General features: G+C 69.9%; 205 protein-coding genes, 7 tRNA genes, 1 pseudogene and 1 riboswitch (2 of these 214 only partly in view). Of the genes and pseudogenes, 112 read left to right on the forward strand and 101 right to left on the reverse strand.

Annotated elements, in window-relative coordinates; all coding sequences use genetic code 11:
• Window positions 1-2,732, reverse strand: partial view of a hypothetical protein gene (locus tag ABD235_RS07745; protein ID WP_344171443.1) — the 5' end (the start) only. Its footprint begins 4,489 nt before the window's first position; 2,732 of the gene's 7,221 nt are visible here — the first part of the coding sequence; it begins with the start codon at window positions 2,730-2,732; its stop codon lies off the left edge, out of view.
• Window positions 2,733-2,909: 177 nt separating this feature from the next.
• Here ABD235_RS07745 and ABD235_RS07750 point away from each other — a divergent pair, with 177 nt between their 5' ends.
• The 13 genes from ABD235_RS07750 (at window position 2,910) to ABD235_RS07810 (ending at window position 14,973) form a co-directional block, all read left to right on the forward strand.
• Complete coding sequence (locus tag ABD235_RS07750) at window positions 2,910-3,383, forward strand: hypothetical protein (protein WP_344171445.1); 474 nt, start codon at window positions 2,910-2,912, stop codon at window positions 3,381-3,383.
• A 63-nt stretch (window positions 3,384-3,446) separates the two neighbouring features.
• Window positions 3,447-4,169, forward strand: a complete 723-nt coding sequence (locus ABD235_RS07755) for a CpaB family protein (RefSeq protein ID WP_344171447.1) — start codon at window positions 3,447-3,449, stop codon at window positions 4,167-4,169.
• Window positions 4,169-4,972 (forward strand): CpaE/TadZ family protein, encoded by an 804-nt coding sequence (locus tag ABD235_RS07760; RefSeq protein ID WP_344171449.1) that lies wholly within the window; start codon window positions 4,169-4,171, stop codon window positions 4,970-4,972. Before ABD235_RS07755 ends, ABD235_RS07760 begins: the two co-directional genes overlap by 1 nt.
• Window positions 4,969-6,279, forward strand: a complete 1,311-nt coding sequence (locus ABD235_RS07765) for a TadA family conjugal transfer-associated ATPase (protein ID WP_344171451.1) — start codon at window positions 4,969-4,971, stop codon at window positions 6,277-6,279. The genes ABD235_RS07760 and ABD235_RS07765 overlap by 4 nt, the downstream gene beginning before the upstream one ends.
• Before the next feature lie 9 nt (window positions 6,280-6,288).
• Window positions 6,289-7,194, forward strand: a complete 906-nt coding sequence (locus tag ABD235_RS07770) for a type II secretion system F family protein (protein WP_344171453.1) — start codon at window positions 6,289-6,291, stop codon at window positions 7,192-7,194.
• On the forward strand, window positions 7,191-8,111 hold the full coding sequence (locus tag ABD235_RS07775) for a type II secretion system F family protein (protein ID WP_344171455.1): 921 nt from the start codon (window positions 7,191-7,193) through the stop codon (window positions 8,109-8,111). The genes ABD235_RS07770 and ABD235_RS07775 overlap by 4 nt, the downstream gene beginning before the upstream one ends.
• Before the next feature lie 100 nt (window positions 8,112-8,211).
• Window positions 8,212-8,430: a hypothetical protein gene (locus tag ABD235_RS07780; RefSeq protein ID WP_344171457.1), complete on the forward strand. Its 219-nt coding sequence runs from the start codon at window positions 8,212-8,214 to the stop codon at window positions 8,428-8,430.
• A 4-nt stretch (window positions 8,431-8,434) separates the two neighbouring features.
• On the forward strand, window positions 8,435-8,944 hold the full coding sequence (locus ABD235_RS07785) for a TadE/TadG family type IV pilus assembly protein (RefSeq protein WP_344171459.1): 510 nt from the start codon (window positions 8,435-8,437) through the stop codon (window positions 8,942-8,944).
• Between the two features lie 65 nt (window positions 8,945-9,009).
• Entirely contained in the window at window positions 9,010-9,411 is a 402-nt protein-coding gene (locus ABD235_RS07790) for a TadE/TadG family type IV pilus assembly protein (RefSeq protein ID WP_344171461.1), read from the forward strand.
• Window positions 9,395-10,267, forward strand: a complete 873-nt coding sequence (locus ABD235_RS07795; RefSeq protein WP_344171463.1) for a TadE/TadG family type IV pilus assembly protein — start codon at window positions 9,395-9,397, stop codon at window positions 10,265-10,267. The genes ABD235_RS07790 and ABD235_RS07795 overlap by 17 nt, the downstream gene beginning before the upstream one ends.
• A 38-nt stretch (window positions 10,268-10,305) precedes the next feature.
• Window positions 10,306-10,956: a hypothetical protein gene (locus ABD235_RS07800; protein ID WP_344171465.1), complete on the forward strand. Its 651-nt coding sequence runs from the start codon at window positions 10,306-10,308 to the stop codon at window positions 10,954-10,956.
• A 105-nt stretch (window positions 10,957-11,061) separates the two neighbouring features.
• A complete protein-coding gene (locus ABD235_RS07805) occupies window positions 11,062-11,979 on the forward strand; it encodes a hypothetical protein (RefSeq protein WP_344171467.1) in 918 nt (305 codons plus the stop codon).
• Between the two features lie 24 nt (window positions 11,980-12,003).
• Window positions 12,004-14,973 (forward strand): AfsR/SARP family transcriptional regulator, encoded by a 2,970-nt coding sequence (locus tag ABD235_RS07810; RefSeq protein ID WP_344171469.1) that lies wholly within the window; start codon window positions 12,004-12,006, stop codon window positions 14,971-14,973.
• A 58-nt stretch (window positions 14,974-15,031) separates the two neighbouring features.
• On the opposite strand, the gene ypfJ is transcribed toward ABD235_RS07810, so the two are convergent.
• On the reverse strand, window positions 15,032-15,943 hold the full coding sequence (gene ypfJ / locus ABD235_RS07815) for a KPN_02809 family neutral zinc metallopeptidase (RefSeq protein WP_344171471.1): 912 nt from the start codon (window positions 15,941-15,943) through the stop codon (window positions 15,032-15,034).
• 105 nt (window positions 15,944-16,048) lie between these two features.
• Between ypfJ and ABD235_RS07820 the strand changes: the two genes are divergently transcribed.
• The 4 genes from ABD235_RS07820 (at window position 16,049) to ABD235_RS07835 (ending at window position 20,767) form a co-directional block, all read left to right on the forward strand.
• On the forward strand, window positions 16,049-17,647 hold the full coding sequence (locus ABD235_RS07820) for an ABC-F family ATP-binding cassette domain-containing protein (protein ID WP_344171473.1): 1,599 nt from the start codon (window positions 16,049-16,051) through the stop codon (window positions 17,645-17,647).
• A gap of 111 nt (window positions 17,648-17,758) precedes the next feature.
• Complete coding sequence (locus ABD235_RS07825; protein ID WP_344171475.1) at window positions 17,759-18,529, forward strand: enoyl-CoA hydratase/isomerase family protein; 771 nt, start codon at window positions 17,759-17,761, stop codon at window positions 18,527-18,529.
• Window positions 18,530-18,599: 70 nt separating this feature from the next.
• Entirely contained in the window at window positions 18,600-20,492 is a 1,893-nt protein-coding gene (locus tag ABD235_RS07830; protein WP_344171477.1) for an ABC transporter ATP-binding protein, read from the forward strand.
• A gap of 98 nt (window positions 20,493-20,590) precedes the next feature.
• The gene (locus ABD235_RS07835; RefSeq protein WP_344171479.1) at window positions 20,591-20,767 is read left to right on the forward strand and encodes a hypothetical protein; all 177 of its coding nucleotides are present in this window, start codon (window positions 20,591-20,593) and stop codon (window positions 20,765-20,767) included.
• A gap of 93 nt (window positions 20,768-20,860) precedes the next feature.
• On the opposite strand, the gene ABD235_RS07840 is transcribed toward ABD235_RS07835, so the two are convergent.
• On the reverse strand, window positions 20,861-21,361 hold the full coding sequence (locus tag ABD235_RS07840; protein ID WP_344171481.1) for a hypothetical protein: 501 nt from the start codon (window positions 21,359-21,361) through the stop codon (window positions 20,861-20,863).
• 68 nt (window positions 21,362-21,429) lie between these two features.
• Between ABD235_RS07840 and ABD235_RS07845 the strand changes: the two genes are divergently transcribed.
• Window positions 21,430-22,494 carry an ATP-dependent DNA ligase gene (locus tag ABD235_RS07845; RefSeq protein ID WP_344171483.1) on the forward strand — a complete coding sequence of 355 codons (1,065 nt, stop codon included), beginning with the start codon at window positions 21,430-21,432 and terminating at the stop codon, window positions 22,492-22,494.
• 27 nt (window positions 22,495-22,521) lie between these two features.
• Here the strand turns inward: ABD235_RS07845 and ABD235_RS07850 are convergent, their stop codons facing one another.
• Entirely contained in the window at window positions 22,522-24,846 is a 2,325-nt protein-coding gene (locus tag ABD235_RS07850) for a glycoside hydrolase family 3 C-terminal domain-containing protein (protein WP_344171485.1), read from the reverse strand.
• A 75-nt stretch (window positions 24,847-24,921) separates the two neighbouring features.
• Between ABD235_RS07850 and ABD235_RS07855 the strand changes: the two genes are divergently transcribed.
• Window positions 24,922-25,464: an FHA domain-containing protein gene (locus ABD235_RS07855; RefSeq protein ID WP_344171488.1), complete on the forward strand. Its 543-nt coding sequence runs from the start codon at window positions 24,922-24,924 to the stop codon at window positions 25,462-25,464.
• Between the two features lie 122 nt (window positions 25,465-25,586).
• Here the strand turns inward: ABD235_RS07855 and ABD235_RS07860 are convergent, their stop codons facing one another.
• From ABD235_RS07860 to ABD235_RS07870, 3 genes are all read right to left on the reverse strand, one after another.
• On the reverse strand, window positions 25,587-26,000 hold the full coding sequence (locus tag ABD235_RS07860; RefSeq protein ID WP_344171490.1) for a hypothetical protein: 414 nt from the start codon (window positions 25,998-26,000) through the stop codon (window positions 25,587-25,589).
• A gap of 38 nt (window positions 26,001-26,038) precedes the next feature.
• Window positions 26,039-26,446, reverse strand: a complete 408-nt coding sequence (locus ABD235_RS07865) for a hypothetical protein (protein WP_344171492.1) — start codon at window positions 26,444-26,446, stop codon at window positions 26,039-26,041.
• A 62-nt stretch (window positions 26,447-26,508) separates the two neighbouring features.
• Window positions 26,509-27,492, reverse strand: coding sequence for a LysR family transcriptional regulator (locus tag ABD235_RS07870; RefSeq protein WP_344171494.1), 984 nt, complete (start codon window positions 27,490-27,492; stop codon window positions 26,509-26,511).
• Between the two features lie 212 nt (window positions 27,493-27,704).
• On the opposite strand from ABD235_RS07870, the gene ABD235_RS07875 reads away from it, so the two are divergent.
• The gene (locus ABD235_RS07875) at window positions 27,705-31,016 is read left to right on the forward strand and encodes a M28 family peptidase (protein WP_344171496.1); all 3,312 of its coding nucleotides are present in this window, start codon (window positions 27,705-27,707) and stop codon (window positions 31,014-31,016) included.
• 113 nt (window positions 31,017-31,129) lie between these two features.
• On the opposite strand, the gene ABD235_RS07880 is transcribed toward ABD235_RS07875, so the two are convergent.
• Window positions 31,130-32,119 carry a zinc-binding dehydrogenase gene (locus tag ABD235_RS07880; protein WP_344171498.1) on the reverse strand — a complete coding sequence of 330 codons (990 nt, stop codon included), beginning with the start codon at window positions 32,117-32,119 and terminating at the stop codon, window positions 31,130-31,132.
• 133 nt (window positions 32,120-32,252) lie between these two features.
• Here ABD235_RS07880 and ABD235_RS07885 point away from each other — a divergent pair, with 133 nt between their 5' ends.
• A complete protein-coding gene (locus ABD235_RS07885; RefSeq protein ID WP_344171500.1) occupies window positions 32,253-33,476 on the forward strand; it encodes an ROK family transcriptional regulator in 1,224 nt (407 codons plus the stop codon).
• On the opposite strand, the gene ABD235_RS07890 is transcribed toward ABD235_RS07885, so the two are convergent.
• The 6 genes from ABD235_RS07890 to ABD235_RS07915 all read right to left on the reverse strand — a co-directional run bounded on the left by ABD235_RS07890 (window position 33,465) and on the right by ABD235_RS07915 (window position 39,806).
• Complete coding sequence (locus tag ABD235_RS07890) at window positions 33,465-34,838, reverse strand: GH1 family beta-glucosidase (RefSeq protein ID WP_344171502.1); 1,374 nt, start codon at window positions 34,836-34,838, stop codon at window positions 33,465-33,467. The genes ABD235_RS07885 and ABD235_RS07890 overlap by 12 nt on opposite strands.
• Window positions 34,835-35,788 (reverse strand): aldo/keto reductase, encoded by a 954-nt coding sequence (locus tag ABD235_RS07895; protein ID WP_344171504.1) that lies wholly within the window; start codon window positions 35,786-35,788, stop codon window positions 34,835-34,837. The genes ABD235_RS07890 and ABD235_RS07895 overlap by 4 nt, the downstream gene beginning before the upstream one ends.
• A 61-nt stretch (window positions 35,789-35,849) precedes the next feature.
• Window positions 35,850-36,620, reverse strand: a complete 771-nt coding sequence (locus ABD235_RS07900; RefSeq protein WP_344171506.1) for a VOC family protein — start codon at window positions 36,618-36,620, stop codon at window positions 35,850-35,852.
• A gap of 22 nt (window positions 36,621-36,642) precedes the next feature.
• Window positions 36,643-37,518 (reverse strand): carbohydrate ABC transporter permease, encoded by an 876-nt coding sequence (locus ABD235_RS07905; protein ID WP_344171508.1) that lies wholly within the window; start codon window positions 37,516-37,518, stop codon window positions 36,643-36,645.
• On the reverse strand, window positions 37,515-38,480 hold the full coding sequence (locus ABD235_RS07910; protein ID WP_344171510.1) for a carbohydrate ABC transporter permease: 966 nt from the start codon (window positions 38,478-38,480) through the stop codon (window positions 37,515-37,517). Before ABD235_RS07910 ends, ABD235_RS07905 begins: the two co-directional genes overlap by 4 nt.
• 3 nt (window positions 38,481-38,483) lie before the next feature.
• On the reverse strand, window positions 38,484-39,806 hold the full coding sequence (locus ABD235_RS07915; RefSeq protein ID WP_344171512.1) for an ABC transporter substrate-binding protein: 1,323 nt from the start codon (window positions 39,804-39,806) through the stop codon (window positions 38,484-38,486).
• 294 nt (window positions 39,807-40,100) lie between these two features.
• On the opposite strand from ABD235_RS07915, the gene zapE reads away from it, so the two are divergent.
• The 7 genes from zapE (at window position 40,101) to ABD235_RS07950 (ending at window position 46,105) form a co-directional block, all read left to right on the forward strand.
• Window positions 40,101-41,111, forward strand: a complete 1,011-nt coding sequence (gene zapE / locus ABD235_RS07920) for a cell division protein ZapE (protein WP_344171514.1) — start codon at window positions 40,101-40,103, stop codon at window positions 41,109-41,111.
• Window positions 41,112-41,231: 120 nt separating this feature from the next.
• Window positions 41,232-41,963 (forward strand): hypothetical protein, encoded by a 732-nt coding sequence (locus tag ABD235_RS07925; RefSeq protein WP_344171516.1) that lies wholly within the window; start codon window positions 41,232-41,234, stop codon window positions 41,961-41,963.
• Window positions 41,964-42,112: 149 nt separating this feature from the next.
• Complete coding sequence (locus ABD235_RS07930) at window positions 42,113-42,847, forward strand: hypothetical protein (RefSeq protein ID WP_344171518.1); 735 nt, start codon at window positions 42,113-42,115, stop codon at window positions 42,845-42,847.
• A gap of 62 nt (window positions 42,848-42,909) precedes the next feature.
• Window positions 42,910-43,779: a PPK2 family polyphosphate kinase gene (locus tag ABD235_RS07935; RefSeq protein WP_344171520.1), complete on the forward strand. Its 870-nt coding sequence runs from the start codon at window positions 42,910-42,912 to the stop codon at window positions 43,777-43,779.
• A complete protein-coding gene (locus ABD235_RS07940) occupies window positions 43,779-44,528 on the forward strand; it encodes an aminoglycoside 3'-phosphotransferase (protein ID WP_344171522.1) in 750 nt (249 codons plus the stop codon). Before ABD235_RS07935 ends, ABD235_RS07940 begins: the two co-directional genes overlap by 1 nt.
• Before the next feature lie 118 nt (window positions 44,529-44,646).
• Window positions 44,647-45,720: an N-methyl-L-tryptophan oxidase gene (solA, locus tag ABD235_RS07945; protein ID WP_344171524.1), complete on the forward strand. Its 1,074-nt coding sequence runs from the start codon at window positions 44,647-44,649 to the stop codon at window positions 45,718-45,720.
• Between the two features lie 4 nt (window positions 45,721-45,724).
• Window positions 45,725-46,105 carry a VOC family protein gene (locus ABD235_RS07950; protein WP_344171526.1) on the forward strand — a complete coding sequence of 127 codons (381 nt, stop codon included), beginning with the start codon at window positions 45,725-45,727 and terminating at the stop codon, window positions 46,103-46,105.
• Window positions 46,106-46,155: 50 nt separating this feature from the next.
• On the opposite strand, the gene ABD235_RS07955 is transcribed toward ABD235_RS07950, so the two are convergent.
• Genes ABD235_RS07955 through ABD235_RS07980 form a run of 6 tightly spaced genes read right to left on the reverse strand, consistent with a single transcriptional unit; the run spans window position 46,156 to window position 51,718 of the window.
• Window positions 46,156-46,938: a sirohydrochlorin chelatase gene (locus tag ABD235_RS07955; protein ID WP_344171528.1), complete on the reverse strand. Its 783-nt coding sequence runs from the start codon at window positions 46,936-46,938 to the stop codon at window positions 46,156-46,158.
• On the reverse strand, window positions 46,935-48,272 hold the full coding sequence (locus tag ABD235_RS07960) for a sulfate adenylyltransferase subunit 1 (protein ID WP_344171530.1): 1,338 nt from the start codon (window positions 48,270-48,272) through the stop codon (window positions 46,935-46,937). The genes ABD235_RS07955 and ABD235_RS07960 overlap by 4 nt, the downstream gene beginning before the upstream one ends.
• Window positions 48,272-49,204 carry a sulfate adenylyltransferase subunit CysD gene (cysD, locus tag ABD235_RS07965; RefSeq protein ID WP_425553095.1) on the reverse strand — a complete coding sequence of 311 codons (933 nt, stop codon included), beginning with the start codon at window positions 49,202-49,204 and terminating at the stop codon, window positions 48,272-48,274. The genes ABD235_RS07960 and cysD overlap by 1 nt, the downstream gene beginning before the upstream one ends.
• Window positions 49,186-49,872, reverse strand: a complete 687-nt coding sequence (locus ABD235_RS07970) for a phosphoadenylyl-sulfate reductase (RefSeq protein ID WP_344171534.1) — start codon at window positions 49,870-49,872, stop codon at window positions 49,186-49,188. Before ABD235_RS07970 ends, cysD begins: the two co-directional genes overlap by 19 nt.
• The gene (locus ABD235_RS07975) at window positions 49,869-50,018 is read right to left on the reverse strand and encodes a hypothetical protein (RefSeq protein WP_166665480.1); all 150 of its coding nucleotides are present in this window, start codon (window positions 50,016-50,018) and stop codon (window positions 49,869-49,871) included. The genes ABD235_RS07970 and ABD235_RS07975 overlap by 4 nt, the downstream gene beginning before the upstream one ends.
• On the reverse strand, window positions 50,015-51,718 hold the full coding sequence (locus ABD235_RS07980) for a nitrite/sulfite reductase (RefSeq protein ID WP_344171536.1): 1,704 nt from the start codon (window positions 51,716-51,718) through the stop codon (window positions 50,015-50,017). The genes ABD235_RS07975 and ABD235_RS07980 overlap by 4 nt, the downstream gene beginning before the upstream one ends.
• A gap of 410 nt (window positions 51,719-52,128) precedes the next feature.
• On the opposite strand from ABD235_RS07980, the gene ABD235_RS07985 reads away from it, so the two are divergent.
• From ABD235_RS07985 to ABD235_RS07995, 3 genes are read left to right on the forward strand one after another with little or no spacing between them, the layout of a single operon-like run.
• Complete coding sequence (locus ABD235_RS07985) at window positions 52,129-52,695, forward strand: ArsR/SmtB family transcription factor (protein ID WP_344171538.1); 567 nt, start codon at window positions 52,129-52,131, stop codon at window positions 52,693-52,695.
• Window positions 52,692-53,894, forward strand: a complete 1,203-nt coding sequence (locus ABD235_RS07990; RefSeq protein ID WP_344171540.1) for an MFS transporter — start codon at window positions 52,692-52,694, stop codon at window positions 53,892-53,894. The genes ABD235_RS07985 and ABD235_RS07990 overlap by 4 nt, the downstream gene beginning before the upstream one ends.
• 28 nt (window positions 53,895-53,922) lie before the next feature.
• Complete coding sequence (locus tag ABD235_RS07995; protein ID WP_344171542.1) at window positions 53,923-54,333, forward strand: VOC family protein; 411 nt, start codon at window positions 53,923-53,925, stop codon at window positions 54,331-54,333.
• Between the two features lie 34 nt (window positions 54,334-54,367).
• Here ABD235_RS07995 and ABD235_RS08000 read toward each other — a convergent pair whose 3' ends face one another.
• The gene (locus ABD235_RS08000; RefSeq protein ID WP_344171544.1) at window positions 54,368-55,072 is read right to left on the reverse strand and encodes an SDR family NAD(P)-dependent oxidoreductase; all 705 of its coding nucleotides are present in this window, start codon (window positions 55,070-55,072) and stop codon (window positions 54,368-54,370) included.
• Window positions 55,073-55,226: 154 nt separating this feature from the next.
• Between ABD235_RS08000 and ABD235_RS08005 the strand changes: the two genes are divergently transcribed.
• Window positions 55,227-56,240: a sigma-70 family RNA polymerase sigma factor gene (locus ABD235_RS08005; protein ID WP_344171546.1), complete on the forward strand. Its 1,014-nt coding sequence runs from the start codon at window positions 55,227-55,229 to the stop codon at window positions 56,238-56,240.
• A 70-nt stretch (window positions 56,241-56,310) separates the two neighbouring features.
• Here ABD235_RS08005 and ABD235_RS08010 read toward each other — a convergent pair whose 3' ends face one another.
• Both ABD235_RS08010 and ABD235_RS08015 read right to left on the reverse strand, forming a co-directional pair.
• Complete coding sequence (locus ABD235_RS08010; RefSeq protein WP_344171548.1) at window positions 56,311-57,759, reverse strand: glycine hydroxymethyltransferase; 1,449 nt, start codon at window positions 57,757-57,759, stop codon at window positions 56,311-56,313.
• Window positions 57,760-57,786: 27 nt separating this feature from the next.
• Window positions 57,787-57,868: riboswitch (ZMP/ZTP riboswitch) on the reverse strand.
• A 43-nt stretch (window positions 57,869-57,911) separates the two neighbouring features.
• The gene (locus ABD235_RS08015) at window positions 57,912-59,537 is read right to left on the reverse strand and encodes an acyl-CoA dehydrogenase family protein (protein ID WP_344171550.1); all 1,626 of its coding nucleotides are present in this window, start codon (window positions 59,535-59,537) and stop codon (window positions 57,912-57,914) included.
• Window positions 59,538-59,609: 72 nt separating this feature from the next.
• Here ABD235_RS08015 and ABD235_RS08020 point away from each other — a divergent pair, with 72 nt between their 5' ends.
• The 3 genes from ABD235_RS08020 (at window position 59,610) to ABD235_RS08030 (ending at window position 62,960) form a co-directional block, all read left to right on the forward strand.
• On the forward strand, window positions 59,610-60,884 hold the full coding sequence (locus tag ABD235_RS08020) for a YihY/virulence factor BrkB family protein (protein ID WP_344171552.1): 1,275 nt from the start codon (window positions 59,610-59,612) through the stop codon (window positions 60,882-60,884).
• 212 nt (window positions 60,885-61,096) lie between these two features.
• A complete protein-coding gene (gene rsgA, locus ABD235_RS08025) occupies window positions 61,097-62,170 on the forward strand; it encodes a ribosome small subunit-dependent GTPase A (protein ID WP_344171554.1) in 1,074 nt (357 codons plus the stop codon).
• Between the two features lie 46 nt (window positions 62,171-62,216).
• Window positions 62,217-62,960 carry an SDR family NAD(P)-dependent oxidoreductase gene (locus tag ABD235_RS08030; protein WP_344171556.1) on the forward strand — a complete coding sequence of 248 codons (744 nt, stop codon included), beginning with the start codon at window positions 62,217-62,219 and terminating at the stop codon, window positions 62,958-62,960.
• Here the strand turns inward: ABD235_RS08030 and ABD235_RS08035 are convergent.
• The 4 genes from ABD235_RS08035 to ABD235_RS08050 all read right to left on the reverse strand — a co-directional run bounded on the left by ABD235_RS08035 (window position 62,945) and on the right by ABD235_RS08050 (window position 63,860).
• A complete protein-coding gene (locus tag ABD235_RS08035; RefSeq protein ID WP_344171558.1) occupies window positions 62,945-63,502 on the reverse strand; it encodes a GNAT family N-acetyltransferase in 558 nt (185 codons plus the stop codon). The two genes, ABD235_RS08030 and ABD235_RS08035, sit on opposite strands and share 16 nt — an antisense overlap.
• Window positions 63,503-63,593: 91 nt before the next feature.
• Window positions 63,594-63,665, reverse strand: a tRNA-Val gene (locus tag ABD235_RS08040).
• A gap of 22 nt (window positions 63,666-63,687) precedes the next feature.
• A tRNA-Cys gene (locus ABD235_RS08045) sits at window positions 63,688-63,758 on the reverse strand.
• A gap of 29 nt (window positions 63,759-63,787) precedes the next feature.
• A tRNA-Gly gene (locus ABD235_RS08050) sits at window positions 63,788-63,860 on the reverse strand.
• Window positions 63,861-63,990: 130 nt separating this feature from the next.
• On the opposite strand from ABD235_RS08050, the gene ABD235_RS08055 reads away from it, so the two are divergent.
• A complete protein-coding gene (locus ABD235_RS08055; RefSeq protein WP_344171560.1) occupies window positions 63,991-64,434 on the forward strand; it encodes a pyridoxamine 5'-phosphate oxidase family protein in 444 nt (147 codons plus the stop codon).
• Window positions 64,435-64,500: 66 nt separating this feature from the next.
• Here the strand turns inward: ABD235_RS08055 and ABD235_RS08060 are convergent, their stop codons facing one another.
• The gene (locus ABD235_RS08060; protein ID WP_344171562.1) at window positions 64,501-65,604 is read right to left on the reverse strand and encodes an ankyrin repeat domain-containing protein; all 1,104 of its coding nucleotides are present in this window, start codon (window positions 65,602-65,604) and stop codon (window positions 64,501-64,503) included.
• Between the two features lie 170 nt (window positions 65,605-65,774).
• Window positions 65,775-66,728: an SMP-30/gluconolactonase/LRE family protein gene (locus ABD235_RS08065; protein WP_344171564.1), complete on the reverse strand. Its 954-nt coding sequence runs from the start codon at window positions 66,726-66,728 to the stop codon at window positions 65,775-65,777.
• Between the two features lie 138 nt (window positions 66,729-66,866).
• Between ABD235_RS08065 and ABD235_RS08070 the strand changes: the two genes are divergently transcribed.
• Window positions 66,867-68,054: a sensor histidine kinase gene (locus ABD235_RS08070; RefSeq protein ID WP_344171566.1), complete on the forward strand. Its 1,188-nt coding sequence runs from the start codon at window positions 66,867-66,869 to the stop codon at window positions 68,052-68,054.
• A complete protein-coding gene (locus ABD235_RS08075) occupies window positions 68,051-68,671 on the forward strand; it encodes a response regulator (RefSeq protein WP_344171568.1) in 621 nt (206 codons plus the stop codon). Before ABD235_RS08070 ends, ABD235_RS08075 begins: the two co-directional genes overlap by 4 nt.
• A 344-nt stretch (window positions 68,672-69,015) precedes the next feature.
• Here ABD235_RS08075 and ABD235_RS08080 read toward each other — a convergent pair.
• Window positions 69,016-69,087 (reverse strand) — tRNA-Val (locus ABD235_RS08080).
• Between the two features lie 113 nt (window positions 69,088-69,200).
• Here ABD235_RS08080 and ABD235_RS08085 point away from each other — a divergent pair.
• Window positions 69,201-69,767 carry a CGNR zinc finger domain-containing protein gene (locus tag ABD235_RS08085; protein WP_344171570.1) on the forward strand — a complete coding sequence of 189 codons (567 nt, stop codon included), beginning with the start codon at window positions 69,201-69,203 and terminating at the stop codon, window positions 69,765-69,767.
• Window positions 69,768-70,298: 531 nt separating this feature from the next.
• On the opposite strand, the gene ABD235_RS08090 is transcribed toward ABD235_RS08085, so the two are convergent.
• Window positions 70,299-71,123 carry an aminotransferase class IV gene (locus ABD235_RS08090; protein WP_344171572.1) on the reverse strand — a complete coding sequence of 275 codons (825 nt, stop codon included), beginning with the start codon at window positions 71,121-71,123 and terminating at the stop codon, window positions 70,299-70,301.
• A 191-nt stretch (window positions 71,124-71,314) separates the two neighbouring features.
• Here ABD235_RS08090 and ABD235_RS08095 point away from each other — a divergent pair.
• The 4 genes from ABD235_RS08095 (at window position 71,315) to ABD235_RS08110 (ending at window position 75,422) form a co-directional block, all read left to right on the forward strand.
• Window positions 71,315-71,387 (forward strand) — tRNA-Gly (locus ABD235_RS08095).
• 34 nt (window positions 71,388-71,421) lie between these two features.
• A tRNA-Cys gene (locus ABD235_RS08100) sits at window positions 71,422-71,492 on the forward strand.
• Window positions 71,493-71,525: 33 nt separating this feature from the next.
• A tRNA-Val gene (locus tag ABD235_RS08105) sits at window positions 71,526-71,597 on the forward strand.
• Window positions 71,598-72,674: 1,077 nt separating this feature from the next.
• Window positions 72,675-75,422: a type 1 periplasmic-binding domain-containing protein gene (locus ABD235_RS08110; protein ID WP_344171574.1), complete on the forward strand. Its 2,748-nt coding sequence runs from the start codon at window positions 72,675-72,677 to the stop codon at window positions 75,420-75,422.
• On the opposite strand, the gene ABD235_RS08115 is transcribed toward ABD235_RS08110, so the two are convergent.
• Together ABD235_RS08115 and ABD235_RS08120 are read right to left on the reverse strand one after the other, a co-directional pair.
• Window positions 75,416-76,900 (reverse strand): ArnT family glycosyltransferase, encoded by a 1,485-nt coding sequence (locus ABD235_RS08115; RefSeq protein ID WP_344171576.1) that lies wholly within the window; start codon window positions 76,898-76,900, stop codon window positions 75,416-75,418. The genes ABD235_RS08110 and ABD235_RS08115 overlap by 7 nt on opposite strands.
• A 32-nt stretch (window positions 76,901-76,932) precedes the next feature.
• Window positions 76,933-77,712, reverse strand: a complete 780-nt coding sequence (locus ABD235_RS08120; RefSeq protein ID WP_344171578.1) for an SDR family NAD(P)-dependent oxidoreductase — start codon at window positions 77,710-77,712, stop codon at window positions 76,933-76,935.
• Between the two features lie 127 nt (window positions 77,713-77,839).
• On the opposite strand from ABD235_RS08120, the gene ABD235_RS08125 reads away from it, so the two are divergent.
• The 4 genes from ABD235_RS08125 (at window position 77,840) to ABD235_RS08140 (ending at window position 83,058) form a co-directional block, all read left to right on the forward strand.
• Entirely contained in the window at window positions 77,840-79,045 is a 1,206-nt protein-coding gene (locus ABD235_RS08125) for a GntR family transcriptional regulator (RefSeq protein WP_344171580.1), read from the forward strand.
• 46 nt (window positions 79,046-79,091) lie between these two features.
• On the forward strand, window positions 79,092-80,732 hold the full coding sequence (locus tag ABD235_RS08130; protein WP_344171582.1) for a sensor histidine kinase: 1,641 nt from the start codon (window positions 79,092-79,094) through the stop codon (window positions 80,730-80,732).
• A complete protein-coding gene (locus ABD235_RS08135) occupies window positions 80,729-81,391 on the forward strand; it encodes a response regulator (protein ID WP_344171584.1) in 663 nt (220 codons plus the stop codon). Before ABD235_RS08130 ends, ABD235_RS08135 begins: the two co-directional genes overlap by 4 nt.
• Before the next feature lie 194 nt (window positions 81,392-81,585).
• Complete coding sequence (locus ABD235_RS08140; protein WP_344171586.1) at window positions 81,586-83,058, forward strand: MinD/ParA family ATP-binding protein; 1,473 nt, start codon at window positions 81,586-81,588, stop codon at window positions 83,056-83,058.
• A 50-nt stretch (window positions 83,059-83,108) separates the two neighbouring features.
• Here ABD235_RS08140 and ABD235_RS08145 read toward each other — a convergent pair whose 3' ends face one another.
• Genes ABD235_RS08145 through ABD235_RS08155 form a run of 3 tightly spaced genes read right to left on the reverse strand, consistent with a single transcriptional unit; the run spans window position 83,109 to window position 85,476 of the window.
• Complete coding sequence (locus tag ABD235_RS08145) at window positions 83,109-83,912, reverse strand: ABC transporter permease (protein WP_344171588.1); 804 nt, start codon at window positions 83,910-83,912, stop codon at window positions 83,109-83,111.
• Window positions 83,909-84,556 (reverse strand): DedA family protein, encoded by a 648-nt coding sequence (locus ABD235_RS08150; protein ID WP_344171590.1) that lies wholly within the window; start codon window positions 84,554-84,556, stop codon window positions 83,909-83,911. Before ABD235_RS08150 ends, ABD235_RS08145 begins: the two co-directional genes overlap by 4 nt.
• Window positions 84,556-85,476 (reverse strand): ABC transporter ATP-binding protein, encoded by a 921-nt coding sequence (locus tag ABD235_RS08155; RefSeq protein ID WP_344171592.1) that lies wholly within the window; start codon window positions 85,474-85,476, stop codon window positions 84,556-84,558. The genes ABD235_RS08150 and ABD235_RS08155 overlap by 1 nt, the downstream gene beginning before the upstream one ends.
• 225 nt (window positions 85,477-85,701) lie before the next feature.
• Between ABD235_RS08155 and thrS (ABD235_RS08160) the strand changes: the two genes are divergently transcribed.
• A complete protein-coding gene (gene thrS, locus ABD235_RS08160; protein WP_344171594.1) occupies window positions 85,702-87,723 on the forward strand; it encodes a threonine--tRNA ligase in 2,022 nt (673 codons plus the stop codon).
• Window positions 87,720-88,298: an HIT family protein gene (locus ABD235_RS08165; RefSeq protein WP_344171596.1), complete on the forward strand. Its 579-nt coding sequence runs from the start codon at window positions 87,720-87,722 to the stop codon at window positions 88,296-88,298. The genes thrS (ABD235_RS08160) and ABD235_RS08165 overlap by 4 nt, the downstream gene beginning before the upstream one ends.
• Window positions 88,299-88,426: 128 nt before the next feature.
• Here the strand turns inward: ABD235_RS08165 and ABD235_RS08170 are convergent, their stop codons facing one another.
• Window positions 88,427-89,029 (reverse strand): TetR/AcrR family transcriptional regulator, encoded by a 603-nt coding sequence (locus tag ABD235_RS08170; protein WP_344171598.1) that lies wholly within the window; start codon window positions 89,027-89,029, stop codon window positions 88,427-88,429.
• Between the two features lie 127 nt (window positions 89,030-89,156).
• Here ABD235_RS08170 and ABD235_RS08175 point away from each other — a divergent pair, with 127 nt between their 5' ends.
• Window positions 89,157-89,915: a class I SAM-dependent methyltransferase gene (locus tag ABD235_RS08175; RefSeq protein ID WP_344173689.1), complete on the forward strand. Its 759-nt coding sequence runs from the start codon at window positions 89,157-89,159 to the stop codon at window positions 89,913-89,915.
• 4 nt (window positions 89,916-89,919) lie between these two features.
• Here ABD235_RS08175 and ABD235_RS08180 read toward each other — a convergent pair whose 3' ends face one another.
• Window positions 89,920-90,951 carry a hypothetical protein gene (locus tag ABD235_RS08180; protein WP_344171600.1) on the reverse strand — a complete coding sequence of 344 codons (1,032 nt, stop codon included), beginning with the start codon at window positions 90,949-90,951 and terminating at the stop codon, window positions 89,920-89,922.
• Between the two features lie 150 nt (window positions 90,952-91,101).
• On the opposite strand from ABD235_RS08180, the gene pgsA reads away from it, so the two are divergent.
• Genes pgsA through ABD235_RS08195 form a run of 3 tightly spaced genes read left to right on the forward strand, consistent with a single transcriptional unit; the run spans window position 91,102 to window position 93,895 of the window.
• Window positions 91,102-91,878, forward strand: a complete 777-nt coding sequence (gene pgsA / locus ABD235_RS08185) for a phosphatidylinositol phosphate synthase (protein ID WP_344171602.1) — start codon at window positions 91,102-91,104, stop codon at window positions 91,876-91,878.
• A 3-nt stretch (window positions 91,879-91,881) separates the two neighbouring features.
• Window positions 91,882-92,748, forward strand: coding sequence for a phosphatidylinositol mannoside acyltransferase (locus tag ABD235_RS08190; RefSeq protein ID WP_344171604.1), 867 nt, complete (start codon window positions 91,882-91,884; stop codon window positions 92,746-92,748).
• A 52-nt stretch (window positions 92,749-92,800) separates the two neighbouring features.
• Window positions 92,801-93,895, forward strand: a complete 1,095-nt coding sequence (locus ABD235_RS08195; protein ID WP_344171606.1) for a glycosyltransferase family 4 protein — start codon at window positions 92,801-92,803, stop codon at window positions 93,893-93,895.
• A gap of 4 nt (window positions 93,896-93,899) precedes the next feature.
• Here ABD235_RS08195 and ABD235_RS08200 read toward each other — a convergent pair whose 3' ends face one another.
• The 5 genes from ABD235_RS08200 to ABD235_RS08220 form a co-directional block, all read right to left on the reverse strand.
• The gene (locus ABD235_RS08200; RefSeq protein ID WP_344171608.1) at window positions 93,900-94,340 is read right to left on the reverse strand and encodes a VOC family protein; all 441 of its coding nucleotides are present in this window, start codon (window positions 94,338-94,340) and stop codon (window positions 93,900-93,902) included.
• 39 nt (window positions 94,341-94,379) lie between these two features.
• Window positions 94,380-94,637 (reverse strand): anti-sigma factor family protein, encoded by a 258-nt coding sequence (locus tag ABD235_RS08205; RefSeq protein ID WP_344171610.1) that lies wholly within the window; start codon window positions 94,635-94,637, stop codon window positions 94,380-94,382.
• Window positions 94,634-95,266: an RNA polymerase sigma factor gene (locus ABD235_RS08210; RefSeq protein ID WP_344171612.1), complete on the reverse strand. Its 633-nt coding sequence runs from the start codon at window positions 95,264-95,266 to the stop codon at window positions 94,634-94,636. The genes ABD235_RS08205 and ABD235_RS08210 overlap by 4 nt, the downstream gene beginning before the upstream one ends.
• Window positions 95,267-95,270: 4 nt before the next feature.
• Window positions 95,271-96,482 (reverse strand): MFS transporter, encoded by a 1,212-nt coding sequence (locus ABD235_RS08215; protein ID WP_344171614.1) that lies wholly within the window; start codon window positions 96,480-96,482, stop codon window positions 95,271-95,273.
• A 75-nt stretch (window positions 96,483-96,557) separates the two neighbouring features.
• Entirely contained in the window at window positions 96,558-96,962 is a 405-nt protein-coding gene (locus ABD235_RS08220; protein WP_344171616.1) for an HIT family protein, read from the reverse strand.
• A gap of 98 nt (window positions 96,963-97,060) precedes the next feature.
• Here ABD235_RS08220 and ABD235_RS08225 point away from each other — a divergent pair, with 98 nt between their 5' ends.
• The 3 genes from ABD235_RS08225 to ABD235_RS08235 are packed head-to-tail and all read left to right on the forward strand — an operon-like array spanning window position 97,061 to window position 99,622.
• Window positions 97,061-97,507, forward strand: coding sequence for a hypothetical protein (locus ABD235_RS08225; RefSeq protein ID WP_344171618.1), 447 nt, complete (start codon window positions 97,061-97,063; stop codon window positions 97,505-97,507).
• Entirely contained in the window at window positions 97,504-98,373 is an 870-nt protein-coding gene (locus ABD235_RS08230; RefSeq protein WP_344171620.1) for a tetratricopeptide repeat protein, read from the forward strand. Before ABD235_RS08225 ends, ABD235_RS08230 begins: the two co-directional genes overlap by 4 nt.
• Before the next feature lies 1 nt (window position 98,374).
• The gene (locus ABD235_RS08235; RefSeq protein WP_344171622.1) at window positions 98,375-99,622 is read left to right on the forward strand and encodes a tetratricopeptide repeat protein; all 1,248 of its coding nucleotides are present in this window, start codon (window positions 98,375-98,377) and stop codon (window positions 99,620-99,622) included.
• Here the strand turns inward: ABD235_RS08235 and ABD235_RS08240 are convergent.
• A complete protein-coding gene (locus ABD235_RS08240) occupies window positions 99,619-101,739 on the reverse strand; it encodes an elongation factor G-like protein EF-G2 (protein ID WP_344171624.1) in 2,121 nt (706 codons plus the stop codon). The genes ABD235_RS08235 and ABD235_RS08240 overlap by 4 nt on opposite strands.
• Window positions 101,740-101,803: 64 nt before the next feature.
• Window positions 101,804-102,757 carry a DMT family transporter gene (locus ABD235_RS08245; protein WP_344171626.1) on the reverse strand — a complete coding sequence of 318 codons (954 nt, stop codon included), beginning with the start codon at window positions 102,755-102,757 and terminating at the stop codon, window positions 101,804-101,806.
• On the opposite strand from ABD235_RS08245, the gene ABD235_RS08250 reads away from it, so the two are divergent.
• Entirely contained in the window at window positions 102,756-104,204 is a 1,449-nt protein-coding gene (locus ABD235_RS08250) for an aminotransferase-like domain-containing protein (protein ID WP_344171628.1), read from the forward strand. The two genes, ABD235_RS08245 and ABD235_RS08250, sit on opposite strands and share 2 nt — an antisense overlap.
• Window positions 104,205-104,209: 5 nt before the next feature.
• On the opposite strand, the gene ABD235_RS08255 is transcribed toward ABD235_RS08250, so the two are convergent.
• Entirely contained in the window at window positions 104,210-105,250 is a 1,041-nt protein-coding gene (locus ABD235_RS08255) for an aldo/keto reductase (RefSeq protein WP_344171630.1), read from the reverse strand.
• Window positions 105,251-105,348: 98 nt separating this feature from the next.
• On the opposite strand from ABD235_RS08255, the gene ABD235_RS08260 reads away from it, so the two are divergent.
• Window positions 105,349-105,966 (forward strand): TetR/AcrR family transcriptional regulator, encoded by a 618-nt coding sequence (locus tag ABD235_RS08260; RefSeq protein WP_344171632.1) that lies wholly within the window; start codon window positions 105,349-105,351, stop codon window positions 105,964-105,966.
• Window positions 105,967-105,981: 15 nt separating this feature from the next.
• Here ABD235_RS08260 and ABD235_RS08265 read toward each other — a convergent pair whose 3' ends face one another.
• On the reverse strand, window positions 105,982-106,929 hold the full coding sequence (locus ABD235_RS08265) for a coiled-coil domain-containing protein (protein ID WP_344171634.1): 948 nt from the start codon (window positions 106,927-106,929) through the stop codon (window positions 105,982-105,984).
• A 614-nt stretch (window positions 106,930-107,543) separates the two neighbouring features.
• Here ABD235_RS08265 and ABD235_RS08270 point away from each other — a divergent pair.
• Entirely contained in the window at window positions 107,544-108,464 is a 921-nt protein-coding gene (locus tag ABD235_RS08270) for a tyrosine-type recombinase/integrase (protein ID WP_344171636.1), read from the forward strand.
• Window positions 108,465-108,484: 20 nt separating this feature from the next.
• The gene (locus ABD235_RS08275; RefSeq protein ID WP_344171638.1) at window positions 108,485-110,374 is read left to right on the forward strand and encodes a DUF2207 domain-containing protein; all 1,890 of its coding nucleotides are present in this window, start codon (window positions 108,485-108,487) and stop codon (window positions 110,372-110,374) included.
• A gap of 101 nt (window positions 110,375-110,475) precedes the next feature.
• Here the strand turns inward: ABD235_RS08275 and ABD235_RS08280 are convergent, their stop codons facing one another.
• From ABD235_RS08280 to ABD235_RS08295, 4 genes are all read right to left on the reverse strand, one after another.
• Window positions 110,476-111,003, reverse strand: coding sequence for a ferritin (locus ABD235_RS08280; RefSeq protein WP_344171640.1), 528 nt, complete (start codon window positions 111,001-111,003; stop codon window positions 110,476-110,478).
• A gap of 63 nt (window positions 111,004-111,066) precedes the next feature.
• Window positions 111,067-111,480 (reverse strand): hypothetical protein, encoded by a 414-nt coding sequence (locus ABD235_RS08285; RefSeq protein WP_344171642.1) that lies wholly within the window; start codon window positions 111,478-111,480, stop codon window positions 111,067-111,069.
• 17 nt (window positions 111,481-111,497) lie between these two features.
• Window positions 111,498-113,396 (reverse strand): DUF2264 domain-containing protein, encoded by a 1,899-nt coding sequence (locus ABD235_RS08290; RefSeq protein ID WP_344171644.1) that lies wholly within the window; start codon window positions 113,394-113,396, stop codon window positions 111,498-111,500.
• A gap of 2 nt (window positions 113,397-113,398) precedes the next feature.
• A complete protein-coding gene (locus tag ABD235_RS08295) occupies window positions 113,399-114,475 on the reverse strand; it encodes a hydroxyacid dehydrogenase (protein ID WP_344171646.1) in 1,077 nt (358 codons plus the stop codon).
• 171 nt (window positions 114,476-114,646) lie between these two features.
• Between ABD235_RS08295 and ABD235_RS08300 the strand changes: the two genes are divergently transcribed.
• Window positions 114,647-115,561, forward strand: a complete 915-nt coding sequence (locus tag ABD235_RS08300) for a proteasome assembly chaperone family protein (RefSeq protein WP_344171648.1) — start codon at window positions 114,647-114,649, stop codon at window positions 115,559-115,561.
• Between the two features lie 53 nt (window positions 115,562-115,614).
• Here the strand turns inward: ABD235_RS08300 and ABD235_RS08305 are convergent, their stop codons facing one another.
• A complete protein-coding gene (locus ABD235_RS08305) occupies window positions 115,615-116,067 on the reverse strand; it encodes a DoxX family protein (RefSeq protein ID WP_344171649.1) in 453 nt (150 codons plus the stop codon).
• Window positions 116,068-116,212: 145 nt separating this feature from the next.
• Between ABD235_RS08305 and ABD235_RS08310 the strand changes: the two genes are divergently transcribed.
• The 6 genes and pseudogenes from ABD235_RS08310 (at window position 116,213) to ABD235_RS08335 (ending at window position 126,578) form a co-directional block, all read left to right on the forward strand.
• Complete coding sequence (locus ABD235_RS08310) at window positions 116,213-117,055, forward strand: acyl-CoA thioesterase (protein WP_344171651.1); 843 nt, start codon at window positions 116,213-116,215, stop codon at window positions 117,053-117,055.
• A 100-nt stretch (window positions 117,056-117,155) separates the two neighbouring features.
• Window positions 117,156-120,824 carry a S8 family serine peptidase gene (locus tag ABD235_RS08315; RefSeq protein ID WP_344171653.1) on the forward strand — a complete coding sequence of 1,223 codons (3,669 nt, stop codon included), beginning with the start codon at window positions 117,156-117,158 and terminating at the stop codon, window positions 120,822-120,824.
• Window positions 120,825-120,972: 148 nt separating this feature from the next.
• Window positions 120,973-122,217 (forward strand): annotated as a pseudogene (gene thrS, locus ABD235_RS08320) (threonine--tRNA ligase); the annotation flags it as partial.
• A 56-nt stretch (window positions 122,218-122,273) separates the two neighbouring features.
• Entirely contained in the window at window positions 122,274-123,059 is a 786-nt protein-coding gene (locus tag ABD235_RS08325) for an SGNH/GDSL hydrolase family protein (protein WP_344171655.1), read from the forward strand.
• Window positions 123,060-123,440: 381 nt separating this feature from the next.
• Window positions 123,441-125,744, forward strand: a complete 2,304-nt coding sequence (locus ABD235_RS08330; RefSeq protein ID WP_344171657.1) for a M4 family metallopeptidase — start codon at window positions 123,441-123,443, stop codon at window positions 125,742-125,744.
• Window positions 125,745-125,828: 84 nt separating this feature from the next.
• Window positions 125,829-126,578, forward strand: a complete 750-nt coding sequence (locus tag ABD235_RS08335; RefSeq protein WP_344171659.1) for an SRPBCC family protein — start codon at window positions 125,829-125,831, stop codon at window positions 126,576-126,578.
• On the opposite strand, the gene ABD235_RS08340 is transcribed toward ABD235_RS08335, so the two are convergent.
• Window positions 126,521-128,806, reverse strand: a complete 2,286-nt coding sequence (locus ABD235_RS08340; RefSeq protein ID WP_344171662.1) for an ATP-binding cassette domain-containing protein — start codon at window positions 128,804-128,806, stop codon at window positions 126,521-126,523. The two genes, ABD235_RS08335 and ABD235_RS08340, sit on opposite strands and share 58 nt — an antisense overlap.
• 99 nt (window positions 128,807-128,905) lie before the next feature.
• Window positions 128,906-129,439 carry a MarR family winged helix-turn-helix transcriptional regulator gene (locus ABD235_RS08345; RefSeq protein WP_344171664.1) on the reverse strand — a complete coding sequence of 178 codons (534 nt, stop codon included), beginning with the start codon at window positions 129,437-129,439 and terminating at the stop codon, window positions 128,906-128,908.
• 55 nt (window positions 129,440-129,494) lie between these two features.
• Between ABD235_RS08345 and ABD235_RS08350 the strand changes: the two genes are divergently transcribed.
• The 6 genes from ABD235_RS08350 (at window position 129,495) to ABD235_RS08375 (ending at window position 134,955) form a co-directional block, all read left to right on the forward strand.
• The gene (locus ABD235_RS08350; protein WP_344171666.1) at window positions 129,495-130,193 is read left to right on the forward strand and encodes an SDR family NAD(P)-dependent oxidoreductase; all 699 of its coding nucleotides are present in this window, start codon (window positions 129,495-129,497) and stop codon (window positions 130,191-130,193) included.
• Window positions 130,194-130,218: 25 nt separating this feature from the next.
• Window positions 130,219-131,256, forward strand: coding sequence for a LacI family DNA-binding transcriptional regulator (locus tag ABD235_RS08355; protein ID WP_344171668.1), 1,038 nt, complete (start codon window positions 130,219-130,221; stop codon window positions 131,254-131,256).
• A gap of 94 nt (window positions 131,257-131,350) precedes the next feature.
• Window positions 131,351-132,652 (forward strand): extracellular solute-binding protein, encoded by a 1,302-nt coding sequence (locus ABD235_RS08360; RefSeq protein ID WP_344171670.1) that lies wholly within the window; start codon window positions 131,351-131,353, stop codon window positions 132,650-132,652.
• Between the two features lie 19 nt (window positions 132,653-132,671).
• Window positions 132,672-133,613 carry a carbohydrate ABC transporter permease gene (locus ABD235_RS08365; protein WP_344171672.1) on the forward strand — a complete coding sequence of 314 codons (942 nt, stop codon included), beginning with the start codon at window positions 132,672-132,674 and terminating at the stop codon, window positions 133,611-133,613.
• Window positions 133,610-134,512, forward strand: a complete 903-nt coding sequence (locus ABD235_RS08370) for a carbohydrate ABC transporter permease (protein ID WP_344171674.1) — start codon at window positions 133,610-133,612, stop codon at window positions 134,510-134,512. Before ABD235_RS08365 ends, ABD235_RS08370 begins: the two co-directional genes overlap by 4 nt.
• A 278-nt stretch (window positions 134,513-134,790) precedes the next feature.
• On the forward strand, window positions 134,791-134,955 hold the full coding sequence (locus ABD235_RS08375) for a hypothetical protein (protein ID WP_344171676.1): 165 nt from the start codon (window positions 134,791-134,793) through the stop codon (window positions 134,953-134,955).
• 73 nt (window positions 134,956-135,028) lie between these two features.
• Here ABD235_RS08375 and ABD235_RS08380 read toward each other — a convergent pair whose 3' ends face one another.
• From ABD235_RS08380 to ABD235_RS08410, 7 genes are all read right to left on the reverse strand, one after another.
• Window positions 135,029-135,370, reverse strand: a complete 342-nt coding sequence (locus ABD235_RS08380; protein ID WP_344173691.1) for a YciI family protein — start codon at window positions 135,368-135,370, stop codon at window positions 135,029-135,031.
• Between the two features lie 82 nt (window positions 135,371-135,452).
• Entirely contained in the window at window positions 135,453-136,235 is a 783-nt protein-coding gene (locus ABD235_RS08385) for a sugar phosphate isomerase/epimerase family protein (protein WP_344171678.1), read from the reverse strand.
• A gap of 4 nt (window positions 136,236-136,239) precedes the next feature.
• On the reverse strand, window positions 136,240-137,094 hold the full coding sequence (locus ABD235_RS08390) for a carbohydrate ABC transporter permease (RefSeq protein WP_344171680.1): 855 nt from the start codon (window positions 137,092-137,094) through the stop codon (window positions 136,240-136,242).
• Entirely contained in the window at window positions 137,084-138,022 is a 939-nt protein-coding gene (locus tag ABD235_RS08395; protein ID WP_344171682.1) for a carbohydrate ABC transporter permease, read from the reverse strand. The genes ABD235_RS08390 and ABD235_RS08395 overlap by 11 nt, the downstream gene beginning before the upstream one ends.
• A 5-nt stretch (window positions 138,023-138,027) precedes the next feature.
• On the reverse strand, window positions 138,028-139,332 hold the full coding sequence (locus ABD235_RS08400) for an ABC transporter substrate-binding protein (RefSeq protein ID WP_344171684.1): 1,305 nt from the start codon (window positions 139,330-139,332) through the stop codon (window positions 138,028-138,030).
• Window positions 139,333-139,342: 10 nt separating this feature from the next.
• Window positions 139,343-140,485, reverse strand: coding sequence for a mandelate racemase/muconate lactonizing enzyme family protein (locus tag ABD235_RS08405; protein WP_344171686.1), 1,143 nt, complete (start codon window positions 140,483-140,485; stop codon window positions 139,343-139,345).
• 16 nt (window positions 140,486-140,501) lie between these two features.
• Window positions 140,502-141,485, reverse strand: coding sequence for a hydroxyacid dehydrogenase (locus tag ABD235_RS08410; RefSeq protein ID WP_344171688.1), 984 nt, complete (start codon window positions 141,483-141,485; stop codon window positions 140,502-140,504).
• A 95-nt stretch (window positions 141,486-141,580) separates the two neighbouring features.
• Between ABD235_RS08410 and ABD235_RS08415 the strand changes: the two genes are divergently transcribed.
• Window positions 141,581-142,471, forward strand: a complete 891-nt coding sequence (locus tag ABD235_RS08415; protein ID WP_344171690.1) for a LysR family transcriptional regulator — start codon at window positions 141,581-141,583, stop codon at window positions 142,469-142,471.
• A 9-nt stretch (window positions 142,472-142,480) separates the two neighbouring features.
• The gene (locus tag ABD235_RS08420) at window positions 142,481-143,242 is read left to right on the forward strand and encodes a putative protein N(5)-glutamine methyltransferase (RefSeq protein ID WP_344171692.1); all 762 of its coding nucleotides are present in this window, start codon (window positions 142,481-142,483) and stop codon (window positions 143,240-143,242) included.
• 138 nt (window positions 143,243-143,380) lie between these two features.
• Here ABD235_RS08420 and ABD235_RS08425 read toward each other — a convergent pair whose 3' ends face one another.
• Window positions 143,381-144,007 (reverse strand): carboxymuconolactone decarboxylase family protein, encoded by a 627-nt coding sequence (locus tag ABD235_RS08425; protein ID WP_344171694.1) that lies wholly within the window; start codon window positions 144,005-144,007, stop codon window positions 143,381-143,383.
• Window positions 144,008-144,086: 79 nt separating this feature from the next.
• Between ABD235_RS08425 and ABD235_RS08430 the strand changes: the two genes are divergently transcribed.
• Both ABD235_RS08430 and ABD235_RS08435 read left to right on the forward strand, forming a co-directional pair.
• Window positions 144,087-144,554: a GNAT family N-acetyltransferase gene (locus tag ABD235_RS08430; protein ID WP_344171696.1), complete on the forward strand. Its 468-nt coding sequence runs from the start codon at window positions 144,087-144,089 to the stop codon at window positions 144,552-144,554.
• A gap of 91 nt (window positions 144,555-144,645) precedes the next feature.
• Window positions 144,646-145,050 (forward strand): VOC family protein, encoded by a 405-nt coding sequence (locus ABD235_RS08435; RefSeq protein ID WP_344171698.1) that lies wholly within the window; start codon window positions 144,646-144,648, stop codon window positions 145,048-145,050.
• Here ABD235_RS08435 and ABD235_RS08440 read toward each other — a convergent pair.
• Window positions 145,047-147,125 (reverse strand): GTP-binding protein, encoded by a 2,079-nt coding sequence (locus ABD235_RS08440; RefSeq protein WP_344171700.1) that lies wholly within the window; start codon window positions 147,123-147,125, stop codon window positions 145,047-145,049. The genes ABD235_RS08435 and ABD235_RS08440 overlap by 4 nt on opposite strands.
• Before the next feature lie 169 nt (window positions 147,126-147,294).
• Here ABD235_RS08440 and ABD235_RS08445 point away from each other — a divergent pair, with 169 nt between their 5' ends.
• Window positions 147,295-147,945, forward strand: a complete 651-nt coding sequence (locus tag ABD235_RS08445; RefSeq protein ID WP_344171702.1) for a class I SAM-dependent methyltransferase — start codon at window positions 147,295-147,297, stop codon at window positions 147,943-147,945.
• Window positions 147,942-148,751 (forward strand): phosphotransferase family protein, encoded by an 810-nt coding sequence (locus ABD235_RS08450; RefSeq protein ID WP_344171704.1) that lies wholly within the window; start codon window positions 147,942-147,944, stop codon window positions 148,749-148,751. Before ABD235_RS08445 ends, ABD235_RS08450 begins: the two co-directional genes overlap by 4 nt.
• On the opposite strand, the gene pyrH is transcribed toward ABD235_RS08450, so the two are convergent.
• Window positions 148,744-149,451 carry a UMP kinase gene (gene pyrH, locus ABD235_RS08455; RefSeq protein ID WP_344171706.1) on the reverse strand — a complete coding sequence of 236 codons (708 nt, stop codon included), beginning with the start codon at window positions 149,449-149,451 and terminating at the stop codon, window positions 148,744-148,746. The two genes, ABD235_RS08450 and pyrH, sit on opposite strands and share 8 nt — an antisense overlap.
• 329 nt (window positions 149,452-149,780) lie before the next feature.
• On the opposite strand from pyrH, the gene ABD235_RS08460 reads away from it, so the two are divergent.
• From ABD235_RS08460 to ABD235_RS08495, 8 genes are all read left to right on the forward strand, one after another.
• Complete coding sequence (locus ABD235_RS08460; protein WP_344171708.1) at window positions 149,781-153,245, forward strand: alginate lyase family protein; 3,465 nt, start codon at window positions 149,781-149,783, stop codon at window positions 153,243-153,245.
• 126 nt (window positions 153,246-153,371) lie between these two features.
• Window positions 153,372-154,385, forward strand: a complete 1,014-nt coding sequence (locus ABD235_RS08465) for a LacI family DNA-binding transcriptional regulator (protein ID WP_344171710.1) — start codon at window positions 153,372-153,374, stop codon at window positions 154,383-154,385.
• 141 nt (window positions 154,386-154,526) lie between these two features.
• A complete protein-coding gene (locus ABD235_RS08470) occupies window positions 154,527-155,771 on the forward strand; it encodes a polysaccharide pyruvyl transferase family protein (RefSeq protein ID WP_344171713.1) in 1,245 nt (414 codons plus the stop codon).
• Window positions 155,771-156,760, forward strand: a complete 990-nt coding sequence (locus tag ABD235_RS08475; protein ID WP_344171715.1) for an ABC transporter permease — start codon at window positions 155,771-155,773, stop codon at window positions 156,758-156,760. Before ABD235_RS08470 ends, ABD235_RS08475 begins: the two co-directional genes overlap by 1 nt.
• Window positions 156,757-157,707 (forward strand): carbohydrate ABC transporter permease, encoded by a 951-nt coding sequence (locus ABD235_RS08480; protein ID WP_344171717.1) that lies wholly within the window; start codon window positions 156,757-156,759, stop codon window positions 157,705-157,707. The genes ABD235_RS08475 and ABD235_RS08480 overlap by 4 nt, the downstream gene beginning before the upstream one ends.
• Before the next feature lie 37 nt (window positions 157,708-157,744).
• Window positions 157,745-159,373 carry an extracellular solute-binding protein gene (locus ABD235_RS08485; RefSeq protein WP_344173693.1) on the forward strand — a complete coding sequence of 543 codons (1,629 nt, stop codon included), beginning with the start codon at window positions 157,745-157,747 and terminating at the stop codon, window positions 159,371-159,373.
• Entirely contained in the window at window positions 159,370-160,443 is a 1,074-nt protein-coding gene (locus ABD235_RS08490) for an alginate lyase family protein (RefSeq protein ID WP_344171719.1), read from the forward strand. Before ABD235_RS08485 ends, ABD235_RS08490 begins: the two co-directional genes overlap by 4 nt.
• A gap of 5 nt (window positions 160,444-160,448) precedes the next feature.
• Window positions 160,449-161,429, forward strand: a complete 981-nt coding sequence (locus ABD235_RS08495; RefSeq protein ID WP_344171721.1) for a heparin lyase I family protein — start codon at window positions 160,449-160,451, stop codon at window positions 161,427-161,429.
• Between the two features lie 66 nt (window positions 161,430-161,495).
• Here the strand turns inward: ABD235_RS08495 and ABD235_RS08500 are convergent, their stop codons facing one another.
• Window positions 161,496-162,452 carry a tyrosine-type recombinase/integrase gene (locus tag ABD235_RS08500; protein WP_344171724.1) on the reverse strand — a complete coding sequence of 319 codons (957 nt, stop codon included), beginning with the start codon at window positions 162,450-162,452 and terminating at the stop codon, window positions 161,496-161,498.
• 75 nt (window positions 162,453-162,527) lie between these two features.
• Window positions 162,528-163,307 (reverse strand): maleylpyruvate isomerase family mycothiol-dependent enzyme, encoded by a 780-nt coding sequence (locus ABD235_RS08505; protein ID WP_344171726.1) that lies wholly within the window; start codon window positions 163,305-163,307, stop codon window positions 162,528-162,530.
• A gap of 470 nt (window positions 163,308-163,777) precedes the next feature.
• Here ABD235_RS08505 and ABD235_RS08510 point away from each other — a divergent pair, with 470 nt between their 5' ends.
• Entirely contained in the window at window positions 163,778-164,752 is a 975-nt protein-coding gene (locus tag ABD235_RS08510; RefSeq protein ID WP_344171728.1) for a TRM11 family SAM-dependent methyltransferase, read from the forward strand.
• Between the two features lie 34 nt (window positions 164,753-164,786).
• Here the strand turns inward: ABD235_RS08510 and ABD235_RS08515 are convergent, their stop codons facing one another.
• Window positions 164,787-165,755 carry a phosphotransferase family protein gene (locus tag ABD235_RS08515; RefSeq protein ID WP_344171730.1) on the reverse strand — a complete coding sequence of 323 codons (969 nt, stop codon included), beginning with the start codon at window positions 165,753-165,755 and terminating at the stop codon, window positions 164,787-164,789.
• Between the two features lie 61 nt (window positions 165,756-165,816).
• On the opposite strand from ABD235_RS08515, the gene ABD235_RS08520 reads away from it, so the two are divergent.
• Window positions 165,817-166,746, forward strand: coding sequence for a phosphotransferase (locus tag ABD235_RS08520; protein ID WP_344171732.1), 930 nt, complete (start codon window positions 165,817-165,819; stop codon window positions 166,744-166,746).
• Here ABD235_RS08520 and ABD235_RS08525 read toward each other — a convergent pair.
• A complete protein-coding gene (locus tag ABD235_RS08525) occupies window positions 166,733-167,446 on the reverse strand; it encodes a class I SAM-dependent methyltransferase (protein WP_344171734.1) in 714 nt (237 codons plus the stop codon). The two genes, ABD235_RS08520 and ABD235_RS08525, sit on opposite strands and share 14 nt — an antisense overlap.
• Before the next feature lie 100 nt (window positions 167,447-167,546).
• Between ABD235_RS08525 and ABD235_RS08530 the strand changes: the two genes are divergently transcribed.
• From ABD235_RS08530 to ABD235_RS08550, 5 genes are all read left to right on the forward strand, one after another.
• On the forward strand, window positions 167,547-168,095 hold the full coding sequence (locus tag ABD235_RS08530; RefSeq protein WP_344171736.1) for a GNAT family N-acetyltransferase: 549 nt from the start codon (window positions 167,547-167,549) through the stop codon (window positions 168,093-168,095).
• A 45-nt stretch (window positions 168,096-168,140) separates the two neighbouring features.
• Window positions 168,141-168,824, forward strand: coding sequence for a Type 1 glutamine amidotransferase-like domain-containing protein (locus ABD235_RS08535; protein ID WP_344171738.1), 684 nt, complete (start codon window positions 168,141-168,143; stop codon window positions 168,822-168,824).
• A gap of 1 nt (window position 168,825) precedes the next feature.
• Complete coding sequence (locus ABD235_RS08540; protein WP_344171740.1) at window positions 168,826-169,965, forward strand: glycosyltransferase; 1,140 nt, start codon at window positions 168,826-168,828, stop codon at window positions 169,963-169,965.
• A 97-nt stretch (window positions 169,966-170,062) separates the two neighbouring features.
• A complete protein-coding gene (locus ABD235_RS08545) occupies window positions 170,063-170,773 on the forward strand; it encodes a VOC family protein (RefSeq protein ID WP_344171742.1) in 711 nt (236 codons plus the stop codon).
• A gap of 7 nt (window positions 170,774-170,780) precedes the next feature.
• Window positions 170,781-172,847, forward strand: a complete 2,067-nt coding sequence (locus ABD235_RS08550; protein WP_344171744.1) for a GMC family oxidoreductase — start codon at window positions 170,781-170,783, stop codon at window positions 172,845-172,847.
• 28 nt (window positions 172,848-172,875) lie between these two features.
• On the opposite strand, the gene ABD235_RS08555 is transcribed toward ABD235_RS08550, so the two are convergent.
• From ABD235_RS08555 to ABD235_RS08570, 4 genes are read right to left on the reverse strand one after another with little or no spacing between them, the layout of a single operon-like run.
• Window positions 172,876-173,706: a phosphotransferase gene (locus tag ABD235_RS08555; RefSeq protein WP_344171746.1), complete on the reverse strand. Its 831-nt coding sequence runs from the start codon at window positions 173,704-173,706 to the stop codon at window positions 172,876-172,878.
• Window positions 173,703-174,242 carry a maleylpyruvate isomerase N-terminal domain-containing protein gene (locus ABD235_RS08560; protein WP_344171748.1) on the reverse strand — a complete coding sequence of 180 codons (540 nt, stop codon included), beginning with the start codon at window positions 174,240-174,242 and terminating at the stop codon, window positions 173,703-173,705. Before ABD235_RS08560 ends, ABD235_RS08555 begins: the two co-directional genes overlap by 4 nt.
• The gene (locus ABD235_RS08565) at window positions 174,233-175,006 is read right to left on the reverse strand and encodes a MerR family transcriptional regulator (RefSeq protein ID WP_344171750.1); all 774 of its coding nucleotides are present in this window, start codon (window positions 175,004-175,006) and stop codon (window positions 174,233-174,235) included. Before ABD235_RS08565 ends, ABD235_RS08560 begins: the two co-directional genes overlap by 10 nt.
• A gap of 4 nt (window positions 175,007-175,010) precedes the next feature.
• Window positions 175,011-175,490: a VOC family protein gene (locus ABD235_RS08570; protein ID WP_344171752.1), complete on the reverse strand. Its 480-nt coding sequence runs from the start codon at window positions 175,488-175,490 to the stop codon at window positions 175,011-175,013.
• 120 nt (window positions 175,491-175,610) lie between these two features.
• Between ABD235_RS08570 and ABD235_RS08575 the strand changes: the two genes are divergently transcribed.
• The 3 genes from ABD235_RS08575 to ABD235_RS08585 all read left to right on the forward strand — a co-directional run bounded on the left by ABD235_RS08575 (window position 175,611) and on the right by ABD235_RS08585 (window position 178,728).
• On the forward strand, window positions 175,611-176,693 hold the full coding sequence (locus tag ABD235_RS08575) for a winged helix DNA-binding domain-containing protein (protein ID WP_344171754.1): 1,083 nt from the start codon (window positions 175,611-175,613) through the stop codon (window positions 176,691-176,693).
• 42 nt (window positions 176,694-176,735) lie between these two features.
• Window positions 176,736-177,743: a helix-turn-helix transcriptional regulator gene (locus ABD235_RS08580; RefSeq protein WP_344171756.1), complete on the forward strand. Its 1,008-nt coding sequence runs from the start codon at window positions 176,736-176,738 to the stop codon at window positions 177,741-177,743.
• Between the two features lie 91 nt (window positions 177,744-177,834).
• Window positions 177,835-178,728: an LppU/SCO3897 family protein gene (locus ABD235_RS08585; RefSeq protein ID WP_344171758.1), complete on the forward strand. Its 894-nt coding sequence runs from the start codon at window positions 177,835-177,837 to the stop codon at window positions 178,726-178,728.
• A 44-nt stretch (window positions 178,729-178,772) separates the two neighbouring features.
• Here the strand turns inward: ABD235_RS08585 and ABD235_RS08590 are convergent, their stop codons facing one another.
• On the reverse strand, window positions 178,773-179,195 hold the full coding sequence (locus ABD235_RS08590; RefSeq protein WP_344171760.1) for a nucleoside deaminase: 423 nt from the start codon (window positions 179,193-179,195) through the stop codon (window positions 178,773-178,775).
• Window positions 179,192-180,034 (reverse strand): LLM class flavin-dependent oxidoreductase, encoded by an 843-nt coding sequence (locus ABD235_RS08595; protein ID WP_344171762.1) that lies wholly within the window; start codon window positions 180,032-180,034, stop codon window positions 179,192-179,194. The genes ABD235_RS08590 and ABD235_RS08595 overlap by 4 nt, the downstream gene beginning before the upstream one ends.
• Before the next feature lie 94 nt (window positions 180,035-180,128).
• Here ABD235_RS08595 and ABD235_RS08600 point away from each other — a divergent pair, with 94 nt between their 5' ends.
• Together ABD235_RS08600 and ABD235_RS08605 are read left to right on the forward strand one after the other, a co-directional pair.
• Window positions 180,129-180,587 carry an Lrp/AsnC family transcriptional regulator gene (locus tag ABD235_RS08600; RefSeq protein WP_344171764.1) on the forward strand — a complete coding sequence of 153 codons (459 nt, stop codon included), beginning with the start codon at window positions 180,129-180,131 and terminating at the stop codon, window positions 180,585-180,587.
• A complete protein-coding gene (locus tag ABD235_RS08605) occupies window positions 180,584-181,435 on the forward strand; it encodes a hypothetical protein (RefSeq protein WP_344171766.1) in 852 nt (283 codons plus the stop codon). Before ABD235_RS08600 ends, ABD235_RS08605 begins: the two co-directional genes overlap by 4 nt.
• 6 nt (window positions 181,436-181,441) lie before the next feature.
• Here ABD235_RS08605 and ABD235_RS08610 read toward each other — a convergent pair whose 3' ends face one another.
• Together ABD235_RS08610 and ABD235_RS08615 are read right to left on the reverse strand one after the other, a co-directional pair.
• The gene (locus ABD235_RS08610) at window positions 181,442-181,918 is read right to left on the reverse strand and encodes an OsmC family protein (RefSeq protein ID WP_344171768.1); all 477 of its coding nucleotides are present in this window, start codon (window positions 181,916-181,918) and stop codon (window positions 181,442-181,444) included.
• Window positions 181,919-181,993: 75 nt separating this feature from the next.
• A complete protein-coding gene (locus ABD235_RS08615) occupies window positions 181,994-182,644 on the reverse strand; it encodes an SDR family oxidoreductase (RefSeq protein ID WP_344171770.1) in 651 nt (216 codons plus the stop codon).
• A gap of 43 nt (window positions 182,645-182,687) precedes the next feature.
• On the opposite strand from ABD235_RS08615, the gene ABD235_RS08620 reads away from it, so the two are divergent.
• Window positions 182,688-183,482, forward strand: a complete 795-nt coding sequence (locus ABD235_RS08620; protein ID WP_344171772.1) for an alpha/beta fold hydrolase — start codon at window positions 182,688-182,690, stop codon at window positions 183,480-183,482.
• Here ABD235_RS08620 and ABD235_RS08625 read toward each other — a convergent pair.
• Window positions 183,479-184,594: a MerR family transcriptional regulator gene (locus ABD235_RS08625; protein WP_344171774.1), complete on the reverse strand. Its 1,116-nt coding sequence runs from the start codon at window positions 184,592-184,594 to the stop codon at window positions 183,479-183,481. The genes ABD235_RS08620 and ABD235_RS08625 overlap by 4 nt on opposite strands.
• 34 nt (window positions 184,595-184,628) lie before the next feature.
• Window positions 184,629-184,985, reverse strand: a complete 357-nt coding sequence (locus tag ABD235_RS08630; RefSeq protein ID WP_344171776.1) for a MerR family transcriptional regulator — start codon at window positions 184,983-184,985, stop codon at window positions 184,629-184,631.
• A 52-nt stretch (window positions 184,986-185,037) separates the two neighbouring features.
• Here ABD235_RS08630 and ABD235_RS08635 point away from each other — a divergent pair, with 52 nt between their 5' ends.
• Window positions 185,038-185,820 (forward strand): aminotransferase class IV family protein, encoded by a 783-nt coding sequence (locus ABD235_RS08635; RefSeq protein WP_344171778.1) that lies wholly within the window; start codon window positions 185,038-185,040, stop codon window positions 185,818-185,820.
• Here ABD235_RS08635 and ABD235_RS08640 read toward each other — a convergent pair.
• Window positions 185,807-187,687: a propionyl-CoA synthetase gene (locus tag ABD235_RS08640; protein ID WP_344171780.1), complete on the reverse strand. Its 1,881-nt coding sequence runs from the start codon at window positions 187,685-187,687 to the stop codon at window positions 185,807-185,809. The two genes, ABD235_RS08635 and ABD235_RS08640, sit on opposite strands and share 14 nt — an antisense overlap.
• A gap of 85 nt (window positions 187,688-187,772) precedes the next feature.
• Here ABD235_RS08640 and ABD235_RS08645 point away from each other — a divergent pair, with 85 nt between their 5' ends.
• Window positions 187,773-188,693, forward strand: a complete 921-nt coding sequence (locus ABD235_RS08645) for a threonine/serine dehydratase (protein ID WP_344171782.1) — start codon at window positions 187,773-187,775, stop codon at window positions 188,691-188,693.
• On the opposite strand, the gene ABD235_RS08650 is transcribed toward ABD235_RS08645, so the two are convergent.
• On the reverse strand, window positions 188,686-189,291 hold the full coding sequence (locus tag ABD235_RS08650; protein ID WP_344171784.1) for a rhomboid family intramembrane serine protease: 606 nt from the start codon (window positions 189,289-189,291) through the stop codon (window positions 188,686-188,688). The genes ABD235_RS08645 and ABD235_RS08650 overlap by 8 nt on opposite strands.
• Window positions 189,292-189,586: 295 nt before the next feature.
• On the opposite strand from ABD235_RS08650, the gene ABD235_RS08655 reads away from it, so the two are divergent.
• Window positions 189,587-190,780 (forward strand): Cmx/CmrA family chloramphenicol efflux MFS transporter, encoded by a 1,194-nt coding sequence (locus tag ABD235_RS08655; RefSeq protein WP_344171786.1) that lies wholly within the window; start codon window positions 189,587-189,589, stop codon window positions 190,778-190,780.
• Window positions 190,781-190,912: 132 nt separating this feature from the next.
• Here ABD235_RS08655 and ABD235_RS08660 read toward each other — a convergent pair whose 3' ends face one another.
• On the reverse strand, window positions 190,913-192,331 hold the full coding sequence (locus tag ABD235_RS08660; protein ID WP_344171788.1) for an APC family permease: 1,419 nt from the start codon (window positions 192,329-192,331) through the stop codon (window positions 190,913-190,915).
• A gap of 416 nt (window positions 192,332-192,747) precedes the next feature.
• Here ABD235_RS08660 and ABD235_RS08665 point away from each other — a divergent pair, with 416 nt between their 5' ends.
• A complete protein-coding gene (locus tag ABD235_RS08665) occupies window positions 192,748-193,695 on the forward strand; it encodes a MarR family transcriptional regulator (protein ID WP_344171790.1) in 948 nt (315 codons plus the stop codon).
• A 91-nt stretch (window positions 193,696-193,786) separates the two neighbouring features.
• Here ABD235_RS08665 and ABD235_RS08670 read toward each other — a convergent pair whose 3' ends face one another.
• The 3 genes from ABD235_RS08670 to ABD235_RS08680 all read right to left on the reverse strand — a co-directional run bounded on the left by ABD235_RS08670 (window position 193,787) and on the right by ABD235_RS08680 (window position 196,222).
• Window positions 193,787-194,407, reverse strand: a complete 621-nt coding sequence (locus ABD235_RS08670; RefSeq protein WP_344171792.1) for an HNH endonuclease family protein — start codon at window positions 194,405-194,407, stop codon at window positions 193,787-193,789.
• Window positions 194,408-194,513: 106 nt separating this feature from the next.
• Window positions 194,514-195,281: a YaaA family protein gene (locus ABD235_RS08675; protein WP_344171794.1), complete on the reverse strand. Its 768-nt coding sequence runs from the start codon at window positions 195,279-195,281 to the stop codon at window positions 194,514-194,516.
• Window positions 195,278-196,222, reverse strand: a complete 945-nt coding sequence (locus tag ABD235_RS08680; protein ID WP_344171796.1) for an aldo/keto reductase — start codon at window positions 196,220-196,222, stop codon at window positions 195,278-195,280. The genes ABD235_RS08675 and ABD235_RS08680 overlap by 4 nt, the downstream gene beginning before the upstream one ends.
• 66 nt (window positions 196,223-196,288) lie before the next feature.
• On the opposite strand from ABD235_RS08680, the gene pepN reads away from it, so the two are divergent.
• The 3 genes from pepN to ABD235_RS08695 all read left to right on the forward strand — a co-directional run bounded on the left by pepN (window position 196,289) and on the right by ABD235_RS08695 (window position 201,446).
• Window positions 196,289-198,754, forward strand: coding sequence for an aminopeptidase N (gene pepN, locus ABD235_RS08685; RefSeq protein ID WP_344171798.1), 2,466 nt, complete (start codon window positions 196,289-196,291; stop codon window positions 198,752-198,754).
• 174 nt (window positions 198,755-198,928) lie between these two features.
• Entirely contained in the window at window positions 198,929-200,779 is a 1,851-nt protein-coding gene (sepH, locus tag ABD235_RS08690) for a septation protein SepH (protein ID WP_344171800.1), read from the forward strand.
• A 253-nt stretch (window positions 200,780-201,032) separates the two neighbouring features.
• A complete protein-coding gene (locus tag ABD235_RS08695) occupies window positions 201,033-201,446 on the forward strand; it encodes a hypothetical protein (RefSeq protein ID WP_344171802.1) in 414 nt (137 codons plus the stop codon).
• Window positions 201,447-201,480: 34 nt separating this feature from the next.
• Here ABD235_RS08695 and ABD235_RS08700 read toward each other — a convergent pair whose 3' ends face one another.
• The 3 genes from ABD235_RS08700 to ABD235_RS08710 form a co-directional block, all read right to left on the reverse strand.
• On the reverse strand, window positions 201,481-202,695 hold the full coding sequence (locus ABD235_RS08700; RefSeq protein WP_344171804.1) for an RNA polymerase sigma factor: 1,215 nt from the start codon (window positions 202,693-202,695) through the stop codon (window positions 201,481-201,483).
• Window positions 202,695-203,099 (reverse strand): YciI family protein, encoded by a 405-nt coding sequence (locus ABD235_RS08705; RefSeq protein WP_344171806.1) that lies wholly within the window; start codon window positions 203,097-203,099, stop codon window positions 202,695-202,697. The genes ABD235_RS08700 and ABD235_RS08705 overlap by 1 nt, the downstream gene beginning before the upstream one ends.
• Before the next feature lie 101 nt (window positions 203,100-203,200).
• On the reverse strand, window positions 203,201-204,430 hold the full coding sequence (locus ABD235_RS08710; RefSeq protein ID WP_344171808.1) for an erythromycin esterase family protein: 1,230 nt from the start codon (window positions 204,428-204,430) through the stop codon (window positions 203,201-203,203).
• A gap of 118 nt (window positions 204,431-204,548) precedes the next feature.
• Between ABD235_RS08710 and ABD235_RS08715 the strand changes: the two genes are divergently transcribed.
• Entirely contained in the window at window positions 204,549-208,403 is a 3,855-nt protein-coding gene (locus tag ABD235_RS08715; RefSeq protein ID WP_344171810.1) for a discoidin domain-containing protein, read from the forward strand.
• A gap of 14 nt (window positions 208,404-208,417) precedes the next feature.
• On the forward strand, window positions 208,418-209,542 hold the full coding sequence (locus tag ABD235_RS08720; RefSeq protein ID WP_344171812.1) for a Gfo/Idh/MocA family protein: 1,125 nt from the start codon (window positions 208,418-208,420) through the stop codon (window positions 209,540-209,542).
• Window positions 209,543-209,663: 121 nt separating this feature from the next.
• Here ABD235_RS08720 and ABD235_RS08725 read toward each other — a convergent pair whose 3' ends face one another.
• The 10 genes from ABD235_RS08725 to ABD235_RS08770 all read right to left on the reverse strand — a co-directional run bounded on the left by ABD235_RS08725 (window position 209,664) and on the right by ABD235_RS08770 (window position 219,565).
• Window positions 209,664-210,230, reverse strand: coding sequence for a GNAT family N-acetyltransferase (locus tag ABD235_RS08725; RefSeq protein WP_344171814.1), 567 nt, complete (start codon window positions 210,228-210,230; stop codon window positions 209,664-209,666).
• Between the two features lie 17 nt (window positions 210,231-210,247).
• The gene (locus ABD235_RS08730; RefSeq protein ID WP_344171816.1) at window positions 210,248-211,522 is read right to left on the reverse strand and encodes an ROK family transcriptional regulator; all 1,275 of its coding nucleotides are present in this window, start codon (window positions 211,520-211,522) and stop codon (window positions 210,248-210,250) included.
• 65 nt (window positions 211,523-211,587) lie between these two features.
• Window positions 211,588-212,442: a sugar phosphate isomerase/epimerase family protein gene (locus ABD235_RS08735; RefSeq protein WP_344171818.1), complete on the reverse strand. Its 855-nt coding sequence runs from the start codon at window positions 212,440-212,442 to the stop codon at window positions 211,588-211,590.
• Window positions 212,439-213,704 (reverse strand): enolase C-terminal domain-like protein, encoded by a 1,266-nt coding sequence (locus tag ABD235_RS08740; protein WP_344171820.1) that lies wholly within the window; start codon window positions 213,702-213,704, stop codon window positions 212,439-212,441. Before ABD235_RS08740 ends, ABD235_RS08735 begins: the two co-directional genes overlap by 4 nt.
• Complete coding sequence (locus ABD235_RS08745) at window positions 213,705-214,583, reverse strand: NAD-dependent epimerase/dehydratase family protein (RefSeq protein WP_344171822.1); 879 nt, start codon at window positions 214,581-214,583, stop codon at window positions 213,705-213,707.
• Window positions 214,580-215,545: a carbohydrate ABC transporter permease gene (locus ABD235_RS08750; RefSeq protein WP_344171824.1), complete on the reverse strand. Its 966-nt coding sequence runs from the start codon at window positions 215,543-215,545 to the stop codon at window positions 214,580-214,582. The genes ABD235_RS08745 and ABD235_RS08750 overlap by 4 nt, the downstream gene beginning before the upstream one ends.
• Complete coding sequence (locus tag ABD235_RS08755; protein ID WP_344171826.1) at window positions 215,542-216,462, reverse strand: carbohydrate ABC transporter permease; 921 nt, start codon at window positions 216,460-216,462, stop codon at window positions 215,542-215,544. The genes ABD235_RS08750 and ABD235_RS08755 overlap by 4 nt, the downstream gene beginning before the upstream one ends.
• A gap of 6 nt (window positions 216,463-216,468) precedes the next feature.
• On the reverse strand, window positions 216,469-217,848 hold the full coding sequence (locus ABD235_RS08760) for an ABC transporter substrate-binding protein (protein ID WP_344171828.1): 1,380 nt from the start codon (window positions 217,846-217,848) through the stop codon (window positions 216,469-216,471).
• A 115-nt stretch (window positions 217,849-217,963) separates the two neighbouring features.
• Window positions 217,964-218,746 (reverse strand): alpha/beta fold hydrolase, encoded by a 783-nt coding sequence (locus tag ABD235_RS08765; protein ID WP_344171830.1) that lies wholly within the window; start codon window positions 218,744-218,746, stop codon window positions 217,964-217,966.
• A 12-nt stretch (window positions 218,747-218,758) separates the two neighbouring features.
• Entirely contained in the window at window positions 218,759-219,565 is an 807-nt protein-coding gene (locus tag ABD235_RS08770) for a dihydrodipicolinate synthase family protein (RefSeq protein WP_344171832.1), read from the reverse strand.
• Between the two features lie 72 nt (window positions 219,566-219,637).
• Here ABD235_RS08770 and ABD235_RS08775 point away from each other — a divergent pair, with 72 nt between their 5' ends.
• Together ABD235_RS08775 and ABD235_RS08780 are read left to right on the forward strand one after the other, a co-directional pair.
• Window positions 219,638-220,555 carry a LysR family transcriptional regulator gene (locus ABD235_RS08775; RefSeq protein WP_344171834.1) on the forward strand — a complete coding sequence of 306 codons (918 nt, stop codon included), beginning with the start codon at window positions 219,638-219,640 and terminating at the stop codon, window positions 220,553-220,555.
• A gap of 38 nt (window positions 220,556-220,593) precedes the next feature.
• Entirely contained in the window at window positions 220,594-221,424 is an 831-nt protein-coding gene (locus ABD235_RS08780) for a phytanoyl-CoA dioxygenase family protein (RefSeq protein WP_344171836.1), read from the forward strand.
• On the opposite strand, the gene ABD235_RS08785 is transcribed toward ABD235_RS08780, so the two are convergent.
• The 3 genes from ABD235_RS08785 to ABD235_RS08795 all read right to left on the reverse strand — a co-directional run bounded on the left by ABD235_RS08785 (window position 221,421) and on the right by ABD235_RS08795 (window position 224,206).
• A complete protein-coding gene (locus tag ABD235_RS08785; RefSeq protein WP_344171838.1) occupies window positions 221,421-222,500 on the reverse strand; it encodes a glycoside hydrolase family 183 protein in 1,080 nt (359 codons plus the stop codon). The genes ABD235_RS08780 and ABD235_RS08785 overlap by 4 nt on opposite strands.
• 204 nt (window positions 222,501-222,704) lie before the next feature.
• On the reverse strand, window positions 222,705-223,556 hold the full coding sequence (locus ABD235_RS08790) for a sulfurtransferase (protein WP_344171840.1): 852 nt from the start codon (window positions 223,554-223,556) through the stop codon (window positions 222,705-222,707).
• On the reverse strand, window positions 223,553-224,206 hold the full coding sequence (locus ABD235_RS08795) for a thymidine kinase (protein ID WP_344171842.1): 654 nt from the start codon (window positions 224,204-224,206) through the stop codon (window positions 223,553-223,555). The genes ABD235_RS08790 and ABD235_RS08795 overlap by 4 nt, the downstream gene beginning before the upstream one ends.
• A 90-nt stretch (window positions 224,207-224,296) precedes the next feature.
• On the opposite strand from ABD235_RS08795, the gene ABD235_RS08800 reads away from it, so the two are divergent.
• On the forward strand, window positions 224,297-225,946 hold the full coding sequence (locus ABD235_RS08800) for a S8 family peptidase (RefSeq protein WP_344171844.1): 1,650 nt from the start codon (window positions 224,297-224,299) through the stop codon (window positions 225,944-225,946).
• Here ABD235_RS08800 and ABD235_RS08805 read toward each other — a convergent pair.
• On the reverse strand, window positions 225,943-226,800 hold the 3' portion of the coding sequence (locus ABD235_RS08805; protein ID WP_344171846.1) for an alkaline phosphatase family protein. It continues 264 nt past the right edge of the window; 858 of the gene's 1,122 nt are visible here — the last part of the coding sequence; the start codon falls outside the window, past its right edge — the gene reads right to left on this strand; it ends in the stop codon at window positions 225,943-225,945. The two genes, ABD235_RS08800 and ABD235_RS08805, sit on opposite strands and share 4 nt — an antisense overlap.

Raw genomic sequence — 226,800 nt, forward strand, 5'->3', positions numbered from 1 at the left:
TACGCCACCGCACGGCCGCCGTTGTAGATGATCCGGCCGAACCCGCCCGGGCGGGTCGCCTCGGTCAGCGCCGCCGGAGCGTCCTCGACGCACATCGTGCGGATCTGGTCGGCCGCGGTCCGGTCGAGCTTGCCGAGCCTGGTCTGCAGCCCGCGGATCCCCTTGTCGGCCAGGTCGTCCATCCCGTCGACCCGGGAGGCGACGTGCTCGGGCAGTTCCTCGGCCCGTTCCAGGTCGACGGCGGGGTCGACGTCCGGGCCGAACTCGAGGTCGTCCAGCCGGACCGTGTCCTCCGGCGGCGCGACCGTGTAGCTGTGGCTGATCCCCAGCACCAGCTGGCCGGCGTCCTGCGGATCGCCCGAGTCGATGACGTTGGTCTGCGACCACGGCTCGCTGACGCCACCGCGAACCTGCCAGCGCCACTCCGGTGCGTCGGCGGCGTAGCGCAGGATCTCGCCGTTCAGGACCTCGACCGCGCCGGACAGGCCGTTCTCCTGGGCGCTGCCGGTGACGGAGTGACTCTGGCCGACCGCGTGCTCGAAGCCGGGGGTGATGACGTGCGAGATGCCCTTCAGCGCACTGGAGTCGGGGAAGGCGGCGGTGAGCGTCTTGAGGCTGGCACCGCCGTTGTAGCCGAGTGACTCGACCGTGGTCGTGGCGACGCTGAAGCCGCCCTGCCGCAGCTGGGCCAGCGCACCTTCGTCGAAGGTGAGTGGCGAAGACAGGACCTCGCGCAGCTCGCCGGGGCTCAGCTTCACCTTGAACTGGATCACGCTGCCGGCGTCCGCGCGCGGATTGTTGCCGACAGTCAGCAGTACGCCGTCCGGCGAGAGCACCCGCCGGGTGGCCGACCGGAGCCGTCGGTGCAGCACCTCCGGCGTGTAGCGGAACGTGCTCTGCCGCCGGGCGAGCTCCTGGTTGAGCTCACGGGTCAGCTTGGTCAGGTGCGGGAAGCGGCCGGACGTGATCGCGGTGTGCTGGACCTCCTGCGACGGCATGGTCGCTGCCGCAGCGGTCCGGTACGCCGACACCTTCTCGGTCGCAACCTGGGCCAGCTGCCGGATCTCCGGGCCTGGCTTGCCCCCTGACGCCTCCAACTCGTCCAGCTTGGTGAGCAGGTCGCCGTACGCCTGACCGGCCTCTCGTGCCTTGGTGGCCGCGACGTCACAGGTCCCCGCGATGGTCTCGTGCCGGATGGCCTTGCGGGTCGAGGACTGTGCGGCGTTCCGGAGCTTGCGGCCTCGCACACTGCCTGCCGAGTCGTTACGGCCCTCCTCGACGACCGCCTTGGCCTTCGACTCGGTGGCCGCCTTCGTGGCGTCCTCAGCCGTCGTGCGGTGCGACTTCGCACGGTCGTCGAGCCCGTCCGCGGCCTTCTCGAGACCGGCCATCTCCTGGACCACCTGCTCGCGCAGATGGTCCGGCGTGTTCGGCTGGGCGGGAGTCGGCGCGGGCTGGGTCTGGGGGACCACGATCAGGGCGCGGGCCGAGTCAGGGAGTGCAGGAGCCGGCTGGCCGGTCCGCTCGATCGCCCTGGCCAGCTGCTCGAGCTCACCGCGCAGTTGGGTCAGCTTGGCCTGGTCAGGCGTGGCCTGGAGCTGCTCCTCACGCCAGTTGCGACTCACCAGCCGGAACTGGTCGTACTGCGCCGCCGCCTGCCGTTCGCGGCCCTGGAACCTCGGGAAATGGGCCCGGAGCTTGCCGATCAGACTGGTGGGCGCCTTGGAGCCGACCTCCCGCAGCGCCCCGCCGATCTGGCTGGTCCAGACCCGAGGGAGCTGCTGGGCCGGCACCCGTCCGGCGATCCGGACCAGGTGCGGATCGGTCAGGCTGCCCGCGCGGACTGTGGTGTGAGCGACCAGCCCGTGCGGCGGCTCCTCGTCGAGCACCCGGAAGTACTGCCGCCCGTGCTCGGCTGTGGTGACGAGCCCAAGGCCCCGGCTGGTGACGTCGTTCGGAGTGGTGATCGCACCAGGCAGGTCGCTGGGCTCGACAAGCTTCAGCGCTTCGAGTGCCTCGGCCGGCGTCAGCTTCGGTTCGGACTCCGGGCGTCCGGTCGCGGTGAGACCACCTGCCGCCGGCGTACTGGCTGTGCGGGGTGCAGTGGCTTTGTGGTGTCGCGCACCGACCTGACGGCGGTGCTGTCCGGTCCTGGTCGCCGGCCGGACGACTGCTGGGGGAGTGCTGGGCCGGCCGAGCAGCTCGGCCTCGCGCTGGATCGCGTACGCCGCCCGGCCGGTGTCAGCCAACAGGGGAGCACGCTCAGCAGCCCGCTCCGCGGCCAGACGCCGTACGGCGGAGTCGGTGCTGAGCTGGTTGCTCTCGAGCACGTTGCGGAGCACGGTCCGGGCCTCGTCTCGGACGTCCTCGGCCGCGTCGGGCAGATCGAGCAACTGGTCCAGTGCGATCGTCGCTCCGTCGACCGGAGACGAACCGCCGCGGCTGTGGTCGACCTCCGCCCCCAGCGCGGCCACCGCCTCCACCAGCAGCCGCTGGTCGGTGACGTCGTCCCGCGCGGCCATCGCGGCCAGCCGGGTGTCCAGCCGGTCCATCGCCGCCAGCTCCAGCAGCTCACCGCGGCCGCCGAGCCGGACCCGGCCGTCGTCGAGCGCGACCGCCTCCGGCGACACCACACCGAGCGCTACTCCCAGCGCCGCCCGCGCCCGCTCGGCCGGTGTGAACCGCAGCCGGGTGCGACCGCCCGTCGAAGTGACTCCAGGTGCTTCGGTCATCGCCGCTCAGTCCCCCTCCGTATCACCTCATCGTGACGCGAGTGTGACCGCAAAGTAACCGGTGCGGTTCCCTCAGGCAACCGACTTCCGATCTCGATCGGAGAACGGTGGGTGATTGACATCCGCTGTCCACTTTCGTTGCCTGATGCATCAACCTGGGTGTGCCAGGCTGGCTCGGTGAGCACTGTTCTGTCGCCCTCGTCGTGGACCGTCGCCGAAGCCCGCAGCCTGACCGCCCGGCTGCGGCACACCAATCTCACCGGCCCCGAGTACGACGGCCTGGAGCTGTTCGGCGCCCTGACCGGCTACCTGGACGAGCTGTACGGCGGCGCCGGCTTCGACCGGCTGCTGCCCGAGCCGGAGCGCGCGGCCCTGGCCGGGCGGATCCGGAAGGCCCGCGGGCCCGGCGTACCGGTGGATCTTTCAACTACAGAAGCGGACGCGCGGCTCGACCAGCCGGTCAACGCGGCCGTGACGCTGGCCGAGGGGCGGGAGCTCGCCGCCGAACTGGCCGCGGCGCCGGAGTGGCAGGGCGAGCTCGGCCGCTGCCTGCAGGCGCTGTACAGCTATCTAGACCACTTGTACGGCGGGCCCGGCGCGTTCACCGAGCTGCTGACGCCCGAAGAGGTCGTGGAAGTGTCCGCGGGGTAACAGCCTCGCCACGCTGTGGACCTAGGGGCGGAGTTGGTCCCTACTGGCCATTACGGTAGGCGCGTGAGTTTCTCCTCCTCCAACCGTCCCCAGGCCGCCGGCGCCCGCGCGGCCAAGCCCAGCGGCAGCGGCAGGCGTCTGCCCGGCAGCCGCGAGCGCCGCCCTGCGCTGGCCGCCCTGGCGGTGATCCTGATCCTGCTCGGCGCCGCCGGCTCTACGCTGATCGCCCTGCGCAGCGGCGACCGCCAGTACTTCGTGGTGGTCAAGAAGAACGTGGCCCCAGGCCAGCAGATCACCGACGACGACCTCAGCCGCGGCGACCTCGCCGGCGCGACCAAGCAGCTCCTGCTGTGGTCCGACCGGGACTCGATCAAGGGCAAGTACGCCACCGGGTGGATCTACGCGGGCCAGTTCGTCTCGGAGAAGAACTTCATCGCCGACCCAGTCCCCGAGGACGGCGCACTGATCGGCATCAGTGTGGACAGCGGCCGGGCGCCGGCCGAGTCGGTCGGTGTCGGCGACATCGTCCGCCTGGTCCGGGTCCCGGCCGCCAACCAGGAAGGCGGTGGCGCGCAGGTCATCGTGCAGGCGGCGCGGGTGACCAACACCAGCGGCTCGCTCACCGACGGCAAGACCGGCGCGAGCACGACGGCCAACGTCACCGTGCTGATCAAAGACGACAAGGTCACCAACGTGGCGGCCGCCGCGGCGGCGAAGACGCTGGTCCTGGTCAAGCTGGCCGACTCGGTCAAGCCGGACATCTCGAACGACCCCGGAGCCCGCTGATGGCACTGGTCGCTTTGGCGAGCGCCAAGGGCTCGCCGGGCGTGACGACGGCCAGCCTGGTCCTGGGCGCGCTCTGGCCGCGCCAGGTCCTGCTGGCCGAGTGCGATCCGGCCGGTAGCGACGTCGCGATCCGGATGACCGCACCGGGCGGACAGCCGCTGAACTCGGACCGCGGACTGCTCAGCCTGGCCGCGGCGGGCCGTAAGGGCCTCGGCGACGAGGTCATCATGGCGCACAGCCAGCAGCTCGACGGCGGGCTGGACGTGATGCTCGGAGTCCGTTCGCCCGAGCAGATCGGCGGCATCGCCGGGCTGTGGGCGCCGCTGGGCCTTACCTTCAACCAGATGCACAGCGCCGACGTCCTGGCCGACTGCGGGCGTATCGGGCCGGCGTCGCCGCAGTTGCCCGTCGTACAGGCTGCTCGGCTCGTCGTACTGGTCTGTACGGCGACCGGCTCGTCCGTGGCGCACCTGCGGGAGCGCCTGTCGTCGCTGGTGCACCACGTCGACGCACGGCTCGCGGTGATGGTCGTGGCCGACCCGAAGCGTCGTGACGGGGTCAAGCAGGTCTGGTCGGTGCTGGACGCGATGTCGATCCAGATCCACCACCGCTGGCACCTCGCGTACGACCCGGTCGGTGCGTCGTTCTTCGACGGCCGCGGACACGGCCGGCTGGAGAAGACCGCGCTGATCCGGACCGGCAGCGAGATCGCCGCCGACATGGCGTCGATCGTCGGGATGCCTTCGCAGTACGAGTACGACATGGCGCAGGCCGCCTTCCCCGAAGGGGAGGTGCGCAGGTGATCACCGACCAGGAGCTGGTCCGCAAGCTGCGGGTCCAGGTCGCCGAGCGGCTGAACGAGCAACGCCGCCGCGACCAGGTCAACGGCGTACCGCCGATGAGTGCCGAGGACGAGCGTGAGTACGCCCGCTCGCTGATCGTGCAGGTGCTCGAGGACCACGCCCGCTACGAGCTGGCCGAGGGCCGGACGCCGCCGACGCCCGAGGACGACGCGCAGATCGCCGGCGCGATCCACTCCGCGCTGTTCGGCGTCGGCCGGCTGCAGCCGCTGATCGACGACCCCGAGGTCGAGAACATCGACATCAACGGCTGCGACCAGGTCTTCGTCCAGTACGGCGACGGCCGCGAGGAGCGCCCCGGGCCGGTCGCGGAGTCCGACGAGGAACTGGTCGAGCTGATCCAGGTCCTGGCCGCGCACGCCGGTCTGACCAGCCGCCCGTTCGACTCGGCCAACCCGCAGCTCGACCTGCGGCTGCCCGACGGCTCGCGTCTGTCGGCCGTGATGGGCGTGACGTCGCGCCCCGCGGTCTCGATCCGGCGGTCCCGACTCGGTCGAGTCTTCCTGAAGGACCTGGTCGCCAACGGGACGTTCTCCGACGAGATCGGCTCGTTCCTGAAGGCGGCCGTCGCGGCCCGCAAGAACATCATGATCGCGGGCGCCACCAACTCCGGGAAGACCACGCTGCTGCGCGCGCTGGCCAACGAGATCCAGCCGCACGAGCGGCTGATCACGGTCGAGCGCTCGCTGGAGCTCGGGCTCGGCGAGTTCAAGGACCTGCACCCGAACGTCGTCGCGTTCGAGGAGCGGCTGCCGAACTCCGAGGGCGTCGGCGAGGTCAGCATGGCCGACCTGGTCCGCCGCTCGCTGCGCATGAACCCCAGCCGCGTCATCGTCGGTGAGGTGCTCGGCGACGAGATCGTCACCATGCTGAACGCGATGAGCCAGGGCAACGACGGGTCGCTGTCGACGATCCACTCGAACAGCTCGATGGAGGTGTTCAACCGGATCAGCACCTACGCCATCCAGGCGACCGAGCGGCTCCCGATGGAAGCCACCCAGATGCTGATCTCCGGCGCGCTCGACTTCGTCGTGTTCGTCCGCAAGCACAACGACTACCAGCACGGCGGCACGCTCACCCGGTACGTCGAGAGCATCCGCGAGGTCACCGGCTGGGACGGCCGCGTGCTGTCCGGCGAGGTGTTCGCGCCCGGACCCGACGGCCGCGCGGCGGCGCACGCGCCGATCTCCTGCATGGACGAGCTCGAGCACTTCGGCTACCAGCCGATGGTGCACGGCCGGTGGGCGTGAGGTGCGCCGATGAATGACAGGACCCTGATCGCGCTGCTGTGCGGTGCTGTGGTCGGCGGCGGGATCCTGCTGCTGATCATCGCCCTGCGCGGCACCGAACCGCGCGACGAGACGCCGTCGCTGTTCAAGCGCAGCCGCAGCGCGGACAGCCGACGGCAGTTGACCCGGCTCGGCGCCGGTGTCGTCGTCGGCCTGCTCGTGCTGGTGGTGACGCGCTGGCTCGTGCTCGCCGTCGCGCTCGGCTTGCTGGCCGCGATGGCCGACCGGTTCTTCGGCGGTACGGGCGAGGAACGCCGTGCGATCGAGCGGCTGGAAGCCCTGGCCACCTGGACCGAGGCGCTGCGCGACACGATCGCGGGCGCGGTCGGCCTGGAGCAGGCGATCCCGGCGACCGCCGTCAACGCGGCCCCCGCGATCAAGCCCGGCCTGAACTTGCTGGTCGACCGGCTGCGGATCCGCGAACCGTTGCCCTCGGCCCTGATGCGGTTCGCCGACGACCTGGACGACCCGTCGGCCGACCTGATCGTCGCGGCCCTGGTGCTCAACGCGCGGCTGCGCGGCCCCGGTCTGCGCGAGGTGCTGACGGCCCTGGCCGACTCGGCCCGCGAAGAGCTCGACGTACGCCGTAAGGTCGCCGCCGAACGGCGCTCAACCCGGCGCTCGGTCCAGGTCGTCGTCGCGATCACCCTGCTGGTCGCGGCCGCGCTGGTGCTGTTCAACCCGCAGTACGTCGAGCCGTACACGAGCTTCGTCGGCCAGTTCGTGCTGTTCCTGGTGATCGCCCTGTACGCCGTGGGGCTGGTCTGGCTGCGCAAGCTGGCCAAGATCGAGGTGCCCGAGCGGTTCCTGATCCGGGCCGACGACAAGCGGTCCGCCCGGGCCGGCGACGAACGGATGGAGGTGGTGGGCGGATGACCTGGGCCTTCATCTGTGGCGGCCTGGTCGGCGTCGGTGTGTTCCTGCTGGTCCGGATGCTCGTCCGGCCGGCGCCGAACGTGCTGTCGACGATCGCCCGGATCGACGCCGGGCGGTCCGGCTACACCAGCGGCTCGACCGCGAGCGCGGCGGGGGAGAAGGTGCTCGGCGGGGTCGACAAGGCCCGCGAGACCCTCGGCCGGCGGCTCGAGGCCGAGGCGAACGCGCGCGGCTGGGCCTTCGGCCGGCTGCGCCGCGACCTCGCGGTGATGAACCAGCCGTTCGCGACGATGCTCGCCACCAAGGTGTTCTTCGCGCTCGGCGCGCTGATCTTCATCCCGGTGGTGCTGTTCGCCGCGTCGTACCTGGGCTTCCCGGCCCCGGGCGCGGCCCCGGCCGTGGTCACGCTGGCCGCGATGACCTTCGCGTTCTTCCTGCCCGACCTGGCGCTGCGCCAGGAGGCCGAGGAACGCCGCCGCGACTTCCGGCACGTGGTCGGCAGCTTCCTCGACCTGGTCGCGATGAACCTGGCCGGCGGCCGCGGTCTGCCCGAGGCGCTGATGACCGCCTCGACGATCGGCGACCACTGGGCGATGGCCAGGATCCGCCAGGCGCTGGCCAACGCCCGCCTGATCGGCATCACCCCGTGGGACGCGATGGCCCGCCTCGGCGAGGACCTCGGCGTCGAGGAGCTCCGCGACCTCGCCTCCGCCCTGGCCCTGGCCGGCGACGAAGGCGCCAAGATCCGCGCCTCCCTGTTGTCCCGCGCGGCCTCCCTGCGCCGCAAGGAACTCGCCGACGTCGAAGGCAAGGCCGGCGAGCGCTCCCAGTCCATGCTGGTGGCCCAGCTCGTCATGTGCGCCGCCTTCATGCTCTTCCTCGGCTACCCGGCAGGAGCCGCGATCCTGGGAAGTTAGTGGTGCGGCGGATCGGGCAAGGGATCCGTCGAGGCAGTTCGGTCGTCGTACCGGGCATACTGAGGCCCGGTTCGGGCTCACGAGTGGGAAAGGCAATCGGATGAACCTGGAAGTGCAGTTCGTGCGCGCGATGGTCGGGTACGCGCTGGCGCGGGCCCACAACCAACGGGCCAAGGCCCGGCGGGGTGAGAGCGAGCTCGGGGCCTCGGCGCTGGAGTGGGCGATCATCTCGGCCATCCTGGTCGCCGCCGCGATCGCCATCGGCGCCGTGGTCAAGGGCGTCATCGACAAGCGCACCGGCGAGATCCAGAAGGGCTGACGCCTTGCCGCAGGGACGCCGGCGCACCACCGCCACCACCGGGCACCGCCTCGCCCGGACCGGCGGAGCCGGCCGGTCCAGGCGGCGCTTCGGCGTACCCTCCCGCCGCCGCTCGGAACGAGGCGCCAGCTCCCTGGAGCTGGCCATCCTCGCACCGACGATCCTGGCGCTGATCTTCGTCTCGATCCAGAGCGCGCTGTGGCTGTACGGGCGCTCGGTGGCCCTGAACGCCGCCCAGGAAGGCGTCTCGCGGCTGCGGATGGTCCAGCCGACGCAGTACTCACCGGCGATCGGCGAGAAGGTCCGCGTCGACATCGAGGCGTACGCCCAACAGCTCGCGGGCAACTCTCTCGGCGACGCGAAGGTCGAGTCCCCGGCGTACAACGACCCTGAAGGCCAGGTGTCCTTCACCGTCACCGGCGAGACCATCTCGCTGGTCCCCGGCCTGACGCTGAAGGTCTCCCGCACCGCCACCGGCCCGATCGAACAGTTCGAAGCGGACGACGGCGAATGAGCGCGCGCAAGCCGATTTCTGCCCGCGCCGGGCGGCGGCGCAGTCGTCGTACAGAACGCGGAACCATGGCCCTGGAGATGGTCATCCTCGCCCCCATCCTCTTGATCCTGTTCTTCTTCCTGCTCGCCTGCGGCCGCTACTTCCAGACGTCTTCACTGCTGGAGAACGCCGCCCGCGACGGCGCCCGCTCGGCCAGCCAGGCCCGGCAACTGTCCGACGCCCAGGCCCGCGTCGACCAAGCGGTCGCCCGCACGATGGACCAGGCCGTCGAGTCCTGCAAGACCACCGCCTCCGGCAGCATCACCACCGGCTTCGTCGCTGGCACCCCGCTGTCGGTCGAGGTCACCTGCACCATCGACTACCGAGACCTCGGCTTGCTCGGCATCGGCGGCGACACCACGATCACCAAGAAGTTCTCCAGCTCCCTCGACCCCTACCGCGGAGTCCGAGATGGCGAGAACCCGTAAGCCGGCGGGCTCAACGCCCGCCGCCCGCCGTACGCCGGCTGGCTCTCCCCGTACGACGCGCCGCCGCAACCCCGCGGCCCGCCTCACCGGATGGTTCCGCATCGATGCCCGCAGCAACGACCGCGGCGCCCTCAGCCCCGCGGTGGTGATCCTCGCCCTGATGATCTTCACCCTCGCCGGCCTCGTCATCGACGGCGGCCGTCAGTTGGGCGCCCGCTCGAGAGCGGTCGGCTACGCCCAGGAAGCCGCGCGCGTCGGCGCCGCGACGATCGACCTGAAGGTCGCCGAAGCCAGGATCGACGCCACCAAAGCCGACACGGCGGTCAGTGCGTTCTGTGCCCAGGTCACCGCGAACGACCCGGCCGTCACCGCCTGCGGTACGTCGAAGCTCACCGACAAGGACCTCGCCGTCGACGTGACGATCAGCAACAAGACGACGTTCCTCGGCATGGTCGGCATCGCCAACCTCGACGCCCACGGCACCGGCGAGGCCCACGCGGAGCAGGGGGTCACCAAACCGGACGAGACCCAGCAGATCCCACCGATCTCTGTGATCACCAGTCCCGAAGGACCGGGCGCTCCGACGGAACCGGCCGAACCACCCACGATCAGCGTCAGCTGCCCGACCTGGACGGTCGGCAGCCCGAAGCCGACGTTGACCATTCCGATCCCGCTCCCGGACAGCTGCACCCCCAACGTGACGCCGGACCCGACCGACAGCCCCTCGGACAGTCCTCCGACCGACAAGCCGCCGGGAACCCCGCCCACGAAGACTCCGCCCTCCGATCCACCCGGTGGGGGCGGCCCCGAGCCCACCGCGTTCCCGCGCAACTCCGTGCCCCCGACAGCCGGCTGATGACTGTGCTGCCAACCCGCCCCGAAGGAGTCTCCGTCGTGCGACGACCGACGCTTCCTGCTGCCGTACTGGTGGTTGCCCTCCTGCTGACCGGCTGCGGTGGTGGCGACACCAACAAGGGCTCCCTCCCCGAGGGCGTCGACGACCCCGGTTCGACGAGCACGGGCGGCACCCCGGGCACGGGGGATCCGTCGACACCGGGCACGACCACCGAACCGAGTGAACCGGTGAAAACCCCGCCCGCCGCCAAGGCCCAGGTGATCGTCGTCCCCGGGAACTTCGCGAACAACCCCGCCGTCCAAGGCCTCGTGGCGAAGTACCCGATCTACTACAAGGCCCGGGTCGACCGGAACGACAGCGTGATCCGTGAGACGTTCCCGGCGTATTTCTACCTGGACGTCACCGACAACATCAAGACCGCCAAGACCCGTGGGTACGTGATGCGCCCGCCGGGCAGCGTGGTCGTGATGAGCGCCGTGAACATCCCGCACGGGCTGGTCCAGCTCAACCTCTGTCTGTCGCAGCGGACGCAGTACTGGAATCCCGGTGCGAAGAAGTGGGTGAAACCGGCGCCGCAAGGACTTCCGCAGGTGATCCAGATGGTGAAGACCGGACTGGGCTGGTCGATGTACCGCGAGATGCGGCCGGCCAAGCCGTTCAGCTGCGCAAAGGTGCCTTTTCCGGCCTAGACCGCACAATGATCGGGCCGTCGTGGTGGTGTCACGCTCGCTCGGGCGGGCATGATGCTCCCGGGCGGCGATAACCTGCCAGCAGGACAAGACTCAGGAGACAGGATGCGCAACCGGGTGGCCCGAGGCTTCATTGCCCTGAGCACCGTGCTGGCCTTGCTGCTGGTGGTCCCGGCAGGTATGGCCAGTGCCGACACCAAACACATCGGCGCTGGAACCTGCAATCTGTACGTGAACTCGAGCGGCTTCGGTGCGTTCTGCGGCTCCGGCTGGCTGGGCACGGCCGCGAGCAACTGGCACCAGCTTCTCGGCGGACTGCCTTTCGTCCCGTGCCGTGACTTCGACGTCCCGCCAGGCGTGACTCTGCCTGCCGCGCCGGATGGCAAGGAGTGGAAGCTCCGGCTGACGATCGTCGACTACGACCTGCAGTCGGTGTCACCCCCGGGCGGTGCCAAGGCGCACATCGAGCGCGCGATCATTCCCGTCGGACCGGGTGAGCGGAACCAGTGCCCGGTCCTTCAGTACATGGAGCGGTTCTGGTCGACCTTCGACGAGGGCTACCCACCGCCGGTGCTGCAGGTCAACCCGACCTTCACGCCGCGGGTCAACATCCCGGCCTACTTCGACCTGACGCCGGACAGCGCGTACATCAAGAAGGAATCGTCCCTGGCTGTGTACGGCATCGACCAGGACTCCTTGACGATGCGCGGCGTGGTGGGCGAGATCATCGTCGACCCGGGGGACGGGTCGAAGCCGATCGACTGCATCGGTGGTGTTGCGCCGCTGGGCAAGGACAGCTACGACAAGACCAAGGATCCGGACCAGCAGATGAGCAACTGCAAGCACGTGTACAAACGGTCGAGCGCGACCCAGCCGGACGGCATGTACACGGTCAAGCTGCGGATCCGCTGGGACGTCTCGTACTGGCACACCAATGACGGGACCTGGGAGTTCGTCGACTCCGCCTGGGTCGACGCGGTGCAGCGGTTGCCTGTGCAGGAAGTTCAGGCTATCGGTGGGTGACGGTGGCGCGATGGAGGGACGACGATGGTGAAGACGACTGATCCGGTGCGGGCGGCGCGGTTGCCGCAGCGGGGGTCGGGGAGTGCGGCGGCGGACCGGGTGAAGGGGTTCGTGTCGTTGCTGGCGGTGCTGGCGATCGTCGGTGGTGTGCCGTACGTGCTGCTGACGTTCTTCGGCAAGCCCTGGCCCGACGAGATGCCCTCGCGGGACGTGCTGTTCAGTGAGCTGAGCATCGAGACGGTGCTGGGCATCATCGGGTTCTTCATCTGGCTGGCCTGGGCGCACTTCGTGGTGTGTCTGGCCGCGGAGGTCGTGGCCGAGGTGCGGGGGCACGGGTTGTCGCCGCGGATTCCGCTGGGTGGCGGGTCGCAGACCCTGGCTCGGCGGCTGGTGGCCGGCGTGGTGCTGATCGCCGGTACGGCGAGCGTGACGCTGCCGGTCGCCAACGCGGTCACCACGAGCGGCGTCGCGCCGACCTCGATCAGCGTGACGCAGGGCGGTGACGACTCCGTCTCGACGTACCGGCAGACCGAGAAGCGCAGCACGGTGCTGAGCGGCGGGCACACCGGCGTACGGACCAACAACGACCAGTCCGGTCAGGTGGTCAAGTACACCGAGGTCCGGCCGCCCGAGGGGCGCAACTACGACTGCCTGTGGGACATTGCCGAGCGGTACCTGGGCGAGGGGCGTCGCTACAAGGAGATCTACGACCTCAACAAGAACAAGCTGCAGCCCGACGGCCGCCGGCTGACCAACCCGGACCTGATCATGCCGGGTTGGCAGGTCCGCCTGCCCGCCGACGCGAAGGGTCCGGGCGTGCACACGGTCCGGGTCGCGATCGACACCCCGACGCCGGTCCAGCAGGACGACAAGCTGTCGCCGAACACCAAGGACACCAAGGAGAAGGTCTCCAAGCCGACGGTGAAGACGACGACCGAGGCCAAGCCCGGGACCGGCAGCCGCTGGTTCGAGGAGCAGGGCACCGAGAAGCCGTCGTCGATCGCGATCGGCAGCGACGCGGCCGTCAAGGACACCAAGCCGGCCGAGCCGAGCATCGACGTCACCCAGCCCCACGGACCCGGTACGACGGAAGCTCAGCCCGGCGACCCGGCCGCGGGCGGCACGAAGGTGCCGGACGTGGTGGTCGAGTCGGACAACGGGATCAGCGCGACCGAGGCCGGGATCTACGGCTTCGGGGCGACGCTGCTCGCGGCCGGTCTTGCGGTGGCCCTGAAGCGCCGGCGCGGCTGGGCCCTCGGGCCGGGCCCGAAGTCGGCGTCGAACCGGCAGACCGAGGTCAACCTGCGGCTGGCGGCCGACGTACCGACCGCGCAGTTCGTCGACAACTCGCTGCGCCAGCTGGGCGCGAGCATGACCGAGGCGAACCGGATGATGCCGGTCGTCGTGGCCGCACTCGTCACCGACCGCGCGCTGACGCTGGTGCTGGAGCCGGGGGAGAACCAGGCCCCGCCGCCGGCGCCGTGGCAGGTCATCGCCGACGGGCGCCGCTGGGTGCTGCGCCGGGCGTACGCGCCGACGAGCGAGGTGACCGCGCCTTCGCCGTACCCGACGCTGGTGACGATCGGCCGGAACGCCGACGGCGCCACCGTGCTGGTCGACCTGGACGCCGCGCGTGGGGTGGTCAGCTTCGGCGGGGTCACCAACGCGTCCCGCGACGTCGTCGGCTCGCTGGCGGCCGAGCTGGCCACCAACCTGTGGTCCGAGGGTGCGCACGTGAGCATGGTCGGCTTCGGTGACGACCTGTCGTCGCTGGCCCCGGCCCGGCTGAGCTACTGGACCAGGCTGGAGGACGCGCTGCAGGAGGTCACCCGGCGTACCGACAACCAGGTCCAGGCCTGTGCCCGTCGCGACGCGGACTCCGTGGCCTCGGCCCGGATGGCCTACCCCGACCCGATGCTGTGGGGCGCGGAGATCATCTTCGTGTCCGCGCCGCCCTCGCTGGAGGAGCAGCAGCGGCTGGGCCGGCTGGCGGCCGACCCGAAGCGCTGCGTCGCCGTGGTCGTCGTCGGTGACGTGCTGGACGCTCCGTGGCGGTTCGTCGTGGACGAGAAGAACCAGGCGGTCTGCCGGTTGCTCGGCCTCGAGGTCGATGCCCACAGCATCAACCCGGCCCAGTTCGCGGACCTGGTCGCGCTGTTCGAGACGGCCGAGTCCGAGGCCAGGGACAAGCGTCGTACGGAGCAGGACATGCCGGCGTACGAGTACTCCTCGATGGACCTGAGCCAGGCGGCGCCGGTCGAGGTCGACCTGCTCGGCCCGGTCGAGGTCGACGCGCGCGGGCCGATCGACCCGGGTCGCGTGGCGCTGGCGACCGAGATCGTCGCGTTCCTGGCCAGCCAGGACTACGGCGTCCACCCGAACGTGCTGGCCGGGTCGATCTGGCCGCGCGGGATCAGCGACGAGCTGCGCAACGCGGCGCTCGAGCACACCCGCCAGTGGGTCGGCGTCGACGCCATGTACGCCGACGAGTCGGGCCGCTGGATGCTGAACCGCAGCGTCGTACGGGTCGACTGGGACGTGTTCCGCACGCTGACCAAGCAGGCCGAGCTGATGGACGACCCGCGTCAGCCGCTGTCGACCGCGCTCAGCCTGGTGCACGGCCAGGCCTGGTCGGGGCTGCCTGCCGGCCGGTACTCGTGGCTCGCCGCGGCCGGCATCGAGCGGCGGATGGCCGAGTCGGTCGTCGACGCGGCGCTCAAGCTGGCCGAGGCCAGCCTGCGCCACAACGACGGCAACCTGGCCCGCACCGCGCTGCAGACCGGCCTGAGCTTCGCCCCGGCCTCCGAGGAGCTGTGGCGCGCGACTCTGCGCCTGGCGTCCCACTTCGGTACGACGGACGACGTCACGGTGATCGCCGGCCAGATGTACACGGCCCTGTCCAAGCACGGCGGCCCCCGCGGCGCCGAGGCCGAGACCGACGCCCTGGTCGACGAGCTCCTCCCGGGCTACCGCCGCCAGGCGGCCGTCGCCTAGCTGACGACGCGAAGGGCCTGCTTCCCTCGGGGAGCGGGCCCTTCGTCGTACAGGCGGGTCAGAGGCTCTGCGCGCCCCAGGTGTCGCACGCGCTCATGTCGCCGGAGTCCATGCCGACGCGGAACCAGCGCTGGCGCTGCTCGGCGGTGCCGTGGCTGAAGTTCTCCGGGGTGACCCGGCCCTGGGTCTGCTGCTGGATGCGGTCGTCGCCGACGGCCGCCGCGGCGTCGAGGCCACGGTCGATGTCGTCGTCGGTCAGGCCCTCGATGAACGTGTCGCCCTGCGCGTCCTTGGCGGTGGTCGCGTGGTTGGTCCAGATGCCGGCCAGGCAGTCGGCCTGGAGCTCGGAGCGGACCGAGTCCGAGGTCGGGCCGGTCCGGGACTTGATCCGGTCCAGGTAGCCGTACAGGTTCTGGATGTGGTGGCCGTACTCGTGCGCGACCACGTACGCCTCGGCGAAGTTGCCGCCCTTGGCGCCGAGCTCGGTCTGCAGCGTCTGGAAGAAGCCGAGGTCAAGGTAGACCCGCTTGTCCGGCGGGCAGTAGAACGGGCCGACAGCGCTTGAGGCGGCGCCGCAGCCGGTGTTCACCTGGCCGCCGAAGACGCGCATCGGCGCCTTGACGTACTTCTTGCCGCGGCGCGGCAGCTCGGCGGCCCAGAAACCCTCGATCGAGTTCTGGTAGAAGACGAAGCGGCAGTCCTCGTTCTTCTCGAGGTCGGTGCCCTTCTTGCAGGTGTCGAGGTTCCCCGCGGCGGTGTTGCGCACGGTGGGCTCCTCGGAGCCGCCACCGCCCACGCCGGGGATGCCACCGTTCAGCAGGAGGACCACCACGAGCAGGATCAGGCCGCCGATACCGCCGCCGACCGGGATCCCCATCCCGCCGGGCAGCAGACCGCCGCCACCGCCCCCGCTGCCGCGGGTGTCCTCCACACCGCTGGTGTCCAAGTCGGCGTCCGGATTGAATTTCACAGCAACTACACTAGACCCGGACCGGGAGTAGAGGCCGCCTCGAAACGTGGCGTCGCCGACCCGTGTCCCCCCTTGCCACCCGACTTTGAGGACCCCTGCGCCGCCATGATCACCGCCACAGACGTCGAGGTCCGCGTCGGGGCCCGGCAGTTGCTCGCGCCGGCGTCCTTCCGGGTCGGTCCCGGCGACAAGGTCGGTCTGGTCGGGCGCAACGGCGCCGGCAAGACGACGCTGACCAAGATCCTGGCCGGAGAGGGTTTGCCGGCCAGCGGTTCGGTCAGTTCCTCGGGCGAGATCGGCTACCTCCCGCAGGACCCGCGCACCGGTGACCTGGCCGTCCTGGCCCGCGACCGGATCCTGTCCGCGCGCGGCCTCGACGAGGTCGTACGGCGGATGCGCAACGCCGAGAAGCAGATGGCCAGCTCCGACGACAAGACCCGCGAGAAGGGCATGCGCCGGTACGAGCGCGCCGAGGCCGACCTGCACGCGGCCGGCGGGTACGCCGCGGAGTCCGAGGCCGCCCGGATCGCGGCGAACCTCGGGCTGCCGGACCGTGTCCTCGGCCAGCCGCTGAGCACGCTGTCAGGTGGTCAGCGCCGCCGGGTCGAGCTGGCCCGGATCCTGTTCGCGCAGGCCGAGACGCTGCTGCTCGACGAGCCGACCAACCACCTGGACGCCGACTCGATCGTCTGGCTGCGCGACTTCCTCAAGCAGTACCCCGGTGGCGTGATCATGATCAGCCACGACGTGAACCTGCTCGAGGAGACCGTCACCCGGGTCTTCCACCTGGACGCGAACCGGGCCGAGATCGACGTCTACAACGTCGGCTGGAAGGCGTACCTGACCCAGCGCGAGACCGACGAGCGCCGCCGCAAGCGCGAGCGGGCGAACGCGGAGAAGAAGGCCTCGCAGCTGGTCGACCAGGCCAACAAGATGCGCGCGAAGGCGACCAAGGCGACCGCGGCCCAGGGCATGCTGAAGCGGGCCGAGAAGCTGATGGCCGGGCTCGAGGACGTGCGCGCGTCGGACCGCGTCGCGAAGATCGCGTTCCCGACCCCGGCGCCGTGCGGCAAGACCCCGTTGATGGCCAAGGAGCTGTCCAAGTCGTACGGGTCGCTGGAGATCTTCACCGACGTCGACCTCGCGATCGACCGCGGTTCGCGCGTCGTCGTCCTGGGGCTGAACGGCGCCGGCAAGACGACCCTGCTGCGGGTGCTGTCCGGGATCGAGAAGTCGGACACCGGCGAGGTGATCGACGGGCACGGGCTCAAGCTCGGGTACTACGCGCAGGAGCACGAGACGCTCGACGTCAACCGGACGGTCCTGGAGAACATGAAGTCCGCGGCGCCGGACCTCAACGAGACCCAGGCGCGCTCGGTGCTCGGTTCCTTCCTGTTCAGCGGGGACGACGCCGACAAGCCGGCGCGCGTGCTGTCGGGTGGTGAGAAGACCCGGCTCGCGCTGGCGACGCTGGTCGTCTCGGCCGCGAACGTGCTGCTGCTGGACGAACCGACCAACAACCTGGACCCCGCGTCGCGCGCCGAGGTGCTGAACGCGATCCGTTCCTACACAGGCGCGATCGTGCTGGTGACCCACGACGAGGGCGCGGTCGAGGCGCTCGAGCCCGAGCGCGTCCTGCTGCTCCCGGACGGTGTCGAGGACCTCTGGACCAACGAGTACGCCGACCTGGTGTCGCTGGCCTGAGCGACCTGCAGTCGTTGGTCCGGGACGACGTGGTCTCGCGGGTCTGAGACGTTTTCCACAGCCGGTCAGGACGCCCCGAAAACGGGGGTCCGGTCCCGTATGTTCTTGGGCATGGAGAACAGTGGACTGCGGTTGACGGTGGACGGACCGGTCGCGCGGGTGGTGCTCGACCGGCCGGAGGTGCGGAACGCGCAGACGCCCCGGATGTGGCGGGCGCTGGCGGAGTTCGGCGCGGCTGTGCCCGCGGACGTGCGGGTCGTCGTGGTGTCGGGGGAGGGGCCGTCGTTCTCGGCGGGCCTCGACCGGGCGCTGATGACGGCCGAGCCGGTCGAGGGCGACGAGCCGTTGCTCGCGCTCGGCACCAAGCCGGTCGACGAGGTGCACCGGACGATCGCCGAGATTCAGGCTGGGTTCTCCTGGCTGCGCAGGCCGGAGTTCATCAGCATCGCGGCGGTCCAGGGGCATGCCGTCGGCGCCGGGTTCCAGCTGGCGCTGGCCTGCGACCTGCGGGTGCTGGCGCCTGACGCGAAGTTCAGCATGCGGGAGCCGGCGCTTGGGCTGGTCCCGGACCTCGGTGGGACGCAGCCGCTGGTCCAACTCGTGGGGTACTCGCGAGCGCTGGAGATCTGCGCGACCAGTCGGTGGGTCGAGGCGGCCGAGGCCAAGGAGATGGGGCTGGCCAACATCGTCGTACCGGCTGAGGAGCTGGAAGGCACGGTGAAGGACCTGACCGATGCGCTGCTGACCCCGCTCGTCGACGCGATCCGGGAGACCAAGGCGCTGCTGCTAGGGGCTGCCGACCGCACCTACCAGGAGCAGTTGAAGGCCGAGCGCGAGGCTCAGCAGCGGCGACTGGCAGCGCTGGCGTGGTACCTCGGCTGAGAGGCCCGGGAAGAAACGGCTGACCTGGAGTGTTGTTGAGGTTGACGGGTTAACTACGGGGAGGAGCCGGATGTCGACAGGGATGATGATGCAAGGGGGCCGCGGCGGCGCGGGGAGTTGGCGTCGGCAGGACGCCTCGGTCGTGAACCAGAAGCTCGCGAAGGGCACGGTCAAGCGGATCGTGCGGTTCGCGCGGCCGTTCCGGTGGCAGATCACGGTGTTCCTGCTGCTCGTTGTGGTGTCGGCGTTCCTGGTGATCGCCTCGCCGCTGCTGTTCAAGAAGATCGTCGACGACGGCATCAGCAAGGGCAACGCCGGCCTGGTGACCGGCCTGGCGCTGCTGGTCGCGCTGCTCGCGATCGTGGAGGCCGGTCTCGGTCTGGTCCAGCGCTGGTACTCGGCGCAGATCGGTGAGGGGCTGATCTTCGACCTGCGGACCAAGGTGTTCGCGCACGTGCAGAAGATGCCGGTGGCGTTCTTCACCCGCACGCAGACCGGCGCGCTGGTGTCCCGGCTCAACACCGACGTGATCGGTGCCCAGCAGGCTTTCACCTCGACGCTGTCCGGCGTCGTCTCGAACATCATCAGCCTGATCCTCGTGGTCGGCGCGATGCTCCTGCTGAGCTGGCAGCTGACGCTGGTCGCGATCCTGCTGCTGCCGGTCTTCCTGGTCCCGGCCCGGGTGCTCGGGCGACGCCTGGCCGCGATGACGCGTGAGCAGATGCAGCTCAACGCGGACATGTCGACGGCGATGACCGAGCGCTTCAGCGTCGGCGGCGCCCTGCTGGTGACGCTGTTCGGCCGGCAGTCCTCGGAGAACGCGGAGTTCGGCGAGCGCGCCGGACGGGTCCGCGACCTGGGGATCCGGACCGCGATGCTCGGGCGGGTCTTCTTCACCGCACTCACGCTGGTCGCCTCGCTGGCGACAGCCCTGGTGTACGGCGTCGGTGGCAACCTCGCCGTCCGGGACACGCTGACCGTCGGCACGCTGCTGGCGCTGGTCGCGCTGCTCGGCCGGCTGTACGGACCGCTGACCGCGCTGTCCAACGTGCGGGTCGACGTGATGACCGCGCTGGTCTCGTTCGAGCGGGTCTTCGAGGTGCTCGATCTCGAGCCGATGATCCAGGACCGGCCGGACGCGAAGCCGCTGCCGGACGACGTGGCCGCCTCGGTGACGTTCGACGAGGTCGCCTTCGCGTACCCGACCGCCGACCAGGTCTCGCTGGCGAGCCTGGAGTCGGTCGCGGTGCTCGACAAGCGCGCGTCCTCCCAGGTGCTGCACGACGTCAGCTTCACGGTCGAGCCGGGACGCATGGTCGCGCTGGTCGGCCCGTCCGGCGCCGGCAAGACGACCATCACCAACCTGGTCGCCCGCCTGTACGACGTGACCGGGGGAGCGGTTCGGATCGGCGGGCACGATGTCCGCGAGGTGACGCTCGAATCGCTGCACGACGCGATCGGGTACGTCACGCAAGACGCGCACATGTTCCACGACACGATCCGGGCGAACCTGGTCTACGCCAAGCCGGACGCGACCGAGGACGAGATGATCGAGGCGCTGACCTCGGCGCAGGTGTGGGACCTGGTGTCCTCGCTGCCCGACGGTCTCGACACGGTCGTCGGCGACCGCGGCCACCGGTTGTCCGGTGGTGAGCGGCAGCGGCTGGCGATCGCCCGGCTGCTGCTGAAGGCGCCGCACATCGTCGTACTGGACGAAGCGACGGCTCACCTGGACTCCGAGTCCGAGGTCGCTGTGCAGCGGGCCCTCGACACCGCGCTGGAAGGCCGGACGTCGCTGGTCATCGCACACCGGCTCTCCACGGTCCGCAACGCCGACGAGATCCTGGTCGTCGACCAGGGCACGATCGTCGAGCGCGGGACCCACGAGCAGCTGCTGGCGCTGAACGGTGAGTACGCCGACCTCCACCGCACGCAGTTCGCGGAGTCGCCGGCAGCCGTGTAGCCGTCCACCCTCCGGGTACCTGCCGAGGCACAGACCTATCAGCGGCCATACTGTTGATAGGGAACGGCATTGTCCTGACGTGAGGGAAGGACTTCGGGATGATCAAGTGCGCACTGGTCCTGGGCGCGGGCTACACCGGTTTCAGGCTGGCCTACAACTCCGAGGACGGCGTCCACTACGGCAAGGTCGGCGACCAGGCGTTGCGCCGAGGAATGTCCCTCTTCTTCGCCGCCCTCGCCGCCGGCCTCACCTACGCCGCCGTGATGCTGCACTGAGCTGAGGCGGTCCAGCCCGGCTGCAGGCCTGACCTCCGGGCTCGCCTGCAGCATCCGCCTCTCGCACGCCGCCGTGATGCTGCAGGCGGACTTCTACTTCTTCGCTTTCTCGGGGTCGTGCTCCAGCAGATGCAGGACCGGTACGCCGAGGTGCCGGCGGGCGGTGTTGGTCCAGTCGAGGTGGAAGAACTCGGCGACGATGTGCGGGCGGGTCAGGATGATGACCTCCTGACCGTTCACCTTGTCGACCGTCGCCGTGAGGGCGTCGATCGGGCGGTCGTGCGAGATCCCGCCGACGGCGTCGTGTCCGAGGTCCCGAAGCCGCTGGACGCTACGGCCGGTGCAGTCGCGGGCCTCACTGTCGATCGCCTTCTGGGCCTCGGCCAGTTCCTCGCGCTGATCGATCAGACCGGTCCCGTACAGGTCGGCGGTTCCGAGCGCACTGATCGACGCCTCCACGCCCGCCTCGGCGTTGTGGCACGGTACGAGCACGTGGTACGTGACCGGCTCGGGCATGTCCTGGTGCAGTTCGACGACCCGGCGGGCGTCCTCCTGCGACAACTCCTGCTCGACAAGCAGTACGACGTCGTACATCGCGGTACCTCCGGTCCCTACCGTGCGGTATCCCTCCATCATGCCCCGTTCGTGGGCAGAATGGCCGCATGCAGCTACCCGTGGTTCCTCCGGTCAAGCCGATGCTCGCCAAGGCGGTCAAGCAGATGCCGGACGGCGAGGTGAGCTTCGAGCCGAAGTGGGACGGGTTCCGTTCCATCATCTTCCGCGACGGCGACGAGGTCGAGATCGGCAGCCGCAACGAGAAGCCGATGACCCGGTACTTCCCGGAGCTGGTCGAGGCGATCAAGGCCAACCTGCCCGAGCGCTGCGTGATCGACGGCGAGATCGTGGTCGTCGGCGGTTCGGGGGACCGGCTCGACTTCGAGGTGCTGCAGCAGCGGATCCACCCCGCGGCGTCCCGGGTGAAGATGCTGTCGGAGACCACGCCGGCGCGGTTCGTCGCGTTCGACCTGCTCGCGCTCGGTGACGAGGACTACACGCAGCGACCGTTCGCCGAGCGCCGTACGGCGTTGGAGAAGGCGCTCGCCCCGGCGAAGACGCCGATCCACCTGACCCGGACGACGACCGACAAGGCGCTGGCGACCGAGTGGTTCCACCAGTTCGAGGGCGCCGGGCTGGACGGCGTGATCGCAAAGCCGCTGGACGGGCTGTACGAACCGGACAAGCGGACGATGTTCAAGATCAAGCACGAGCGGACCGCCGACTGCGTCGTCGCGGGTTACCGCGTGCACAAGAGCGGACCGAACCGCATCGGCTCGTTGTTGCTCGGCCTGTTCAACGACGAGGGCGTGCTCGCCAGCGTCGGCGTGATCGGCGCGTTCCCAATGGCCCGGCGCGAGGAACTGTTCGAGGAACTGCAGCCGCTCGTCACCGACTTCGACGACCACCCGTGGGCGTGGGCCAAGCAGGAGGAGGGCAACCGAACTCCCCGCAACGCCGAGGGCAGCCGCTGGCAGGCCGGCAAGGACCTCAGTTTCGTCCCGCTCCGCCCCGAGCGCGTCGTCGAGGTCCGCTACGACCACATGGAAGGCGTCCGCTTCCGCCACACCGCCCAGTTCGTCCGCTGGCGCGACGACCGTACGCCGGAGTCGTGCACGTACGAACAGCTGGAAGAGCCGGTGAAGTTCGCCCTGGACGACGTGCTGGGGTAGTCCCGCAGGCCGGACCCTCCCGGGCCGTCAGTCTGCGACCTCCGCGATCAGGCGGTTGACGCTCTCGGGGGTCAGGCCGAGGCCGGGGAACGTTGCGATGCTGCTGATCGGGAAGTTGCCGATCAGCTTCAGCAGGTCCGGGCTGGCGAGAATGCCTCGTGGGTTGCCGTTGGCATCTACTCCGATGAGCTCCCGCAGCGCCGCGGCGCCGGTTGGGTGGTCGAGCCATTCCTCGAGCGTCGCCCATTCGTCGAGCCGGGGGAGCAGCGGCGGTGCGTCGATGTCGACCGTGGTCGTGAGGCGCAGGTCGCGCGAAGACGCGCCGACGGCGAACTCGAACTCACCGCCCTCGACGACCCAGCGGCCCTGCTGCGTCGACCAGTAGGAGAGGTCGCGAGCCGTAAGGGTGAAGTTGACGTCGATACTTTCGCTGGGCTCGAGAGCGACCTTCGCGAAGCCCTTCAGCTCGCGAACCGGACGCCGGACCTGCGCGACCGGATCGCCGACATACAGCTGCACGACCTCCTGGCCGGCACGGTCGCCGGTGTTGGTCACCCTGCAGTTGAGGTTGACCCCAAGGTCGTCCTCAACCGTCACGGTCAGATCGGCGTACGCGAAGGTCGTGTACGAGAGTCCGTGGCCGAACGGGTAGCTGACCGCGCACCCGACCGCGTCGTACCCGCGGTACCCGACGAACACGCCCTCGCCGTACCGCACCTGCCCGTGCTCGCCGGGGAAGTTGAGGTACGCCGGGGTGTCCTCGATCCGCAGCGGCAGGGACTCGGCGAGCCGGCCGGACGGATTGACCTTGCCCAGCAGTACGTCGGCCACCGCGCCGCCAGAGGCCTGGCCCGCCAGCCAGCACTCGACGACTGCCGCCGCGTGCTGCTCCCAGGGCGCCAGCCGGACGGCCGAGCCGTTGCTCAGTACGACGATCAGGCGCGGGTTCACCGCCGCCAGGCGTTCGACCAGGGCGAGCTGATTGGCGGGCAGGTCGATGTGGGTGCGGTCGAAGCCCTCGGACTCCTCTGCCGCCGGCAGACCGAGGAAGACGAGCACGTGAGCCGACCGCGCGGCAAGCGCGACGGCCTCGTCTGCCAGCCCGGCATCGGCGCGATCCGGATCCAGCCGATCGCCCCGGCCATCGCCGGTTACCTCCTGACGATCGCCGGGATCGGTGACCTCGTCCCCGTCGCTACTGGCGCTCTCGATGGTGAACCCCGCGGCGAACTCCAGCTGGACCTCCGGCGGCAGCGCCGTACGGAGCTCGTCGAACGCGTTCTCCACTCGCGTCGGATTCACTTGCGAGCTGCCCGCGCCCTGGTAGCGCGCAGTCCGCGCGAACTCACCGATCACCGCGACCAGTTCACCCGCTCCCGGCTTCAAGGGCAGAACACCGTCGTTCTTCAGCAACACGATGCTGTCGGCCGCGGCCTCCCGAGCCAGCGCGTGGTGCTCGTCGACCTCGAAGGATTCCGTCGGGGTCGTCGCACGTGCCGCCAGGCGGAGTACTCGCTCGACTGCTCGGTCCAGAACGGCTTCATCCAGCTCGCCCGATGCCACGGCGGCGACGATGGCCGCGTCGCTGATTCCCAGCTTGGGCGGCATCTCGAGGTCGAGCCCGGCCGCCAGTGACGCCACGCGGTCGTGGACCGCGCCCCAGTCCGACATCACGAGTCCGTCGAAACCCCACTCGTCACGCAGTACGTCGGTCAAGAGCCAGTGGTTCTGCGACGCGTGGACGCCGTTGAGGCGGTTGTACGAACACATCACCGTCCACGGCCGAGCAGTGCGCACCACCCGCTCGAAGCCGGCCAGGTAGATCTCCCGCAGCGTCCGCTCGTCGACCTCGGCGCTGACTCGCAACCGATCGGTTTCCTGGTTGTTCGCCGCGAAGTGCTTGACCGAGGCACCGACGCCCTGGCTCTGCAGCCCGTCGACCAGCGCAGCGCCGAGTACGCCGGAGACCAGCGGATCCTCGGACAGGTACTCGAAGTTCCGCCCGCACAGCGGCGACCGCTTGATGTTGATGCCGGGGCCGAGCACCACCGCGACCCCCTGAGCGCGCGCCTCGACACCGATCGCCGCGCCGACTCGCCGTACGAGGTCGACGTCCCACGACGAGCCGAGCGCGCTCGCAGTCGGGAAGCAGGTCGCCGGCAGGCTGCCGCCGATCCCGACGTGGTCACCTTCGTCGGGCTGCCGGCGCAAGCCGTGCGGTCCGTCCGCGAGCATCACCGCCGGTACGCCGAGCCGCTCGACCGGCGCGGTATGCCAGAAGTCCGACCCCAGGCAAAGCGCCGCCTTCTCCTCGACCGTCAGCTGTCCCAAGATCGTCGCCTCGTCAACCATCGGCCCAGCTAACCACCTCTGGCCGTGAGGTGGGTGTGCTGGACAGTGAACCGCTGGTCAGCGGACAATTCGGGCATGACCTCCGGCCTGGAACTCACGCGTCCCTCGGACCGTGAGCGGGACCGCGCGCTGGAGATCCTGCGCGAGGGCGCCGGGACCGGGAGGCTGTCGCAGGACACCTTCGTCCGGCGGATGAACTTCGTGCTCGGCGCTCAGAGCCGGAGCGAACTGCGGGACGCCACGCACGATCTGCCGGGGCGTGAGCCGCGTGCGGTGGAGTGGTTGCGCGAGCTGATCTCGAAGATCCCGCATGTCACGCTCACTCCGCGGGCGAAGCGGGCGTCGCTCCCGGGGCTGGCGCTGCCGCCGCCCGGGTCGCCGACGATCCGGATCGGGCGGGGGCCGGGTGCGACGCTGCGGATCGCGGACGCCTCGGTGTCGCGCCGGCACGCCGAGCTCCGGCACGTCGGCAACGGCTGGATGGTGCGCGACCTCAACTCGATGAACGGCACCCACCTCAACGGCTCCCGCATCACCTCACCGACCGCCGTCCGCGCCGGCGACATCCTCCAGTTCGGCTCGGTCCTCTACACCCTCACCTGGTCCGACTTCCGCTGAGCCGGCAAGCAGTACGCCGTACCAGTCCCTCGTACGCCGGTCCTACCGCTCACGCTCCGGCGGCTTACGGATCTGGCACTTCGACAGCCGAAAGGCGCGGCGGAGGCGGCTATAGGCCGGTCCTAGCGACCAGTTCCGTCGTAGTCCGACTCGGCGAGCATCTCGTCCAGGATCGCGCGCTGTCGCGCCTTCAGCTGCTGCCGGAACGCCAGGGCGTGCTCCAGCCGCACCCAGTCGACCGACTCGTCGGACCGGAACGGCAGCGCGCCGGACGCGGCGTACGAGCGCAACTCGTCCTCGGCCATCCCGATCGCGGCTGCCGCCTCACGGATCGGCAGCTCGTGCCGCAGCGCGGTCACCTGGACGGCGAGGCCTTCGCGCAAGGCGGTCTCGACGAACAGGAGGGCCTCGAGCGCCTTCGGCGGTACGTCGTACCGGTTGCCCTCGGCATCGATGATGGCCGGCCCGGCGGGCACCAGCGTGCGCTCGGCGTCGGACAGCAGGAACACCTCGGACTGACTCGGCAGGACCTCCATGCCCGGAAGCTTACGTGACCGGAAGCTTCCGGAAAGGCCTACCACTTGTCGGCTTCGAGCTCTTCCTCGTATGCCTCGATCTCGGCCTCGCGGCGGGAGGCCCGGACCCGGCGTTGCAGCTGCAGGACCTGGTCCAGCTGGACCCATTCATCGGAGTCGTCCGGCCCGATCGGCACCCCGGCACTCGGCAGGCTGGCGCGCAGTTCTTCTTCCGGCAGGTCGACGGCAAGCGCAGCCTCCCGGAGCGGCAGTTCGTGGCGCAGCAGCGAGACCTGTACGGCGTACCCCTCGCGCAGCGCGGTCTCGACGTAGTGCAGTGCTTCGAGCGCCTTCGGTGGTACGTCGCGGCGGTGGCCCGTGGAGTCGACGATCGCCGGGCCGTCGGGCACCAGCCGGCGCTCCTCGCCGGAGATCATGAAGATCTCGGACTGGCTGGGCACGTTCATGGCGGGGAGCCTAGGGGAACGGGCGGCTCGACCGCCCGGCTCCGGAAGTCACAAGTCGGTGTCTATTCGCCGGGGTCGAGCACGGTCGGGTGGGAGCCGGGGTGCGTGGTCCACCACGGGCGTCGGGTCGCGTTCTCGGCGATCGTCGCCCGGTAGGTGTCGACGAAGGCCTGGTGCACGAGGTCGACGTCTTCCTGCGTGGTGTGGTCGGTCCGCCAGCGCAAAGTACGGCGCCACACGAGTGGGTGGTCGCGCAGCGGCCGGACCACCGTGTTGGGGATCTCGCGGACGGTCGGCGCGCACAGGCTGATCCCGCGGCCGGCGCCGATCAGCTGCTCGATGTCGGGGGTGTCGAGGTTGGCGTACCGGAACTGCGGCGTGAAGCCGCCGACGGACTCGCAAGTCGTCCGCAGGTAGGCCAGATCGCCGTCCTCCTTGCCGGCCGGCGGACAGATCCAGATGTCGCCGGCCAGGTCGCCCAGCGCGATCTCCGCGCGATCCGCGAGCCGGTGCGACGCCGGGAGCGCGACCGCGAACGGCTCCGGATAGACCATCGTCTGCTCGCGGACGCCGTTCGGGCACGGCGGCGCGTGCACGTCGTCACAGCGGCCCAGCATGACGACGTCGACGATGTCCGCCGCGAGCAGATCGGTCAGTACGGCGCACGACGAGTCCACCTGCGTGACGATCTCGCGCCCGGGCAGCACCTCCTCGAGCCGGGACAGCCAGGCGCCGTACATCACGGTCCGCATGGCGCCGAGGCGGAGAGGTCCGGTCCCGATCGTGTACCGGCGGCTGCTGCCGACCAGGTCGTCCATGTCGGCCAGCATCGAGCGGGCGCGGCCCAGCACGTGCTTGCCGAGCGGGGTCGCCTCCACGCCGTACGGGCCGCGTTTGAACAGCGGTCCGCCGATCGCCTCCTCGATGCGCTGCAGCTGCGCGGTCAGCGACGGCTGGGAGATGCCCAGTGCGGCGGCGGCCTTGGAGACGCTGCCGCTCTCGGACAGGCGGCAGACGACCCGCAGATGCCTCAGCTCGAGCTCCATAGCGGCGAGGTTATGCCCTGCTGGGATATCACAGCCACAACTCGCGGGTGCCAATCTCTTTGCACAGAGGACCCCGGGCGTTCACCTGCCCAGTCCGGACCCCCGGTTCCTCTTCCCCCGCCGCCGGCCGGACGGCCCTGCAGCCCCCCGGCCGGCGCTGGGGTCCCGCCCCTTTCAGTGAGGCCGTACACATGAAGAAACGAAGTGTCCCCGTGAAACGCACAGCCCTGCGCACTGTCGCAGCCGGCTGCGTGCTGAGTCTCGCGGCCGCCGCCACAGCGGTGGTCGCGACCAGGCTCCCCGCAGCCGACGCCCAGGCCGACCCACCGGTCAATCCGCGCGCCGCCGCCCTGGCGACCGCCGACCGGCTGGTCGAGGGTCGCGCCGCCGAGCTCAAGGCGAGCCCCGGCGACCAGTTCGTCCGCCAGCAGGACATCAGTACGCCGTGGGGTCTGCAGTACGTCGCCTACCAGCGCACGTACTACGACCTCCCGGTGATCGGCGGCGACTTCGTCGTCACGACGGATGCCCAGGGCAACACCCGGGGCATCTCCGTCGCCCAGCAGCGCCCGATCGACGTGAACCGTCACCCGGTCGTCAGCAAGGCGGCGGCCGAGAAGGCCGCGCTGAAGGCGCTCGACCAGGCCAAGGCCGTCCCTGGTGACCCGACACTGGTCGTGTACGCCGGCGGCGCGAAGCCGGTGCTGGCCTGGGAGTCGATCGTCCAGGGCCGTGACCACGGCGAGGACAGCCGGCAGAAGGTGTACGTCGACGCGCGCACGGGCAAGGTCGTGCACGCGATCGAGCAGACCGCCTCCGGCACCGGGACCGGCGTCTGGAACGGCGGCAACCTGTCGTTCGGTACGACGCAGAGCGGTTCGTCGTACACGATGGCCGACCCGGGCCGGCCGAATCTGCGCTGCGCCGACTACAGCACCGGCACGGTCTACTCCGGCTCCGACGACGTCTGGGGGAGCACCTCCAAGACCGACAAGGAGGCCGGCTGCGTCGACGTCATGTACGTCGCCACCGGTGAGTGGAACATGCTGAAGGACTGGTACGGCCGCAACGGCCTCGACGGCCAGGGCAAGTGGGCCGACGCGCTGGTCGGGCTGGGCGACGTCAACGCGTACTGGGGTCACCAGAGCAACCCCGACGGTGTGGTCTTCGGCTACAACAACAACCGGCAGTGGATCACCGGCACCGACGTCGTCGCCCACGAGTACGGGCACGGCCTGGACGCCAAGACGCCGGGCGGCATCTCCGGCCACCCGTCGCAGGAAGCGGTCGCGGACATCTGGGGCACGCTGACCGAGCACTTCCTGAACAACCCGAACGACCCGCCGGACTACGAGGTCGGCGAGGAGATCAACCTGCAGGGCGCCGGGCCGATCCGGTACATGTACGAGCCGGCCAAGATCTCGGGCCACCCGAACTGCTACTCGACCAGCCTGCCGTCGTCGGTGCACGCCGCGGCCGGCCCGATGAACCACTGGTTCTACCTCCTGGCCGAAGGCAGCAACCCTGGCAACGGCAAGCCGACCAGCCCGACCTGCAACAACAGCACGCTGACCGGCATCGGGCACAAGGAGGCGGGCAAGGTCTTCTACAACACGATGCTCGCCAAGACCTCCGGGATGAGCTACCCCAAGTGGCGGGTGGCGACGCTGGCGGCGGCCAAGAACCTGGACGCCAGCTGCGCGCTGCACGCCAAGGTGAAGGCCGCCTGGGATGCCGTTGCCCTGGGCACCCAGTCGGGCGAGGCGACCTGTACACCGAGCGGCAACGACTTCACGCTGTCGGTCTCCCCGGCCAGCGGGTCGGTCAAGCCCGGCGAGTCCGCGACCGCGACGATCAACACCGTGATCGGCAGCGGCTCGGCGCAGACCGTGCAGCTGAGCGCGTCCGGCCTGCCGAGCGGCGCCACCGCGTCGTTCTCGCCGGCGTCGGTCCAGTCGGGCAACTCGTCGACGCTCACCATCAGCACGTCGTCCAGTACGCCGGAGGGCAGCTACACCGTGACCGTCACCGGTGACGGAACGGCTGTCGACCGGACGGCGACGTACCGGTTGACCGTCGGCGGGACCGCCCCGCCCGCCGGCGTGCCGGACGTCGACGTGGAGAAGGTGAAGGCGCACCTGGTCGCGCTGCAGCAGGCAGCCGACAACAACGGCGGCAACCGGCGCGCCGGTTCGGCCGGCTACACGGCCTCGGTGAACTACATCGAGCAGAAGCTGCGGGCCGCCGGGTTCACCGTCGCCAAGCAGCGGTGCACGAACTGCACGTACCCGTCGGACAACCTGATCGCCGACTTCCCCGGTGGGGACGCGAACCAGGTCGTCATGCTCGGCGCGCACCTGGACAGCGTGAGTGCCGGGGCCGGCAGCAACGACAACGGGTCCGGCTCGGCCGTCGTGCTGGAGACCGCGCTGACACTGGCGGCGAAGAACCCGACGCTGGCCAAGCACGTCCGGTTCGGCTGGTGGACCGACGAGGAGCAGGGCCTGAACGGCTCCGAGTTCTACGTCGGCCAGCTGTCCTCGACCGAGCGCTCGAAGATCAAGGCGTACCTGAACTTCGACATGGTCGCCTCGACCAACGCCGGGTACTTCGTCAACAACATCACCACGGCGACCGGCAGCGTGCTGAAGGAGTTCTACGCCGGGCTGAACCTGGCGCCGGAGGAGAACACCGAGGGCGCCGGGCGTTCCGACGACGCGTCGTTCAAGAACGCCGGGATCCCGACCAGCGGCGTGGCCGCCGGGGCGAGTGCGCGCAAGACCACGGCGCAGGCGCAGAAGTGGGGCGGTACGTCGGGCTCGGCGTACGACCCCTGCTACCACAGCGCCTGCGACAAGTACCCGTCGAACATCAACGCGACCGTGCTCGATCGCAGTGCCGACGCCGCGGCGTACGGGCTGTGGAAGCTCGCGGTAGGGGAGACCCCGCCGGCCGGCAACGACTTCTCGTTGTCGCTCGACCCGGCCTCGCGGTCGGTGGCGGCGGGTGGCTCGGCGCAGACGACGGTCCGGACGGCGACCACGAGCGGTGACGCGCAGACCGTGCAGCTCGCGGCGAGCGGACTGCCCTCCGGTACGACGGCCTCCTTCTCGCCGTCCTCGGTGACGTCCGGGAGCACCTCAGCCCTCACCCTGGCGACGTCGGCCACAACGCCGGCCGGGACGTACCAGGTGACGGTCAAGGGCACCGGCGCGGTCAGCCACGAGGTGACCTTCAGCCTCACGGTGACCGGTACGTCGACCGGCACGGTGACGGTGCAGAACCCGGGCGGCCAGTACGGGTTCGTCGGCTTCCAGAGCTTCCCGTTGCAGATCCGGGCAACGGCCAGCTCTGGCCAGCCGGTCACCTTCCGCGCGACAGGGCTGCCCCCGGGCCTGTCGATCAGCTCCAGCGGAGTGATCTCGGGGACACCGACCAGCCGCGGGTCTTACTCGGCAACGGTGACGGCGACCGACAGTGGTGGGGCGTCTGGTAGTGCCACCTTCGGTTACTCGATCTGGTAAGCCGCGGCTGACGGGCTCCGGACCGCACACCAGGCGGCCCGGAGCCCGCACCCCGTGAGGCCGCCGGCGAAGATCCGGACTCCCCGGCATTGAGGCGCAGGGGGATTCCTGGTCTAGGTGCCCAGGACCACCTTGCCGGCGGTCTCACGGTTCTCCAGCGCACGGTGGGCGTCGGCGGCCTTGGCCAGCGGGAAGCTGGTGACCAGCGGCAGCCAGCGCCCTTCGGCCGTTTCCTCCAGCGCCTTGGTCTCCAGCTCCCGCAGCCGGTGCATCAGCTTGGGGCCGATCGCCCAGGTCGCGCTGAGCCCTCGCTGCATCAGGTCGGCGGTGGTGAGCTCCACCGGCCCGCCACCGGACCAGCCGAACATCAGGATCCGCCCGCCGATCCCCAGCAGCTCGAACGCCTGCTGACCGACCTCGCCACCGACGCCGTCCAGGACCACGGTCACTCCCCGGCCCGCGCTCTCGCCCGGATCGATGCTCTCCCGCACCTGCTCCGCCCAGCCCGGCTGCCGGTAGTCGACAACGAGCTGCGCACCCAGCTCTCGCACCTGCCGGGTCTTCTCCGGCCCGCCGGCCAGACCCACGATCGTCGCGCCGGCGTTGCGCGCGCTCTGGACGAACAGACTCCCCATCCCACCGGCCGCCGCCGTCACCAGTACGACGTCGTCCGCGGTGATCGCCGCCTGCTCCAGGATCCCCATCGCCGTCCGGCCGGTACCGATCGTCGCGACCGCGTGAGCAGCACTCACGTGCCTGGGGATCTCGTGCAGGGACTCGGCCCGAGCAACCGCTCTCTCGGCGTACCCACCGGGCACCGGGCCGAGATGCACCACGACGCGCTTCCCGACCCAGCACGCGTCGACGTCCGCGCCGACGGCCTCGACCCGCCCCGCGACCTCCCGTCCGGGGATCGTCGGCAGCGTCGGGGGAGCGACCGGCCCGCCGGCCGCCGTACCTTTCCGGAGGGCGGTATCCAGCAGATGCACTCCGGCCGCCTCGACCGCGATCAGCACCTCACCGGCCGCGGGGACCGGGTCGGGCACCTCCTCGAAGATCAGGTTCTCGGCCGGACCGAACTCGTACAAGCGGATCGCCCGCATCGGCGCACTCCCTCTCTGAACTGTGCTGCCTGTCTGGACTGTGCTCCCGACGCTAGGAGCTGAACTTCGGTTGAGGTCAACTCCCACCACTTCGTTACCTTCTGTATTAAAGTGCGGGCAGGGAGGGAGCGACGTGGCGAAGATCTTGAAGGGTGCGACGGCCCAGGAGACGCACAGTGCGATCCTGGACCTGATCCGTTCCAGCGGCACCGTGACCCGGGTCGCGCTGGCCGACCGCTCCGGGCTGACCGGCGCGTCGATCTCGCGCGTGGTGAAGCAGCTGCTGGCCGAGGGGCTGATCGTCGAGACCGGTCTGGGCGACCCGACCGGCGGCAAGCGCGCGACGCTGCTGCAGTTCAACCCGCGGGCCCGGCACGCGGTCGGGATCTCGGTCGACACGCTCAGTACGACGTACGTGGTGACCGACATGAACGGCCGCGTCATCGAGCAGCTCGCGTCGAAGGGCATCGGCCGCGACACGCCCGCCACGGTCATCACCCGCCTGGTCGACGAGCTCGAGGACCTGATCAAGCGGACCGGTGTCGAGCCCACGACGCTGGTCGGCGTCGGGGTCGCGCTGGCCGGCCGGCAGGGGAGTGGATCGTCGCTGCTCCGGGCCGACCGCGAGCGCTACGCGTGGGAGCCGTTCGCGGTCCAAGGCCAGCTCAGCCAGGCGATCGAGCACCCGGTCGTCGTCGAGAACGACTCGACCTGCGCGGCGATCGGCGAGTTCTGGGCCGGCCGCATCCCGTCGGCCAACGACTTCGCGACCCTGTACCTGGCCGCCGGCTTCGGCCTCGGCCTGGTCACCAACGGGGACGTCTACCGCGGCTCGTCCTCGAACGTCGGCGAGATCGGACACATGGTCCTGGACGTCGACGGGCCGGAGTGCTGGTGCGGAGGACGCGGTTGCCTCGAGGCGCTGGCCGCGCCCGCCCGTGTCGTCGAGCTGGCCCAGCAGGACCCGACCCTCGCCAAGGACCTGCGCGGAAAGCGCTCCTCGGTCCGGACCGACTTCGCCCGCATCGCCCGCCGGGCCACCGAAGGCGATCCACGCTGCCTGGAGCTGATCCAGCAGTCGGCGCGCTACCTGGCGAAGGCCTTGCTGTCGATCACCAACCTGCTGGACCTGTCCCAGATCATCCTCGCCGGCCCCGGCTTCAGTGAGGCCGGCGACCTGTACGTGCAGGCCGCGACGGAGGAGATCAACCGCCTCTCCTTCGTTCGCGCAATCCACCCGACCCGCGTGGAGTTGTCCAAGCTGGGTCCGAGTGCGGCAGCGCTCGGTGCGGCATCGCTGGTCCTGCACAGCCAGCTGACGCCGCACCAGACGTCGAACCGCGCGCTAACGAGCTAAGAACTCCTTCAGCCACAGCCCGCTGTTCTTGACGGTGCGCTGCTGCGTCTTGTAGTCGACGTGCACCAGCCCGAACCGCCGCGTGTAGCCCCACGACCACTCGAAGTTGTCCAGCAGGGTCCAGGCGAAGTAGCCCTTCAGCGGCACGCCGTCGGCGACCACCTCGGCAGCCGTGGCCAGGTGCTTCTCGAAGTACGACTGGCGTTCGGCGTCCTCGATCGTGCCGTCGACGGTGACCTCGTCGGGGTAGGCCGCGCCGTTCTCGGTGACGTAGAGCGGGAGCTCCGGCGCCATCGTGTTGATCTGCACGAGGATGTCGCGCAGGCCGTTCGGGTCGATGCCCCAGCCCATCTGGGTCGTGTCGAGACCGGTGTCGACGGCAACGACCTTCTCGCTGCCGGGCTGGGTGGTCGGTTCACCCGGGGCGGCGAACTCACCGTCGGCCGGCGCGGCGACCGTCGACGGGCAGTAGTAGTTGACGCCCATGAAGTCCAGCGGCGCCGAGATCAGCGGCAGGTCGGCGTCGAACCGGCTGAACCACTCGGCCGTGCCGGTGTCCTCCAGGACATCGGCCGGGTACTTCCCGAGCAGCAGCGGGTCGAGGAACATCCGGTTCCGCAGCCCGTCGACCCGGCGTTGTGCGTCCCGGTCGGCGTCCGACGACGACGCGGCGTACACCGGCGCGGGGTTGAGCGCGATCCCGACGGTGTTCGACGGCGTCTTGATCGCCTGCACCGCCAGACCGTGCCCGAGCAGCAGGTGGTGCACCGCCTTCAGTGCATCGGCCCCCTCGACGCGGCCCGGCGCGTGCTCGCCGTTGCCGTACCCGAGGAACGCCGAGCACCACGGCTCGTTCAGCGTCATCCAGTGCGAGACCACGTCGGAGAGCGCGTCCTGCGTGATCGCCGCGTAGTCCCGGAACCGCTCGGCCGTGTCGCGGACGAGCCAGCCGCCGGCGTCCTCGAGCGGCTGGGGGAGGTCCCAGTGGTAGAGCGTCGCGTACGGCGTGACGCCGTTCGCCAGGCACGTCTCGGCGATCCGCCGGTAGAAGTCGAGCCCCGCCTGGTTGGCCGCGCCGCTCCCGGCCGGCACCACCCGCGGCCACGCCACCGAGAACCGGTACGCCTTCAGCCCGAGGTCCGCCAGCAGCCGGATGTCGTCGGCGTACCGGTGGTAGTGGTCGTCGGCGACCTCGCCGGTCTCGCCGTCCGCGATCTTGCCCGGCGTCGCCGCGAAGGTGTCCCAGATGCTCGGCCCCCGCCCGTCCTCGCGAATCGCTCCCTCGACCTGGTACGACGCGGTCGCCGCTCCCCAGACGAAGTCGCTCGGAAACGCGGATCGGCCGCCTGCGGAGTTGCTCATCGGGTTCCTTCCAGCCAGTGCGTACGGTCGGGCATCAGTTCGGCCAGGCGAGCGGTGAGCTCGGCCGGGATCTCGGTCTCCAGCGCCGCGACCAGCTGGTCCACGCGCGCGGGCTTGCTGAAGCCGACGACGGTGCCGGTGATCTTCGGGTCGTTCACCGAGTGCTGCAGAGCGGCCGTGGACAGGTCGATCCCGAACTCACGGCAGGCCTGGTCCATCCGCGCGACCGCGTCGAGCACCTCCGCCGGAGCGTGGCGGTACCCGTACTTCCGCAGGCCGCCCTGCGGGTTCGCCAGGATCCCGCCGCCGTAGATCGCGGCGTTGATCACCGCGAGACCGCCGGCGAGTGCTTGCTCGATCAGCGCCTCCGCGCTGTGGTCGAGCAGGCTCCAGCGGTTGTGCACGAGCAGCACCTCGAAGCCGCCGAGGTCGAGGTACCGGGACAGCTCGTGCACGGATCCGCCGGCCAGGCCGACGTGCCCGATCTCGCCCTCGGCCCGGAGCTTCATCAACGTGTCGACCGCGTCCCGCATGCTCGCGAAGTCGTGGAACTCCGGGTCGTGCAGGTACACCAGCGGCAGCTGCTCCAGCCCGAGCCGCTCCTTGCTCTCGGCGACGCTCGCCCGGACGCGGTCGCCCGAGTAGTCGTCGCCGAGCGCGTCGACCTTGGTGGCGACCAGGAAGCCGTCCGGCAGTCCACCGCGGGCCGCGATCGCCTGGCCGATCCGCAGCTCGCTCTCGCCGGCGCCGTACCCGTTCGAGGTGTCGATCCAGCGCAGCGGCCCGTCGAAGACCCGGTCGATCACGGCGACGGCCTCGTCCCGGCTCACCTCGTACCCGAAGACCTCGGGCATGCTCGCGAGCAGGGCGCCACCGGCGCAGACGGCGGACACGGTCAGTCCGGTGGACCCGAGCGGCCGGAGCCAGTCGTCGGTCGAGGGATCAGTCACGAGGACCAGCTTTCGGGGGAGAGGGCGACGAGGTCCGTGGTGCGTAGCCTAACCGGTTAAGTCACCGTGTGGCGAACGCGAAACCGTCCGGATCCACGTGGACCCGGGTTCCGTCCGGGGCGGTCGTCGCGCGCAGCCCTTCGGCGGCGTCACCGGCCAGTACGGCGTACGAGAAGCCGGCCACGTCGAGCTGCGGTTCCCGCTCCGACTTCTCCCGGTCGTAGGTGAACACCTCGATCACCGTGTCACCGCCCTTGAGGTAACCGATGCTGAACCCCCGCGGGTCGTGCGGCTGCTCGATCGTGCCGATGAACGAGAAGCCGTGGTGGTCCCGGTAGTACTCGTGCGTCCGCTCCCGGTCCTCGACCGTCACCGCGACGTGGTCGAACCGCGGCCGCGCCGGTACGCCGAGCGCGCGCTCCTTCGCGACCCCGTCCTCGTCGAGCACGGCGGCGTACTGGAGATCCCCCTGGATCATCTCCAGCAGCGTCCCGTCGGGGTCGAAGAAGAAGCAGATCCGGACGGCGCCCTCGGCGTCCAGTGGGTCGAGCTTGAACTCGACCCCGGCGGCCTTCAGGACGGCGGCCCGCTCGTCGAGCCGGTCGACCTTGAAACCGACGTGCCGGAACCCCTTCTGCAGGTCGTCGCCGACCCACGTGCTCGCCTCCCGCCCGCGCTCCACCAGGCGCAGCTCGACGGTCGCGGTCACCGCGTCCAGGACCGCCCGGTCCGCGGTGGCCTCACCGATCAGCGGCAGCTCCAGGAACTTCCCGTAGTACTCGACCGAGCGCTGCACGTCGGTGCAGTTGACGACGACGTTCTTGATCGGCATGGATCTCCTTCGGTGGGGGGAGTCAGTTCTTGACGGCGCCGAGCATCATCCCGGCAACGAACTGCCGCTGCATCCGGACGTAGACGAGCACGACCGGGACGACCGACAGGGTGAGGCCGGCGGTCAGCGCCGGCCAGTTGGTCGAGTACTGGCCCATCAGCGTGAACAGCACCGGCTGCAGCGGCAGCGCGTCGGTGTCGCGCAGCACGGTGTTCGCGATCAGGAACTCGTTCCAGGTCTGCAGGAACTGGAAGATCACCACGGTCGCGATCCCGGGCCGGGTCAGGGGGAGGATCACCCGCCAGAAGATCACCAGCTCCGAGCCGCCGTCGACCCGCGCGGCCTCGATCAGCTCGTCCGGCAGGGTCTGGAAGAACGCCCGCATCAGGAACATGGCGAACGGCGCGGACCCGGAGATGTAGAGCACCAGCAACCCGGTCTGGGTGTCCAGCAGCCCGAGCGTCTTGAGCTGCAGGTAGAGCGGGATGATCAGCGCCGTCGACGGCATCATCAGCGTGGTCAGCAGCAGCACGAACAGCGTGTTGCGGAACGGGAAGTCGAGCTTGGCGAACGCGTAGCCGCTGAGCGTCGCGAAGACCAGTACGCCGACCACCGTGACGGACGTGATCCAGACGCTGTTCCAGAAGTGCAGCGGGAACTCGATCTTGGTCCACGCCGTCGAGTAGCCCGCGAAGGTCAGCTTGTCGGGGATGATCGGCCCGCCGAAGATCGTGCTCGGCTCGCGCAGCGAGGTCAGCAGCATCCAGACGAACGGGAACGCCATCAGCACGCAGAACGGCGCCAGCACGAACGCCGCGAAGCTCTTCCCGAGCGGGAACCGGAACGGCACGTGCTGTTCCGCCGTACGCCGGTCCTGCTCGACGGTGGATGCGCTCATCGGTCCGTCCTCCTGGTCAGCCACAGCTGGGCGATCACCGCGATCGTGCACAGGATCATCGTCACGACGCTGAACGCGCTCGCGTACCCGAGCTGCGGGATCGACCCGGACGTCGAGCCGAAGGCGAGCGAGTACAGGTACGTCCCGAGGACCTCGCTGCCGTGGTTCGGGCCGCCGCCCGTCATCACGTAGATGATGTCGAAGGCCTTGAACCCGTTCAGCAGGCCGAGGCTGACGACCAGGCCGGTGACGACGCGCAGGCTCGGCACGGTGACGTTCCAGAACTGCTGGACCGAGTTCGCGCCGTCGACCGCGGCAGCCTCGTACAGGCTGGGATCGATGCCCTGGATGCCGGCGAAGAAGATCAGCATGGTGAAGCCGAGGCCACCCCACACCGTCACCACGATGATGGCCGGCAGCACCGTCCGGGAGTCGGCCAGCCAGGGATGCTGCAGCGAGTCGAGACCGATTGCCCCGAGCAACTGGTTGAGGGTGCCGATGTTCGGGTCGTAGATCAGCTTCCAGAGCACCCCGGACACCACGAACGAGACGATGCCCGGGATGAACAGGATGGTCCGGACCAGCACTCCGACGTGCTTCCACACGACGTTCACCAGGACGCCGGTGAGCAGACCAAGGAAGGTCAGGATCACCGTCGTCACCGCGGTCAGCACCAGCGTCACGACCAGCGCGCGCCGCGCGACCGGGTCGCCGAGCATCCGGCTGTAGTTGTCCAGCCCGATGAACTGTGGTGATCCGAACCCGCCCCAGCGCGTGAGGCTCAGGTACGTCGTCCGGAGGATCGGCCACAGCACGAAGCCGAGGAACAGCGCGAACGTGGGCAGCACGAACAGGTAGCCCGCGACGCGCTGGGACTTGCGCAGCGGCGAACCGAAGCGGCTTCTGCGGGGACGTGTCTCGGCGAAGGCGTTCTCCGGCCGGGCAGCAGTTGCGGTCGCCACCGATCAGCCGCCCTTGGCGTTCTGCACCGCCTGCTGCATCTCCTTGGCGACCGCGGCCGGTTCGCCGGTGCCGTCGAAGATCTTGGAAAGCGGATCTCCGGCGGCCACCGACCCCGGCCCGAACGGGATGTGCGGGCAGCCGTCGCCGTCGAGCAGCCAGGACGTCATCTGCTTCATGATCGGCAGCTCGATCCGGGCCGCGGCGCTCTTGGTCGCGGGCATCGAGTTCGAGTCGTTCATGGTCGGGGAGTACTGGTCGGCGGAGTACAGGAAGCGCAGGAACTCCAGCGCGGCGTCCTTGTTCTTGCTGGTCTCCGAGACCGCCCAGCCGGCGCCCGCCTGGTTCGCGCACCAGTGCCGCTTGCCCGGCGCGATCGCCGGAGTCTTCATCACCTTGTACTTCTTCGCGAACGCCGGGGGAGCGTCCTTGGACAGCCCTTGCGGCGACCACGAGCCGTTGAACAGCATCGCCGACTTCTCGGTGTAGAAGATCTGGGGGACCTGGTCGCCGCTGGTGCCCGTCGTACCGGGCTGGAAGACGCCGCCCTTGACGATCTTCTGGTTCAGCTCGAGCGCCTGGACCACCTTCGGGTCCTCGTAGGTGAGGCCGTCTTGGAGCTGGTCGAGCTTGAGGTAGAACGTCGGGTCGTCGGCGACCTGGGTGAGCAGCGGCAGGAAGAAGTCCAGCGAGCTGGTCGTCGGGTTGCAGCTGAGCGCGACCGGATGCTTGCCGATGGCCCGGATCTTGGCCGCGGCCGCGATCAGGTCGTCCCAGGTCTCGATCTCGTCCTCGCCGACGCCCGCCTTCTTCAGCAGGTCCGGGTTGTAGAACAGTCCGAAGGTCTGAGCCATCCAGCCGACGGCGTACTGCTTGCCGTCGAGGGTGTACTCCTGGTTCGCGGAGTCGAAGAAGTCCTTCAGGAAGTCGTCGCCGAGGTCCTTCTTCAGGTCGGCCGAGACACCGCCGGTGCCGTAGGTCAGCGCCCGGGTGTGCGGGGCGAAGATCTCCGGGACGTCGCCGCCGGCGACCGCGGCCTGCAGGGCCGGCAGGTACTGGTCGGGCGTGCCGAAGATCCGGTTCTCGATGGTGATGTTGCTGTGCGCGGCCTGGAACTTCTCGATCAGCTTCGGGAACTGGTCCTCCTGGTCGCTGTACCAGGACCAGACCCGGACGACGGCCTTGCCGCCGCTGCTGCTCGACCCGCCGTCGTCACTGCAGGCGGCCAGCGAGGACCCGAGCCCGAGCGCGGCGGCCCCGCCGAGCGCGCCCTTGAGCAGGGTCCGTCGTCGAAACGGTGTGGATGGGAGTTGCCGATCACCCTGCATGCTGACTCCTCGCTCGTTCAGCTCGGCTGCGGTCCCCGTTGACAACTTCCTAACTAAAAGTAAGAAAGCAGTCAAGAGTTCGGGAAGGGCCGATGGAGGACGGCAGGCCGGCGGCGGCCGGTGTGGGGTTGCTTTTGTGCGGGCTTCGGGAGGCGTTGTGTGGGGTGAGGGACGGGGCGGGAGGCGCGAAGCTGGTCGAGGGCCGGTAGTCGGTGAGGGATCGGGGGGAATGCGGTGGAGGCGGATGGGGGTGTTCCGGATTACGGATGGGTGGGGAATCGTAGGGTTGCCGGTATGGCGATCAGGTTGGTCGGGCGGCAGCCTGACGTGAGTCCGGACCGGTTGCTCTCGGAGTGCGTGCCGCCACCCCGGTTCGCCGACGTACGGTTCGCGACGTACCGTCCGGCGGCGGGGGAGCCGAGTCAGGCGGAGGTGCTCGGCGTCCTGGTCGAGCGCGGGAAGGTGCTCGCCGAGCCGCGGCGGGAGAAGTCGTGGTGGCGGCGGAAGGCGCCGGCGGAGACGCTCAAGCCCGGGATCTACCTCGACGGCGGTTTCGGCGTCGGCAAGACGCACCTGCTCGCCTCGCTGTGGCACGTCTCGGCCGGGCCGAAGATGTACTGCACGTTCGTCGAGCTGACCAACCTCGTCGGCGCGCTCGGGATGCGGAACGCGGTCGAGGCGCTGTCGGCGTACCGGCTGATCTGCATCGACGAGTTCGAGCTCGACGACCCCGGCGACACCGTGCTGATCTCCCGGCTGCTCCGCCAGCTCGTCGACGCCGGCGTCCAGCTCGCCGCGACCTCCAACACGCTGCCGGACAAGCTCGGCGAGGGCCGGTTCCAGGCCGTCGACTTCCTCCGCGAGATCCAGGCCCTGGCCGGGCACTTCGACGTACGCCGGATCGACGGCCCCGACTACCGCCACCGTGGCCTCCCGGTCGCCCCCGAACCGTGGACCGACGCCGCCGTCGAACAGGCCGCGGCCGCTCGCCCGAACACCTCCTGCGACCACTTCGTCGACCTGTACCACCACCTCGGCGAGCTCCACCCGAGCAAGTACGGCGCCTTCCTCGACGGCGTGGAGACCATCGGCATCACGGACCTGCGCGAACTCACCGACGAGAACATCGCGCTGCGCCTGGTCGTCCTCGCCGACCGCATGTACGACCGCGACATCCCCCTGATCCACAGCGGCCTGCCCTTGGACCGCCTCTTCCCGGCCCCGATGCTCAAGGGCGGTTACCGCAAGAAGTACCTGCGCGCGCTCTCCCGCCTGATCGCCCTGGCCCACGCCGGAATGGACTGACCATTCGGCCGGTGCGCAACAGCTCCGGCCGGAGAACCCCTGGGTGACTAACGTGCGACCGACAGCGGTGCTGAGGGGGGTCCCAGTGCCATCCGCGTTTGACACCTAGGAGCACATCGCATGATTCGTCGTACTCTGACGGCCGCAGTGGCGGTCGTCGGCCTGGCGGCCATCGCGCCGCTGTCGGCTTCGGCCGCGCGCCCCGGCCCGGTGATGCCGCCGAGCCTGAAAGGCCCGGCCGTCAAGGCCGAGGCCGCCGGTGAGTGCACGCTGTCGGTGCCCACCCGCGTCGCGATCGGCAAGCCGGAGATCACGCTGTACGGCAAGCGGTCCGGCGGCTGCAACGTCGCGGACAACACCTCGGGCTGGCTGCTGCACCACCCGAGCCTCGGCGACGTCAACGGGATCCTGTTCGACCCGGTCGACCCGCTCGGCAAGGGCCAGTGGGCCGTGCCGGACACCCACCCGATCGGTACCCAGACCTGGTACGGCATCGGCAGCATCAACGGCGACGGCACCGAGTTCACCCAGAACAACGTCCCGGTCACGGTGAAGCTGGCGGCCGGCGCGTGGATCTCGTCGTCGCGCACGGCCGACGTCGTCACACTGAAGGGCACGTCGCTGCTGTACTCGGTCACCACGAACAGCTACTTCAAGCGGTCGGCGGCCGGCGTCTTCCAGTTCCGCGAGAAGGGCTCCACGGTCTGGCAGACGCTCAAGGGTGGACTGTGGACGAACTCCAAGGGCGAGGTCACGCTCTCGTACCGGTACAGCAAGGTCCGCGACTACCGCTTCGCGCTGTACTCGACCCCGATCAGCTGGGACCTCGGCAGCGCCGTCACCACCCGCTGATTGCAACAAGCTGCAATCCGCCGGTGAGCCCTGTCTCATTCGGCGGTGCGACGGCCGGGAGGACCCCTCCCGGCCACTACGCTCCGGGCATCGTCGGTGCTGAGGGGGGTCCCAGTGCCATCCACGCATGACACCAAGGAGCACATCGAATGATTCGTCGTACGCTGACGGCTGCCGTCGCAGTTGTCGGCCTCGCCGCAGTAGCCCCGCTCTCCGCGTCGGCTGCTCGGCCTGAGCCGGGTGCCCACTGGGCGCCGAAGGCTTCGTCGTCCGCGCGGGACGCGGCCGGCACCTGCAACCTGTCGGTGCCGACCCGGGTCGCCATCGGCCGGCCGGAGCTGACGCTGTTCGGCAAGCTGAGCGGCACCTGCACGGCCAACGCGGACCCGGACTCGGGCTGGTACCTGCGGCACCCGAGCAAGGGCATCGTCAACGAGGTGATCTTCGACAAGGAGTACGAGTTCGGCGACGGCTCGTGGTACGTCCCGTCGAACCACCCGATCGGCGTCCAGGAGTTCTACGGCGTCGGTAGCTACAACCCCGACGAGACCACCAACACCCAGAACAAGGTCGCCGTCACGGTGAAGCTTGCCGCTGGTGCGTGGATCTCCTCGTCGCGGACCGGTGACGTCGTCACGCTGAAGGGCACCTCGCTGCTGTACTCGGTGTCGAACAACAGCTACTTCAAGCGGTCCGCCGCCGGTGTCTTCCAGTTCCGTGAAAAGGGCTCGACCACCTGGCAGACCCTCAAGGGTGGCCTGTGGACGAACTCGAAGGGTGAGGTCAGCCTTTCGTACAAGTACAGCAAGGTCCGGGACTACCGGTTCTCGCTGTACTCGACCTCGATCAGCTGGGACCTCGGCAGCGCGGTCACCACGCGCTGACGTCGTACTGATCCTGCCCTGTCCTCACCGGTTTGCCGGTGGGGATGGGGCAGGATGTCGTCATGGCGAAGAAGAAGGCTGACGGGAGTGCACCCGGCGACAAGTTGCTGGACGCGTTGCGGGTGCCGGTGGGGCCGGTTGAGCTGAGCGCTTACGACACGCGCGCGACGACCGGATTCGATGGCTCGAAGGACGACGGCAAGGTCGCGCTCGAGGCTCTCGGGGCCGAGGTGTCGGACTGGCAGGAGCGGCTGTTCGCCGAGGGCCGCAAGGGCGGCAACCGGTCCGTGCTGCTGGTCCTGCAGGGGATGGACACGTCCGGCAAGGGCGGCGTCATCCGGCACGGCGCGGGGCTGATGGACCCGCAGGGGCTGCGGATCACGTCGTTCAAGGCGCCGACTCCGGCCGAGAAGCGGCGCGGGTTCCTCTGGCGGATCCGGCAGGCGCTGCCGGGGCCGGGCATGATCGGGATCTTCGACCGCTCGCACTACGAGGACGTGCTGATCGCCCGCGTGCGGAACCTGGTCGCCCCGCCGGTCTGGAACCGGCGCTACGAGCAGATCAACGAGTTCGAGGCGGAGCTGGCCGAGAGCGGCGTGACGGTGCTGAAGTGCTTCCTGCACACCTCCGCCGACGAGCAGAAGGAACGCCTCGAGGCCCGGCTGGACGACCCGACCAAGTACTGGAAGTACAACCCGGGCGACATCGACGAGCGCGAGTTCTGGCCGGCGTACGCCGAGGCGTACGAGGCGGCGCTGGAGAACTGCAACGGCCCGTCCGCGCCCTGGTACGTGATCCCCAGCGACCGCAAGTGGTACCGCAACTGGGCCGTCACCACCCTCCTGCTGGAGACCCTGCGCGACATGGACCCGCAGTGGCCGGCCGCCGAGTTCGACGTGGAAGCCGAGAAGGCCCGGCTGGCGACCACCTGATGCTTCCGGCTGGCGAGTGGGTGCCGGTTGCGTCGGGAGAGTCCGATACCGACGTGTACCGGCGCTCGGACGGTACGGCGTACGCAAAGTGCGCGCCGGAACGAGGCATCGAAGAGCTGCGGGAAGAACGCGCGCGGGTGAGTTGGCTGGCCTCGACGGACGTTCCTGGGGCTGAGGTCCTGGACTGGATCGAAGACGCTGACGGTGCATGTTTGGTGACCTCGGCCGTCCCGGGCGTCGCGGCGGCCGATCTCCCGCTGGAGAAACGCCAGAGAGCGCTCCCTGCTCTCGCGGCGGCGTTCCGGGCGCTGCACGCGCTGACCGACTGCCCGTTCTCCCGGCCGCTCGGCGAGGTCGTCGACCAGGCGGCGGACGTCGTACGGCGTGGTGCCGTGAACCCGGACTTCCTCAACGACGAGTGGCGCAAGGAACGGCCCGAGACGCTGCTGGAGCGGGTCAAGGCCGAGCAGCCGTACGCCGAGAAGGTCGCGGACCTGGTGGTCTGCCACGGCGACGCGTGCCTGCCGAACGTCCTGCTCGACCCGGAAACGCTCGAGCTGACCGGGTTCATCGACGTGGGCCGGCTCGGGCTCGCCGACCGCTACACCGACCTGGCGTTGATGACCGCCCAGCTGCTCGACGAGTGGGATCTCCCGACCGAGGCTTTCCTGCGCGAGTACGGTCTGGGGGAGCCGGACCAGCGCCGGCTCGACTTCTACCTGTTGCTCGATCCGCTCACCTGGGGCTGACCCCTGGCGGCTGGCATGGAGGCTGGCATGGAGACGTTGCGCACGGATGTCGTGGTGGTCGGCCTCGGCGCGTTCGGGTCGGCCGCGCTCTGGCGGCTGGCCGCGCGAGGCGTGAAAGGTGATCGGCGTCGAGCGGCAGGCGATCGGCCACGCGCTGGGCTCGTCGCACGGGATCACCCGCCTGTTCCGGATCGCCTGCATGGAACACCCCGGCCTGCCGCCGATCGCGCAGAAGTCGCTCGAGCTGTGGACCGCGCTCGGAGCGCAGACCGGTGAGGTGCTGATCGAGCAGACCGGTTCGCTCAACGCCGGTCCGCCGGCCAGCGAACCCGTCGCCGGTGCTCTGGCGGCCGCAGCTCAAGCGGGCATCCCGTTCGAACAGCTCGACCACTCGCAGTTGGTCGCCCGCCAACCGCAGTACGGCGCTCTCGGCGCGGACGACGTCGGCGTCTGGGATCCCGGCGCCGGCCTGTGCTTCCCGGAGCCGATCGTCCGCGCGCAGGTCGAGGCCGCGCGGCAGCTGGGCGCGCAGGTGTTCGCTCACACCCTCGTCACCGCCGTGGAGGTCGAGAGCGACGGCGTGCTGGTGAGGACGCCGACGATCGAGATCCGCGCCGAGCGCGTTGTGGTCGCGACCGGGGCTTGGCTCGGCAAGGTCGTGCCCGGCCTGCCGCTGGTGCCACGGCGTACGCCGTTGTACTGGTTCGAGCCGAAGGATCCGGCATCGGACGAGTTCACGCTGGAGCGCTTTCCCGCGTTCATCTGGCAGCGCGCCGGCGGGATCGGCTTCTGGGGCCACGGCTCCGGCGACGGGTACGGCGTGAAGCTCGGCCTCGAGCACGACGGCCGCGTCGCCGGTACGCCGTTCGCGGACGCCGACGAGATCGATCGCTACATGCACCCGCGCGGCGACGTCGACGAGATCTCGGCTGCCGTCGCCGAGGCGTTCCCGGGCCTCGACCCGGTCCCGGTGAAACTCCTGCCCTGCATCGTCACCGACTCACCCGACGGCCAGTTCCTGATCGGCCACCCCGACGACACCGGCCGGCTCGTCATCGCCGGCGGCGACTCCGGCCACGGCTTCAAGCACGCCGGCGGCCTCGGCGAGCTGCTGGCCCAGATCACCGTCGGCGAGACCCCGTACTGCGACACCGGGTTCCTGGACCCGAGGCGGTTCGCCGGTCGAGGATGAGGGCATGTTCCGAAGCCCGCAACTGACCTTCTACTCCGACGACCTGGCGCGGCTGCGCGAGTTCTACCTCGGACTCGGGTTCGAGCAGCGCTTCCAGTACCCCGATGACGGACCGCCGGTGCACGTCGAGCTGGTGCTCGACGGGTTCAACCTCGGCATCGCCGACGTGGAGTCGGCCCGGCAGGACCACGGGCTGACACCGTCGCTGACCGGCCGGGCGGCCGAGCTCGTGCTGTGGTGCGACGACACCGACGGCGAGTACGCCCGGCTGACGGCGGCGGGCTGCGCGTCCTTGTCCGCCCCGCACGACTGGCTCGAAGTCCTTCGGATCGCTTGGATCGCGGACCCCGACGGCAACCCCATCCAGCTGGTCCAGAAGACCTGAACAGCCGAGAACGGCCCAGAGAGCGTTCTCCGGGCCGTTCTCGGGACAGCTCAGGCGGTGCGGACCAGCTGCGGGCGCGGCGCCGGAGCGGCCAGCGTGAGCAGGTCCAGGCCGGCGACGCCGTACCGGAGCATCACCAGGCGGGCGACCTCGGCGCTGACGCCGAGCGGCTGGGAGACCGCGACCGCGCCGGCCTTGCGGGCCGTGGTTTCCGCGCGGTCCGGCAGGACGCCGGGAGCGAGGAAGAAGGATCCGACGGCGACGTGCCGGCGACCCTCCAGTCGCCACTGCAGGACGGCCTCGGCCGGGCTCGGTGACGCCGCCGTGGTGAAGGCCGCGGTGACCGGGAGCTTGTGCCGCTGACCCCAGAGGCGGGCCAGCCGGGTGACGGCCGCGTTCGCCTGGGTGTCGCTGGACCCGGCGCAGGCGAGCACGAGCGCGTCGAGCTCACGCACCCGGCCGTCCTTGAGCTCGGCGCGCATCCGGCGGTCGAGCACGTCGAGCAGCGTCTCGTCGTACCCGAGCACGTCGGAGGCAATGATCCTCACACCAGGGAACCGGCTCCGGGCCTCGTCGATCACGGCCGGGATGTCGACCCGGGCGTGGAAGGCGGTCGAGAGCAGCAGCGGCAGAACCACGACCTCCTCGACACCTTCGGCGGCGAGCTTGCCGAGCACCTGGTACGGCGTGGGCGGGCAGTGGTCGAGGAAGGAGGCTTCGATCCGCAGGTCGTCCCGCATCTCGCGCAGGCACTTGACCAGCGAGTGGACGGTGGCGGCCGATCGCGGATCGCGGCTGCCGTGGGCGAGGACTACGAGCGCGGGTGCGGTCACAGCAGTTCCCCTTCTTCTTCGTCGATCATGCCGGCGGCCAACGTCCACCCGTCGTGGGCGTCGATCAGCAGGAACGATCCGGTGATGTTGTTGCTGGAGTACGGATCGGCGGCCAGCGGTGCGGCGATCTTGAGCTGCACCTTGCCGATGTCGTTCAGGTCGAGCCCGGCGGCGTCGATGACTCCGAGCGTGTCGAGGTCCAGCACCCCGTTGATCTTGGTCACGATCGCCTGGGCGGTCGTGGTGGTGTGCTTGATCAGCAGCCGGGCGCCCACCGACAGCGGGCGGTCCGACAGCCAGCACACGGTGGCCGACAACTCGCGGCGGGTGCCGGGGGAGGAGTCGGCCGCGACGATGACCGAGCCACGGGCCACGTCGAGGTCGTCGGCCAGCCGCAGCGTGACGGCCTCGCCGGCGACGGCGGAGGCGCGTTCGGCGACGGCGGTCGAGGTGGCGCTGACCACGGCGCGGTCGATGCCGGCCACCGACGTACGGCGTCCGGCCGGGAGCACGATGACCGGGTCGCCGACCGAGACGGTGCCGGAGGCAACTGTTCCGGTGTAGCCGCGGTAGTCGCGGTACTGGTCGTCGGTCTGCGGGCGGATCACGTACTGGACCGGGAAGCGCAGCGGCTGCCCGGAGGCGTCGGAACGCCCGGAAGCGCTCTCCAGGAACTCCAGCAGCGTCGGGCCGTCGTACCAGGAGGTCGACGCGGAGTGGTCGACCACGTTGTCGCCGACCAGCGCCGAGACCGGGATGGCCTGGACGTCGGCGATGCCGAGCTGGTCGGCCAGCTCGCTGACGTCCTTGCTGATCCCGCGGAAGACCTGCTCGTCGTAGCCGACGAGGTCGATCTTGTTCACGGCCAGGACGACGTGCGGGACGCGGAGCAGGCCGGCGACGGCGAGGTGCCGACGGGTCTGCTCCAGTACGCCGTGCCGCGCGTCGACCAGGATGATCACGACGTCCGCGGTCGACGCACCGGTGACCGTGTTCCGGGTGTACTGCACGTGTCCGGGGCAGTCGGCCAGGATGAACGAGCGCTTGTCGGTCGCGAAGTACCGGTAGGCGACGTCGATCGTGATGCCCTGCTCGCGCTCGGCGCGCAGGCCGTCGGTGAGCAGTGCGAAGTCGAAGTCGCCGCCGCGGGCCTCGGAGACGGTCTGCACGTGCGCGATCTGGTCGGCGAGGATCGCCTTGCAGTCGTGCAGCAACCGGCCGACCAGCGTGGACTTGCCGTCGTCGACCGAGCCGGCCGTTGCCAGCCGCAACAACCGGCGCTGGGCCAGCTGGGTCAGGTCGGGCAGTTCGGCGGTGGCGTGAGCGGTGCTCATCAGAAGTACCCCTCTCGCTTGCGGTCTTCCATGGCGGCTTCGCTGACCCGGTCGTCGGCGCGGGTGGCGCCGCGCTCGGTCAGTTCGCTGGCGGCGACCTCGACGACCACCTCGGCCGGGGACGATGCCGTCGAGGCGACGGCGCCGGTGCAGGACATGTCGCCGACCGTCCGGTACCGGACCACGCGACGGGTCACGTCCTCGCCGGCGCGCGGCTGAGAGTAGGGTCCGACGGCCAGCAGCATGCCGTCGCGCTCGAACACGTCCCGCTCGTGGGCGTAGTAGATGCTCGGGAGCGGGATCTCCTCCCGGTCGATGTAGTTCCAGATGTCGAGCTCGGTCCAGTTCGACAGCGGGAACACCCGGACGTGCTCACCCGGCTTGTGCTTGCCGTTGTAGAGCGACCACAGCTCGGGCCGCTGGTTGCGCGGGTCCCACTGGCCGAACTCGTCGCGCAGGCTGAAGATCCGTTCCTTGGCCCGGGCCCGCTCCTCGTCACGCCGCCCGCCGCCGAACACGGCGTCGAACCGGTGCGCGTTGATCGCGTCCAGCAACGGGACCGTCTGCAGCGGGTTCCGCGTGCCGTCGGCCCGCTCACGCAGCCGGCCGTCGGCCAGGTAGTCCTCCACCCGGGCGACCTCGAGCCGCAGCCCGAGTGCGCCGACGGTAACGTCGCGGTAGTCGAGGACCTCTTGGAAGTTGTGCCCGGTGTCGACGTGCAGCAGCGTGAACGGCACCCCGGCCGGCGCGAACGCCTTGCGGGCCAGGTGCAGCATCACGATCGAGTCCTTGCCGCCGGAGAACAGGATCACCGGCCGCTCGAACTCCGCCGCCACCTCCCGGAAGACGTGGATCGATTCGCTCTCCAGCGCGTCCAGCTCGGTGACTGTTGCCGGGGGCAAGCTCACGGCGGTCACGTGTGCAGCCCGCATTCGATCTTGCCCTGGCCGGCCCAGCGGCCGCTGCGCGGGTCCTCGCCCGGGGCGACCTGCTTCGTGCACGGCTGGCAGCCGATCGACGGGTAACCGTCGTACTGGAGCAGGTTGACCAGGACGCCGTTGTCGTTGATGTAGCCGTCGAGGTCGTCCTGGGTCCAGGGGGCGAGCGGGTTCAGCTTCACCATGTCGCGCTTCTCGTCGTACTCGACGACCTGGGTGTTGGCCCGGGTCGGCGCTTCTTCCCGCCGTACGCCGGTGACCCACGCCTTGTAACCGGACAGCACCCGGTTCAGCGGCTCGACCTTGCGCAGCGCGCAGCACTTGTCCGGCTGCGTCGCGAACAGGTCCTTGCCGTACGTCGCGTCCTGCTCGGCGACCGTCTGCCGCGGCGTCGCGTTGATCAGGTTGATCGGCAACGTCGCGGCGACCGCGTCCCGGGTCCCGATCGTCTCGGCGAAGTGGTAGCCGGTGTCGAGGAACAGCACATCGATGCCTGGGGCAACCTCAGCGGCCAGGTGCGGGAGTGCGCCGTCGGCCATCGACGCGGTCACCACGAGCTCGGGACCGAAGGTCTCGTGCGCCCAGGCCAGCACTTCCTGCGCCGAGGCGTCGGCCAGTCGTTCGTTCGCCTCCTCGGCGAGCGTCTTCAGGTCTGTACTCATTCCACCGTCACCCGCAGTCCGATCATCTTGAGCTGGAACACCCGTGCACACGGCCGGCACTCCCAGGCGCCGTGCCCTTCCTCCGACGGACGAAGGTCCTCGTCCCCGCAGTACGGGCAGTAGAGAGGTGCTGCGCGTTCACTCATTGCAAAGCCTCCTCGTCGGCACGGACGACCCACTGGGCGAAGCGCTCGCCCTCGGACCGCTCTTTCAGGTAGTTCTGGGTGACGCGTTCGATGTAGTCGGTGAGCCCGTCGGAGGTGACCTTGTGGCCGCGCAGCTTGCGGCCGAACCCGGCGTCGAGGCCGAGCCCGCCACCGAGGTGCACCTGGTAGCCGGGAACCTGCTTGCCGTCGCCGTCCATCACCAGCTGGCCCTTGAGGCCGATGTCGGCGACCTGGATCCGGGCGCAGGAGTTCGGGCAGCCGTTCACGTTGACCGTGATCGGGACGTCGAGGTCGGGGATCCGCTCCTCCAGGTCGTCGATCAGCTGGGCCGCGCGGGCCTTGGTCTCGACGATCGCCAGCTTGCAGAACTCGATCCCGGTGCAGGCCATCGTGTTGCGCCGCCAGGCCGACGGCCGGGCCTGGAAGCCGAGGTCGGCGAGCTGGGCGACCAGCGACTCGACCTGCGACTCCTCGACGTCCAGCACGATCAGCTTCTGCTGCGCGGTGGTCCGGATCCGGTCCGAGCCGTGCGCGGCGACGACCTTGGCCAGCTGGGCCAGCTTGGCGCCGGACACCCGGCCGACCACCGGCGCGACGCCCACGTAGTACAGGCCGTCCTTCTGCCGGTGCACGCCGACGTGATCACCCTGTACGGCGGGGATCTCGGGCGCGGGCCCGTCGATCAGCTTCCGGCCGAGGTACTTGTCGCTCTCCAGCACCTCGCGGAACTTGTCCATGCCCCAGTCGGCGACCAGGTACTTCAGCCGTGCGCGGTTGCGCAGCCGGCGGTACCCGTAGTCGCGGAAGATGCTGACGACGCCCTTCCAGGCCAGGTGCACCTCGTCGAGCGGGATCCACGCGCCGACGCGCTGAGCGAGCATCGGCGTGGTGGACAGCCCGCCGCCGACCCACAGGTCGAAGCCGGGGCCGTGCTCGGGGTGGACGACCCCGACGAAGCTGATGTCGTTGACCTCGGGGACCACGTCGTGCGACGGGTGGCCGGTCATCGCGGTCTTGAACTTGCGCGGCAGGTTGGAGAACTCGGTGCTGCCGATGTACTTCTCGACGATCTCGTCGATGGCCGGCGTCGGGTCGATGATCTCGTCCGCGGCGATGCCGGCGACCGGGCTGGAGATGATCACCCGCGGTACGTCGCCGCAGGCCTCGGTCGTGTACAGGCCGACCGCCTCGAGCTTCTCCCAGATCGCGGGCACGTCCTCGACCCGGATCCAGTGCAGCTGGATGTTCTGCCGGTCGGTGATGTCGGCGGTGTCGCGGGCGTAGGTGCTGGAGATCTCGGCGATCACGGCGAGTTGCTCGGTGGTCAGCTGACCGCCCTCGATCCGGACCCGGAGCATGAAGAACTTGTCGTCGAGCTCCTCGGGCTCCAGCGTCGCGGTCTTGCCGCCGTCGATGCCGGGCTTGCGCTGGGTGTAGAGACCCCACCAGCGGAAGCGGCCCCGCAGGTCGGCCGGGTCGATCGAGTCGAACCCGCCGTGCGCGTAGACGTTCTCGATCCGGGCCCGGACGTTCAGGCCGTCGTCGTTCTTCTTGTTCTCCTCGTTCTTGTTCAGCGGCTCGCGGTAGCCGAGCGCCCACTGGCCTTCGCCCTTGCCCTTGCGGGGGCGGGCCGCCTTGCGGGGAGGATCGGTGCGGGGAGCAGAGGTGACGCCAGTCATCTGGGGGCGTGTCCTTGTCTGTCCAGACAGGTGCGCTCTCGCGATGGAGGCTCGAAACGTCGTCGGTTCGACCCGGTCTGCGCGGTGCGCACCCAGCGGTGATCAGGTGATCAGGGGGCCGTGAGGGGCCCGGGCAGGGTGGCTGTCAGATCGTCGAAGGACAACAGATGGCGCTGCGCATCCGCCCGAGGTCGACGTGAATCCGACCTACGAGGTGGGTGGACCGGGCAGCGAGCATGCTCACAACGATCAGGTCAGGCGGCTGACAAATCAACTCCCTATCCTGCATCGCGAGATGCGTTCTCATCATGTGGATAAGTACACCGACTCACTCGTGATTGTTTCGCGCTCAGCTCGTGATCTGCAAGAACTCTTGCGCAAGAGTTCTTGTCTTCGCTACGGTGGTGTTCATGAGCCCCGCGAACCGGCGTACCGCCGACCCGTCCGTGATCGCCGCGATCCACCACCCGCTGCGGCGGCGGCTGATCGACCTGCTCGGCGTGAACGGGCCGTCGACCGCGTCACGGCTGGCGGAGGCGACGGGGGAGCTGGTGGGCAACATCAGTCACCACCTGAAGGTGCTGGCGGCCGCGGGGGTGATCGAGGAGGCGCCGGAACTGGCCAAGACCCGGCGCGAACGCTGGTGGCGGTCGGCCAAGGCGTCGTACTCGTGGTCGATCGCGGACGCCGGCGGTGACCCGGCCGGCGAGCTGGTCGCGGAGACCGCCGAGGAGGCGAACCTCACACACCACACGACGAAGGTCCGTCAGTGGTTCGGGCTGAGGTCGGAGTACGACGAGCCGTGGGTTCGCGCGGCGTTCTCGACGGAGAGCTGGGTGACGCTGACCCCTGAGCGGCTGGAAGAGCTCGGGGCGCGCCTCGGGGCCTTGATCCAGGAGTACGTCGACGAGCCGTCCGAGGGCGAGGACGCCCACCCGGTCTTCGTCTTCGCCCACGCCGTACCGGCCCGGCCATGAGCACCGTGCTGGAAGCACCGAGCTTTCCGCCGTTGCGGCGGGACCGGCGGGTGCAGGGGTGGATCTTCTCCGCTGGGGTTTCGCAGGCGGGGGACGTGGCCTGGTACGTCGGGTTGGCGTGGAGTGCGACGCAGGTGACCTCGCCCGCTGGGGCCGGTCTGGTGATGGGGATCGGCGCGTTGCCTCGGGCGTTGGTGCTGTTGTGGGGTGGTGCGCTGGCTGACCGGCTGGATGCGCGGCGGACGATGATCCTGGCCAACCTCGGGCGGATCCTCGTGCTGGCCCTCGCCGCGGGGGTGGTCGCGATGTCCGGGGTTTCGCTGGCGCTCCTGCTGGTCGTGGCGGTGCTGTTCGGGCTGGTGGACGCGCTCTACACGCCGGCGGCGGGGACGATGCCGCGGCGGATGGTGCGCGCCGACGATCTGGTGAAGCTTGCCGCGAGCACCCAGTTGGCGAACCGGCTCGCGGTGTTCGTCGGTGCACCGCTCGGCGGGTTCCTGGTCGCGCACGGAGGGCTCGCCGCGGTGATGGTCGTGGACGCGATCTCCTTCGGGGTGATCGCGATCGCGCTGGCCTGGGTCGTGCGGCCGCGGCTCCCGCAGGTGTCCTCCGCCGGCTCGTCGATCCGCGCCGATCTCCAAGCGGGGTTCGGTTATCTGCGCCGAGATCTGCCGGCGCGCACTCTCGTGATCGCGTTCTTCGGGCTCAACCTCTGCGTCGGTCCGGTGCTCGCGGTCGGCCTGGTGCAGCGGACGTCGGCGGCCGGCTGGGGCGCCGGTTCGCTCGGGCTGTTCCAGGCGTGCTCAGGCATCCTCGCCGCGGCAGGCGCCGTACTGGCCATGCGCTGGAAGCCGACGAACCTGGCCCGCGCCGGCTTGCTCGCCCTCGTCTTCCAGGCCGCCGGCTGCGCGGCGATCGGCATCGCACCCCGCGCGGGCGTGTTCGTCGCGATGGGCGTCATCGGCTTCACGGCCGGCCTCGCGTCGGCGCAGTTGTCGGCGGCGTTTCAGCAGACCATCGCCCCGGCGTACCTGGGCCGGACCAGCAGCATCGTCAGCCTGTCCGACGAGGCCCTGATGCCGGTGGCGATGACCGGCTTCGGTCTCCTGATCTCCGGCGCCGGAATCCCCTTCGCCTGCGCCCTTCTCGGCACACTCTTCGCCGCCCTGATGATCTGGTCGGCCACCCGGTTGACCTGATCTGAGCGGGCCAGTTGAATCGAGCGGCATGAAGACGATCCTGTTCGCGTACCGGGTGAGTGACCTCGAACGCTCCCTGACCTTCTACCGAGCACTCGGCTACACCCAGATCGGCGACGTCGTCGGGGGCGGCGACTCGAGCCTGGTCTGGCTGAAGCTGCCCGACGAGCGCAGCGTGTCACTGGAGCTGGTGCATCGACCGGCCGACGGCCCGGTCGTGATCGGCGGCTTCGAGCACCTGGCGATCGACGTGGGCACGCTCGGTCCGACGCTCGACCGCCTGAAGGCCGCCGGCCTGACGCCGGGCGAGCCGGAGTTTCCGGCCGGTCCGGACGGCCCCAAGACCGCGTGGCTGCTCGATCCGGACGGGTATCGGATCGAGCTGGTCGAGTGGCCGCCCGGGCACCTCGAGAAGGTGCTGAACGGCGACGGTTCGTAGCAGCCGCTGCACCCGGTCCCTGGTCGCAGGTGGATCAGACGAGCATCGCGTTCTGGCGCTCGAGCGTCTTGACCGCCCCGCTGTTCCAGGTGCCGGCGAGCGACTGTGAGAAGGGATCGGGGAAGATCTCGTCATCTCCCTTGGTCAGCCCGTCGAGGATGGCCCGAGCTACCGACTGCGGTGACGCCTTCGGGATGTCGAGGTCACGCACCATGTCGGTGTCCACGGGACCGGGCAGCACGGCATGAACGGCGACGCCCTGCGCGGCCAGGACGGCACGCAGGGACTGCGTCAGCGAGAACGCGGCCGCCTTCGAGATCGAGTACGCCGGACTGATCGGCACCGCGGCCACCGCGGCCACCGACAGCACGTTGACGATCGCGCCCTTCGACTCGAGAAGTCGGGGCAAGAGCGCCTGGATGACGCCGATGGGCCCGAACAGGTTGACTCCCAGATGCCGCTCCAGGCCGGCTCGGTCGGCCAGGTCTTCGTAGCCGTAGCTGCCCGCGTTGTTGATCAGGATGTCGAGCGAACCCACCGTTTCCGCGGCGGCGGCGATCTGTTCGGCATCGGTCACGTCGAGGGTCAGTGGCGTGACGCGCTCGTCCGCGTGGGTCAGGGGCCGTCGGGTACCGGCGTAGACCCGCTTGGCGCCCCGGCTCAGCGCCTCGTCGACCAGCGCCTTCCCGATGCCGCGGCCGGCTCCGGTCACCAGGATCGTCTTGTCCGCGAGTGTCATCTGTACTCCTCGTCAGGGGGAAATCGAACTGTCGAGAGTGCAGACACCACACGGTCGGGAGATCGGGCGGCGCGAGGATCGCCCAGTTCTCGGCCCGGCCGGTGTCACCACTGAGGAAGACTGGCGAACCGGACAGCGGACGAGGTGATGACACGTGTGTGCGAGCGAGCTGATCGCGAAGGCGCGGGCGGGGGACGATCAGGCGTTCCGGCAACTGACCGAGCGACATCGCCGGGAGTTGCACATGCACTGCTACCGGATGCTCGGCTCGTTCCAGGACGCCGAGGACGTTCTGCAGGACACGCTGCTCGCCGCATGGCGCGGTCTCGACCGGTTCGAAGGGCGTGCCTCGATCCGGACCTGGCTGTACCGGATCGCGACCAACCAGTGCCTCAACGCGATGCGCGCGGCAAGCCGCCGTCCGGCGAAGGAGTGGGACGTGCCCGAGATCCAACCACCAGCGCCGAGCCGGCTCGGTGAAGTCGCCTGGCTGGAGCCGTACCCCGACGCGCTCCTCGACGGCGCGATCGCCACGCCACCGGGGCCGGAAGCACGCTACGAGCAGAAGGAGTCCGTCTCGCTGGCCTTCGTCACCGCACTGCAGCTCCTGCCCGCCCGCCAGCGGGCCGTCCTGATCCTGCGCGAGGTGCTGGGGTTCCCGGCAGCCCAGGTCGCCGACATGCTCGACTCGTCGGTCGAATCGGTCAACAGCGCGCTCAAACGGGCCCGCGCCACGCTGCACCGGCGCGTCCCGCCGAACAGAAACGTCGAGGCACCGCCCGCGCCCGCCTCACCGGCCGAACAGGCACTCGTGGCGAGGTTCACCCGCGCGTACGAGTCCAACGACGTCGACGCCATCGTTGCCCTGCTCACCGACGACGTCCGGGTCTCGATGCCGCCGGTGCCGCTCGAGTACCTCGGCCGTGACGCCGTCGCCGGTTTCTACGCCGCGATCATGAGCGCCAACCGCCAGTACCACCTGGTGCCCACGCGCGCCAACGGCCAACCGGCCTTCGGCACCTACCTGCGCGCGCCCACCGACGGCATCCGGCACGGAACCGGGCTCCTCGTCCTCACCCTGACCGACGACCGGATCTGCGCCGTGACCCGCTTCGACAACAGCGTCCTGCCCTGGTTCGGGCTCCCACGCTTCCTGCCCAGCCACTGAAGGACGCCAAGAGCAGCGCCCATCGCCTCGACTCGAAGGTCGACGTGATGGGCGCTCCTTGCGGACTGCGTCAGTTCAGGTCGAGGCCCGGGTACAGCGGGTGCTTGTCGAGCAGTTCGGCGGAGGCCGCGCGGACCTTGTCGGCGACGCCGTCGGCGAGGACGTACTTCGCCTTCGACGGCGCCCCGGCCGACGTGGTGGTCGGGGTGACGCTGGACAGGACATCCACCATGAGCTCGGCGACGCGGTCGAACTCGTCGCCGCCGAAGCCGCGGGTGGTCAGCGCCGGCGTACCGATCCGGACGCCCGAGGTGTACCAGGCGCCGTTCGGGTCCCGCGGGACCGCGTTGCGGTTGGTGACGATGCCGGCGTCGAGCAGCGCCGACTCGGCCTGCCGGCCGGTGATCCCGTACGACGAGACGTCGAGCAGGACCAGGTGGTTCTCGGTGCCGTCGGTCACCAGCTTCACGCCACGCTTCATCAGGCCCTCGGCCAGCGTGACCGCGTTGTCGGCGACGTTCTGCGCGTAGGTCTGGAACTCCGGCCGGCGCGCCTCGGCCAGCGCGACGGCCTTGGCCGCCATCACCTGGCTGAGCGGGCCGCCGAGCACCATCGGGCACCCGCGGTCGACGGCGTCGGCGTACTCGGGCTGGCACAGCACCATGCCACCGCGCGGGCCGCGCAGCGACTTGTGCGTCGTGGTGGTGGTGACGTGCGCATGCGGAACCGGGTCGAAGTCGCCGGTGAAGACCTTGCCCGCGACCAGGCCGGCGAAGTGCGCCATGTCGACCATCAGCGTCGCGCCGACCTCGTCGGCGATCTCGCGCATCTTGGCGAAGTCGACCTTACGCGGGTACGCCGAGTAGCCCGCGATCAGGATCAGCGGCTTGAACTCACGCGCGGTCGCGGCGACCTTGTCGTAGTCCAGCAGCCCGGTCTCCGGGTCGGTGCCGTACGAGCTCTGGTGGAACATCTTGCCGGAGATGTTCGGGCGGAAACCGTGGGTGAGGTGGCCGCCGGCGTCCAGCGACATGCCCAGCATCTTCTGGTCGCCGAGGGCCTTGCGCAGCTTGGTCCAGTCCTCGTCGGACAGGTCGTTGACGTGCTTGGCGCTCGCCTCGGCGAGGGTCGGCGACTCGATCCGGTTGGCCAGGATGGCCCAGAAGGCGACCAGGTTCGCGTCGATGCCGGAGTGCGGCTGGACGTAGGCGTGCGGTGCGTTGAACAGCGCCTTCGCGTGGTCGGCCGCGGCCTGCTCGACGGTGTCGACGTTCTGGCAGCCGGCGTAGAAGCGGTGGCCGACCGTGCCCTCGGCGTACTTGTCGGACAGCCAGTTGCCCATCGTGAGCAAGGTGGCGGGGGAGGCGTAGTTCTCGCTCGCGATCAGCTTCAGCGAGGAGCGCTGGTCTTCCAGCTCGGAGCGGATGGCGCCGGCGACGGTCGGTTCGACCGCGCCGATGACCTCGAGAGCGTTGCGGTAGGCGGCTGACGCGGCCGTCGCGTCGAAGGGTTGAGTCATCGTCGTCTCTCCTGCGGTTGCACTCGGTCGCGGCACCCAGGCGCACGGTGCCGACGTCTTCTCGCTCCCCGGTGGTTCTCCACCTCACGCGCCAGTCGCGACGCGGTAACCCTAGCGTGTGACGGCGCCGGGGAGGACAACTCCCTGCGCTGTCAGAAGATCCGGTCGACGACGGCACCGAAGGGCGTCGTCCGGGGCAGGGTGCCGAACACTCCACCCCAGTCGCCGGCCAGTCGGGACGCCACGAAAGCGTCAGCCACCTCGGCCGTCGAGTAGCGGACCAGCAAGGAGGCCTGCAGGCAAGCGGCCATCCGCGCCGCCAGCCGGCGCGCACCGGCCTCGGCCTCGGAGACGTCGGAGAGCGCTTCCAGTACGTCGGTCACGGCCGCGTCGAGCCGATGATCGGCGCCCTGGGCCGCGCCGACCTCGGTCAGCCACGCCTGCAGCGACTCCGGCCGGCGCAGCGCGCGCAGTACGTCGAGCGCGTTGACCGTGCCGGAGCCTTCCCAGATCGAGTTGAGCGGCGACTCGCGGAACAGCAGCGGCAGTCCCGACTCCTCGACGTACCCGTTGCCGCCCAGGCACTCCAGCGCCTCGGCGACCATCATCGGCGTCCGCTTGCAGACCCAGAACTTGGCCAGCGGGAGCGCGATCCGGCGGAACGCCTTCGCCTGCTCGTCGCCGGCCTCGGACGCGTCGACCGCGGCCGCGAGCCGCATCGCGAGAGCGGTTGCCGCCTCGCTCTCGATCGCCAGGTCGGCCAGCACGTTGCGCATCGCGGGCTTGTCGCGGAGCAGGTCCCCGAAGGCACTGCGGTACGACGTGTGCCAGGTCGCCTCGACCAGCGCGCGCCGCATCAGCGCCGCCGACCCGAGCACGCAGTCGAGCCGGGTCGCCGCCACCATCTCGATGATCGTGCGGACCCCGGCCCCTTCGTCGCCGAGCCGGTACCCGACCGTGCCGTGGAACTCGACCTCGCTGGACGCGTTGGAACGGTTGCCGAGCTTGTCCTTGAGGCGCTGCAGCGCGAACACGTTGCGGTTGCCGTCAGCAAGGACCCTCGGCACGACGAAGCAGCTCAGGCCTTCCGGCGCCTGCGCGAGGACGAGGAACACGTCGGCCTGCGGCGCCGAGCAGAACCACTTGTGCCCGGTCAGGAGGTACTCGTCACCGCTGCCGGTCGGAGTCGCCGTCGTTTGGTTCGCGCGGACGTCCGAGCCGCCCTGCTTCTCGGTCATCCCCATGCCGGCGAGCACACCGGTCTTCTCGGCAACGGGCAGCCGGCGTACGTCGTACTGGGTGGAGGCGAGCTTGGGGATCCACTCGCTGCCGAGCGAGTCGGACGCACGGAGCGCGGGGACGGCGGCGTACGTCATGGAGATCGGGCAGCCGTGCCCCGGCTCGACCTGCGACCAGACGTAGAAGCCCGCCGCGCGCGTCAGGTGCGGCGACGGTTGGTCGCTCGTCCACGGCGAGGCCTGCAGGCCGAAACCGATGGCCTTCTCCATCAGCCAGTGCCACGACGGGTGGAAGTCGACCTCGTCGATCCGGTTGCCGTACCGGTCGTGCGTCTTCAGGACGGGCGAGTTCTGGTTGGCCGGGAGCGCGTGGGAGAGCGCTTCCTGCGTTCCCGCGAGTTCTCCGACCGCCGCCAGCGCCGGGTCCTTCGCCAGGTCCCCGTGCGGGCGCAGAGCGTCACCGAGGGACGAGTCCTGGGTGAAGAAGTTCACTCCCTGAAGTGGGGGAGCCTGATTCGTTACCCCGTTTGGGTCCGCCATGTCAGTACGGTAAGCGGTATGGCACGCTCTGGGTCAGCGCGAGGCGGTGGGACGTCGGTCTCACTCGCCTGGGTGCGACGTATCCCCGCGACGACCTGGAAGTTGATCACCCAGACCGTCGGCACCTGTCTGCGCTACCGGGTCACCGGCCTGGCCGCCGAGGGAGCGTTCTTCGCGATCCTCTCGCTGCCGCCGCTGATCTTCGGGCTGGCCGGCTCGATCGGTTTCATCGCCAGCCGGTACTTCGAGGTCGAGACGATCGAGGACATCAAGATCCAGATCGCCGACCTGGCGGCCCGCGCGCTGACCGACGACTCGGTCAAGACCGTCATCGTGCCGACGTTGAACCAGGTCCTCAACGGCGGCCGACCCGACGTGATCTCGATCGGTTTCGTGCTCGCGCTGTGGTCCGGCAGCCGCGCGCTCAACGTGTTCGTCGACACCATCACGATCATGTACGGGATGGGCGGCAAGCGCGGCATCGTCCGGACCCGCGCGCTGTCGTTCAGCCTGTACTGCGCGGCGCTGGTCATCGGCGTGATCGTGCTGCCGCTGGTGCTGGCCGGCCCGGACGCGGTCGACGCGCTGCTGCCGCACCGGCTCGACTTCCTGAACCAGCTGTACTGGCCGGTCGTCACGATCTTGTCGGCGGGCTTCCTGAACACGCTATACCACCTGTCCGTGCCGGTCCGTACGCCGTGGGTCTCGGACCTGCCGGGCTCGTTCCTGGCGCTGTCGATCTGGATCCTCGGCAGCTTCGTGCTGCGCTGGATCCTGCAGAGCACGGTCGGGGGGACGTCGATCTACGGGCCGCTGGCGGCGCCGATCGCCGTCCTGATGTGGCTGTACATGTCCGCGATCGCCGTACTGATCGGTGCGGCGCTGAACGCGGTGGTCGACCGGCTGTGGCCGCACAAGGCACGCCGTGACGCCGCCGAGCCGGTGATGAAGGCGGAGCCCGATCCGAGCCACGAGGACCACCCGCTCACGCCTGGCGAGCTGCGGCCTGAGGTGAAGCTCGCGCGGGTTGTGGAGGCGATGTCGCCTGGATCGCCGGTGGATCCGCCGGGGCACGCGGTCGGGTACCCCTCGAACGAGGCTCCGCAGAAGCAGCCGTTAGTCCCGGAGGAGCCGGCTGCGGCCAACCCGACGGTCGCGAAACTTGCCGCCGTCAAGCCGGATGCCCGCGCCGAGAAGCCGGCCGCTGCCAAGCCTGCTGCCCGGGCCGAGAAGCCCGCTCAGGCGAAGGCCGAGCCGGCGCCGGCCGGCCGGTCCGAGGACGTCGTGGCGCACGCCGACGCGGACAAGGTCGTCCAGGCGAACCGGTCCGAAACCACCCCGTCGTAATTCCGGTGCGGCGGGTCGCAAGTCGACCTACGCTTGCCGTATCGCGACAGTCCGCCGGATCCGGCGGCAAGGACCACCGAAGGGAGTTGAGACGACCATGAACTCCGATCTGGCCCACGAGGACCAACGAGCCGACGGGCCTGCTCACTCCCACACCGTCCGGCCGCCGAGCTGATCTCCGCGGCCGGGCCTCCCGAAAGGTTCGTCGCACCATGTCAGCAACGCTGGAATCCCTCGGCCTGGACCCGTCCACGGCCGACTACCTCTCCGCACTTCCCGGCGCCGGCGGCCTGATCCAGGGTCGCGTCATCCGCGTCGACAAAGGCCTGTCCACCGTTCTCACCGCGGACGGTCCGGTCCGGGCCAGCTGGTCCGGCGGCCTGCTCGCCGCCGTCGCCGAGGACGCCCAGTCGTCCCCGTGCACCGGCGACTGGGTCGCCCTGCGGTGCTGGCCCGACGACCGGATCACGCTCGAGGCGATCGCTCCCCGCCGTACGTCGATCGTCCGCGCCGAGGTCGGCGGCTCGTCCCGCGGCCAGGTGCTCGCCGCCAACGTCGACGTGATCGCCATCGTCGTCGGCCTGATCCCCGAACCCAACATCGGCCGGATCGAACGCTTCCTCGCCCTGGCCTGGGAGAGCGGCGCGCACCCGGTCGTCGTCCTGACCAAGTCCGACCTGGTCGGTGACGCCGACGCGATCGCCGAGGATGTCGCCACGGCCGCGCCGGGCGCCGACGTACTGGTGTGCAGCGCGACCACGGGCGACGGGATCTCTGGGGTCCGGGAGCTTCTGGCGGGCAACGCGACGATGGCGCTGCTGGGTGTCAGTGGCGCCGGCAAGTCGTCGCTCGTGAACGCGCTGGCCGGGGTCGAGCTGCTCGACGTGCAGGCGATCCGCGAGGACGGCAAGGGCCGTCACACGTCCGTACGGCGTGAGCTGATCCCGCTGCCGCTCGGCGGGGTCGTGATCGACACGCCGGGGCTGCGGGGGATCGGGCTGCAGGAGTTCGGCGAAGGGCTGGCTGCGGCGTTCCCGGATGTCAGCGGGCTGGCCAAGCACTGCAAGTTCGGGGACTGTGCGCATCAAACCGAGCCGGGCTGTGCGGTGCAGGAAGCCCTTGCTGACGGCACCCTTCCGGTCCGCCGGTACGAGAGCTGGATCAAGCTGCAGCGCGAGGCCGCGTTCATGGCCCGGCGGACGGATGCCAGGCTGCGGGCCGAGGCGAAGAAGGAGTGGGCCCGCCAGACGAAGAACTACCGCAAGGACATCACTCCGCGGCAGTGAAGAACCGGCCCGGGCGAGCGATCGGGCGCGGTGAAAGACTCGGGGCATGAGTCGATCTGTACTGGTGACAGGAGCTTCACGAGGAATCGGCGCGGCGACGGCGAAGGCCTTCGCCGCGGCGGGAGATCGCGTGGCCGTGCACTACGGCGCCTCCGCCTCGGCCGCCGCGGAGGTCGTGAAGGACCTGCCGGGGGAGGGGCACGTCGTCGTCCAGGCCGACCTGGCCGACGCCGACGCGATCCGCACGATGGTCGACGAGGCCGCGGCCGGGCTCGGCGGGATCGATGTCCTGGTCAACAACGCTGCGGTCTACTCGGCGCATCCGATCCGGCGTACGTCGTACGAGGAGTGGCAGCAGGCCTGGGCCGACACGCTCGGCGTGAACCTGGTCGGCGCCGCGAACGCGTGCTGGTGCGCCGTCCAGCACATGAGCCGCGGCGGCCGCATCGTCAACGTGTCGTCGCGCGGCGCCTTTCGCGGCGAGCCGAACCAGCCGGCGTACGGCGTGAGCAAGGCCGGGCTCGTCTCGCTGTCGCAGTCGCTGGCCCGGGCTCTGGGTCCGGAGGGCATCGCGGTCACCGCGATCGCGCCGGGCTGGACCACCACCGACATGGCTGCGGACGCACTGGCCGGCGAGGGCTACGACCGTCGTCGCCTGGAGAGCCCGCTGGAACGTGTTGCCTCACCTGACGAGGTCGCTGCCGCGATCCTGTACCTGGCGTCACCGGCCGCCGAGTTCGCCACCGGGACCGTGCTCGACTTCAACGGCGGGTCTCACCTGCGGATGTGAAGCGCGGCGAACTCCTCCGCGGTCATCCCGAACACGATCACGTCCTGGTAGGCGCCGGCGAGGAACTCGTGGTCCCTCAAGTGCCCTTCGCGCTGGAAGCCGAGCCGCTCCTGCAGCGCGATCGAGGCGTCGTTGTAGGCGTACACACCGGCTTCGGCCTTGTGGTACCGGCGCTCCTGGAACATGAACCGCAGCAGGATCTTGACCGCGTCGCTCGCGTACCCGCGCCGCTGGTGCTCGCGCCCGACCGCGATCCCGTAGCTGAACCGGCCGCACCGCCGGCTGGTGTCGTTGGTGGAGCACGCACCGACCACGGTGCCGGTCTCGAGCGCCTCGATCGCGAGCTGCAGCCGGTCGTTGTCCTCCCCGTGCGTCGCCTGCTCCTCGGCCCACGCCTGCGTCGCGAACGCCGACCGGGGTGCGTGCACCATGTCGACGTTCCGCTGCATCTCGCTGTCCTGGTCGAACCGCAGGAAGTCCGCCCAGTCCTCGGGCTCGATCGCCCGCAACCGAACCCGCTCACCGACCCACAGAGACGTCATGGCCAAGGATTCAAACAGGCCCGAGGACCAAGAGCCATGGGTTTGAAACAGAAGAAGGCGACGTGCAGAGCACGTCGCCTTCGATCTTCCGTGGACGATACTGGGATCGAACCAGTGACCTCTTCCGTGTCAGGGAAGCGCGCTACCGCTGCGCCAATCGTCCGTGTGAACTTAAAGGTTTTGCGAGGTGGAGACGGGATTCGAACCCGTGTACACGGATTTGCAGTCCGTTGCCTCGCCTCTCGGCCACTCCACCACAGAGTCTCAGCCTGCTGACCTCTTCCGAGCGAACGACCGGGTTCGAACCGGCGACCTCAACCTTGGCAAGGTTGCGCTCTACCAACTGAGCTACGTTCGCACTCTCGCCGGGGGCGTTTCCGCTCCCTGCGAGAGCAGAACAGTAGCGCACTTTCGGGGCCAAGAAAAATCGGTATCTCCCGCTCCTGAACCCCCTGATTTGGCACACTTCCGATGTGACGGAGACCAACATGCCCCCTCCCGCGCGTCCCCTTGCCACCCGCAAAGCGGATGCACTAGAGCGCCTGACCACCGACGTCGACGCCTGGGTCTCCACCGCCTCACCGGACGGCGTCCCGTACCTGGTCCCGCTCTCGTTCATCTGGACCGGCGCGACCCTGATCCTGTCCACCGCCTCCCGCAACCCCACCAGCCTCAACCTCCAGGCCAACGGGCACGTCCACCTCGCGATCGGCGGCACCCGCGACGTCGTTCTCGTCACCGGTACGGCGCAGAGGTTCACGCCCACCCAGGAGCAGGGCGACACGTTCGCCGAGAAGACCGGCTTCGACCCCCGGGCCCTCGAGGCGACGTACCCGTACTTCGAGGTCACGCCGATCCGGATCCAGGCCTGGCGCGAGCCCAACGAGCTCGAGGGCCGGGACCTGATGCTCGAGGGCGCCTGGCTCGTCTGAGACCGCCCGTGTTTCGAGCAGGCCGCGGGCTCATCTGAGCGCCGCAGTCGTGTCATGCACGCCGGCCTACCGCGCCTTCGCCTCGCGCAGGATCGTCGCGATCTCGTCGTACCCACGCTTCTGGGCGTGCTGCAACGGAGTGACGCCGTCACTGTCGGCGAGCGACGGGTCCGCGCCGGCGGCGAGGAGAACCCGGACGATCTGCTGCCACGGCTCGGTGCCCTTGCCGAGGATCACGGCTTCGAGCAGCGCGGTCCAGCCGAGATCGTTCACGTGATCGACGTCGATCCTGGTCTTCACGACGCGACGGACGTAGTCGACGTGGCCACGTTCGCTGGCCGGAATCACCGAGACGCCACCGAACCGGTTTCGCAGCGTGAGGTCCGGGCGAGCCGGGAGCAGCGTTTCGAGCATGGCGACGCTCCCGGTGACTCCGGTGACGAGCCAGGCCGAGTCCTGCCGGTCGTCCTGCGCGTCGGGATTCGCGCCGAGCCCGACCAGCAAGCGGGCGACCTCGACGCGGTCGTTCAGCGACGCCAGGAGCAGCGGCGTACGGCGGTTGCTGTCGGTCGACTCGATCGCCGCACCCGCGGCCAACGCGGCAGCGGCCTGGTTCGCGTCGCCGGAAGTGGCCGCCGCCAGCAGTGCGGTGGCCGGGGCCTTCGGGCGTTCAGTCTTGAGCACGGCACTCACGGCAGCCTGGCCGCGCTTCTCAGCGCCCTGCACCGGCGTGATCCCGTCGCGCTCGGCCGGCTTGGCGCGGTCGGCTCCCGCTGCAACCAGCAGCCGCACGGTGTCGACGTACTGCGGGGTGCCCTTGCCGAGCAGGACGGCCTCGTGCAGCGCGGTCCAGCCGAGGTTGTTGACGTGGTCAACCGTCACGCCGGCCTGGATCAGCCGCCCGACCACAGCCGCGTGGCCGCGCTCGGCGGCGCGGATCAGCGCGGTGCCGCGGTAGCTGTCGAGGCTCCGGACGTTGGCGCCGTGCTGCAGCGTGAGGTCGAGCAGTTCGACGTACCCCTCGCTGGCGGCGATCAGGAACGCGCTCTGCACGGTGTCGTCGACCGCGTTGACATTCGCGCCGGAGGTGATCAGCCGGCGAGCGGTGGCCACGTCGTTCTTCCAGGCGGCGGCGATGAGTTGGTGGTCCAGGTCGGTCGCTGACGGCATGGTGGGCCTCGGGGTCGTCGATGTCGGCGGCTGGGCTTGGGTGGGTGTCGGCGGCTGGGCTGGGGTGGATGGGGATGTCGTCGGTGACGACGGCACGGCTTCGGGCGCCGAGCAGGCGCCGGCCGCCGTCACCAGGATGACGGCGGCCACCGACAGCGCGCGAGACGGGCTCATCGGCGCGGCGGGGTCAGTGCGACGACCTGGTACGGCGGCGTCGCGGTCGGCTCGTCGAACTTGCTGTCCACGAGCAGCAGCCTGCCCTGCACGAGCTTCGCGGTCGTGAGCACCCGCTCCGGGTCGGTCGGAGTCGCGGCGACGAGTCGCGCGGTCCGGCCGTCCTGCGCCAGCCGGAGCGTGGTCAGCACCTTCGAGAAGTTGCGCACCACCCACAGCGTGCGGCCGTCCTGCACGAGACCGTCGGCGTTCACGAGGTCCGCCGTACCGGTGTCAACGGCTGACACCGCGCCGGTCCGCAGCGCGAACCGCCAGAGCTTGCCGACGTTGCCCTGGGCCACGATCAGCGCGGTCCGGTCCGGGGACAGGACGATGCCGCCGAGGTTGAAGCCGGTCTGCGTCGGGATCGTCCCGGTCGCGTCCGCCCAGGTCCGGATCGTCCAGAGGCCGTGCTGCTCGGCGACCCGGAACACCTGCGGTGCGTTCGAGTTCGTCACGTACGCCGCGCCGTCGGGCCCGATCACCAGGTCGTTCAGGAATGCGTTCGGTACGCCGGTGCGCAGCGCGGCGAGCAGTTTGCCGTCGCGGTCGTAGACCCACAGGTCCGGCGCGCCCGGGTGGTCGATCCGGTTCGGGCCGCCCGCGACGTACACCCGGCCGCGCGAGTCGACGGTCACGCCGCGCGCCGTCCAACGGCCGTCGGTGCCGTCGCCGGCGAGCCATTCGGACGCGGCCGCGGCCCCCAGCCGACCGCGGTGGATCTCGCCGCCGGTGGTCTCGGAGACGTAGAAGCGCTGCGCGCGAGCGTCGTACCCGATGCCCTCGAACTTCGACCCGCGGAGGTCGCCCGGCAGTTCGTAGGTCAGCGGCCGGGCGGACGCGGTGGGAACGACGACGCCGGTGAGCGCGACGGACAGGACGAGCGTGGTGCAGAGGGAACGGACGGACATCGGGGACCTCTCATCGCTGGAACGGGATGCCTCCAGCGTGGTCGGTCTCAGCCTCGCGGACGACGGGAGTTCGGCCACCGCCGGATAGCCGATCGGATGATTCGGAAGCCGGTCTGCCGGGCCTACCATCGGCAGGACATGACGACTTCACACGCACCGGCCGCCGTGCTCGGTCAAGCCGGCGGGCTGCTGAAGGCGTTGCACACGACGTTCGTCGTCCTCGTGCTCGCCTCCGCGGTCCGCTACCTGACCGGTCACGGGTTCGGCGATCAGGCGCCCTGGATGATCGCGGGCGCTCTGGCCCTGCTGGCGACGTACGCCGCGGGGCCGGTCCTGCCTGGCCGGGTGTGGCTAGCGTTGCTGGTGGTGGTGTGGTTCGGGCTGGTGCTGCTCGCGCCGTCGTTCGCGTGGTGCGCCGTGCCGCTGTCGTTCGTGGCACTGCGGGTGCTGGCGTTCTGGCCGGCCTGCGCGGTGGTTGCCGGGATGGTGGCGGTTGTGGTGGTGCAGTGGACCCGGATGGCCGACCGGCTCGACCCGACGATCGTACTGGGACCGGTCTGCATCGCCGTACTGGCTGTTGGGGCCTACCGAGCGCTGGAGCGGGATGCGGTCGCGCGACAGGCGCTGCTGGACGACCTGCACGCGGCGCAGGGGGACCTGGCCGACGCGCAGCACCAGGCCGGCGCACTCGCCGAGCGGGCGCGGCTGTCGCGGGAGATCCACGACAGCGTGGCCCAGGGGTTGTCGAGCATCAACCTGCTGCTGCAGGCCGCCGAACGGGAGTGGGACTCCCGGCCGTCCTCAGCTCGCGAGCACGCGGGCCAGGCTGCCGCCACCGCGCGGGACGGGTTGGACGAGGTGCGACGGGTGGTCCGGGACTTGGCTCCAGCCGAGTTGGCTGCCTCTGGACGGCCTGCGCTGCCGGACGTGCTGCGACAGACGTGTGAACGCCTTGCGGCGGTGAGCGGGGTCGACGTACGGGTCCAGGTGCACGGGACGCCGGTGTCACTCGGCTCTGAGGTGGAGACGGCTCTGCTGCGGACTACGCGTGGTGCTCTGGCGAATGTGCTCGAGCACTCCGCGGCTACGACGGCCGTTGTCACGCTGACCTATCAGCCAGATTCCGTGGTGCTCGACGTCCGCGACGACGGGCAGGGCCTGACCGACCGCGCGCCGGCTGACCCGGATCGCGGGCGGGGACTCGCGGGCATCCGTGAGCGCCTGAGCCACCTCGGCGGCACGCTGGTACTGGAGAGCGAGCCAGGCGAAGGTACGGCGCTCGCGGCGTCGATCCCACTGAAGGCAGACGCGGGGGGAGTGTCGTGATCCGGGTCGCGCTGGTCGACGACCACCCGGTCGTCCGAGCCGGTATGCGTGCTCTGCTCGAGGGCCAGGACGACCTGTCCGTCGTGGGCGAGGCCTCCGACGCCCACAGCGCCGTACAACTCGTCGCCGCACTCCGGCCGGACGTCGTACTGATGGATCTCAACCTGGGCGCAGGCCCCGGCGGCGCCGAAGCGACCGCGAGCCTGCGGTCACTCCCGGAACCGCCGCACATCCTGGTCCTGACGACGTACGACACCGAGGCCGACATCAGCAGCGCGATTGACGCCGGCGCCTCCGGCTACCTCCTGAAGGACGCGCCCCCCGAGGACCTGTTCCGCGCAATCCGCGGCACCGCCCGCGGCGAAACCATCCTGGCCCCCGCCGTGGCGGCGCGCCTGATGCGCCGTACAGGGCCGTTGCTCACCGAACGAGAGGTCGAGATCCTCGGCCTGCTCGCCACAGGCGGTTCCAACCGCGAGATCGCCCGCAGCCTGTTCGTCAGCGAGGCGACGGTGAAGTCGCACCTCTCGCACATCTACACCAAGCTCGAGGTCGACACTCGCGCCGCGGCGGTGCCGCGAGCGATCGAGCAACGCATCATCCGCCCACCGAGCTGACAAAGCGAAGGCGAGGAGGAAACGCTCCAGCACCCGTCGCGCCACAACGCCGTACCGCAATCACCTCAGCCACAGCAGCCGAGCGAAGCGAAGGCGTCCCCGTCAGACAACCCCAGCCCCAGCAGCCGAGCGAAGCGAAGGCCAGAACGGAGTGCTCGACCGAGCGTGTCGCGCCACAACGCCGCACAACAGACAACCCCAGCCCCAGCGGGCCGAGCGAAGCGAAGGCCCCAGGGGGTGCGGGTGGCGAAGCCCCCGCCCGCGGCAAGCGAAGCGCAGCCGCACAGAATGACGGAAGCGGCCCGGTCCACGCTTTCCGTGGACACAGACCGCCGCCGATGACGTGGGCGATACTGGGTTCGAACCAGTGACCTCTTCGGTGTGAACGAAGCGCGCTACCACTGCGCCAATCGCCCGTTCGGGGTGTTGCTGGTGTTGCTCGGGAGAAACCATAGCGCATGGAACGGCGACGTACGAAACCGGCCGGGCTACTCTTGCTGCAGGACGGAGACCCCGTCGCGTTGGAGACGTGATTGTGACTTTCTCGCACGACACCGAGCACGCGCTCGGCACGCTGGTCCGGCTGGTCAACACGCTGCCCGGGCCGAACAGCCAGGTCGACACGATGGACTCGCTCGAGGATCTGGAGAAGTTCGTCCAGGAGCGGGAGTTCAGCGCGGTCGGGACGCTCACCGAGACGGATCTGCAGGAGGTCCGGGATCTGCGGCCGTTGTTCTCGCCGGTGTTCACGACGGGTTCGGACGCGGAAGCGGCGGCGATGATCAACGCGATCGTCGCCCGCGGTACGACGACGCCGCGGCTGACCAACCACGACGGTCACCCGTGGCACATCCACTACTCGCGCGACGGCGCCTCGCTGACTTGCCGGATCACGGTCGAGTGCGGGATCGCGCTCGCCCAGGTGATCTCGGCCGGGGAACGCGAACGCCTCCGCCGCTGCGAGGCACCGGACTGCGACGACGCACTGATCGACCTGTCGCGGAACCGCTCGAAGCGCTACTGCGACGCACGCACCTGCGGCAACCGCCTGCATGTCGCGGCGTACCGCGAACGCCGCAAGGCCTCGGGGGAGTAGCAGCCCCCGTACGACGTGAGCCGCGCCGGTGAGAGCACCGGCGCGGCTTGTCGTTGCGCCGGACGCGTTCCAGCTCTGGCTTCGGCGGCTGAGGAGCAAACCGACTTCGAACGGGCCCTGCCGTGTTCGGCCGCACCCGGATCGCCGGTTACGTGCCTCTGAATGAGCCGTACGCCGCCCTGCAGCGCGCCGAGCAGCGACGTCGCAGGCGGTCGAGATCCGCGTCGGGCCTGGGCGTCGCCGCTGCCCGTCCACGGCGGCTGGGCTCCTACACCCGGCCCTGCGGCTCCATCAAAGCGCGGCTATGAGTGCGGCGAACTCGCGCAGGCGCGCGGCGATTTGGTGGGTCAACCCGTGAGCTGCGCCGTTGGCCCACCGGATTTCGGTGGGCCAACGGGTGCGTTCATGGGTCAGCCCATCAAATTGGCTGTGGGTCGGACGGGCCGTCCGAGCGACCCACCAGATCGGATGTGGATCCGGCGGGATTCCTCGGGTTGTCGGTTGGTGGCGTGGGGTGACCCACCAACTGGGTTACGGGTCGATGTCCTCGGCGGAGCGTTCGGCGAAGACCTTGGCTACGGCGGCGGTGACTTCGCCGGGCGTGGTCAGGTCGCGGTCGTCGGCTCGGTGGATGGCTTGGACGTCGCGGGTGGTGGAGGTGAGGAAGATCTCGTCGGCGTCGGCCAGCTTCGCGAGGGGTACGTCGCGTTCGACGGCGCCGAACCAGGCGATCACCAGGCCGCGGGTGACGCCGGCCAGGGCGCCGGACTCGAGGGTCGGGGTGACGAGCTCACCGTCGTACACGCAGAAGATGTTCGACCCGGTGCCCTCGCACAGGTTGCCGATCGTGTTGGCGAAGATCGCCTCGCTGGCGCCGCGTTCCTTGGCGTAGGCCAGGGCGCGGACGTTCTCGGCGTACGACGTGGTCTTGAGGCCGGCGACCGCGCTGCGCTCGTTGCGGACCCACGGGACCGTGACGATCGCGGACGTCGGCGCCGGGGCTTTGATCGCCTGCGACGCGACGATCAGTGTCGGGCCCGTCGTACCGCGATCCGAGGACAACGGCGAGACGCCGCCGGTGTACGTGATCCGCAGCCGGCCGAACGCGATGTCCGGGTCCGCCTTCACGACCGTCGCGATCGCGTCCTCGACCTGGGCGACGTCCGGCGCCGGCAGCCCCAGCCCGGTCGCCGAGCGGACCAGCCGCTCCAGATGCTTGGTCACCGCGAACGGCTGCCCGTCGACGATCTTCAGCGTCTCGAAGACACCGTCACCCGTGGTCAGCCCGTGATCCAGCACCGACAACCCCGCGGACGACGGGTCCGGCAGTACGGCCCCGTTGAGCCAGACGATCATTCCTGCTCCTTCCAACGGCCCACACAGTAGCTCTCGGTACGGCGTTTCGTCTTACACCGTTGGGATTTCGCCTCCTGAGGCGTGATCGGGGGGTGAACGCAGGGTGACGAAGGGGTACCCCGATTTTTGTTCTCCCGCCTGGATGGGCTAATGTTCTTCTCGCGCCGGGGGAACGAAACACCGGTCGCAACGCGGACGTAGCTCAGTTGGTAGAGCGCAACCTTGCCAAGGTTGAGGTCGCCGGTTCGAACCCGGTCGTCCGCTCGGAGAGGGTATCCGGCAGGCCGCTTTCTCACCTGGTGGAGTGGCCGAGAGGCGAGGCAACGGCCTGCAAAGCCGTGTACACGGGTTCGAATCCCGTCTCCACCTCTGAACAACCCCTGCTCGTACAACTCAACACCTGGACGATTGGCGCAGCGGTAGCGCGCTTCCCTGACACGGAAGAGGTCACTGGTTCGATCCCAGTATCGTCCACGTAGTCGATGGGCGACTCGTGTCCGCGGAGAGCGCGGACCGGGTCGCCTACGTCGTTTTGTGCGGCTGCGCTTCGCTTGCCGCGTTGCGGGGGCTTCGCCACCCGCACCCCCTTGCGCCTTCGCTTCGCTCGGCTGCTGTGGCTGGGGTTCTTTGTGGTGCGGCGTCGTGTGCACCATCTTTGGTCGTGGGATCCGTGTCGCGGGGCCTTCGCTTCGCTCGGCTGTTGTGGCTGGGGTTGGTTGCCGGGTGCGCCTTCGCTTCGCTCGGCTGGCGTGGTGGAGTTGTCTGCGGTACGGCGTTGTGGCGCATCACGCCTGCTGGAGCGCATGCTGGCCGCCTTCGCTTCGCTCGGCTGTCGGGCGCTGAGGTTGGCTGACGGGATTGCAACCGCTTTGCTGCGGCTGGGGGTACCTCGCTCGGCTGATGCGCCTGGGTTTGGTGTGGTACGGCGTTGTGGGTGAATCACGCCTGCCAGAGCGCTTGCTCGCGGCTTCGCGTTGCAGCGGCTGGCCGGGGTGCCTTCGTTCGCTCGGCTGATGTATTCGGGTTACTTGCGGTGCCGCGGATCGCGCGGAACAGGTCCTCGGGTGTGCGTCCTTCAGCAGTTAGCCAGACGCGCCGACGTTCTTCGCACTGCTGATAGTCGGTCTCGTACGTCGTCCGGACCAGGATCTGCGGCGGTTCCGGGAGCGCTCGCGGGCTCGCGCTCGGTTCGGCGCCGCCGGGCAGCCCTTCCCGGCTTGGCTTAGCCGGTGCTGCTGATCGACGGGCACAGAGGCGCATCCTGCCGAAGGGTCCTTCTCTGTAGCCGCGGCCTTCACTCGAGTGGGCTTCCGGCTGTGTCGACACCTTGATCACCATCGCGGTGGATGCAGGCCGGCGTCTTCGGAGTGCCTCGGGTGGTGCGCAAACGGGCTGCCGTCCTTCGGCTGCGCTGTGGTTGCCCGGGGGCAGTTGTTGTCGGGGCTCCTCTTCTGTTGGTGGCTTGGCTTAGGGTCGTCACTCTTTGGGCAGGATGGGTTCCGCTTGGTGATCGGTGAGGGTCGTCGGGCCGGCTGCTGACTTCTGGGGGGCATGGTGGCGGGTGGGTTCGAGGGGTTCGACGCGTTGGTCGAGCTGGTGCGGTTGCGGTTTCGGCGGTTGCGGCGGCGGTTGGGGCGGGAGGACACGCCGCCGATCCTGGCGTGTGTGCAGCCGTCGTTGCACGAGGAGCCGGGGTTGCTGGCGGCGGTCGCGGAGCAGTTGCGGCCGGGGGATCGGCGGGCGAAGCCGGTGCCTTACGCGTACGTCGACCTCGGTGGCACTCGCAGTGTGCAGGCCGGGCCCGATCACGACCTGGCGCCGATCGACGTCGACGACGTGGTCGAGCTGCGGAAGGTGCTGTCGGCGATCACGGGGCAGTTGGGGCTCGGGAACGGGGGCAAGTACCGGTTCCGGCGGTTCTTCCTGGTGAACTGGCTGATGAAGATCTCCGTGCCGGAGCCGGACGGTGGGCCGCCGGCGATCAGCGGGAAGATGTTCCGGCGGGCGCTGGCGACCGCGGGGGACGACGGGGCGACCGCGGCCCGGTACGCGTTGGAGAGCTTGCCGCGGGTGCTGGCGACCGGCGTGCTGCTGGCGGTGACCGGGTTCCTGCGAGTGCTGCACAGTGGGCGGGTGCCCGGGCCCGGCAAGGGATACCGGTGGTTCCGGAACCAGGACTTCCTGCCGCGCGGTGACGACACCTTCGCCGAGCTCGCCTACCGGATCACCGCCGACCAGTGGCAGAAGCAGGATCCGGCGCAGATCGCCAGGCTGCTGGTCGGGGCGTTCCTGAGCGATCTGCGCGGTGCCTACCCGCGGCGTGGGTTCTTCCGGCGGTACCGGACGACGTTCCCGATCGTGCTGCTGGACGGGATCACGCGGGCCAACGGCGGGTACGCGCTGATCCGGACGGTCGCCGACGTGCGGAACGAGACGCGGACGTTCGACCCGTTGTTGCTGATGACAACCAGCCGGCTGGTGCCGCCGCTGGCGCTGCCGCCGGCCGAGGACTCGTCGCTGGAGAGCAAGACCCCGGCGGAACTCGTGCAGGGGTGGCACCAGCGCAACGAGGCCCTCAGCCGGCGGCGCGAGATCATCGCCTGGATCATCCCGATCACCGTGCATCCGCGGGCCGCGGGTGAGCCGCATGTGCCGGCGCGGCACCTGAGTCGGCCGCCGACGCCGTGGCGTCGTACGCGGGTCGCGAGGGGCGTGGCCGTCCTGGCGACGCTGGCGGTGGTGGGCGGCGGCTACACGGCGTACGGGATGGTGGACGACGAACGCCGGTGCGGTGACGGGTTCCAGTGGCGGGACGGGACGAGCTGGATCCTGTCGGACCCGATCGCGGACTCGGTGGCGCGGATCGGCGGGACCTGCGTCGGGGTGTCCGACGGGTCGAACAGCCTGCTGCTGCCCAGTGCGCAGTTCGACGACGTGCGCGGGCTGATCTTCGCCCAGAACGAGCAGGTACGCCGGGTGCACGCCGAGACCGGTCGTCCATTGATGACGCTGGTGTTCGTGGCGGCGGTCGCTGACCAGGCAGGCGTCGACAAGGCGCTGGCCGCGCAGCGCGAGCAGCTCGCCGGAATGGCCGTCGTTCAGGCGCGCCAGCTGGACCGGAACCGCGGCGCCGAGCCGCTGTTGCGGGTGCTGATCGCCAACGCTGGCCCGCAGCTGCAGCACACGCGGTTCGTGGTCGACCGGCTGCGGGTCCTGATGAAGGACGACCCGAGCATCGTCGCGGCGACCGGGCTGCACGAGAGCCGCGAGTCGACCCGGACGATGGTGAAGGAGCTGGCCGCGGCCGGCATCCCGTCGATCGCGGCGACGCTGACGGCCGACTCGATGGTCGACACGTCGCGGCTGTACTTCCAGATCTCGCCGCAGAATCGGCGCGAGGCCGCCGTCGCCGCGGCGTACCTGGACCAGTTGATAGCCAAGGGCAAGGACGCGTTCGGGCACCGCTTGACGCGCCGGGCGCGGCTCTACAAGTCGGCCGACCCGAAGGACACCTACAGCCAGAACCTGGCCGCCGACCTCGCGGAGAGTCTCGCGCGGCGCGGAGTCGCGGTGACGACGACCTCGATCCGGCCAGACGGCCAGGACGCGGGCGGGCTGGACAGCGGCGGGCTCGACCCCGAGCGCGCGGGCCGGGACGCCTGCGACGCCCGAGGGGAGGCCGTCCTGTACGCCGCCCGCGGGCTGGTCGACTTCCAGGCGTTCCTGGACGGGATCACCGATCGTTGTCCGAAGCAGCCGCCGTACATCCTGGCCGGGGACGACGTCACCAAGCACGTCGCGGAGCGCTCGGTCAGCGCGGCCAACCGCGCGGTCCCGTACCAGTACCTGTCGCTGGCGATCGCCCCCGAGCTCGGCGGCGCGGCGTCGCCCGCGGCGGCGAACTTCTACCAGCGGCTGACGACCCTGTTCGACTACGAGGGCGATCCGGAGCGGTCCCGCACGCTCGACGGTCACGCGGCGCTGAGCTACGACGCCGGCTACAGCGCCGTGCTGGCGGTGCGGTTCCTGGCCGAGAACAACATCGCGATCAGCAGCGCCACACTGTGGCCGGCGCTGCTGTCGATCACCGACGACGCCGGGCAGCAGAGGCGCTACGAAGGGGTGACCGGCACGATCGACTTCGGCGGCCGGATCGACCAGCGGGTGCCGGTGAACAAGCCGGTCTACATCGTGACGTTCGAGAAGGGCCGGGCGACGGCCAAGGACAACCTGGTCTGCGGTGCTCCCGCGGACCGCGAGAGCACCTTGACCAAACCGTGGTGCCCGATCGATCAGTAGTAGCGACGAAGGTCCGGCCAGAGGGCGGACCACGGCTTGGTCGGACCGGTGCAGAGGAGGACGTGGGTGCCTCGCTCCTCGTTGTCGACGCGTTGGCCGTTGTCCACGCGGGCTGCGTCGGTGCAGGTGCCGAAGTGTGACTCGTACTGCGGGACCCGTTCCTGCGTGACGAAGACGACCGGGCCGGTGTGGGCGTCGGTGGGTGGCGGCCAGTCGGCGTAGCTCATGTGGCCCGAGTACACAGTGGGGAGATCGCCGCCGTACTTCGCCAAGGCGCCCGCTTGGCCGTAGTTGCCGGCGAAGACGACGGCTCGGTCGCGGTCTTCGGCCGGGAGTTGGTGCCAGACGGACGTGACAGTGGCGGTGAGCTCGGGCCAGCCGATCTGTTCGCCTTGTTCGGCGTTGACGGGGAGGACGAGGTTGACGGCCGACTCCGGGAGGACCGGCAGGGTGAAGGCTGCCGAGGTGACAGCGGTGAGGACGGCTGCGGCGGCGAAGACGGTACGGCGTACGGCCTGGCGGCCTCGGGACAGCCAGTCGAGGGTGGGTTGGGTGCCTGCGGCAACGAGCACCAGGAGGAGTGGAAGGGCGTAGTAGGACTTGCCCCCGGTGGCCAGGACGATGATGCAGAGGATCGGGTAGGAGAGCGCGACCGGGCGGGACCAGCGCAGCGCCGGGGTGCGCCAGAGGCGGCGGAAGCCGGCGATCCAGACCGGGACCAGGAACGGCGAGAGCTGGGCGAGCTGGAGCGGGACGAACATGATCCGGTTCTCGGTGCCGTCGTCCTCGCTGATGCCGCCGGCAACGGTCAGCTGGGGCCAGTCGTGAGTGGCCTGCCAGATCACGTTCGGAGCGGCGATGACCGCGGCGACCGCGATGCCGGCGGGGAGGTACCAGGTCTTGAGGATGCTGCGCGGACCGGTGATCAGTACGGCGATCAGCAGGGCCGCGAGGGGCAGGACCACCAGGTACTTGTTCTCCAAGGCGATGCCGGTAGTGAGGCCCAGCGGGATCCACCAGCGCGGGTCGTCCGTGCGGAGCAGGCGGAGGGCGAAGAAGGCGATCACCATCCAGGCCAGCAGGTCGAAGGTCGCGGTGGAGACCAGGTGGCCGGTGCCGAGGACGAAGCCGGCCAGCGCCGTACAGGCGGCGGCGAGGATCTGGGCGTTGCGTTCGGCGCCCAGCTCGCGGGCGATCAGGGCCACGACGACGACCGTGCACGCGGCACTCAGTGTTGCGACGACGCGCAGGCCCATCGGGGTGTCGCCGAACAGCGTCATGGAGATCTTGGCGAGGAGTGGGGTGAGCGGCGGCTGGTCGGTATAGCCCCAGGCGAGGTGGTCGGCGGCGACGCGGAAGTACAGCTCGTCGCGGTGGTAGCCGTACCGGCCGGACAGCGCGGTGAGCACGGCGGCGACCGCGACGGCGATGAGAGTGACGGGGACGGTGGCGAAGGCAGGTACCGACGGGCGCGTCATGGCGGAATGCTGCCAGTCACCGAGGGCCACAGCTAGAGGTCGAGCAGCTCGGGTGAGCGCTCTCTCTCCAGCAGGATCACGCGGCCGGCGAGCGAGTCGTCCTTGATCAGCCGCACGACGGCGTCGGTGAGGGTCTGCAGCGGGATCTGCTCGGGCCCACGCTCCTCGGCGGGCAGGTCTTCGCGTTCGGCGATGCCGCGCTCGGTCGCCACCCAGTCCGGTACGACGCAGTTGACGCGGACCTGATGGCTTTCCCGCAGCGGCGCGAGAGTCGCGGTGAAGCGGATCAGGCCGGCTTTCGACGCGCTGTACTCCGGCGACACGTGCGGGCCCAGGCCTCGGCCGGCGGTCGAGCCGAGGTTGACGACCGCGCCCCCGCCGGCCTCACGCATGGGCTCGAGGACGAGCTGGGTGGCGAGCATCGGGGCGCGCAGGTTGAGGTCGAGCGAGGCCGACCAGCGGGCCGCGTCGGCGTCGGGGAAGCACGGGCGGAGGACCGCGCCGCCGCCGGCGTTGTTGACCAGGATGTCGGGGCGGGTCTCGTCGAGGAGCCTCGTGAGGGCTTGGTCGTCGAGCAGGTCGACGTGCTCGTAGCGAGCCACGGGCCGGAAGCGAGGAGCGCCCGAGCCGAGCGATGCGGCCGTCGTACTGCCCGACGCAGCGTTGATCGCTTCGGCGGCCCGGTGGCCGGCCTCGTCGTCGATGTCGACCAGGACGACCTCGGCGCCTTCCGCGGCCAGGCGGGAAGCGATGGCGCGGCCGGTGCCGACCGCGGCGCCGGTGACCACCGCTCGCTTGCCGAAAATCTCCATGCGGACCACAGTGCCTGCCGCCACCGACAGAAACCGGGTTGGTATGTCTCGGCCTGCGTGAGGGCACTTGTCTGGAGTGCGGCCAGGTGATTTGGTATGTCAACCTGCCCGCCGACAGGAGGTTCGGATGACGCTGCTCTACGAGCGGATCAGTACGTACGTGCTGGAGCAGATCCGCAGCGGCGCGCTCGGGCCGGGGGACCGGGTCGCGTCGGAGATGGAGCTGGCGGCGCAGTTCGAGGTCAGCCGGATCACGTCGAAGCGGGCGCTGGAGGTGCTGCGCGAGGCCGGTCTGATCGAGCGCGTTCGCGGCAAGGGATCGTTCGTCGTCCAGGACCTGCCCGATCTGAACGGCGTGACGACGCCGCTGCGCGGCCGGATCGGGAGTGGGCCGACGCCGTTCCGCCAGCGGCCGGGGACGATCGGGCTGGTGATCCCCGACGTCTCCGAGGCGTACGGGCTCGAGCTGCTGCGCGCGATCGAGGAGCGCTGCGCCGACCACGGCGTCCACCTGCTGGTACGACGGACGCGCGGTCGCCAGCCGGACGAGGAGAAGGCCGTCGACGCGTTCGTCGCCTCGGGCGAGGTGGACGGGATGATCGTGTTCCCGGTGCACGGCGACTTCTACAACGCGAGCCTGCTGCGGCAGGTGCTCGACGGGTACCCGATCGTGCTCGTCGACCGCCACCTGTCCGGGATCCCGGTGTCGGCCGTGCACACCGACAACGTCGCGGCCGCCCGCGCGCTGACCGAGCGGCTGCTCGAGCTCGGGCACCGGCACCTCGCGTTCGTCTCGCCGCCGCCGCAGAACACGTCGAGCATCGAGGAACGCCTGAAGGGCTTCCACGCCGCCTTCGCCAAGCACGAGGCCGGCGGGTACAAGGCGCACCAGCTCACCACGCTGCGCGCGACGCTGCCTGGCTCCTTCACCCCGGAGCACGTGAGCTCGGACGTCGCGACGATCCGCGCGTTCCGCGCCGAGGCGCCGGAGGTGACGGCGTACGTCGCCTGCGAGTACAACCTCGCCCGGATGCTCGACCGGGCGTTCACGCCGCCGGCGGCGGATGCGACGGGGACGGGCTCGCCCAGGGCGGATGCGACGGCAGGACCGCCGCCGAGCCCCCGCAACCCGCTGGACCAGCGCCAACCGGTGATCGCCTGCTTCGACTCGCCCGGGGACCCGATCTCCGGTGCGCCGTACCTGCACGTACGCCAGGACCAGGAGGAGATGGGCCGCCAGGCCGTCGACCTCCTGCTGGCCCGGCTGCGCGGCGAGCCCGTACCGAACCTCTCCCTGGTGCCGTTCCGGATCGTCGATGCCGACGACAACTGACTTTCGGCAGTACTGCGGTGACGCCGTCGGTCTGTAGCGTCGGAGGGTGACGTGGCGGCGGGCGGGTGACTTCGGGCTGTGGGCCGGCCTGTCGTTCCTGGTCATTGCCGAGAGCGGTTCCCGCAGCGATCCGTACTGGTTGATGGGCGGGTGCGTCGCGCTGCTGGCGGCCGCCGTACTGCTGCGGCGGAGCCGGCCGCTGGTCGCGCTGGCCGTGGTGATCGTGCCGGAGGCCGTGATCATCGGCCTCACGATGAACACCACGACCGGTACGCCGATCGCGTTCGTCCCGGCGACCGCGACGCTCGCCTATCTGGCCGGGCGGCGGGAGACGCAGCTCAAGTACTTCGTCGCGCTGACCAGTGGATCGCTGACGTTGCTGCTCGCGCTGCGGCTGATCCTGTTCCGCGACGTCGGGATCGCTGACACGGTACTGAGCTGGCTCGCGGTCGTGCTGCTCGTCCTGGTGCTGTGCGTGATGCCGTGGCTGATCGGCCGGTACCGCGCCCAGCAGGCGCTGCTCGCGACCGCCGGGTGGGAACGCGCCGAGCGGATCGAGCGCGAGCAGCGGCTGGAGATCGACCAGGTCCGGCTCAGGGAGCGCTCTCGGATCGCCGAGGACATGCACGACTCGGTCGGCCACGAGCTGAGCCTGATCGCGCTCCGCGCGGCCGCGCTCGAGGTGGACGCCGAGCTGCCCGAGCGGCACCGCCGGGCCGCGACCGAGCTGCGGGAGGCCGCCGCGACGGCGACCGAGCGGCTCGGCGAGATCATCGGCGTCCTGCGGGACGCCGACGCGCAGGCGCCCGTCGTACCGAGTGACGAGTCGGTGGCCGAGCTGGTCGACCGCGCCGCGGCCTCCGGTCTGGCGGTGCGGTTGGTGCAGGAGGGCGCGGCCGAGCCGTCGCCGATGGTGGATCGCGCGATCCACCGCGTGGTCCAGGAGTCGTTGACCAACGCCAGCAAGCACGCGCCCGGCGCCGAGGTCGTCGTCACGCTGACCCGCGCCGAGGACGAGGTCGTCGTGCGGATCGCCGACACAGGTGCCACGCGTGCCGTGCCGGAGGTTCCCTCGAGCGGCACGGGTCTCGCCGGCCTGGCCGAACGCGTTCGCTTGGTCGGCGGCAGCCTGACCGCAGGTCCGCGTGACCGGGGGAGCGCGGGAACCGGTGAGCGGATGCCGGTCGGTGGCTTCGAGGTGGTGGCTCGGGTTCCTCGCAGCGGCGGCCGCCCGGAGCCGGTCGCCGACGTCCGGTCGGCCACTGCCGACGAGCGGGACGTCGTACGGCGACGCGCGCGGCGCGGTCTGATCACCGCGCTGCTGGTCCCGGCAGGACTGTCGGTAGGGATCGGAGCCATTGCCCTGGGCTACTACTTGGTGGCCGGGTACAACTCGGTGCTCCCGCCGGACCGGTACGACGCGCTGCGCATCGGGCAGAGCTTCGCCGAGGTCGAGGCCGTGCTGCCGCGGATGCAGATGATCGACCCGCCGAAGGAGCGCGTGGTCGAGCACGACGGCTGGACCTGCCGCTACTACCGTCCCGACGGGCCGTTCTCGATCAACTACGCGTACCGGCTGTGCTTCGAGCACGACCGGCTGGTCGCCAAGGAGATGGTGCAGACCGGCTCGGTCCGGCCGACCGTGGAGGGCTACACGCCGGGACCCCAACCTGAAGGGACACGATGATCCGGGTCTTGCTGGCCGACGACGAGGCGATGGTCCGGGCGGGGGTCCGGGCGATCCTTGCCTCCGACGACGAGATCGACGTCGTGGCCGAGGCCGGTGACGGCGCGGAGGCGGTCGCGCTGGTGCACAAGCACCGGCCGGACGTCGCCGTCCTGGACATCCGGATGCCGCGGCTGGACGGGCTGGCGGCCGGGGCCGAGATCCGCCGCACGGCGCCGGAGACCGCGGTGGTGATCCTGACGACGTTCTCCGAGGACGCCTACATCGCGAAGGCGCTGGGCGACGGCGCGAGCGGGTTCCTGCTGAAGTCAGGAGATCCGCGCGAGCTGATCGCCGGGCTGAAAGCGGTCGCGGACGGAGCGGCGTACCTGTCGCCGAAGGTCGCGCAGCGGGTGATCGCCGAGCTCGGTGGCGGGACCGGCGGCGGCCGGATGGCCCGGGCCGCGGAGGCGAAGGAGCAGGTCGGCGTACTGACTCCGCGCGAGCGCGAGGTGCTGGCGCTGGTCGGTGCCGGGCTCTCGAACGCGGAGATCGCGGCCCGGCTGTTCCTGGTCGAGGGGACGGTCAAGGCCTACGTCAGCGCCGTACTGACCCGGCTCGACGTGAAGAACCGGGTGCAGGCCGCGATCATCGCCTACGAAGCCGGTCTGGTCAGCTAGCCCGGCTGTTGCCTGTTACGGCAGTGGGTACAGAGCGGTCTTGACCGGAAGGGCCGCCGACGCTCCGGCGGGTGACACCCGGTAGACACTTGGTCATGGGATAGTGGGACCTCCCGGCGGGACGGTGGCCGGGACGGACCAGCAGAGCCGGGGCGGCGGCACCGCCTCGTTGAGAGAATCAGGGGATCCAGGTCGTGACCGACTCGCACAACTCCGGACAGCACAAGGACCGGGAAGCGGCGGCGGCCGAGGTCCGGAGGATGTGGCAGCCCACGCCGTCCTGGAGCCAGCCGGACCCCGGCGCCCAGGCCGAGCCCGAGGAGACCGAGCCGGCCGAGGAGACGCAGGACGCGCTCACGGGCGACTCGTGGTCCACCCCGGGCCAGGCCACGCCGTACAGCGGACAGCCGGACCCGGCCCCCGCCAGTACGCCGGGCGCCCACAGCGCCGCTCCCAGCAGCAGCTCCGGTACGCCGGGCGCTCACAGCGCGTCCGAGCCTGAGGCCAACCCGTGGGGTTCCAGCAAGCCGAGCACCGGCGAGGCCAGCTCGTGGAGCATCGCCAACCCGGGCTCAGCCACCGGCACTCCCACCGGGACCCCTGCGCCCGCCGTCGACCCCTGGACGCAGCCGGCCGAGCAGCCGACCCAGCAGGCGCCGCAGCTCTCGCAGACCGCCCAGCAGTTCTTCCCGCAGGGCGTCCCGAACCAGCACCCCCCGCAGCCTCCGCGCGAGGTCTCGTACCGTGCCGAAGAGCTGATGCAGGCGCTGCCGCTGCCCCGGGAGGCTCCGGCCGAGCGCGGTGTCCGCAGCGTGCTGCGGCTGCGTCCCGGCAGCGCCGAGCGGATCGAGCGGATCGCCCGCGCCACAGCGGCGACCGCGTTCCGCCGTCCGGTCACGATCACCATCGCCAACCCCAAGGGCGGCTCGGGCAAGACGCCGACCACCCTGCTGCTGGCCGGTGCGCTCGGTCAGGCGCGGGGCGGCGGTGTGGTGGCCTGGGACAACAACGAGCTGCGCGGCAACATGCACCTGCGCACCCACGACACCAACGCCCGCTCCACCGTCACCGACCTGCTGCAGGCGATGCCGATGCTGACCCAGCCGGACGCCCGGCTCGGTGACGTCGCGGCGTACCTGCGGCACCAGGTGGCCGGCCAGTACGACGTGCTGACGTCCGCGACCACGACGTACTCGCAGATCGAGGCCAAGGACTTCGACCAGATCCACCGGCTGCTGAGCCGCTTCTACAAGGTGCTGGTGATCGACACCGGCAACAACGAGGGCTCCAGCAACTGGCGCGAGGCGATGCGGGCGTCGGACGCGCTCGTCATCCCGATCAAGTGGAAGAGCCTGTCCTGCGCGGCCGCCGTGCAGATGCTGGAGGAGCTGGACAACCAGGGTCCCGAGGCGCAGCGGCTGATCCGCCGCGCGGTGATCGCCGTCAGCAACGGCCCCGGCGACGTCAACAAGGAGGTCGAGAAGCAGCTGCGCCCGTACTTCGAGTCGCGCGCCGCCGCCGTCGTCGACATCCCGACCGACCCGCACATCGCCGCCGAAGGTCCGCTGGACCACTCCGCCTTGCAGCCGGCTACCCGGCGGGCCGGCCTGGAGCTGGCCGCGAAGGTCGCCGAGCAGATCATCATCGCGCTGAACGTCCCGCGCTGAGCTGACGGACAGGGGCTCCCGACCAGTTGGTCGGGAGCCCCTTCTGCTTGTCAGGCGTCGCGGCGTCGCAGGACCCGGAGTCCCACAGCCAGTCCCGCAACGGCCCACACCACCAGGACGACGAGGCTGAGCGTCGGCGACATCGGGTCGGTCGCGCCGCTGAGGAAGCCGTTGCCGGCACCACCGGGCAGCAGTGCAGCCAGCCACTGCAGCGCCCGGATGCTGCTCTGCCCCAGCATCATCGGTACGACGAGCAGGAGCAGGAACGCGGCGGTCAGAGTTCCTGCCGTGTTCCTGATGAGGAACGCGATGCCTGCCGTGAACAGTCCGGCGAGCATCGCGTACACACCGATCTGCAGCAGGTCCATGACCAGCGCCGACGCGGTCCAGTCCGCCCAGCGACCAGCGGCGAGGCCGGCTCCGACTGCCGCGACCAGGCCGAGCAGTGCGCCGTACAGGAAGAGCACGGGTGCCAGGACGAGTGCCTTGCCCAGTACGACGTCACGGCGTACCGGTGTCCACTGCAACGTGCTGCGGATGCTGCCGGTCGCGTACTCCGACGTCACCGTAACCATCGCGAAGGCCGCGATGACCACCTGCACGATCATCAGCGCGCCGATGGCCATGCCGCCGACCTCGGCCGGCACGCCGACCTGATCCGGCGCCGGGTTGTCGCGCTCGTACGCCGCGCTGAAGCCGAGCTGGAGTCCCAGCAGGCCGGTCAGCAGGACGGCGCCGACCAGGTTGAGCCAGGTGGAGCGGACCGACCAGAGCTTGGTCCACTCCGCGGCCACCGAGCCGCGCAGACCGGCGGCCGTCGACCTCTGGTGGACGGTGATGGTTGCCGTACTCATCGTTCTCCTACGGTTGTGAGCTCGACCTCGACCTCAGGTTCAGGGGTACGCCGTTTGCGGCGCTGGTGCCGGACGACCTCGACCAGCAGGGTCACCGCGAGGGCCAGGCCGATGCCGAGGAGCACACCCTTCAGCGGGTTGTCCTCGAAGGCCTTGCCGCCGATGTAGCCGACCAGGGAGCAGTAGATGCCCCAGCTGATCGCGGCGAGCCCGGCGAAGAAGGTGAACTGGCGGGCCGGGTAGCGGACGGCGCCCATGGTCAGCGTCACCGCGGTGCGGCCGCCGGGGACGTAGCGGGCGACCACCAGAACCAGGCCGCCGCGTTCGGCCAGTGCGGTGCGTGCCCACTGGGTCATGGCGTGCCGTTTGGTGCCGGGCTTGGTCCGGTCGATCAGCCGGCCTCCTGCGCCCCGACCGAGGAAGTAGGAGACGTGGTCGCCGAGGAACGCACCGGCCGCGGCGATCGCGATCACGCCGTACAGGTTGGGCTCGCCGGTGGCGGCGAACACTCCGGCCGTCACGACGAGAGTCTCGCTGGGGATGGCCGGGAAGAACCCGTCGAGCGCCGCGAAGCCGAACAGGGCCGCGTAGATCCACCAGGAGGACATCAGCTCCTCGGTGAAGTGCAGGATCGCGTCAGCCATCACGCCACCTCGGCAGCGACGCCGTACTGGACGCTGTCGGCCGTGAGCTCCATGTAGGCCTCTTCCAGCGAGGCCTGCTTGGTGGACAGCTCGTGCACCCGTACGCCGAGCTCGTAGGCCAGGTCGCCGACCCGCTCGACCGGTACGCCGCTGACGATCAGCTGGTCGGCCGTGGACTCGACCTGCTCGGCCTCACTGGTCAGCCGTTCGCGGAGTGCCGCTCTGGCCGCGGCGTCGGGGACCCTGACGTGCACGGTGGTCTGCGACGACCCGGCGATCACCTCGGCGATCGGTGCGTCGGCGATGAGCTTGCCGCGGCCGATCACCACGAGCTGGTCCGCGGTCAGCTGCATCTCGCTCATCAGGTGGCTGGACACGAACACGGTCCGGCCCTCTGCCGACAGCGAGCGCATCAACTGACGGACCCAGCGCACGCCGTCCGGGTCGAGCCCGTTCACCGGCTCGTCGAACATCAGGATCTCCGGGTCACCGAGCAGGGCGCCGGCGATGCCGAGCCGCTGGCCCATGCCGAGCGAGAACTGGCCGGCGTGCTTGCCGCCCACCTCGTCGACCCCGACGATCCGCAGCACCTCGTCGACGCGGCTGACCGGTACGCCGTTGCTGCGGGCCATCGCGACCAGGTGGTTGCGCGCGGACCGTCGCGGGTGCAGCGCCTTGGCGTCGAGCAGCGCGCCGACCTTCGCGAGCGGGACCGGCCAGTCGGCGTACGGACGGCCGTCGACCAGGGCCTGGCCCGCGGTGGGTCGGTCGAGTCCGAGGATCATCCGCATCGTGGTGGACTTGCCGGCGCCGTTCGGGCCGAGGAAGCCCGTCACCCGGCCCGGCGAGATGGTCAGGTCGAGCGCGTCCACGGCGGTCGTTCCGCCGTACCGCTTGGTGAGTCCTGCGAGGGTGATCACGGATGCCCTTCCGGTTCCTGGAGTGTGCTTCGAACCTAGGAATCGGCAGGGGTCCGGCACATCGGACCAACGGCTGGAGGGACCCCCGACTTTCGTCAGGTGACGGCTACGACCGGGGGATCGCGGCGGGGCCTGTGGACGGCGGGTGAGGCGCCGGCGGCGATGTCGATACCATCACTGCGTGACCGGCATCCCGGCCGATCGCGCAGACCCGAGGAGAGCAACGTGTCGGAAGTCAAGGTCCATCTGATCGGCGTCGAGGGCGAGGCTGAGCGGAGCGTGACCGAGACGACGACGATCGGGGAGCTGTTCGCCGAGCTGTTCGGCCAGGACCGCTCCGCCATCGCCGCGCGGGTCAACGGTGAGCTGCGGGACCTGTCCCGGGTCGTCGCCGACGGTGACGAGATCGAGCCGGTCAAGGCCGGGTCGGAGGACGGCCGCGCGATCATCCGGCACTCCACCGCCCACGTGCTGGCGCAGGCGGTGCAGGAGCTGTTCCCGCAGGCCAAGCTGGGCATCGGCCCGCCGGTCGAGAACGGGTTCTACTACGACTTCGACGTGCCGACTCCGTTCACCCCCGAGGACCTGGGGGCGCTGGAGAAGAAGATGCAGCAGATCATCAAGGAGCGGCAGCGGTTCGCCCGCCGGGTGGTCTCCGACGACGACGCGCGCGCCGAGCTGGCGGCCGAGCCGTACAAGCTCGAGCTGATCGGGATCAAGGGGTCGGCGGCCGACGCCGCCGAGGGCGCCTCGGTCGAGGTCGGTGGCGGCGAGCTGACGATCTACGACAACGTCCGGCGCGACGACAGCGTCGCCTGGAAGGACCTGTGCCGCGGGCCGCACGTGCCGGCGACGGGGTACCTGGGCAACTTCAAGCTGATGCGGACGGCGGCGGCGTACTGGCGGGGGAGTGAGAAGAACCCGCAGCTGCAGCGCATCTACGGCACGGCGTGGGAGTCCCGCGACGAGCTGAAGGCGTACCTGAACCGTCTGGAGGAGGCCGCCAAGCGCGACCACCGCAAGCTCGGCACGGAGCTGGACCTGTTCAGCTTCCCCGACGAGATCGGCTCCGGACTGGCGGTCTTCCACCCCAAGGGTGGCGTGCTGCGCAAGGTGATGGAGGACTACTCCCGCCAGCGTCACGTCGAGGACGGGTACGAGTTCGTCTACTCGCCGCACATCACCAAGGCGCAGCTGTTCCAGACCTCGGGCCACCTGGACTGGTACGCCGACGGCATGTACCCGCCCATGCACCTGGACGAGGAGCGCGGGCCGGACGGTGAGATCCGCAAGCAGGGCCAGGACTACTACCTGAAGCCGATGAACTGCCCGATGCACAACCTGATCTTCGACGCCCGCGGCCGGTCGTACCGCGAGCTGCCGATGCGGCTGTTCGAGTTCGGCACGGTGTACCGGCTGGAGAAGTCCGGCGTGATCCACGGGATGACCCGGGCCCGCGGCTTCACCCAGGACGACGCGCACATCTACTGCACCCGCGAGCAGATGCGCGACGAGCTGAAGAACCTGCTCACCTTCGTGCTCGGGCTGCTGGCCGACTACGGCCTGGACGACTTCTACCTCGAGCTGTCGACGAAGAACCCGGAGAAGTTCGTCGGGTCCGACGAGGTCTGGGACGAGGCGACCGAGACGCTGCGCGAGGTCGCCGAGTCGTCCGGTCTCGAGCTGGTGCCGGACCCGGGTGGCGCGGCGTTCTACGGGCCGAAGATCTCGGTCCAGGCCCGCGACGCGATCGGCCGGACCTGGCAGATGTCGACGATCCAGCTGGACTTCAACCTGCCGGAGCGGTTCGAGCTGGAGTACACCGCGTCCGACGGGTCCCGGCAGCGGCCGGTGATGATCCACCGCGCGCTGTTCGGATCCATCGAGCGGTTCGTCGCGGTCCTGACCGAGCACTACGCCGGGGTGTTCCCGCCGTGGCTGGCGCCGGTCCAGGTGATCGGCATCCCGATCACCGACGGGCACGTCGACTACCTGTTCGAGATCGCCCAGCAGCTCAAGGCGCAGGGGATCCGGATCGAGGTCGACGCCTCCGACGACCGGATGCAGAAGAAGATCCGCAACGCCCAGAAGGCCAAGGTCCCGTACATGCTGATCGCCGGCGACGAGGACATGGCCGCCGGGTCGGTCTCGTTCCGCTACCGCGACGGCTCCCAGAAGAACGGCATCCCGATCGCCGACGCGATCACCGAGATCGTCGAGTCGGTCCAGAAGCGCATCCAGGTATGACGGACCAGCCGCCCGGTTCGCCGTACGAGCCCGAGAACACAGTGCAGCAGGAGGGGGTCGGCGACGCCGACCCGTTCCTGCGGCTGTGGACGCCGCACCGGATGGCCTACATCGCCGGTGAGAACAAGCCGACCAGCGACCAGGCCGGATCCGGCTGTCCGTTCTGCCGGATCCCGTCGCTGCCGGACGCGGACGGGCTGATCGCGCAGCGCGGCGAGGCGGCGTACGCCGTACTGAACCTGTACCCGTACAACCCCGGGCATTTGATGGTCGTGCCGTACCGGCACGTCGCGGACTACACCGAGCTGACGCCGGCGGAGGTCGCCGACGTCGCCCGGCTCACGCAGGAAGCGATGGTCGCGGTCCGCGCGGTGTCGGCGGCCCACGGCTTCAACATCGGCATGAACCAGGGCGAGATCGCCGGGGCGGGGATCGCCGCCCACCTGCACCAGCACGTGGTCCCACGCTGGGGCGGCGACACCAACTTCATGCCGGTGATCGGGCAGACGAAGGTGTTGCCGCAGTTGCTGGCCGACACCCGGTCGCTGCTGGCAAAGAACTGGCCGAGCAGCTAGTTGCTGGAGTGTGCGGTTGGGTTGACGGTTTCTACGTCCAACCCAACCTGAGGTCGAGCACGGCGACGTCAGTCGGCTCGCACTCAACTTCCGGCGCAGCCTGATGTCGGTTGAAAACGACTGCTGCTTTACACCGGGCGGCGTTGGACTGCGTTGGCGATGGCTGCTGTGACGAGGTTGTTGACTGCTGCGGTTGAGGGTGGGCCGGGGTCGCGGTCGGCGTGCAGGAGGTGGCCGCCGCCGACCAGGGACAGGGTGATCGAGTCGATGTCGGCGTCGGGGGCGATGCGGCCGAGGTCGCGTTCGGCGGTCAGGTAGGCGGAGATCGCGGTCGTCGCCTGGGCAAGGATGGCGATGCCTCCTCCGGGGGTGGCTTGGCGCAGGCGGGCGCGCAGCTCGTCGCGGAAGGTGATGAGCGGGATGATCGCGACCGGGACCGGGCCGAAGAGGGCGGTCAGTGCGGTGGTGAGGTTGTCGGCGACCGTCCCGGTGCCGGCGGAGTCGCGGAGTGCGGTCGCCTGAGCTTCGAGCTGGGCGGCGCGGTCGAGGACGAGGTCGGCGAGGAACGCGTCGAAGTCGGCGAAGTGCCGGTGCAGGACGCCCTTCGCGCAACCGGCTTCGTCGGTGACGGCTCGGCTGGTCAGTGCGTTGGGTCCGTCGCGCAGGAGTACGCGTTCGGCGGCGTCGAACAACTGCTGCCGCGCGTCGCGAAGATGCACTCCAGTCGGCACGCGCAGATCCTCTCATTCTCTGGGCCCGTTGCTTGAGTGGGCGAGTGCCCACTAAGGTGGGCGCATGCCCACATTACCGCGCGAAGAACCGGGAACAGCTGCAGAGAAGCCGTACGAGGCCCGGCGGATGGCCGAGTCGTTCGGCGTGAACGCGGAGCGGTACGACCGAGCTCGACCTACCTATCCAGATGCTCTGGTGGACCAGATTGTCACTGGGAGATCGGGCCTCGACGTGCTGGATGTCGGGTGTGGGACGGGGATTGCCGGGCGGCAGTTTCAGGCGGCTGGGTGTTCGGTGCTGGGGGTCGAGCCGGATGCGCGGATGGCGGACTTCGCTCGGGGGCGGGGGCTGCAGGTGGAGGTGGCTTCGTTCGAGGAGTGGGAGCCGGCGGGCCGACGCTTTGACGTGGTGATCGCGGCGCAGGCTTGGCACTGGGTGGATCCGGTGGCCGGCGCGGTGAAGGCGGCAGAGGTGCTGCGGCCTGGGGGACGACTGGCGATCTTCGGGCATGTGTACGAGCCGCCGATCGAGGTGGCTGAGGCGTTCGCGGCCGCCTTCCAACGAGCGGTGCCCGACTCTCCGTTCAACGGGCAACCGGCCCGGCGGCCGGTCGAGGTCTACCAGGCGGCGTACGGGAAGATCGCCGATCAGCTGCGTGAGACCGGACGGTTCGACGAGCCGGAGCAGTGGCGGTTCGACTGGGAGCGGTCGTACACGCGCGACGAGTGGCTCGAGTTGATTCCGACGACCGGCGGGCTCACCCAGCTTCGGCCCGACCAGTTGACCGACGTACTGGACGCGGTCGGGAAGGCGATCGACTCGCTGGGCGGACGCTTCACGATGCCGTACACGACTCTGGCCACGACCGCCGTTCGCGCGGCCTGACGCTTCAGCGGAGGAACAGCGGCAGCAGAGGCTCGACGATGTCGAGGAGGGACTCGAGCGGGATCTCTCGGGGTGGATCGGTGAGGGCGCTGACGCGGACGACCCGGCGGCCGTTGCGGAAGACGAGTTCGCCTTGGTCGGGCAGGTAGTAGCCGGGGCGACCGATCGGGGCGGAGCGCGGCGGGGGAGTCTGGCTCGCTTCCGGGATCGAGTCGGTGTGGAGGGACTCGACGATGGCGACCGTGGCCTCGGTGGTGCCCCAGATGCAGGTGAGCGCGCCGTTGACCCGGTAGTCGCGGCGGAGTTGGACCAGGACGCCGATGAAGCGTTCGGCCATCGCGTTCGAGAGTTGGCAGGCGGCGTCGGACTGGCGGGCCGGGCGGAGGACCTTCGGTACGGCGTTGCGGACCGAGACGGCGACGCGCAGCAGTTCGCCGTCGGGCAGGCCCGAGGCCGTGGTGATGCGGACGATCCGGTTGGTGGTCTCGAACACGATCCCGCGGCCGCTGGTCCGCGCGCCGGGTCCGAGGTCGCGGGCGGCGCCACCGAGCTTGTCTGCCGGTTCGAACATGCCGAGCGTGTTGGCGACGCGTTCGAGGGCGCCGGGCGGCGCCGCGAGTGAGCTGACGCCGATGACGGCGGGCAGGCCGCCGACCACGAGCGTGCACAGGTCGAAGGCGGGCAGACCGCCGTCGTTCCAGCCGAACGGCTTCGCGACCCACTTGCTGCTCGGCCGCTTGACCAGGTTGTCGGGCGCGGCGACCGCCGTACAGGCGTGGTGGCCGGACTGGCCGACTCTGCCGTCGACGCCTTGGGGCTGCGGTGGAGCGATGACCGTCGGGACCGGGACGACCGGTCGGGGTGGTTCGGGTGGTCGCTCGTTGGCCCGGTGGGCGACCGAGCATCCGGCGAGCAGTACGGCGGCCAAGCCAAGGCTGATCAGCCGCTCCACCTGGACCCCACCACCGCCGCGGACCGGCGCGTTGACGGAACGCCGGGGGCGGGCGGGTCGGCGTACCGGTCGGGCTGTGGGCATGGAGGCCTCCGCAGCCGGGGAGCGAGGCCGGCTGAGCCCATGGTGCGCCTCGGCGGTGGGGGTTCGCCAGTGCTGCCGGAGCGGCCGAAAGCGGTCGCGGGGTGTTCCTGTCACCCGATGGTGACCCGGCTGGACTACGATCGCGTCGCCATGCTTAACAGATTTCGTCAGTTCTGGACCAAGGTGATCTCCCCGATCGCCAACCTTCTGCTGCGGCTCGGGGTGAGCCCGGACGCGGTCACCCTGGTCGGCACGATCGGCGTGTGCGCGGGCGCGCTGGTCTTCTTCCCGCGCGGCCACATCTGGCTGGGCGCCGTGGTGATCACGCTGTTCGTGTTCTCCGACCTGATCGACGGCTACATGGCCCGCACCTCGGGCACGTCGTCCAAGTGGGGCTCCTACCTGGACTCCACCCTGGACCGGCTCGGCGACGGCGCCATCTTCGGTGGATTGGTGCTGTTCTACGCCAACTCCGAGGCCGGCGACTCGACGCTGATGGCGGCGGTGACGCTGTGGGCGCTGGTGATGGGTGCGACCACGTCGTACGCGCGGGCCAAGGCCGAGAGCCTCGGCCTGCACGCCAGCGGCGGGCTCGCCGAGCGCTCCGACCGGCTGGTCGCGGTGCTCGTCATCGGCTTCTTCTCGGACGCGCTGAACCTGCCGATCCTGCTGAAGATCGTCCTGTGGCTGCTGGCCGTCGCCAGCACGATCACGGTCGTCCAGCGCACGCTCTCGGTCCGCAAGCAGGTCCTCGCCGACCCGGCCAACGCAGGACTCGGTACGCCGGGCGCGCCGGCGGGTGGAGCTACGAGTGCTGGTGCCTCGGGCAACGCGCCGGGAACGGCGAAGGGCGCGCCGGGAGACGGACCGGGTGCGCAGGCTGGGCCGGAGTCGCCCGAGCAGCCCGGTACGTCGTCGAGCAGCTGAGTCGTGGACGGGCTGCGCCAGCGGGCGGTCGACCTGGCTTTCGCGCTGGCATGGGCCTTGGTCCGTCGCCTGCCCGAGCCGGTGGTGACGTGGGTGTTCACGCGCGTCGCCGACTTCGTCGTACGGCGTGACGGCAAGGGCGTACGCCGGCTGCGCGGCAACCTCGCCGTGGTGCGTCCGGACGCGTCGGCCGAGCAGCTCGACGGGCTCGTCCGGGCCGGCATGCGGTCCTACCTGCGCTACTGGCAGGAGGCGTTCCGGCTGCCCGAGTGGTCCGACGAGCGGATCGTCGGCCGGGTCCGGACGGTCAACGAGGAACGGCTCCGCGACGCGCACGCCGCCGGCAGGGGCGTGATCTGCGCGCTCCCGCACCTCGCGAACTACGACCACGCCGGTGCCTGGGCGGGCCGGACCGGCATGCCGGTGTCGACGGTCGCCGAGCGGCTGAAGCCGGAGTCGCTGTTCGACCGGTTCGTCGCGTACCGCGCGAAGCTCGGCATGGAGGTGCTGCCGCTGACGGGCAGCGACGAGCACGTGTTCGGCGCACTGGCCGAGCGTCTGCGCGCCGGCGGATTCGTGTGCCTGGTCGCCGATCGGGACCTGTCCGAGCGTGGTGTTCCGGTCGAGTTCTTCGGACGCAAGTCCCGGATGCCCGCGGGACCGGCGGCGCTGAGCGTGCGGACCGGCGCACCGCTGATCCCGGCGACGCTGCACTACGACGGGCCGGACCTGGTGATCACCTTCCACCCGCCGATCCCGCGCGACGGCGGCCCGGCCGCGATGACCCAGCGCTGCGCCGACGCGTTCGCCGAGGGCATCGCCGCCCACCCGCAGGACTGGCACATGCTGCAACGCATCTTCGTGGACTGACCGGAGCTCGCACGATGGTCACCCCGCCTGCCAACGGTTCCAAGGACCTGCAGTGAAGATCGGCATCGTCTGCCCGTACTCCCTCGGCACCCCCGGCGGCGTGCAGAACCACGTCCGCGATCTCGCCGAAGCCCTGCTCGCCCGCGGCCACCAGGTCTCGGTGCTCGCCCCGGTCGACGACGACCAGGCACCGCCCTACGTCGTCTCCGCGGGCCACGCCGTCGGCGTCCCGTACAACGGATCGGTCGCCCGCGTCACGTTCGGCCCGCGAACGGCGGCACGCGTCAGGAACTGGCTCGCCGACGGGCACTTCGACGTCGTCCACGTCCACGAACCGACCACTCCGAGCGCGTCGATCCTCGCCCTGTGGGCCGGCGACGGCCCGTTCGTCGCGACCTTCCACACCTGGCAGGTCCGCTCCCGCGCGATGAGCGCGGCCTCTGGGTTGCTGCGCCCGGCGCTGGAAAAGATCGACGCCCGGATCGCGGTCTCCGAGAACGCCCGCTCGATGATGGTCCAGCACATCGGCGGCGAGGCGGTCGTGATCCCCAACGGCCTGTACGTCGACCGCTTCGCGGGCCGCGTCCGGCCGGAGTGGCGCGGCGAGGACGGCACGATCAGCTTCATCGGCCGGATGGACGAACCGCGCAAAGGCCTCGCGGTCCTGCTCGCCGCCGTCCCCGCGCTCGTCACGCAGCGGCGCGGGCTGAAGGTTCTGGTCGCCGGGACCGGTCAGGGCGAGGAGGCGCGGCGCTCGCTGCCGCCGTACTGCCGCGAGAACGTGCTGTTCCTCGGCGCGATCGACGACGAGGCCCGCGCCGACATGCTGGCCGGGTCGGACCTGTTCGTCGCGCCGCACCTGGGCGGTGAGAGCTTCGGCATCGTCCTGCTGGAGGCGATGGCCGCGGGCGCGCCGGTCGTCGCGAGTGACTTCACCGCCTTCCACCAGGTCCTGGACGGCGGCCGCCTGGGTGAGCTCTTCGAGCCGGGGTCGCCGGACGCGCTCGTCGCCGCCTGCCTGCGGCTGCTCGCGTCGCGCGACGAACGCGACAAGCTCCGCGACGCCGGCCTGACCGCCGTACGGCGCTACGACTGGTCGACGCTCACCGACGAGATCCTGGCCGTGTACGAGCTGGTCGCGAGATAGCTGGTCAGGTGAGGTACTCGGCGAGCCCGACGAAGATCTCCCCGGGGCCGCGCACGTAGCAGACCTTGGTGGTGTCGCCGTACCGGGCGATCTCGCCGACGAGCTCACCGCCGTACGGGCGGAGGCTGTCGACGACGTCCTCGATGCCGGTGACCGTGAACATCACGCGGTGCATGCCGACGAGGTTGTGCGGCGGGCGCTGCGGCGTCATCGGGCCGGCCGCCGGGGACAGGTACTTGGCCAGCTCGAGCCGGCCGGGGCCGTCCGGGACCCGCATCATCGCGATGTCGCAGCTGACGCCGTCGAGGCCGACGCACTGGTCGGCGAAGGTGCCTTCGACCCGGCCCTCGCCCTCCAGTTCCAGGCCGAGCTCGGTGAAGAAGGCGATCGCGGCCTTCAGGTCGTCGACGACGATGCCGACGTTGTCCATCCGCTGGAGCGTCAAGGTGGTTCTCCTCAGATCGTTCAGTGACTGTTGACGACCCTAGGACGAAACCGGTCCGCCCTTCTCGACATCCAGCCGGAAGGTGTTCAGGAGCGTCGCGCGGGACTCGGGGGAGAGGGTGTCGGCAGGGAGGCTGTCCAGCGCCTGGGTGGTCTGCCGGACTTGGTCGAGATAGCGGCCGCAGCCGTCGCAGTCGGTGAGGTGGTCGACGAAGGCCTGCTCCTCCGCGGGCGTCAGCGCGCGTTCCAGGTACGCCGTCACCTGCTCGACGAACTGCCGGCACTCGAGTTCGTTCACGAGGTTTCCTCCTGGGTGTAGTACGTCTCCAACTTCGCGCGGACGAACGCGCGGGCGCGGTGCAGCAGGACGCGCTGGTTCGCCGCGGTGATGTCGAGCAGCGCGCAGACCTCGTCGGACGGCCAGCCCTCGGCGTCCCGCAACGCGATCACCACTCGCTGCCGCTCCGGCAGCTCCTCCAGCGCGGCGACCAGGAGCGTGCGCACCTCGTCCTTCAGTACGCCGCCCTCCGGCTCGGGCCAGACCGGCGGAGGCTCCCACCAGTGCCCGGGGAACGGCTGACCTTCCGACTGGAACCGCCGCGGGTCGACTGTGGGGCCGAGATCGCTCGCCAGCTCGTCGCTCGGAACCATCCGGTGTTCCCGGCTGCCTCGGCGCTGGGCCGTGTTGGTGAGGATCCGGTAGATCCACGTCCGCAACGACGAGCGTCCTTCGAAGCGGTCGATGCCTTCGATGACCGCGAGCCAGGTCTCCTGGACGACCTCGGCAGCCGACTCCTCGGTCGAGACGTAGGACCGGGCAACGCGCAGCATGCCGCCGGACCAGCGATCCAGGACGAGGGCGAAAGCGCTCTCGTCGCGGTCGCACAGCCGGCGTACCAGCACGTCGTCCCCGGGCAGGTCGTCCATCGGCTCAGGCTAGTGACCGGCCGGCGGGACGAGAACCGACGACCCACAGCAGCGCGGCTCCCGAGAAGACCACCGCACCCGCGAGCAACCAGCCGGCGGCGTACACGTCGGCCTGCTGCGTGACCGCCCCGAACCCGAGCGCGAACGGCGTGAACAGGATCCACGACACCGCACTGATCCCCGATGCGACGCCGGTGCGGACGGTCGAGTCGACGGCGTCGTGCACGAGGTGGCTGACGTGGATTCCGATCACGACCACGAGCAGCGTCAGCACGACGATCGCGATGGTCAGCACCGCGAGACTCCCGCTCGTCAGCAGGACGGCGGCGCAGCCCAGCATCACCAGTACGACGGTTGCCACCGGCAAGCGCCGGTGCAGGTGCAGCCGCCCGGCCAGCAGCCCGCCCAGCCCGAGCGCGCCGACGACTCCGGCCCAGAACGGCCCGTAGAACCCGGCGGGCGCCGAGAGCTCGATCAGCCACAGTGGCCCGAACTCGTACATCGCCTGCAGGATCAACGCCGCCGTCACCGCGGCCGCCGCGATCGGAACCAGCCGGCCGCGATGCAGGATCGCGCGGACTGTCGTCCGGAGGTGTTCGCGCAGTGGAGAGCGCTCACCCGCCTCGTGCAGCCGCGGTTCGCGGAACCGGGAGAGCGCGATCAGCGAAGCGATCACGAACGGCAGCGTGACGACGTACGTGAGCCGGGTCGACGTCGCGGCCGCGATCCAGCCGCCCGCCAGCGCACTGGTGACGAGAGCGGCACTCTCGAGCAGACGGATCCGGCCGATCTCCCGCTCGTACGCCGTACTGCTGCCGGTCTCCTCGAGCACGGTGTCGTACACGATCGCCTCGACGGTGCCCGAGTAGAGCGCGAAGTACAGGCCGAGGACCAGGGCCGCGACGATGTATGTGATCACGTTCTGGCTCAGGGCGCCGATCAGCACGGCGACGAGCAGCGCGATCGCCGCCAGGACGAGCACGCCGCGCCGCGACCACCGATCGGCCAGTACGCCGGACAGCACCTCGGCGACCGGCACCAGCGCGGCGTACGCGGCGGCCATCACGCCGATCGTCGCCGCCTCGAACCCGATCTCGGTCATGAACAGCTTCTCGACCGGGACCCAGAACGCGATGCCCTGCAGGAACGCCGTCCAGCGCAGCGGGATCAACCGTTGCCGGACTCGCGCCGGCCTGACACTGACCGCGGTCGCCATGACGCCCTCCAGGGGTGCTCGGGAGTTCCTGTCACCCGGTCAGTGTCAGCAGCCCCCGGAAGCGTTACAGCCGGCTCAGCGCAGCTCGGCCGCCGTCTCCGCGATCACGTTCACGTCACCCGGCGTCGGGTGCCACGGGAGCTGCAGCGGGTCGTCCTTGTACCGCGGTACGACGTGCAGGTGGGTGTGGAACACGCTCTGCCACGCGTCGGCGCCGATGCAGCTCAGCAGGTTCGCGCCGTCGGCGTCGAGCCGCTCGATCACCCGGCCCACCAACGACTGCGCGAGCAGGGTCGCGGCGGTGAGGTCCTCGGCGGAGGCCTCGCGCAGGTCGGTCGAGTGCGCCCGCGGCACGACCAGCAGGTGCCCGCGGGTTGCCGGGTTGATGTCCATGAACGCGATCGCCCGCTCGTTCTCGGCCACCTGCTGCGACGGGATCGATCCCGCGACGATCCCGCAGAAAAGACAGTTCTCGGTCATGGTCACCACCCTAGAGCGTGCGGGACAGGCGAACGGGGGCTGGCTTAGACTGCGCGGGCCGGGCTGACCTGGTGGTGTGAGGCCTAGGAGGGGACGGGATGGCGGACGAGCTGCTGCGGCCGACGATCACGGCGAACGTGGATCTGTCGGTGCGCCCGTGGCGGTTGATGTCGCAGGCGTACGTCGCGTTCTTCGGCGGCGTGCTGGCGGTGACGCTGATCGCCTTCCTGAACGCGCGCCGGCTGGGGGTCGACGCGGCCCGGCAGCGGCAGATCCTCGCGGTCGGTCTGGTCGGGCTGGTCGTGTCGGCGGTGGTTGTCGTGCTCCTCACCGAGGACGACGCGAGCAGCGGGCTGCGGATCGTCACCCGGGTCGTCGCTGTCGTGTGCTGCCTGGTCCAGCTGCGGATCCAGCAGCCGATGGATCGCGCCTTCCAGCTCCGCGGCACCGGCCACAAGTCGCTGTGGGGACCGGGGATCGCGGCGGTGATCGGGCTCGGTCTGGTGGAGCTCGTCCTGCTCGCCGTACTGGCGGTGGCGCTGTGAGCGAACCGACCGAGGCCCGCCTGCAGATGGCCGGCCACTGGCTCCAGATCGGCCACCCGGAACGCGCTCTCGACGAGCTCCAAGGACTGTGGGGCGACGCCGCGCTCGACTACCGCGCCTACCTGTTCCGTGGCGCGGCCCTGCACTCGCTCGACCGCAACAGCGAGGCGATCGACGTACTGCGGGACGGTCTCAGCCAGCACGGCCCGTTCCTGCCGCTCCTCCAGGTCCTGGCCGCTGCGCTCCGCGCGGAGGGTCGGCTTCCCGAGGCCGAGGCCGCGCTTCTCCAGGGCCTCAGCCTCGACCCGAACGATCCCGACCTGCTGCTCGGCTACGCGATGGTGTGCCTGTCCGCCGGTCAGGCGGAGAAGGCGAGCGCCCTCGTCGAGCGCGCCGCGTCCCAGGCGCCCGAGAGCCCGCAGATCTCGGCCGCCCGCGCGCAGGTGGCGTTTGCCCTGGGCAAGGATCGCGACATGCACCGGCACTCGCAGAAAGCGCTCTCGCACGATCCCGACGACCCGGGCGCCCGCGCGCTGCACGGAACATCCGCGATGCTGACCGGTGACGCGACCACCGGGTACCGCTCGCTCGCGTCCGCGGCCGCGGCGAATCCCGGCGACGCCGACCTGGGCGCCGCCGCGCGCGAGGCCCGGCTCGCGAACCACCCGCTGATGCGTCCGCTCCGCCCGTTCCAGCGGTTCAACCCGCTGGTCATCTGGATCGCGGCCGTCGCGGTCATCTACGGCCTTCGCCTGGCCGGTCTCCGGCCGCTGGCCGCGGTCGCGGCGATCGCCTGGTTCGGCTTCTGCATCTACTCGTGGGTGGCGCCGCCGTTGCTGCGCCGCTGGCTCAACCGGAACTGGTGACATGACGAACGACCGGATCTCCGCCCTGCGCAAGGCGGTCGAGGCCAACCCCGACGACCTCCTCCTGCGGCTCGTCCTGGCCGAGACGCTGGTCGCCGCCGAGGAGACCGAGGCCGCGCTCGACCAGTACGTCGTACTGCTGGATCAGCAAGGTCTCCCCGAGGACCAGCTGGTCGCGGTCGGCGAGCTCGCCGCCGCGAACGGTCGGCTCGCGCTGCTGCGCAACTGCCTCGAAGCCGCACGCCAGGCGGGGGTCGTCGAAGGCACCGGCCGGCTGCAGCAACTGGTCGACGACATGATCGCGGCCCGGACCGGCGTGAAGGTGAAGGTCGGGCCGGAGGAGACCGGTGACGACTTCGTCGGTGACACCGCGAAGGAGACGACGACCTTCGACCAGGTCGGCGGGATGGACGACATCAAGCGGGTGATCCACCGGATGGTGATCCTGCCGCTGAGCCGCCCCGAGCTGTACGAGAAGTACGGCCGGCGGTCCGGCGGCGGCGTGATGCTCTACGGTCCACCCGGCTGCGGCAAGACGCTGCTCGCGCGGGCGACGGCGGGGGAGTGCGGGCTGCCGTTCGTCAACGTCCGGATCGAGGACGTGATGGACCCCTACCTCGGCGTCTCCGAGCGCAACCTGCACGCGGCCTTCGAGCGCGCCCGGGCGAACTCGCCGTGCGTGCTGTTCCTGGACGAGCTCGACGCGCTGGCGTTCGCGCGGCACAAGCACGGCGGGTCCGAGGCGCGCCGGCTCGTCGACGTACTGCTGCAGGAGCTGGACGCGATCGGCTCGGACAACAGCGGGCTGCTGGTGATGGCCGCGACGAACGCGCCGTGGGACGTCGACGAGGCGATGCTGCGGCCGGGGCGGTTCGACCGGGTGATCTTCGTTCCGCCGCCGGACGAGCCGGCCCGGGCCGACATCTTGTCCGTCGTACTGAAGGACGTGCCGTCGGCGGGGCTGGACCTGAAGTCGCTGGCCGCGCGGACACCGATGTTCAGCGGCGCGGATCTGCGGGCGCTCGTCGAGCGTGGCGTGGACGCGGTGATCGACGAGGCGCTCGCGACGGGCGGTGAGCCGCCGCTGGCGATGCAGCACCTCGAGACCGCGCTCCCCGCGGTGAAGCCGTCGACGCTGGACTGGCTGCACCGGGTGCGCTCGTACATCGAGTTCGCCAATCAGTCCGAGCGGTACGACGACGCCGCGGCGTACCTGAAGTCCAAGGACGTACGCCGCCGGCTCTCCTAGACCTTCACCTTCGACGCGGCGGAGTCCGGCATCGCCTCGTACCGGGCGAACGAGCGGGTGAACGACGCCGCGCCGTGCGACAGCGAGCGCAGGTCGATCGCGTACCGGGTGATCTCCACCTGCGGCACCTCGGCCTTGACCAGCGTGCGGTCGTCGCCGACCTTGTCGGTCCCCAGCAGCTTCCCGCGCCGGCCGGACAGGTCGCTCATCACCGCACCGACCAGCTCGTCCGGCACCAGCACCGACACCAGGTCGACCGGCTCGAGCAGGTTCACCTTCGTCGCGTTCGCGGCCTCGCGCAGCGCCAGCCCGCCGGCCATCTGGAACGCCATGTCGGACGAGTCGACGCTGTGTGCCTTCCCGTCGAGCAGCGTCACGCGGATGCCGACCATCGGGTAGCCGGCACCGACGCCCTTCTCCATCTGCGCCCGGATGCCCTTCTCCACGCTCGGGATGAACTGCCGGGGCACGGCGCCGCCGACGACCTTGTCGACGAACTCGAAGTCGGTGCCCTCGGGATGCGGCTCGACCTCGATGTCGCAGACGGCGTACTGGCCGTGCCCGCCGGACTGCTTGACGTGCCGGCCGTGCCCCTTCGCCTTCCCGCCGAACGTCTCCCGCAGCGGGACGCGCAGCTCGACGGTGTCCACCGTGACGCCGTACCGGTTGGCCAGAGCATCCAGTACGACGTCCGCGTGCGCCTCGCCCATGCACCACAGCACGATCTGGTGAGTCTCCGGGTTCTGCTCGATCCGCAGCGTCGGGTCCTCGGCCGCGAGCCGCTGCAGCCCGCCCGACAACTTGTCCTCGTCGGTCTTGGCCCGCGCCTGGACCGCGATCGGCAGCAGCGGTTCGGGCATCGTCCAGGGCTTCAGCACCAGCGGGTCGCTCTTGTCGGAAAGCGTGTCCCCGGTTTCGGCGCGGGTCAGCCGGCCGATCGCGCACAGGTCACCGGCGATGACGGCCGAGGCCGGGCGCTGCTGCTTGCCGAGCGGGAACGACAGCGTGCCGATCCGCTCGTCCTCGTCGTGGTCGGCGTGGCTGTTGGCCTCGCCGAAGAAGGACGTGAAATGGCCCGACACGTGAACCGTCGTGTCGGGCCTGATGGTGCCGGAGAACACCCGCACCAGGCTGACCCTGCCGACGTACGGGTCCGACGTCGTCTTCACCACCTCCGCGAGCAGCGGTCCGTCGGGATCGCAGGTCAGCTTGCCGCGCGCGACGCCGTGCGGGGTGAACACCTCGGGGAGCGGGTGCTCCAGCGGCGACGGGAACCCGCTGGTCGCGATCTCCAGCAGCTCCAGCGTGCCGACGCCGGTGCCGCTGCAGACCGGGATGGCGGGGAAGAACGAGCCGCGGGCGACCGCGCGTTCGAGGTCCTCGACCAGCACGTCCTGGCCGATCTCCTCGCCGCCGAGATAGCGCTCCATCAGCGACTCGTCCTCGGACTCCTCGATGATGCCCTCGATCAGCGTGCCGCGGTGCTCCTCGATCAGCTCCTCGTACGACGCCTCCGGCGGATGCGTGGTGCGCTTGCCGTCGGCGTACTCGTAGTGGGTCTTCGACAGCAGCCCGATCACGCCTTGGCCGGCGGGGAGGTAGAGCGGCAGGACCTTGTCGCCGAACGCGTTCTGCGCGGCGGAGAGCGCGTTCTCGTAGTTCGCGCGGGCGTGGTCGAGCTTGGTGACGACGACCGCGCGCGGCATGCCGACCTGGTCGCACTCCTGCCACAGCGCCTTGGTCGGTTCGTCGACGCCCTCGTTGGCCGGGATCACGAACAGCGCGCAGTCCGCGGCTCGCAGCCCGGCCCGGAGCTCGCCCACGAAGTCGGCGTACCCGGGGGTGTCGATCAGGTTCAGCTTCACGCCCTCGTGCAGGAGCGGGGCGAGCGCGAGACCGACCGAGCGTTGCTGCCGGATCTCGGCGTCGTCGCAGTCGCACACGGTGGTCCCGTCGAGGACGTTGCCGGGTCTGTTCAGTACTCCGGAGGCGACCAGCAGCGCCTCGACGAGGGTGGTCTTGCCCGCGCCGGACGGGCCGACGAGCACGACGTTGCGAATGGCGGCGGGGGTGTCCGCACCCGGCGCGCCCTGGGAAGTGTTCGCCTTGTCTGCCATGACGTTCCTCCTGTTGGCCCACCATTCCCCCAAGCACCCGCTCTGCACAAGACCTCCCCGGCGGTCAGGTCCGGGTGCGTTGGGTGACGGCGATGCACGCCAGTACGACGACCGCCGCGACCGGCGCGAGGACGGGCAGGTGCTCGCCCATCAGCAGGACCGACCAGACCAAGGTGATCAGCGGTTGGGCGAGCTGCAGCTGACTGGCTTTCGGTACGCCGATGGCAGCCATCCCGCGGTACCAGGCGACGAACGCGCCGAACTGGGAGATCGCGGCGAGGTAGCCCATGCCGATCACGGCTTTGGTGGTCAGGTGGATCGGCTCGTGCGGGACGGCCAGTGCGGTGACGACAGCCGAGACCGGAAGGGCTGCGACGACACCCCAGGCGATCACCTGCCAGCCGGGCATCGCCGCGGCGAGCCGGCCGCCTTGGGCGTAGCCGGCGCCGCAGACGATCAGCGCGCCGAACAGGTAGACGTCGGCGACCGTCGGCTGGCCGTGGCTCTGCTGGAGGGTGAACGCGGCGACGGTGACGGCGCCGAGGATTGCTGCCGTCCAGAAGACGGGCGACGGGCGGGTCGTCGGGACGGAGTCCGCGGCGGCGAGGCCGACCGCGCGCTCGCGACGATCGCGTCCGCCGGCGAGGAGCGACGAGATCACGACGGTCGCGAGCGGGAGGACGCCGATGACGACCGCCGAGTGCGCGGTCGTCGAGGTCTGCAACGCGAGGGTGGTGAGCAACGGGAATCCGATGACGCAACCGCCGGCGACGGTGAGCAGTCCCGCCCAGTGACGGCGGTCGGGCGGTGGCACGCGGGCGGCGTACAGACAGCCGGCGGCGAGGACTCCGGCGAGCAGGGCGCGAACGCCGGTCGCGGTCCACGGGCCGAACCCGTCGAGTGCCCAGACAGTCGCGGGGAAGCTGAGCGAGAAGGCGACCACGGCCGCGGCGGCCAGGAAAGTACCGGTCCGAACTGATATCGCGGGGGAGTGGGTAGCGCTATCTTGTGCTGTCATGAACGACGGTAGCAGCGGGGCCCGGCTGGTGCTGCGGCTGCGCGCGGAGCTCGAGCGCTACTCCGAAGGGCAGAAGCTTCCGCCGAGTCGGGCGCTGGTCACGCAGTACCAGGTGAGCCCGGTGACGGTGTCGCGAGCGATCTCCACGCTGGTCGCCGAAGGGCTGGTCGTGGCCCGTCCCGGGGCCGGGGTGTTCAAGGCCGCTCGGCGGGCGGCCGTCGTACCGGGGGATTTGTCGTGGCAGGAGGTCGCGCTCAGCGCCGATCCGCCGGCGGCGACGGTCGACGTCGGTCCGCGGGCGGCGGATGCGGCGGGACTGCTGGCGACGCTGGTACCGCCTCCTTCGGAGGTGATCGACCTGAACGGCGGCTATCTGCACCCGGCGCTTCAACCCGAGCGGGCACTGGCGGCGGCGCTGGCGCGAGCCGGCCGTCGTCCTGGGACGTGGGCGCGGCCGCCGGTCGAGGGACTGACCGAGTTGCGGGAGTGGTTCGCGCGGGACATCGGCGGGCCGGGAGGTTCGCTGGACGCGTCGGACGTGCTGATCACGGCGGGCGGCCAGAGCGCGCTCTCCGTTGCTCTCCGGGGACTGGCCGCGCCTGGTTCGCCGGTGCTCGTGGAGTCGCCGACGTATCCGGGGATGCTCGCGGCGGCCCGGGCCGCGGGCTTGCGTCCGGTTCCGGTGCCGGTGGATGCGGACGGCGTACGGACCGATCTGCTGGCCGATGCTTTCGAAGCGACGCGGGCGCGGTTGTTCGTGTGTCAGCCGCTCTTCCAGAACCCGACCGGGAGCTGCCTGAGCGCTGAGCGCCGTACGGCGGTGGTCGAGCTCGCGCGCGCCGCGGGGGCGTTCGTCGTCGAGGACGACTTCGCGCGGCGGCTCGTCCATGCCGACTCCGCGGCTTTGCCGCCGGCGATGGCGGCCGACGATCCCGATGGTGTCGTCGTCCACGTCCGTTCGCTGACCAAGCCGGCGTCGCCGAGCCTGCGGATCGCCGGGCTGACCGCCCGCGGTCCCGCGTTCGAACGACTGCGGGCGATCAACGCCGTCGACACCATGTTCGTCCCGCGGCCTTTGCAGGAGACGGCGCTCGAGCTGGTCGGTTCACCCGCCTGGTCCCGGCACTTGCGCACGCTCGCCGCCGCACTTCGCGACCGCCGTACGACGCTCCTGTCGGCACTCGCCACGTCCCTGCCTGAGCTGGCCCCGATCAGCCCGCGGCCCGGCGGCTACCACCTGTGGCTCGGCCTCCCCGAGAGAACGGACGAGCGCGCTCTCTCCACCGCCGCTCTGCGCCACGGGGTAGCGGTCGCCGCCGGGGCCGCTTACTTCACCGCCGAAGCCCCGGCGCCGCATCTTCGTCTCAGCTACGTCGCTGCCTCCGGGCCGGCGCAGCTGGAGGAAGGCGTCCACCGGCTCGGCAGAGCCTTCCACCAGGTTGTCTGATTCGGTCAGGCCCGGTTGCCCGCTGGGATGCGTGCCGGGTTGAACTGGTCCTGGATCCACTTCGGGTACGCCGGTGCCGGCCGGCTGACCTCGTCGAGCTCGGCCAGGTCCTTCTCGGTGAGGGTCAGGTCGGCGGCCTGGAGGTTGTCGGTGAGCTGGGCCGGCTTGCGCGCGCCGACGATCACGCTCGTCACCGCGGGCTGGGCGAGCAACCAGGCGAGCGCGACCCGGGCCGGGCTCACGCCGTGCCGGTCGGCGACGACCCGGAGTACGTCGACCACGTCGTACCCGTGCTCCTCGTCGAACGGGACGAAGTCGCCGCCCGTCTGGACCCGGCGCGCCTCCTGCTCGGTGGTCTTGCCGCCGCGCTCGTACTTGCCGGTGAGGAAGCCGCCCATCAGGCCCTGCCAGACGGTCAGGCTGACGCCCTCCTCGAGCGCCATCGGCACCAGGTCGCCCTCGGCCTGCCGGGACAGCAGCGAGTAGTTGATCTGGTTGGCGACGAACTTGGACTGGTGGTTCAGCGCGGACAGACCGAGGGCTTTGCTGATCTGCCACGCGGCGAGGTTGGACGCGCCGAGGTAGCGGACCTTGCCCTGCCGTACGGCGTCGTCGAGCGCGGCGAGGGTCTCCTCCAGCGGGGTGACGTGGTCCCAGTTGTGGATCTGGTACAGGTCGATGTGGTCGGTGCCGAGCCGGCGCAGGCTGTCCTCGAGCGAGCGCATGATGTGCAGCCGGGTCAGGCCCTGGTCGTTCGGTCCCGGTCCCACCGGCGCCAGCAGCTTGGTGCCGAGAACGACGTCGCGGCGACGCTTGCCCAGCGCGCGGCCGAGCAGTTCCTCGCTCTCACCGTCGGCGTACACGTCGGCGGTGTCGATGAAGTTGACCCCGGCGTCGAGCGCCGTACCGACCAGCCGGTCGGTGTCGGCCTGGCCCAGACCGCCGATCGCGCTGAAGACCGGATGGTCCGCGCCACCGAACGACATCGCGCCGAGGCCGATCTCCGAGACCCAGACGCCGGTCCGGCCGAGCTGACGGTACTTCATCGGTTCTCCTTTAAATGGACACTGTGTCTAAAAAAAGGCTACAGGGCTGCCCAAGGGAGGTAGGGTGCGGGGGAGTCAGCGACCTTCCGGAGATCCTGTTGCCTTCGAACTCAGCCCCCGCGTCCGTCGGGCGACCGGCCTCGGCCGAGGCCGACCTGTTCGCGGCCACCGGACGGTTGCTGGCCGGTGGGGTGAAGTTCACCGAGCTGAACGCGCAGCGCATCGCCACCGAGGCCGGGGTCGCACGGTCGAGCTTCTACGTCCACTTCCGCGACAAGGTCGACCTGCTGATCCGCCTGGCCACTCAGTTGACGGTTCCGAACTTCGACACCGCGTCGGCCTGGCGGCCGGCCGACGGTGTCGACGGCCTGACCGAGACCTTCGTGAACATCGTGGCGACGTTCCGCGAGCACGCCGCCGTCCGGCGGGCGCTGTCGGAGGCCGCGGCGTACGACGACACCGTGCGGGAGTACTGGGCGCGCGAGCTGGACCAGTTCAGCGAGTTCACCGACCGGCTCCTGCGCATCGAGCAAGACGCCGGCCGCACGCCCGCCGACCTCGACGTCCCGAGCGCGACGGAAATCATCGTCCTCGGCGGCGAACGCGCCATCGTCGAACACGTCAACACCCGCCCCGCCGCCACGGACGCGGCTTTCGCCGCCGAACTAGCCCGAATCTGGTGGCACGGCGTCTACCGCCGCGCACCCGAGCACTAGCGCGGCGGCAGGTGACTAAGCCTTGCCGAGGGCTGTCAGCAAGGTTTGCAAGTCTTCGGGGTGGAGGCGCGTGGTGGTGAGTTGAGCTCGGACTGTCTCGAGCTCGGTGGTTGCCTGGGTCGCCTGCAGTTGGAGTTGCTCGGTGCGGGTGCGGAGGGCTTCCAAATCGGCGCGGGTCTGCTCCTGAGTGATCGTGAGTTGCTGGAAGGCCTCGGCTTGAGCTGAGCGGGCTGCTTCGGCTTGCTGGGTCTTCTGCTGCTGCTCGGAGAGCGCGTTCTGGAGGGATCGGGCTTCGGCTCGTGCCGCTTCCAACTCCGTACGGCGTGCTGCCTCGGCCTCGCGAGCGGTGTCTCGTTCGCCTCGAAGCGTCTCGCGGTCGGCTCTGAGTGCTTCGCGGTCGGCCTGCAGGTTGTCGAGTTCCAGGCGGGCAGCGTCGCGTTCGGCGAGCAGGCGCTCGGCCGCCACGGCGATCTCGCGGAGCTGCCGGTCGGTGCCGGCAGCGCGCTCTGCTTCTTTGGCCGCCTGCGCCTGAGCGGCCCGGCGCGCGTTGACCGCTTCTTCGGCCTGCTGACGGGCGGCCCCCAGCGCCTCGGTCGCGTCGAGAGCTTGGCGGGCGGCGGCGGAAGCGCGCTCCACTGCCTCGGTGCGTTCCTTGACGGCGCGCTCGGCGGCGGCCTGGCTCTGGCGGGTCTTGTTCTCGGCCTGCTCACGAGCCTGTTCCGCGGTCAAGCGGGCCTGCTCTGCCTCGGCGACCTGCGCGTTGGCGGTCTCCACGGCGGCAACGGCAGCCGCCTCAACCTCGTCCAGCCGGTTCGTCACCGATTCGAGTGCGGCAGTGAGGGCTTCCACCGGACCTCGTACGGCGTCGAGCTGGTCGCGCAGGCGCTCGGCGTCCAGGCGGAAGGTGCTGCTGCCGGCATCCAGTCCCAGCGCGCCGAGGGCTTCCTTCTCCGCACGAGCCATCTGGGCGCACGTCCGGCCGCCCTCCCAGCGCGTCTCCCGGCAGAAAGTCCGCGGGCGTCCGCCCTGGAGTCCTGGAGCGGGCAACTCGGCCCGGCACTTGCTGTACCCGCATCTTCCAGCGTCCACGATCATGCGTCAGACCCTAGATGTTCGAGGTTCGAAAACTGAGAAACCGGTTCGGCGTTTCCAAAACCAAACCTAACCACCACGAAACCAGCGTTTTGTGAGTGTCTCGGCGAGACTGCGGAGTGGGAAGCCGGAGCGGACTGGGTTAGGGCTGAAGATGAGCCATGGACGCGAATCTGGTCGTGCTGGAAGCCGCCCGAAGAGCACGAGAAGAGGCGGGGGATAACCACCAGATCGTTGCTTCGGAAGGGATCTGGCCGGGAGTAGACGACCCGGAGACCCTGAGAGAACAGGTCGCCGACTGGCTCAGCCAGTACGCGAACGCGGGAACGAGAAGGACGTACGGCTACGCGCTGGGCCTGCCGATCGCCTGGGTGGATGTGTTGGTCCTTGGTGAGGAAGAAGCTCCAGCAAAAGCCTCATCAGCACCCCGAAGAGAAGGGCCCCTGCACGATCTCGCCTGGTTCCGGTGGTGTGCTGGGCGAGGGATGGATCCCCGGGCGGCGACCGGGCGGGACGTGAAGGCGTGGCTGCATCTGCTGGATGCGGCCGGCGCGGAGAAGCGGACCCGGCAGCGGATGCTGAGTACCTTGTCGGCGTTCTACGGGCATCTGACCGAGACCGGCGTCGTCCCCGCGAACCCCGCGGCCCTCAACCGGGCGCGGCTCGGGCTCAACCGCAGTTCGCGGGACGCCTCGCCGACGATCCGGCTGACGGCGGCGCAGCTGCACGCGCTGCTCGACGCCGCCGGGAAGCTGCCGAACAAGACGCGCTTCAAGGATCTGTACGCCGCCCGCGCGGTGGCGGTGGTCGCCCTCCTCACCCTGGGGTTGCGGGTGTCGGAGCTGGTCGGGCTCGACCGTCAGCATCTGGTCGTCTCCGGCGGCGAGCCGATGCTGCGGCTGCTCGGTAAGGGTGGCGTCCACCGTGAGGTCTACCTGACGACGCTCGCGGCCGAGGCGCTCGAGCGGTACCTCAGAGAGCGCGATCTGCTGCAGGAAACCAGTACGCCGGCGCTGCGTGGGCGCACCAACGGCAAGGCGACGAGCCCGCTGATCGCCACGCGGGACGGTGCCCGGTGCTCGCGGTTCGACGTGAACGCGTTGCTGCGGCGGGTCGCCGTACAGGCCGGTCCGGCGCTGGAGGACGTGGCGGACAAGGTGCATCCACACGCGTTGCGGCACGCGTACGTGACGATCGCGCTGGAGCAGGACGCGCGGATCCAGCACGTCCAGGCCGACGTCGGCCACGCGAGCATCGCGACCACGCAGTACTACGACCGAGGACGACGGACCCGGGACACCACAGCGGCCGATCTGGTCGAGGCCGCAATCCGCGCCGCGGGAGCAGAGCCTGCGGGAGAGCGCGCTCCGGGCGAGGACCCGGCGGGGGAGCGCCCGGTGGACTGAGATCTCGGTACTGTCGCGGCATGCGAAGGGGACTCTGGACCGCCGTGGTCACGCTGCTCACCGGGCTTGTTGTCGCCGGGTGGGCGCTGCCGGCCAACGCCCGCCCGGCCGACATCGGTGACGTCGTCAACCGGATGCAGATCGACTACGCGGTCAACGCCGACGGCGTTCTGCACGTCAAGGAGACGATCGACTACGAGTTCGGTAGTTCGGGGCGGCACGGGATCTACCGCAACCTGGTCACCCGGGAGCCCTGGAAGGACGACGACTCCAAGGACCAGGAGTACCAGATCTCGAACATCTCGGTGCGCAGTGACGACGCGCCGGACGAGTTCGAGACGACGACCGAGAAGAGCGACAGCCAGCGCGACCAGTCGATCCAGATCAAGATCGGCTCGGCGGACAAGACGATCACCGGGCGCCAGGCGACGTACGTCATCGAGTACGACGTCCGCGGCGCGCTGCGGCACTTCGACGAGCGCAGCGAGCTCTACTGGGACGCCACCGGCACCGGCTGGGACGCGACCTTCCGCCAGATCGCAGTCAACGTCGACGTGCCCGAGGGCGTGCAGCGGGTCGACTGCTTCGTCGGCGTCCAGGGCAGTACGACGAACTGCGACAGCAAGACCGTGGCCGGTGGCAAGGGAGTCTTCACCGCTTCCGGCCTGGACCGTGCCGAGGGCCTGACGATCGTCGCCGGCATCAAGCCCGGCGTGGTCGCCAACGACACCCCGATCGTCGTCGACCCGCCCGCCTGGCTCGAGCGCAACGGCATCAACGTCCCCGGCCTCGTCACCGCCGGACTCGTCACGCTCGCCGGCCTGGGCGCGGCGATCCTGTACGGCAAGCGCGGAAACCGCGACCTCCGGTACGCCGGGATGCCGCCCGGCACGTTCCCACCGACCGGCGCGACCGTTGCCGCGGTCAAGGACACCCTGACCACCGACCAGATCCCGGTCGCGTTCTCGCCGCCGCCGATCCCGGTCGGCGAAGGCGGCCTGCTGATCGACGCGAAGGCCAACACCACCGAGACCGCCGCGACCCTGATCGACCTCGCCGTGCGTGGCGCCCTACGGATCGACAACACCGGCGACGAGCAGAAGGCCGTTCTGCTCAACCCCGCCCTGGCGACCGCGCCGCACGAGCAGGTCCTGCTGCAGAACCTCTACCCCGGCCTGCGACCCGGCGACGAGCTCACGCTCAAGCGTCGCCCGACCGGCGACAACTCGATGCGCCTGGCGCACGACGGGATGATCGACGCGCTGCGCCAGCAGGTGAAGGCGCGCGACTGGTACACCCGGATGCCGTGGGCGGCGCGCGGCAAGCAGCTGTCCGGCGTCTTCCCGTGCGCGTGCATCGCGATGATCGGGATCTGGGTCTTCGGCGCCGGCATCATCGGTACGGCGATCGGCGCCGCGACCGGCGGGCTGGGTCGCGCGATCGTGATCGGGCTGCCGGTGCTCGCGGTGATCGTTGCCATCGGCACCGTTGTCACCCAGCGGGCGAAGGGCCAACGCAACCCCGCCGGCCGCGCGGTGACCGACCAGCTGATCGGCTTCCGGCTGTACCTGTCCACGGCCGAGGCGGACCAGCTCCGGTTCGAGGAGGGCGAGGACATCTTCAGCAAGTACCTGCCCTGGGCGATCGCGTTCGACCTGGCCGACCGCTGGCAGCGGGTCTGCTCGCAGCTCGTCGCGGCCGGACGCATCCCGGCCGACCCGTACTGGTACTCGGGGCCGTCGTACTACACGTCAGGTTTCGCGGCCGGCAGCATCAGCCAGACCGTGGCGCACACCTTCGACCCGCCGCCGGCACCCGCGGGCAGCGGTGGTGGGGGCGGCAGCTCCTCCGGCTTCAGCGGAGGTTCCTCCGGTGGCGGCGGAGGCGGTGGGGGCGGCGGTTCCTGGTAACGGCCGCGCGGGAGTCAGGCACGCAGAGGCCTGACCGGGGGACCGGGCCGCCGTACGACGTACGGCGGCCCTGAAACTCCCAGGCGAAACAGACGTGCGGGTCAGACCTTGCCGCCGGCCACGGCGGGGGCGGTCGGGTCGGCACCTTCGTCGCCGACGGTCTCGCGCGCCAGGTAGTCCTCGAGGTGGAACAGGTTGTCACCGGCGCGCTTGGCGACGTTGACCAGCGTCGTCATCGCGGCGACCTCCTCGACCTGCTCCTTGAGGAACCACTGCATGAACTGCTCGCCGAGGTAGTCGCCGTCGTCGCGCGCGGTCCGGGCCAGCGTCTCGATCTGCTTGGTGACCGTGATCTCCTGCTGCAGCGCGAGCTCCAGCGGGTCGAGCGCGGTCTTGAAGTCGTTGACGACCTCGCCGACGCCGGGGATCTGGGGGCGGATGTCGAGGTCGAGCAGGTACTTGACCATCATCATCGCGTGGTTGCGCTCTTCCAGGGACTGCTTGTAGAAGTGCGCGGCCAGTTGCGGGAGATCCTGGTCGTCGTACCAGACAGCCACCGCCGTGTACTGCTGTGACGCCGTGAATTCGTTGCGGATCTGTTCCTGCAGGAGTTTCGCGTACGTGCTCATGGTCACCAAGGTAGTGGTGCCGGGGTGATTTCTCACCGTTGGCGAGGCTGGCCTAACGGCGTGTCAGCTGGTCCCGGTGACGTGCGACCGGATCGCGGGAAGGTTGCCCAGCGGAGCGAAGTAGCCGCTGATCCCGTGGTCGAAGGTGATCGCCGCGATGCCCTGCTGCAGCCAGACCGGTGCCTGCGCGACGGCGTCCGCGGGGGTGAGCGCGAGGACCTGGACCTCGTCGTCAGCCGAGGCGAGGCCGTTGGCGACCGCGAAACCCCTGGCGCGCTGGGCGGTGGTGAAGGCCATCAGGAACGGCTGGTCGTTGTTGACGCCGACGAACGGTTGCGGGTTGCCCGGTTCGCCGCGCTGGACGAACCACCAGCGCTCGAGGGAGAAGGTTGCTGACCACAACTTCTCCTGGTTGGTGGTGCTCGGGTCGGCGCCGACGGCTTCGGCGAGGACGTCGGTGGGGGATGCTTCGTGCATCCCCCGACCGTACGTCGTCAGCGGTTCCCGAGCACGACGAACTCCGTGTCGCCGCCGGGGAGTGTGATCGTGATCTCGCGGCCGTCCACCTGCACGTCGATGCCGTCGGCAAGCGCTTGCGGAGCCAGCTCGTCACGGGTCAGCAACACAGCGTGAACCAGCACGGTGGGCTCGCCGGTGTGCGGTGCGGTCAGGTACGGGGTCGCCGAGTGCGGACCGAAGGCGTTCACGCCGAGTCCTCGGTGGACTCCTGCGGAGGTGTAGCCGTACAGGCCGGCCACCGACGACTGAAGTCCTTCGGCCGTCCGCGCCGAAGCCCACACACCATCAGCAGTTGCTGCGGGCAATGAGTCTGCCGCGACCGCGTAGCCGCCGCTGCGGATGAGGGAGCCGGCGGGGCCTTCGGCCAGGGTGACTCTGATTTCGAGGCTGCCGTGGACGATTGACGTGGTTTCGATGGCCCAGGGGCCTTCGGAGCCGAGCCAGGCCTTGTGCCAGGAGGACGCCGTACGGGCTCCTACGCCCAGGCGGCGGATGCGGCCTCGGGTGCTGGAGCGGCCCTGCTGGTCGACCAGGGCGATCAGGTTGTCGATCCGCGGGGCGTTGTCGGCGAGCTCCGGGCCGGCGTGGTTGGAGTAGGCGAGGCGGTCGTAGTGCGAGTCGACCGGCGGCTCGACGCCTTCGGGCTCGGCGGGCGGTGCGTGGTCGGCGCCGTGGTTGATCAGGCGGACGAGCTGGTCGTGGCGGCTGTTGTGGACGATCCAGCCCGGCGCCGGCATCGCGCGGACCTGGTCCTCGTCGTCGAGCGGGATCGAGTCCTCGGGGTCCGACCACACCGGGTGCTCCGGCGGTAGCAGCAACCCGACGAACCCCTTCGAAGCCCAGTACGGCGAACCAGGCCCGGAGTACTGCTGCGTCGTGGGCAGGAACGTGTCGTACCACCCCAGCGTCAGCAGCCCACGCTCGTCCGGCACCCCGTGCTGGACGAAGTGCCGCGCGATCCCCGAGCACAACCGCCGCGTCTGCCCGGGCGACAGCGGCGTCGAGTCCATCAACGCGCCCATCCAGTACGGCGCCGCCGCGGCCATCCGGTACGTCAGCGACCGCCCCTGGTACACCGGCGCGCCGTCGTTCCCGACCAGGTGCACCGCGTCCTCGAGGAACAGCGCGAGCCGCTCCCGGTAGACCTTCAGCCGGTCGTCGTACACGGCGCCCGGCGTCGCCGCCGCCATCCGCGTCCACAGCGCCGGGTACAGGTGCATCGCCCAGCCGATGTAGTTGTCGAAGTTCTGCCCGTCGCCGTCGGAGTACCAGCCGTCGCCGACGTACCAGTCCTCGATCCGGTCCAGTCCGCCGTCGATGTCGTCCTGCGAGTACGGCGCACCGACCGACGCCAGGAACTGCTCGCTGACCACCTGGAAGAGGCGCCAGTTGTTGTCGTGTGTCGTCGACCCGATGAACCCGCCGAGCCACTCCGCGACGTGCTCCTGCGCGCGCGTGTCGAGCCGGTCCCAGATCCACTCGCGCGACTCGTGCAGCGCGACGGCGATCGCGGCGGCCTCGACCATCTGCTGCGAGCGCGGTGTCAGCCGCAGCCAGGACTCCGGGTGGTCCGGGTTCGCGCCGTTCGCGACACCGCGCGCGTACCGCTCGATCAGTTGCTCGCACCCCTCGCCGCGAACGCCCCCGATCCGGAACGCGGCGAGCATGAACGACCGGGCGAATCCCTCGAGCGCGTCGGACGCCGTACCGGATCTGCTCGGGCGTCCCGGCAGCTCGACCAGCGCGGAGCCGGGGGAGAAGTAGGGATCGAGCGAGTCGAGCAGGTGGTCGGCCAGCGCCTCCCAGTGACCGCGGACCCAGCCGGTCTGACGTGACAGGACGCGATCGGTGGCGGGCAGGATGAGGCGACTCATGCTCAGGCGATCCTTCCGAGTTCGGTCGGGCTGATGGCGTGCCGCAGCGGGAGGCCGACGGCCAGGCGTTCGACCTCGCCGACGGCGAGCTCGCCGAGGCGGGCGACCTCGTTGCCGACGGCGCCGGCCAGGTGCGGGGTGAGGAAGACGTTCGGCAGGTCGAGCAGCCGCGAGTCCGGCGGCAGCGGTTCGGGATCGGTGACATCCAGTACGGCGTCCAGCCGGCCGGCGACGCACTCGGCTTCGAGTGCGGCGGCGTCGACGATCTTGCCGCGGGCGGTGTTGATCAGGACCGAGCCGTCGCGCAGCAGCCCGAGCAGCCGGGCGTCGACCAGTCCGACCGTCTCCGGCAGCAGCGGCGCGTGCACGCTCAGGATGTCGCTGCGGCGGAACAGGTCGTCGAGCGACACCAGCTCGGCGCCGAGCTCCGCGGACTCGGCCGCTGACAGGTACGGGTCGCTGATCAGCACTTCGAGGTCGAAGGACCGCAGCCGTTCCGCGACCATCCGGCCGATCCGGGACGCGCCGAGCAGGCCGACGGTCGTGCCGTAGTTCCCCGGGATGTTGCTCGGGTCGGGCCGGTGCTTGGTGCGCTGGTACTCCGCGCCGAGCCGGAACGCGCGCTTGCCGCTGAGCACGATCGTCGCGACGGTGAACTCCGCGACCGGCAGCGCGTTGGCGACCACGGCGGAGGTGACCTGGATCCCGCGGTCGAAGGCGACCGGCGTGACGAAGTGCTTCACCGAGCCGGCCGCGTGCACGATCGCGCGCAGGCGGGGCGTGGTGTCGAGCACCTCGGGGGTGATCTGCGGGCAGCCCCAGCCGGTGAGCAGGATGTCGACGTCGGCCAGGACGCCGCGGATCGCGGGGTCGTCGAGGAACGTCGCGTCCGCGCGGATCGGCAGCACCTCGGCCACCCGGTCGAGGCGCTCGCGCACCGCCGGGACCAGCACCCGGTCACGGCTGGACTCGTTCATCGCCAGCAGAACGGTCGGTCGCGACGGCTGCACCGCCGGGTCCGGCGGCGGCGGGACGGCTGTGGACGCGACGGGCGGGGACGACTCGGATTCGGTGCGCACAGGAGCACGCTAGCAAGCGCTTTCCAATTCCGCAGGTCCGATCCGCGTCGTGGGCGGTGAAAAACTTCTCAGCTGCTGGAATTCCTGCCCGGTGAGCGGGCGTTGTGACCAGAGAAGGCAGGATAGAGGGGCCTACCCGCCCTGTTGGCCGCGACGAAGGAGACGAGTTACATGCTGCGACCGGACGACCTCTACGAGATCGTCGACGAGTCGGTGGCGACCGGCCCGGCGGCGACGCCCAAGGTGCTGGTGCATTCGCTCGACGGGTTCATGGACGCGGGCCAGGCCGGCCGGGTGACCGCCGACCACCTCCTCGACGTACTGGACAACCGTCTGCTGGCGCGCTTCGACGTCGACCTGCTGCACGACTACCGGGCGCGTCGCCCCGAGGTGACGTTCGCCGAGGACCGCTTCATCGACTACACGCCCCCGCAGCTCAACCTGCACCTGCTGACCGACGACGCCGGTGTGGAGTTCCTGCTGCTCGAGGGCGTCGAGCCCGACAACCACTGGAACCGGTTCGCCGGTGCGGTCCGGCAGCTGATCGAGAAGTACAACGTGACGCTGACCGTGGGCGTGCACGGCATCCCGATGGGCGTGCCGCACACCCGCCCGCTCGGCCTGACCGCGCACGCGACGCGGCCCGAGCTGGTCACCCGTTCGAACATCTGGGACGGCGAGATGCGGCTGCCCGCGAGCGCCGGCACGATGCTCCAGGTCCGTCTCGGCGAGGCCGGCAAGGACGCGATGGGCTTCGCGGTCCACGTCCCGCACTACCTGGCCGAGAACCGTTTCCCCGGTGCGGCCCTGGCCCTGGTCCACGCGATCTCCGCCGCGACCGGTCTGCTGCTGCCGAGCAAGGCGCTGCTGGACGAGGCCGCGATCACCGGCCGGATGGTCGACGAGCAGGTCGAGCAGTCCGACGACGCGGCCGCCGTGGTGAACGCGCTCGAGACCCAGTACGACGCCGCCGCCGGCTCGATCAGCCGCGGGAGCCTGCTGGCCGGTGCGACGCCGTCGGCCGACGAGCTGGGCGCCGAGGTCGAGCAGTTCCTCGCCGAGCTGAACCGCGACGACGACAACTGACCCATCGAACGAAAGGGGCCCTGGGATTCCCGGGGCCCCTTTCGTTTGCCGGGTCAGACCGACAGCGTCGCCCGGTCCGCGGTCGACCGGACGAGGATGCGGTCGACGCTGTAGCGACCCGGCCCGACGGCCGCGAGCGTCAGCGCTGCAAGGCCGAGAACGACGACCAGCTCCCAGCCGCCCTCGGCGACGAACACGCCGTTGGACAGGTGCACGAACAGGAACGCTCCGGCCATGTCGAGCGCCAGCAGCACCCCGGCGACCGAGGTCAGCAGTCCGAGGATCAGCGCCGCGCCCGCGATCAGTTCGGCGCCGGCGGCGTAGTACGCCGAGAGCGTGGGCGCCGGGACGCCCATCTGCTCGAAGCCTTCCGCGGTCGCGGTCAGGCCGTTGGTACGGAACTTCTGCCAGCCGTGCGCGACGAACACGACGCCGACGCCGACCCGGGCGATCAGCAGGACGAGGTCACGGACGTGGGTGGTGGCGCCGGAGGGGAGGCGGCTCACGAGGATCTCCTTCGGTCGAAACGACTGTTTGGTTGCGCGTTCAACATCAGCCTACGGAAGGCGACCGAAAGCTCACCGAAAACGACCGGGTGAGGGGAACCACAGTTGCCGGATCGGGGCCGGTGGACCTGTCAGGATGAGACTCATGCCCGAGTCCCTGGAGGATCTGGTCGACCTGCTCGACCTGGAGATGATCGACGCCGACCTGTTCCGCGGCCGCCAGCCGCAGACCGCCGCGCAGCGGGTGTTCGGCGGGCAGGTGCTCGGCCAGGCGCTGGGCGCGGCCACCCGCACGGTCGAGCCGGAACGGATCGTGCACTCCCTGCACGGCTACTTCCTGCGCCCGGGCGACACCGCCGTACCGATCGTGTACCGGGCCGAGCCGACCCGCGACGGCAAGACGTTCAGCAGCCGCCGGGTGGTCGCCTCGCAGAACGGCAAGCCGATCTTCTACATGTCCGCGTCCTTCCAGCGCCCGGAGCCGGGCCTCGACCACAGCGACCCGATGCCGGACGACGTCGTCCCGCCGGAGGAGGCGCCGACGCTGGCCTCGGTGCTCGAGGCCGCGACCGGACGCAAGGCCGAGGACTGGAACAAGGAGTGGGCCGCGCTCGACATGCGGCTGGCCGGCGTGAGCGGTCGCCAGTTCTGGATCCGGGCCGCGGGCAAGCTTCCCGACGATCCCGCGCTGCACGCCTGCGTGCTGGCCTACGCCAGCGACCTGACGTTGCTGGGGGCAAGCTTGTTGCCGCACGGCCTGGTGATCGGCGACCGGCGGATCCAGCCGGCCTCGATCGACCACGCGCTGTGGTTCCACCGCTCGTTCCGCGCCGACGAGTGGCTGCTCTACGACCAGTCCTCGCCGTCCGCCTCCGGCGCGCGCGGCTTCGCGACCGGTCGCCTCTTCACCCAGGACGGTCGGCTGGCCGCGTCGGTCGCGCAGGAAGGCCTGATCCGCCCGGTCGGCCTGGACCTCGACGACCAGTAGCGGTTGTCCGAACGGGCCATGGCGCAGATGCGCCGTTGACCCGTCAACCAGCCCGCACGCACAGTGATCTCCTGCCCACCTAAACAGCAGGAGAACTCTGTTGAACAGATTCCCCCGACGCTGGAGCGTGTACGCCGTGACCGGCGCGTGCGTTCTCGCGTTGACCGGCCCGCTCACCGCGTCGGCCGTCACCCCTCCGCCGTCCCCGGCCGGGACTGCCGTGCCGCCTGGCACCCACTCGGTCACGTTGATCACCGGCGATGTCGTCACCACCCGCCAGAGTGCGGAACCGGGCGGCACCGTCGTCGTCCGGGGACCGGGCGGAGGACCCGCCGAGGCCCGGGTCGTCGAGGCCGGCGGCGACCTGTACGTGTACCCGAACGAGGCTCTGCCGTACGTCGCCCGAGGCGTTCTCGACCGCCGCCTGTTCAACGTCAGCGACCTGATCGCCGACGGGTACGACGACGCGAGCCGCGACCGGCTACCGCTGATCGTTTCCTACACCGACGCCAACCTCCGCGCCCGGGGCGCGCAGCCGGGCACCACCCGGGTGCGCGACCTCGACAGCATCCACGGCGCCGCCCTGCTCGAGGATCGCGACCGGCGGTTCTGGACCTCCGTCACCGGTACGGCGGCCCAGGCGCGGACCGCCGGGCCGGCCTTCGGCGCCGGCATCGCCTCGATCTGGCTCGACGGCGTCGTGAAGGCCGACCTCGCCGACACGACCGCCCAGATCGGCGCTCCGCAGGTGTGGGCGGGCGGTGACACCGGCCAGGGCGTGGACGTCGCCGTCCTGGACAGCGGTGTCGACTCCGGTCACCCCGACCTGGCGGGCCGGATCGCCGGGCTGCGGAGCTTCGTCCCCGGCGACGACGGACAGGACCGCGCCGGGCACGGCACGCACGTCGCCTCGACCATCGCCGGAACCGGCGCGGCCTCCGACGCCAAGGAGAAGGGCGTCGCTCCCGGCGCCGAGCTCCACATCGGCAAGGTGCTCGGCGACGACGGCTCCGGTCAGGACTCCTGGGTGCTGGCCGGCATGGAGTGGGCCGCCGTCGACCAGCACGCCAAGGTGATCAACATGAGCCTGGGCTCCGACGTCCCGTCGGACGGCAGCGACCCGATCAGCCAGGCGGTCAACCGGCTCAGTGTCCAGACCGGCGCCCTGTTCGTGGTTGCCGCGGGCAACACGGGGCAGCCCGACTCCATCGGCGCCCCCGGCGCGGCGGATGCGGCACTGACCGTTGGTGCGGTCGACGGCGCGGACGACGTGGCGTTCTTCTCCAGCCAGGGTCCCCGGGTCGGCGACGGCGCGCTGAAGCCGGAGGTGACCGCTCCGGGCGTCGACGTACTGGCCGCGCGTTCGCAGTACGACGTCGAGGGTGACGGCTACTACCGCACGATGAGCGGTACCTCGATGGCCACGCCGCACGTCGCGGGCGCGGCCGCCCTGCTGGCCGCGGCCCACCCGGAACTGACCGGCGCCCAGCTGAAGGATCTGCTGGCGAGCAGTTCGAAGCGGACTCCGGCGTACAACGCCTTCCAGGGCGGGAGCGGTCGCGTGGATGTCGCCGCGGCCGCGCAGGCGGGCGTCTTCGCGACAGCGACGGCGTACGCCGGGCAGTCGGCGACGACCGAGCCGGCTCCGGTCACTCGTCCGGTGACCTACACCAACCTCACCGGCGCGGCCGTGACGCTCGCGCTGTCGGTCGACGCGCCGGACGCCCCGGCGGGCGTGTTCGTGCTGTCGGCGAACCAGGTCGTCGTACCGGCGCACGGCACTGCTCAGGTCACCGTCACCATCGACCCCACCAAGGGCAGCGGTCGCTTCACCGGTCAGCTCGTCGCCGCCGACCCGGCCGGTACGGTGCTCGCGCACACCGCGCTGTCGCTCGGCGACGCCGCCCACCAGCTGACGATGAAGTTCGTGGACGCCCAGGGCAAGCCGATGTCGGGCGTGGTCGAGGTGCTGAAGTCCGGTGACGACAGCCCGATGTTCTTCCTCATCGATGCCTCCGGCACCGGGTCGGTCTACCTGCCCAACGCGGTCTACTCGGTGCTGTCGTTCAAGGACGTGACCGGCGTGCACGGCCCGCACTCGCTGGGCATGTCCCTGCTCGGCGATCCCGACGTCACGCTGGACCGCGACCGCACCGTGATGCTCGACGTCCGGAAGATCCGCCAGGTCGAGATGACGGCTCCGCAGCGGACGGAGACGACGTACCAGCGGCTGGAGTACAACCGCTCGATGGGCGGCCGCTCCTGGCGCGACTACATGGAGACGCAGACCAGCTACGACAGCCTGTGGGCGCAGCCCACCGCGCACCAGGTCACCCACGGCGACTTCCACCTGGGCGCCCGCTGGCGCAAGGAACAGCCGGCGCTGGCCGTCTCCACCCGCGGCACCGACTTCACCGACGTACTGCGTCAGGACTCGGTGACTCCGCTGCCCAAGGGGCATTTCAACCTGCCGCTGGTCTTCGCGGGCAACGGCGGTGCGGCGGACTACGCGCACCTGAACGCGCGCGGCAAGGCAGTCGTCGTACGGCGCAACGGCACGGTCGGCGACGTCGACCAGGCGGCCGCGGCGATGAAGGCCGGCGCGAAACTGCTGCTCGTGCAGAACGACCAGCGCGGACGGCAACTGCGGGCCTACAGCAACGATCCGTTCACGCCGGCGGCGATCGACGTGGCGCTGCTGAGCACCGACGAGGGCGAGAAGCTGATCCAGCAGGCCCGTAGCGGCAAGGCGATGCTCTCGGTCGACTCGCAGCCGGCGGCCGCCTACCTGTACGACCTCATGCAGACCTGGCACCAGGAGATCCCCTCCGACCTGTTCGTGCGCGGCAGCGCGAAGAACCTGGCCCGCGTGGACGTCAGCTTCGACAGTCCGGACCCGACGCGCGGCGGTGGCGAGTACCGCTTCGACTGGCCGTCGTACTCGAACTGGGGCATCGGCCTGACCATGCGCGAGCCGGTGAACGGCCGGCGCACCGACTGGGTCTCCACGACGGGTTCGAACCTGTGGGGTCAGGAGGCGTACGTCGACGGACTGATCTACCAGATCGAGCCGAAGACGTCGTACCGGGCGGGCACCAGGCACTCGCAGGAGTGGTTCCGGCCGATCGAGCGCCCGTACCTGAACAACAACTACAAGCTGCCGAGCCGCAGCGGGAGCTGGCTGAGCTTCGACGTCCCGGCGTACGGCGGTGGCGATCACGTCGGGATGTCGATGGACTACCAGCGCAGCAGTCAGAGTCTGACCCTGTACCAGGGTGGGACGAAGCTGGCGACGGGCACCGGTACGGTCGTCGGGGCGACCGCTCCGGCTGCCACGAACCTGCCGTACCGGTTGGTGATCGACAACAGCCGGGACGCGTCGTTCAGCCCGTACTCGTCGACGACCAGCACTGAGTGGACCTTCACGTCGAAGGCCCCGGCCGATGACGAGCAGGCGGTGATCCCGCTGCTGCAGCTCGACTACGGCCTCGACACCGACCCGACTGGCCGTGCAACGAGGAACGCCGTGCTGACGGTGAAGGCCGAGACCCTTCCCGGAGCGGTCGGCGCGGGACGGACCGGGCCGGTGACGCTCGAACTGTCGTACGACGACGGCAAGACCTGGCAGCGCGCGGCTGGACGCGACGGCCGGTTCCGGCTCGACGCTTCGCGGAAGGCGGCGTTCGTGTCCTTGCGGGCGAGCGCGCGCGACTCGGCGGGCAACGCGATCAATCAGACGGTGATCCGGGCCGCCGGCCTGCTACATTGATCGACGTGAACCAGTACGCCGTACAGACGACGACGCCGGACCCTGTCCCGGCGCGCTGACTCACGCAGTCTTCCGAAAGCCCCGGGGCGAGTGCCCCGGGGCTTTTGCGTGCCACGGCTGACTCGCCCCTCACCGCAGAGCGAGGAAAGCCATCATGTTCGACCACCGCAAACTCGGCCGTGAGCTCGGCCTGTTCGACTCCGACCCGCTGATCGGCGCGGGCCTGCCGTACCTGCTTCCGGCCGGTGCCGCGATCCGGCACGCGCTGGAGAGTTACGTCGCCGAGCTGGAACGCCGCGCGGGCTACCAGCACGTCTACTCGCCCGTGCTCGGCAAACGCGAGCTGTACGAGATCTCTGGGCACTGGTCGCACTACAGCGACGACATGTACCCACCGATGAAGGTGGGGGAGGAGGAGGTGGTGCTGCGCCCGAGTCTCTGCCCGCACCACGCGCTGATCTACAGATCGCGAGCCCACAGCTATCGCGAGCTCCCGATCCGGTACGCCGAGCTCGGCGGCATGTACCGCTCCGAGCTGTCCGGCGTACTGGGTGGGTTGACCAGGGTCCGTGCGATCCAGCTGAACGACGGGCACATCTTCTGCACCCTCGACCAGGTCGCCGACGAGGCCCGCGCCTCGCTGGACCTGATCCTGCGCGCGTACGACGACCTCGGGCTGAACCCGTCGCGGTTCCTGCTCTCGCTGCCCGCGGAGGACGCGCGGATCGGCGACCCGGAGAGCAAGTACGTCGGCGACCAGGACAGCTGGGACCGCTCGGCGGCGCTGCTCAGGTCCGTGCTCGACGACGCCGGCGTCGGGTACGAGGATGCGCCGGGGGAGGCGGCGTTCTACGGCCCGAAGATCGACATCCAGCTCGAGGACGCGGCCGGGCGCGAGTACACCCTGTCCACCATCCAGGTCGACTTCCACCAGCCGGCCCGGTTCGAGCTCGAGTACGTCGGTGCCGACGGCAACAAACACCGCCCGGTGATGGTGCACCGGGCGATCATCGGCAGCCTGGAACGGGTGATCGCGCAACTGGTCGAGCAGCACGGGGCCGCGCTGCCGGCCTGGCTCGCGCCGGTCCAGGTCGTCGTCCTGCCGCTGTCGGACGCGGAGGAGAAGTACGCCGCCGAGATCGCCCGTCGCGCGATGGACCGCGGGTTGCGGGCCGAGGTCGCGCACGCCGACGAGGGCACCCTCGGCGCGCGGATCCGGGAGAACCGGCACGCGCCGTACCAGCTCGTGGTCGGGAAGCGGGAGGTTGCCTCCGGCCACCTGGCGGTCCGGCACCGCGACGGCCATCAGGACGACCCGGCCGAGGCGGCGGATGTTCTCGAGTTTTTATCTTTCCATTGCCGCGCAAAGTCTTGCCAGTCACTGCCGGTCTGAGAGATGGTGACGGTCAGTCATGCACTCCCTACCCAGTGCAAAGGCGGTCCGCCCCCATGAAACGCCTCACCGGAATCCTCGGCAGCGCGGTGCTCGGCACCGCGCTGCTGGTCAGCCCCACCGTCGCCCACGCTGCCCCCTCGTACGTCGCGCTCGGCGACTCCTACGCCTCCGGGGTCGGGACGCGCTCCTACCTCGCCGACAGCGGCGCGTGCCAGCGCTCCACCAAGTCCTACCCGTACCTCGACGCGGCCCGGATCGGCGCGACCCTGACGTCGGTCGCCTGCTCCGGCGCCCGCGTCGCCGACGTGACCGCCAACCAGCTCGGCCCGCTGAACGCGGCCGTCAACTTCGTCACCCTTCAGGTCGGCGGCAACGACGCGGGCTTCTCCTCGGTGATCACCGAGTGCGCGAAGCCGGCCTGGCTGGCCAACTGCGACGGCGCGATCAACACCGCCCAGGCGACCATCAACAACGCCATCCCGGGCCGGCTGACCACCCTCTACGCGACGGTGCGCAGCCGGGCGACGACCGCGAAGGTGATCATCGTCGGCTACCCGCGGCTGTTCAACGGCACCGACTGCAATGCCGGGACGTTCTTCAGCGCCGCGGAGATGACCCGGCTGAACCAGACCGCCGACCTGCTGAACAGCAAGATCGCGGCGGCCGCGAGTGCGGCCGGGTACACGTTCGTGAACCCGACCAGCGCGTTCGTCGGGCACGCCGTCTGCGGCAGCCCGGAGTGGATCAACGGCCTGTCGAACCCGATCAGCGAGTCGTACCACCCCAACGTCACCGGGCAGGCGAGCTACGCCAATCTGGTGCAACCGCACCTGTCCTGACACCCACCGGGCTGCGCGGCGCCCCTGTTCGTGGTGTGATGCAGGGGTGCCGCACCGGTGTGCGAGGCCGGCCCCGGAGGGGTGGCCGGTGTCGCCGGCCGGTCGGCGACGGCCTCCCTGTGCCGCGAATCCCCTTCTCCCGTTGGCCTTTCTGTGCCGCGGACGCACCTGTGCCAGCACTCTGGGTAGTGCCCTCCGAGCGTGAAGTCACCGCTGAGCAATCACGATGCGTGAGGTCGCCATCACGTTGGTGTGAGATGGGTCACGTGCGGTCGCGTTCCGGATTCGGCGGATGACAGGGTGCAGCCGTCACCCGCCTGTCGAGAGCGAGCTTGGGGGCTTGTGGGCTCTTGGCGACACGCAGTACTGGGAGGAAATGCTGTGAAAGCTCGCACCTGGCTGACCGGATTGGCGGTCGGCGCAGTATCACTCACGCTCGCGGCACCAGGAGTTGCCAGCAGCGCTCCGGTCGTCGACCCGGGAGCCGCCAAGAGTCCCGAGGTCCGCACGATCGAGACCCCGAAGGCCGGCGGCGCCGGCCTGGTGACCAAGCGCGACGCGACCGGTCGCGCCCACTCGGTCCGTCCGGCCACCCCGCTGAAGGCTCCGGCCGCGGTCAGCGCGAAGGCCGCCAGGTCCGCGACCAGCAAGCCCGACGCGGCAGCCGTCGCCAAGGCCCAGGTGACCGCGGTCGCGCCGTACTTCGGAGCGCGCCCGGCCGACCTGGTCGCGGAGTCGAGCACCTTGTCGGAGTACGGCTCGCAGACCCGCTTCCAGCAGGTCGTCGACGGTGTCCAGGTGTACGGCGGCGAGATCGTCGCCAGCCTCGACAAGTCCGGTGCGCTGGAAGCCGCGAACGGCGAGGTCGCGCTGGCGACGTACGGGACCTTCCCGGCCGCCGGCCAGGCCGACGCCGCGAAGGCCACCGCGCAGGACGCGGCCGTCCAGGCGGTCGCCACCCGCGGCAAGCTCGACGCCGGCAAGCTGACCGCCAAGCTGCAAGGGCCCCGCTGGTTCGACCTCGGCCTGATGACCCGCCAGCCGGGTTCGGTCGCGGTCCCGGTCTACCTGTACGACGTGACCGGTCCCGGCGACGTCCGCTGGCAGGCCATGGTGCACGCGTCGGGCCAGACGCTGCTCGCGTGGGACATGTCCGAGCACCTGAACCGCGTGATCTGCGACGCCGACCGCGCGATCATCCAGACCGGTGCCGAGGACGTCCGCTGCGGGACCGTCTTCGCCTCGACGCGCGCCGAGGGCGAGGCCCCGTCGGCGGTGCAGGACGTCAACCAGGTCTACGAGTACTTCGGTGACACCTCCGACACCTACGCCTCGCTGGGCACCGACCTGACCGAGCTGATCGGCGTCGACTACGGCGACGGCAAGGGCAAGGCGCTGCGCGGCACGGTCCGGATCTGCGTCGACGGCGGTTGCCCGTTCGCCAACGCGTTCTGGAACGGCGAGCAGATGGCCTTCGGCGAAGGCGTCAGCACCGACGACGTGACCGGCCACGAGCTGACCCACGGCGTCACCCAGCACACCTCCGGCCTGGCCTACCTGTGGGAGTCGGGCGCGATCAACGAGTCGTTCTCCGACATCCTCGGCGAGTTCGTCGACCTGACCAACGGCTCCGCGGACGACACCGCGGCCAACCGCTGGCAGATCGGCGAGGGGTCCAGCCTCGGCGTGATCCGCAGCATGTCCGACCCGACGCAGTTCAACGACCCGGACCGGATGCGCAGCGCGAACTGGTTCGACGACGAGTTCTTCCAGGACAACGGCGGCGTGCACCTCAACTCCGGCGTCGGCAACAAGGCGGCGTACCTGATCGCCGACGGCGGCGCCTTCAACGGCCAGAAGATGCTCGGCATCGGCCTGGCCCGCTCCGAGGTGCTGTGGCACGAGACCCAGAAGGTGTTGACGTCGGGCGCCGACTACGGCGACCTCGCCGAGGGCCTGCGCTCGACCTGCGCCAAGCTGGCCAAGAAGAAGAAGTCCGGGATGACCAAGGCCGACTGCGCCCAGGTCGAGCTGGGCATCAAGGCCACCGAGATGGACTTCGAGCCGGCCATCGGCAAGCCCGCCCAGGCGCCGGTCTGCGACACCGCCGGCGCGAAGACCAAGAACCTGTTCAGGACCAGCTTCGCGGAGTACCCGGACGGCAAGGTCGTCCGCGGTGAGGGCTGGGTGCTCGGCAAGGGCGAGGGCCTCGAGGGATCGCTGGTCGACACGTCGTACTCCCAGGACGGTGACGACTCGATGCTCGGCGTCGTGACCGATCCCGAGGGCACGATCAGCCTGCAGACCGCGAACGGGACGAAGATCAAGAACCCGAAGACGTACCTGCGGTTCACGCACGCGTACAACTTCTACAACGTGTTCATCATCTTCGGCGTCCGGACCGGGGCGGCCACCTTGGAGTACTCCGACAACGGAGGCGCGACCTGGAAGGACACTGCCGGCCTGGACTGGAAGAACGGCCCGTCGGTGGATCCGAACTTCGCCGACGAGCCGGCCGCCTGGCACGGCAACTCCGGCGGCTGGGAGACCAGCCGGCTGGACCTGTCGGAGTTCACCGGCAAGCAGCTGAAGTTCCGCTGGACCGGGCACGGCAAGGACTTCGCCGACCTGATCCCGGGCAACTGGTGGCTCGACAACGCCACGATCTACACCTGCTCGAAGTAGTGGGCTGACGCGAGGCCCGGCGGACGGCACGCCGCCGGGCCTCGTTCTTGCCCTTTATATGCCTGGAACGGTATATATGGGGTCATGAGCGAATCACTGACCAGCGTCGACGGCCGGACCGTGCTGCGGATGGAGCGTGAGCTCGCCCACCCGCCGGAGAAGGTCTGGCGGGCGATCACCGACCCGGCCGAGCTCGCGCACTGGTACCCGGCGCTCGTCGAGGCGGACCTGCGGTTGAACGGGCGGATCTCGTTCACCTTCGCCGAGGGGGAGGACGACTTCGTCGAGGATCCCGACAACACCGGCGTGATCCGGGCGTACGAGCCGCCGCGGCTGCTGGAGTTCACCTGGGGGAGCGAGGTGCAGCGCTGGGAGGTCGAGCCGACCGCGAGCGGCTGCGTGCTGAAGCTGACGTCGACGTACGACGACCGCCCGGGCTCGGCGAGCTACACCAGCGGCTGGATCCTCTGCCTGGACGCGCTCGACCAGTCGCTCGGCGGCAACAGCATCCCGCGCGAGAGCTACCAACTCCTGCACGAACACTTCGTGAAGGTCTACGGCCTGGACGCGGGTGAGAAGGCGGCCGACGGTTCGATCCGCTTCGAGCGGCAACTGACCGCACCCAAGGAGAAGGTGTGGCCCCGGCTCGCCGGGAAGCTGAACGTCGCCGTGCCGGAGGGCAACGAACTGCGGCTGGGCAGCGCGACGCTGACCCTGCGCGACGGCAACGGCGGAGCCCGCCTGGTGCTCACCCAGACCGACCCCGCCGCCGGCGACTACGAAAGCTGGAGAGAGCTGATCGAGTCGGTCGCCGCGGAGTCGGTCACGTACTGACGCAGGTGTTCGGCGGTCAGGGACGCGCTCGACTCGACCAGGTCGGCCGGGGTGCCTTCGAAGACGATCTGGCCACCGTCGTGACCGGCTCCGGGGCCGAGGTCGATCAGCCAGTCGGCGTGGGCCATCACGGCCTGGTGGTGCTCGATGACGATCACCGTGTTGCCGTGGTCAACCAACTCGTCGAGCATCTTCAGGAGCTGGTCGACGTCGGCCAGGTGCAGCCCGGTGGTGGGTTCGTCGAGGATGTAGATCGAGCCGCGCTTGCTCATGTTGATCGCGAGCTTCATCCGCTGCCGCTCGCCGCCGGACAGCGTGGTCAGTGGTTGCCCGAGGCTCAGATATCCCAGGCCGACCGACCCGAGCCGGTCCAGGATCGTCCGCGACGGTCCCTGACCGAAGAACTCGCGCGCCTCGGTCACGGTCATCCGCAGTACTTCGCTGATGTTCTTCCCGCGCAGTTGCAGCTCCAGCACCTCCGGAGTGAAGCGAGCACCGTTGCACTGCTCGCACACCGACGACACCTCGGCCATCATCCCGAGGTCGGTGTAGACCAGCCCGAGACCCTTGCAGGTCTGGCAGGCGCCGACCGAGTTCGCGCTGAACAGCCCCGGCTTCACCTTGTTCGCCTTCGCGAACTCGGCTCGGATCGGGTCCAGCAGACCCGTGTACGTCGCCGGGTTGCTGCGCCGCGAGCCACGGATCGGATCCTGCCCGGCGACGATCACGCCCTCGCGGTGGCCCAACGACCCGTGAATCAGCGAGCTCTTGCCCGACCCGGCCACGCCGGTGACCACGGTCAGCACGCCGAGCGGAACGTCGACGCTCACGTCCTGCAGGTTGTGGAGGCTCGCGCCCTCGATCCGCAGGCTGCCGGTCGGCGTACGGACGTCGTCGCGCAGGCCGACCTTGTGATCGAGGTACCGCCCAGTCAGCGTGCCCGACTTCAGCAGGCCTTTGACGTCGCCGGCGTAGCAGAGTCGGCCGCCGGACAACCCTGCGCCGGGGCCGAGGTCGACGACGTGGTCGGCGATCCGGATGGTCTCCGGCTTGTGCTCGACGACGAGGACGGTGTTGCCCTTGTCCTTCAGCTGGATCAGCAGCTCGTTCATCCGCTGGATGTCGTGCGGGTGCAGGCCGACGGTCGGTTCGTCGAAGACGTACGTGACGTCGGTGAGCGCGGATCCGAGGTGCCGGACCAGCTTCACCCGTTGCGCCTCACCGCCGGACAGCGTTCCGGACTCGCGATTCAGGCTCAGATATCCCAGCCCGATGTCGACCATCGAGTCCAGCGTGTCCCGCAGCCCCTCGAGCATGGGCCCGACCGACGGGTCGTCGATCCCGCGGACGAACTGCGCCAGGTCGCTGATCTGCATGGCCGAGCACTCGGCGATCCCGACGCCGTCGATCCGGACGGCGCGCGCGGCCGCGTTCAGCCGGGCGCCGCCGCACTCCGGGCACGGCCCGAGCCTCAGCGCGCGATCGGCGAAGGTCCGGGCCGCGTTCTGCATCGTGTCGCGGTCCTTGCCGAGGTACTGCTTCTTCACCTTCGGCACCAGGCCCTCGAAGGTCAGGTTGCTCTTGCCCACCTTGACCTTCGTCACCGGTGAGTACAGGAACTGCTCCCACTGCTCGGCCGGGTAATCGCGCAGCGGCAGGTCCGGGTCGAACAGGCCGGAGTGCGCGAACAGCTGCCAGTACCAGGTGTCGACGCCGTACCCGGGCGCCTTGATCGGGTCCTGGTTCAGCGACCTGTCCCGGTCGACCAGCTCGTCGAGGTCGAGCTCGGTGGCCTTGCCGAGTCCCTCGCAGACCAGGCACATGCCTTCGGCCCGGTTGAAGCTGAAGGCCGATGGCGGTCCGGCGTACGGCGTACCGATCCGGCTGAAGAGGATCCGCAGCATGGTGTGGGCGTCGGTCGCGGTGCCGACCGTCGAGCGGGCGTTGGCGCCGATCCGTTCCTGGTCGACGACGATCGCGGCACTCAGGCCGCGCAGCGCGTCGACGTCGGGGCGGGACAGACTGGGCATGAAGTTCTGCACGAAGGCGGTGTAGGTCTCGTTGATCAGCCGCTGCGACTCCGCGGCGATCGTCCCGAACACCAGGGAGGACTTCCCGGATCCGGAGACTCCGGTGAACACGGTCAGGCGGCGCTTGGGGATGTCCAGCGAGACACCTTTGAGATTGTTCTCGCGAGCTCCACGAACCTCGATCAGGTCAAAAGGCATACGTTCAATTCTTACATTGAACCGCCCGTAAAGACTTCGCCGCGGCTGGCCCACGGAGCAGCGGGGCAGAACCTTCAACGTCGTGGTGAAGCTCGAGGTTCAGCCCACCTGCCGGCGGACGGCGTCCAGCAACCCCTGGAGCTGACCACCGAGCTGTTCGCGTTCCTCGGCTCCGAGCGACGCCACCAGTTCTGCCTCCCGGCTGAGCACCCGGTCCACGGTCCGCTCGATCAGGGCGTGCCCGGCCGGCGTCAGCGAGACCACCACCAGCCGCCCGTCCTCCGTACGACGAGTGACCAGCCCGGATTCCTCAGCTCGCCGAACCCGCTGCGAGATCGCGCCGGCCGTCACCAAGGTCCGAGCGGTCAGCTCCCGCGTACTCAGCTCGTACGGCGGTCCGCTGCGCCGCAGCACACTCAGCAGGTCGAGCGTCGCCGGATCGACGCCCAGCTCGGCCAGCAGCCGGCGCCGGTCGTCGGCGAACAGCTTCGCCAGCCGCCACAGGGGAGTGACGATCCCGATCGACTCGGTCGGCACGCCGGGCCGCTCGCGCTGCCAGGCCCGCGCGATCTCGGCGGCGGGGTAGGGGCTGGGCGCGTCCAGCGGGTAGGCGTCAGCGAAGTCGTCGGGCACGAGAGCCATGTTACGTTTAGGTCTAAACATTTAGACCTAAACGAGAGGGGACGGCGTGTCCAGAACGATCGTGGTGACCGGGGGAGCGACCGGGATCGGCCGTGCGGCGGCCGAGTTGTTCCGGGCCGACGGCGACCAGGTGGTGATCACCGGCCGCCGCGCGGACGTGCTGAAGACGGCGGCGGCAGGACTCGGCGCCGAGGCGGTGGTCTGCGACGCGACAGATCCGGCGCAGGTCGACGAGCTGGCCGCGGCGCTGCCGGAGCGGGTCGACGTACTGGTCAACAACGCCGGCGGCAATACGGAGCTGAACCACTCAGGTGATCTGGCCGAGCGATGGATCGCCAACTACAAGGCGAACGTGGTGTCGGCCGTGCTGACCACGACGGCGTTGGCGCCGAGGCTCACGACGGCCGCGATCCATCTCGGCTCGATCGCCGGGACGCGCGGCGGCGGTTCGTACGGCGCGGCGAAGGCGGCGCTCGCGACCTGGAGTCTCGACCTGGCCGCCGAGCTCGGGCCGCGCGGGATCACCTCCAACGTCGTCGCGCCCGGCTACACCGCCGAGACCGAGTTCTTCCAGGACCAGCTGTCCGACGAGCGCCGCCGGTGGCTGGTGGAGTCGACGCTGACCGGCCGTGCGGGGACGCCGTACGACGTCGCCGCGCTGATCCATTTCCTGGCCTCGCCCGGCGCCCGGCACCTCACCGGCCAGGTGCTGCACGTGAACGGCGGCGCGCTCACCACCAGGTGAGGCGGGCGTCGGTGACAATGGCCCCATGCGTGCCACCGTCAAGGACGTCGCCAAGCTGGCCGGGGTGTCCCCGAAGACGGTGTCGAACGTCATCAACGGGGTCGTGTTCGTCCGGCCGGAGACCCGCGCGAAGGTGGAGCAGGCGCTCAGCGAGCTCGACTACGTGCCCAACCTGAGCGCGCGCGGACTGCGCAACGGTCGCTCGGGGATGATCGGGCTCGCGCTGCCCGACCTGCTCCGGCCGTACTCGGCCGAGATCACGCACCTGGTCGTCGAGCTCGCGCACGAGCGCGGCTGGGGCGTGCAGATCGAGCAGACCGCCGCCGAGCCGGACCGCGAGTACGACCTGCTCTCCAAGGCGCGGTCGCACCAGATCGACGGCCTGATCCTGAACCCGGTCAACCTCGACGACAGCGCGGTCATGTCGGCCGGTCCGCTGCCGCCCGTCGTACTGATCGGTGACGTCGACCAGGACGTCGTCAGCCAGGTCTGCATCGACAACGTCGGTGCCGCCCGCGACATGACCCAGCACCTGGTCGACCAGGGATACCGCCGCATCGCCGCGGTCGGCACACCTGAAGCCCCCGGGAGCCCGACCCGGATCGGTGGCCGCACCGACTCGGCCGGTACGGCGGCCGCCCGCCTCCGCCTGATCGGCTACCGCGAGGTCCTCACCGCGGCCGGCCTGCACGATCCCGCGCTCGAGATCGCCCTCGACCGCTGGAGCCCGGAAGGCGCCGCGACCGTCGTCGGCCGCTACCTCGAGGACCACGATCCGCCAAACGCGATCTTCTGCTTCACCGACACGATCGCGACCGGCACCCTGTCGGCGCTCTGGTCGGCCGGCGTCTCGGTGCCCGGCGACTGCGCGGTGGCCGGTTTCGACAACATCCTCGAGAGCCGGTACACCGTTCCGCCGCTGACCACGGTCGACTTCGACCGCCGCAGCTTCGTCCAGGCCGCGCTGGACCTCCTCGGCGAACGGATGGCCGACCGGGCCGCGACACCGCGCCGGATCGTCGTACCGCACCGCGTCGTACCGCGCGCCAGTACCGCACGTTAGCCAACACGTTTCTACAAAAACCATGACGGGTAGGGCTTGTCAGCGCATTGCAACGATGTAATGATCGGTGCCGCCTGCGAAGGAGACAGCCCTCATGACATCGTTCGATCGTCAGTTCTCCCGGCGCCGCCTGCTCTCCGGAGCGGCCGCGCTGGCCGGCGGAAGCCTGCTGCTCGGCTGTTCGCCGGGCAGCGGCGGCACCGGCACCGAGCTCAACTACTGGCACCTGATGACCGGCGGTGACGGCATCGTGATGGCCGGCCTGGTCGACGCCGTGAACGGCCTGAACGCCGGGTTCCACGCCAAGCAGACCGTGCTCGCGTGGGGTCCGCCGTACTACACGAAGCTGGCGATGGCGTCGGCCGGCGGCCGTGCGCCGGACCTCGCGATCATGCACGCCTCCAGGATCGCGGGCTACGCGCCCGGCGGCCTGCTGGAGCCGTGGGACCTCGACCTGCTCGCCGAGGTCGGCCTGAAGGAGAGCGACTTCCCGCCGTTGGTCTGGCAAAAGGGCCTGTACGACGGGAAGCTCTACTCGATCGCGCTCGACACCCACCCGTTCGTGCTCTACTACAACACCGAGCACGCGACGAAGGCCGGCGTCACCGACGCGATCGCCTCGATGGACAGCCCCGAGGCGTTCACCGAGGTCGCGTCCAAGCTGCAGAAGGTGACCGGCAAGCACGGCCTGTCGTACGGCTACCTCGGCGACCCCTCGCAGATGTGGCGGCTGTTCTACACCTTCTACCGCCAGACCGGCGCGGAGCTGAAGCTCGTCCCCGGCAGCAAGGCCGAGGTCGACGAGGCCGCGGCGGTGAAGGCGCTCGAGTTCGTGCAGTCGTTGCTGAACGACACGATCGCCACCCGCAGCGGCGACGGCGGTACGGCGGTCAGCGAGTTCCTGCACGGCGAGAGCGGCCTGCTCTTCGGCGGCGTCTGGGAACTGCCGGTGCTGAAGGACTCCAAGATGCCGTTCGACGCGATGCCGATCCCGACGCTGTTCGGGCAGCAGGCTGCGTACGCCGACTCGCACACGTTCGTACTGCCCCGGCAGTCCAAGGCCGACCCCGACCGGCGCCGTTCCACGTACCGACTCGTCGCGGAAATCCTGAAGCGTTCGGTCAAGTGGGCGGGGGCCGGTCACATCCCGGCGTACCAGCCGGTGGTGAAGAGCCCGGAGTACCTGGAGCTGAAACCGCAGTCGAACTACGTCGGCATCCCGGCGTACGTGAACTACGACCCGGACGTCTGGTTCAGCGGCGCCGGCAGCGACTTCACCAGCTACTTCGCGGAGAACGTGCAGAACGTCTACCTCGGCAGCGGGGACCCGGCGGCCGGCTTCGACGGATTCGTGCAACGGCTGAACAAGCTGCTCGACCGCCCGCAACCGGTCTGATCGACGAAGGGAGACCGTCATGCCGACAGCAGTCGACACCCCCGCCGCGGACCTGGTGGTTGCGGAGGGCAACAGTACCGGCCGGGCCCGCGCGCAGCGCGGCGAGTCGCTCACCGGGTGGGCCTTCGCGGCACCGTTCGCGGTGCTCTTCGGCCTGTTCCTAGTGGTCCCGGCCGTCTACGGCCTGTACCTGAGCTTCACCGGCGAGACCCTGACCGGCGCGAACGGCGAGCTGGTCGGTTTCGCCAACTTCACCGAGGCGCTCAGCGACCCGGACCTGTGGAAGTCGTTCGGCAACACCTTGTGGTTCACGCTGCTCAGCACCGTCCCGCTCGTGGTGCTGTCGCTGGCGTTCGCGCTGCTGGTGAATCTCGGACTGCCCGGCCGGTGGCTGTGGCGGCTGTCGTTCTTCCTGCCGTACCTGCTTGCCTCGACCGTGGTCGTGCTGTTCTGGTCCTGGATGTACAACCCGAAGCTCGGGCTGATCAACGGCGTGCTGGCCGAGTTCGGGATCGCGCCGGTGGCTTGGTTGCAGGACCCGAACGTGGCGATGATCTCGGTGGTGATCACCACGCTGTGGTGGACGATCGGGTTCAACTTCCTGCTCTACCTGGCCGCGCTGCAGAACATCCCCGAGCAGCAGTTCGAGGCGGCCGCGATCGACGGTGCCGGCAAGTGGCGGCAGCTGTTCTCGATCGTCGTCCCGCAGCTCGCGCCGACCACCGCGCTGATCCTGACGCTGCAGGTGCTGGCCTCGCTGAAGGTGTTCGACCAGATCTACATGCTCACCAACGGCGGCCCGGCCGGGTCCACCCGTTCGATCGTCCAGTACATCTACGAGGCCGGCTTCACCGGCTACAGGTTCGGCTACTCGTCGGCGATCTCGTACCTCTTCTTCGCGATCATCGTGCTGATCTCGATCGCGCAGTACAAGCTGATCAACCGCAGGAGCGCCCAGTGAGCACCTACACGTTGTCGAGAGGGATCCAGCGCGGCAAGGCGGCGTACCGGCAGGGGCACAAGCCGGGGGAGAACCCCTGGAGCGTGTCGCGGATGGTGGCGCTGCTGATCCTGGCGTTCCTGGCCGCGACCTGGCTGGTCCCGTTCGCGTGGGCGGTGCTGACCTCGCTGAAGAGCGAGGCCGACGCCGCCGCGTCCACGGTGAGCCTCTCCCCGGCGGACGGTTTCAGCTTCGACGCCTACCGCAAGGTGCTCTCGGCCGGGGACATCCCGCTGTGGGCCTGGAACAGCCTGTTCACCTCGGTGCTGATCACCTTCGTGACGGTCGCCACCTCCGCGCTGGCCGGTTACGCGTTCTCCCGGATCAGCTTCCGCGGCCGGCGCGGACTGTACGCCGCGATCATCGCGGCCATCATCATTCCGCCGCAGTTGCTGATCGTTCCGCTGTTTCGTCAGATGCTCGCCTTCGACCTGGTCGACACCTATTGGGGAATCATTCTTCCGCAAGCGTTTGCGCCCGCGATGGTGCTGATCCTGAAGCGATTCTTCGACCAGATTCCGGTCGAGCTGGAAGACGCCGCCCGGGTCGACGGCGCGAACCGGCTGCGGGTGTTCTGGTCGATCGTGCTGCCGCTGTCGCGGCCAATTCTCGCCGCGGTCGCGATCTTCGTCTTCATCGGTGCGTGGAACAACTTCCTCTGGCCGTTCATCGTCACCACCGACGCCGATCTGATGACGCTGCCGGTCGGCCTGCAGACGGTGAAGAGCGCGTACGGCCTGCAATACGCGCAGAACATGGCCTCGGCGATCCTGGCCGCATTACCACTGGTGCTGGTCTTCCTCTTCTTCCAGCGCCAGATCATCAAGGGAATCGCCACCACCGGCTTCGGCGGCCAGTAATCCTCACATCCCCTTGAAAACCTCCTCACAGTCAGCAAGGCTGCTGCGATGGCTCTGTCACTGTGAGGAGTGATGGCGCCTGTCGTACAACCCAACTAGTCCCTCGGGGGACCCGATGAGGAGGGGGATCTGTGTCAGCCATGAGGCGGCTCGCCGAGCAGCGCCGTGATGTGAGGAGTCACGGCACGACAACGCTCGGCAGGGCTTCGATCCAACCAGCGGTTTGCACCGGTATCCACGAGGTGAGCTCGTCGATCCGCACCGGGCAGCCGCGACGCGTGGCGGTTCTGACCTTGAGCAACGGTCTGACCACCACGCTGCGTCTCGACGACGGGGCCCAGGCTCCGGACCCGGGCGCGACGGTGTTCGTCCGGGGTGGCCGCGGGATGGGTGATCAACCCGCCACAGGTGGGGTCACTCTCGCGCCGGCGTACCCCAGCTAGAACACCCGGCTGCAGTGACTCGCCGGTCTCAGGTCAACGCCGAGCTGAGCCCGGCAAGTCGCTGGAACACACTTCACTCCTCGAACGGAGTCGTGAGTGCTCGCACCTCGATCGGCGAGTACTTCGCCTCGACCAGCCGTCCGGCCAGTTCGGTCGCGCGCTCGAGGTCGCACTCGAGCAGGTAGTACCCGGCCAGGACCTCCTTGGCCTCGGTGAACGGGCCGTCGGTCACCGCCGGCGCGTTGTCGCGGACCTGGACCACCCGCGCGTCGGCCGTGGCCAGTCCGTCGGCCGCGACGAACTCACCGCTGGCCCGCGTCTCGGCCAGGAGGGCGCGGTGCACGTCGAAGACCGACTCCATCCCCTCGGCCTCCAGGGCCTTCCAGGTCTCGTCGTTGCCGTAGATCAGCAGCATGTACTTCACGTGGCCTCCTCGATGGGGTTTCGAGGTTACGTCGGAGCCGGTGCCACCTGCTCGACACCGGCTCCTCGGCGTTCTACCGCGCGGCGGCCTGCGCTGCCTTCAGATCGATCCGCAGGCGGTCACCCACCGGCACCGACGGGTCGGAGTACTGACCGGTCAGGCAGATCGGCCCGTTCCAGCCGAGCGTCTCCAGCGTCGCGAACGCGCTCGACCAGTTCGCCAGTCCGTCGGCGCCCTGCACGAACCACGGCTTCCACGCGCCACCGACGTCCGCGCCGGGCTCGGTCGGGACGTACGTGACGTTCTTCAGGTTCACGATGCCGAGCCGGTCCTTGGCCAGCTCGAGCGTGATCTTCGGATCGTCGCCGGCCAGTACGTCGTGCGCCGCGTCCCACACGACCTTGAACTGCTCCGGCAGACCGTCGAGCAGCTGCACCACGCCCAGCGTCGACGCGACGAACTTGCCGTGGTGCGGCTGCACCCCGACCTGTACGCCGTACTGCGCCGCGAATCCGGCAGCCGCTTCGAGCTGCTCGCGGTTCCGGCGTACCGAAGCCGCGTAGCCGTCCGGCCCGAGCTCGGCCATGATCCGGATCATCGGTACGCCGGCCTCGGCGGCCGCCGCGAAGGTGGACTCCTCCAGCCCACTGGCGATGCTGATCGGTGCCACGCCCGCGTCGCGGAGCTGCTCGGTGAACGCGGGCAACACCTTCTCGGCCGTGGCCGGCGTCACGAACGCCGTGTCCCGGACGGGGATCTCCGCGCCGGCGAACCCGAGCCCGGCGACGAGCTCGCCCAGCTCGTCGCCGGGCAGCTCGGCCCACGGCTTGGTGAAGACGGACCAGGTGTAGTTCATGGGTTCAGCGGCCTCCGAGTCCACTCATGGTGATGCCCTTGACGAACCAGCGTTGGGTGAGGAAGAACAGCACGATCAGCGGCACGGTCGTGATGGTCGCTGCCATCAGCAACAGGTTCCACTGGGTACCGTTGGTGTCCTGGAAGACCTGCAGGCCGACGGCCGCCGTACGGGTCGCCTCGCTGTTGGAGACGACCAGCGGCCAGAGCAGGTTGTTCCACTGGCCGATGAACTTGAACACCGCCAGCGTCGCGATCGCCGGCACCGCCAGCGGCACGATCACCCGGATGAACGCCTGCCACCGGTTGGCGCCGTCCAGCCGCGCGGCTTCCTCGTAGTCGCGCGGGATGCCGAGGAAGAACTGCCGCAGCAGGAACACGCCGAGCGCGGTGAACGCGTGCGGCAGGATCATCCCGGGCCAGGTGTCGATCCCGTGCAGCTTCGCGACCAGCACGAACTGCGGGATCAGCGTCACCTGCGACGGGATCATCAGCGTCGCCAGGTAGATGCCGAACAGCCAGGTCCGGCCGGGGAACTGCAACCGGGCGAACGCGTACGCCGCAAGTGCGGCCGTGACGGTCTCCAGCAACGTCGTACCGGCGGCGAAGATGACCGTGTTGACCAGGTACCGGCCGAGCGGGACCAGGTCGAAGGCGCGGGTCAGGTTCTCCGGGTGCCAGGTGCTCGGCCAGAACGACGGCCGCGCGGCCATCGACTCGGCGTCGGACTGGAACGCCACCAGCACCATCATCACGACCGGTACCAGCGTCACCGCCGTCACCACGAAGCACGCGAAGACCACCAGCTTGCGAGTGGCAACGGGGTTCTTCTGCAGGGGTGCGAGCACGTTAGTTGTCATAGTGGACGAGCCTCCGCTGGAGCAGGAACTGGGCCGCGGTGATCACCACGATGAAGCCGAACAGGACCAGCGACTGCGCCGCGGCGTACCCCTGGTCGTAGTTCTCGAAGCCGGTCCGGTAGATGTACATGACCAGCGTGGTCGTTCGCGATCCCGGACCGCCGTTGGTCATGATGAGGGCCTGGTCGAAGACCTGGAACGACCCGATGATCGACGTCACCACGACGAAGAACAGCGCCGGCGACAGCATCGGCAGCGTCACGTTGCGGAAGGTCTGGAGCGCGTTGCTGCCGTCCACCTTCGCCGCCTCGTACAGCTGCTGCGGGATCGCCTGCAGCCCGGCCAGGAAGACCACCATGCCGAACCCGAAGCTCTTCCACACGCTCATCGCGATCAGCGCCGGCATCGCCCAGCCGTCCGAGATCAGCCACTGCGGCCCGTCGATCCCGACCAGGCCGAGCACGGCGTTCACCAGGCCGTCGTGCGGGATGTAGAGCCAGATCCAGACGAACGCGACCGCCACCGTGATCGTTGCGTACGGCAAGAGCAGCAGCGAGCGGAAGACCGCGATCCTCTTCAGCCCCTGGTTGAGCAGCAGAGCCAGCGCCAGGCTGACCACGATCGTGACCGGGACGCTGACGAAGGTGAAGTACGCCGTGTTGCCGAGCGCCGACCAGAACGTCGGGTCGGGACCGAGCCGGGCGAAGTTCTTCAGGCCCGCCCAGGTGGGCGAGCTGAACAGGTTCCAGTTGAGCAGCGAGATCACCCCCGCCGCGACGACCGGTCCGGCGGTGAAGATCAGGAAGCCGATCAGGCTGGGCAGGATGAACAGCCAGGCGGTGAGCGCCTCCTTGTTCCTGGGCTTCTTCGCGGCACGGTGCTGCTGCCGCGGAGTTGTTGCTGCGACAGGGAGTGTGTCGACGGCCATCGGAGTCACCCCTTCCTGGCCGAGGCCTGGCGGACGTTGTCCTGGTGCTGCTTCATCAAGATGTCGAGCCGCGGCGTCAGTCCGTCGATCGCCTCCCGGACCGAGACCTGCCCGAGGAACGTCCGCGGCAGGTCCTGGCCGAGCAGCTGCTTGACCTGGTTCCAGTTCGTGGTCACGTCGAACGGGTGACCGCCGGCGATCTTGCCGGCCAGGATGTCCTGCACGATGCCGAGGTTGTCCGGCGGCGGCTTGAACGCACTGCCCGCCGACAGCCGGGCCGGGTTGTTGCGGCCGGCCTCGGCATAGATGTCCAGGGCCCCCTTGCTGGTCAGCGTCTTCAGCAGCTTCCACGCCAGATCGAGATCGTCACCGCGGACCTTGGCCGGGATCGCGAAACTCGAACCGGACACCCGCGGCGTACTGCCGGCGGCCCCCGCCGGGAACGGCATGATGTCCCAGTCGAACTTCGCCTTGCGCACGTTCACCACCTGCCACGGGCCGTTGTGCATGAAGGCGACGTTGCCCTCCATGAAGTTGGCCAGCGAGCTCTCGGTGACCAGGTTGGCGATCGGCGGCGTCACCTTGTCCTTCACGAACAGGTCGACGACGTACTGGACCGCCTCCATCGCCTCGGGCGCGTTCAGCGCGCTCCGGTCCCAGGCCTCGTTCATCACGTTGCCGCCGGCGCAGTAGATCCACGACACCAGGTCGTCGATCGACGGCGCGCAGGTGAACCCGTACTGATCCGGTCCGGTCATTTCCCTGGCCAGGTCGCGGAACGTCGCCCACGACATCGGCACCGTCGGCGAGGGCGCCGGGATGCCCTTCTTCTCCAGCAGCGTCTTGTTGTAGTAGATCACCGTCGGCGCGACGTCGAACCCGATCGCGTACGTCTGGTGGTTGAACGAGCTGATGTCGCGGATCGGCCGGTAGAAGTCGTCGAGGTCGAAGTCCTGATCGCCCGCGATCAGGTCGTCGAGCGGCCGGTGCGCGCCGCGGGCGGCGTAGGTCGGGATCAGCCAGCCGTTCAGCGCGGTCACCAGGCCCGCGGTGCCGCTGACCAGCTGGAGGTCGAGTTTGGTCGGGTAGCCGCCGGACGGCGTGAGGGTGGGGACGGACTTCACCTGCAGCTCGCGTTCGACGTACGCGCTGAAGGCGTCCCAGACCTTGCGTTCGGCCGGGCTGCTGGACCACATCGACCAGGCGGCGGCGCCACTCGGTGGACCGGAGGAGCAGCCGGCGGCTGCGGCTCCCAGTCCGGCCAGGCCGGTCAGCTTGAGCAAGCTGCGGCGGGACAGCTGTGTCTGCATCAGGGACTCCTCAGGTGAAGAGCAGGTCGATCGACTCGGCACGGATCCGCTCCTCGTCGACCACGACGCCCAGGCCAGGGGCGGTGGGGACCGTCGCGACGGCCTTGGTGATCGTCAAGCCCTCGACGTACAGGTCGGACAGCAGCTCCGGCCCGTTCAGCTCGGCGGGCAGTGCCAGTTCCAGCTGGCTGAACACGTGCAGCGCGGCCGCGAAGCCGATGCCGCAGTCGGTCAGGCCGCTGGACAGGATCTCGAGACCGCCGGAGAGCGCGACCTGAGCGGTCTTCAGCGCGTTGCGCAGACCGCCGGACTTGCAGATCTTGACCACGACCAGGTCGGCGGCGTCGAGCTGGATCGCCCGGGCCAGGTCCTGCGCGGTGAAGCTGCCCTCGTCGATCGCGACCGGCAGGTCGATCAGGCCGCGCAGCCGGCGCATCGCCAGCAGGTCGGTGCTCGGCACCGGCTGCTCGACGCAGTGGATGGTCCGGATGTGACGGGTGCGGTCCAGCAGCTGCTTGAGCGCGCTCGGCCGGTACGACTGGTTCGCGTCCAGCCACAGCGGCTTGGTGCCCGCGACCTCGGCGACCGCCTCGATGATCGCGGCGTCCTGATCGGGATCGCCACCGATCTTCACCTTGTACGCCGCATAGTCCGACGACTGCTGGGCGTGCTCGCGCACGGTCTCCGGAGCACCGACGCCGATCGCCGAGCAGAGCGGGATCTCGTCGTGCACCTTGCCGCCGAGCAACGCGTGCACCGGTACGCCGGCCAGCTTGCCCGCCGCGTCGTGCATCGCGAGATCGACCGCGGCCCGCGCGAACGGGAAGCCGTTGGACACCGCCGGACTGAGTCGCTTGGCCGCCTGCTGGTGGAACAGCTCGACGTCGAACGGCGTCAGCTCCAGCAGGAGCGGCGCCAGGTGCCGGTTGATCACCACCGCGATCGTCTCGGCCGTCTCGTAGCTCCAGCTGGGGAGCGCTCTCTGCTCGCCCCAGCCGACCACGCCGTCCTCGGTGGTCAGCTTCACGAACACGACCGCGCCGGCCTGGTCCGGGCGCTGCTCGGGACTCCCGACCGCGCCGCTGCCCAGCACGAACGGCCGGGCGAACGGCACGGCGACGGCGAAGACCTCCACCGATCTGATCCGCGACATCGGGTCTCTCCTTCCCTCAGGCCTGGATCGACCAGGACGCCGGGTCGACGGAGCTCGGTCCGCGGGTGCCGTGGTCGAGGTACTGCAGGACGTCGGCGATCACGAACCCGGCCAGCGCGAGGTGACCCTCTTCGGTGTCACCGGCAACGTGCGGGGTGAGCAGCAGGTTCGGTGCCTCGAGCACCTTCTGCTCCAGCGTCGGCGGCTCCGGGTCGTACACGTCGAGGGCGGCGTGGATCCGTCCGTCGAGCGCGTGCTCCAGCAGCGCCTGCTGGTCGATCGCGGGACCGCGTGACGAGTTCACGACGACCGCGCCGTCCGGCAGCTGCTCGATCAGCTTCCGCGTGACCAGGCCCTTGGTCTCCGGTACGTCGGGAACGTGCAGGCTGACGAACGTCGACTGCAGCGTCTCCTCCAGCTCGGCCCGGCGTACGCCGAGCTCGGCCGCGCGCTCGTCGCTCAGGTACGGGTCGTAGACGACGACGTCGCAACCGAACGGCTTCAGCAGTGTGATCAGCGCTCGCGCCGTCGAGCTGGCGCCGAGGATGCCGACCTTCGCGCCGGCCAGCTCGTGCCCGCGGTACGCCGTCTGCTTCCAGCCGCCGCTTCTGATCGCTCCGTCGAAGCGGGGGAGCCGGCGGGCCAGCGTCAGCATCGCGGCGAGGCAGTACTCGCCGACCGACCACGCGATCCGGCCGCCGGCGGTGAACACCGCGACGCCCTGGTCGAAGATCGCCGGGTCGACCAGCTTCTTCACCGAACCGGCCGCGTGCGCGACCACCCTCGGTCCGGCGCCGTTCGCCCAGATCGACTGGTCCAGGTGCGGCGTACCCCAGCTGGTGAGCACGGCGTCGGCATCTTTCGAGAGCGCGATCACCGTCTCCGGGTTCGTGTCCGGCGCCCAGGTCACCGCGAACCGCTGCTCGATCAGCTCCCGGGTCAGCGGGTCGATCACGTCCGCGGCGCGTTCGGCGGTCATCAGCACAGCCAGCTTGGTCACTTCGGCTCCTCACCTGTCTTCGACTGGTCCGAAGGTAAGGGCTTTCCGTTATGCTCGTCCAAGCCCGATTCCGCATCGATCGATACCGAGGGCGCATGGACCTGTCACTGCAGCAACTCCGCGGCTTCGTCGCGGTCGCCGAGGAGCAGCACTTCGGCCGGGCCGCCCAGAAGCTGAACATGACCCAGCCACCGCTGACCCGGCAGATCCAGGCGCTGGAGCGCTCTCTGGGCGTGAACCTGTTCGACCGCACCGGTAGGGGAGTGCGGCTCACCGCGGCCGGCGGCGTCTTCCTCGAGCACAGCCACCGGGTGCTCGCGCTGCTGGAGGTCGCGCCCGAAGCGACGCGGCGCGCGGCCGACGGCCAGACCGGGACGCTGCGGCTCGCGTTCACCGCGATCGGCGCGTACGCCGTACTGGCCGACTTCCTGGCGATGGTGAACCGGCGGATCCCGGCCGTCAGCGTCGAGCTGACCGAGCTGGTCAGCCCCGACCAGTACGAAGCGCTCGCGAACCTGGAGATCGACATCGGCCTGGTCCGGCCGCCGATTCCGGACGGGTTCGAGTCGCTGCTCGTGCACACCGAGGACCTGGTTCTCGCCGTCCCGGCCGATCACAAGCTCGCAAGCGGCTCGTCCCCGGTGACCTTGGCGGACGTCACCGACGAGTACATCGGCTACAGCCCCGAAGGATCCCGCTACCTGCACGACATCTGCGCGGCGATGATCGGCATGAACCGGTACGCCGTCAGCCAGCTCGCGTCGCAGGTCCCGACGATGCTCGCGCTGGTCCGGGCCGGCCTGGGCTGCGCGCTGATCCCGCGCTCGATCATGGCGATGGGCGTCGAGGGCGTCCGGTACCGCGAACTCGACGCGGCCGACGCGCACTCGGTCACCCTGCACGCGTGCTGGAGCCCGGACAGCCCGAACCCCGCGCTGCAGCGGCTGGCGGAAACCCTTCGCGTGCACCCGCAGCTGGAGGATTAGATAGCCCTCGTGCTCACCTCCGACTCGATCGTCACCACGCTGCGCGCCGCCGGTTGTGTCTTCGCCGAGGAGGAGGCCGAGCTCATCCTCGCGACCGCCGCCGACGCCTCGGACCTGGATCGGATGGTCGAGGAGCGGGTCTCCGGACTGCCGTTGGAGCAGGTGCTCGGCTGGGCCTCGTTCCACGGCGTCCGGGTGCTGATCGACCCGGACGTCTTCGTTCCCCGTCGCCGGACCGAGCACCTGGTCGACGAGGCGATCGCGCGATGCCGTGCTGATGCGGTCGTGGTCGATCTGTGCTGCGGATCCGGAGCCCTCGGGCTTGCCGTTCTGACCGCCGTGCCTGGGGTGGAGCTGTACGCGGCCGACCTGCACCCGGCCGCCGTACGGAATGCTCGCCGCAACCTCCCGGCCGCGCAGGTGTTCGAAGGCGATCTCTACAACGCCCTACCCACCGACCTGCGCGGACGCGTCGACATCCTGCTCGCGAACGTCCCGTACGTGCCGACCGGCGACGTCCAGTTCCTCCCCGGCGAGGCCCGGCTGCACGAACCCCGGCTCACCCTCGACGGCGGACCCGACGGCCTGGCACTCCTCCGTCGAGTCGCCGCCGAAGCCGCGGACTGGCTCGCTCCCGGCGGCTACCTCTTCACCGAGGCCAGCGCCGAACAGGCTCCGCTCGCGGCGGAGATCCTGTCCGCCGCCGACCTGACGACCACGATCAGCACCGACGAGGACGACTTCGGCACCACGGTCATCGGCGCTGTCTGACGAGCGCGGCTCGGTCGAGATCGCGCTCACCTCGGACACGCGCGCCAGCAACTTCGCCACCACCTCCGCACCGTGGATCGGCGCCCGCGCCGCCGCCGCCGTCGGTGACCAGCACGACGTCCTCAGCCGGGGACTCGGTCACGCCGCCGATCCCGCCGAGGCGGCGCCTTTCTTCGCCGCCTCGGGACGCGAGGCCAACGGGATCTCGCAGGCTGACGAGTAGCCCTGCGAGGTGATCCCCAGCGCGGCGTTGCCCCGGCTCGACAGGTTGGCGAAGCCGATCACGCTCGTGAGCTCGACCAGCGCGGCGGGACCGAGCGCGGCGAGCAGCCGCGCCACCAGCTCGTCGGTGACCGTCGGCGGTGTCGTCGTCATCGCCTCGGCGTACTCCAGCACGTCCCGCTCCAGCGGCGAGAACACCTTCGACTCCCGCCACCGCGGCACCTGGCTCGCCTTGGCCAGATCGAGTTCCTGGTCGAGGGCCTGGAAGTAGCTGACGTCGAGGCACCAGCTGCACCCGATCAGCGACGCCACCGCCATGTGCGCGAACGACTTCAGGCTCGCGTCGGCGACCGACCAGCCCTCCACCATCTGTCCCCAGTCGAAGGTGTCCTCGGCGACCTTCGGGTTGTGCGACATCACCTCCAGCGGCTCGGGCACCGTCCCGAACCGCTCGGTCATGGTCTCGACCACCTCGGCCGGAAGTTCGGCCTTGGGAACGCGCAGTGCCATCGTGTTCTCCTCGTACGGGTGCGTTGTCGGCATCAAGACACCGCCCGGTCCGCGGGCGTGACACCCGGTACGCCGTACGCTCGCCTCGTCGTCGTCCGAGGAGGCTGCACCGATGAGCGATGTGACTGTCCGAACCGCGGTCGCGGGGGACCTCGACGGAGTCGTGGCGTCCTGCACGGCGCTGTTCGCCGAGGACGCGGGAACGCGTGACCCGCTCCGGAACAAGAACTGGCCGGCGACGTACGGCGGTGAGTGGGCGAGCGGCCTGATCGCGGACCCGGAGTCCTTGGTGCTTGTGGCAACGACCGACGGCGTGGTCGGCCACCTGATCGGCAAGTTCCTGCCGGCCTCGGAGATGTGGATCGCGCCCCGCGCCGAGCTGGTCAGCATGTACGTCCGCCCCGAGGCCCGCGGCGGGGGAGTCGCCGGCCGGCTCATCGACGCGTTCGTCGCCTGGGCGCGAGAACGCGGCGCCGCCCGGCTCGAGGTCAGCGCGTACGCCGCCAACGAAACCGCGGTGCGCGTGTACGAACGCCACGGCTTCCGCCCGCACTCGATCCTGCTGACCCGATCCGAGTAGCTCTCGGCGGATCTTGTCCAGCGGTTCCTGCTGACGACCACCGATTGAGAGGCCGCCGGAACTGTCGGTCGGCGTTGGTAGCGTCAGGGCAATGGACGGACTGACTCTTCAGGTCACCTCGGTGACCATCATGGCGCCCGACCCGCGGGCGCTGGCGGAGTTCTACGCGCGGCTGCTCGGGCGGCCGGTGACGACCAGCGAGGGACCGCGCGAGGGACACCCGGCAGCCGACGGCTGGGCGCAGATCCGCGCGGCCGAGGGCACCGGCGAGGTGACACTGAACTTCGAGTACGAGGAGCAGTGGAAACGCCCCCGCTGGCCGGCCGAGCCGGGCGCGCAGAACGCGAGCCAGCACCTGGACATCGCGGTCGACGACCTGGACGTGGCCACGCAGCATGCCGTTGCCCAGGGCGCCGTTCTCGCGCAGTACCAGCCGCAGGACTCGGTCCGCGTGCTGCTCGACCCGGCCGGCCATCCCTTCTGCCTGTTCGTCTAGACCCGCCTCAGCACGTGCAAGAGGTACTCCCTTCGATTCAGCGGATCGTGATCGGTGCGCTCCCTGCGCGGGACCGCACCGGTCACCGGCTGGTACCGCTCGAACGCCGACTCCAGCACGCCTTCGCCACGAGTGAGCGCGGGAAGCTGCTGCTCCAGCTGGTAGACCGCGGCCGCCGGGATCTCGCCCTCCAGCACCGACGTACCGGTGTCGAGTGCCGGCACGCGAGGGATCGCGCGCAGCTTGGCAAGTGCCGCGAGCACTCCGCGGACGGTGTCGGTCGGGAGCTCCAGCTGGAATCGGTGCATCGGCTCGTGCACCGTCGTTCCCGCTCGGCGTAAGGCAGTCGTCAGGACGAGCGGCGTCAGCAACCGGAAGTCCCCGGCCGTGCTCGACATGCTCTTGTCGAACACCGCATGCGCGTGACTCTGCCGCGCCGAGTAGCCCGAGTGCGTCATCATCACCCGCGCGTCCGGGATCTCCCAGCCGCACAACCCCTGCTGCAGCGTCTCGCGGACCGTCTCCTCGACCGCCTTGATGAACGCGTACGGCATCGATCCGAGCTCGACCTCCAGCGCGAACGACACGCCCGAGCCCGGCGGCGCCGGCTCGACGCGCAGGCCGACGGTCGCCAGGAACGGGTTCGGGTCGACCTTGTTGAACTCGACCGCCTCGCCCGGGCCGTCGATCCGCTCGATGTGGATCGTCGTGGTCTCCCGGAAGGTGACGTCGAGGCCGTACTCCGTGGCCAGGGTGGTCTGGATGACCTCCTTCTGCACCTCGCCGTACAGGGAGACACTCGTTTCCTGGCGTACGTCGTCCTGACGGAGGTTGATCAACGGGTCCTGCTCGGCGAGCTGGGAGAGCGCGCTCTGCAGGTTGCCGCGATCCGACGCACGGGCGGGCAGGACGACGGTCTCGAGCGTCGGGGGAGCGAAGAACGCGGAAGCGCCCGCCCCGCCCCGGTCGACCCCCGCTGCATCAGCAGCTCCGCTCGGGCTCTCGCCCGCCCTTCTTCGGTTCACCCCCGACCCCGTGCCCGGCTCGTCGATGCATCCAGCGGTGATTTCGTCGCCGATGCGGACCTCGGAGAGCCCCCAGAGCTTGCCGATCTGACCGGCGTGAACGCTCGCGCGGGTGGCCGTCGTACCGGAGTCGAAGACGCTGATCGCGGTGACCTTCGCCTCGTGGTCGCCGCGGAAGCGCAGCCGGTCTCGCGTGCGCAGCTCACCACTGAACATCCGCACGTACGCGACCTTCTCGCCCGCCGGCCCTCGCTCGACCTTGAACACCGACCCCGTCACCGGCGCTTCCTTGTCGCCGACCGACGCAGGCAGCAACTCCCGGATCCCCGCGATCAGCGGCTCCGTCCCGGCGCCCGTGATGGCCGACCCGAAGTACACCGGATGCACCACCGCACGCCGGGCCTGCTCGGCCAGTCCGGCCCGAAGAGCCTCGTCGGAGAGCGCGTTCTCGTCCTCGACGTACGTCGCCAGCAACCGGTCGTCGTGCTCGGCCAGCACATCCACCAGGCTCAGCGAGAACCCCGCATCACCCGGCCCGTACGTCGTGAAGCTTGCCCGCGCCGTACCGAGTTCATCGGTCGTGCCCATCGCCACCACGTCCGGCGAGAGCTTCGCCGCCAGCTCCTTGAGCAGCGAGTCGTACCGCGCACCCGCCCGGTCGATCTTGTTGACGAAGATCAGCGTCGGGATCCGCAACCGTTGCAGCGTCCGCATCAGGATCCGCGTCTGCGCCTGCACGCCCTCGACCGCCGACACCACCAGCACGGCCCCGTCGAGCACGCCGAGCACCCGCTCCACCTCGGCGATGAAGTCCGGGTGACCGGGAGTGTCGATCAGGTTCACGCCGACGTCGCCGAGCGCGAACGAGACCACGGCCGACTTGATCGTGATCCCACGCTGCCGCTCGAGCGCGAGCGAGTCGGTCTGGGTACTGCCGTCGTCGACGCTCCCGACCGCGTCGATGACCCCGGCGGCGTACAGCAGCCGCTCGGTCAGGCTGGTCTTACCGGCGTCGACATGCGCCAGAATCCCCAGGTTCAGTGTTTTCACGCAGCTTCATGTCCCTTGCACAGAGGAGGAGGCAGAACGAGGTGGACATGAAACGAGCTCGCATCTCTCGGCGCTCCTTCTCCGCTGGGACAGGTGTTTCCCGAGTACAGCAAATCCGCCATCGGCGGGGCAACAGGTTTTGTCGACGGTGGCGGCTACGGTTCCCGCCATGGACGCCAAGACCGACGAGCTGAGATCCGCCCACGACGCACTGGCCGAGTGGTACGTCGAGAACGTCGAAGGCCTGCTCGACCGGATGCCGATCGAGCGCTCGGTGCTCGACCTGTTCAGCGAACTGACCCTGTCGGCAGGCCTCGGCCCGGTGGTCGGTGACATCGGCTGCGGCACCGGCCGCCTCGCTCCGTATCTCTCCTCACAAGGTCTGTCACCCCGCGGCGTGGACCTGTCACCAGGCATGGTCGAGGTCGCTCGACGCGACCACCCAGGGTTCACCTTCGAGGTCGGCGACCTGCGGCACCTCCCGTTCGAGGACGCGTCGCTGGCCGGTGTCGTCTGCTGGTTCTCGCTGATCTTCCTCCCGCCGACCGAGCGCGAGCCGGCCTTCGCCGAGCTGGCGCGGGTCGTCCGGCCCGGCGGGTATTTCGTGACGGCTTTCAAGCCCGGCGACGGTAAAGTCCGCCGCGGCGGCCGCGCCGCCGGCCTGGGCGTCGAGTACGACGGTTACTGGCTCCCCGCCGACGAGATGGATGCCCGAGCCACCGCCGCTGGCTTCACCACGGTCTTCCGCGGCGTCCGCCCGCCGGATGAGGACGACCCGCACACCTACGTCTACCTACTGTCCCGGAGAACCCGCCTTTGATCGACCTGCAGCTGTACGTCGGTGCGTACGAGACCATCGAGCCCGTCCAGGGCTTCGTCGGCAACGAGACGTTCCGCGTGCGCACGGCGGAGGAGACCTACTACTACAAGTCCGGCCCCGGCCTGGTCGCCGAAGCGCGCGCCTGCACACTGGCCGCCGAAGCCGGCATCCCGGCACCGGAGGTCGTTGCCGTCGGCACCCACGAGACGGGGGAGTACCTCATCCAGCGCGCGGCCGATGGAGCGCCCACCGATCCCTCCGACACCACTGCACTAGCCAGCGCAGGCAAGGCGCTCCTCAAGCTGCACCAAGTCCAAGGCGACGCCTTCGGTCGCCTCAGCGGCCCCCTCCGCACCACGTGGGCCGACCACCTGCTCCAGGAAGTCAAATCCCTGCACCACCTGGTCACCGCCGGCCTCCTCCCGCAAAGCCACCACCACCAACTCATCAACTTGGTCCACGCCGAAGCCTCTGCCCTCGAGCCCGAGCACCCCGCCCTACTCCACGGCGACCTCCACCCCCGCCACCTCTACTCCACCACCGGCACCCTCACCGCCATCATCGACTGGGGCGACGCCCTCTACGGCGACCCTCTGTACGACCTGGCCCGCTTCTCCATCGCCGGCCCCACAAGTGCCCTCTTGACCGCCTACGGCCTGACCCTCACCCCCGACCTCCACCGAACCTTCGCCCTCTACCGAGCCCTCTGGTCCGCCCTCGCCTGCCAAGCAGAACTACAAGCCCACGGCGACTGGTTCCAACCCCACCTCGACCGCATCGCCGCCGACCTCACCTACCTCAGCTGACCAGCGTCCCCACCCGCTCACCACGGCAGATCGCCGTCGCGGCGCCAGGGGCATCGATGTCGAACACGTGCAACGGCAACCGGTGATCGCGCGCCAGGATGAACGCCGACTGGTCCATCACCCGCAACTCCCGATCGATCACCTCCTGATAGCTCAACCGGTCGAACCGCCGAGCGCCCGCCACCGCGTTCGGATCCGCGTCATAGATCCCGTCGGCCCCGTTCTTCGCCACCAGCAAACCGTCCGCGCCCAGCTCCACCGCCCGCTGCACCGCCGGATAGTCCGTCGTGGTGAACGGCTGCCCGTTGCCGCACCCGAGCAGCACGATCGCGCCCTTCTCCAGGTGCCGAATCGCCCGCAGCCGGATGTACGGCTCCGCCAGGTTGTTGATCGGAATCGCCGTCATCAGCCGCACGTCGACGCCTCCCAGCGCGGCGATCCGCCCACGGAGCAGCACGGCGTTGATCACCGTGCCCAGCATGCCGATGTTGTCCGCCTCGACCCGGTCGATACCCCAGTCCTCGGCGCGGTTCCCGCGGAAGACGTTCCCGCCACCCACCACCACAGCAACCTGTACGCCGGTCGCCCGCGCCGCCAGCACCTCGGTCGCCAGGTGCGTCAACCGCTCACTGCTGAACCCGAACTCACCGTCCCCGGCAATAGCCGCACCCGACAGCTTGATCACCAGACGCTGGTCCACGACAGCTCCTCGCTCGACGGTCGGGTGGCATTCTGCCTCACGGTCGAGTACGTCGCCGCCGTACGGGCGGAGTCACGCTGGTCGGCCTCCTCGAGCCGTTGACGTAACGTCGCGACCGACCCTACGGTGATTAAACGATAGATCAGTCGCGAGCACGCGACGTCAACCGGCCGCCTCGTGCTCCCGCCGAACGTTCTCGACGATGTCAGGGACCGGCCGGACCGAGCGTTCGGCCGCACGGACATCGGCGCGGTGACCCGCCCGCTGGACAGCACAGACCTGGAGTCGAAGGACCCGGCGAACGCTCTCACGTGTCATGAGGAGATGGGATGCAACGAAGACTTCTTCGGCGGAGCACGCGCCGCCGTGCCCGTGCGTGGGCCGCGACGACAGTCGCCGTCGCGCTGATGGCGACAGGTCTGTCGCCGGCCCGGGCCGCCACGAGCGACATGTCGGATCTCGGGGAGCTGCTCGACCTGACGCGTCCGGGACTCGCGGCTGTGGCGGCGGAGCTTGCCGCCGGCAACGAGGCCGGCGCCGCGACCGAGCTCAAGGTCTACTACGCGGGCCGCTCGGGTATCGAGTACCCAGGGCTGGGCGGCGCAGGAGGCGGCGACGCGACCGCCGACGAGCTGGCGGCGGGGATCTTCCGGTTCGGCACCGTGACCCGTGACTTCTACGACGACGCCGCGCAGCGGATCGACGTGGACTGGGCGAACCTCTGGGACGGGACAGAGACCATCCCAGGCAGCGCACAGGTTCTGATGAGTGACTTCACGTTTATGCCGACGCTGACGAGCGCCTATCTGAAGGAGAACGACCCGCACAAGCGAGCGGCGTACGCCTCGGCGTGGATGGACATCTCCCTGGACTTCTTCGCCGACAATCCGACCTGGCCACAGAACCGCAACCTGTCGGGCGGCAAGCGGCTGGCCCAGCTCGTCAGCGCGTTCTCCGTGTTCCGGACTGAGCCCAGCATCGACGCGGACGACCTCGTGGCGTACCTGTCCGGCGTGCACGCGACGACGGATCGCCTCGCGGCTGTGCTGCAGATCCATGTCGGAAACAACTGGTACGTCTCGATGGCCCGCGCGATCTACGTCTCGGCGGTCTATCTGCCGGAGTTCAAGGCGTCCTTCGTGCAGGAGCCGTTCGCGGTGCGCTCGGTCGAGCGGTTCCTGCGCGCCTGGGTGAAGGGCGACGGCGTGTACCGCGAGCCGACGTTCAACTATCAGGCCTACGTGGCGGATCTGATCAACACGATGATCGACGTGGCGGAGGCCAACGGGCGAACCCTGCCCAACGGGATCGTTCAGTCAGCGGACTGGATCGCGGATGCGCTGTTCGCGACCCGTCAGCCGAATCTGGAGACAGCGCTCGTCGGTGATTCTCCGAACACGGACGCGGGCGAGAGCGCGATCCGGAAAACCGGTGAGCGCAACTCCTGGTCCGACTTCACCTGGGTCGCCTCCGGGCGCACCGAGGGGACCGTCCCGAGGCTGTCGTCCACGGTGTTCCCGATCAGCTATGCGGCCCAGCGGTCCGGGTGGGACGCCGACGCCCGGTACATGCTGATCAACAACCAGAACTCCAGCTACACGGCCTCTCACCGGCATCCCGACGACCTCAGCCTGGTGATGGCGGCGTACGGGCGTCCGCTGATCGTCGACCCGGGAGCAGGGGACTACAGCGCGACCCCGACGAACGACTGGATGCGGCGCACGACCGAGGCGCACAACACCGTCGAGGTCGACGGGCAACCACAGCCCGCCGGCCTGCCCCGCTCGACGTCGCTGTGGCGCTCGAACGCGGGCCTCGACCTCTACCGCGGTCAAACGCAGGCCTACCGGCCGATCGCGCACGATCGCGTCGTCTACTTCGTCAAGCCCGGCTTCTGGGTGGTCTCCGACGACCTCAGGGGTGACGCCGGCGCGCACGACTACCGGCAGCTCTGGCACTTCCCTGGCGATCCGGTCACCGTCGACCCGGCCACGAACGTCGCCACGGTCGGGTTCGACACGGTGCCCGGCGCCACACCTGTGGCCGGAGTGCAGCTCGTCCCCGTGGCCCAGCACGGCGCCGGCCTCACGTCGAGCGTTCACAAGAACGGCGCCGTGCGGGTGGGCGAGCAGGTTCTCACCGACGTCGACTACCTGTCGTATGACTGGTCCGCGGCCGGCGCCACCGGAGTGGACACGGTCGTGGTTCCCGGCAAGGCCGGCGCCGCGCCCTCGGTGAAGGCGTCGCGCATCGATCTGCCCCACGTGGATCACACCGTAGCCAGCGCCCTGGAGATCGACCTGCCGAAAGCGACCGGCCGCTTCTACCTGTCGCGCGAGGCGATTCCCTCGTCGAGGCAGTTCGGAGCTGCCGCGACCGACGCCGAGACCGCGTACCTCGAGCGTGCCGACAAGGGCCGCGGTCTGACCCGGTACGCGCTGACCCAGGGATCGTCGCTGGTCGACGACGGGGACACCGTCATCAAGGCCTCCGGAGTGGTGTCCGACGTCCACGTGGAACTGCAGGGCGCCACCGCCCAGATCTCCCTCGGCGACCCCTTCACCGGCACCCTTTCGATCACTGCGCCGAAGGCGCGTGCGGTGAAGATCAACGGCATCCCGGCCGCGTTCACCCGCACCGGCAACCTCGTCACCGTCTCGGCCAAGGCAGCCTTCACGCCGAAGCCGTTGCTCAACGAGGAGTTCACCGACACGAGCCTGGACAGCACCCTCTACGACTTCAACGGTTCCCTTGACGGCTGGACCCCGGTGCAGGGCACCTGGACGCTGGGTGGCGCGCAGCCCGGCACGCAGCTGGTGCAGACCTCGAGCACGGACACGCAGTCGTTGGCGGTGCAGCAGGACGTACCGGATGACGTGGTCGTGACCGCCGACATCGTTCCCGGGACACGGAACCAGACAACAGCGACGACCGGCCTCGCGTTCCGCTACCACGACTCCCGCAACTACTACCGAGCCGATGTCGTCAGTACATCGGGAGGCGCCAAGCTGCAGCTCGTGAAGGTCTACAACGCGACGTCGACGCTTCTCGCGCAGACGGAGCTGCCCATCAACGCGGACAGCGCACACGCGCTGACCGTCTCCGCGGTCGGGAAGCATCTGATCGCCACCGTGGGCAACACATCGATCTCCGCGGACGACACGCAACTGCCGACCGGTGGTGCAGCCGCCTCCACGCAGGGCCGGGCCGCGGCCTTCGACAACGTCACGATCACCGAAGGGCTCGACCAGGCCACCTGGCGGGGGATCGCCGGAAAGGTGTCCGTCAACTCGGGGCAGTTGAAGCTCACCCCTACCGATGGCAGGGCGCACGTGCTGGCCGGCTCGACGCTGCCGTCACGCTTCTCCGAGAGCTGTGACTACGCCGCGAAGGCCAGGGTCACGATCAACGGATCCGTCGGCACCGCAGGCATCTCGCTGCGCGACACGTCGGACTCCTACGGGTATCGGATCCACGTCGGCAAGACGAGCGGCAGAACGCAGTACGCCAGCATCGTCCGCGAGGCCCACGCGTCCGGTCCGGTGACGGTGGGCACGGTGTCCCTCAGCAACCCGTTGACAGGTCCCATCGATCTTGGTGCGGCGATCCATGGCGACCGCATCACCGTCACGGTGAACGGTGTTCAGGTCCTGGAGGCTCGCGACAGCGTGGTCCGCAACGGCGGCGTCGGGCTCTACGCATCCACGCAGAGCACGTTCGAGAACCTCACGGTCGCGCGCTCCTGCGAGCCGAAGCGCGCCCGTCCAGGTGTTCCCGGCGCAGGTCCACAGTGAAGAAGGCTGTCCGGCTGAGCCAGATGGCGACGATGTGATCACCTGAGGCCCAGGGAGATCTGGTGTGTTCTCTCCCTGGGCCTCGCGCCCGGAGCCGGCCACAGTGGATTTCGTTACGCTGACCGCATGATCACGATCAAGGACGTCGCGAAGCGGGCCGGGGTGTCCACGGCCGTGGTCTCCGCGGTGATCTCCGGGGCTCGCGGCAATGTGCGGATGAGCGAGGCGACCCGGCTGCGGGTCGAGCAGGCGATCCAGGACACGGGCTATCGCGTCAACCACGCCGCGCAGTCGCTGCGACTGTCCCGATCGGGAGTGATCGCAGCGGTGGTGCCGAAGATCGCGAACCCGGTCTTCGAACTGGCGATTCGTGGCATGCACGCGGCCGCCGAGGAACACGGTGACGTGCTGCTGCTGGCCGATGCGCTGTGGATCGAGCCGGGCAGCCACCTGATGAGCCGGATCGTCGGCACGGGCATGGTCGACGGGGTGTTGCTGCGGTCCACTCAATGGGGCACCGAGACCGCTGAGGAGCTCACCAAGCGGTCCATCCCGTACGTGATTCTGCAGAACCCGCGACCTGACGGCTCGGTATCGGTGTGGATCGACGACGAGGCCGGGATCGGACTGGCCACGAGGCATCTGCTGGGTCTCGGGCACCGCCGCATCGCACTGGTCGGCGGCCCTGTCGTCCCGATCGCCAGCAGTGCCCGGGTCGACGGCTACCGCTCGGCGTTGCGCGCCGCAGGTGTGGGCTTCGACCAGTCGTTGATCAAGCAGGTCGGCTACGAGCCGCCGGATCTGGCGGCCGCCACCCGTGAGCTCCTCGGCTCGGCCCGGCCGCCGTCGGCGCTGATCGTCGACAACATCATCGCGGCACCGGGAGCCATCGCGGCGGCCGTCGACCTCGGCCTGCGGATTCCCACTGACCTGTCGATCGTCGCGTACCAGGATCTGCCCATCGCCGACGCCCTGCGACCGGCGCCGAGCACCGTCCGCATGCCTGTGCAGCAAGCCGGAATGCGCGCCTACACCACCCTGCGCCGGATGATCGACGGCCGCCGCGTCCAGTCGGCGCTGGTGACGCGGCCGGCGCCGAAACTGATCGATCGAGGATCCACGGCACCCTACGCCGGCTGAGCCTCCAGCTGCTCGGAGGACACTGCCGACGGCTTCCTGGGGTCTTGATTAACCGATGAATCACGGGCATGATGCTCGCCGTAGCCCCGAATCGACCGCAAGCCCACCAACTGCTCGGGATGGGCTGGACAGGGAATCCACATGGTTCACGTCGTTCTCGTCTCCGGCTGGCAAACCGTCAACATCGGAGACGTCGCGCACACGCCCGGTGCGCTCCGGGCCTTTCAGCGCTACGCACCGGAGGCGAGGCTGACGCTGTGGGCCCGCAGCATCGACGAGAACGTTCGGAAGATGCTCAACCGCTACTTCCCGGACGTCGAGATCGTCGAGGACCGGGTCGTGCCCGGCGAGCCGCTCACTGCGGAGCTGGAACGGTTGTTCGCCGACGGTGATCTACTGGTTCACGGGTCCGGACCATCACTCGTCGCCAAGGTGGAGCTCGCCGAGTGGCGACGACGGACCGGCAAGCCGCACGGCATCTTCGGCGTGACAGTGGATCCGCTCCGGCCGTACGTCTCGACGCTGGACCGGGCGGCGACCATGGTCGGCGCGATCGACGGTGACCTGCTCACCGAACTCGAGCGCGAGGTGCTCGACACGGCCGCGTTCGTCTACTGCCGGGACTCGTTGACCGAGCGGTTCCTGGCCGGCCAGGAACTCGGCGCGCCGACGATCGCGTTCGGTCCGGACGCCACCGTGATGTTCGACGTGGTCGACGACAGTGACGGCCGAGCGGTCTTCGCCGAGTACGGCTTGAGGCCCGGCCGCTTCCTCTGCGTCGTACCGCGGCTGCGTTTCACGCCGTACCACCAGATCCGGAACTACCCACCCGCGGCCGAGGACGTCCGCCGGTCGGCCTACAACGCGGGGTATCTGAAGTCCGACCTGGACGTGCTGCGGCAGACCGTGATCGGCTGGGTGCGAGCCACTGGCGAACCGGCGCTCGTCGTGCCGGAGATGAGCTACGCGATGGAAGTCGCCGAGGCCGAGTTCGCAGGAACGTTCCCTGCCGACGTCGCCGGCCTGGTCCACATCCTGCCGCGGTTCTGGGACCTGACCGAGGCGGCCGCGGTGTACCGGCGAGCCGGCGCGGTCGTCAGCATGGAGTGCCACTCACCGCTGATCGCGTTGGCCGAAGGCGTCCCGTCGCTCTACCTGCGTCAGCCGACCGACACGATCAAGGGCCAGATGTACAACGATCTCGGCCTGCCGCTGATCGAGCTGGGACCTGGGGCCGACGCTGCGGCCGGGCAACTCCTGCAGAAGATCGTCGACGACCGGCCGGCCGCGGCCGAACGCACCCACGAGACACGAGACGGCGCGCAGGAACGCGTGCGGGGGATGGTCGAGGTCGCCATCGCTGCCGTCGGCAGCAGGAACCGCTGATGTCGACGGGGATCAAGGTGCGGTCGGCGGCCGGCACGGATCCCGGCGCGCCTGCCGCCGCCCGCAAGCCTCGACTCCGCGGGCAACTCGCGACCCGGTGGCACCGGGACCGGGTGCTGCTGGTGCTCGCGGTGCCGGGAGTGGTCGTCCTGGTGGTGTTCCACTACCTGCCGCTGCTGGGCAACGTGATCGCCTTCCAGGACTACCAGCCGTTCCTCGGCATCAGCGGATCGGATTTCGTTGGCCTGAGCAACTTTTCGGTCATCTTCAATGGTGATCCGGAGTTCCTCAACGCGCTCGTGAACACCCTGGTCATCACGATGGTCCAGGTGGTGTTCGTGTTCCCGCTCCCGATCGCGCTGGCTCTGGTCCTCAACTCGATGCTGAACGAACGGGCCAAGCGGCTGACGCAGTCGATCCTCTACCTGCCGCACTTCCTGTCCTGGGTCATCGTCGTGGCGTTGTTCCAGCAGATGTTCGGCAACGGCGGAATGCTGAACGAGTGGCTGCGGTCCGCGGACCTGGGAACCTTCCAGATCATCGGCGTACCGGAGCTGTTCAAACTGCTGATCACGTCACAGGTGATCTGGAAGGACACCGGATGGTCGACCATCATCTTCCTGGCCGCGCTCTCCAAGGTCGATCTGAACCTGTACGAGGCGGCGGCGATCGACCGGGCCGGCCCGCTACGGCAGCTGTGGCACGTCACGCTGCCCGCGATCCGGCCCGTGATCGTGCTGCTGCTGATCCTGCGGCTGGGTGATTCGCTCACGGTGGGTTTCGAGCAGATCCTCCTGCAGCAGGGTCCGGTCGGCGCGCAGGCATCCGAAGTGCTCGACACCTACGTCTACAACAACGGGATCATCGGCGGGAACTGGGGTGTCTCGGCCGCGGTCGGCTTGGTGAAGGGGGCCGTCGGCGTGGTTCTCGTCCTCGGGGCGAACCGGCTCGCTCACGCGATGGGGGAGCGGGGGGTGTACTCGAAATGACCGGACTCCTCGAGACCACCGCGGAACGCCGCGCCCGGCGCGACCGGCAGCCGGCGTCGGACGATCGCCCCGCCTGGATGGGACGGCAACCGCGCTGGGCGAGCGCGGCGCGCGGCGTACTGCTGACCGTCGCCTGCCTCGCGGTGATCGTCCCGTTCGTCGCCGTCGTGATGACGAGTCTGGCGCCGCAACGCGACATCAGCGCGCGCGGTGGACTGGTCCTCTTCACCAGCGAGCCGTCGCTCGCGGCGTACCGGGCCGTTCTGTCGGGAGGAGTGGTGACGCGGGCCCTCACCGTGTCGGTCGCGGTCACCGCTGTGGGCACTGTCCTGTCCCTGGCCTGCACCATCATGCTCGCGTACGCCCTGTCGCGGCCGGGATCGCTGCTGCACAAGCCCATCCTGCTGATGACGCTGTTCACCCTTCTGTTCAACCCGGGCATGATCCCGATGTACCTGATCGTCAAGCAGCTCGGCCTGATCGACAACCTGGCGGCGTTGATCCTGCCGGTGGTGGTCAACGCCTTCAACGTGATCGTGATGCGGTCCTTCTTCCTCGAGCTTCCCGGTGAGCTGACGGAGTCGGCGAAGATCGACGGGGCCGGCGAACTCCGGATTCTCACCTTGATCGTCCTGCCGCTCTCGAAGGCCGTCGTCGCGGTGGTCGGCTTGTTCTACGCCGTCGCCTACTGGAACGCGTTCTTCTCCGCCCTGCTCTACCTGCCGTCGCCGGAGAAGTGGCCGCTGCAGCTGGTCCTGCGAACGTTCGTCGTCAACCAGACACCGCTCGGTACCGACGAGCTCTCGGCGTCGACCGAGTCGCTACCACCCCAGGCCTCGATCCAGATGGCGATTCTGGTCATGTCCGTCATCCCGATCCTGATCATCTACCCGTTCATCCAGAAGCACTTCAGCAAGGGACTTCTGATCGGTGCCGTCAAAGGCTGATCGACCGGACGCCCGCCATGAGGAGGGAATCGTGACCATGGATGCGTTGTCGCGCCGTACGTTGCTCAAAGGGCTGTCCGCGGCGGCCGTCGCCGGTGCCGCCGGATCAGCTCTCGGATGCTCTGCCAAGACGACGACGGGAACCTCCGGCCGCATCGGAGCGGACATCCTTCCGACGTTCGCCCGGGCCGGGAACGCCGAACCCGCGTTGAAGAGCGCAAGCCCGCTCGGCATGAGTGGGTACTTCGAGTACCCGCCGAACCCGGTTGCGGCGGTCGGTACACCTCCGCTGTCGGGTGGCCAGGTCTCCGCACTCACCTACACCTTCGACCCGGTAGCACCCGGCAAGTCCGGCAATCCGCTGTGGCAGGAGGTCGACCGGCGACTGGGTGGAAAGCTGGACATCACGTACGCACCGGCGGCTGACTACGCCCAACGGTTCGCGACGACCGTGGCCGGCGGGGATCTGCCCGACCTGGTGTCGATCTACGGTTCGGTGCAGCAGCTGCCCGCGTTGCTGAAGGCAAAGTTCACCGACTTGACCGAGTACTTGTCGGGCGATGCCGTCAAGGACTATCCGAACCTGGCGGGTCTGGCCACCGACTCGTGGCGCAAGACCGTGTACGGCAACGCCCTCTGGGGAGTACCGATCGCCCGGGTACCGATCCCGTCGGTCGCCTGGATCCGCGCCGACCTGGTCGCCGGTACCGGACTGCCCGCGCAACCCAAGGACATCGCAGAGTTCAAGGCGCTGCTGAAAGGGCTGACCAACGAGCGCAAGTCCCGCTGGGCCTGCGGCGATCCGGGCAGCACGCTGACCATGATCGCCGCGTCCCTGGGCATCCCCGGCAGCTGGATCGAGGACGGCGGGAAGTTCACCTCCAACATCGAACTGGAGGAGTACGAGAAGGCACTGGCCGACACCCGCGAGCTGGCCGACGCCGGCGTCTTCCACCCGGACGGCCTGGTCGCGTCCAACAACCAACGCAACGACTGGTTCACCAACGGGACCACCCCGATCGTCTTCGGCGGGTACGCCGGCTGGAGCAAGTACGAGATGTGGGGAGCCGAGGTGCCCGGCTTCAAGCTCGGGTCGGTGTCGATGTTCGGCTACGACGCGGCGAGCAAGCCCGTGCATCCTCGGGGGAGTGCCGCTCAGGCGTTCACTGCGGTCACCCAGGCCGAACCGGACCGGGTCCGCGAGGTGCTCCGGGTCCTCGACTGGCTCGCCGCGCCGTTCGGATCGTCGGAGTACCTCCTGCGCAACTTCGGGATCGAGGGGCAGACGTTCGAGTTCAAGGGCAGCGACCCGATCGTGAACTCGCGCGGGCAGAATGTGCGACTGGTGCCCTTCGGGTACGTCTGCGGACCGACCCTGGCGATCTACGACCCGGGCCGGCGCGATGTCGCCCAGGCCCGGTTCGACTACCAGGAGGCCGCGCTGCCGATCCTCGCCCCTGACCCGACCCAGGGCCTGTACTCCGAGACCGACGCGGCCAAGGGTCTGCAGCTGGGCAAGGACCTCACCGATGCGCGCAACGGCATCCTGGCCGGACGCGCACCCGTGTCGAGCTGGAAGGCGGCCGTGACCAAGTGGCGCAACGGCGGGGGCGACAAGATCCGGGCCGAGTACCAGCAGGCCTTCTCCGAGGCGGCACCCAAATGAGTGGTCAGTTGGTCCGCCAGGCCGACTACTTCCTGGCCGGACGGCCGTACTCCATCCTCGACCGTGAGCCGTCGGACTGGGCCGGAGACGCCCACGACTACTACTCGGTCGGCAACTACTCCTGGCCGAATCCGAAGTCGGCCGACGGTCTGCCGTACATCAGGATCGACGGCCGGCGGAACCCGGACGCGTGGAGCGACCGCTACGACAAACGGCGGTTCCGGCAGACGGTCGCGGCCGTCAACACACTGGTGCAGGCCCACCTGCGCACCGGCGACGCACGCTACGCCGACGCCGCGGAAGAACGTCTCGACCGCTGGTTCCTGGACCCGGCGACCGCGATGCGCCCCCACTTCGCTCACGCCGCCGCGCTGCCCGGCCGTCACGACGGCGCGGCGATCGGGCAGATCGAGGCAACACTGCTGACCGATCTCGTGGATCACGTCGACCTGCTGGTGGAGGCCGGGCGATTCACCGAACGGCTCCCGCTCCTGCAGGACTGGTTCGCCGAGCTGACCCACTGGATGCGCCTCAGCGAACTCGGCCGGCAGGAGCAACAGATGACCAACAACCACGGTGTCTGGTGGGACGCGCAGGTTCTGCGCTACCTGCAGTTCGTCGACGACCGGACCGCGCTCACCAAGATCCTCGACCGGTTCGACATCCGGCTGCGTCACATCGCTCCCGGCGGCGCGCTCCCGAAGGAACTCGCTCGTCCCGACTCGCTGCTCTACACCATCTACTGTCTCCGAGCCTTCGCCGTCTGCTGCCGGGTCGCAGCTGCTGAAGGCCGCGACCTGTGGAACGCGCCCGCCGAACCTGGCTTCGGCAGTCTCCGCGAAGCGTTCCACTTCTGGGCCGACCACGCCGTCGACGACCGGCGATGGATCTGGCCCCGGCAGCCCTCGGACCTCGACCGAACCGCTGTCTGGCTGGCCGACGAAGCCGCCGCCGTCTACCGGACCCCGAGTCTCACAGCGCTCGCGGCAACCCTGCGCAGTCAAAACCTCCCGGCCCCTGAAATTCCGTCGATCGCAGCCATCCGACGAACCCCGACCTCCAAGGAGTGACCCACATGAAGATCCCCGCCCCAACTCGACGTGCTCGACAGACGATGGTCCTCACCGCGGCATTGACCCTGAGCGCCTCGGCGGGTCTCGCCGCCGTGACGAACCCGCAACCCGCCAGTGCTGCGGCAACCGCGGTCCCCAGCTACTCGGCGGGGATCGCCGGCCGCACCTGGACGATCGAGAACGCTGCCGGGTGCAGTCCGGAGATCGGCGCCGGCGGCAACCTCAGGGAGGGCTCAGGCTTCTTCCAGGGCAAGTGTCAGGGAGCCGGCGAGGCACCGCAGATCACCGGGCCCGCGGAATCGCGGGCGTTGACGTTCCGCACGGACAAGGACTTCGAGTACGACGGCGCCATCGTCGAGGACCCCGCCAAGAACACTTGGAAGGACGCGAACGGTGACACCCTCCGGGACCGCACGGAGTTGGCGACGGGGTGGGACCTGCCCTTCCACACCAACGTCTGGGTCGGGTTCGACATTCGCATCCCCGAGGGCGTCGACGACGTGACGGGCAGCGGGGCGTACGTGCTGCAGCTGTGGCAGTGCACCGCGAACCCGTTCGGCGGCGTCCGCATCCAGTCCGGTGCCGGCAACGGGCACAACCTCCAGTTCGTGCGCCGGGGCGAGGAGCCGGGGATGGAAGAGGAGTACAACAAGGCCATGGCGACCCAGCCCATCGTCGCCGGCGAGTGGCACTCCTTTGTCATCAAGTACAACGTGGAGCCGTACCACGCCGGCGCGCCGAAGGGGCGTATCGCGGTCTGGCACAAGGGAGCTACCACCGGCGAGCAGAAGCTCTTCGAGCGCGAGGAGTACTTCGGCTACGCGACGCGTTCCAGGTGCAAGAACGACTCGTTCAAGAACGAGTTCAGGGTCAAGTTCGGCATGTACAAGGACTACCAGCCGGGCGCGACGTTCCGCTCCGACTTCCGGAACGTACGGATCGGCGGCAGCAAGGACGCGGTCCAGCCCTACGACCGGGGCTAAGTCCCAGATCGATCAGTCACTGCCGGCGCCGCGTCCTGTCAGGTCGCCGATGAGACGCATTCTGTCTCACGGGTCGAGGACTTTGTCGAGGGTTTGGTAGGTGCGGTTGCTGGCGGTGGCGGCTCGGCGTTCTCGGCCGGTGGCTTCTATGTAGTTCTGGCTGGTGGCGAGGCTGGCGTGGCCCAGGAGGGCCATGATTTCTGAGGCGGTGGCGCCGTCTTCGGCGAGGCGGGTGGCGAAGGTGTGGCGGAGGGCGTGGAGGTTGGCGCCTACGGGGACCCGGTCGTGGAGGCCGGCCCAGCGGTAGCAGGACTTGACCAGGTACTCGAGGCCGCCGCGGCCGATCGGGTCGCCGGCGCGGTTGAGCAGGAGCTTGGTGGAGCGAGTGATGCGGCGGCTGGGGAAGCGGCGTTCGCAGGAGTCGGTGTAGGCCTCGATGATGCGTTCCATGACCGGCTCGACCGGGATGGATCGGTCGCGGCTGCCTTTGCCGTGGACGTGCAGGCGCATCTCGCCGGGGCGTCCGGCCAACGAGTCCGCCGTGAGCGTGCGCATCTCGGCCGAGCGGAGGCCGGCGACCAGGCCGAGGGCGATCACCAGGAGGTCCCGCTCCGGCCACGGGTCTCGTGCGCGGCGGTCGCCGTCGGCGGCGGACTTCAGCAGCCTCTCCGGAGTGTCCTCACCGCGCAGCGGCTTGGGGGACAGGGGAGGGGTCTTCGGCCGCGCGACCGCGCCCATCGGGTTCCCCGCGAGCAGCCCGTCGGACACGCAGAAGGTGAGGAACTGGTTCCACGTCGACCACGCGCGCAGTACCGAACTCTTCGCGTGGTCGTCGGCGAACGCTCCGAACGCCGTCCGCAGGGCCGACGCTGTCAGTTCGTCGACTTCGAGCTGTTCGGGGTCGTCGGTCAGCAGCGCGGTGATCCCGGCCAGGTCGCGGCGGTATGCGTCAGTGGTGTGCGGGGAGTCCTTGCGCGGCCGCCGCGCGGCGAAGAACGCGGCCTGAGCTTCGAGCACCTTCATGGCGCCCAGTTCTATCCGACTCCACCGACAGTTTTCCGTTCAGTTGCCGCAAGCAACTACATGCCGGGCTGCGGCTCAGGCGCCGGTCGTCCAGTTCATCTGCTCGACCCAGTGCTCGAACAACGCCCGGTCGCCGTGGATCTCCAGTGCAGGAGCATCCACCAGCAGGCGACGGCGGCTCAGCACGAGCAGCAGATCAGCGGCCGGCCCGCGGACGGCGACGTCCGCCTTCGTGTGGGCATGCTCCAGGACGATCTGATCCGACTCCCGGCGAGCCACCCATTCCCCGGGCGCGTCGGTCGTGTGGAAGTGCAGCGTCTGGCCGTCACCGCGCATCGCCTCGGCGTAGTGCGGCTTCGCCTTCCAGTACGTCGGCGAGGTCATCGTGTCCAGCCAGTCCTCGACGGCCGCCGCAGCATGCTCGGGAGCCAACTCGTACGACCTACCAAGCGCCGCGGCCGCGTCCGCGCGATGCACGCAGGCCTCAGCGAACAGCCGGCGCGACCAGTACGGCACACCGTCGACGCCGCCGTTCGGATTCCACACCGGCGTGTCCTCGGCCGCCGCATCGAACGCCTGCTTCGCCTCGGCCGCCGTACCGGTCAGCCAGGCGCCCCACTGCGTCGAGTCGGTCGGCGCCGGCACGTAGGCGGCGAAGGCCTCGCTCGGATCGGTCAACTGGCCGGCGACGAGCACCGCCACCATCCGCTGCGTCGCGCCGACGTGGTCGACGAGATCTGCGAGCGTCCACTCCGGACAGGTCGGCACCGGGGCGGCCGCGTCCTGGCCGTCCACCCACGCGGCGAACGTGTGCGTCTGCGCGACGGCGGTGTTCAGGTAGGCGGACGTGTCCATCGCGGTGCCTCCGGGTGCTTCGGCGGTTTCTGCTCAACGTACTTCACGCAGGTGGCAGGGGGAGGGGAGCGGGAAAGGCAGGAGGCAAGTCCGGAGATCAGGTGCATGCTGCTCAACCGGCCCCCGGACTTTCACTACACGCCGAGGAGAAAGTCCCGGGGCCGGAACAATAATGGTAAGAGTCACAGACGCGACAAGCTGATCAACTATTTGCTCTCAGCAACTATATTTGCTGCATAATGGTGATTATGCATGACAGAACAGGTCCGGAAGGGGTGCCACCCACCCCCTGGGGGACCGTCTGAAAATACCGGGCGACGTCCGCACCACCTGTGGCAGGATCGCCCGTATGTACAGTTTCTTCCGACTGGGCTAGCTCTCCGCTGGCCAGTTCGAGGCGTGTCGCCCGCGGCTAGCGAGGCGGGATCCGGTCGTTCGATCGATCCCGACAGCTACCGGGAAGAATCGTCATGCCCTTCACCAGGGTTCTCGTGCGCACCGTCACGGGTCTGGAGCACCTGGCCGCCGCCGAACTGACCACCGCCGGCCACCGCGTGATCAACCTGTCCAAGCGCCAACTCGTCGTCGAAGCCGCCGAATCCATCGTCAGCAAGCCTCCGAAACTCGCCGACGACCTGTTCCTGATCGGCGCGACCGTCGACGATCCAGGCCACACGAAATCCGCTCTGAAAACACTCACCGGACACCTCCGAAAACACCTCAAAATTCCAATGCCACATCAAACGCCATTTGCCGTCAGTGCGTCGTACGCCGGAAAACGCACCTACAACCGGTACGACGTCGAAGACCTCGTGGGCGCCGTCATCAGCGAACGATCCGGCGCGCGCTATCACTCACGCCGTACGAGCACGCCACCAGAACGCCGGACCGACTGGCGAGTCGTACTCGACGGCGAATCGGTCCACGTCGGCGTCCGGCCGTTCCCGGCGCCACTCCACAGACGTCCCTGGCGACAGCACACCGTCCCAGGCAGCCTGCACCCACCAGTAGCCGCCGCCATGGCTCATCTGGCCGGCATCGAACCGAGCCACGTTGTCCTGGATCCGTTCTGCGGCGCCGGCACGATACTCATCGAGGCCCAGCAGCTCGAACCGAACGCCGAGTACGTCGGCATCGACCGCGCCGAGGCTTCTCTGAGAGCCGCTGAGAGAAACGCCGCCGGCATCAAGTGGCAACTCGGCGACGCCAAGCGCCCGCAGATCGCCGCTGACAGAATCCTCACGAACCCGCCGTGGAACGTCCGGCTGACCATCGGCGACCTGACGCCGTACCTGAACGCCTGGCAGCACGCCGACACGGTCGTCGCCGTCGTCAACCAGCACCAGGTCGCAACACTCACCGAACATCCCGCCTGGAACACCTGTTCGGCACACCAGCTGAGCCTGGCAGGCCTCTTCCCGAGCCTCGTCGTATTGCGCCGATAATGGACATTATGTCAACTAGCACGGATCCGGCCCCCTACCAGAGGAGGCCGTCCAGGTGGTTGTGGCCGGACAGCAGACGCATGATCCGGCGCTCCGCTGCTGCGCGGACGGCGGCTTCGGGGTGATGCGCGTGCAGCGCGAGCTCCACGTACAGGTCGTAGAAGTTCAACCGCTCGCGCAGTTGCTCGTGCTCGAACAGCTCCGGATACGCGCCGTGCAGCCATCCGGGAACTTCGGCCAGTGTCGTCTCGTCGAGCCCTCGTCCATCGGGTGTCGGCGGGAACTCTCGTGCCCTCGCGCACCAGCGCAGGATGGTGTCGAGCTCGGCATCCGCCGGCTGGGCCAACGCCTCCGCGAAGTCGATGAGACCGGTGACGCGTCCTTGGTCGACGATCACGTTGGATCCGTGGAGATCACCGTGGACGAGCGCGGGCTCGTCGGCCGCGAACAACGGTAGCCGCTCCTGGATCCAGTCGGCGACCTCCGCGAGCAGGCCCGCGTCATGACCGGGCAGCTGCCGTACAGCCTCGACGTGCTGGAGCGCCGCGCTCACCACCGGTGGGTGGAACGCGGGCCACGGCCCCCCGGCGAGTGCGTCGGCCAGCCAGGGCGGCAGCAGGTCGGCCGGGACAGGTACCTGGTGCAGGGCGCGCAACGCAGCGCCGAGGCTCTCGATGATTGCTTGGCGCGTGCGCCGGTCCCCCGCCGGCCACGCTTCGTGCAGGCTTCGACCGGCCAGACGTTCGGAGACGTACCACGGTCCGTCCGGGCCGTCGCCGTGGGCGAGGTGCCGGGCGTGCGGCACGTCGCTACCGGCGAGCAGGCCGACGACCGCGGCCTCGTGGCGATACGCGTCGCGGAACCGTCTGTCGTTGCTCAGCCGTACGACGTACTCGTCGCCGACCCACACGCGGCTGACCCAGCCGGCCTTGGGACGAAAACGCCCGGTGGTCGGCAGACCAGCGGCGTCGAGCGTTCTCAGCAGTGCCGGATCGGTAGTCAAGGCAACAACCTATCGACCTCGAGCGCACGAAACGATCGAGTTCTTGGTTAGGTTGTCTGCCGTGTCCCTCTCCCAGCTCGGTACGCCCGTCGGGCCGATGGTCCGTGTCCACGGCGGTTACGCCAACCGGATGTACCGGCTCGACACCGACCTGGGGTCGTTCGCGATCAAGGAACTGAATCTCGCCGACCGTCGCTGGACCTACCACGTCGACGACGTGTTCAGGTTCGAACAGACCGCCTTCGCCGCCGGTATCCCGATGCCCGAGCCGATCTTGTACGACGACCGGACGCTCGTCCACCGGTGGGTCGACGGCGAGAAGGTCCCCGAGGCGCCGGTGTCGGCGGCGTACGCGTTCGAGGTCGGTGAGATCCTCGCCCGTCTCCACGCGCTCGACGTCGAGTGGCCCCACGACGCGACCGAGGAACCGGTGGCGCGGGACTGGCCCGAGCTCGCGGACCGGGCGACGACGACCGGGCAACCCTGGGCCGCCGAACTCGCTTCCCACGTGGAGACGTTCGAAGCGATCGCCCAGTTCGTCGACACCTGCGAGCGGCCCGGCCCCGTGGTCCTGACCCACAAGGACATCCAGCCGTGGAACCTGCTCGCGCGCGACGGCCGGCCGGTCCTGCTCGACTGGGAGCTGTCCGGAAAGCTCGACCTGTCCGGTGAGCTCGGCTCGACCGCGCTGAGTCTTGCGAAGGGACCTGGCTTCGACGACGTCGAGCCCGCGATCTTCCGCACGGTGCTCGACGGGTACGTCGCGGGTGGTGGGACTCTCCCACCGCCTGGTCCCAGCTGGTTCGTCTACCTGATCGGCGGCTGGCTCGGGCACACCCGGTGGAACTTGCTGCGCTGTCTCGCCGGCGCCGAGGCGCAGACCGGGCCCGACCTCCAGCTGTCGCACGAGGCGGTGCGCAACGGCGTACGGGGTCTTCCCGAGCTGTTCGCTCGGCTGCCGCACCTCGAAACGCTGCTTACGCGAGAGTGAGCGGCTTCGCCTCGAGCAGGAAGAAGAGGAAGCACAGGAACGACGTCCGGTCCCCCAGGTCCGGCGGCAGCAGCTCGCGCGGCGTCTCGGGCGCGAACGGCGGCTCGCTGATCGTCGAGATCGCGAAGCCCGCGCGGGTGAACGCGTCGGTCATCGCGTGCAGCGGCCGGTGCCAGAACGTCAGCGAGGCGGCGTGGCCGTCGAAGGTGTACTCCTCCGTGTACGGCGACGTCACGAAGTAGTCGTCCTGCGGGTAGACCACTTCGCGGATGATCGGGTGGTTCACCGACAGGATCAGCCGGCCGCCCGGCTTCAGGACGCGGTGCAACTCGGACAGCGGGCCTGACCAGTCCTCGAGGTAGTGCAGCACCAGGGAGGCCACGACGTCGTCGAACTCCCCCGTGCCGAACGGCAACGGCTCGGCCAGGTCGGCCTGCAGCACTCTGGTGTCCGGCCCCAGCCGCTCCTGGGCGAGCGCGACCATCCCCTGGCTGGAGTCGAACGCGGTGATTCGTGCGCCTCGCTCGCGCAGCGCGGCCGACAGCGGCCCCGCGCCGCAGCCGGCGTCGAGAATGTTGCGCCCGGCCACGTCTCCGGCGAGCCCGATGACCGCGGGCCGCTCGTAGTACGCGTTGAACAAACTCGACTCGTTCTCCCGCGCGTAGCTCTCGGCGAACGTGTCGTAGTGGTCGGCCTTCATGACGATCCCCCAGGTGTCGAAGTTGCCGCGGACGCTAGATCACCGTGGGGTCACCAGGAAAGCCGTTGCAGGCGTTTCGCGGCCGGTGTTGGGTTGGGGCATGGCACTCCCCTCCCCCACGTTGCACACCGATCGGCTGCGGCTACGTCCCTTCGACGACGCCGACGCGGGCGAGCTGTTCGCGTTGCACAGCAATGCGGCCGTACTGCGGTACTGGGACTCACCGCCGTGGACCGAGCTGGCGCGCGCCGAGAAGTTCATCGCGGCCTGCCGGCAGATGGAGGTCGACGGGACCGGGGCACGGCTGGCCGTCGATCGGGTGTCCGACGGCGCGTTCATCGGCTGGTGCACCGTGAGCCAGTTCAACCCGGAGTTCCGCAGCGCGTCGATGGGCTACGTCTACACCGAAGCGTCCTGGGGCAACGGGTACGCGACCGAGGCCGCGGGCGCCGTACTGAAGTGGGCGTTCGACACCCTGGACCTGAATCGCGTCCAGGCGGAGGCCGACACCCGCAACCGCGGGTCCGTCCGCGTCCTGGAGAAGCTCGGGTTCGTGCACGAGGGGACGCTGCGCGAGGACTGTGTGGTGAACGGCGACGTCTCCGACTCGTTCGTCTACGGCCTGCTCAGACGTGAGTGGAAGGGCTGAACGTGAGAGGCTGCCGGCACGGGAAGTCAGTCTGAGGGAGCCGGCATGAAACTTCTTCTCACGTCCTCGGGGATCGCCAACCGGAGCATCTCCGACGCGCTTGTCGAGCTGCTCGGCAAGCCGATCGCGGAGTCGAACGCGTTGTTCGTGCCGACCGGGATCTATCCGTTCGCCGGCGGTGCCGTCAGCGCGTGGGACGCGATGACCGGGAGCCGGGCCCATCGGGTGGTCGACCTCGGCTGGAAGTCGCTGGGCGTGCTGGAGCTGACCGCGCTGCCGACCATCCGGGAGGAGAACTGGGTGCCGATGGTCCGCGAGGCCGACGCTTTGTTGGTCTGGGGTGGCGACGTCCTCTACCTGACGTACTGGATGCGTCAGTCCGGCCTGGCCGATCTCCTGCCGTCGCTGGAGTCCGTGTACGTCGGGGTGAGTGCGGGCTCGATCGCGCTGACGCCGTACAACTGTGACGCCGAGTTCGATCTGCAGTTCGTCCCCGACGGGCACGAGATGGCGCTGGCGGCCGACAAGTCGCTCGGGCTGGTGGACTTCACGCTGTACCCGCACCTCAACCACCCGGACATGGAAGACACCACCTTGGCGAACATGGAGAAGTGGGCGTCCGGAATCCCGGTGCCGACGTACGCGATCGACGACGAGACAGCCCTCAAGGTGGTCGACGGCGCGGTCGAGGTGGTCTCCGAGGGCCAGTGGAAGCTGTTCAACGGCTGACATGCGCGCTCTGTTCTCCTTCGCGGGCGGCAACGGCCACGCGCTCCCGCTGATTCCGATCGCGCGGGCGCTCGCCGTACGGGGTCACGAGGTGCTGTTCACCTGTCAGCCTGCAATGCTCGACACGGTGCGTGCGGCCGGGTTCGACGCGGTCGACAGCGGCGGTACGACGCTCACGTCCGCGTCGTACCGCGGTCCGCTGGTCGCGACGGAACGCGGCGCGGAGGTGCGGGCGATCCGCGAAGGCTTCGCCGGGCGGGTGGCTCGGGAGCGTGCGCCGAGGATCGTGGACGTCGGCGTCGACTTCGGGGCCGACGTCGTGGTGCATGACGAGGTGGACTTCGGCGCCGGTGTGGCCGCGCAGCGCCTGGGGGTGCCGCACGCTTCCGTCACCGTGCTCGCTTCCGGCGGGATGATCGCGCCGGGGCTGGTGGACGAGCCGCTGGAGAGCCTGCGCGCTGAGCTGGGCGTGGCGCCGGGTGCTGACGACTTCCTGACCATCGCGCCGGTGATGCCGTCGTTCCGTGCGGTGCCGTTGCCGGGCGGTTCTTTGTGCATCAAGCCGGATGTCCTCGAAGAGCGCGAGCAGCCGGAGGAGCCTGTCGTCGACGCGTGGCTTGCCGGTCGACCCGGTCGGCCGTTGGTCTACTTCACGCTCGGCACGGTCTTCCATCAGGAATCCGGTGATCTGTTCACGCGGGTGGTCACGGGTCTCGAAGAGCTGGACGCGAACGTCGTCGTGACGGTCGGCCGGGAAGTGGATCCGGCGGAACTCGGAGAGCGCGCCGACAACGTGCTGGTCGAGCGGTTCGTGCCGCAACGGGCACTGCTCCCCCGGGCTGCCGCGGTCGTGTCGCACGCCGGTTCGGGGACGGTGGTGTCGGCGCTCGCGTGCGGGGTTCCGCTCGTCCTGCTGCCGATGGGCGCCGACCAGCCGTGGAACGCGGACCGGTGCGAGGAGCTTGGTGTGGGCCGGGTGCTCGATCCCCTGACGGCCTCCCCTGCCGAGGCCACGGCAGCGGTTGACGACGTACTGACGACGCCTGGTTATCGGATGGCGGCGGGTGTGCTGCAGAAGGAAGCCGAATCTCTGCCGCCTGCTGGCGCCGCAGCGGATGCGCTCGAGCAGCTCGGCGAGTAACCGGTTCAGAAGTCGGCGCCGGGCCAGCCGCCGACCTCGCGCGGCGTACGCCGTAATCGCGTTGCGGGTGGGTTGGCGGGCGGCCTAGCGTGGCGGGATGACGACTCGGCTGCAGGCACTGTGCTTCGACGCGAACGATCCCGAGCTGCTCGCGCGGTTCTGGGCCGGGGTGCTGCGGTTGGAGGTCGCCGACGACCCGAGTGGCGGCAAGGTGCTGCTGCCGGCTGACGAGCTCGGTTTCCCGCTGCGCTTTCTCCCAGTCCCCAACGAGAAGTGGGGGCACAACCAGATGCACTTCGACCTGACGAGTGCGACGGAGGAGGAGCAGCAGGCGACGGTGGCTCGCGCGCTCGAGCTCGGTGGGCGGCTTCACGACGTGGGCCCGGACTTCGACGAGCCTCATGTGGTGCTCGAGGATCCGGAGGGCAACGAGTTCTGCGTGATCGAGCCCGGGAACAACTTCCTCGCGAACACCGGGTTCATCGGCGCGCTGTCGAGCGACGGCTCGCAGGCGGTCGGGTACTTCTGGAGCAAGGCGCTGGACTGGCCGCTGGTGTGGGACCAGGACGAGGAGACCGCGATCCAGTCCCCGCAGGGCGGCTCGAAGATCTCGTGGGGCGGGCCTCCGTTCAACGAGAAGCTCGGCCGCAACCGGTTGCACCTGCACCTCGCTCCCCCGGCCGGCGGCGACGCGCGGGCCGAGGCCGATCGGTTGACGGCTCTCGGAGCGACGCTGGTCGGCGAGGTCGACGGTGGGTTCGAGCTGACCGATCCCGACGGCAACGAGTTCCGGGTCGTGACCGGCTGACGGTCCGATGAACACCGCCCTGCTCGAGGCCGTGGTCGACACGATCATCCCCGCCGACGAGTTCCCGTCCGGAGGTGCCGCCGGTGGCCTGCGGTACCTGGACCGATTGCTGGCCGAACGGCCTGACTGGGTTGGGCCCGTGCAGGCTGTCCTGGACCGGATCGAGGCCGCCGGGGTGGCGCTCTTCGGGGTGTCGTTCGAGCGGTTGTCCGGTGCGCGTCGGGTTGAGGTGCTCGACACTCTCGCCGGCGATTCGTCGTACAGGTGGTTCGCCAACCTCGTCAACGCGGGGTACTACGCGGATCCGGGCAATGGTGGCAACGACGGCGCGGTGTCGTGGTCGATGATGGGCTGGCGGCCGTGGCCAGGTGATCGGCCGGTGGTCGAGCAGCCTCGGGCACACAACGTCGTCGACCCTGGCACGGTGGCTTCGCGGTACGACGCGATCGTGGTCGGTTCGGGTGCCGGTGGTGGGGTTGCTGCCGCTGGTCTCGCGACGGCGGATCGCAACGTGCTGGTGATCGAGGCGGGCGGTTGGCCGGACACGGACGTACTCGCCACGGATCACCTGCGCAGTGCGCGCGCGCCTCTCGCGCTCGACCCGGTGACCGGTCCGCCCGCCGGCAGCCCACGGATTCTGGAGTTGGGTGGGAAGCGGTCGATGCTCCGGCCCGGCGACGGCGCGTGGAACGGCAACGCGACGACGGCCGGCGGTGGGACGCGGGTGTACGGCGCGCAGGCGTGGCGGTTCGCGCCGGACGACTTCCGGATGGCGAGCTTGTACGGCGTACCGGAGGGCAGTGCGCTCGCCGATTGGCCGTTCGGGTACGACGAGTTGGAGCCGTACTACGCGCGGGCCGAGTGGGAGATCGGTGTCAGCGGTGACGACCACGACGGCAGGTTCGCGGGGCCTCGGTCGCGTCCGTACCCGATGAAGCCGTTGCCGGCCGGGATCGCTGCGGACCGGCTTGCCGCCGGCGCTCGCCGGATCGGGCTGTCGACGCTGGCCGTGCCGCTGCTGGTCAACTCCACGGCGTACCAGGGCCGGCCGGCGTGTGTGCAGTGCGCGATGTGCGTCGGGTACGCGTGCCAGGTGAACGCCAAGAACGGTAGCCACAACACCGTGCTGCAGCGGGCCTTCGCGACCGGTCGCTGCTCGATCATGCTGCACGCGACGGTGGAGCGGCTGCTGGTGGACGCGGCCGGCCGCGTCACGGGTGTTGCGGTTGTTGGTGAGCGCGACGGGGTGGTGTGGCGGTGTGAGGTCGCCGCGTCGGAGGTCGTGCTGGCGGCGGGCGCGATCGAGACGGCGCGGTTGCTGCTGAACAGCACGTCTTCGCGGGAGCCCGATGGGATCGGCAACAACGCGGATCAGGTGGGCCGGCATCTGCAGGGACATCGGTACGGCGGCGCGCTCGGGATCTTCGGGGAGGTCGTCGAGGAGCTGATTGGACCGGGTGCGTCGATCGCGACCGCGGACTACCGGTTCGGCAACGAGGGGGTGGTCGGCGGCGGGATCATCGCGAACGAGTTCGTGCCGACGCCGTCCATGACGTACGGGTATCTGAGCGCGGCCGGGTTGATCCCGCCGCACGGTGCCACGGCGAAGGCCGGGATGGGGGATCTGCCGGCGCGGATGGTGCGGCTGGCGGGTCCGATCCAGGAGATGACCAGCGCCGATTCGCGGGTGACTGTTGATCGTTCGGTGCGGGATCGGTTCGGCGTACCGGTGGTGAAGCTCGCGGGCGGGGCGCACGCGGAGGACCTGCGGGCGTGGGATTTCCTGACGGCGCGAGCCGCTGAGTGGCTCCGGGCGGCTGGTGCCGAGATCGTCGTACCGGGGGCGCGAGGTGATGGTCGGGGGCCGAGCGGTGGGCAGCATCAGGCGGGGACGTGCCGGATCGGCGACGACCCGGCGACCTCGGTCACGGATCCGTGGGGGCGCGTGTGGGGGCACGACAACCTGCGCATCTGCGACGCGTCGCTGCACGTGACGAACGGGGGCGTGAATCCGGTGCTCACGGTGTACGCGAACGCCTACCGCATCACCGAGCACCTGACGCGCGGCAGCTGAGGCCCGCCCCCTCGTCGGTCTGCTCCGGTCAGTCCGCGGCCAGGGCCTCCGCGATCATGCGGTGCCCTTGTTGTTCGTAGTCTTCGCTGCCTACTCGGAAGGCCCAGCACGCCGTACCGATCGCCTCACGGATGCTGTTGCGGCGCCAGGTGGCCGGGTCTCGAGGGTCGGTGCCGTAGCCGTCCAGGAAGGCCGCTTCGAGCCTGCGATCCTGCCGGAACTGCTGCGCGGCGAGGCGGCCGAAGTCGCCCCACGCCGGCCTGAGTTCGGCGCGGCCGAAGTCGATGGCGGTGACTGTGCCGTTGTTGATGAGCCAATTGCGCGGCTGCCAGTCGCCGTGGGTCGGGACGAGGGTGCTGGGTGGAATGGGCCAGGAATTGATCTCGTCGCGGAGTCGGCTCACCACGTCGGGCGCGATGCGGTGCGGGCCGTCGAGCCAGGCGAGGGACTTCTCGTTCTCGCTCGCCTCGAAGTCCTTGTCCTCGACGGTGAGCTGCCCGTGCAGGAGAGCCAGCAGTACGCCGGCCTGGTGATAGGTCTCGGGGTTGTATTCGTCAGGCGTGCCCTCGACGAGGTCGCCGGGGAGGTAGTGGGTGACCAGCAACTTCGCGTCGTCGTCGCCGAATGCGAGTCGGGGTGCGAGCCCGCGAGACGTCCACGGCTCGAGCCACTCCCGGTGGGCCCGTAGTTCGCGCGCGATGTTGGTGTCGGCCTCGTCGCCAGCCTTGACGATGTAGCGGGTGCCGTCGTGCTCCAGCATCAGGACGGTCGTGCCGACCAGCCCCCAGCTGAGGTCCTTGACGAGTTCGGCTCCTGGGAGCCACTCCCCCAGCAACTCCTGCTGGCGTGGCGTCGTCATGCGCGGCCGTAGGCGTCGAGGAGGCGGGCTTCGAGGGTGGTGCCGGTGTTCGTGCTGGTGCCGTAGGTGCCCATGGCGCGCATCTCTTCCAGGTGGGGCTCGACCAGCGTCCAGAGGCCTTCCGCCAGGGTCGGGTCGAGGGCGGTGCTCAGGCCGGCGCCGACGGTGAGGTCCCAGCCGTGGATGACCAGTTCGCCGAGGCGGAAGCGGACGAAGGTCGGGTAGTCGATGTCCCGGCTGGGGTGGTGCAGCAGGCGGGATCGATCGGCGTGGGCGAAGGACTCCAGTTGAGCGGCGCACGTCGTACGGAGTGCTTCGAGGCGGTCGGTCGGTGGGGTGTCGAGGTCGGCGGTGGCCTCCGACGCGGAGGCGCCGGCCAGGAGGCGGGTGGCGAAGATGTTGCCGGCGACAACGTGGTCCACGACCTCTTGGACGGTGATGCCGCAGGGTGTGTCGTTGGACCAGGCGGCGGTGGGGACGGCCTCCGTGCGGGCGATCAGGTCCGTGGTTGCTCGGGTGAGCAGGGTCATTGCCATCGGGCGGTCTCCGGATCGATGCCGTGGGTGGTGGCGTTGGCGTTGACGACGGCTTGGAGGTAGGCGGTGAGGCCGGGTTCGAGGTGGTCGTAGTACTCGGGGGTGAAGGTGCGGACCATGCAGACCTGCATCGCGTGGGTGCAGTCGAAGTGTTCGGCGATGGTGGCTCGGTGGCGTTCGGCCAGGGTGTTCGCGGCCGGTGAGCCGGGCTCGGTGCCGGCGCGGAAGGCGGTGGCGAGGTCGGTGTTGAAGGCCTCGATCTCGGCGGTGAGGTCCTGCCAGTCGGCGGGAGTGCGGGTGGCGACGCGTTCGGCGTACTGGGTCCACTGCGGCGTGCCCGACCAGCGCTGCTCGGCCTCGTCGACCCACTCGGTGCGCCAGGTGGCGCCGAAGATCTCCGACTGCTGCTCGGGGGTGAGCCGGATTCCCTTGCCGCCGGCATCGAGCATGCGGTCGACCGCCTTCAGCATGGACTGGAGGCGGTCGATCCGGTCGGTGAGCTCGGCGCGCTGGCGGCGCAGGTGCTCCTGCGGATCGGCGGCCGGGTCGTCGAGCACGGCAGCGATGTCGGAGAGCGCGATCCCGAGTTCCCGGTAGACCAGGACGCGATGGATCCGGGCGATGTCGGCGTCGGAGTACACCCGGTACCCGGCCGGCGTCCGCCCGCTCGGCACGACCAGGCCGATCGCGTCCCAGTGGTGGAGCGTGCGCACGCTGATCCCGACCAGCGACGCCGCTCCCCCGATGGTGAGGCTGTCCGTCATGGCCTCAGTCTGGTACGTCGATGCCGATCGCACGCAGATTTTCCCGGCTCTGCTCGTCGTGCGGCCGGGCCGCCGTCATCACCACGCGCGACTTCTCCGGGGTGATCACGGTCAGCTCGAGCGAGTTCCACAGCTTGATCTCCGGGCCGGTCGTGCAGCCCGGTGCCAGCTCCTCGCAGCGCTGCGCGATCTCGTCGATCTGGCTCAGGACGCACGAGAAGCTCGTCGCCATGCCAGGCGCTTCGACCGGCGCGTCCCCCGGCACGAGCAGCACGTCCTGGAACGCCCACCGGCGCAGGTGCGTGACCTGACCCGGCACGCTGAACAGGTCGATGAAGCCGAGCCCGCGGATCCAGAAGTCCTTCGAAGCCTCCAGGTCCTCGGTCGGCACGATGGTGAACATCGGCATCGGGTAGATGGTGCGGTAGATCTCCGGCGCGACGGCGTCGGGGCCGGGCATCGGGACTGGGCTGATGTAGTTCATGCCGACCACGCTCCAGCCTGACGTCGCGTCAGGGTCAAACGGCAAACTCTCCCCACGGCCCGCAGCTCGTGGTGGAATCTGCGGATGACGATGACCGCGCGGGGGTTGAACAGGGCGTCCATGGCGCGGCAGCTGCTGGTGGAGCGGGAGCCCATCGCGGTGCCCGACGCCGTACGGCGGATGGTGGCGGTGCAGGCGCAGCACCCGGCGTCGCCGTACGTCGCGCTGTTCAACCGCGTGGTCGGGTTCGACCCGCACGAGCTGGACGCGGCGTTCGTGGCCGGGGTCGTGGTGAAGGCGACGCTGATGCGGGGCACGCTGCACGCGGTGCACGCCGACGAGCACCTGGACTTCCGCGCCGCGATCATGCCGATGATGGCCGGCGCCCGGTTCGAGGCGGCGTTCAAAGCCGGCGGGCTGACCAGCGCGGAGGCGCACGAGCTGGCGGTGGAGCTGGCGGCGTACGCGTCGGAGCCTCGTAGCGGCGCGGACTTCGAGGCCTGGCTGGACCAGCGGCTCGGGAAGGGCGCGACGGAGTTGTGGTGGGCGATGCGGGCGGTCGCGCCGTTGCTGCACGCGCCGACCGGTGGGCCGTGGTCGTTCGGGCAGCGGCCCGCGTTCGTCGGGGCGCCCGGCGTACCGGTTGAGCCGGAGCGTGGGCTCGAGGTGTACACCCGCCGCTACCTGGAGGGCTTCGGGCCGGCGTCGATCGCCGACATCGCGCAGTTCATCAAGATCCAGCGCGGCCGGGTGAAGACGGCCGTCGCCGCACTCGACCTGGAGGAGCTCGAGGGGCCGGACGGCCAGGTCCTGTACGACGTACCGGGTGGAGCGCGGCCCGACGAGGACCTGCCGGTGCCGCCGCGGCTGATGGCGATGTGGGACAGCGTGCTGCTCGCGTACGACGACCGCGCGCGGGTCGTGCCGGCGGAGTACAAGCAGGTGATCACGCGGACCAACGGCGACGTGCTGCCGACGTTGCTCGTCGACGGGTACGTCGCCGGAGTGTGGCGGCCGGTTGAGGACGGGATCGAGGCGACCGCGTTCCGCAAGCTGCCGGCCGGGGTGTGGAAGGCGCTGAAGGGTGAGGCCCGCGATCTGTTCGCGATGGTCGGAGAGCGCGATCCGCGGGTCTACCGGCGCTACGACCACTGGTGGAAGCACCTTCCCGCGGTCGACACCCGGTTGCTGCCCGCGAAGTAAAGTGCTCAGCCGTTGAGCACTTAGCCTGCGACACTGACAGGTATGCGTGCTGATCGGCTGGTGGCGACCCTGTTGCTGATGCAGGCCCGGGGTCGCGTGACGGCCGCCGAGCTCGCTTCGGAGCTGGAGATCTCCGTCGCGACCGCCCGCCGCGATCTGGAAGCGCTCTCGACCGCCGGGATCCCGGTCTACCCCGAGCGCGGGCGCAACGGCGGCTGGTCGTTGCTCGGCGGATCGCGCACGGACCTGAGCGGTCTGACGGCGACCGAGGCGCAGGCGTTGTTCCTGCTGGTCGGGCCGGCGGCCGCGATCGCGCCCGACGCCAAGGCCGCGCTGAGAAAGCTGGTACGCGCTCTCCCGGAGACCTTCCGCAGCGACGCGGAGGCGGCGGCCGAGGCGGTGGTGATCGATCCCGCCGGATGGGGCGAGAACGACAAGGCCCGGCCGGTGCTGGTCAACGACCTGCAGCATGCCGTCGTACGGCGGCTGAAGGTCCAGCTCGTGTACGGCGGCCGCCGGGGCGCCGCGCCAACGGAGCGGCTGGTGTCGCCACTGGGGCTGATCGACAAGGACGACGTCTGGTACCTGATCGCGGGGACGGACAAGGGGCAGCGCACGTTCCGCGTCGATCGGGTGCTGGAGGCAACGGTCACTGCCGAGCCGGCCGAGCGGCCCGACGACTTCGACCTGTCGTCGGCGTGGGCGAAGGTGGTCGAGGAGATGGAGCTCAACCGGTCGCTCCTCGCGGCGACGGTGCGGGTGCAGGAACGGCACCTGTGGGTGATGCAGGACCGGCTCGGGCGGCACTGCGAGGTGCTCGGTCCTCCCGAGGACGGCTGGGTGCGGACGCGGATCACCGCGCCGACGCCGTTGATGATCGCGCAGCACCTGGCCGGCTGGGGCGGGTCGATCGAGGTGCTGGAGCCGCCGTCGGTGCAGGCCGAGCTGGCCCGGCTCGGCGCGGAGCTGGTGAGCCGGTACGACGGCCGAGCGGACACGGCTCGGAGCGAGACGGTCACCGGCCGTGGAGCTGGAGAAAAGGTTTCGTAACCGATGGAACCGCCAGGGCGGTGTTGACCGTCAGTGGTGAGTAAGGTCCATCTGTCCCAGAGCTGTTCCGAGCGAGCAACAGGAAGTATTCGTGACCACGACTCCCCCGCAACCGCCCCAGAACCCGTACGCCGGTCAGCCCGGTGGCTACGGTCCGCCGCAGGAGCAGTTCCCGAACTACGCCGGCCAGCCCCAGCCGGGTCAGCCGCAGCCGGGCGCCGTCCCGCCGGGTCAGCCGATGCCGGGTCAGTTCACGGGCCAGCCGCACGAGTACCAGGGGCCGCCGCCGCACCAGGCGCCGTACGGACAGCCTCAGTTCGATCAGAACCAGCAGTTCGCAGCGCCGCAGTACCAGCCGCAGATGCCTCCTGCCGGAGCCCTGCAGTGCCGCTTCTGCGGTGCCGTCCCCGCGGTGCAGGCGACCGTGCGCGGGCACATGGGTCTCATCATCCTGATGCGCTTCCTCAAGCTCGAAGGCCCGTTCTGCAAGACCTGCGGGACCGCGAGCGTGCGCGACATGACCGCGAAGAGCCTGTGGCAGGGCTGGTGGGGTATCGGCTCGGCGATCGTCAACCCGTTCACGATGCTGTCGAACATCGGCCCGTGGAAGAAGTTCCAGGAGCTGCCCGAGCCGATGCCGGGGGCTCCCGGCCGTCCGATGAACCCGGGCAAGCCGCTGTTCAAGCGGCCGGAGATCCTCGGTCTGCTGCTGCCGGTCCTGGTGATCGCCGCGATCGTGATCGGCAACCTGACCACCACCACGTCGTCCGAGGCGAAGGCCGGCGACTGCGTGCAGAACGCGGGCACGGCCGCCGACCCGGACGTGAAGGTCGTCGACTGCAGCTCGGCCGAGGCGGAGTACAAGGTGCTCGGCCGGGTCAGCTCGTCGGTGTCCAGAACCTGCGACCTGTACCAGGACGCGACGGTGACCTACACCGAGAAGCGCGGCTCGACCGGCTACACGCTCTGCCTCGGGCCCAAGTGACCTGACAGTGGGGTCCGGTTCGACAGCCGGACCCCACGGGGTTTTCAGGTGTTGTAGTACTCCGCCGCGACCGCGGCCGCCTCGTCCGGCAGCAGCGGCCCCTCCGCGGGGACCGGCAGGAACCCGCCGCCGGGCTTGAGTGCGTTCACCTGCTCGCCGCTCATCGCGTACACCACGCGGCCGAGCCCGGAGCGTTCGAGCGCACCGCCGCACATCCCGCACGGCTGGCAGCTCGTGTACATCGTCGTCGCCGCGGCGGCCTCCGGGGTGAGGTTCCGCGAGGCCCACAGCGCGAGCTTCAGCTCGGGGTGGGCGGTGATGTCCTGGTCGGTGATCGAGGTGTTGTGGTCCTCGGCCAGGACGTTGCCGTCGGCATCGGCCAGCAGCGAGCCGAACGGCGGGTTGCCGCTCTCGATCGCGGCCGCGGAGAGCGCGATCGCGCGTCGCAGGAGTTCTTCGGTGGTCACTGTTTCTCCATTCCTGCCCGGACGGTCGCCAGGGCCTGCCAGGCGATCTCGGGGTGTTCGGTCTCGGCAGGATCGCCGACGAAGGGGTCCAGGACGACGGTGTGGGCGCCGAGCAGCCGCAGCTCGTCGAGATCGCGGCGGATCTGGCCGATCGAGCCCTCACCGGCCAGGCGGGTCTCGTCGGGCCGCGGGGTGCCGGTCAGGTTCAGCACGATCCTCGGCGCGAAGCCGGGGTCGGGCTTGCCGAGCTCGTCGGCCGTCGCCCGCAGCCGGGCGGCACCGTCGCGGTACCAGCCCATCGACTGGCGCAGCGGGTGCCAGGACGCGCCGTACCGGATCGCGCGACGCAGGCCGGCGTCCGTCGTACCGCCGACCCAGATCGGGATGTCGTTGCTGCCGTAGTCGTCGGTGTCCTGCCAGGCGGTGGTGAGAGTGTCGAGCAGTTCGTCGGTCTCGCGCCCGCGGCGCCGGACGTCGAGGCCGAGAGCCGCGAACTCCTGGGCCGCCCAGCCCACGCCGACACCGAGCACCAGTCGGCCGCCGCTGAGCTGATGGAGGTTCGCCGCCATCCGTGCCACGAGCAGCGGGTGCCGGTACGGCGCGATCAGCACGGTCGTGCCGAGTTTGATCGTGCCGGTCTGCCCGGCCAGCCAGGACAGCAGCGTGAACGGCTCGTAGAACGGCGCCGGGTACTGGTCGGCGACGTCGGGGGTGATCGCGACGTGGTCGGACGTCAGCAGCAGGTCGTAGCCGAGCCCTTCGACGGTCCGGGCCCACGCGAGCAGCCGGTCCGGGGTCGCGCCGGGGCCGAAGTTGGGGACGTTCACACCGAGTTGCATGCCGGCCAGGCTATCCAGGGCAAGGGGTACTTCTGAACGGATTCCTCCCGGAAAAGCGGCTGCTCCGCCGTGGATCCGCCGGTATGTTGGCGCGATGACCGTGGATCTCGACGCGACCGACTGGGCCATCCTCGGCGAGCTGCAGCAGGACGGGCGGATGCCGCTGACCGAGCTGGGCCGGCGGGTGAACCTGAGCGCGTCGGCGACGACCGAGCGAGTCAAGCGGCTGGAGTCGACGGGCGTGATCAGCGGGTACGGCGCGAGGGTCGACCTGCCGAAGACCGGGTACGCCGTACTGGCGGTGATCCGGCTGAAGTACCCCGGCAACAAGCACGCGCCGCTGCACCAGCTGCTGAAGGAGCGCAACGAGATCCTGGAGTGCCTGCGGACCACCGGTGACGACTGCTACCTGCTGAAGGTCGCGGCCGGGTCGATGGCGCATCTGGAGCAGCTGGTGAACGAGCTCACCGAGTTCGGCTCGACGACCACGAACCTGGTGTACACCGAGACCCAGCCGTACCGCGGACCGATCCATCCACCGGAGTTGTCGTGATCGAGGTCGCGGGGATCGCGCTCTCCGACGAGTTGCTGCACCGCTGGGTGGAGTGGTTGGCGCCCGAGCGTCAGCCGTTCTACGTGACGGCGCGGCAGGCGGCGGAGTGGGAGCTGCCGTTGTCCGACGAGGAGCCGGATCGGCAGCTGCGCGACACGTACCTGTCGTACGCCGTCGACGGGCGGCTGCGGTGCTCGTGGTTGTCGGAGAGCGCGTTCTCGGCGTACCCGAAGAAGGTGCGTGCGGGGTTGGTGCGCGCCCAAGTCGTGCACGAGCGCGGGGCGGTGCCGACGGTACGGGCTTGGCGTGGCGTGCTGGGGGACGAGATCCGCGGGCAGGCGGACGGGCATCGGTTCGTGTGGTGGAAGTCGTTGCTGCGTCATCCGGTCGACGTGCTGCCGCGGCTGGTGGGCGAGGACCTTGGCGTGAGCCGGCATCGCGAGGTGCCCGCGCGGGTGTGGCGTGGGGCGGAGGAGCTGCTCCCCCGGGCTCAGGAGCTGGCCGGGACGTTCCCGGACGGCAGCGGGCCGAACTGCTTCGGCACGGTGATGGCCGCGGCCGGGATCGAGGGCGCTGAGTCGGAGTGGATGCAGCGCGAACCGTTCGACCGCTGGCTCGACGCGTCGGCCACCCGGGGCGGGCGTGACGGCGTACCGGGCACTGTGCTGGTGTGGCGAGCCGCCGACCGAGCGGTGCAGCACGCGGCGGTCACCCTGGGGTCAGGCTGGGTCCTCCACAAGCCGTCCCAGTCCTGGATGACGCCGCGAAAGGTCCGCACGGTGGCTGAGGTCCTCCGCGCCACCCGGACAGCCGGCTGGCACCTGCAACGCCACACGATGCACCACTGACTAACTTCAGTCGGAGGACGGTTCAGCACCTGGGGTGATTGTCAGTTCGCCGTTGTTCAGGTCGACGGCGATCGGGGTGCCGAGCTCGACGGTGCGGCTGACGGTGCAGAGGCGGTCGTGGGACATCTTCACTGCGCGGGAGAGCGCGCCGCGGGCCTTGTCGCCGTCGTCGCCGTCGGGGAAGGTGATGGTGAACTCGACCTTGAGGTTCTCGAGCCGGTTGCCCTCCTCGGCGTCGCGGATCTTGTCGCCGCTGACCACCGCGCTGAACTCGGTCGGCTCGGCGCGCCGGCTGGTGACCACGTCGACGTCGATCGCCGAGCAGGCGCCGATCGCGGCGAGCAGCAGCTCGACCGGAGTGAAGTCGGTGTCGTCGGGTCCGCCCGAACCGACCGACAAGGTGCCGCCGCGCTTGTTGTGCACGACGTACTTGCTGTTCTGAGTCCGCTCGAAGTGGATCGAACGGAGCGTGTCGTCGCCCATTCCAGACAGTCGCAATCTGTTGCCGTTGGCAACGTCAGAGGCGGGCCGGCGGCGGGGGTACCGCCGGCGGCAGGTTCAGAGTTGACGCAGCGCGTCGGCGACGGAGGTCTCGCCGGCGATCAGTTCCAGGGTCCGGCCGATCGCGGCCGGGGTCTCGCAGAGGCCGGCCAGCACGGCGGCCACGTCGTCGCGGGTGACCTTGCCGTTGCCGGTGTGGTCCGCGAGCTGCACGCGATCCGTCCCGGGGTCGTCGGTCAGGTGCCCGGGACGCAGGATCGTCCAGTCGAGATCGCGCGCCCGCAGGTCGTCCTCGGCGGCGAGCTTGGCCTTCAGGTAGATGGTGAACCCGTCGTCGGGGTCCAGGTCGGCGATCTTGTCGACGCCCATCGACCCGACCTGCACGTGCCGCCGTACGCCGGCCCGCTCGGAGGCCTCGGCGAACAGCGCGGCCGCGCCGCGGTCGACGGTGTCCTTGCGCGCGTTGCCGCTGCCCGCTCCGGCGCCGGCCGAGAAGATCGCGACGTCCGCGCCGCTGAGCACCTTCGCGACGGCGTCCACGTCGGCCTGCTCGAGGTCCAGCAGCGCGATCTCGCCGCCGGCCGCGGCGACGTCCGCCTCGTGCGCCGGATTGCGGACCAGGCCGACGACCTGGTGCCCGCCACCGGCGAGGAGCTTGGTCAAGCGCAACGCGATCTGTCCGTGTCCACCCGCTATCACGACTCGCATACCTCGAGCCTAACCCTTCACCCCAGCAGGGCAGACTGCTGCCATGTTCGCGAACGCTGTCGACGGGTGCCGGATCGCGTACCAGGTGCAGGAAGGCGCCTCCGGCAACGGACCGGCGGTGCTGCTGCTCGCCGGGCAGTCGAACAACCACCACTGGTGGGACCCGGTCCGCGCGGACTTCGGGACGACTGTCACCTTCGACTACCGCGGTACCGGCCAGAGCGACAAGCCGGACGAGGTCTACAGCACGCCGGGCTTCGCGGAGGACGCGGTCGCCGTACTGGACGAGCTCGGGCTGGATCGGGTCGACGTGTACGGGACCTCGATGGGCGGCCGGACCGCGCAGTGGCTGGCCATCCTGCATCCGGAACGCGTGCGCGGACTGGTGCTGGGCCGTACGTCGCCAGGCCGGTCGCACGGGTTCGAGCGCAGTCAGGAGATCCGGAGAGCGCTCTCGGTCCGGGATCAGGCGGAGCGGGACGCCGTGCTGATCGACCTCATGTACACGCCGGACTGGGTCGCCCAGAACCCTGGGCCCTATCCGGTCCTCGGCGACACGTCCATGCCGGCGTACGCGAAAGGCCGGCACCTGGTCGCCAGCAACAACCACGACGCCTGGGACGGCCTGGACACGATCCAGGCGCCGACGCTGATCCTGCACGGCACCGACGACGTCTTCAGCCCGGCGGCCAACGCGCAGGTCCTCGCCGACCGCATCCCGAACGCGCGGGCCGAGCTGCTCCCGGGCGCTCGGCACGCGTACTTCCACGAGTTCCGCCGTACGGCGAGCCCGCTGGTCACCGACTTCCTCGCCGGGCTCCGAACGACGCAGCTCTAGGCGACCAGCAGCCGGAGGCCGAGCTCGGCGGCCTCGAGCGCGACCAGTTCGCTGTTGCGCTCGGCCCACCGCCCCGAGGACAAGTCCGCGCGGAGACCGTCGACGGCGCGCTGCTCGGCCTCCGGCCCGACCCGGGTCCAGACCGACACCGCCCGGCGTACGCGCTCGTCCAGATACGCCTCCGGCCGGCGCCAGTACGCCTCGAAGAAGCCGTCGGCGCAGTCCCACGGGATCAGCACCGGCTCCATCCGGGCGCCGATCGCGCTGGTGAGCTGATCCACCGAAGGCCGCCCGGCGACCAGACCGCCGACCTCGGGCAGGTAGTCGCGCGTGAGCCAGAACCGATGACGCCACCCGGGATCGCTCGCGTCGTGCGTGAACACCACGACCCGCCGCGCGACTCGGCGCATCTCCCGCAGCCCGGCGATCGGGTCGTGCCAGTGATGCAGCGTGCTGACCGCCATCGCGGCGTCGAACGACTGGTCCTCGAACGGCAGGCTCTCCGCGCTCGCGTCGAGGCAGCGTGCCGCGCCGGCGGGACGCTGCGCCCGCATCACCGCCGACGGCTCGACCGCGGTCACCTCACGGTCCGTCGGCTCGTACGAGCCCGAGCCCGCGCCGACGTTCAGCACCGTCCGGGCGTCGCCGAGCGCGGCCCAGATCGTCGCGGCGATCCGGGGATCGGTACGCCGGGTCGCGGGGTACGCCGACCCGATCGCCTCGTACAACTGCGCTCCGAACACCTGGAGCTGTGCCTCCGGCGTCGCCTTGATCCCCATCGCCCGCTCCTTCAGTTCGGTGTCGATCGCCGTCACCAGCGCCGCGGCCCGGTCGCGCTGCTCCAGCAACAGCGCGTGCAGCCGGTGCAGATGAGCGACCGCGTCCATGGACGGGTCGTTCACCACGTCCGCGATCTCGCGCAGCCCGATGCCCAGGCGCCGGTAGACGAGCACCTCGCGCAGCCGCTCGACGTCGCTCGCCGAGTAGGCCCGGTAGCCGGCCGCGGTCCGCGCGGACGGCCGGACGAGGCCGATCTCGTCGTAGTGGTGCAGCGTGCGGACGCTCACACCGGCCAGCTCGGCTACGCGTCCCACCGTGAGGTGATCGTCCATGGCAGCGACTATGCGGCCTGACGTCACGTGAGGGTCAAGAGGACTGCCCGAGGTAGGCGGCGAGGGTGTCGCGGGTGCGTTGCAGGCCGTCGAGCCGGCGGTCCACGGTGGCGAGCTCGTGGTCGAGCAGGTCGCGCAGGCTCTGGCACCAGTCGAAGACCGTCTCGTTGTCGCGGATCTCGCGGGTGCAGGGCAGCACGTGCTTGATCACCTCGGTGGTCAGGCCGGCGTCGAGCAGGATGCGGATCTTGCGGACGGTGAGCACGGAGTCGTCGGCGTACCGGCGGTAGCCGTTCGGGCCGCGGTCGGCGGTGAGCAGACCCTGCGCCTCGTAGTACCGGAGCAGGCGCGGGTTCACCCCGGTGCGTTGCGCGAGCTCACCGATCTGCACCTGGCGTTCCTTTCTTGACCTTGCAACCAGTGTCAACGTTTAGCGTCGCGGTATGACTTCGTACGTCGTCCACCGTAACGGCCGACCGGCCGGCGATCTCGCGCCGCTCGCCTTCGCCGGGTATGCCCACTTCACCGCGATGCAGGTCCGCGGCCGGCTGGTCCGTGGCCTCGACCTCCACCTCGATCGGCTCCGGAAGGCCTCGCTGGAGCTGTACGGGAACGCGCTCCCCGACGATCTCGTCCGCGATCACCTGCGGACGGCGGTCGAGGCCGGGCCGGAGGACGTGTCGCTGACGGCGACCGTCTTCTCCCCCGCCGGTGAGTTCACTGCCGCGAGCGCGAAGCTGGAACTGCTCGTCAGGACCGGGCCCCCGTCGTCCGGTCCCGCCGGGCCACTGGCGCTGACCACCTTCGAGCACGAGCGCTTCCTGCCGGCGCTGAAGCACGTCGGCGAGCCGGCCAAGACGTACGCCCTGCGCCAGGCGATCGCGGCCGGGTACGACGACGCCGCCTTCACCAACCGGCAGGGTCACCTCACCGAAGGCACGATCTGGAACCTGGCCTTCTGGGACGGCACCAGCGTCGTCTGGCCACAGGCCGAGATCCTGACCGGTACGACGATGGGGATCGTCCGCCGACACTTGGAGGTCCCGCAGCGCACCACCGAGATCATTCCCGCAAACCTGTCCACGTTCACTGGTGCCGTGGTCATGAACTCGTGGACCCCAGGAGTCCCCGTCAGCCGCATCGGCTCGGTCGAGTTCTCGGAAGCACCCGAGTTCCTCGACCTGCTGCACCAGGCCTACAAGGCCGAGCCGCTCACGGCGTTCTGAGGATCGGCCGCAGAGCCTCGATCACCGTGGCGTCCTCGATCGTAGAAGGGATCGCGTCCGGCCGGCCGTCGGCGATGTTGCGCATGGTCTTGCGCAGGATCTTCCCCGACCGCGTCTTCGGCAGCGCGTCGACGATCGAGACGTCACGGAAGGCGGCGACCGGGCCGATCTCACGCCGTACGGCGGCCACCAGCTCCTCGCGCAACACGTCCTCGGTGATCTCGGCGCCGGACTTGAGCACGACCAGGCCGCGCGGGAGCTGCCCCTTCAGCGCGTCGTGCACGCCGATCACCGCGCACTCGGCGACGGCCGGATGCGCGGCGAGGACGGCTTCCATGCTGCCCGTCGACAGCCGGTGGCCCGCGACGTTGATGACGTCGTCGGTCCGGCCCATCACGAACACGTAGCCGTCCGCGTCGATGTAGCCGGAGTCGCCGGTCAGGTAGAAGCCGTCGTACGTGCTCAGGTAGTTGTCGATGTAGCGCGCGTCGTCGCCCCACAACGTCGGGAGCGCACCCGGCGGCAGCGGCAGCTTGATCGCGATCGAACCCTCCTCACCGGCCGGCATCCGCGAGCCGTCCGCGTCGAGGATCCGCACGTCCCACCCGGGCAGCGGCACGGTCGCCGACCCCGGCTTGGCCGGCATCGCCTCGAGCCCGCGTGGGTTCGCGACGATCGGCCAGCCGGTCTCGGTCTGCCACCAGTGATCGACGACCGGTACGCCGAGCCGCTCGTAGGCCCAGTGGTACGTCTCCGGGTCGAGCCGCTCACCGGCCAGGTACAGGCTGCGGAAGCTGCGACTCAGGTTGTACCGGGCCAGCTCGTCGCCTTTCGGGTCGACCTTCTTGATCGCTCGGAGCGCGGTCGGCGCGGTGAAGAGCGCTTTCGCGTGGTGCTGCGAGATCACCCGCCAGAACGCGCCGGCGTCCGGCGTACCGACCGGCTTGCCCTCGTACAGGATCGTGGTCGCGCCGATCAGCAGGGGCGCGTAGACGATGTACGAGTGGCCGACGACCCAGCCGACGTCGGAGGCGGTCCACCAGACGTCGCCCGGCCCGATGTCGTACACCGCGCGCATCGACCAGGCCAGGGCGACCGCGTGGCCGCCGTTGTCGCGGACGACGCCCTTTGGCTTGCCCGTCGTACCGGAGGTGTAGAGCACGTAGAGCGGATCCGTCGCGGCGACCGGGACCGGGTCGGCGGGTGCGGCGCCGGCGACGAGCGTGGTCCAGTCGAGATCGCGCTCTCCGAGTTTCGCGGGCGCGATCTCCCGCTGGACGACGACGGTCCGCTCCGGCTGGTGGGCCGACAGAGAGAGCGCTTCATCGATAATCGGCAGGTACTCGACGACGCGGTTCGGCTCGATCCCGCAGGACGCGGCGACGATCACCTTCGGCGTCGCGTCGTCGATCCGGGCCGCCAGTTCGCGCGGCGCGAAGCCGCCGAACACGACCGAGTGGACCGCGCCGAGCCGGGCGCAGGCCAGCATCGTGATGACGGCCTCGGGGATCATCGGCAGGTACACGATCACCCGGTCGCCCTGGCCGACGCCCAGCGACCGCAGGGCCCCGGCGAAGGTGGCGACCTCGTCGCGCAGCTCGGCGTACGTGTACGTGCGTTTCGTGCCGGTGACCGGGGAGTCGTAGATCAGCGCGGTGCGCTCGCCGTGGCCGGCTTCGACGTGCCGGTCCAGGGCGTTGTACGACGTGTTCAGCTCACCGTCAGGAAACCACCGGTAGATCGGCGCGGCCGAGTCGTCGAGCGCGCGCGTCGGCGGCCGCGTCCAGCTGATCGCCGTGGCGGCCTCCAGCCAGAACCCTTCCGGATCCGTCAGGCTGTGGCGGTAGCTCTCGTCGTACGCACCCATCGTGCCTCCCAGGAGTCATTCGCAGTCTTACCCATCGGTGCGGGCGGCAACAGCCCCCTCGGCCGGCGCGTGGTTAGGTGGAGACGTGACAGTGACGCGTGAGCAGGTCGAGCAGGCAGCGGTCCGGATCGACGGGCGAGTACGCCGTACGCCGGTGCTGCGGGTGTCGGAGACGGTGACGTTCAAGCTGGAGCTGCTGCAGCACGTCGGGTCGTTCAAGCCGCGCGGCATGTTCAACCGGCTGCTCGCGGCGAAGGAGGACGGATCGCTGACCGGCGTCGGCGCGGTCACCGCCTCGGGCGGGAACGCCGGCCTCGCGGTCGCGTACGCGGCGCGGGAGCTGGGAGTGCCGGCACGGATCTTCGTCCCGGAGAGCGCTCCCGCCGCGAAGGTCGCGCGGCTGAAGACGCTCGACGCGGACGTCGTGCAGGTCGGGTCCGAGTACGCCGAGGCGTACGCGGCAGCGGTCGTGGCCGCCGAGGAGTCGGGGGCGTTGTTCGCGCACGCCTACGACCAGCCGGAGGTCGTCGCCGGGCAGGGGACGCTCGGGCTGGAGCTGCTCGAGCAGCTCGACGGGTTCGACACGGTGTTCGTAGCCGTGGGCGGTGGCGGGTTGGTCGCGGGGATCGCGACCGCGATCGGCGATCGGGCACAGGTCGTCGGCGTCGAGCCCGAGCGGGCGCCGACGCTCGCCCGGGCGCTCGAGGCCGGGCAGCCGGTCGACGTACAGGTCGGCGGTGTCGCCGCGGACTCCCTCGGAGCCCGGCGCATCGGTGAGATCGCCTTCGAGGTCGCCACGCACGAGCACATCAAGTCGGTCCTGGTCGACGAGGACGCGATCGTCGCGGCGCGGCAGGAGCTCTGGCGCGAGTACCGCCTGGCGACCGAGCACGGCGCCGCGACGGCGTACGCCGCGCTGACCTCGGGCGCCTACCAGCCCGCGGCCGACGAGCGGATCGTCGTTGTCGTCTGTGGAGCGAACACAGATCTGGGGACGCTCAGCTGACCTTACGCTTGTCGTCGGTCAGGAACCAGGCAGCAAGTACGCCGGCCACCGCGCCGAACAGATGCCCCTGCCAGGAGATGCCGTCCTGCGGGAGCAGGCCACCCAGCAGAGCGCTCCCCCAGACGAGCACGACGACCACACCGATCAGCACCTGGCCGATGCGCCGGTTGAAGATGCCCCGGGCGATCAGGTACGCGGCGTACCCGAAGACGACGCCGCTGGCGCCGATCGTGATCGTGTGCGGCGGTGAGATCAGCCAGGTCCCGATCCCGCCGATCACCGTGACGATCGCGGTGACCGACAGCAGCCGGACCGCGCCGGAGATCGCGATCAGCGCGCCCAGCGTGAGCAGCGGCAGCGTGTTGGAGATCAGGTGGCCGAAGCCCAGGTGCAGGAACGGCGCGGTAACGACGCCGATCAGGCCCTCGGGGTCGCGGGCGACGATGCCGTACTGGTCCAGTGCGCCGTGCAGCGCGGTGTCGACGAGCTCGCTGACCCACATCAGGCCGACGAGCACGACGAGCAGCTTGATCCCGCCGCCGATCCGGGCGGCCTCGACGGCTGGCTTCGGCCGCCGCGCTGGACTCAGGTAACTCATGCACCAACCATGCCCGATCCGGCCAAACCCCACCCGGCGACCCCGCGTTTCTTCCTGGGCACCGGGAGGGAACTGCCGGCGCCACGCGAGAGGGTGCCCGAGCACGACGTAAGCGTTACGTTCGCCACATCGCGGACGGCAGGGCGCGGGATGTGCCGAATGTGTGTCACTATGTGCAACTCGTAGGTCGCTGTGTGCGATGGGGTGGGGGCCTGAAGTCAGTCGCACCGCTGTGTGCTGTCCCCCGACCGTTCGCCGGGCCCGTCCGCCCGGAACGTCCAGGAGGAGGACCGCTGTGCCGTTGGCCGTCTATATCATCGGGCTGGCGATCTTCGCCCAAGGCACGTCGGAGCTGATGCTCGCGGGCCTGCTGCCCGAGATGGCCACCGACCTCGAGGTCTCGATCCCCCAGGCCGGGCTGCTGATCTCGGCCTTCGCCGTCGGCATGCTCGTCGGCGCTCCCGTCCTGGCCGTGGTCACCCTGCGCTGGCCGCGCCGTACGACGCTGCTGGTGTTCCTCGCGATCTTCGCGCTCAGCCACGTCGCCGGCGCCCTGACCCCGAACTACGGCGTCTTGCTCGCGACCCGCATCGTCGGCGCGTTCGTGTACGCCGGGTTCTGGGCGGTCGCCGCCGTCGCCGCGGTCGGGCTGGTTCCGCCCGGCAGCCGCGCGAAGGCGATGAGCGTGGTCACCGGCGGGCTCACCATCGCCACGATCATCGGCCTGCCGGCCGGCACGCTGATCGGTCAGCACCTCGGCTGGCGCGCCGCGTTCTGGGCCGTCGCGCTGATGTCGTCGCTGGCGATGATCGGCGTCGTCCGGACCATTCCCGCCGGCCGGCCCGATCCGGCCTGCACGCCGCGGATCGACGCCGAGTTCCGCGCGATGGCCAACCCGCGGCTGTGGCTGTCGTACGCGACCACCGCGCTGGTCACGGCCGCGATCCTGGTCGTGTTCAGCTACCTCGCTCCCCTGCTCACCGACGACACCGGTCTGCCGGCCGGCGCGATTCCCGGCGTGCTGGCCCTGTACGGCGTGGGCTCGCTGATCGGGATCACGCTGGGTGGCCGGACCGCCGACGCGACGCCGTTCCGGACGCTGCTGGTCGGGATCACGGGCGTGGTCGTGATGTCGGCGGTGCTCGCCGTGCGGGCCGACGTACCGGTGATCGCGATCGGCGCGGTCTTCCTGCTCGGCGGTTTCGGCTTCGCGGTCAACCCGGCGCTCAACGCGCGGGTGTTCAGCCTGGCCGACCAGGCGCCGACGCTGGCGACCGCGGTGAACTTCTCCGCGTTCAACGTCGGGATCACGGTCGGGCCGTGGCTGGGTGGGCGCGCGCTCGACGCCGGCGCCGGCTACCCGTCGCTGGGGTGGATCGCGGTCGGGCTCGGGGTCATTGCTCTGGGCACCGTAGTCCTGGCGGCGCTGCTGCCGCTGCGGTCGATGCGCGCGGAGGCCCGCGTGCGGGCCACGCACCTGCCGAACTGACCGGCCCCGCAGATCGCCGGTCCCCGAGGCCGTAGCGTCCGAAGAAAACGCCAACGTCCGAAGAAGCCGAGGCTATAGGGCTCGGTTCTTCGGACGCTGAGCAGTTGTTCGGACGCTACAGGGTGAGGCGGGTCAGTTGACCGGGCCGCTGGGGTCCAGGTGGGTCGGGTCGAAGTCCGACTTGCGGTGGAACACGTACTTGTTCAGCACCCAGGTGAGCGCCCACAGACCGATGCCGACCACCATCAGCCAGCCGGCGATCTTGTAGTCGTTGCTGGCCCGCCCCGACAACGGGCTGGCCAGATAGACGCACAGGATCACGCCGAGGACCGGCAGCGCGGTCGGCGCCTTGAAGTGCTTGTGCTCGACCGGGTCACGCCGCAGCACCAGGACGGCGACGTTGACGACCGCGAACACGCACAGCAGCAGCAGCGCCGTCGTTCCGCCGAGCGCGGTCAGGTCGGCGTACCCGATCAGGAAGAACGCGAGCAGCGTGGTGAACAGGATCGCCACCCACGGCGTACGGCGCTTGTGCAGCACCCGGCCGAGCGGCCCGGGCAGGACCTTCTCGTGCGACATCCCGTAGAGCAGGCGGCTGGCCATCAGCATGTTGATCAGCGCCGAGTTGGCGACGGCGAACATCGTGATCCAGGCGAACAGCTGCAGCGGGAAGTTCGGCGCGCCGGCCTCGATCACTTTCAGCAGCGGCGTCGAGCCCTTGTTCAGGTCCTCCGGCGAGACCAGCGTGACCGCGGAGATCGCGACCAGCACGTAGATCACGCCGGTCACCGACAGGCCGATCAGCATGATCTTGGGGAAGATCTTGACCGGATCCTTGGTCTCCTCGGCCATGTTCACCGAGTCCTCGAAGCCGACCATCGCGAAGAACGCCAGCGCGGTCGCCGCCGTCACCGCACCGAAGGCGTTGTCACCCTCGGGCGTGTGGAACTCGGTCAGCCGCGACGTGTCACCGTCGCCACCGGCGATCGCCCACGCGCCGACGCCGATCACGATCAGCAGACCGGTCAGCTCGATCAGGGTCAGCACGACGTTCGCCTTGACGCTCTCGCCGACGCCCCGAAGGTTGACCAGGGCAATCAACGCCATGAACGCCAGCGCGGTGATCATCAGCAGCGAGCCGCGGTCGGGGTCGATCTTGACCGCGGAGAAGAAGTTCGCCGCGAACGCCTTCGACGCGCTCGAGGCCGAGGTCAGCCCGGAGCACATCACCGCGAAGGTGAGCAGGAAGGTGAGGAAGTGGATGCCGAACGCCTTGTGCGTGTAGACCGCGGCGCCGCCGGCCTTCGGGTACTTGGTCACCAGCTCGAGGTAACTCGTTGCCGTCAGCATCGCGACGACGAACGCGCACAGGAACGGCAGCCAGACCGCGCCGCCCACCTCGCCCGCCACCTTGCCGGTCAGCGCGTACACCCCGGTGCCGAGGATGTCACCGACCACGAACAGCAGCAGCAGCCCGGGCCCCATCACCCGCTTCAGTTCCGGACGGTCCGGCGCGGCCTCGGTCGTCGCCGCGCTGGTGCTCTCGCTCATCCTGCCTCCCTGGATCGCCGGCTTGCAGTCGACCACAGCCGTGGTGCTTCCCGACAGGCTTCGGCGTGAGCTGAACCGGCCGTCGCCGACGGGTGCATCGTCGACTCATCGTCCCACCGGATCGGCGGACGCGCCTCCGGAACACGCACGCTGCCCGGGAAGAAGTACCTGTTCGGCAAGAGAAGCCGGGCGCGGGGTTGAGGCTTGACCAGGCGTCCCCTGCCCGGTCCCCCGCGCCCGGCAGTCAGGTGACACCGGTCGCGTTCAGCACGGTCCGGCCGATGCTGCCACCGGCCGCATCGGTCGTAACAGCTCGAAGCGACAACGTTTTCCCTGTGGTATCGAATCCAGGGTGGTCCATGCCACGAGATAGCGTGTCGGATGCCGGACATGTCCACTACTGGTCAGGAGGTCACATGCTCGAGTCCGTCGGAGTCTCCGCCGAGGACGAAGCCGCGTACCGGGCGCTCCTGGCCCTGCCCGGCTGCTCCCTGAGCGACCTCGCTCCCCGCGTCGGCCGCTCCCCCGGCGACCTGCACGCCACCGTGGACCGGCTCGAGGAGCTCGGCCTGCTCACGCGGACGTCCGACGATCCGCCGCGGCTGCTGCCGACCAGGCCGGACGTCGCGGTCGACGCGTTGGTCGCCGTACGGCGTGCTGAGCTGGATCGGGTCAGGGCCGAGGCCCGCGAGCTGTTGTCGGAGCTGCGCGCGCAGGAGCAGCACCGGCCGGACAACCTGGTCGAGGTGATCGTCGGGCAGGAGGCGATCGCGGCGCGGTTCGCGCAGCTGCTGAAACAGACGAAGGACCAGCTGCTCGTGCTCGACCGGCCGCCGTACGCGTCGGGGGTGGAGCAGTCCGACACCACGGTCCGCGGGCTGCTGAGTGCGGGCGTGACCGTGCGGGGCATCTACTCCCCCGACTCGCTCGAGGTCGGCGGGGTCGACGAGGCGTACAGCGCGGCCGACGCCGGCGAGAGCTCGCGGGTGCATCCCCAGGTGCCGATGAAGCTCGCGATCTTCGACTCCACTGCCGCGCTGCTGCCGTTGTCGGTCGACCAGCTGGTCGACAGCGCGCTCGTGGTTCACCCGTGTGCGCTGCTGGACGCGCTGATCGAGATGTTCAGGCTGCTGTGGGACCAGGCCGTGCCGATGGCTCCGGCCGTCCGCGACCCGCTCGACGCACGCCTGATGACACTGCTCGCGGCCGGCTTCAAGGACGACGCGATCGCCCGGCAGCTCGCGCTGAGCAGCCGGACGGTCGGGCGCCGGGTCGCCGAGCTGATGGAGACGCTCGGCGCCCGGACCCGCTTCCAGGCCGGCATCCACGCCCAGCGACGTCAGCTGCTCGACCCGGACTCCTAACGTCCGAAGAAATCGCATGCGTCCGAAGAACCCGAGGTTATAGGGCTCAGTTCTTCGGACGCATCGCCGTTCTTCGGACGCTGCAGGGCGATCAGCAGGCGGCGAGCATGCTCTGGAGGGCGGTCTTCTCGGCGGACTGCAGCGACAGGCCGTACGTGTACTTCACCCAGATCCACTCGCGCGCGTAGATGCAGTGCACCGAAGTGTTGGTCGGCTTCCACGCCGACGGGTCCCGGTCGCCCTTCGAGCGGTTGCTCGACGCCGACACCGCGATCAGCTGCGCGATGCTCCGGTCGTTGGCGAACTGCTGCCGCTTGGCGGTCGTCCAGCCGTTCGCGCCCGACTTCCACGCCTCGGCGAGCGGGACGATGTGGTCGATGTCGATCGCGGAGTCGTCCTCGACGTACGTCGCGTCGTACACGCTGTACCAGCGGCCGGCGGTCGGTTCGCACTGGGAGTCGACGGTCACGCCGACGCCGTCGCGCTTGAGCACCTCGTCGCGGGTGTCGCAGGTGCCGGACACGGTGATCCAGTGCGGGAACAGGTCCCGGCTGTACCCCGTGGTCGAGCCTTCGGTCTTCACGGTCAGCGCGGCGAGCTGCGTCTGCGCCGTACTGGCGGGCGGTGGGTCGGGCGGGTAGGCCAGGGCGGTTCCGGCGCCGACGACCCAGGTGATGGCCACGGCGGTGGCGAAGATGGTCTTGCGTCGCATCGGTCAGGTCCTCCGAGGGTTGGGCGGATCCCCCCTGACGAGCTGTCCACAAGCCTTCCCCGGACGCGGCCTTCCGGAAACCACCGACCGATGAAGCGTCGGTGAATCAGTCGTGCTCGACGACCGTCAACGTCCAGCCGGCACCGGTCCGGTCCAGCTCCGCGTGCCACTGCTCACCGATCAGCTTCTGCAGCGCCTTCGGCGTCCCGGGATCCTTGCCGGACTCCAGCAGGTACCGCGCGACCAGGCCGCGGGTGTGCTTCGCGTTGTGCGACACGACCGAGCGGACGCCACCGCGCTCGCGGACCACCGACACCGCGACCCACTTGGCAGCCAGCTCGTCGGCCGGGCGCCAGGCGGCGGCGTACGTCGAGGAGCGGCAGTCCACGATCACGCTCTTGCCGACCGCGGCGTCGAGACTCGCGCGCAGCGGGTCACGCCAGACCGACGCGAGCGGGCCGAGCCCGGGCAGCGTCGTCGCCATCGAGAGCCGGTACGGCGGTACGCGGTCGCCCATCCGCAGCGCGCCCCACGCGCCCGAGACGACGAGGAGCCGGCTGTTCGCCCGGCGCTTCGAGCCGGGCGACAAGGTTGCGTAGCCGAGGGCGTCGTACAGGACACCGGAGTACAGCTCGGACGCCGGCACCGCGGGCTCGGTCCGCCAGTGGATGTTCCGCTCGACCTCGTGCGCCAGCGACGGGCCCACCCCCAGTACGCCGAACGCGTCGCCGCTCGCCGACACCTTGGCCAAGGTGTCGAGCACGGCCTCCCGCGTCGGGTTGAGCTCCGGGAACGACAGCGACTCCAGGTCGACCGAGCGGCCGCGAGCGCGACCGGTCTTGCCCTCCGACGGCGGGAGAAGGATCAGGGTCACGTCAGCTCGTCCAGGACGGCCAGGTCGTCGAGCGTCGGCTCCCACAGACCGGCGGCGACGTTCTGCGCGATCTGCTCCGGCCGGGTGGCGCCGGCGATCACCGAGGCGACGGCGGGCTGGGCGGCCAGACCGCCGATCGCGACGTCGAGCAGCGTGAGGTCACGCTCGGCGGCGAACGTCTCCAGCGCCTCGATCTTGTCGAAGTCGGCGCGGGCCAGCCGCTCGGGCATCTTGGCCAGCCGGGTGCCCTCGGGCGCGTCGGCGCCACGCTTGTACTTGCCGGTCAGCAGACCGGACTCGAGCGGGAAGTACGGCAGGATCCCGATCCCGAGGTGCTCGCAGGCGGGCACCAGTTCGTCCTCGACGTCGCGGTCGAGCAGGGAGTACTTGTTCTGCGCGCTGATGAAGTGCTCGGTGCCACCGGTCCGCGCGGCCCAGTCGGCGTCGACGACCTGCCAGCCCGCGAACTGCGAGCTGCCGATGTAGCGAACCTTGCCTTCGGCAACGAGCTCGGTGAGCGCGGCCAGCGTCTCCTCGATCGGCGTGACCAGGTCCGGCACGTGCAGCTGGTACAGGTCGATCCAGTCCGTGCCGAGCCGGCGAAGACTCGCCTCGACCGCCTTGCGGATGTAGCGGCGCGATCCGCGGACACCCCAGTCCGGCCCGTTCTCGCCCTTCATGTCACCGCCGAACTTGGTGGCGATCACCACCTCGTCGCGGCGCGACCCGAGCGCGTCGCCGAGGATCTGCTCGGAGAAACCCAGCTCGCCGCGGTACACGTCGGCGGTGTCGAACAGCGTGATCCCGGCGTCCACCGCCGCGTTCACCACCGTCTCGGCCTGGTCGGCGGCGACCCGGCCGCCGAAGTTGTTGCAGCCCAGTCCGACCACACTCACGGTCAGGCCCGAGTCACCCAGCTGGCGGTACTCCATGTCGGTCATGGTCAAAACTTTGTCACGTCCAAACCCTCTCGATGCCGCTGGGGTCGTCGGCATAGAGTGCCGACCATGCCGAGTCTCACAGTCGACGGCGCCCTCACCCGGGCCGCCGCACTCACCGTCCACAGCTACGACGTCGACCTCGACCTGACCCGCGGCGACCGCGTGTTCGGGTCCACCACCCGGATCGCGTTCAGCGCGGCCGGCGACAGCACCTGGCTGGACGTCCGGCCCGACGAGCTGCTGAAGGTGACGCTGAACGGTGCGCCGGTCGACGTCGCCGGCCTGAACGACGGACGGCTCGAGCTGACCGGCCTGACCGCGGACAACGAGCTGGTCGTGGACGCCACGATGCTCTACTCCAACGACGGCGAGGGGCTGCACCGCAGCGTCGACGCGGCCGACGGCTTGGTCTACCTGTACGCGATGTCGTTCCTCGAGGCCGCGCCGCGGATCTTCGCCTGCTTCGACCAGCCCGACCTCAAGGCGCCGTACCGGCTGAAGGTGACCGCTCCGACCGAGTGGATCGTCCTCGGCAACGGTGCCGCCAAGCAGGTCTCCCCCGGTCGCTGGGAGCTCGCCGAGACCAAGCCGCTGTCGACGTACTTCGTCACGCTGGTCGCCGGCCCGTACCACCAGCTCCTGGACTCCCACGACGGCATCCCGCTCGGCGTCGTCGCGCGGCAGTCGCTGAAGGACGCGCTCGACCGCGAGGCCGCCGACATCTTCGAGGTGACCAAGCAGGCCTTCGACGAGTTCCACCGGCTGTTCGGCTACCGCTACCCGTTCGGCGAGTACCACCAGGCCTTCGTCCCGGAGTTCAACGCCGGCGCGATGGAGAACCCGGGCTGCGTGACGTTCCGCGACTCGATGGTGTTCCGCTCGGCCGCGACCGACTCCGAGCGGTCCAACCGGGCCCGGACGATCGTGCACGAGATGGCCCACCAGTGGTTCGGCGACACGGTCACGATGAAGTGGTGGAACGACCTGTGGCTGAACGAGTCGTTCGCCGAGTACATGGCGCACCGGGTCTCGACCACCGCCACCAAGTACGCCGACAACTGGATCGACTTCGCGTTCATCCGCCGCTGGTGGGGTCTGCAGGCCGACCAGCGCCCGTCGACCCACCCGGTCGCCGCCGACCCGGGCAAGGACGCCGCCGCGTCGCTCGACGACTTCGACGGGATCTCGTACGCCAAGGGCGCCGCCGTGCTGAAGCAGCTGGCCGCCTACCTCGGTGACGACGTGTTCCTGGCCGGCGTCAACGCGCACATCGAGTCCAACGAGTTCGGCAACGCGACCTTCGCCGACCTGGTCGCGAAGTGGACCGAGGCCGGTGCGACCGGGCTCGACGGCTGGGCCCAGGCCTGGCTGCGGACGCCGGGCCTCGACACCATCAGCGCCGAGCGCACCGCGACCGGCGTCGTACTGCGGCGGACCGCTCCGGCCCAGTACCCGGCCGACCGGCCGCACAAGTTCACGATCGGCGCGTACGACGCCGCCGGGCAGCTCGTCGCGTCCGCGCCGGTGCTGCTCGACGCCGACGAGGTCACGGTCGAGCTCGACCTGACCGGCGCGGCCGTCGTCGTGCCGGACTGCGCCGACGACACCTGGGCGAAGATCCGGCTCGACGCGGACACGCTGGAGCAGCTGGCCGGCGTACTGCCGAAGATCGAGGACGGCGTGACCCGGGCCGTCGTGCTGAACAGCCTCCGCGACGCGACCAACGACGGCGAGCTGGACCCGCGGATCGGGTTCGCCGCGGTGCTGGCGGCGCTCCCGACCGAGACGAGCGACATCGCGGTCGGCTCGATGGTCTCCTGGGTGCAGACGCACCTGATCGGACTCGTGCTGCCGTACGAGGAGTACCGGGCGCAGCTGTCCGCCGTACTGACCGAGCGGCTGTCGACGGTCGAGGCCGGGAGCAGCGTGCAGCTGATGGTGCTGCGCGCGGCGATCCGTACGACGGCCGACGCGGACCTGCTGCGCGGGTGGCTCGCCGGGACCGACGTGCCGGACGGGATCACCGTCGACGCGGACCTGCGCTGGCTGATCACGCTGCAGCTCGCGCGGCTCGGTGCGATCGACGACGCCGGGATCGACGCCGAACTGGCCCGCGACACCTCCTCGGAGGGTGTCGTGCACGCGACCCGGTGCCGGGCGGCGCTGCCGACGGCCGAGGCGAAGGAGCGCGCCTGGACGCAGCTCACCACCGATGCCGACGTGTCGAACTACGAGCTGTACGCCGCCGCCGAGGGGTTCTGGCACCCGGCGCAGGCCGAGCTGACGGCGCCGTACGTCGAGCGGTTCTTCGCCGAGATCCCCGGCACCGAGAAGCTGCGGTCGGGGTGGGTCGTGGCCCGCGCGGCGGCGCTCGCGTTCCCGGTCTACGCGGTCGACGAGGCGACCGCGCGGCTGGCCGCCGGACTGGTCGCGGACGAGGCCGTCTCGGCCGGGATCCGGCGCTCGGTCGGGGACCGCGCGGACGACCTGAACCGGGCCCTCGCGGTGCGCACGGCGTACCCGGTCGGCTGATCACTACGCGTTGTGACTAGTGTGACTCGTGTGACCAGAAGGACCCGGCTGACCAGGCACGATGTGATTTCGTGACGTAACCTCCACAATGACCGCCCGGCACGGCGCGCCGGTCTTGGTCAGGCAGCACGTCCCGGGAGAGACTGTCGAGAACCGCACAGGAGAACATAGGCAATGCGCGAGGCGAGGCTCGTCGGTCTGAGCCAGGACGGCACCAAGCTGGTCCTGGCCGTGGGCGAGACGGGTGAGGAGTTCGCCGTCCCGGTCGACGACCGGTTGCGTGCGGCCCTGCGCGGCGACCGTGCCCGACTCGGCCAGCTGGAGATTCAAATGGAGAGCGCGCTGCGCCCACGAGACATCCAGGCTCGTATCCGCGCGGGCGAAAGTGTTGAAGCGGTCGCTGCGGTCGCGCAGATGCCGATGGACCGGGTGATGGCCTTCGCCGGCCCGGTCCTGGCCGAGCGCGACCACGTGGCCAACCTCGCGCAGCGGGCCTCGGTCCGCCGCCGTGGTGGGGGTGACGCGCCGACCCGCAACCTCGGCGCCTGGGTGACCGAGCGGCTGCGGATCCGTGGGGTCGACCCCGGCGCCGCCGAGTGGGACGCCTGGCGGCGCGAGGACGGCCGCTGGGCGGTCCGCGTGTCGTACCCGGTGGCCGAGGACGACGAGAAGGTCGCCATGTTCGCCTACGACGCCCCCGGACGGTACGCCGTACCGGACGACGACGAGGCGCGCTGGCTGGTCGGCGAGCAGGCACAGGTGCTGCCGCCGCAGCAGCCGGAGCGGCGGCTGACCGCGGTCGCCGACATCGACCTGTCGCTGGCGCCCGACCACGGCGCGGACAGCTACGAAGCCGCCGGCTTCGAGGACACGGTCAACCTGCAGCGCGCCCGTCAGCAGTACGCGCGGGACAACAACCCGCGCGACTTCGGTCAGGACATCGACCGCGACTTCGGGCGCGACCCGCAGCCGCCGGTGCGGGAGACCAACCACTCTTACCCGCGGGAAGCCCCCCACCGCGAAGCGCCCGGCCGTGAAGCGCCGAGCCGCGAGGCGAGCGGCCGCGACTTCTCGCGGGACAACGGGCGCGAGGTCGCCCGGGACAGCGGGCGGGACTTCTCACGGGACTCGGTGCGGGAGAGCTTCACCGGGCGCGACCCCGAGCGCGGTCCGCGCCGGGTGCACTCGGTGCCGAGCCCGGACGAAGAGCCGACACTGATCAACGTTCCGCTCGAGCCGCCGCCGGCCCTGCGGCCGACCGTGCGTGCGGTCGAGCGCCCGACGCCGCCGCCGGTCGAGGCGACCCCGCCGGAGGAGCGCGCCGCCGCGCCGGAGAACCGCTTCACCGAACGCCGTACGCCGCCGGCGGAGATCCGCCAGTCCGAGCGCCCAGCCGAAGCGCGTCAGCCCGAGCGCCAGGCGGAAGCCCACGAGCCCGAGGCGCGCGAGTCCGAGTCGCGTCCGACCGTGGCCCGCGAGGCCGACCGCCCCGTGGAAGCACGCGAGCCCGACCTCGCTCCGCACGAGCAAGTAGGTCGGACCCAGCCTCAGGGCGACCTGGCTCCGCACGAGCAGGTGCGCCGGTCCGACCGTCCGGCCGTCGACGCGACGCAGCCTGAGCGACTGAGCGAGTTCGCCCTCCGGACGCGACAGCCCGAGCGTGCCGCGGAGGAAGCTCGTCGTACCGAGCCGGCTGCGGCCGACCCGAGGCGCCCCGAGCTCGAGGCAGAGCCGAAGGCCGCCGACCCGCGGCACCCGGAGCTGCAGCAGCCCGCACGCCCGGCGATCCCCAAGCCCTTCGACCCCCGCCGCGGCAACCAGGAGAACCGGGTCACCCAGCCCACTCTCCCGACCCCCAAGCCGACGGCAACCGACGCTCCGCCCGCGGCCGAGGCCCCGGCAGCCAACGCCGAGACTCCGGCCGAGCCCGCTCCGGAGCCGAAGAAGAAGCCGGCCCGCCGAGCCTCCAAGCGCGCCAGCGTCCCCAGCTGGGACGAGATCATGTTCGGCAAGAAAGCCGACTGACCAGCAGTCACCCGAACGCCTTGCAGCCCGCAACAGGTTGCAAGGCGTTTCTGCTGTTCACGGACAGTCGTCTCAGATTGCGGTCGGTGTTTGGCTCGGCGGGCAAGCTCTGCCATCATCTTCGGCATGCGTATCTCGCTGTGTTGTCGCTGTTGTTGTCGCTGACGCGCGCCGTCTGAGGCGCGCGAGGCCCTGTCCATCTCCAGGCCCGCCCGCCGACACCAGCACTCACAGGATTCCGGATACCTTCCCGATGAACCTCAGCGCTTTCGCCGACCTGCTCGCGTCCCGTGGACTGCGGCTGCTGCCGGGCTCGCACGCCGTCCCGGTCGACCTGCTCGTTCAGTTGCCTGACGCAACAATCGCGCGCTTCACCGCCCGCGGCCGCACGCTGCGCCTGCGCCAGTACGCCGCCGAGGCGCTCACCACGATCACGATCCCCACCGAGTGCGGCTGCGGCGACCACCACCCGCAGACCGGCCCGAACCGCGTCACGCTCAGCGCGTACGCAGTACCGCTCGCCGAGCGCCTCATCGACGGCGAGCTCGTCTTCGGCTGGACCGGCCACGAAGCCGGCCTGCTCCGCCTGGCAGACGCCGCACCGTACTTCTTCGACCTCCTCGCCGCCCTCCCCCAGGAGCAGCGCACCCTGGTCGGCGTCGCCTAGAACGGTCGCGACGGGCTGGTGGAGCATCGGCCCATCACCCGAGCGCAGCCGCCTTCCGCAGGAGCACCGAGCGCTCACGCTGGTTGGCGCACAGCCGAGCCGCAAGCTCGAACTCGGCCCGCGCCTCCGGCGATCGTCCGAGCCGAGCCAGCAGTTCGCCACGGACGGTCGGAACGAGATGCGAACCGGGAAGCCGGTCCAAGGCAACCAGCTCGTCCACCAGAGCCAGAGCCTGCGCCGGACCCGAGGCCATCGCCACGGCAACGGCCCGGTTGAGCTCGACCACCGGCGACGGGGCGACCCTGCCGAGCGCCTCGTACAGCAGCACGATCCGGTCCCAGTCCGTCGCCTCGACCGATGGCGCCGTCGCGTGGGCTGCGGCGATCGCGGCCTGCAGCCCGTACGGTCCGAGGCCGCCCGCCGACGCCTTGGCCAGCGCGGCCACGCCGCGGCTGATCGCCGAGCGATCCCACAGCCGCCGGTCCTGGTTCTCGAGCAGGACCGGCTCACCGTCCGCGCCGATCCGGGCCGGAAAGCGCGCCGCCGTCAGCTCGCACAACGCGACCAACCCGTGCACCTCGGGTTCGTCCGGCTGCAACGCGGCCAGCGTCCGCGCCAGCCGGATCGCCTCGTACGCGACGTCGGGCCGCACCAGCCGATCGCCCGATGTAGCCGTCGACCCCTCGGTGAAGATCACGTACAGGACACTCAGTACGCCGCCCAGCCGCTCCCGGCGCTCGGCCGCGGCCGGTAGCTCGAACGGCACGCCGGCCGCGGCGATCGTCTTCTTGCCCCGGGTGATGCGGGCCTGGACGGTCGGCACCGAGACGAGGAACGCGCGGGCGATCTCCTCGGTGGACAGGCCGCCGACCACTCGCAGCGTCAGCGCCACCCGGGCGTCCGGCGAGAGCACCGGGTGGCAACTGATGAACATCAGCGCCAGCACGTCGTCATCGATCCGGTCGGGGTCGACCTCGTCGTCCAACACCTCTTCGGCTGCCAGCAAGGAGTACCGGTCACGCAGAGCGGCCCGGCGGCGGATCGCGTCGATCGCCCGCCGCCGGGCGGTGGCCATCAGCCAGCCGGCCGGACTGGCCGGTGGCGTGCGCGGCCAGGACACCAGCGCCTCGGCCACCGCCTCCTGCGTGGCGTCTTCGGCCAGCCCGAAGTCGCCGGTGTACCGGGTCAGCGCGGCAACGATCCGCGCCGACTCGATCCGCCAGACGGCTTCGACGTCGGCCGGTTCCATCAGCTCTCCCGCTGACCCGGCTCCTCGGCGACCGACCCGCCCTGCTCCGGAACCTCGTCCTCGCCGGCCACCCGGCGGACCTCGATCTTGGACCCGCGGACCGCCGGCACCCGCCGGGCCCACTCGACCGCCTCCTGCTGCGAGGCGACGTCGACCATGAAGTAGCCGCCGAACAGTTCCTTGGTCTCCCCGTACGGCCCGTCGGTGACCACCGGGGTCTCCGCGCCGAAGTCGACCACCACGCCCCGGCGCGGATCGTCCAGGCCCTCGGCCGCGAGCAGCACGCCGGCCTTGATCATCTCCTCGATGAACTCTCGGGTGGCCGCCATCGCCTCGTCCATCGAGGCCGTCATCGCGGCGTTCGACTCGTCCGTGCCCCGCATGATCAGCATGTACTTCGCCATCGTGTTCTCCTTGTCCCGCCGGGCCGCCGCTCGGCCCGCGCACCCCCTGGTCGAACGGGCAGCCCGCGGATCGACACGGCCGGAAAGAAATCTCGTCCTGATCAGAGTGGACGCGAGGGGCTGGTCGACACGACGTACGCCAGCCCGTCGAACTCCTCGGCCAGCATGGTCGGCGCGAACTGCAGCTTGTACGTCCACCGCGCCACGAACGCGCCGAAGCTGCGGAACATCTGCGGCTCCTCCAGCCAGTCCTTGATCTCGGCCGGCGCGTCCGCGACCGTCCGCAGATCCAGGAAGTGGTCGTGCGGGTTCGCCGACTCGAGCAGACCTTCCAGCGAGTTGAACCCGCCGCGATCCAGCTTGTTCACCTCGACCGGCCCACTTCGCGAGCCGGCCCAAGGCCCGGGCCACGTCCGCCGGGCCCGGAAAGCACCCGATCCGCCGAGCACCGCGATCGCGTAGTACGCCGGCCCGTACCGCTCCCGAAGGTCCCGGCCCATCGGCCGCACGGCGGCGCTCGGCCGGCTCGCCGCGAGATGCCCGTTGTGGGCCCAGACAGCACCCTTCAACTCGTCACCCAGCGCCGCCTCCACCGCCTCGGCCATCAACCGATCCCGTACGGCGAACACCGTCCGCGCCGCTTCCTTGTGCTCCTTGGCCGCGCACACCACGTCCGCCGCTCGCACCAACTGCCGCCCGGCCACAACAACCTCGGCGGGCGCCGAGTGCTTCTCCAGGAACCCGACCAGCGCCTCGGTCTCCCGCACCAGCGCCCGCTTCGGATCGGGCTTCGCGCCCGGACCGGCGTCGACCTCCGCCGCGATCCCCTCGTCGAACAGCTCGAGCCGCTCCGGCGCGTCAGCCACCAGATACTCGCGAATGACCCGCAGCGCCGCCGAGCACTTCTGCGGATCGATCCCCACGAAGCCGACCTGCTCGTCGGCCGGCCGCCCCGCGTTGTACTTCCGCATCCACTGGACCATCGCGACGACCTCTTCGGTCGCCCAGACCCAGAACTCCAGGTCGCTCACCACCGTCGGCGCATCGCCCGGCCCGCCTCGAACATAGGCGTCGACAGCCACCGCCGCGGATTCGCTCGCCTCTATCAGCAGCACCCGGCACCCGAGCTCGGTGACCAGGAACTCCAGCAGCCGGTGCTTGAGCTGGAAGAACTCGCGCGTCCCGTGGTTGGCCTCGCCCAGCCCGACCACCCGCACGTCGGCCAGCACCTTCTTCAGCGGCTCCAGGTCGTCGTACGGCGCTCCCGCCTCGACGCTCGACAGCGCCCACGCCGTCTGCTTCAACCACTGCGGCACCCCAGGCTCGGTCACCGTCCGACCCTATCCATCCAGCCCCGTCGAGCACGGCAAGCACCACCTCTTGAATAAGTAACACGCATGGTTTAACTTTCAGGCCTCGCTTCCGGCCCGCCACCTGGAGGACTCCCCCATGTCCGTACGAACACGTCTGCTCGCGGGTCTGCTGCCCGCGACGCTGCTGGCCGGAGTGCTGAGCACAGCACCGGCCGCGGCGGCCACGATGTACCCGAGCGGCGTCGGCGCCGACCTCGGCGCCACCCCGACCACGCTCGGCGTCGCACCCGCCGCCGGTGCCGATCCCGCCGGTCTGCAGACCGGGACCGAGCAGGGCCGGACGTACTGGCGCACCAACCAGGCCGCCGGCACCGACTGGTTCTCGTTCGACGTCGACCGCGACTACGTCGACGAGCTGACCACCGACGACGTCGTCGTCACCGTCACCTACCTCGACTCCGGCACCGGTTCCCTGCAGCTGCAGTACGACGCCGCGGCCGGTCCCGAGACCAGCGCCGACGACGTCGCGCTGAAGAACACCGGCCAGTGGCAGACCGGCACGTTCGCGCTGGCCGACATCGAGTTCGCCGACCGCCTCGGCGGCGCGGACCTGCGGCTGTCCGGAACCGCCGACATCACCGTCGCCGGACTGCGGATCAGTACGGCGGGCGCCGCCGTGTCGCTCGGTGCGTCACCGCTGGAGAGCGGGATCTCACCGCGCGCCGGCGACCGGCCGGAGAACCTGAAGACCGGCGTCCAGGACGGCCGCCCGTACTGGCAGACCGACCGGACCGCGCCCGCGCCGGGCACGAACTTCTTCTACATGAACGTGTCCGACACCTACCTGTACGACAACCGGGGCCTGGTGCTCGTGAGTGTCGACTACTTCGACGAGGGCAACGGTCAGTTCGGCCTGCACTACGACTCCCCCGGCGAGACCATCCCGGAGCGGTTCAAGAACTCCGAGGTCGTCACGTACGGCAACACGCTGACCTGGAAGACCCACACGTTCGCGCTGTCCGACGCGGTGATGACGAACCGCTCGAACGGCGGCGACTTCCGGATCCATATCGGCGACGGCGCGGTCGACCTCAAGGTCGCGGCCGTCCGGGTCGCGAAGGTCGCCGGCGCGCTCGACGTCACCGAGGGCCTCAACGACCTGATCGACGAGGCCGCCCGCACGCACAAGGCCGCCCGGGAAGGCAGCCGCGACGGTCAGTACCCGGTCGGCAGCCGCGCGACGTTGCTCGCCGCGATCGACGACGCCCGCGAGGTCGCGGCGACGCCCGATGTCACCGACGTCCAGGTGAAGGCCGCGCTCGTGAGTCTGCAGGGCAAGCTCGACGCGCTCACGGCATCCGTGGTCGACACGAACTTCGCCGAGTCCGGTACGGCGTCCGCCAGCGACGGCACCGGCGCGGCGAACGTCAACGACGGCGACCACCAGACCGCGTGGACCAGCGCGGACGGCGACGCTTGGCTGCAGGTCGACCTGCACCAGCCGCGCACCGTCAACGACGTCCGCGTCGAGTGGGCGCAGGCCTACTCCCCCGACTACACCGTCCAGGTCTCGAACGACGGCCGGACGTTCCGCACGGTCGGCCGCACCGGCTCGCCGGGCGCGAACCAGTTCAGCAAGACCCGCTTCGCGACGACGAAGGCCCGGTACGTCCGGATCGCGCTCTCCGGCTCCCCGACGTACGTCGTGAAGGAGCTGCAGCTGCGCGAGTCGCCGGTCGTCGTCCCGCAGCCGAAGCTGGTGCAGACGGTGAACCCGACCGAGGACGGCGTGGTCGCCGACTTCGACGCCACCCGGTACGGCGCCGACCGCAGCGGTCGGCTCGACGCGACCAAGAACATCCAGAGAGCGCTCTACGCGTGTCAGGACGCGGGTGGTGGCACGGTCTGGCTGCCGAGCGGCAAGTACCTGGTGAAGGACACCCTCGAGGTGCACTCGTTCTGCACGCTGCGCGGCGAGAAGGCCGAAGGCAAGAACTACGGGACCGTGGTGGTCGCTGATCTGGCCTCGGGCGACGACGGTCTCAGCCTGTTCCGCGTCGGCGGTTCGGCCGGCGTCATCGGCGTGACCACCTGGTACCCGCGGCAGAGCGCGACCCGGCCGGTCCCGTACAACTACACCTTCGAGATCCCCGGCGGCGCCTGGATCGGCAACGAGAACTACATGATGGCGACCGTCCAGGACGTCACCATGCTCAACTCCTACCGCGGCATCGGCATCAGCACGATGCCCAACGACCGCGGCAACGCGCCGAGCTCCGGCCAGGTGCACGAGTCCAGCACGATCCGGAACATCCGCGGAACCGCTCTCTTCGAAGGCGCCCGCGCCTACAACGGCGCCGACGTCGGCACCTGGGAGAACGTGACCTTCAGCAACGCGTACTGGTCGCAGGCCCCGGCCGCCTTCAAGCCGCCGAGCCGGGCCGCGCTCGACACCTGGACCCGCGCCAACGGGACCGGACTCGTGCTCGGCGACCTCGAGTGGGACCAGTTCCACAAGATCACGCTGTCGGACTACAAGGTCGGCATCCACGTCGTGGCCGGTCAGCGCGCACAGTTCACCGGCAGCTTCCTGGAGCCCGACATCCGGCGGACCGGCACCGGGATCCTGGTCGACGTGATGGACGACCGCTGGGGCATGACGCTGGCCGGCGGTCACGTCGACGGCGTTCAGGCGATCCAGAACAACTCCCGCGGCTACGTGAAGATCACCGGTACGGCGCTCGAAGGCACCCAGGCCGGGATCATCCACCGGATGTCCGGCGCCGCACCGACGTACACGCAGAAGCCGCTGCCCGCACCGGCGCGCAAGAGTCTGACGGTCGTCGACGCGCCGCACGGCGTCGGCTACCTCCCGACGGCCGACGCGACCAAGGCGGTCCAGAAGGCGCTCGACCAGGCGGGCCGGCAAGGCGGCGGCATCGTCTACCTGCCCGCGGGCTGGTACCGGATCAGCACCCATCTGACCGTGCCCGCCAACGTCGAACTGCGCGGCGCGTCCGCCGTACCGAACCGCGATCAAGGCGGCGCGAGCGGCGGCACGGTGCTGCACGCCTTCGAGGGCCGCGGCACCACCGCACCGGAAACGGCCACCGCACTGGTCACGCTCAACGGCAGCAAGTCCGGCGTCCGCGGGCTGCGCGTGTTCTACCCCGAACAGAACCCGGGCGTCGCCGAGGGCATCGTCGCCTATCCGTACGCCGTCCGCGGCAAGGGGAGCCAGACGTACGTGATCAACGCCGGCTTCCCGAACGCCTGGAACGGCATCGACTTCACCACGTACCGCAACGACGGCTTCGTCGTCCGGAAGGTCGCCGGGGCGTTCTTCGACCACGCGATCGCCGTGGGCCGCAGTACCGGCGGCCGGATCGAGGGTGTGCTGTCCAACGGCAACGCGGTCACCCGGATCGGCTACCAGCAGCCGTACTGGATGAACGAGGGCAGCATCTTCGAGCTGGTGATCGACAAGTACATGCGCAAGCAGGCCAAGATCGTCACCGTCGAAGGGGCAACCAGGCTGACCTTGTTCAATGTCTTCGCCTATGGGTTCCACGACGGATTGGTGGTCGACGACGGGGAGGTCGACGCCTACAACCTGGGCACCGACAACCTCGGCGCGGACGGCTACACGGTGAAGGTGATCAAGGGTGACGTCGAGGCGACCAACCTGGCCCGCTACAACGGCGCCACCAGCACCGGGCCGGTCACGCTGCACAACGTGATGGTGATCAACGTCGTCCAGCGCGCGGTCTCCGTCCAGGCCGACGGGAACGGCACCGTGAAGATCCTCGGCAACGAGTCCGAGCCGGGAACGTACGAAGTCGGCGCGCAGGTGACCGTGACGGCGACGCCCGCATCGGATAACGTTTTCCAGAACTGGACCGTGAACGGTGAAGTGGTCTCGACCGACGCGTCGTACACCTTCACCGTGACCGCGGACCAGGTACTGACCGCGCACTTCACCACCCAATAGCACCAAGGAGCGAGATGGCTGACTCGACGACGCCGCACCAGGTCGCGATCGTGGGCTGCGGCATCATCGGACGCACCCACGCCGACACCGTCAGCGCCCGGCCCGACGCCACGGTCACCGCCCTGGTGGACGTGGACCCGGCCGCGGCCAAGGCCCTGGCCGCCCAGCTGACCGAGGCCGGGCACCCGGAGCCGAAGGTGTACGGCGATCTGGACGCGGCCGTCGCCGGGTCGGACATCTCGCTGGTCGCGGTCTGCGTGCCGAGCGGCACGCACGCCGCGATCGCGGAGCAGGCACTGGAGCACAAGTTGCACGTCGTCATCGAGAAGCCGCTCGATGTCGACGTCGCGAAGGGCCGTCGCCTCGCGGCGGCGGCCTCCCGCGCGGCGAGCCACGGCGTGGTCTGCTCGGTGATCAGCCAGCACCGGTTCGACCCGGGCAGCGCGATCGTCGCGGAGGCCATCCGCGCCGGGCGTTTCGGGACGCTCACCTCGGCGGTCGCCACGGTGGCCTGGTGGCGCAGCGACGAGTACTACGCCTCGGCCGGTTGGCGTGGGACGTGGGCGCAGGACGGCGGTGGCGCGCTGATGAACCAGGGCGTGCACACCCTCGACCTGCTGCTGTGGTTCATGGGCCGGCCGGTCACCATCCAGGCCCAGGCGATCCGGGCGGCGCACCACGCGATCGAGGTGGAGGACACGCTGGTCGCGACATTCTCCTTCGAGAACGGCGCGGTCGCCACGCTGCACGCGACCACTGCCGCCTTCCCCGGCGGCCGGACCCGGATCTCGGTCCACGGCACCGAGGGCGGCGCCGAGGTCGAGGACGACGTCCTGCGCCGTTTCAACGCCGACGGCAACAAAGAGGACCTGCCGGTCGAGCAGCAGGGCTCCGACGAGGCCGGCAGCCAGCAACTGTCGACGAACGGCCACAGCCGCCAGTACGACGACATCCTCGATGCCGTCAGCAACGGTAAGCAGCCGGGCATCAGCGTGCAGGACGGGCTCGAAGCGCTCGCCGCCGTCCGGGCCGTCTACATCGCCTCCACCCTCGAGCGCCCGGTCAAGTTCGAGGACGTTCTGGAAGGCAAGTACGACGACGTCGACGTCTCCCGCGGCATCGGTCTCCCGCCTGCCTGAGCGCGGTCTCTCGCCCGCCTGAACGCGGTCTCCCGCCCGCCTGAGCCGAAGGCGAAGGCCGGGCGCCGGCGCCGCCCCCTCTCACCTCCGATCGCCCGCCCCGCAGGGGCGGGCGATCGGTTCAGGCCGGCGGCTGACCCGGCTCGCGGTCGTTCAGGATGCGGTGGTAGAGGTTGCTGTCCTGCCAAGCCCCGTTGATGTGCAGGTAGTTCGCCGCGAAGCCGTACTGCTCGAACCCGCATTTCTCCAGCACGCGCTGCGACCGGTAGTTGTCGTGCGCCGTGCTCGCCGCGACCCGGTGCAGCAGCAGCACCTCGTCGGCCAGCCGGCACACCGCGTCCAGCGCCAACGTCGCGAGTCCCTTGCCGACCTCGGCGACGTCGACCCAGTAACCGATGTCCCCGTTGCGCCACGCGCCGTGCACGATGTTCGACAGCGTCGCCGTACCGATCACCCGGTCGCCCTCGACCAGCACCCACGGGACGACGTTGTCCTTCGTCAGCAACTCAGCGAACCGGCCGGCATGAAGCGCCGGGTCGTACCACGACTCGGCCCGCCGAGGCTCCCACGGCGCGACCTGCTCGCGGCTCCGCAACTGAGCCTCGACGAACGACGCGGCGTCCTCCGGCCGCACCACCCGCAGCTGCACGAAATCGGTCAGGGAAACAGTCAGAGCGGCGGCATCCACCCCGGCATCCTAGATCCCTACTTGGGCAGCCGCCGGGCCTGGCTCGACCCACCGACGCGCGGCGTGAACGCGTCGTGGAAGATCGTCGACGCGGCCCCGACCGCGGCCGCGTCGGTCTGCAGCATCGACTCCTCCACCGCGACCGTCCGGGTGCCTTTCGCGATCGGGAACGAATTCACCGCCCGGTCGATTTCGGAAATCAGCGTCGCGGCGATTTCCTTTTCGTACGCCGGGCCGCCGAGAACGATCAGGTCGATATCCAGCAGGTCGACCATCCCGACCGCACCCTGCGCAATCACCCGGGCCACCTGGGTGACCGCTTTGCGGGCCGCGACGTCGCCCTCGGCGGCGGCTTTGCAGACCGCTTTGTAGCGTTTCGCCTCGTCGGTCGCGCCCGGGTCGGTCTCGACATATCCGAACCCGGCCGCGATCACCGGCAGCGACGCGGTCGGGTTGCACTCGGCCATCATCCGCGGGCCGCCCTCGCCGTCCCACTCCCCCATCCGCAGTGCGGCCAGCTGACCGAACTCGCCGGCGTTCGCGGTCAGGCCGCGGTAGATCGAGCCGTTCAGGATCAGGCCGGACCCGACGCCGGTGCCGAGGTACAGGTAGGCGAAGTCGCGGGCCCGCGCCGAGCGGCCGATCCAGCGCTCGCCGATCGCGGCCGCCGACCCGTCCTTCTCGACCAGGACCGGGTGGTTCAGCTTCTGCTGCAGCAACTGGCGGATCTCGAGCCCGCGCCAGGCCGGCTGCAGCGGCAGGTCGAGCAGCGTGCCGTCGGCGTTGATCGGGCCCGGTACGGCGACGCCCACGCCCAGCAGCGACGCCGTGTCGACCTGGCTGATGCTGATCGCCGCCGTGACCGTGGCCGCGACCAGATCGACCAGGCGGTGCGCGTCGAGGTCCGCGGCCAGGTCGACGGTCTCGCGGCGCACGATCGTCCCGTCGAGGTCGACGACGGCGACCGTCAGCAGTTCGGGGTCGATGTGGATGCCGACCGCGTGCGCCGCGTTCGACCGCAGCCGGACCGGGGTCCGGGGCTTGCCGAGCCGTTCGGCGCGTTCCTGCGCCTCCTCGACCAGCAGCCCCTGCTGCAGCAGCACCCGCAGGATCCGCGAGACCGACTGCTGGGTCAGCCCGGTCCGCCGGGAGATCTCGGTGCGGCTGATGATGCCGGCCACCCGGATCGTCTCGATGATCACGGCCTCGTTGAAGGAGCCCAGGTCGTACTGGTTCGCGCCCGATCGGGTCGGTTCGTCCAGTACCGCCGAGTCACTGTCTGGCGTGACCATCGCCCACCTCCCTTGTCACATTCTTCCCCGCTGATGTCGAATTCTTTCGGCGCCGGCTGAATCGATCAGCGCAGATCGTACCCCGCCGCCCGCGCGACGGCGGTGAGGTATTCGAGATTGTTCCGCGTCCTTTCCGGCAAAGGCAGCACGGTGGAGAAATCCTCCACCGCGACCCACCCGTCGTAGCCGGCCGCGGCCAGCCGGGCGAACAATTCCGGCAGCGACGCCCGGCCTTCGCGCAGCGGTACCCATTTCGGCCCCCAGCGCAACGAGCCGTCGCTTTCCACCGCCGCCAGGTGCCACGCGCAGTTCTTCACGTGCACGTGGGCCAGGTACTCGCCCAGCACGTCCAGGCCGTGCTCCTCCCAGCCCTCGATCACCAGGTTCCCGACGTCGTGGATCACGCCGACGTGGGCCGGGTCGAGCCCTTCGAGCATCCGGCGGGCCGCCGACGCGCTCGGCGTCAGCGTCTCGTGGTGCAACTCGACCAGCGCCTGTACGCCGTACTCCCGCGCCTTGTCCTCGACCCACTCCCAGTGCTCCCGGCAGGCGGCGAACGCCTCCCGGTACGTCTGGCCCGGCTCGACCTTCAGCCCGGCGATCCGGACCCGGCCCGCGCCGAGCGTGGCCGTTGCCGCGAGCATCCGTTCGGCGTCGGCCCGGCGCGTCGGCGGCACGTAGCCGCCGAGCGCCGAGAACTCCAGCCCCGCGCCGGTGGTGATCGCCGCGATCTCGCCCAGACTGTCCTCCAGGCCGGTCAACGGCCAGGTCGCCCGGTTGCCCGCCCAGAATCCGGATCCTTCAGGGTCCTGGTCGGTGATCCGCCACTCGATCCCGTGCCAGCCCTGCTCGGCCAGGATCTTGGCCGCCTCGGCCGGGGTCCAGTCGGGCGTCGACGCGGTGAACACGGAGAACTTCACGGAGCCTCCAGGGCCCCGTCGATCCGCCGTACGCCGGCCGCCCACTCGTCGTGCCCGGACAGCTGCGCCGGATACCGCGCGGCGGCGGCCTCGTCGATCTCGATGCCCCAGCCGGGCGCCTCGTTCGGGGTCAGCCAGCCGTCCTTGATCCGCAGCGTGCCGGGGAAGACCTCGTACGTCGCGTCGTTGTAGAGGTGCCCTTCCTGGATGCCGAAGGCCACCGAACTGACGTCGAGGGCAACGTTGGCCGCGGCCCCGATCGGCGACGTGTCGCCCGGACCGTGCCACGCCGTCTTCACGCCGCACAGCTCGGCCAGGTCGGCCAGCTTCCGCGCGGGCGTCAGGCCACCGATGTCGGACACGTGCGAACGGATGAAGTCGACCCCGCCGTCACGCACCAGCCGTACGGCGTCTCCCATCGACGTGGTCAGCTCGCCCACGGCCAGCGGCACAGGCGACGCGGCTCGGACCTCGGGCAGCCGGTCCCAGAGCTCCGGCGCCAGCACGTCCTCGAGGAAGAACAGCCGGTACGGCTCCAGCGCCCGCGCGAGCAGCACGGCCTCCTTCGGCGTGAGCCGCGAGTGCGTGTCGTGCAGGAGCTCGATGTTGTCCGGCAACGACTGCCGGGCCGCCGCGAACAGCTCCGGCGTGGTCCGCAGGTAGTCCCGCGCCGACCAGCCGTTGTGGTACGGCGAGTCCGGGTAGAGCGTGGCCAGCCGCGGCGCGCCGTACCCGCCGCCACCCGGCGTCGACACCTGGAGCCGGATGTGTCGCCAGCCCTGCGCGACCAGTTCCTTGGCGTGCTCCAGGCACTGGTCGATGGTGATGCCGCTGGCGTGGATGTAGGTGTCGGCCGCGGCCCGGACCTTGCCGCCGAGCAGCTCGTACACGGGCATCCCGGCGCGCTTCCCGGCGATGTCCCACAGCGCCTGGTCGATCCCGGAGATCGCGTTGTTGGTCACCGGGCCGCCACGCCAGTAGCCGGAGAAGCCCGCCAGCCGGGTCAGGTCGCCGATGTCGCCGGGGTAGCGTCCGACGAGCAGGCGGGCGAGGTGCTCGTCGACGAACGTCTGCACCGCCTTCCAGCGCTGGGTGAAGGTCGCGCAGCCCAGCCCGTACAGGCCCGGCTCGGTGGTGTCGATGCGGACCACCACGAGCGGGATCCCTTGCGGTGCCGTCACGATCGCCTTGACCGCCCGGATCCGGACGTCGTCGCGGACCGGCCAGGGCTGGGCGAAGGTGGCGGGCGTCTCCTGCGGCATTCAGGTCTCCAGTCGGTCGGTGGGCAGGTCCAGCTCGTGCCGGGCCTGGAAGCCGAGCACGGTCCGGGCAGCGGTCAGGTCGATCGGTACCTCGCGGCCGGCGAACCGGCGCAGCCTCGGCACCTTCGGTGCGAACGCGTCGAGCAGGTCCTCGGTCGCGAACGGGGCGTTCGTCGTACCGGCCGCGACGAACAGCGTGTGCTGCCCGGACAGCGACGCGGTCAGGCCGAGCTCGATCGCGTACGCCGCGTCGCGGGTGTCCAGGTAGCTCCAGCCCTCGCGGACGCCGGCGCCCGGGTTCTCCCGGAACCCGTCGGCCTGCCGGCGCAGAACCTCGGGATTGTTGACGTGCGGGAAGCGGAGCGACACGACGTCGATCCCCCAGTGCCGCCACGCCATCCGCGCGGTGTTCTCGTCGTTCTGCTTGGACAGCGAGTACCAGTCGTCCACATCCGCCGGGATCTTCTCGTCCAGCGGGTAGTACGCCGGCAGCACGTCGTGATGGTTCATCGGCACGCCGAACGCGTTGATGCTGCTGGCAACGACCGCGCGCCCGACCCCGAGCGCGCCCGCCTGGGCGAGCACGTTGAAGGTCGAGATCACGTTGCCGGTGTACACGTCGTACGGCGTACCGGAGTCGCGGTGCGCCAGCGCGGCCAGGTGCACGACCAGGTCCACGCCCTCCAGCGCCGTCGCGACGTCGTCCTCCGACCGGGTGTCACCGACGACCACCCGGTCGGCCTTCAGCGCTGGGTCCTCGACGATGGTGAGCGCCGTGACCAGCGCGCCCAGCCCGGTCAGGTGCTCGGTGGTGACCGACCCGATCCGGCCGGCCGCACCGGTCACCAGCACCCGTCGTCCACTCAACAACGAACTCACTCCTTGATCCCTCCTGACATCCCGACTCCTCTGAGGAACTGCTTCTGGAACACCAAGAACAGCACCACGGGGACCAGGACCGCCAGGAACAACGCGCTCATCTGCAACGAGATCTCCGTCGTCTCCTGGACGCGCGGCAGCGCGACCGAGATCGGCTGCAGCTTCGGGTCGGGCAGCACCAGCAGCGGCCACAGGTAGTCCTTCCACGACCCGATCACCGTCAGCAGGGCGACGACGCCGAGAATCGGCTTCGACAGCGGCACGATCAGCGCGGTGAACAGCCGCACGTTGCTCGCACCGTCGATCCGGGCCGCCTCGATCAGCTCCCGCGGGATCGCGTCGAAGTAGCGCTTCATCACCAGGATGTTGAACGCGCCCGCGGCCTGCGGCAGCCAGACCGCCCAGAAGGTGTTCTGCAGGTTCACGCCGAGCACCGGCATCTTCAGGATGGTCAGGTAGAGCGGGACCAGCGAGATGACCCCGGGCAGGAACAGCGTGGCCAGCACCGCGCCGGTGACGATCGGACCCCACTTCGGCCGCAGCACGCTGAGCACGAAGGCACCCGTCGTACAGACGAACAGGGTGGACAGCAACGAGCCGATCGCGATGATCGCGGTGTTGCCGAGGTACGAGCCGATCTGGACCTTCGTCCACGCGTTCGGCACGTTCGCCCACTGGATCCCACTCGGCCACAGCTCCATCGGGCCCTGCAGGATGTCCTGGCTGGTCGACAGCCCGGACTTGAGCAGCCACAGCAGCGGACCGACGCCGGCGACCAGTACGCCGACGAACAGCAGCACCTGGACGGTCGGCAGGCCGTAGCGGATCAGCGGCCGCCGCCGGTCCGCGGTGGAGATGATGCCGCGTTCCTGCGCTTCCGCCGTACGGCGTGGGCTGCGCTTGGCCGGGGCCGCGTCGTCCGGCGCGGTCGCGACCTGCTCGGTGATCGGGAGACTGGTCATGTCGTGCTCCAACGCCGGGTGAGGAAGTGGTACACGACCGACAGCACGCACAGCACCCCGGCCAGCAGCACGCTGAGCGCGGTGGCGGCGCCGAAGTCGCCGTTGATGAACGCGTAGCGGTAGATCAGCAGCAGGATCGTGGTGGTCGCGTTGTCCGGACCGCCGCCGGTGAACAGGAACGGCTCGGTGAAGACCTGGAACGTCCCGATCAGCTGCAGCAGCATCATGATCAGGATGATTCCGCGGATCTGCGGCAGCGTGACGTGCCAGACCCGGGACCAGATCCCCGCGCCGTCGAGCTCGGCCGCCTCGTACAGCTCGGTCCGGACGCCGGTCAGCGCGGCCAGGTAGATGATCGCGGTCGCGCCCGCGCCGGCCCAGGTCGCCTCGAGCACGATCGCCGGCATCGCCAGGTTCGGCGAGTTCAGCCACGACAGTGGATCGATGCCGAACCAGCCGAGGATCGTGTTGAAGACGCCGGTCCCGCTCGGGTCGTAGAAGAACTTCCAGAGCAGGATCGCGGCCACCGGCGGGACCACCGCCGGCAGGTAGGACAGCACGTTGTAGAGCCAGCCGGTACTGCGCAGCTCACTGATGAAGACCGCGAGGAACAGCGGCACCGGGAAGCCGAAGACCAGTGCCAGCGCCGCGAAGTACAAGGTGTTCAGCGTGGCCTGCGGCAGCTGGGGATCGGTCAGGACGTAGGTGAAGTTGGACCACCCGACCCACTCGGGGGTGGTGACCAGGTTGTTCTTCTGGAAACTGAGCACCAGCCCGCGCACGATCGGGCCCCAGGAGAAGTACAGGAAGATCAGCACCAGGGGCAGTGCGAAGAGGATGGCGCTCAGCCCGCCGGAGCGGTACCAGGTGAGCAAACCCCGGCGGGACTGGGCATCGGATCGGATCGACAGGGCCATGGTGGGCTACCGGGACAGGCGCGCGTCGATCTTCGAGGCGGCGTCGGTGAGCAGTTTGTCGATGTCCGCGTCCTTCTTGGTCAGCACCTGCTGCACGACCGGGTCGAGCAGGGCGTAGACCTCCTGGCCCTTGTTGGACGGCTCGGGCAGGAGCTTCAGCGTCTTGGTGGACTCGATGTACCCGGCGAACTGCGCGACCGGCACGTTGTTGTACGGCTCGCGCCACTTGTTGTACTGGTCGTAGGTCTCCTGGCTCAGCGGCGTCACGCCCGGCCGGCCGACGAAGCCCTTGTCCGCGATCGCCGTCTTGGCGTCCTCGACCGCGAGCTGCTCGTTGGTGTACTTGTCGAACTCGGTCGCCTTGATCCACTTCAGCGCGGCCACGATCTCGTTCTTGGACGCCTTCGGGTTGATCATCTTGATCGAGCCACCGGTCAGCGTGCCGTGCGGGCCGCCGTCCTGCGGCAGCGCGCCGTGGCCGTAGTCGGCCGGCTTCATGCCGAAGTTCTTCACGCACATGTCGTAGGCGTCCGAGGCCTGCATGACCATGCCGATCTTGCCGGCCGCGAAGTCCTGGCGGACCTCCTCCTGGTTGTACAGGAAGTTGCTGCCCATCGTGTTGTCGGTCCAGCGCATGTCCTTGAGCAGCTGCAGCGCCTTCTTGGTCGGCGCGTCGTTGAAGGTGCTCTTCTTGCCGTCGTCGGACTGGACCGTGCCGCCCATGCTGTAGGTCATCGTGGTCAGCATCCAGCCGCCGGTGTTGTCCTTGGTCAGCTGCGCGTAGCCGGCCTTGCCGGTCTTCTCGTGGATCTGCTTCGCGTACTGACGGACCTCGTCCCAGGTCGTCGGCGGCTTGTCCGGGTCGAGCCCGGCCTGCTTGAACAGCGCGCGGTTGTAGGCCAGCCCGACCGAGAACGCCTCGAACGGAACGCCGTAGATCCGGCCCGCGTCGTCCTGCACCAGTTTCAGGGTCTGCGGGTTGAGGTCCTTGGTCAGGTCGACCAGCTTCAGCTCGTCGGTGATGTCCGGCAGCTGCTTGTTCGGGATCATGTTCAGCGGCTCGGTGAAGCTGATGCTCATCACGGTCGGGAGCGAGCCACCTGCCACCTGAGCCTGGAAGGTCTGCGCGTCCCACTCGGTCTCGGTGGCCTTGATCGTGATGTTCGGGTTCTTGTCGGTGAACGCCTCGATCTTGCGCTCGAACGACGCCACGTCGGCCGGCTTGTCGGGTTTCGGCTTGTTGCCCACCGTGATCGTCACCGGTGCGCTCTGGTCGATTCCGCCGCCGCTGTCCGCGGCGGGCGTCGTACCGTCCGCGCACGCGGCCGCGCTCAGCAGCAGGGCCGCGGACGACAAAGTCGCGACACACCTAGCCGTTCTCGTCATCGGAACTCCTCAGGGGGTGTGGGCTGGGCCACAGCAGGTCAAGTTCCGAGTAAGTTAAACCATGCGTGTTACTTTATCAACGCCTGGCTCGGTCACGGTTCGGCACAACGGCGGATCAGTGGTCGAGGGCGCCCATCGGCATGAACTTGCGGGTCTGCTCGTCGGCCAGGAAGTCGATCAGCAGCTGGTTGACGAGGCCGGGCTTCTCCAGCGGAAGCCCGTGCGAAGTCCCCGGTACGACGGCCAGCTGCGCGTCGGGCAGCGCCTTCGCGATCTCCAGGCTGTGCTCGATCCGTATGCCGTCGTCGTCGCCCTGCATCACCAGCACCGGCATGGTCAGCCGCTCGGCCAGCTCCCCCAGATCGAGGTCAGGCATCGTGCGCCACATCTCGGCCCACTTCGCGAACACGACATCGAAGTGCCCCGGCCCGTCCGGCGCGAGCATCTCGTACTGCGCGCGGAACGCCACCGCCAGTTGCTCGAGGCCCTCGTCGGTCATCAGCTGCGCGGCCGCGGGCGTCTGGCCGGCTCTCGTCAGCTCGGCGCCGATCAGCACCAGCTTGCGGACCAGCTCCGGCCGGGCGAGCGCGAGCCAGGCGCCGAGCTTGCCGCCGTCGCTCCAGCCGATCACCCGGGCCGGCCCGATCTCGAGCCGCTCGATGAACGCGACGAGATCGGCGGTCATCAGGTCCATCGTGACCGGGCCGTCGACGTCCGGCGTCCGGCCGTGGCCGCGACGCTCCGGGACGATCACGGTGTAGTGCCTCGCCAGCGCGTCCACCTGAGCGACCCAGGTCTCGCCGTTCACCCCACCACCGTGGAGCAGGAGCACGGGCTCGCCTTCGCCCTCGACCTCGAAGTAGGTCAGCACTCCCCCGGCCTCGACGTACTGGCCCACCGCAACCACCTCTCAGCTCACCGGCATCTGCTCCACCATCTTCGCGGCAAGCAGTGGCAACCGGACATCGGGCGTCGGAATCTCACCGCGCGCGTGCAGCACCGCCTTGATCACCGTGGGGTTCGGCTCGGCGAACAACGCCTTCGACAGTCCCACCAGCTCCCGCCCCAACCGTCGGCCCGTCGCCAGGTCGCCGGACCGCCAGGCGTCGACCATCGCGACGAACTTGCCGGTCTCGAGGTGCGCCGAGGCGAGGATCCCGCCGTGCGCGCCCAGCGCGAGCATCGGCGCGATGAACGGATCGTCCCCACCGAGTACGGCGAAGTCGTCGGGCAGGTCTCCACTCAGGAACAGCATCGTCTCGTCGTCGATCCCGCCGGCGGCGTACTTGATCCCGGCCACGTTCGGCAGCTCGGCGATCTGCTGCAGGGTCCTGGCGCTCAACGCCTGCCCGGTCCGGTACGGCACGTGGTAGATCGCCAGCGGGACCGGGCTCTCCAGCTGCCGGAAGTACTCCAGCACGCCCGCCTCCCCTGGCCGCACGAACGGCGGCACCAGGCTCAGGCGGGCGTCACCGCCATCCCCTCCGACAATCAAGGTCGCGCCGTGCTCGCGGCACACCCGCGTCGCGACCTCGACCACCACCTGCTGCTCGGCCGCGGTCAGACTGCCCGGCTCACCAGTTGTCCCCAATGCGACCAGTCCACTCGCGCCGTCCCTCAGCACTCGCTCCGCGAGCCTTTCGAGCGCCTCGACCGCGACACCACCCTCGGCGTCGAACGGAGTGATCAGGGGGACCAGCACGCCAGTGAGCTTCATGCTCACCACCCTCAGGTCCCGCGCACCCCCAGGTCCAGTTCACGTTTCTGACTCAATGCTTAAGCTGCTCTTATGCTCGACGTCCGCCGCCTGCGGCTCCTCCGCGATCTCGCCCAGCTCGGCACGATCACCGCGGTCGCCGACGCACACACCTACACACCGTCCGCGGTCTCCCAGCAGCTCACCGTCCTGGAACGCGAAGCCGGCACCCGCCTGCTCGAACGCACCGGCCGCCGTGTCACGCTCACGCCCGCCGGCGAACGGCTCGTCCAGCACGCCGAGAAAATCCTCGTCGCCCTCGAGGAGGCCGAGGCCGACCTGGCCACCACCGAACTCGCCGGCCCGCTGCGCATCGGCGCCTTCCCCACCGCCGTACGGACGCTGCTCCCGTCGACCCTCGTGCGCCTCGCCCGCGACCATCCCCGCCTCGACCTCACCGTCACCGAGCTCGACCCGGCCGACGCACCGCGCGAGCTCCGCGAACGCCGGCTGGATGTTGCCTTGGTCAACGATTACGACGTGATGCCGGCCGTCGAGGCCGGCGAGACCCAGCCGCTGCTCGACGAGACGGTCTACCTGGCGGTCCACGGCGACGAGAGGTCGATCGCCGACGCGGAGAACTCCTCCTGGATCGCGGGCACAACCGGTACGGCGTGCCACGCGGTCACCCTGCACGCCTGCCGGGCCGCCGGCTACTCCCCACGCATCCGCCACACCGCCGACGACTTCGACGCCGTCCTGGCGTTGGTCGCGGCCGGCCAGGGCGTCTCCCTCGTTCCCCAGCTCGCCGCCGGCTCACCACCGGAAGGCGTCACCCTCGTCCCGCTCGCGATCCGCCGTCGTACCGGCGTCGCCTACCGCGACGGCGCCCGGAAGCACCCGGCGGTCGCCGCCTTCGTCGACGCCGTCCAGGACGCCGCGGCGACCGTTGCGCACGCCCAGCGGACGGGTTCGCAACCTTTTCGCCGCAGTGCGCATCGTGCCGGGTAGATCGGGCGATCGGGCCCGGCGGACCGGAAGGGTGGGACATGTCAGCGGTGAACGACGTCGACGTGAACGGATTCTGGGAGAACGGCTGGACGATCGTGCGCGGGGTGTACTCCGCGGGCGACGTCAAGCGGCTCCGCGAGGCCGCGCACTGGTCCCGGAAGAGCTTCGGGGGCGACCTGCTCGCCAACCCGCGGCTGCGCGAGGTGCTGACCGACGGCAACTTCGTGAAGATCGCCCGGCAGATCCTCGGTGAGGACAAGATCGTCTACACCGGCGACAGCGCGTTCACGGTCAACGGTGTGCAGCGCGGCTTCCACAAGGACAACGCCGACCGGGTCGACCCGAACGCGCCGGACTGGAACGGCCGGTACACGATCCTGCGGTTCGGCATCTACCTGCAGGACCACTACCGCCACACCGGCGGCCTGAACCTGCGCCACCAGTCGCACAACACCCCCGACCTGAACGTCGGGAACAACGTGTACGTCCGCACCCGGGTCGGCGACGTCGCGGTCTGGAGCCTGCGCACCACCCACAGCGGCAACGGCACCCTGCTGCGCTTCCCGAAGTCGAAGGCGCCGCTCCCGCACGAGCACGACAAGTACCCGAAGTGGCGCGTCGCGAGCAAGGACGGCGACCGGATCGCCCTGTTCGCCGCCCTCGGCCTCGACGACGCCCACATGGCCCGCTACGTCGACTACCTGAAGACCCGCAAGTACATGGTCGACATCTGGGGCAAGACCCGCTACGACCAGGCCGCCCTCACCGCCGCGAGCGAAGCCGGCCTGATCGTCCGCGACGTCCCGCGCGAGGTAGCCGGCGACCCGAACGCCGGCCAGCACGTGGACTACGTGGCGCTTCCGTACTAGCCGAAGCCGCGGACGCGGAACTGCATCGCTCGGTAGGGCCAGCCGGCTGAGGTGTTCCACTGGCTCACCGAGAGGTGCAGGTCGCTCAGCGTGGATCCGGGGATGACGTAGCCGCCGTACAGCTGGGCGACGTGGTTGCCGTCCTCCTGGCCCCAGGCGCCGCCGTAAACGAGGGTCTGGCGGTTGGCGGTGTAGAGGTTCGACGTCGGGGTGTCCATGATGATGCCGTCGATGCGGTAGTCGCCGGCGTTGAACCAGGTCAGGATCCACTTGCCGCCGAGCGGGCGCAGGCAGAGCTCGCCGAAGCTGCCGGACAGGATCGGGGTGGCGGGGTTGCCCCAGGCCCACACTCCGTCGCGGAACCCCCAGGGCTCGTACGCCGCGGGGTTGGCGATCTGGGTGCTGCGGACCCGCTTCAGGATGATCGGCTTGTTGCGCTGGAAGCCGGTCGAGTACACGTAGACGTAGCCGTCGTTGCCCTCGCCCCAGGTCAGGCACTGGAACATGCCGCCGTCCAGGTTCGGGTCGAACTTCGCTCCGGTGTGGTACCAGCTCGCACCGGAGTTGTCGCTGCGCCAGATCTCGGTCCAGACCACGTTGCCGAGGCCCTTGTTGACCATCGCGTGCAGGTACATCGACCCGCCGATGGTGATCACGTCCGAGGGCAGCACGGTCGAGAACGTCGGGTTGTCGTGCGGGTAGTCCCACAGCTGCTGAGCCGCCGCGCCACCGACCGCGCCCGACCACTTCACGCCGCTGGTCAGGTCGGTCGTCGTCGACCACAACGCGACCGGCGAACGCCACCAGCCGCCACCGACGCGGGCCTCCTCGAAGGTGTCGCCGAACATGAACAGCATCCGGCCGTCCGGCGTCCGCACCGGGATCCCGAGGTCGGTCGCCGCCATCCGGAACCGGTCGGTCAGCCCGGGACCGGTGAGGTCGGCGACCTTGGTGGTCAGTACGGCCTGTACGCCGCTCGCGCCACGCGGCGCGGCCACCGCGGCGGAAGCGGCTCCCGGTACGGCGGCCAGGGCGCCGGTACCGGCGGCGGCTTTCAGGAAGGTCCTGCGGTCCATGGCGACTCCTCCAGGGGCGGAAGGGGAAATCGATTTCTCCCGAGCCTGAAGGTGCACGCCGAGCAAGTCAAGGACTCGCCCGGGCGTTACCACCGTCGTCGAAAGGCCCCGCCACACCCCTTGCGTCCGAAGAACCGCGATGCGTCCGAAGAGCTGAGGCCTATAGCCTCGGATTCCTCGGACGCATGCGACTTCTTCGGACGTTCAGTCGCGGCCGGTGGCGATCGGGCGGTCGGGGTCGGTGATCCACTCCGACCACGAGCCGACGTACACCGGCGCGTCCACGCCGGCGATCTCCAGCGCGAGCGCCTCGTGCGCCGCGGTCACGCCGGACCCGCAGTACGCCCCGACCGGCTGCGACCCGTCCGCGCCGAGCGCGGCGAAACGCTCACGCAACTCGCCGGCCGGGAGGAACCGCCCGTCGGCGGCGACGTTGCCGGTCGTCGGCGCGTTCACCGCACCCGGGATGTGCCCGGCGACCTTGTCCATCGGCTCGACCTCACCGGCGAACCGCTCCGGCGCCCGGGCGTCCAGCAGTACGCCGGACGCAGCAACCTCCGCCGCACCCTCCGCGTCGAGCACTTGCACATGCCCCGGGGTGGGAGTGAAGGCAGGCTCGCCCCCAACGGCAGGCTTCGCCGCCGAGACCTCGGCATCCGCCGGGACCGTCGTGCTGACCTCTCCCCCGGCGGCCTGCCAGGCGGCGAAGCCTCCGTCGAGGACCCGCACGTCCTCCACCCCGAAGTACCGCAGTACGAACCGCGCCCGCGCCGCCGCCATCGAGTTGGCCGCGTCGTACACGACCACCTTGGAGTCCGCGTCGATCCCGGTCCGCCGCAGCAAGGCCTCGACGACACTTGCATCAGGCAACGGATGCCGCCCGCCCTCACCAGGCGGCCCGGCCAGCTCGGTGTCGAGGTCCACGAAGTACGCCCCCGGCACGTGCCCCGCGTCGTATGCCTCGCGACCGGGCGGGCCCACCAGGTTCCAGGTCGCGTCCAGCACGACCACGCCGGACGCAGCGCGCAGCTCGGCCGCGGTGATCAACGGGCTCATGATGCAGAACCTCCGAACGGGAGTACCTCGGGAGACAGCGTGGCCCGGGCCCGGGCCGTGGTCAGCCGACGCCGGTGGTGCCGACGGCAGAGTACTTCGTACGCGACCTCGTGGTCGTCCTGCTCGATGTCGCCGACCACCAACTGGTCGCCTTCGGTCACCATCTCGCCGCCGACCGTCCGGGCGTTGTGCGTCGCCCGCTCACCGCACCAGCACAGCGCCTCGACCTGCAGCAGCTCCATCCGGTCGGCCAGCTCGACCAGCCGCGCCGAGCCGGGGAACATCCGCGCCCGGAAGTCGGTCAGGATGCCGAAGCAGAACACGTCGACCTGCAGCTCGTCGACCAGCCGGGCCAGCTGCTCGACCTGCTCGGGCTGGTAGAACTGCGCCTCGTCGCAGACCGCGTAGTCGATCCGGCCGCCGTGGGTCAGCTCGCCGACGACGTAGTCCCAGAAGTCGAAGTCCGGGCGCACCTCGATCGCCTCGGCCGCCAGGCCGAGCCGCGACGACAGCACGTTGTCGCCGGCCCGGTCGTGGCTGGTGAAGATTCGCCCCCGCCGGCCGCGTGCCCGATGGTTGTGATCCATCTGCAGCGCGAGCGTGGACTTGCCACAGTCCATGGTCCCGGTGAAGTAAAGGAGCTCAGCCACGGGCGCCCATCCTGCCAAAGTCGCTTGCGGGTCAGTAACGCCGGGGGGCGTCGGCTTTTGTTCTGGACCCTCGCCAGGTTCTACTGGGTCGTGCGCAAAGCTCTCCTGTCCGCCCTTTCCTTCGCCCTCTTCCTGACGACGACCGCCGTGGCCGGTCCGGCCGTCGCCGTCCCGGTCCGGGCCGAGGCGGGACTGCGTGCGTACTTCGTGCTCACCGCCCCGAAGCAGACCGCCGCGGTGACCTCGGCGATCACCGGCACCGGCGGCACCGTCTTCGCGGCGTACGACGCGATCGGCGTCCTGGTGGTGCACTCGGCCACGGCCGACTTCGCCGGCAAGCTGCGCGGTGTCAGCGGCGTCCAGAAGGTCGGAGCGACCCGTACGTCGGACGTCCCGGCCGAGGCCGCGAACCCGGCGGTCCCGTCGGCTCCGACCGAATCCCCGGACGAGTCCCCCGAGATCCCGCGCCCGGACATGACGCAGATCGGCGCGGACCAGGCGTGGGCGGTCAACCCTGGCTCGAAGTCGATCACGGTCGGCGTCCTGGACACCGGGGTCGACGACCAGCACCAGGACCTCAAGGCGAACTTCGACGCGGCCCGTTCGGCGTCGTGCGCGTACGGCAAGGTCGACACCCGGCCCGGTGCCTGGCGGCCGGTCGGCGAGCACGGCACCCACGTCGCCGGCTCGATCGCGGCGGCCAAGGACGGCAAGGGCATGGTCGGTGTCGCTCCCGGCGTCCGGATCTCCTCGATCCGGGTCGCCGAGCCGAGCAGCCAGCTGTTCTTCCCGGAGAACACCGTCTGCGCGTTCGTCTTCGCCGCCGACAAGGGCGTGTCGGTCACCAACAACAGCTACTACACCGACCCGTGGCTGTTCACCTGCCCGAGCGACCCGGACCAGGACGCGATCGCCGAGGCCGTCCGCCGCTCCGTCGCGTACGCCGACAGCAAGGGCGTCGTCAACGTCGCCGCGGCCGGCAACGAGAAGTACAACCTGGCCGCCAAGTCCGGCGACGACACCAGCCCGAACGACTCGACCCCGGCCCAGCGCACGATCGGCGACGACTGCCTCAGTCTGCCGACCGAGCTGCCGAACGTCATCGTGGTCGCCTCGGTGAACGGCAGCAACGTGAAGTCGGGCTTCTCCAACTTCGGGACCGGCAAGATCACCGTCGCGGCACCCGGCGAGGACGTCTACTCGACCATCCCGGGCGGCGGCTACCAAGCCATGGACGGTACGTCGATGGCCTCGCCGCACGTCGCCGGCGTGGTCGCCCTGCTCCGCAGCGCGAACCCGAAGCTCAACCCCGAGCAGGTCCGCGATCGGCTCACCGCCCAGGCCAACGACCTGCCCTGCCCGGCGGCGTCCGGCGGCGAGTGCACCGGCTCGGAGGCGAACAACTCGTACTACGGCGAAGGCCTGGTCGACGCCGCCGAGGCGGTCGGCGCGTCGACGAAGGCGCCGACGTCCGGAGTCACGATCACCAAGCCGGGCGAGCAGCTCGGGATCGGCGGGCTGCCCGCCGTACCGCTGCTGATCAAGGGCCTCAGCAGCAAGGGCGGCATCGGCTACACCGCGACCGGCCTGCCGCCGGGCCTGAAGATCGACTCGGAACGCGGCTGGATCACCGGCGTCCTCACGCCGGGCGCCGGACGCTACAAAGTCACCGTCCGGGCGCAGGACGGTGACGGCCGGGACGCGACCTCGACGTTCTTCTGGAACGTCTGGAGCTTCTAGCCCGCGTCGACCAGCAGGGGGATCGCCATCTCGTCCTCGGTGAGCGAGCCGTGCATGCCGATCAGCCCGGCCTCCTGCGGGAACCGCGTCCCCGCCACCAGCGCCACGTCACCGAGCGCCGCCACGACGACGTCCCCGATCCGCGGCGCGACCCGGTCCTCGACCGGACCGAACCAGCCCCGCTCGGCCGCCTCCGACCGCGACAGCACGAGCCCGCGGTCGCCCAGCAGCTCGCGGTAGCGATCGGCGACGTACGGCTCGGCCCCCGGGACGCAGTACAGGTGCCGGAACCGCGACTCCCCGCCGATCAGCCGCACGCCGTCGGTCAACGTCGGATCGGCGTCGAGGTCGATCCGGTCCTCCGGCGCGACGTCGACCATCCCGTGATCGGCCACGACCACCAGTACGGCGTCCCGCGGCAGCGAAGCCCTGACGCGCTGCGCGAACGAGTCCGCCGCGGTCAGCTCCTTGCGCCACTGCCAGGACTCGCAGCCCTGCATGTGACCGGTGTAGTCGAGCTGGGAGTCGTACACGTACACCAGCGACGAGCTGCCTTCGCGGCTCGCGAACCTGGTCGCGTCCAGCCGGTCCTCGATCGTGTCCGCCCCGCGGTGCGCACTCCCCCGGAACGCCGCCGCGGTCAGGCCCGACTTGTCGAACCGCGCCTTGCTGACGTTCCGCGTGGCGACACCCGCGGCCGCGACCCGCTCGAACACGGTCGGGTGCGGCTGCCAGCGCCGCGGATCCACCGGCGCGTCCCAGGCCAGCGCGTTCAGCAGCGCACCGGTCTCGGGCACGATCGACGAGTAGCCGACGATCCCGTGCGCGCCCGGCGGCAGGCCGGTGCCGAGACT

Source organism: Kribbella lupini (assembly GCF_039529595.1).
GTDB classification, from domain to species: domain Bacteria; phylum Actinomycetota; class Actinomycetes; order Propionibacteriales; family Kribbellaceae; genus Kribbella; species Kribbella lupini.

Coding starts and splice junctions, on each gene's coding strand:
- ABD235_RS08540 (WP_344171740.1), top strand. CDS start 168,826: ATGCGCGCTCTGTTCTCCTTCGCGGGCGGCAACGGCCACGCGCTCCCG.
- ABD235_RS08070 (WP_344171566.1), top strand. CDS start 66,867: ATGACGACTTCACACGCACCGGCCGCCGTGCTCGGTCAAGCCGGCGGG.
- ABD235_RS08180 (WP_344171600.1), bottom strand. CDS start 90,951: ATGCCCACAGCCCGACCGGTACGCCGACCCGCCCGCCCCCGGCGTTCC.
- ABD235_RS08395 (WP_344171682.1), bottom strand. CDS start 138,022: ATGGCCGTCGACACACTCCCTGTCGCAGCAACAACTCCGCGGCAGCAG.
- ABD235_RS08215 (WP_344171614.1), bottom strand. CDS start 96,482: ATGGCGACCGCGGTCAGTGTCAGGCCGGCGCGAGTCCGGCAACGGTTG.
- ABD235_RS08335 (WP_344171659.1), top strand. CDS start 125,829: ATGAGCGAATCACTGACCAGCGTCGACGGCCGGACCGTGCTGCGGATG.
- ABD235_RS08115 (WP_344171576.1), bottom strand. CDS start 76,900: ATGACGCGCCCGTCGGTACCTGCCTTCGCCACCGTCCCCGTCACTCTC.
- ABD235_RS08285 (WP_344171642.1), bottom strand. CDS start 111,480: ATGCACGAAGCATCCCCCACCGACGTCCTCGCCGAAGCCGTCGGCGCC.
- ABD235_RS08610 (WP_344171768.1), bottom strand. CDS start 181,918: ATGGGCGACGACACGCTCCGTTCGATCCACTTCGAGCGGACTCAGAAC.
- ABD235_RS07770 (WP_344171453.1), top strand. CDS start 6,289: ATGAATGACAGGACCCTGATCGCGCTGCTGTGCGGTGCTGTGGTCGGC.
- ABD235_RS08525 (WP_344171734.1), bottom strand. CDS start 167,446: ATGAAGGCCGACCACTACGACACGTTCGCCGAGAGCTACGCGCGGGAG.
- ABD235_RS08740 (WP_344171820.1), bottom strand. CDS start 213,704: ATGCCGCAGGAGACGCCCGCCACCTTCGCCCAGCCCTGGCCGGTCCGC.
- ABD235_RS08325 (WP_344171655.1), top strand. CDS start 122,274: ATGAAACGCCTCACCGGAATCCTCGGCAGCGCGGTGCTCGGCACCGCG.
- ABD235_RS07990 (WP_344171540.1), top strand. CDS start 52,692: ATGAGCACCGTGCTGGAAGCACCGAGCTTTCCGCCGTTGCGGCGGGAC.
- ABD235_RS07915 (WP_344171512.1), bottom strand. CDS start 39,806: ATGCAGGGTGATCGGCAACTCCCATCCACACCGTTTCGACGACGGACC.
- ABD235_RS08405 (WP_344171686.1), bottom strand. CDS start 140,485: ATGTCGCGGATCAGATCGGTGGAGGTCTTCGCCGTCGCCGTGCCGTTC.
- ABD235_RS08495 (WP_344171721.1), top strand. CDS start 160,449: ATGAAGATCCCCGCCCCAACTCGACGTGCTCGACAGACGATGGTCCTC.
- ABD235_RS08565 (WP_344171750.1), bottom strand. CDS start 175,006: ATGACGGACAGCCTCACCATCGGGGGAGCGGCGTCGCTGGTCGGGATC.
- ABD235_RS08485 (WP_344173693.1), top strand. CDS start 157,745: ATGGATGCGTTGTCGCGCCGTACGTTGCTCAAAGGGCTGTCCGCGGCG.
- pepN (WP_344171798.1), top strand. CDS start 196,289: ATGCCGAGTCTCACAGTCGACGGCGCCCTCACCCGGGCCGCCGCACTC.
- pgsA (WP_344171602.1), top strand. CDS start 91,102: ATGCTTAACAGATTTCGTCAGTTCTGGACCAAGGTGATCTCCCCGATC.
- ABD235_RS08290 (WP_344171644.1), bottom strand. CDS start 113,396: ATGAGTCGCCTCATCCTGCCCGCCACCGATCGCGTCCTGTCACGTCAG.
- ABD235_RS08615 (WP_344171770.1), bottom strand. CDS start 182,644: ATGCGAGTCGTGATAGCGGGTGGACACGGACAGATCGCGTTGCGCTTG.
- ABD235_RS08145 (WP_344171588.1), bottom strand. CDS start 83,912: ATGAGTACGGCAACCATCACCGTCCACCAGAGGTCGACGGCCGCCGGT.
- ABD235_RS07975 (WP_166665480.1), bottom strand. CDS start 50,018: ATGAGTGAACGCGCAGCACCTCTCTACTGCCCGTACTGCGGGGACGAG.
- ABD235_RS08720 (WP_344171812.1), top strand. CDS start 208,418: ATGGCTGACTCGACGACGCCGCACCAGGTCGCGATCGTGGGCTGCGGC.
- ABD235_RS08445 (WP_344171702.1), top strand. CDS start 147,295: ATGGACGCCAAGACCGACGAGCTGAGATCCGCCCACGACGCACTGGCC.
- ABD235_RS08055 (WP_344171560.1), top strand. CDS start 63,991: ATGCCCCCTCCCGCGCGTCCCCTTGCCACCCGCAAAGCGGATGCACTA.
- ABD235_RS08530 (WP_344171736.1), top strand. CDS start 167,547: ATGGCACTCCCCTCCCCCACGTTGCACACCGATCGGCTGCGGCTACGT.
- ABD235_RS08775 (WP_344171834.1), top strand. CDS start 219,638: ATGCTCGACGTCCGCCGCCTGCGGCTCCTCCGCGATCTCGCCCAGCTC.
- ABD235_RS08270 (WP_344171636.1), top strand. CDS start 107,544: ATGGATCCCCGGGCGGCGACCGGGCGGGACGTGAAGGCGTGGCTGCAT.
- ABD235_RS07905 (WP_344171508.1), bottom strand. CDS start 37,518: ATGAGCGCATCCACCGTCGAGCAGGACCGGCGTACGGCGGAACAGCAC.
- ABD235_RS08340 (WP_344171662.1), bottom strand. CDS start 128,806: ATGCCTTTTGACCTGATCGAGGTTCGTGGAGCTCGCGAGAACAATCTC.
- ABD235_RS07775 (WP_344171455.1), top strand. CDS start 7,191: ATGACCTGGGCCTTCATCTGTGGCGGCCTGGTCGGCGTCGGTGTGTTC.
- ABD235_RS08595 (WP_344171762.1), bottom strand. CDS start 180,034: ATGCAACTCGGTGTGAACGTCCCCAACTTCGGCCCCGGCGCGACCCCG.
- ABD235_RS08570 (WP_344171752.1), bottom strand. CDS start 175,490: ATGAACTACATCAGCCCAGTCCCGATGCCCGGCCCCGACGCCGTCGCG.
- ABD235_RS08480 (WP_344171717.1), top strand. CDS start 156,757: ATGACCGGACTCCTCGAGACCACCGCGGAACGCCGCGCCCGGCGCGAC.
- ABD235_RS08035 (WP_344171558.1), bottom strand. CDS start 63,502: ATGACGTCTCTGTGGGTCGGTGAGCGGGTTCGGTTGCGGGCGATCGAG.
- ABD235_RS07805 (WP_344171467.1), top strand. CDS start 11,062: ATGCGCAACCGGGTGGCCCGAGGCTTCATTGCCCTGAGCACCGTGCTG.
- ABD235_RS08015 (WP_344171550.1), bottom strand. CDS start 59,537: ATGGCGGACCCAAACGGGGTAACGAATCAGGCTCCCCCACTTCAGGGA.
- ABD235_RS08770 (WP_344171832.1), bottom strand. CDS start 219,565: ATGAAGCTCACTGGCGTGCTGGTCCCCCTGATCACTCCGTTCGACGCC.
- ABD235_RS08460 (WP_344171708.1), top strand. CDS start 149,781: ATGCAACGAAGACTTCTTCGGCGGAGCACGCGCCGCCGTGCCCGTGCG.
- ABD235_RS08625 (WP_344171774.1), bottom strand. CDS start 184,594: ATGGACGATCACCTCACGGTGGGACGCGTAGCCGAGCTGGCCGGTGTG.
- ABD235_RS08465 (WP_344171710.1), top strand. CDS start 153,372: ATGATCACGATCAAGGACGTCGCGAAGCGGGCCGGGGTGTCCACGGCC.
- ABD235_RS08550 (WP_344171744.1), top strand. CDS start 170,781: ATGAACACCGCCCTGCTCGAGGCCGTGGTCGACACGATCATCCCCGCC.
- ABD235_RS08650 (WP_344171784.1), bottom strand. CDS start 189,291: ATGAGTTACCTGAGTCCAGCGCGGCGGCCGAAGCCAGCCGTCGAGGCC.
- ABD235_RS08695 (WP_344171802.1), top strand. CDS start 201,033: ATGAACCTCAGCGCTTTCGCCGACCTGCTCGCGTCCCGTGGACTGCGG.
- ABD235_RS08500 (WP_344171724.1), bottom strand. CDS start 162,452: ATGAAGGTGCTCGAAGCTCAGGCCGCGTTCTTCGCCGCGCGGCGGCCG.
- ABD235_RS08060 (WP_344171562.1), bottom strand. CDS start 65,604: ATGCCGTCAGCGACCGACCTGGACCACCAACTCATCGCCGCCGCCTGG.
- ABD235_RS08755 (WP_344171826.1), bottom strand. CDS start 216,462: ATGGCCCTGTCGATCCGATCCGATGCCCAGTCCCGCCGGGGTTTGCTC.
- ABD235_RS07860 (WP_344171490.1), bottom strand. CDS start 26,000: ATGGAGGTCCTGCCGAGTCAGTCCGAGGTGTTCCTGCTGTCCGACGCC.
- ABD235_RS08135 (WP_344171584.1), top strand. CDS start 80,729: ATGATCCGGGTCTTGCTGGCCGACGACGAGGCGATGGTCCGGGCGGGG.
- ABD235_RS08545 (WP_344171742.1), top strand. CDS start 170,063: ATGACGACTCGGCTGCAGGCACTGTGCTTCGACGCGAACGATCCCGAG.
- ABD235_RS08575 (WP_344171754.1), top strand. CDS start 175,611: ATGGCGCGGCAGCTGCTGGTGGAGCGGGAGCCCATCGCGGTGCCCGAC.
- ABD235_RS08255 (WP_344171630.1), bottom strand. CDS start 105,250: ATGAAGTACCGTCAGCTCGGCCGGACCGGCGTCTGGGTCTCGGAGATC.
- ABD235_RS08220 (WP_344171616.1), bottom strand. CDS start 96,962: ATGACCGAGAACTGTCTTTTCTGCGGGATCGTCGCGGGATCGATCCCG.
- ABD235_RS07840 (WP_344171481.1), bottom strand. CDS start 21,361: ATGTACGACGTCGTACTGCTTGTCGAGCAGGAGTTGTCGCAGGAGGAC.
- ABD235_RS08125 (WP_344171580.1), top strand. CDS start 77,840: ATGACGCTGCTCTACGAGCGGATCAGTACGTACGTGCTGGAGCAGATC.
- ABD235_RS08310 (WP_344171651.1), top strand. CDS start 116,213: ATGCCCGAGTCCCTGGAGGATCTGGTCGACCTGCTCGACCTGGAGATG.
- ABD235_RS08275 (WP_344171638.1), top strand. CDS start 108,485: ATGCGAAGGGGACTCTGGACCGCCGTGGTCACGCTGCTCACCGGGCTT.
- ABD235_RS07960 (WP_344171530.1), bottom strand. CDS start 48,272: ATGAGCACCGCTCACGCCACCGCCGAACTGCCCGACCTGACCCAGCTG.
- ABD235_RS07855 (WP_344171488.1), top strand. CDS start 24,922: ATGACCTCCGGCCTGGAACTCACGCGTCCCTCGGACCGTGAGCGGGAC.
- ABD235_RS08265 (WP_344171634.1), bottom strand. CDS start 106,929: ATGGCTCGTGCGGAGAAGGAAGCCCTCGGCGCGCTGGGACTGGATGCC.
- ABD235_RS08620 (WP_344171772.1), top strand. CDS start 182,688: ATGTTCGCGAACGCTGTCGACGGGTGCCGGATCGCGTACCAGGTGCAG.
- ABD235_RS07845 (WP_344171483.1), top strand. CDS start 21,430: ATGCAGCTACCCGTGGTTCCTCCGGTCAAGCCGATGCTCGCCAAGGCG.
- ABD235_RS08120 (WP_344171578.1), bottom strand. CDS start 77,712: ATGGAGATTTTCGGCAAGCGAGCGGTGGTCACCGGCGCCGCGGTCGGC.
- ABD235_RS08430 (WP_344171696.1), top strand. CDS start 144,087: ATGAGCGATGTGACTGTCCGAACCGCGGTCGCGGGGGACCTCGACGGA.
- ABD235_RS08030 (WP_344171556.1), top strand. CDS start 62,217: ATGAGTCGATCTGTACTGGTGACAGGAGCTTCACGAGGAATCGGCGCG.
- ABD235_RS07995 (WP_344171542.1), top strand. CDS start 53,923: ATGAAGACGATCCTGTTCGCGTACCGGGTGAGTGACCTCGAACGCTCC.
- ABD235_RS08580 (WP_344171756.1), top strand. CDS start 176,736: ATGCGTGCTGATCGGCTGGTGGCGACCCTGTTGCTGATGCAGGCCCGG.
- ABD235_RS07890 (WP_344171502.1), bottom strand. CDS start 34,838: ATGAGCAACTCCGCAGGCGGCCGATCCGCGTTTCCGAGCGACTTCGTC.
- ABD235_RS08730 (WP_344171816.1), bottom strand. CDS start 211,522: ATGGTCACGCCAGACAGTGACTCGGCGGTACTGGACGAACCGACCCGA.
- ABD235_RS08660 (WP_344171788.1), bottom strand. CDS start 192,331: ATGAGCGAGAGCACCAGCGCGGCGACGACCGAGGCCGCGCCGGACCGT.
- ABD235_RS08365 (WP_344171672.1), top strand. CDS start 132,672: ATGCCGACAGCAGTCGACACCCCCGCCGCGGACCTGGTGGTTGCGGAG.
- ABD235_RS07980 (WP_344171536.1), bottom strand. CDS start 51,718: ATGACTGGCGTCACCTCTGCTCCCCGCACCGATCCTCCCCGCAAGGCG.
- ABD235_RS08240 (WP_344171624.1), bottom strand. CDS start 101,739: ATGGCAGACAAGGCGAACACTTCCCAGGGCGCGCCGGGTGCGGACACC.
- ABD235_RS08635 (WP_344171778.1), top strand. CDS start 185,038: ATGACTTCGTACGTCGTCCACCGTAACGGCCGACCGGCCGGCGATCTC.
- ABD235_RS07810 (WP_344171469.1), top strand. CDS start 12,004: ATGGTGAAGACGACTGATCCGGTGCGGGCGGCGCGGTTGCCGCAGCGG.
- ABD235_RS07830 (WP_344171477.1), top strand. CDS start 18,600: ATGTCGACAGGGATGATGATGCAAGGGGGCCGCGGCGGCGCGGGGAGT.
- ABD235_RS08425 (WP_344171694.1), bottom strand. CDS start 144,007: ATGCCGACAACGCACCCGTACGAGGAGAACACGATGGCACTGCGCGTT.
- ABD235_RS08780 (WP_344171836.1), top strand. CDS start 220,594: ATGTCAGCGGTGAACGACGTCGACGTGAACGGATTCTGGGAGAACGGC.
- sepH (WP_344171800.1), top strand. CDS start 198,929: ATGCGCGAGGCGAGGCTCGTCGGTCTGAGCCAGGACGGCACCAAGCTG.
- ABD235_RS07825 (WP_344171475.1), top strand. CDS start 17,759: ATGGAGAACAGTGGACTGCGGTTGACGGTGGACGGACCGGTCGCGCGG.
- ABD235_RS07865 (WP_344171492.1), bottom strand. CDS start 26,446: ATGAACGTGCCCAGCCAGTCCGAGATCTTCATGATCTCCGGCGAGGAG.
- ABD235_RS08705 (WP_344171806.1), bottom strand. CDS start 203,099: ATGGCGAAGTACATGCTGATCATGCGGGGCACGGACGAGTCGAACGCC.
- ABD235_RS08150 (WP_344171590.1), bottom strand. CDS start 84,556: ATGGCTGACGCGATCCTGCACTTCACCGAGGAGCTGATGTCCTCCTGG.
- ABD235_RS08760 (WP_344171828.1), bottom strand. CDS start 217,848: ATGACGAGAACGGCTAGGTGTGTCGCGACTTTGTCGTCCGCGGCCCTG.
- rsgA (WP_344171554.1), top strand. CDS start 61,097: ATGTCAGCAACGCTGGAATCCCTCGGCCTGGACCCGTCCACGGCCGAC.
- ABD235_RS08090 (WP_344171572.1), bottom strand. CDS start 71,123: ATGATCGTCTGGCTCAACGGGGCCGTACTGCCGGACCCGTCGTCCGCG.
- ABD235_RS07935 (WP_344171520.1), top strand. CDS start 42,910: ATGGCGAAGAAGAAGGCTGACGGGAGTGCACCCGGCGACAAGTTGCTG.
- ABD235_RS08470 (WP_344171713.1), top strand. CDS start 154,527: ATGGTTCACGTCGTTCTCGTCTCCGGCTGGCAAACCGTCAACATCGGA.
- ABD235_RS07985 (WP_344171538.1), top strand. CDS start 52,129: ATGAGCCCCGCGAACCGGCGTACCGCCGACCCGTCCGTGATCGCCGCG.
- ABD235_RS07970 (WP_344171534.1), bottom strand. CDS start 49,872: ATGAGTACAGACCTGAAGACGCTCGCCGAGGAGGCGAACGAACGACTG.
- ABD235_RS08165 (WP_344171596.1), top strand. CDS start 87,720: ATGACGGACCAGCCGCCCGGTTCGCCGTACGAGCCCGAGAACACAGTG.
- ABD235_RS08065 (WP_344171564.1), bottom strand. CDS start 66,728: ATGTCCGTCCGTTCCCTCTGCACCACGCTCGTCCTGTCCGTCGCGCTC.
- ABD235_RS07940 (WP_344171522.1), top strand. CDS start 43,779: ATGCTTCCGGCTGGCGAGTGGGTGCCGGTTGCGTCGGGAGAGTCCGAT.
- ABD235_RS07820 (WP_344171473.1), top strand. CDS start 16,049: ATGATCACCGCCACAGACGTCGAGGTCCGCGTCGGGGCCCGGCAGTTG.
- ABD235_RS08560 (WP_344171748.1), bottom strand. CDS start 174,242: ATGGCAATGACCCTGCTCACCCGAGCAACCACGGACCTGATCGCCCGC.
- ABD235_RS07795 (WP_344171463.1), top strand. CDS start 9,395: ATGGCGAGAACCCGTAAGCCGGCGGGCTCAACGCCCGCCGCCCGCCGT.
- ABD235_RS08210 (WP_344171612.1), bottom strand. CDS start 95,266: ATGGACGACCTGCCCGGGGACGACGTGCTGGTACGCCGGCTGTGCGAC.
- ABD235_RS08715 (WP_344171810.1), top strand. CDS start 204,549: ATGTCCGTACGAACACGTCTGCTCGCGGGTCTGCTGCCCGCGACGCTG.
- ABD235_RS08225 (WP_344171618.1), top strand. CDS start 97,061: ATGGCGGACGAGCTGCTGCGGCCGACGATCACGGCGAACGTGGATCTG.
- ABD235_RS07870 (WP_344171494.1), bottom strand. CDS start 27,492: ATGGAGCTCGAGCTGAGGCATCTGCGGGTCGTCTGCCGCCTGTCCGAG.
- ABD235_RS08010 (WP_344171548.1), bottom strand. CDS start 57,759: ATGACTCAACCCTTCGACGCGACGGCCGCGTCAGCCGCCTACCGCAAC.
- ABD235_RS07950 (WP_344171526.1), top strand. CDS start 45,725: ATGTTCCGAAGCCCGCAACTGACCTTCTACTCCGACGACCTGGCGCGG.
- ABD235_RS08385 (WP_344171678.1), bottom strand. CDS start 136,235: ATGAACTACACCTGGTCCGTCTTCACCAAGCCGTGGGCCGAGCTGCCC.
- ABD235_RS08535 (WP_344171738.1), top strand. CDS start 168,141: ATGAAACTTCTTCTCACGTCCTCGGGGATCGCCAACCGGAGCATCTCC.
- ABD235_RS08600 (WP_344171764.1), top strand. CDS start 180,129: ATGACCGTGGATCTCGACGCGACCGACTGGGCCATCCTCGGCGAGCTG.
- ABD235_RS07930 (WP_344171518.1), top strand. CDS start 42,113: ATGATTCGTCGTACGCTGACGGCTGCCGTCGCAGTTGTCGGCCTCGCC.
- ABD235_RS08360 (WP_344171670.1), top strand. CDS start 131,351: ATGACATCGTTCGATCGTCAGTTCTCCCGGCGCCGCCTGCTCTCCGGA.
- ABD235_RS07760 (WP_344171449.1), top strand. CDS start 4,169: ATGGCACTGGTCGCTTTGGCGAGCGCCAAGGGCTCGCCGGGCGTGACG.
- ABD235_RS08415 (WP_344171690.1), top strand. CDS start 141,581: ATGGACCTGTCACTGCAGCAACTCCGCGGCTTCGTCGCGGTCGCCGAG.
- ABD235_RS08390 (WP_344171680.1), bottom strand. CDS start 137,094: ATGACAACTAACGTGCTCGCACCCCTGCAGAAGAACCCCGTTGCCACT.
- ABD235_RS07780 (WP_344171457.1), top strand. CDS start 8,212: ATGAACCTGGAAGTGCAGTTCGTGCGCGCGATGGTCGGGTACGCGCTG.
- ABD235_RS08000 (WP_344171544.1), bottom strand. CDS start 55,072: ATGACACTCGCGGACAAGACGATCCTGGTGACCGGAGCCGGCCGCGGC.
- ABD235_RS07925 (WP_344171516.1), top strand. CDS start 41,232: ATGATTCGTCGTACTCTGACGGCCGCAGTGGCGGTCGTCGGCCTGGCG.
- ABD235_RS08785 (WP_344171838.1), bottom strand. CDS start 222,500: ATGGACCGCAGGACCTTCCTGAAAGCCGCCGCCGGTACCGGCGCCCTG.
- ABD235_RS08250 (WP_344171628.1), top strand. CDS start 102,756: ATGAACGACGGTAGCAGCGGGGCCCGGCTGGTGCTGCGGCTGCGCGCG.
- ABD235_RS08475 (WP_344171715.1), top strand. CDS start 155,771: ATGTCGACGGGGATCAAGGTGCGGTCGGCGGCCGGCACGGATCCCGGC.
- ABD235_RS07850 (WP_344171485.1), bottom strand. CDS start 24,846: ATGGTTGACGAGGCGACGATCTTGGGACAGCTGACGGTCGAGGAGAAG.
- ABD235_RS08280 (WP_344171640.1), bottom strand. CDS start 111,003: ATGAGCACGTACGCGAAACTCCTGCAGGAACAGATCCGCAACGAATTC.
- ABD235_RS08490 (WP_344171719.1), top strand. CDS start 159,370: ATGAGTGGTCAGTTGGTCCGCCAGGCCGACTACTTCCTGGCCGGACGG.
- ABD235_RS08700 (WP_344171804.1), bottom strand. CDS start 202,695: ATGGAACCGGCCGACGTCGAAGCCGTCTGGCGGATCGAGTCGGCGCGG.
- ABD235_RS07835 (WP_344171479.1), top strand. CDS start 20,591: ATGATCAAGTGCGCACTGGTCCTGGGCGCGGGCTACACCGGTTTCAGG.
- ABD235_RS07900 (WP_344171506.1), bottom strand. CDS start 36,620: ATGCCGATCAAGAACGTCGTCGTCAACTGCACCGACGTGCAGCGCTCG.
- ABD235_RS08665 (WP_344171790.1), top strand. CDS start 192,748: ATGCTCGAGTCCGTCGGAGTCTCCGCCGAGGACGAAGCCGCGTACCGG.
- zapE (WP_344171514.1), top strand. CDS start 40,101: ATGGCGATCAGGTTGGTCGGGCGGCAGCCTGACGTGAGTCCGGACCGG.
- ABD235_RS08435 (WP_344171698.1), top strand. CDS start 144,646: ATGGACGGACTGACTCTTCAGGTCACCTCGGTGACCATCATGGCGCCC.
- ABD235_RS08670 (WP_344171792.1), bottom strand. CDS start 194,407: ATGCGACGCAAGACCATCTTCGCCACCGCCGTGGCCATCACCTGGGTC.
- ABD235_RS07880 (WP_344171498.1), bottom strand. CDS start 32,119: ATGCGGGCGATCCGCTTGTACGAGTTCGGTCCGGCCGAGAACCTGATC.
- cysD (WP_425553095.1), bottom strand. CDS start 49,204: ATGCGGGCTGCACACGTGACCGCCGTGAGCTTGCCCCCGGCAACAGTC.
- ABD235_RS07790 (WP_344171461.1), top strand. CDS start 9,010: ATGGCCCTGGAGATGGTCATCCTCGCCCCCATCCTCTTGATCCTGTTC.
- ABD235_RS08505 (WP_344171726.1), bottom strand. CDS start 163,307: ATGGACACGTCCGCCTACCTGAACACCGCCGTCGCGCAGACGCACACG.
- ABD235_RS08175 (WP_344173689.1), top strand. CDS start 89,157: ATGGCCGAGTCGTTCGGCGTGAACGCGGAGCGGTACGACCGAGCTCGA.
- ABD235_RS08110 (WP_344171574.1), top strand. CDS start 72,675: ATGGTGGCGGGTGGGTTCGAGGGGTTCGACGCGTTGGTCGAGCTGGTG.
- ABD235_RS08790 (WP_344171840.1), bottom strand. CDS start 223,556: ATGAGCCCGTTGATCACCGCGGCCGAGCTGCGCGCTGCGTCCGGCGTG.
- ABD235_RS08680 (WP_344171796.1), bottom strand. CDS start 196,222: ATGACCGACATGGAGTACCGCCAGCTGGGTGACTCGGGCCTGACCGTG.
- ABD235_RS08400 (WP_344171684.1), bottom strand. CDS start 139,332: ATGCAGACACAGCTGTCCCGCCGCAGCTTGCTCAAGCTGACCGGCCTG.
- ABD235_RS08245 (WP_344171626.1), bottom strand. CDS start 102,757: ATGACAGCACAAGATAGCGCTACCCACTCCCCCGCGATATCAGTTCGG.
- ABD235_RS08300 (WP_344171648.1), top strand. CDS start 114,647: ATGCTGCGACCGGACGACCTCTACGAGATCGTCGACGAGTCGGTGGCG.
- ABD235_RS08355 (WP_344171668.1), top strand. CDS start 130,219: ATGCGTGCCACCGTCAAGGACGTCGCCAAGCTGGCCGGGGTGTCCCCG.
- ABD235_RS08380 (WP_344173691.1), bottom strand. CDS start 135,370: ATGCTGCTGATCTACGGCAACGACGAGACCTGGAAGGCCCTGGAGGCC.
- ABD235_RS08555 (WP_344171746.1), bottom strand. CDS start 173,706: ATGACGACGCCACGCCAGCAGGAGTTGCTGGGGGAGTGGCTCCCAGGA.
- ABD235_RS08510 (WP_344171728.1), top strand. CDS start 163,778: ATGCCCTTCACCAGGGTTCTCGTGCGCACCGTCACGGGTCTGGAGCAC.
- ABD235_RS08235 (WP_344171622.1), top strand. CDS start 98,375: ATGACGAACGACCGGATCTCCGCCCTGCGCAAGGCGGTCGAGGCCAAC.
- ABD235_RS08750 (WP_344171824.1), bottom strand. CDS start 215,545: ATGACCAGTCTCCCGATCACCGAGCAGGTCGCGACCGCGCCGGACGAC.
- ABD235_RS08640 (WP_344171780.1), bottom strand. CDS start 187,687: ATGGGTGCGTACGACGAGAGCTACCGCCACAGCCTGACGGATCCGGAA.